At 54.9% G+C, this 230,686-nt stretch carries 195 protein-coding genes, 1 tRNA gene, 1 other RNA gene, 4 pseudogenes, 1 riboswitch and 1 other annotated feature (1 of these 203 cut by a window edge); of the genes and pseudogenes, 90 read left to right on the forward strand and 111 right to left on the reverse strand.

All coding sequences use genetic code 11. The features are described 5' to 3' along the window. The 5 genes from PV433_RS00100 to PV433_RS00120 all read right to left on the reverse strand — a co-directional run. Positions 1–1,655 (reverse strand): FecR domain-containing protein (locus PV433_RS00100; protein ID WP_332070204.1); only part of this gene is annotated, 1,655 nt, incomplete at its 3' end. 135 nt (positions 1,656–1,790) lie between these two features. After that, positions 1,791–3,641: a CHASE2 domain-containing protein gene (locus PV433_RS00105; RefSeq protein ID WP_332070205.1), complete on the reverse strand. Its 1,851-nt coding sequence runs from the start codon at positions 3,639–3,641 to the stop codon at positions 1,791–1,793. Between the two features lie 540 nt (positions 3,642–4,181). Then, the gene (locus PV433_RS00110) at positions 4,182–4,418 is read right to left on the reverse strand and encodes a ferredoxin (protein ID WP_332070206.1); all 237 of its coding nucleotides are present in this window, start codon (positions 4,416–4,418) and stop codon (positions 4,182–4,184) included. A 112-nt stretch (positions 4,419–4,530) separates the two neighbouring features. Further along, positions 4,531–5,058, reverse strand: a complete 528-nt coding sequence (gene mobB, locus PV433_RS00115) for a molybdopterin-guanine dinucleotide biosynthesis protein B (protein WP_332070207.1) — start codon at positions 5,056–5,058, stop codon at positions 4,531–4,533. Beyond that, positions 5,055–6,350, reverse strand: coding sequence for a DNA polymerase IV (locus tag PV433_RS00120; RefSeq protein ID WP_332070208.1), 1,296 nt, complete (start codon positions 6,348–6,350; stop codon positions 5,055–5,057). The genes mobB and PV433_RS00120 overlap by 4 nt, the downstream gene beginning before the upstream one ends. Before the next feature lie 294 nt (positions 6,351–6,644). Between PV433_RS00120 and cimA the strand changes: the two genes are divergently transcribed. After that, positions 6,645–8,261: a citramalate synthase gene (cimA, locus tag PV433_RS00125; protein WP_190931063.1), complete on the forward strand. Its 1,617-nt coding sequence runs from the start codon at positions 6,645–6,647 to the stop codon at positions 8,259–8,261. Between the two features lie 124 nt (positions 8,262–8,385). Here the strand turns inward: cimA and PV433_RS00130 are convergent, their stop codons facing one another. Further along, on the reverse strand, positions 8,386–8,919 hold the full coding sequence (locus PV433_RS00130; protein WP_332070209.1) for a TlpA disulfide reductase family protein: 534 nt from the start codon (positions 8,917–8,919) through the stop codon (positions 8,386–8,388). Positions 8,920–9,145: 226 nt separating this feature from the next. Between PV433_RS00130 and PV433_RS00135 the strand changes: the two genes are divergently transcribed. Continuing rightward, positions 9,146–10,447 carry an MFS transporter gene (locus PV433_RS00135; RefSeq protein ID WP_332070210.1) on the forward strand — a complete coding sequence of 434 codons (1,302 nt, stop codon included), beginning with the start codon at positions 9,146–9,148 and terminating at the stop codon, positions 10,445–10,447. 149 nt (positions 10,448–10,596) lie between these two features. Then, on the forward strand, positions 10,597–11,037 hold the full coding sequence (locus PV433_RS00140) for a M67 family metallopeptidase (protein ID WP_332070211.1): 441 nt from the start codon (positions 10,597–10,599) through the stop codon (positions 11,035–11,037). On the opposite strand, the gene PV433_RS00145 is transcribed toward PV433_RS00140, so the two are convergent. Genes PV433_RS00145 through PV433_RS00155 form a run of 3 tightly spaced genes read right to left on the reverse strand, consistent with a single transcriptional unit; the run spans position 11,034 to position 14,274 of the window. After that, on the reverse strand, positions 11,034–11,756 hold the full coding sequence (locus PV433_RS00145; protein ID WP_332070212.1) for an exonuclease domain-containing protein: 723 nt from the start codon (positions 11,754–11,756) through the stop codon (positions 11,034–11,036). The two genes, PV433_RS00140 and PV433_RS00145, sit on opposite strands and share 4 nt — an antisense overlap. After that, the gene (locus PV433_RS00150; protein ID WP_332070213.1) at positions 11,753–12,850 is read right to left on the reverse strand and encodes a DUF294 nucleotidyltransferase-like domain-containing protein; all 1,098 of its coding nucleotides are present in this window, start codon (positions 12,848–12,850) and stop codon (positions 11,753–11,755) included. The genes PV433_RS00145 and PV433_RS00150 overlap by 4 nt, the downstream gene beginning before the upstream one ends. 32 nt (positions 12,851–12,882) lie before the next feature. Then, positions 12,883–14,274 (reverse strand): ammonium transporter, encoded by a 1,392-nt coding sequence (locus tag PV433_RS00155; protein ID WP_332070214.1) that lies wholly within the window; start codon positions 14,272–14,274, stop codon positions 12,883–12,885. Between the two features lie 333 nt (positions 14,275–14,607). Here PV433_RS00155 and PV433_RS00160 point away from each other — a divergent pair, with 333 nt between their 5' ends. Both PV433_RS00160 and PV433_RS00165 read left to right on the forward strand, forming a co-directional pair. Further along, on the forward strand, positions 14,608–15,039 hold the full coding sequence (locus PV433_RS00160; RefSeq protein WP_190931070.1) for a MerR family transcriptional regulator: 432 nt from the start codon (positions 14,608–14,610) through the stop codon (positions 15,037–15,039). 25 nt (positions 15,040–15,064) lie between these two features. Further along, on the forward strand, positions 15,065–15,751 hold the full coding sequence (locus PV433_RS00165) for a zinc metallopeptidase (protein WP_332070215.1): 687 nt from the start codon (positions 15,065–15,067) through the stop codon (positions 15,749–15,751). 113 nt (positions 15,752–15,864) lie between these two features. Here PV433_RS00165 and PV433_RS00170 read toward each other — a convergent pair whose 3' ends face one another. Together PV433_RS00170 and PV433_RS00175 are read right to left on the reverse strand one after the other, a co-directional pair. After that, positions 15,865–16,755 (reverse strand): LysR family transcriptional regulator, encoded by an 891-nt coding sequence (locus tag PV433_RS00170; RefSeq protein WP_332070216.1) that lies wholly within the window; start codon positions 16,753–16,755, stop codon positions 15,865–15,867. Positions 16,756–16,782: 27 nt separating this feature from the next. Beyond that, a complete protein-coding gene (locus PV433_RS00175; RefSeq protein ID WP_190931073.1) occupies positions 16,783–17,391 on the reverse strand; it encodes a rhomboid family intramembrane serine protease in 609 nt (202 codons plus the stop codon). A 345-nt stretch (positions 17,392–17,736) separates the two neighbouring features. On the opposite strand from PV433_RS00175, the gene tpx reads away from it, so the two are divergent. After that, positions 17,737–18,255: a thiol peroxidase gene (tpx, locus tag PV433_RS00180; protein ID WP_190931074.1), complete on the forward strand. Its 519-nt coding sequence runs from the start codon at positions 17,737–17,739 to the stop codon at positions 18,253–18,255. Positions 18,256–18,319: 64 nt separating this feature from the next. Here tpx and PV433_RS00185 read toward each other — a convergent pair whose 3' ends face one another. The 9 genes from PV433_RS00185 to PV433_RS00225 form a co-directional block, all read right to left on the reverse strand. Next, on the reverse strand, positions 18,320–18,709 hold the full coding sequence (locus PV433_RS00185; protein ID WP_190931075.1) for a DUF1499 domain-containing protein: 390 nt from the start codon (positions 18,707–18,709) through the stop codon (positions 18,320–18,322). 358 nt (positions 18,710–19,067) lie between these two features. Beyond that, positions 19,068–20,006, reverse strand: coding sequence for a 1-phosphofructokinase (gene pfkB, locus PV433_RS00190; RefSeq protein WP_332070217.1), 939 nt, complete (start codon positions 20,004–20,006; stop codon positions 19,068–19,070). A gap of 30 nt (positions 20,007–20,036) precedes the next feature. Next, positions 20,037–20,828, reverse strand: coding sequence for a M55 family metallopeptidase (locus PV433_RS00195; RefSeq protein WP_332070218.1), 792 nt, complete (start codon positions 20,826–20,828; stop codon positions 20,037–20,039). A gap of 32 nt (positions 20,829–20,860) precedes the next feature. Then, positions 20,861–21,727 carry a class II fructose-1,6-bisphosphate aldolase gene (gene fba / locus PV433_RS00200; protein ID WP_332070219.1) on the reverse strand — a complete coding sequence of 289 codons (867 nt, stop codon included), beginning with the start codon at positions 21,725–21,727 and terminating at the stop codon, positions 20,861–20,863. 120 nt (positions 21,728–21,847) lie between these two features. Beyond that, positions 21,848–22,621, reverse strand: coding sequence for a DeoR/GlpR family DNA-binding transcription regulator (locus PV433_RS00205; RefSeq protein ID WP_332070220.1), 774 nt, complete (start codon positions 22,619–22,621; stop codon positions 21,848–21,850). Positions 22,622–22,865: 244 nt separating this feature from the next. Next, positions 22,866–26,162 (reverse strand): carbohydrate binding domain-containing protein, encoded by a 3,297-nt coding sequence (locus PV433_RS00210; RefSeq protein WP_332070221.1) that lies wholly within the window; start codon positions 26,160–26,162, stop codon positions 22,866–22,868. Positions 26,163–26,204: 42 nt separating this feature from the next. Continuing rightward, the gene (locus tag PV433_RS00215; RefSeq protein ID WP_332070222.1) at positions 26,205–27,554 is read right to left on the reverse strand and encodes an ABC transporter substrate-binding protein; all 1,350 of its coding nucleotides are present in this window, start codon (positions 27,552–27,554) and stop codon (positions 26,205–26,207) included. Positions 27,555–27,744: 190 nt separating this feature from the next. Further along, entirely contained in the window at positions 27,745–28,719 is a 975-nt protein-coding gene (locus PV433_RS00220; RefSeq protein ID WP_332070223.1) for a LacI family DNA-binding transcriptional regulator, read from the reverse strand. An 809-nt stretch (positions 28,720–29,528) separates the two neighbouring features. After that, the gene (locus PV433_RS00225) at positions 29,529–30,089 is read right to left on the reverse strand and encodes a GbsR/MarR family transcriptional regulator (protein ID WP_332070224.1); all 561 of its coding nucleotides are present in this window, start codon (positions 30,087–30,089) and stop codon (positions 29,529–29,531) included. A 275-nt stretch (positions 30,090–30,364) separates the two neighbouring features. On the opposite strand from PV433_RS00225, the gene PV433_RS00230 reads away from it, so the two are divergent. From PV433_RS00230 to PV433_RS00240, 3 genes are read left to right on the forward strand one after another with little or no spacing between them, the layout of a single operon-like run. Further along, positions 30,365–31,582 carry a quaternary amine ABC transporter ATP-binding protein gene (locus PV433_RS00230; RefSeq protein ID WP_332070225.1) on the forward strand — a complete coding sequence of 406 codons (1,218 nt, stop codon included), beginning with the start codon at positions 30,365–30,367 and terminating at the stop codon, positions 31,580–31,582. Further along, positions 31,560–32,399: an ABC transporter permease gene (locus tag PV433_RS00235; protein WP_190931084.1), complete on the forward strand. Its 840-nt coding sequence runs from the start codon at positions 31,560–31,562 to the stop codon at positions 32,397–32,399. Before PV433_RS00230 ends, PV433_RS00235 begins: the two co-directional genes overlap by 23 nt. Positions 32,400–32,405: 6 nt before the next feature. Beyond that, positions 32,406–33,317 carry a glycine betaine ABC transporter substrate-binding protein gene (locus tag PV433_RS00240; protein WP_442951463.1) on the forward strand — a complete coding sequence of 304 codons (912 nt, stop codon included), beginning with the start codon at positions 32,406–32,408 and terminating at the stop codon, positions 33,315–33,317. A gap of 111 nt (positions 33,318–33,428) precedes the next feature. On the opposite strand, the gene glpX is transcribed toward PV433_RS00240, so the two are convergent. The 6 genes from glpX to PV433_RS00270 all read right to left on the reverse strand — a co-directional run bounded on the left by glpX (position 33,429) and on the right by PV433_RS00270 (position 39,019). Then, on the reverse strand, positions 33,429–34,409 hold the full coding sequence (gene glpX, locus PV433_RS00245; protein ID WP_190931085.1) for a class II fructose-bisphosphatase: 981 nt from the start codon (positions 34,407–34,409) through the stop codon (positions 33,429–33,431). A 119-nt stretch (positions 34,410–34,528) separates the two neighbouring features. Continuing rightward, entirely contained in the window at positions 34,529–35,278 is a 750-nt protein-coding gene (gene sleB / locus PV433_RS00250; protein WP_442951457.1) for a spore cortex-lytic enzyme, read from the reverse strand. Between the two features lie 147 nt (positions 35,279–35,425). After that, positions 35,426–36,376 carry a glucosamine-6-phosphate isomerase gene (locus PV433_RS00255; RefSeq protein WP_332070227.1) on the reverse strand — a complete coding sequence of 317 codons (951 nt, stop codon included), beginning with the start codon at positions 36,374–36,376 and terminating at the stop codon, positions 35,426–35,428. Between the two features lie 37 nt (positions 36,377–36,413). Then, the gene (locus tag PV433_RS00260; protein WP_332070228.1) at positions 36,414–37,124 is read right to left on the reverse strand and encodes a PIG-L deacetylase family protein; all 711 of its coding nucleotides are present in this window, start codon (positions 37,122–37,124) and stop codon (positions 36,414–36,416) included. Positions 37,125–37,148: 24 nt separating this feature from the next. Beyond that, positions 37,149–38,159: a Gfo/Idh/MocA family protein gene (locus tag PV433_RS00265; RefSeq protein WP_332070229.1), complete on the reverse strand. Its 1,011-nt coding sequence runs from the start codon at positions 38,157–38,159 to the stop codon at positions 37,149–37,151. Beyond that, on the reverse strand, positions 38,156–39,019 hold the full coding sequence (locus PV433_RS00270) for a sugar phosphate isomerase/epimerase family protein (RefSeq protein ID WP_332070230.1): 864 nt from the start codon (positions 39,017–39,019) through the stop codon (positions 38,156–38,158). Before PV433_RS00270 ends, PV433_RS00265 begins: the two co-directional genes overlap by 4 nt. 202 nt (positions 39,020–39,221) lie before the next feature. Between PV433_RS00270 and PV433_RS00275 the strand changes: the two genes are divergently transcribed. After that, complete coding sequence (locus PV433_RS00275; protein ID WP_332070231.1) at positions 39,222–40,109, forward strand: AraC family transcriptional regulator; 888 nt, start codon at positions 39,222–39,224, stop codon at positions 40,107–40,109. A gap of 870 nt (positions 40,110–40,979) precedes the next feature. Here PV433_RS00275 and ssrS read toward each other — a convergent pair. The 3 genes from ssrS to PV433_RS00290 form a co-directional block, all read right to left on the reverse strand. Beyond that, positions 40,980–41,163, reverse strand: a non-coding RNA gene (ssrS, locus tag PV433_RS00280) — 6S RNA. A 97-nt stretch (positions 41,164–41,260) separates the two neighbouring features. After that, positions 41,261–42,091: a YesL family protein gene (locus PV433_RS00285; protein WP_332070232.1), complete on the reverse strand. Its 831-nt coding sequence runs from the start codon at positions 42,089–42,091 to the stop codon at positions 41,261–41,263. 466 nt (positions 42,092–42,557) lie between these two features. Then, positions 42,558–44,177 (reverse strand): DEAD/DEAH box helicase, encoded by a 1,620-nt coding sequence (locus PV433_RS00290; RefSeq protein ID WP_332070233.1) that lies wholly within the window; start codon positions 44,175–44,177, stop codon positions 42,558–42,560. Positions 44,178–44,592: 415 nt separating this feature from the next. Between PV433_RS00290 and PV433_RS00295 the strand changes: the two genes are divergently transcribed. The 4 genes from PV433_RS00295 (at position 44,593) to PV433_RS00310 (ending at position 47,307) form a co-directional block, all read left to right on the forward strand. Continuing rightward, positions 44,593–45,132: a DUF4178 domain-containing protein gene (locus PV433_RS00295; RefSeq protein WP_190931094.1), complete on the forward strand. Its 540-nt coding sequence runs from the start codon at positions 44,593–44,595 to the stop codon at positions 45,130–45,132. A 17-nt stretch (positions 45,133–45,149) separates the two neighbouring features. Beyond that, positions 45,150–45,932 carry a DUF4247 domain-containing protein gene (locus tag PV433_RS00300; protein WP_332070234.1) on the forward strand — a complete coding sequence of 261 codons (783 nt, stop codon included), beginning with the start codon at positions 45,150–45,152 and terminating at the stop codon, positions 45,930–45,932. Between the two features lie 155 nt (positions 45,933–46,087). Beyond that, positions 46,088–46,915 carry a YitT family protein gene (locus tag PV433_RS00305; RefSeq protein ID WP_332070235.1) on the forward strand — a complete coding sequence of 276 codons (828 nt, stop codon included), beginning with the start codon at positions 46,088–46,090 and terminating at the stop codon, positions 46,913–46,915. A gap of 203 nt (positions 46,916–47,118) precedes the next feature. Further along, entirely contained in the window at positions 47,119–47,307 is a 189-nt protein-coding gene (locus PV433_RS00310) for a hypothetical protein (protein WP_190931097.1), read from the forward strand. Positions 47,308–47,343: 36 nt separating this feature from the next. Here the strand turns inward: PV433_RS00310 and PV433_RS00315 are convergent, their stop codons facing one another. After that, complete coding sequence (locus PV433_RS00315) at positions 47,344–48,516, reverse strand: MFS transporter (RefSeq protein ID WP_332070236.1); 1,173 nt, start codon at positions 48,514–48,516, stop codon at positions 47,344–47,346. A 177-nt stretch (positions 48,517–48,693) separates the two neighbouring features. Between PV433_RS00315 and PV433_RS00320 the strand changes: the two genes are divergently transcribed. Further along, positions 48,694–49,860 (forward strand): putative glycoside hydrolase, encoded by a 1,167-nt coding sequence (locus tag PV433_RS00320; protein ID WP_332070237.1) that lies wholly within the window; start codon positions 48,694–48,696, stop codon positions 49,858–49,860. 191 nt (positions 49,861–50,051) lie between these two features. Next, positions 50,052–50,630, forward strand: a complete 579-nt coding sequence (locus PV433_RS00325) for a hypothetical protein (RefSeq protein ID WP_332070238.1) — start codon at positions 50,052–50,054, stop codon at positions 50,628–50,630. A 74-nt stretch (positions 50,631–50,704) separates the two neighbouring features. Here the strand turns inward: PV433_RS00325 and PV433_RS00330 are convergent, their stop codons facing one another. After that, positions 50,705–51,244, reverse strand: a complete 540-nt coding sequence (locus PV433_RS00330) for an NADPH-dependent FMN reductase (protein WP_332070239.1) — start codon at positions 51,242–51,244, stop codon at positions 50,705–50,707. Between the two features lie 223 nt (positions 51,245–51,467). Here PV433_RS00330 and PV433_RS00335 point away from each other — a divergent pair, with 223 nt between their 5' ends. Then, the gene (locus PV433_RS00335) at positions 51,468–51,905 is read left to right on the forward strand and encodes a peroxiredoxin (protein ID WP_332070240.1); all 438 of its coding nucleotides are present in this window, start codon (positions 51,468–51,470) and stop codon (positions 51,903–51,905) included. Positions 51,906–52,209: 304 nt separating this feature from the next. Here the strand turns inward: PV433_RS00335 and PV433_RS00340 are convergent, their stop codons facing one another. The 4 genes from PV433_RS00340 to PV433_RS00355 all read right to left on the reverse strand — a co-directional run bounded on the left by PV433_RS00340 (position 52,210) and on the right by PV433_RS00355 (position 56,535). Further along, entirely contained in the window at positions 52,210–53,202 is a 993-nt protein-coding gene (locus PV433_RS00340; protein ID WP_332070241.1) for an aldose 1-epimerase, read from the reverse strand. 698 nt (positions 53,203–53,900) lie between these two features. After that, on the reverse strand, positions 53,901–54,866 hold the full coding sequence (gene pfkA / locus PV433_RS00345; RefSeq protein WP_332070242.1) for a 6-phosphofructokinase: 966 nt from the start codon (positions 54,864–54,866) through the stop codon (positions 53,901–53,903). A 55-nt stretch (positions 54,867–54,921) separates the two neighbouring features. Continuing rightward, on the reverse strand, positions 54,922–56,001 hold the full coding sequence (locus PV433_RS00350; RefSeq protein WP_223836676.1) for a tetraprenyl-beta-curcumene synthase family protein: 1,080 nt from the start codon (positions 55,999–56,001) through the stop codon (positions 54,922–54,924). Positions 56,002–56,220: 219 nt separating this feature from the next. Then, the gene (locus tag PV433_RS00355; RefSeq protein ID WP_332070243.1) at positions 56,221–56,535 is read right to left on the reverse strand and encodes a hypothetical protein; all 315 of its coding nucleotides are present in this window, start codon (positions 56,533–56,535) and stop codon (positions 56,221–56,223) included. 282 nt (positions 56,536–56,817) lie between these two features. Here PV433_RS00355 and PV433_RS00360 point away from each other — a divergent pair, with 282 nt between their 5' ends. Both PV433_RS00360 and PV433_RS00365 read left to right on the forward strand, forming a co-directional pair. Then, the gene (locus PV433_RS00360; RefSeq protein ID WP_442951458.1) at positions 56,818–58,113 is read left to right on the forward strand and encodes a multi antimicrobial extrusion protein MatE; all 1,296 of its coding nucleotides are present in this window, start codon (positions 56,818–56,820) and stop codon (positions 58,111–58,113) included. Positions 58,114–58,130: 17 nt separating this feature from the next. Then, on the forward strand, positions 58,131–59,390 hold the full coding sequence (locus PV433_RS00365) for an MFS transporter (protein ID WP_332070245.1): 1,260 nt from the start codon (positions 58,131–58,133) through the stop codon (positions 59,388–59,390). A 465-nt stretch (positions 59,391–59,855) separates the two neighbouring features. Here PV433_RS00365 and PV433_RS00370 read toward each other — a convergent pair whose 3' ends face one another. Further along, on the reverse strand, positions 59,856–60,191 hold the full coding sequence (locus tag PV433_RS00370) for a winged helix-turn-helix transcriptional regulator (RefSeq protein WP_190928920.1): 336 nt from the start codon (positions 60,189–60,191) through the stop codon (positions 59,856–59,858). A 169-nt stretch (positions 60,192–60,360) separates the two neighbouring features. On the opposite strand from PV433_RS00370, the gene PV433_RS00375 reads away from it, so the two are divergent. The 3 genes from PV433_RS00375 (at position 60,361) to PV433_RS00385 (ending at position 62,193) form a co-directional block, all read left to right on the forward strand. Continuing rightward, complete coding sequence (locus tag PV433_RS00375; protein WP_332070246.1) at positions 60,361–61,005, forward strand: NAD(P)-dependent oxidoreductase; 645 nt, start codon at positions 60,361–60,363, stop codon at positions 61,003–61,005. Positions 61,006–61,041: 36 nt separating this feature from the next. Next, positions 61,042–61,698 carry a nitroreductase family protein gene (locus tag PV433_RS00380; RefSeq protein ID WP_332070247.1) on the forward strand — a complete coding sequence of 219 codons (657 nt, stop codon included), beginning with the start codon at positions 61,042–61,044 and terminating at the stop codon, positions 61,696–61,698. A 75-nt stretch (positions 61,699–61,773) separates the two neighbouring features. Beyond that, positions 61,774–62,193 (forward strand): DoxX family protein, encoded by a 420-nt coding sequence (locus PV433_RS00385; protein ID WP_332070248.1) that lies wholly within the window; start codon positions 61,774–61,776, stop codon positions 62,191–62,193. Positions 62,194–62,360: 167 nt separating this feature from the next. On the opposite strand, the gene PV433_RS00390 is transcribed toward PV433_RS00385, so the two are convergent. Further along, positions 62,361–63,608 (reverse strand): molybdopterin molybdotransferase MoeA, encoded by a 1,248-nt coding sequence (locus tag PV433_RS00390; protein WP_332070249.1) that lies wholly within the window; start codon positions 63,606–63,608, stop codon positions 62,361–62,363. Positions 63,609–64,019: 411 nt separating this feature from the next. On the opposite strand from PV433_RS00390, the gene fdhD reads away from it, so the two are divergent. From fdhD to PV433_RS00405, 3 genes are all read left to right on the forward strand, one after another. Next, positions 64,020–64,838, forward strand: coding sequence for a formate dehydrogenase accessory sulfurtransferase FdhD (gene fdhD, locus PV433_RS00395; protein WP_332070250.1), 819 nt, complete (start codon positions 64,020–64,022; stop codon positions 64,836–64,838). Positions 64,839–64,853: 15 nt separating this feature from the next. Then, positions 64,854–65,864: a GTP 3',8-cyclase MoaA gene (gene moaA, locus PV433_RS00400; protein ID WP_332070251.1), complete on the forward strand. Its 1,011-nt coding sequence runs from the start codon at positions 64,854–64,856 to the stop codon at positions 65,862–65,864. 108 nt (positions 65,865–65,972) lie between these two features. Next, on the forward strand, positions 65,973–67,226 hold the full coding sequence (locus PV433_RS00405) for an MFS transporter (RefSeq protein ID WP_332070252.1): 1,254 nt from the start codon (positions 65,973–65,975) through the stop codon (positions 67,224–67,226). 222 nt (positions 67,227–67,448) lie between these two features. Here PV433_RS00405 and PV433_RS00410 read toward each other — a convergent pair whose 3' ends face one another. Continuing rightward, the gene (locus PV433_RS00410; protein WP_332070253.1) at positions 67,449–68,024 is read right to left on the reverse strand and encodes a hypothetical protein; all 576 of its coding nucleotides are present in this window, start codon (positions 68,022–68,024) and stop codon (positions 67,449–67,451) included. Between the two features lie 269 nt (positions 68,025–68,293). On the opposite strand from PV433_RS00410, the gene PV433_RS00415 reads away from it, so the two are divergent. The 3 genes from PV433_RS00415 to PV433_RS00425 all read left to right on the forward strand — a co-directional run bounded on the left by PV433_RS00415 (position 68,294) and on the right by PV433_RS00425 (position 72,309). Continuing rightward, entirely contained in the window at positions 68,294–70,489 is a 2,196-nt protein-coding gene (locus PV433_RS00415; RefSeq protein WP_332070254.1) for a GAF domain-containing sensor histidine kinase, read from the forward strand. Next, entirely contained in the window at positions 70,486–71,145 is a 660-nt protein-coding gene (locus tag PV433_RS00420; RefSeq protein ID WP_332070255.1) for a response regulator transcription factor, read from the forward strand. The genes PV433_RS00415 and PV433_RS00420 overlap by 4 nt, the downstream gene beginning before the upstream one ends. Before the next feature lie 312 nt (positions 71,146–71,457). Next, a complete protein-coding gene (locus tag PV433_RS00425) occupies positions 71,458–72,309 on the forward strand; it encodes a helix-turn-helix domain-containing protein (protein ID WP_332070256.1) in 852 nt (283 codons plus the stop codon). A gap of 772 nt (positions 72,310–73,081) precedes the next feature. Here the strand turns inward: PV433_RS00425 and PV433_RS00430 are convergent. The 7 genes from PV433_RS00430 to hprK all read right to left on the reverse strand — a co-directional run bounded on the left by PV433_RS00430 (position 73,082) and on the right by hprK (position 81,242). Then, complete coding sequence (locus tag PV433_RS00430; protein ID WP_332070257.1) at positions 73,082–73,849, reverse strand: HAD family hydrolase; 768 nt, start codon at positions 73,847–73,849, stop codon at positions 73,082–73,084. A 51-nt stretch (positions 73,850–73,900) separates the two neighbouring features. After that, a complete protein-coding gene (locus PV433_RS00435) occupies positions 73,901–74,665 on the reverse strand; it encodes a response regulator transcription factor (protein WP_332070258.1) in 765 nt (254 codons plus the stop codon). 113 nt (positions 74,666–74,778) lie between these two features. After that, positions 74,779–75,654 carry a carbohydrate ABC transporter permease gene (locus tag PV433_RS00440; protein WP_332070259.1) on the reverse strand — a complete coding sequence of 292 codons (876 nt, stop codon included), beginning with the start codon at positions 75,652–75,654 and terminating at the stop codon, positions 74,779–74,781. Positions 75,655–75,672: 18 nt separating this feature from the next. Beyond that, positions 75,673–76,572: an ABC transporter permease gene (locus PV433_RS00445; protein WP_332070260.1), complete on the reverse strand. Its 900-nt coding sequence runs from the start codon at positions 76,570–76,572 to the stop codon at positions 75,673–75,675. Positions 76,573–76,689: 117 nt separating this feature from the next. Next, positions 76,690–78,276, reverse strand: a complete 1,587-nt coding sequence (locus PV433_RS00450; RefSeq protein WP_332070261.1) for an extracellular solute-binding protein — start codon at positions 78,274–78,276, stop codon at positions 76,690–76,692. A 116-nt stretch (positions 78,277–78,392) separates the two neighbouring features. Then, entirely contained in the window at positions 78,393–80,039 is a 1,647-nt protein-coding gene (locus PV433_RS00455; protein ID WP_332070262.1) for a sensor histidine kinase, read from the reverse strand. Positions 80,040–80,303: 264 nt separating this feature from the next. After that, positions 80,304–81,242, reverse strand: a complete 939-nt coding sequence (gene hprK, locus PV433_RS00460) for an HPr(Ser) kinase/phosphatase (RefSeq protein WP_332070263.1) — start codon at positions 81,240–81,242, stop codon at positions 80,304–80,306. A 651-nt stretch (positions 81,243–81,893) separates the two neighbouring features. On the opposite strand from hprK, the gene serS reads away from it, so the two are divergent. Together serS and PV433_RS00470 are read left to right on the forward strand one after the other, a co-directional pair. After that, positions 81,894–83,183: a serine--tRNA ligase gene (gene serS, locus PV433_RS00465; protein ID WP_332070264.1), complete on the forward strand. Its 1,290-nt coding sequence runs from the start codon at positions 81,894–81,896 to the stop codon at positions 83,181–83,183. Between the two features lie 88 nt (positions 83,184–83,271). Further along, positions 83,272–84,048: a Cof-type HAD-IIB family hydrolase gene (locus PV433_RS00470; RefSeq protein WP_332070265.1), complete on the forward strand. Its 777-nt coding sequence runs from the start codon at positions 83,272–83,274 to the stop codon at positions 84,046–84,048. A 125-nt stretch (positions 84,049–84,173) separates the two neighbouring features. On the opposite strand, the gene PV433_RS00475 is transcribed toward PV433_RS00470, so the two are convergent. From PV433_RS00475 to PV433_RS00490, 4 genes are all read right to left on the reverse strand, one after another. Next, positions 84,174–85,706 carry a 2-isopropylmalate synthase gene (locus PV433_RS00475; protein ID WP_332070266.1) on the reverse strand — a complete coding sequence of 511 codons (1,533 nt, stop codon included), beginning with the start codon at positions 85,704–85,706 and terminating at the stop codon, positions 84,174–84,176. Positions 85,707–85,800: 94 nt separating this feature from the next. Next, positions 85,801–86,031 (reverse strand) — a binding site (T-box leader). A 110-nt stretch (positions 86,032–86,141) separates the two neighbouring features. Then, positions 86,142–86,369 carry a hypothetical protein gene (locus tag PV433_RS00480; RefSeq protein WP_332070267.1) on the reverse strand — a complete coding sequence of 76 codons (228 nt, stop codon included), beginning with the start codon at positions 86,367–86,369 and terminating at the stop codon, positions 86,142–86,144. Positions 86,370–86,435: 66 nt separating this feature from the next. Continuing rightward, positions 86,436–87,620 carry a GNAT family N-acetyltransferase gene (locus tag PV433_RS00485; RefSeq protein WP_332070268.1) on the reverse strand — a complete coding sequence of 395 codons (1,185 nt, stop codon included), beginning with the start codon at positions 87,618–87,620 and terminating at the stop codon, positions 86,436–86,438. Positions 87,621–87,934: 314 nt separating this feature from the next. Continuing rightward, positions 87,935–88,621, reverse strand: a complete 687-nt coding sequence (locus PV433_RS00490; protein WP_332070269.1) for a class I SAM-dependent methyltransferase — start codon at positions 88,619–88,621, stop codon at positions 87,935–87,937. Between the two features lie 173 nt (positions 88,622–88,794). Here PV433_RS00490 and PV433_RS00495 point away from each other — a divergent pair, with 173 nt between their 5' ends. Then, positions 88,795–89,043 (forward strand): hypothetical protein, encoded by a 249-nt coding sequence (locus PV433_RS00495; protein WP_332070270.1) that lies wholly within the window; start codon positions 88,795–88,797, stop codon positions 89,041–89,043. A 48-nt stretch (positions 89,044–89,091) separates the two neighbouring features. Here the strand turns inward: PV433_RS00495 and PV433_RS00500 are convergent, their stop codons facing one another. Together PV433_RS00500 and PV433_RS00505 are read right to left on the reverse strand one after the other, a co-directional pair. Next, positions 89,092–90,252 (reverse strand): response regulator, encoded by a 1,161-nt coding sequence (locus PV433_RS00500; RefSeq protein ID WP_332070271.1) that lies wholly within the window; start codon positions 90,250–90,252, stop codon positions 89,092–89,094. A gap of 261 nt (positions 90,253–90,513) precedes the next feature. Beyond that, the gene (locus PV433_RS00505; protein WP_332070272.1) at positions 90,514–96,771 is read right to left on the reverse strand and encodes an S-layer homology domain-containing protein; all 6,258 of its coding nucleotides are present in this window, start codon (positions 96,769–96,771) and stop codon (positions 90,514–90,516) included. Between the two features lie 389 nt (positions 96,772–97,160). On the opposite strand from PV433_RS00505, the gene PV433_RS00510 reads away from it, so the two are divergent. Next, positions 97,161–97,841, forward strand: a complete 681-nt coding sequence (locus tag PV433_RS00510; protein ID WP_332070273.1) for an MIP/aquaporin family protein — start codon at positions 97,161–97,163, stop codon at positions 97,839–97,841. 174 nt (positions 97,842–98,015) lie between these two features. Here PV433_RS00510 and PV433_RS00515 read toward each other — a convergent pair whose 3' ends face one another. Then, on the reverse strand, positions 98,016–99,533 hold the full coding sequence (locus PV433_RS00515) for a sulfatase family protein (RefSeq protein WP_332070274.1): 1,518 nt from the start codon (positions 99,531–99,533) through the stop codon (positions 98,016–98,018). Positions 99,534–99,671: 138 nt separating this feature from the next. On the opposite strand from PV433_RS00515, the gene PV433_RS00520 reads away from it, so the two are divergent. The 4 genes from PV433_RS00520 (at position 99,672) to PV433_RS00535 (ending at position 103,876) form a co-directional block, all read left to right on the forward strand. Continuing rightward, positions 99,672–100,511 (forward strand): AraC family transcriptional regulator, encoded by an 840-nt coding sequence (locus PV433_RS00520; protein ID WP_332070275.1) that lies wholly within the window; start codon positions 99,672–99,674, stop codon positions 100,509–100,511. A 198-nt stretch (positions 100,512–100,709) separates the two neighbouring features. Beyond that, positions 100,710–101,402: an ABC transporter ATP-binding protein gene (locus PV433_RS00525; RefSeq protein WP_332070276.1), complete on the forward strand. Its 693-nt coding sequence runs from the start codon at positions 100,710–100,712 to the stop codon at positions 101,400–101,402. Next, positions 101,399–102,769, forward strand: a complete 1,371-nt coding sequence (locus tag PV433_RS00530; RefSeq protein WP_332070277.1) for an ABC transporter permease — start codon at positions 101,399–101,401, stop codon at positions 102,767–102,769. Before PV433_RS00525 ends, PV433_RS00530 begins: the two co-directional genes overlap by 4 nt. 15 nt (positions 102,770–102,784) lie before the next feature. Further along, on the forward strand, positions 102,785–103,876 hold the full coding sequence (locus PV433_RS00535; RefSeq protein ID WP_332070278.1) for an efflux RND transporter periplasmic adaptor subunit: 1,092 nt from the start codon (positions 102,785–102,787) through the stop codon (positions 103,874–103,876). Between the two features lie 115 nt (positions 103,877–103,991). Here PV433_RS00535 and PV433_RS00540 read toward each other — a convergent pair whose 3' ends face one another. Then, positions 103,992–104,768, reverse strand: coding sequence for a LamG domain-containing protein (locus PV433_RS00540; RefSeq protein ID WP_332070279.1), 777 nt, complete (start codon positions 104,766–104,768; stop codon positions 103,992–103,994). Between the two features lie 242 nt (positions 104,769–105,010). Then, positions 105,011–107,242 carry an MMPL family transporter gene (locus PV433_RS00545; RefSeq protein WP_332070280.1) on the reverse strand — a complete coding sequence of 744 codons (2,232 nt, stop codon included), beginning with the start codon at positions 107,240–107,242 and terminating at the stop codon, positions 105,011–105,013. Between the two features lie 154 nt (positions 107,243–107,396). On the opposite strand from PV433_RS00545, the gene PV433_RS00550 reads away from it, so the two are divergent. The 5 genes from PV433_RS00550 (at position 107,397) to mraY (ending at position 111,617) form a co-directional block, all read left to right on the forward strand. After that, complete coding sequence (locus tag PV433_RS00550; RefSeq protein ID WP_332070281.1) at positions 107,397–108,038, forward strand: TetR/AcrR family transcriptional regulator; 642 nt, start codon at positions 107,397–107,399, stop codon at positions 108,036–108,038. A 32-nt stretch (positions 108,039–108,070) separates the two neighbouring features. Next, positions 108,071–109,000 carry an ABC transporter ATP-binding protein gene (locus PV433_RS00555; RefSeq protein WP_332070282.1) on the forward strand — a complete coding sequence of 310 codons (930 nt, stop codon included), beginning with the start codon at positions 108,071–108,073 and terminating at the stop codon, positions 108,998–109,000. Further along, entirely contained in the window at positions 108,984–109,757 is a 774-nt protein-coding gene (locus PV433_RS00560) for an ABC transporter permease (RefSeq protein WP_379212789.1), read from the forward strand. The genes PV433_RS00555 and PV433_RS00560 overlap by 17 nt, the downstream gene beginning before the upstream one ends. A gap of 107 nt (positions 109,758–109,864) precedes the next feature. Next, a complete protein-coding gene (locus PV433_RS00565) occupies positions 109,865–110,512 on the forward strand; it encodes a nitroreductase family protein (RefSeq protein ID WP_190928890.1) in 648 nt (215 codons plus the stop codon). Between the two features lie 151 nt (positions 110,513–110,663). Then, positions 110,664–111,617: a phospho-N-acetylmuramoyl-pentapeptide-transferase gene (mraY, locus tag PV433_RS00570; RefSeq protein WP_332070284.1), complete on the forward strand. Its 954-nt coding sequence runs from the start codon at positions 110,664–110,666 to the stop codon at positions 111,615–111,617. A gap of 692 nt (positions 111,618–112,309) precedes the next feature. Here the strand turns inward: mraY and PV433_RS00575 are convergent. Continuing rightward, positions 112,310–114,511: a DNA topoisomerase III gene (locus PV433_RS00575; RefSeq protein ID WP_332070524.1), complete on the reverse strand. Its 2,202-nt coding sequence runs from the start codon at positions 114,509–114,511 to the stop codon at positions 112,310–112,312. A 348-nt stretch (positions 114,512–114,859) separates the two neighbouring features. Next, on the reverse strand, positions 114,860–115,585 hold the full coding sequence (locus PV433_RS00580) for a YebC/PmpR family DNA-binding transcriptional regulator (RefSeq protein ID WP_332070285.1): 726 nt from the start codon (positions 115,583–115,585) through the stop codon (positions 114,860–114,862). Between the two features lie 182 nt (positions 115,586–115,767). On the opposite strand from PV433_RS00580, the gene PV433_RS00585 reads away from it, so the two are divergent. The 4 genes from PV433_RS00585 to PV433_RS00600 all read left to right on the forward strand — a co-directional run bounded on the left by PV433_RS00585 (position 115,768) and on the right by PV433_RS00600 (position 120,238). Beyond that, positions 115,768–117,057, forward strand: coding sequence for a nucleotide sugar dehydrogenase (locus PV433_RS00585; protein ID WP_332070286.1), 1,290 nt, complete (start codon positions 115,768–115,770; stop codon positions 117,055–117,057). Beyond that, positions 117,047–118,765, forward strand: coding sequence for a CgeB family protein (locus PV433_RS00590; RefSeq protein WP_332070287.1), 1,719 nt, complete (start codon positions 117,047–117,049; stop codon positions 118,763–118,765). The genes PV433_RS00585 and PV433_RS00590 overlap by 11 nt, the downstream gene beginning before the upstream one ends. 37 nt (positions 118,766–118,802) lie before the next feature. After that, the gene (locus PV433_RS00595; RefSeq protein ID WP_332070288.1) at positions 118,803–119,882 is read left to right on the forward strand and encodes a YheC/YheD family protein; all 1,080 of its coding nucleotides are present in this window, start codon (positions 118,803–118,805) and stop codon (positions 119,880–119,882) included. A gap of 80 nt (positions 119,883–119,962) precedes the next feature. Next, positions 119,963–120,238, forward strand: coding sequence for a hypothetical protein (locus PV433_RS00600; RefSeq protein ID WP_332070289.1), 276 nt, complete (start codon positions 119,963–119,965; stop codon positions 120,236–120,238). Positions 120,239–120,413: 175 nt separating this feature from the next. Here the strand turns inward: PV433_RS00600 and PV433_RS00605 are convergent, their stop codons facing one another. After that, positions 120,414–120,611 carry a cold-shock protein gene (locus PV433_RS00605; RefSeq protein WP_317891210.1) on the reverse strand — a complete coding sequence of 66 codons (198 nt, stop codon included), beginning with the start codon at positions 120,609–120,611 and terminating at the stop codon, positions 120,414–120,416. 93 nt (positions 120,612–120,704) lie between these two features. Continuing rightward, positions 120,705–121,412 (reverse strand): class I SAM-dependent methyltransferase, encoded by a 708-nt coding sequence (locus tag PV433_RS00610; RefSeq protein ID WP_332070290.1) that lies wholly within the window; start codon positions 121,410–121,412, stop codon positions 120,705–120,707. A gap of 243 nt (positions 121,413–121,655) precedes the next feature. On the opposite strand from PV433_RS00610, the gene PV433_RS00615 reads away from it, so the two are divergent. Together PV433_RS00615 and PV433_RS00620 are read left to right on the forward strand one after the other, a co-directional pair. Then, positions 121,656–122,318 (forward strand): GGDEF domain-containing protein, encoded by a 663-nt coding sequence (locus tag PV433_RS00615; protein ID WP_332070291.1) that lies wholly within the window; start codon positions 121,656–121,658, stop codon positions 122,316–122,318. A 264-nt stretch (positions 122,319–122,582) separates the two neighbouring features. Further along, positions 122,583–122,825: a hypothetical protein gene (locus PV433_RS00620; protein WP_332070292.1), complete on the forward strand. Its 243-nt coding sequence runs from the start codon at positions 122,583–122,585 to the stop codon at positions 122,823–122,825. A gap of 280 nt (positions 122,826–123,105) precedes the next feature. Here PV433_RS00620 and PV433_RS00625 read toward each other — a convergent pair whose 3' ends face one another. Next, complete coding sequence (locus tag PV433_RS00625; protein ID WP_332070293.1) at positions 123,106–124,449, reverse strand: hemolysin family protein; 1,344 nt, start codon at positions 124,447–124,449, stop codon at positions 123,106–123,108. 294 nt (positions 124,450–124,743) lie between these two features. Here PV433_RS00625 and PV433_RS00630 point away from each other — a divergent pair, with 294 nt between their 5' ends. Further along, positions 124,744–124,923, forward strand: coding sequence for a hypothetical protein (locus PV433_RS00630; protein WP_190928851.1), 180 nt, complete (start codon positions 124,744–124,746; stop codon positions 124,921–124,923). A 306-nt stretch (positions 124,924–125,229) separates the two neighbouring features. Next, the gene (gene pepF / locus PV433_RS00635) at positions 125,230–127,020 is read left to right on the forward strand and encodes an oligoendopeptidase F (RefSeq protein WP_332070525.1); all 1,791 of its coding nucleotides are present in this window, start codon (positions 125,230–125,232) and stop codon (positions 127,018–127,020) included. Positions 127,021–127,212: 192 nt separating this feature from the next. On the opposite strand, the gene nagA is transcribed toward pepF, so the two are convergent. The 3 genes from nagA to PV433_RS00650 form a co-directional block, all read right to left on the reverse strand. Next, a complete protein-coding gene (gene nagA, locus PV433_RS00640) occupies positions 127,213–128,379 on the reverse strand; it encodes an N-acetylglucosamine-6-phosphate deacetylase (RefSeq protein WP_332070294.1) in 1,167 nt (388 codons plus the stop codon). Between the two features lie 180 nt (positions 128,380–128,559). Further along, complete coding sequence (locus PV433_RS00645) at positions 128,560–129,435, reverse strand: ABC transporter ATP-binding protein (protein ID WP_332070295.1); 876 nt, start codon at positions 129,433–129,435, stop codon at positions 128,560–128,562. 1,499 nt (positions 129,436–130,934) lie between these two features. Then, positions 130,935–131,990 carry an alpha/beta hydrolase family protein gene (locus PV433_RS00650; RefSeq protein ID WP_332070296.1) on the reverse strand — a complete coding sequence of 352 codons (1,056 nt, stop codon included), beginning with the start codon at positions 131,988–131,990 and terminating at the stop codon, positions 130,935–130,937. Between the two features lie 318 nt (positions 131,991–132,308). Between PV433_RS00650 and PV433_RS00655 the strand changes: the two genes are divergently transcribed. From PV433_RS00655 to PV433_RS00705, 11 genes are all read left to right on the forward strand, one after another. Continuing rightward, positions 132,309–133,430, forward strand: coding sequence for an ABC transporter ATP-binding protein (locus PV433_RS00655; RefSeq protein WP_190928841.1), 1,122 nt, complete (start codon positions 132,309–132,311; stop codon positions 133,428–133,430). 22 nt (positions 133,431–133,452) lie between these two features. Then, on the forward strand, positions 133,453–136,458 hold the full coding sequence (locus tag PV433_RS00660) for an extracellular solute-binding protein (RefSeq protein ID WP_332070297.1): 3,006 nt from the start codon (positions 133,453–133,455) through the stop codon (positions 136,456–136,458). Between the two features lie 61 nt (positions 136,459–136,519). After that, positions 136,520–137,416: a carbohydrate ABC transporter permease gene (locus PV433_RS00665; RefSeq protein ID WP_442951464.1), complete on the forward strand. Its 897-nt coding sequence runs from the start codon at positions 136,520–136,522 to the stop codon at positions 137,414–137,416. Then, positions 137,416–138,330, forward strand: coding sequence for a carbohydrate ABC transporter permease (locus PV433_RS00670; protein WP_332070298.1), 915 nt, complete (start codon positions 137,416–137,418; stop codon positions 138,328–138,330). Before PV433_RS00665 ends, PV433_RS00670 begins: the two co-directional genes overlap by 1 nt. 27 nt (positions 138,331–138,357) lie before the next feature. Continuing rightward, complete coding sequence (locus tag PV433_RS00675) at positions 138,358–140,499, forward strand: YIP1 family protein (protein ID WP_332070299.1); 2,142 nt, start codon at positions 138,358–138,360, stop codon at positions 140,497–140,499. Further along, positions 140,496–142,754 carry a DUF5696 domain-containing protein gene (locus PV433_RS00680; protein ID WP_332070300.1) on the forward strand — a complete coding sequence of 753 codons (2,259 nt, stop codon included), beginning with the start codon at positions 140,496–140,498 and terminating at the stop codon, positions 142,752–142,754. The genes PV433_RS00675 and PV433_RS00680 overlap by 4 nt, the downstream gene beginning before the upstream one ends. After that, positions 142,751–143,620 (forward strand): carbohydrate ABC transporter permease, encoded by an 870-nt coding sequence (locus PV433_RS00685; protein ID WP_332070301.1) that lies wholly within the window; start codon positions 142,751–142,753, stop codon positions 143,618–143,620. Before PV433_RS00680 ends, PV433_RS00685 begins: the two co-directional genes overlap by 4 nt. Before the next feature lie 19 nt (positions 143,621–143,639). Beyond that, positions 143,640–144,608, forward strand: a complete 969-nt coding sequence (locus PV433_RS00690) for a carbohydrate ABC transporter permease (protein ID WP_190928831.1) — start codon at positions 143,640–143,642, stop codon at positions 144,606–144,608. Between the two features lie 291 nt (positions 144,609–144,899). Beyond that, positions 144,900–145,610: a response regulator transcription factor gene (locus PV433_RS00695; protein WP_190928829.1), complete on the forward strand. Its 711-nt coding sequence runs from the start codon at positions 144,900–144,902 to the stop codon at positions 145,608–145,610. Further along, positions 145,607–146,989, forward strand: a complete 1,383-nt coding sequence (locus PV433_RS00700) for a sensor histidine kinase (RefSeq protein WP_332070302.1) — start codon at positions 145,607–145,609, stop codon at positions 146,987–146,989. The genes PV433_RS00695 and PV433_RS00700 overlap by 4 nt, the downstream gene beginning before the upstream one ends. Before the next feature lie 286 nt (positions 146,990–147,275). Then, positions 147,276–148,034 carry an HAD family hydrolase gene (locus PV433_RS00705; protein ID WP_332070303.1) on the forward strand — a complete coding sequence of 253 codons (759 nt, stop codon included), beginning with the start codon at positions 147,276–147,278 and terminating at the stop codon, positions 148,032–148,034. A gap of 15 nt (positions 148,035–148,049) precedes the next feature. Here PV433_RS00705 and PV433_RS00710 read toward each other — a convergent pair whose 3' ends face one another. After that, complete coding sequence (locus PV433_RS00710; protein ID WP_332070304.1) at positions 148,050–148,889, reverse strand: DUF92 domain-containing protein; 840 nt, start codon at positions 148,887–148,889, stop codon at positions 148,050–148,052. A 249-nt stretch (positions 148,890–149,138) separates the two neighbouring features. On the opposite strand from PV433_RS00710, the gene PV433_RS00715 reads away from it, so the two are divergent. Beyond that, positions 149,139–150,308, forward strand: coding sequence for an HD domain-containing phosphohydrolase (locus PV433_RS00715; protein WP_332070305.1), 1,170 nt, complete (start codon positions 149,139–149,141; stop codon positions 150,306–150,308). Between the two features lie 58 nt (positions 150,309–150,366). On the opposite strand, the gene PV433_RS00720 is transcribed toward PV433_RS00715, so the two are convergent. The 8 genes from PV433_RS00720 to PV433_RS00755 all read right to left on the reverse strand — a co-directional run bounded on the left by PV433_RS00720 (position 150,367) and on the right by PV433_RS00755 (position 163,019). Next, positions 150,367–152,910 carry a hypothetical protein gene (locus tag PV433_RS00720; RefSeq protein ID WP_332070306.1) on the reverse strand — a complete coding sequence of 848 codons (2,544 nt, stop codon included), beginning with the start codon at positions 152,908–152,910 and terminating at the stop codon, positions 150,367–150,369. 16 nt (positions 152,911–152,926) lie between these two features. Next, a complete protein-coding gene (locus tag PV433_RS00725) occupies positions 152,927–153,796 on the reverse strand; it encodes a carbohydrate ABC transporter permease (protein WP_190928810.1) in 870 nt (289 codons plus the stop codon). A gap of 52 nt (positions 153,797–153,848) precedes the next feature. Next, on the reverse strand, positions 153,849–154,748 hold the full coding sequence (locus PV433_RS00730; RefSeq protein ID WP_190928808.1) for an ABC transporter permease: 900 nt from the start codon (positions 154,746–154,748) through the stop codon (positions 153,849–153,851). Positions 154,749–154,824: 76 nt separating this feature from the next. Further along, on the reverse strand, positions 154,825–156,402 hold the full coding sequence (locus PV433_RS00735) for a hypothetical protein (RefSeq protein WP_332070307.1): 1,578 nt from the start codon (positions 156,400–156,402) through the stop codon (positions 154,825–154,827). A gap of 289 nt (positions 156,403–156,691) precedes the next feature. Then, positions 156,692–158,992, reverse strand: a complete 2,301-nt coding sequence (locus PV433_RS00740) for a helix-turn-helix domain-containing protein (RefSeq protein WP_332070308.1) — start codon at positions 158,990–158,992, stop codon at positions 156,692–156,694. Positions 158,993–159,298: 306 nt separating this feature from the next. Further along, positions 159,299–159,934, reverse strand: coding sequence for a fumarylacetoacetate hydrolase family protein (locus PV433_RS00745; RefSeq protein ID WP_332070309.1), 636 nt, complete (start codon positions 159,932–159,934; stop codon positions 159,299–159,301). Positions 159,935–159,954: 20 nt separating this feature from the next. Continuing rightward, positions 159,955–161,292: a CapA family protein gene (locus PV433_RS00750; RefSeq protein WP_332070310.1), complete on the reverse strand. Its 1,338-nt coding sequence runs from the start codon at positions 161,290–161,292 to the stop codon at positions 159,955–159,957. A gap of 212 nt (positions 161,293–161,504) precedes the next feature. Beyond that, positions 161,505–163,019: a DEAD/DEAH box helicase gene (locus tag PV433_RS00755; protein ID WP_332070527.1), complete on the reverse strand. Its 1,515-nt coding sequence runs from the start codon at positions 163,017–163,019 to the stop codon at positions 161,505–161,507. A 393-nt stretch (positions 163,020–163,412) separates the two neighbouring features. Here PV433_RS00755 and PV433_RS00760 point away from each other — a divergent pair, with 393 nt between their 5' ends. The 3 genes from PV433_RS00760 to PV433_RS00770 all read left to right on the forward strand — a co-directional run bounded on the left by PV433_RS00760 (position 163,413) and on the right by PV433_RS00770 (position 165,665). Further along, on the forward strand, positions 163,413–164,060 hold the full coding sequence (locus PV433_RS00760) for a nitroreductase family protein (RefSeq protein WP_332070311.1): 648 nt from the start codon (positions 163,413–163,415) through the stop codon (positions 164,058–164,060). 76 nt (positions 164,061–164,136) lie between these two features. Continuing rightward, positions 164,137–164,580: a MarR family winged helix-turn-helix transcriptional regulator gene (locus PV433_RS00765; protein WP_332070312.1), complete on the forward strand. Its 444-nt coding sequence runs from the start codon at positions 164,137–164,139 to the stop codon at positions 164,578–164,580. A gap of 308 nt (positions 164,581–164,888) precedes the next feature. After that, entirely contained in the window at positions 164,889–165,665 is a 777-nt protein-coding gene (locus tag PV433_RS00770; protein WP_332070313.1) for a pirin family protein, read from the forward strand. A 326-nt stretch (positions 165,666–165,991) separates the two neighbouring features. Here the strand turns inward: PV433_RS00770 and PV433_RS00775 are convergent, their stop codons facing one another. The 10 genes from PV433_RS00775 to PV433_RS00820 all read right to left on the reverse strand — a co-directional run bounded on the left by PV433_RS00775 (position 165,992) and on the right by PV433_RS00820 (position 176,386). After that, positions 165,992–166,285: a hypothetical protein gene (locus PV433_RS00775; RefSeq protein ID WP_332070314.1), complete on the reverse strand. Its 294-nt coding sequence runs from the start codon at positions 166,283–166,285 to the stop codon at positions 165,992–165,994. 200 nt (positions 166,286–166,485) lie between these two features. Continuing rightward, positions 166,486–166,584: riboswitch (cyclic di-GMP riboswitch) on the reverse strand. 319 nt (positions 166,585–166,903) lie between these two features. Continuing rightward, entirely contained in the window at positions 166,904–167,026 is a 123-nt protein-coding gene (locus PV433_RS00780; RefSeq protein ID WP_190928791.1) for a sporulation protein YjcZ, read from the reverse strand. A gap of 184 nt (positions 167,027–167,210) precedes the next feature. Next, positions 167,211–167,657, reverse strand: a complete 447-nt coding sequence (locus PV433_RS00785; protein WP_190928789.1) for a universal stress protein — start codon at positions 167,655–167,657, stop codon at positions 167,211–167,213. A 410-nt stretch (positions 167,658–168,067) separates the two neighbouring features. Beyond that, a complete protein-coding gene (gene rsgA, locus PV433_RS00790; RefSeq protein WP_332070528.1) occupies positions 168,068–169,144 on the reverse strand; it encodes a ribosome small subunit-dependent GTPase A in 1,077 nt (358 codons plus the stop codon). A 51-nt stretch (positions 169,145–169,195) separates the two neighbouring features. Next, entirely contained in the window at positions 169,196–169,321 is a 126-nt protein-coding gene (locus PV433_RS00795; protein ID WP_332070315.1) for a hypothetical protein, read from the reverse strand. 236 nt (positions 169,322–169,557) lie between these two features. Further along, positions 169,558–171,198: a response regulator transcription factor gene (locus PV433_RS00800; protein WP_332070316.1), complete on the reverse strand. Its 1,641-nt coding sequence runs from the start codon at positions 171,196–171,198 to the stop codon at positions 169,558–169,560. Continuing rightward, on the reverse strand, positions 171,173–173,023 hold the full coding sequence (locus PV433_RS00805) for a sensor histidine kinase (RefSeq protein WP_332070317.1): 1,851 nt from the start codon (positions 173,021–173,023) through the stop codon (positions 171,173–171,175). The genes PV433_RS00800 and PV433_RS00805 overlap by 26 nt, the downstream gene beginning before the upstream one ends. A gap of 124 nt (positions 173,024–173,147) precedes the next feature. Then, positions 173,148–174,503, reverse strand: coding sequence for an ABC transporter substrate-binding protein (locus PV433_RS00810; protein ID WP_332070318.1), 1,356 nt, complete (start codon positions 174,501–174,503; stop codon positions 173,148–173,150). A 100-nt stretch (positions 174,504–174,603) separates the two neighbouring features. Continuing rightward, positions 174,604–175,437, reverse strand: a complete 834-nt coding sequence (locus PV433_RS00815) for a carbohydrate ABC transporter permease (protein ID WP_332070319.1) — start codon at positions 175,435–175,437, stop codon at positions 174,604–174,606. A 13-nt stretch (positions 175,438–175,450) separates the two neighbouring features. Further along, positions 175,451–176,386, reverse strand: coding sequence for a carbohydrate ABC transporter permease (locus tag PV433_RS00820; protein ID WP_442951459.1), 936 nt, complete (start codon positions 176,384–176,386; stop codon positions 175,451–175,453). A gap of 290 nt (positions 176,387–176,676) precedes the next feature. On the opposite strand from PV433_RS00820, the pseudogene PV433_RS00825 reads away from it, so the two are divergent. Beyond that, positions 176,677–176,877: pseudogene (locus PV433_RS00825) on the forward strand (transposase domain-containing protein); the annotation flags it as partial. 219 nt (positions 176,878–177,096) lie between these two features. Here PV433_RS00825 and PV433_RS33995 read toward each other — a convergent pair. After that, positions 177,097–177,216 carry a GNAT family N-acetyltransferase gene (locus PV433_RS33995; protein WP_442951465.1) on the reverse strand — a complete coding sequence of 40 codons (120 nt, stop codon included), beginning with the start codon at positions 177,214–177,216 and terminating at the stop codon, positions 177,097–177,099. Between the two features lie 480 nt (positions 177,217–177,696). Between PV433_RS33995 and PV433_RS00830 the strand changes: the two genes are divergently transcribed. Continuing rightward, entirely contained in the window at positions 177,697–177,864 is a 168-nt protein-coding gene (locus tag PV433_RS00830) for a hypothetical protein (protein WP_332070320.1), read from the forward strand. 27 nt (positions 177,865–177,891) lie between these two features. Here PV433_RS00830 and PV433_RS00835 read toward each other — a convergent pair. The 3 genes and pseudogenes from PV433_RS00835 to PV433_RS00845 all read right to left on the reverse strand — a co-directional run. Continuing rightward, a pseudogene (locus tag PV433_RS00835) lies at positions 177,892–178,341 on the reverse strand (ISL3 family transposase); the annotation flags it as partial. Positions 178,342–178,815: 474 nt separating this feature from the next. After that, positions 178,816–179,616 carry a hypothetical protein gene (locus PV433_RS00840; RefSeq protein ID WP_332070321.1) on the reverse strand — a complete coding sequence of 267 codons (801 nt, stop codon included), beginning with the start codon at positions 179,614–179,616 and terminating at the stop codon, positions 178,816–178,818. Between the two features lie 192 nt (positions 179,617–179,808). Further along, positions 179,809–179,931, reverse strand: a pseudogene (locus PV433_RS00845) (IS200/IS605 family transposase); the annotation flags it as partial. Between the two features lie 561 nt (positions 179,932–180,492). Here PV433_RS00845 and ilvD (PV433_RS00850) point away from each other — a divergent pair. Further along, complete coding sequence (gene ilvD / locus PV433_RS00850; protein WP_332070531.1) at positions 180,493–182,166, forward strand: dihydroxy-acid dehydratase; 1,674 nt, start codon at positions 180,493–180,495, stop codon at positions 182,164–182,166. Between the two features lie 229 nt (positions 182,167–182,395). Here the strand turns inward: ilvD (PV433_RS00850) and PV433_RS00855 are convergent, their stop codons facing one another. After that, positions 182,396–184,636, reverse strand: coding sequence for a right-handed parallel beta-helix repeat-containing protein (locus PV433_RS00855; protein ID WP_332070322.1), 2,241 nt, complete (start codon positions 184,634–184,636; stop codon positions 182,396–182,398). 138 nt (positions 184,637–184,774) lie between these two features. Beyond that, a complete protein-coding gene (locus PV433_RS00860) occupies positions 184,775–186,124 on the reverse strand; it encodes an ABC transporter substrate-binding protein (protein ID WP_332070323.1) in 1,350 nt (449 codons plus the stop codon). Between the two features lie 321 nt (positions 186,125–186,445). On the opposite strand from PV433_RS00860, the gene PV433_RS00865 reads away from it, so the two are divergent. Continuing rightward, complete coding sequence (locus PV433_RS00865; RefSeq protein WP_332070324.1) at positions 186,446–187,360, forward strand: AraC family transcriptional regulator; 915 nt, start codon at positions 186,446–186,448, stop codon at positions 187,358–187,360. A gap of 107 nt (positions 187,361–187,467) precedes the next feature. On the opposite strand, the gene PV433_RS00870 is transcribed toward PV433_RS00865, so the two are convergent. Next, a complete protein-coding gene (locus PV433_RS00870; RefSeq protein ID WP_332070325.1) occupies positions 187,468–188,178 on the reverse strand; it encodes a hypothetical protein in 711 nt (236 codons plus the stop codon). Further along, positions 188,147–189,415, reverse strand: coding sequence for a M48 family metallopeptidase (locus tag PV433_RS00875; RefSeq protein WP_332070326.1), 1,269 nt, complete (start codon positions 189,413–189,415; stop codon positions 188,147–188,149). The genes PV433_RS00870 and PV433_RS00875 overlap by 32 nt, the downstream gene beginning before the upstream one ends. A gap of 1,051 nt (positions 189,416–190,466) precedes the next feature. On the opposite strand from PV433_RS00875, the gene PV433_RS00880 reads away from it, so the two are divergent. The 7 genes from PV433_RS00880 (at position 190,467) to wrbA (ending at position 196,547) form a co-directional block, all read left to right on the forward strand. Beyond that, positions 190,467–191,543: a sulfate ABC transporter substrate-binding protein gene (locus tag PV433_RS00880; protein ID WP_332070327.1), complete on the forward strand. Its 1,077-nt coding sequence runs from the start codon at positions 190,467–190,469 to the stop codon at positions 191,541–191,543. Positions 191,544–191,596: 53 nt separating this feature from the next. Further along, a complete protein-coding gene (gene cysT, locus PV433_RS00885) occupies positions 191,597–192,436 on the forward strand; it encodes a sulfate ABC transporter permease subunit CysT (protein WP_332070328.1) in 840 nt (279 codons plus the stop codon). 15 nt (positions 192,437–192,451) lie between these two features. Next, the gene (cysW, locus tag PV433_RS00890; protein WP_332070329.1) at positions 192,452–193,372 is read left to right on the forward strand and encodes a sulfate ABC transporter permease subunit CysW; all 921 of its coding nucleotides are present in this window, start codon (positions 192,452–192,454) and stop codon (positions 193,370–193,372) included. Then, positions 193,372–194,427 carry a sulfate/molybdate ABC transporter ATP-binding protein gene (locus PV433_RS00895; RefSeq protein WP_332070532.1) on the forward strand — a complete coding sequence of 352 codons (1,056 nt, stop codon included), beginning with the start codon at positions 193,372–193,374 and terminating at the stop codon, positions 194,425–194,427. The genes cysW and PV433_RS00895 overlap by 1 nt, the downstream gene beginning before the upstream one ends. Positions 194,428–194,493: 66 nt before the next feature. Then, positions 194,494–194,697 (forward strand): YezD family protein, encoded by a 204-nt coding sequence (locus PV433_RS00900; RefSeq protein ID WP_332070330.1) that lies wholly within the window; start codon positions 194,494–194,496, stop codon positions 194,695–194,697. A gap of 270 nt (positions 194,698–194,967) precedes the next feature. Then, complete coding sequence (locus PV433_RS00905; RefSeq protein ID WP_332070331.1) at positions 194,968–195,738, forward strand: endonuclease/exonuclease/phosphatase family protein; 771 nt, start codon at positions 194,968–194,970, stop codon at positions 195,736–195,738. Between the two features lie 170 nt (positions 195,739–195,908). After that, on the forward strand, positions 195,909–196,547 hold the full coding sequence (gene wrbA / locus PV433_RS00910; protein WP_332070332.1) for an NAD(P)H:quinone oxidoreductase: 639 nt from the start codon (positions 195,909–195,911) through the stop codon (positions 196,545–196,547). Between the two features lie 112 nt (positions 196,548–196,659). On the opposite strand, the gene PV433_RS00915 is transcribed toward wrbA, so the two are convergent. Next, positions 196,660–197,814: a hypothetical protein gene (locus PV433_RS00915; protein ID WP_332070333.1), complete on the reverse strand. Its 1,155-nt coding sequence runs from the start codon at positions 197,812–197,814 to the stop codon at positions 196,660–196,662. Between the two features lie 152 nt (positions 197,815–197,966). Here PV433_RS00915 and PV433_RS00920 point away from each other — a divergent pair, with 152 nt between their 5' ends. Continuing rightward, complete coding sequence (locus PV433_RS00920; RefSeq protein WP_332070334.1) at positions 197,967–198,203, forward strand: hypothetical protein; 237 nt, start codon at positions 197,967–197,969, stop codon at positions 198,201–198,203. 166 nt (positions 198,204–198,369) lie between these two features. On the opposite strand, the gene PV433_RS00925 is transcribed toward PV433_RS00920, so the two are convergent. Next, positions 198,370–198,594 carry a DUF1450 domain-containing protein gene (locus PV433_RS00925; protein WP_190928723.1) on the reverse strand — a complete coding sequence of 75 codons (225 nt, stop codon included), beginning with the start codon at positions 198,592–198,594 and terminating at the stop codon, positions 198,370–198,372. A 98-nt stretch (positions 198,595–198,692) separates the two neighbouring features. Beyond that, a complete protein-coding gene (locus PV433_RS00930; protein WP_332070335.1) occupies positions 198,693–198,995 on the reverse strand; it encodes a HesB/IscA family protein in 303 nt (100 codons plus the stop codon). 142 nt (positions 198,996–199,137) lie between these two features. Here PV433_RS00930 and ytvI point away from each other — a divergent pair, with 142 nt between their 5' ends. Continuing rightward, complete coding sequence (gene ytvI, locus PV433_RS00935; protein ID WP_332070336.1) at positions 199,138–200,238, forward strand: sporulation integral membrane protein YtvI; 1,101 nt, start codon at positions 199,138–199,140, stop codon at positions 200,236–200,238. Between the two features lie 5 nt (positions 200,239–200,243). Here ytvI and PV433_RS00940 read toward each other — a convergent pair whose 3' ends face one another. Next, positions 200,244–200,480, reverse strand: a complete 237-nt coding sequence (locus PV433_RS00940; RefSeq protein WP_332070337.1) for a hypothetical protein — start codon at positions 200,478–200,480, stop codon at positions 200,244–200,246. 72 nt (positions 200,481–200,552) lie between these two features. Between PV433_RS00940 and PV433_RS00945 the strand changes: the two genes are divergently transcribed. Continuing rightward, complete coding sequence (locus PV433_RS00945) at positions 200,553–200,945, forward strand: DUF3054 domain-containing protein (protein WP_332070338.1); 393 nt, start codon at positions 200,553–200,555, stop codon at positions 200,943–200,945. A 45-nt stretch (positions 200,946–200,990) separates the two neighbouring features. On the opposite strand, the gene racE is transcribed toward PV433_RS00945, so the two are convergent. The 3 genes from racE to PV433_RS00960 all read right to left on the reverse strand — a co-directional run bounded on the left by racE (position 200,991) and on the right by PV433_RS00960 (position 203,663). Further along, on the reverse strand, positions 200,991–201,797 hold the full coding sequence (gene racE, locus PV433_RS00950) for a glutamate racemase (RefSeq protein WP_332070339.1): 807 nt from the start codon (positions 201,795–201,797) through the stop codon (positions 200,991–200,993). 204 nt (positions 201,798–202,001) lie between these two features. Next, positions 202,002–203,075, reverse strand: a complete 1,074-nt coding sequence (locus PV433_RS00955) for a polysaccharide deacetylase family protein (RefSeq protein WP_332070340.1) — start codon at positions 203,073–203,075, stop codon at positions 202,002–202,004. Between the two features lie 159 nt (positions 203,076–203,234). Continuing rightward, positions 203,235–203,663 carry a disulfide oxidoreductase gene (locus PV433_RS00960; RefSeq protein ID WP_332070341.1) on the reverse strand — a complete coding sequence of 143 codons (429 nt, stop codon included), beginning with the start codon at positions 203,661–203,663 and terminating at the stop codon, positions 203,235–203,237. Between the two features lie 529 nt (positions 203,664–204,192). On the opposite strand from PV433_RS00960, the gene PV433_RS00965 reads away from it, so the two are divergent. Then, a complete protein-coding gene (locus PV433_RS00965; RefSeq protein WP_332070342.1) occupies positions 204,193–206,016 on the forward strand; it encodes an EAL domain-containing protein in 1,824 nt (607 codons plus the stop codon). Between the two features lie 184 nt (positions 206,017–206,200). Then, positions 206,201–207,322: a phosphodiester glycosidase family protein gene (locus PV433_RS00970; protein ID WP_332070343.1), complete on the forward strand. Its 1,122-nt coding sequence runs from the start codon at positions 206,201–206,203 to the stop codon at positions 207,320–207,322. 131 nt (positions 207,323–207,453) lie between these two features. Here PV433_RS00970 and PV433_RS00975 read toward each other — a convergent pair whose 3' ends face one another. The 4 genes from PV433_RS00975 to selD all read right to left on the reverse strand — a co-directional run bounded on the left by PV433_RS00975 (position 207,454) and on the right by selD (position 211,618). Continuing rightward, on the reverse strand, positions 207,454–207,861 hold the full coding sequence (locus tag PV433_RS00975; protein ID WP_332070344.1) for a YtxH domain-containing protein: 408 nt from the start codon (positions 207,859–207,861) through the stop codon (positions 207,454–207,456). After that, a complete protein-coding gene (locus PV433_RS00980; protein ID WP_332070345.1) occupies positions 207,851–208,330 on the reverse strand; it encodes a DUF948 domain-containing protein in 480 nt (159 codons plus the stop codon). The genes PV433_RS00975 and PV433_RS00980 overlap by 11 nt, the downstream gene beginning before the upstream one ends. A gap of 1,141 nt (positions 208,331–209,471) precedes the next feature. Further along, positions 209,472–210,503, reverse strand: a complete 1,032-nt coding sequence (gene mnmH / locus PV433_RS00985) for a tRNA 2-selenouridine(34) synthase MnmH (protein ID WP_332070533.1) — start codon at positions 210,501–210,503, stop codon at positions 209,472–209,474. An 8-nt stretch (positions 210,504–210,511) separates the two neighbouring features. Beyond that, the gene (gene selD, locus PV433_RS00990; RefSeq protein ID WP_332070346.1) at positions 210,512–211,618 is read right to left on the reverse strand and encodes a selenide, water dikinase SelD; all 1,107 of its coding nucleotides are present in this window, start codon (positions 211,616–211,618) and stop codon (positions 210,512–210,514) included. Positions 211,619–211,776: 158 nt separating this feature from the next. On the opposite strand from selD, the gene PV433_RS00995 reads away from it, so the two are divergent. Beyond that, complete coding sequence (locus PV433_RS00995) at positions 211,777–212,427, forward strand: bifunctional 4-hydroxy-2-oxoglutarate aldolase/2-dehydro-3-deoxy-phosphogluconate aldolase (RefSeq protein ID WP_332070347.1); 651 nt, start codon at positions 211,777–211,779, stop codon at positions 212,425–212,427. Between the two features lie 825 nt (positions 212,428–213,252). Here PV433_RS00995 and PV433_RS01000 read toward each other — a convergent pair. Then, a complete protein-coding gene (locus tag PV433_RS01000; RefSeq protein ID WP_332070348.1) occupies positions 213,253–213,894 on the reverse strand; it encodes a helix-turn-helix transcriptional regulator in 642 nt (213 codons plus the stop codon). A gap of 200 nt (positions 213,895–214,094) precedes the next feature. Here PV433_RS01000 and PV433_RS01005 point away from each other — a divergent pair, with 200 nt between their 5' ends. Together PV433_RS01005 and PV433_RS01010 are read left to right on the forward strand one after the other, a co-directional pair. Continuing rightward, positions 214,095–214,262 carry a hypothetical protein gene (locus tag PV433_RS01005; protein WP_332070349.1) on the forward strand — a complete coding sequence of 56 codons (168 nt, stop codon included), beginning with the start codon at positions 214,095–214,097 and terminating at the stop codon, positions 214,260–214,262. A gap of 14 nt (positions 214,263–214,276) precedes the next feature. Continuing rightward, a complete protein-coding gene (locus PV433_RS01010; protein ID WP_332070350.1) occupies positions 214,277–215,050 on the forward strand; it encodes a M55 family metallopeptidase in 774 nt (257 codons plus the stop codon). A gap of 92 nt (positions 215,051–215,142) precedes the next feature. On the opposite strand, the gene PV433_RS01015 is transcribed toward PV433_RS01010, so the two are convergent. Both PV433_RS01015 and PV433_RS01020 read right to left on the reverse strand, forming a co-directional pair. After that, entirely contained in the window at positions 215,143–215,574 is a 432-nt protein-coding gene (locus PV433_RS01015) for a DUF86 domain-containing protein (RefSeq protein WP_332070351.1), read from the reverse strand. A gap of 7 nt (positions 215,575–215,581) precedes the next feature. Next, entirely contained in the window at positions 215,582–215,719 is a 138-nt protein-coding gene (locus PV433_RS01020) for a hypothetical protein (protein ID WP_190928692.1), read from the reverse strand. Positions 215,720–216,211: 492 nt separating this feature from the next. Here PV433_RS01020 and PV433_RS01025 point away from each other — a divergent pair, with 492 nt between their 5' ends. Further along, positions 216,212–216,649, forward strand: coding sequence for a LytTR family DNA-binding domain-containing protein (locus tag PV433_RS01025; RefSeq protein WP_190928690.1), 438 nt, complete (start codon positions 216,212–216,214; stop codon positions 216,647–216,649). Positions 216,650–216,703: 54 nt separating this feature from the next. Here the strand turns inward: PV433_RS01025 and PV433_RS01030 are convergent, their stop codons facing one another. From PV433_RS01030 to mobA, 3 genes are all read right to left on the reverse strand, one after another. Continuing rightward, the gene (locus PV433_RS01030; protein ID WP_190928688.1) at positions 216,704–216,880 is read right to left on the reverse strand and encodes a hypothetical protein; all 177 of its coding nucleotides are present in this window, start codon (positions 216,878–216,880) and stop codon (positions 216,704–216,706) included. A 195-nt stretch (positions 216,881–217,075) separates the two neighbouring features. Beyond that, positions 217,076–217,498 carry a phage holin family protein gene (locus PV433_RS01035; RefSeq protein ID WP_332070352.1) on the reverse strand — a complete coding sequence of 141 codons (423 nt, stop codon included), beginning with the start codon at positions 217,496–217,498 and terminating at the stop codon, positions 217,076–217,078. A gap of 612 nt (positions 217,499–218,110) precedes the next feature. Then, a complete protein-coding gene (gene mobA, locus PV433_RS01040; protein ID WP_332070353.1) occupies positions 218,111–218,737 on the reverse strand; it encodes a molybdenum cofactor guanylyltransferase in 627 nt (208 codons plus the stop codon). Between the two features lie 185 nt (positions 218,738–218,922). Between mobA and PV433_RS01045 the strand changes: the two genes are divergently transcribed. Then, on the forward strand, positions 218,923–219,648 hold the full coding sequence (locus PV433_RS01045; RefSeq protein ID WP_332070354.1) for a Crp/Fnr family transcriptional regulator: 726 nt from the start codon (positions 218,923–218,925) through the stop codon (positions 219,646–219,648). Between the two features lie 259 nt (positions 219,649–219,907). Then, positions 219,908–221,593, forward strand: coding sequence for a dihydroxy-acid dehydratase (ilvD, locus tag PV433_RS01050; protein WP_190928682.1), 1,686 nt, complete (start codon positions 219,908–219,910; stop codon positions 221,591–221,593). A 655-nt stretch (positions 221,594–222,248) separates the two neighbouring features. Here ilvD (PV433_RS01050) and PV433_RS01055 read toward each other — a convergent pair. After that, positions 222,249–222,959 carry a MerR family DNA-binding transcriptional regulator gene (locus tag PV433_RS01055; RefSeq protein ID WP_332070355.1) on the reverse strand — a complete coding sequence of 237 codons (711 nt, stop codon included), beginning with the start codon at positions 222,957–222,959 and terminating at the stop codon, positions 222,249–222,251. Between the two features lie 197 nt (positions 222,960–223,156). Between PV433_RS01055 and PV433_RS01060 the strand changes: the two genes are divergently transcribed. After that, positions 223,157–223,801, forward strand: a complete 645-nt coding sequence (locus PV433_RS01060; RefSeq protein ID WP_332070356.1) for a DUF5701 family protein — start codon at positions 223,157–223,159, stop codon at positions 223,799–223,801. A 90-nt stretch (positions 223,802–223,891) separates the two neighbouring features. Here PV433_RS01060 and PV433_RS01065 read toward each other — a convergent pair whose 3' ends face one another. Then, positions 223,892–224,482, reverse strand: coding sequence for a sensor histidine kinase (locus PV433_RS01065; protein ID WP_332070534.1), 591 nt, complete (start codon positions 224,480–224,482; stop codon positions 223,892–223,894). A 445-nt stretch (positions 224,483–224,927) separates the two neighbouring features. On the opposite strand from PV433_RS01065, the gene PV433_RS01070 reads away from it, so the two are divergent. After that, positions 224,928–225,000 (forward strand) — tRNA-Ala (locus PV433_RS01070). Between the two features lie 254 nt (positions 225,001–225,254). Continuing rightward, a pseudogene (locus PV433_RS01075) lies at positions 225,255–225,944 on the forward strand (IS4 family transposase); the annotation flags it as partial. A 65-nt stretch (positions 225,945–226,009) separates the two neighbouring features. Here PV433_RS01075 and PV433_RS01080 read toward each other — a convergent pair. Genes PV433_RS01080 through PV433_RS01090 form a run of 3 tightly spaced genes read right to left on the reverse strand, consistent with a single transcriptional unit; the run spans position 226,010 to position 227,875 of the window. Then, complete coding sequence (locus PV433_RS01080) at positions 226,010–226,375, reverse strand: GntR family transcriptional regulator (RefSeq protein ID WP_190932223.1); 366 nt, start codon at positions 226,373–226,375, stop codon at positions 226,010–226,012. Beyond that, on the reverse strand, positions 226,375–227,028 hold the full coding sequence (locus PV433_RS01085) for an ABC-2 transporter permease (protein WP_332070357.1): 654 nt from the start codon (positions 227,026–227,028) through the stop codon (positions 226,375–226,377). The genes PV433_RS01080 and PV433_RS01085 overlap by 1 nt, the downstream gene beginning before the upstream one ends. Then, positions 227,021–227,875: an ABC transporter ATP-binding protein gene (locus PV433_RS01090; protein WP_190932221.1), complete on the reverse strand. Its 855-nt coding sequence runs from the start codon at positions 227,873–227,875 to the stop codon at positions 227,021–227,023. The genes PV433_RS01085 and PV433_RS01090 overlap by 8 nt, the downstream gene beginning before the upstream one ends. A 411-nt stretch (positions 227,876–228,286) precedes the next feature. Here PV433_RS01090 and PV433_RS01095 point away from each other — a divergent pair, with 411 nt between their 5' ends. After that, on the forward strand, positions 228,287–230,686 hold the 5' portion of the coding sequence (locus PV433_RS01095) for an S-layer homology domain-containing protein (protein ID WP_332070358.1). The gene runs 1,821 nt beyond the window's last position; the window shows 2,400 of its 4,221 coding nt (coding positions 1–2,400); the start codon lies at positions 228,287–228,289; its stop codon lies beyond the right edge, outside the window.

The raw sequence follows: 230,686 nt of genomic DNA on the forward strand, positions 1-230,686 counted from the left end.
GGAGTTGACACATTGCCCGCCGTATCCTGCAGCTTCACATATATCGTCTTCGAGCCATATCCGCTCGACAGCTGATGGCTCAGCGCCATGAAATCCCCTTCGGACGACTTCTGGAACGGAACCCACGACGCTCCGGCGAAGTCTAACGCTTCCGACACCATCACCTTTACCGTATCCGAAGACGCTGCGATATACAGGGTGACTGACGGCAGCGTTGTCGTCGGCGCGGATTCGTTGCTGTTATTGATCTTTACCGTGCCGGTCGGCGGCGTCGTGTCCGGCGTGCTGCCCGGATCTCCGCCGCTGTCGCTTCCCCCGCTGCCGCCCGTGCCGCCTGGCGAAGGCGTTCCCGGATTCGGCCGTGAAGGCGTGGCGCCCTCCTGCTTACGAAGCTCCTCCTGATGTTTCCGCTGGTCTTCCAGAAAGCGTGTACGTTCCTCCATCGCCAACTGCCGCTCATACTGCTCACGTGCTAGCCGCTCGCGCTCCTCCTTTGCTTTCCGGTTCGCTTCTTCCAGACGTTGGCGTTCCGCTTCCAGCCGTTCGACCAACGCCGCATGCTGCTGTTTTTTTAATTCTTCCAGCTGCTTTTCCTGCTGCTTCAACCGTTCGCGCTGCTGCTGCAGCTCCTTCAATCGATCCAGCTTGGCCTTCTGTACGTTCGGATCAAGTCCGACCGACGGATCAAACGGCTTGATGTTGCCAAGATCAATCGGGTCGTGTCTGTATTTCTCGTTCGCTTTATCGATTAGCTCCTGCACGCCGCTTTCCGACAGCTTCTTCGTATCGATCGCGCCCTTGGCTACGTTTGTGAGCAAATTTTTCAAGTTCTCGCCGAATTTACGCAAGTCGTCCTCGGATGCAAGATCCAAGCCGGTGCTCGAATCGACTTTCTTGGCGCCGTCCGCAATATCGCGGATGAATTGATCGTTCTCTTCGCGGATTTGCTGAATCGACTTTAATAAAGCGTTGATCACTTCCGGCGTAGCTTCGTTAATAAACGACTGCACATCCAGCGGAGTTACATGATCCGCCCCGACGTCGGGCGTTCCCGGCAATTGGATGATCTGCTGACCGGGGTATACCCGTGCGGGGTCTCCCGTCCCGGTTCCGGTTCCGGTTCCGGTTCCGCTTGTCCCTCTCGTCTCCAACACACCGGACGTCATCAGGGCAAAAAGCTGCCCGTATCTCGCTTCAATATATCCGTTCGAGCCGCGAACGCCCATAACAGCGGTCGGTGTTTCCACCTCGAATTCATCGTCGGCGTTCACCAGCTTTTTCACTTTGAACCAAAGCGAGCCTGCCCACATTTTCAGCTTGGACTTCTTGCCTCCATCGTCGGCTTCGACGAGAGACGATATGTACATCTCCGTGTTCTCGCCGATCGTTACTTCGTCCTCCCCGTCCGCCACACGCAAGACGATACGGGAGCCTTCCTCCGTCCGGATATGGTCTCCCTGATTCAGGCTCATCTCCTCGACAGCTCTAAAGGGGGACGATCCGCCCGCTTTCGTCACCATGACGGTGCCCTGGACACTGACCACGATCGCCGCACGGCTCTCCTTGGCATTCGCGATACCGGCTAGCGGCCCCGTCAGCAGACTGATCAAAAGCGTCAGGCACAACATCACAGACAATACGGATCTGCTTTTCATTCTCCCATTTCTCCTCTTCCCTGTTAAAATCTCCTCTTTAGTTTCCTGATCCTGATCTGTCGCATTCGGCAGCGCAAAACGAAGTTGTACGTTTATTTTATCAGTTCTTTCGCCTGATTGGATACCATTAGGTCCTTACTTCTCCGCGAGCACCTGATAAATGTTTACCGGGAGCTCCTTGCCCTTCACCTTGATTTCGCCCATACTTTCGATCTCGAACAACTCTTTAACCCTCTCGTACAAGGCGTCGCTGATCAGAATTTGTCCGGGCTTGGCGTTCGATTCGAGCCGGGCCGCCAGATTGACGGTATCCCCGATCGCCGTATAGTCGAGACGCAGCTCCTCCGAACCGATATTGCCTACGATCGCCGGGCCGCAGTTAATGCCGATGCCGAACCGGACGGTAAAGCCCAGTTTCTGCATAAGCCGCTCTTCGAGACTGGCTGTCTGCTTCTTCATCTCGAGCGCCGCTCTTACCGCCATCTCCGCATGGTTATCGTACTTTACCGGCGCCCCGAACATCGCCATCACGCCGTCGCCGATAAATTTGTCGAGCGTCCCGTTGTATTTGAATACGGCCTTCGTGCACACGTCCAAATATTCGTTCAAAAATTGGATGACCTGCTCGGGCTCCAGCTTTTCGGACAGCGTCGTGAATCCGCGGATATCTACGAAGATGAGCGATATGTCCATCCGTTCTCCGCCGAGCTTAACCTCATTGCCCGAAGCGAGCATCTGGTCGACGACCGCCTTCGGCACGAACCGTCCGAAGATGCCCGTCACACGCCCGCGCTCCCGGCGCTCCGCCAAATAATGGTCGACGATCGACCAGACGTACATCAGAATGATCGTCAGCAGCGGATAAAAGATCGGCAAGTAAATGCGAAGCGCTTCATTGGCGACAATGAACGCTCCTATGTACAAGACTGAAAGTCCGATAAACCAGAATAAGGCGGCTCTGCCTCTGAACGTTCCGAACAAAAAGGCGGCGAGCAGCACGACCAGAGCAAGAATAGCGATACCGGCCGGCTTGCCGGCTTCGTTCCAGAACCGGTTATCCAGTATCGACTGGACCATATTGGCATGGATTTCGACCCCGAACATTTTGATCGCCCGGCTCATCGGCGTCATATATTCGTCCTGAAGAGCGGTCGTATAAGGCCCGATCAGGACAATATCGTTTTCGAACATGTTCGCGTCGATTTTGCCGCTGAGCACGTCGCTGAACGAGAACGAATCATAACCCGTACTCAAATCTTTCTCCTGGCGCGGCTCGCTGTAAAACTGCGTGATCACCTGGTTTCTCGAGTTGACGGGAATTGGCGAGCTGCCGCGGTACCATTTGCGCTGCTCCGCATCCCAGCGTACTTTCTCGGTATCGCCAAGAGCGTAATTGGCCAGCTTGACGCTGAACGCCTCGATCATCTCCCCCGACTTCTCCGGCAGCCCTACGATCAGCCTGCGGACGCGGTCGTCATTGTCGGGGAACACGTTAATGTGCGCCAGCTGCCTTTTCGGAGCCTGAATGGCCGGCGAGGGAACTTCAATCCGGTCATACTCCAGCAGGCCGCTGGATTGCTGCTTGGCCGGAAAGTTAAAATTAACGGGAAGCACCACGTTGCCGTATTTGCGCATGACCTCCGCCAAAGCCTGGTCCTGCTTCGGGTCCTTGCTCGGCTCCGGGAACGTGACGTCAAGCCCGATCGCTTTTACTTTGCCTTGCTCCAGCTTTTCGATGACGGCTGCGTATACGGAACGGTCCCACGGAAACTGACCGATCGCATCCAGCGATTTGGAATCAATTTTCAAAATTTTGATTGACGTATCCGGCTCGCGCTGCCATACGTTTTTGGCACCAAGCGCGTCGCGCAGCGGATTCTCGATATAGTGGAACGTTCCGCCGGTTCCGGTCGTATACGTTAAGACGGCAAATAAAAAAACAACCAATGCCGCGACGACCGTTGTTTTCCAGTTTCTCTTATTCATCGGCTCCTCCCCGAACCTCTCCGTACAATCTGTCGTAATAGGAAAATAGACGCATCGCGCCCCTCCCATAAGCCTATTGTATGCCGCGCATCGACTTATAGCAACGACAGATTTACAATTGGTGTGAAAATTAACAATTCCGGTCTGCTCCTTGGCCAGTATACGATATCCAGTTTAAATTTTCTTTAAGAACGATGAAAACATATACAAGAATGAGGGGCAAACGCTCTGAGTAAATAGGCGATATCATCATCCGGGGGGAAGCAGAGCGTCTCCATCTAAACAGGGACAGCCGACCGGCGGCCTGCTAACACTTCTACACAATGAATCGACAGAGCTTCCATGATCAACGGCCGCCAGTATGTCATATTAAGAAAAACTTCTAAAAGAAGCCTTTGCCACGATGAATGACCCTGCGTAAGTGGAGGCTTTCTTGGTAAAGTATGTTTTATTTTACCGCTTTAACGCTTCAGTAAACTCAAACATTTTTTAACGTTCAAAAAAAGCCTTCCCTAAACGGGAAGACTTCGCTCGCACAGCTTATTTATTAAACGGAGTATCGGCGATTTTGATCGAATCGGTCGGGCAGCCGTCGGAGGCATCTTGAAGATCGTCGTACAGATCGTCCGGAATTTCCGTAATGCCGCGGTTGTTGTCGTCTTCGAAAATAACTTCCGCAAGTCCTTCATCGTCGTAGTCGTAAATGTCAGGGGCAGTTGCGCCGCATGCGCCGCATGCAATGCATGTATCTTTTTCTACCCATGTGTACTTAGCCATGAATAATTCCTCCTCAAATAGTAACCTCTACTGTCCACTATAATACAAAACTATATAAAGTTCAAACCTTTTGAGGCTTGCCAACCTTTATATAGGCTACGCTTTCACGTCTTTAAATATACGAAAAACGGCGCAAAACAAACGAGGCGACCCCGTCCGGGTCGTCGATGTCCAGGACCGGAATATTCCGCTCTCCCGCCGCCCGATACGTTTCGTCCCCGCTCTTCTTAAGGACGAGCGCCACCGTATGGTCGTCGATCAGACTCCCGTCTCGTACCTGCTCCTCCGTCCGCATCAGGACGAGCTTGGGGATCGGCTCCTTCTTGAACCCCTCCACGACGATCAAGTCGAAGCCGTCCAGTCCTGCGAGCGCATCGCGAAGGCCCGCTCCCCCGCCGGTTTTCTCGTACTTGTACGTGTAGCCGGGGCCGGCAACGATTACCGCTTCGGCGCCAGTCGCCGCATAACGGGCGGAATCGGTCCCTTCCGCTTCCCGGTAATGGCCGTGGCCGTCGTGCTTCACGACCGCGACCTTCAGTCCGTGCCGGCTAATCTTATCGACGACCTGAACGGCAAGCGTCGTTTTCCCGCTTCCGGAATATCCGGCGAATCCGATCACATGCGGCTTTCTCCCCGTCATTCGTCGAGTCCCCTCTCGCGAAGATGGTCCATTTGCAGCGAAGTGCCTCTCCGCTTGTGATTGCGGATCATTGTCGACGGATCGGTGCCGACCATACCGGCGGTAAGGATCGCGTCTTCGCCGTATTTGTCGCGGATGCGGTCCATCGTGGCGTTGAGCTGTTCCTTCTTCGGATGTTGCTCGTACTCGAACAGATCCAGCTGGATCGCCGCCGTATTTTTCGGCTGCAAGCTCTGAAGCGTTACCCCGAGCAAGCGGACCGGCTTTCCGTACCCCCAATGCTCCTGGAACAGCTTGACCGACAACCGGTGAATTTCATCCGCATTTTCCGTTGGCACGGAGATGGTATGGGAGCGCGTAATCGTCTTCATATCCGGGTCGCGGATCGTAATCTGGATCGTGCTTGCGAGCAGCTTTTGCCTCCTCAGCCTTCTCGCCACCTGATCCGACAAGTTTAGGAAGACGCGGGAAATATCCGACGCCTCCGTCAAATTTTTGGGCAGCGTCGTCGTATGCCCGATCGATTTGCTTTGCTCCCGCTCCGGATTGACCGGCGATTCGTCGATACCGTTCGCCGCCTGCTTCAGCCACAATCCGTTTACGCCGAAATGCTTCACCAGAAACGATTCGTCCGCTTTCGCCACATCCCCGATCGTGTACAAGTTCAGCTTGCGCAGCCGGTCTCCCATCCGGTGGCCGATTCCGAACAGGTGCGAGCACGGCTTGTCCCACAGCAGCCGCTCGACGTCGCGCTTGCGCAGCACGGTTATGCCGTTCGGCTTCTTCATATCGGAAGCCATCTTCGCCAGCAGCTTGTTCGGGGCGACCCCGATGGAGCACGGCAGACGAAGCTCGTCGCGGATTCGCGTCTGAATAATTCCGGCGATCTGCAGCGGCGTGCCGAACTGCTTGGAGCCCGTAATATCAACATAACATTCGTCTATGGACATCGCTTCCACCAAAGGGGAGTAACCATAGACGACCTGCATGAACTTGCGGGAAAATTGGCGGTACAAATCGAAGTCCGGCTGCAGCACGACCAGGTCCGGGCATACTTTCAAAGCTTGGCGGATGTGCATCCCCGTCTTGACGCCCTTCGCTCTTGCCGCATAGGAGGACGTGACGATAATGCCCTTGCGCAGCTCGATATTGCCGCCGACGGCAAGAGGCTTTCCTTTATATAAATCCGGCTCCACCGCCTCGTGCACCGAGCAGTAAAACGCGTTCATATCGATATGCAGAATGACTCTGCCATTTTTGGGATAATGGCCGTCTGTTGCCGTTCGATTCATAACGGACCGGTACCGTTTGCCATTCTCGAAGCCTTATGCTCCGCCGGAGCGTGCAAGTATGGCTCGTTCGCGAATTTCATCGGGCGTTCCCCCTAATCAGCGTTCCATCCCAGCATACCTTTGCCGGCGCTTCGGGTCAAGCGGGGCCCGCTTTTCGCGCATTCGTGACAATATACCAAACAGACAGGACTAATACCGGACAACTTTGCAAAACTACTTCAATATTTCGGTCAAAATGTTATAATGGAGGGAATGCAGCGCGGCTTATGCTTCAGAATGCGGAGGAGGAAGTTCATGGCAACCCCAGTAATTATTTTTGACACGACTTTACGGGATGGAACGCAAGGGGAAGGAATCAGCCTTTCCGTCGAGGACAAATTGAAAATCGCCCAAAAGCTCGACCGTCTGGGCGTTCATTATATTGAAGGCGGATGGCCGGGCAGCAACGGCAAAGACATCGAATTTTTTCACCGCTCCAAAGAGCTGAACCTGACCCACGCCAAAGTGACGGCATTCGGCAGCACCCGCCGGAAAGACTCGAAGGCGGAAACCGATCCGAATCTGAACCGTCTCGTCGAATCCGGTGTCAGCGTGGCGACGATCTTCGGCAAATCGTGGGATTTCCACGTCCATACGGCGATTCAGACTTCGCTTGAAGAAAATTTGAACATGATTTACGACTCGGTCCGTTATTTGAAGAGTCAAGGACTTGAAGTCATTTATGACGCGGAGCATTTCTTCGACGGATTCAAGAACAATCCGGAATACGCGCTGGCCACGATCCAGAAAGCGGAAGCGGCAGGCGCCGACTGGGTCGTCCTGTGCGATACGAATGGCGGCTCCCTGCCCGGCGAAGTGTCGGATATCGTCAAGACGGTATGCAGCAAGCTAAAAACGCCGGTCGGCATTCACGCTCATAACGATTGCGAGCTGGCGGTCGCCAACAGTCTGGCCGCCGTTCAGGCCGGCGCGCGCCAAGTACAAGGGACGATCAACGGCTTCGGCGAGCGCTGCGGCAATGCCAATCTATGCTCCGTCATTCCGAACCTGCAGCTCAAGCTCGACTACAACTGCGTATCCGAACAGCAGCTTCAGAGCCTGACCTCGGTCGCCAGATACGTCAGCGAGATCGCAAATGTCAACATGGCGGTCAATCAGCCGTTCGTCGGCTCAGCCGCTTTTGCCCATAAGGGAGGCATTCACGTCTCGGCGATAATGCGACACGCCAAAACGTACGAGCATATCGTTCCCGAGCTCGTAGGCAACAAGCAGCGCGTGCTCGTATCGGAGCTCGCCGGACAGAGCAATCTGCTGGTCAAGGCGCAAGAGCTCAATCTCGATATGAGCAACGAGACGAATCAAACGAAGCAAATTATCGAGAAAATCAAGGAGCTGGAGCATCAAGGCTACCAGTTCGAAGGAGCGGACGCTTCGCTGGAGCTGTTGCTGCGCCGAGCGTTCGGAGATATCGAAGATATTTTCACGATGGAGTCGTTCAAGCTGATCGTCGCCAAATCGCCGGGAGACTCGGTCGTATCGGAAGCGATCGTGAAGATGAAAGTTCACGGGGAGACCGTATATACGGCGGCCGAAGGCAACGGACCGGTAAACGCGCTGGATAACGCCCTTCGCAAAGCGCTCGTCCAATTTTATCCGGATATTCGCGACATGCATCTGTCCGATTACAAAGTCCGCGTCATTAATGAAAAAGACGCTACCGCGGCGAAGGTTCGCGTATTGATCGAATCGACCGACATCAACAATACATGGAGTACAGTAGGCGTATCCGAGAACATTATCGAAGCAAGCTGGGAAGCGCTGCTGGACAGTATCCGCTATGCGCTGATCGGCAAAACCCGGATTGAACCGCAGGCGGACCGGCAAGCACAGCTGGGACTTGTCAATCACTGACGCCTCCAGAAACGGGAAACGGAACTGGCATAAGCAGGAACAATCAGACGTTACGCGCGTTATCTTTAGAGAAATACGAAAAAGCTGCCCGATAAGGGGCAGCTTTTTCGTACATGATGGTCATTTAGGAATCGATCATTTTTTTGATCCGCTTCTCCAGTTCATCCGGATGTAAAATGCTGAATCCGTCGCGGATCACGCCGTTTTTGTCGACCAGATACGTCATCGGAATTCCGCTAATCCGGTACAACTCCCCTACCTTGCCGTCCGAGTCGAGCAGCACCGGGAAGGTGAATTCGAAATGTTTGACGAACGACTTGATGTTGTCCATCCGGTCGCTGGCCGTCATATTAACCGCATAGAAATCGATCTGGTCTTTGTATTTGTTGTACAAATGGACCAAATCCGGCGCTTCGAGCTCGCAAGGTCCGCACCAGGACGCCCAGAAATTCATAAGCAGCGGCTTCTCCCGCGCTCCCCCGACCTCATACACGCTGCCGTCTAGCGCGGTCAGTTTGAAGCCCGGAGCCATATAATTCGGCTTGGGGGCCGCTTCCTTCGAAACCGACGCTTGACGGTCACCGAAACTGACATTTTGATAAACGGCAAAACCGACAAGAACTAGAACGACTGCAAGGACCCATATGTTACGTTTCATCTTATCCCAAGTTCCCTTCCCGCCGAAATTACGATCCGGTATTTATCGCAACTCGTGCTGTATGGTGTTGAATCGATCTGTCGTCTTATTCTTTATATTATAGTCTTTTCAGAACGATTTCCATTCCTTCCGCAAACAAAGCGTTACATTTTGGCAAACAGCCGTGGAATGACCTTGACCGAGGACGGTTATAGTAACGGTATGACAGCGGCGCGAGGGGAGCTTTATGGAGAAAACGAAATCCGGAAAACTACACATCACGTTCGAAAGCGACATCGATTTCGATCCGGGCGAGTCTGCCGGCCAAGCCAAGCCGAAGCAGGACAAGCCAGGCGGCAAAGGGCACGCGCTCGTCTTTATGGCGATCGCCACCATTCCGCTCGTGCTCGTGCTCGGCAACTCGATGCTCGTCCCGATTTTGCCCGATATGCAAGAGAAGCTGGGCATTACCAAGTTTCAGAGCAGCTTGGTCATCACGCTCTTCTCCCTGTCGGCAGGCTTGTTCATCCCGGTGATCGGGTACTTGTCCGACCGGTTCGGCCGCAAGGCGATTATTATCCCTTCCTTGATCGTATACGGAGGGGCCGGCATATTGGCCGGATTCGGAGCGGTGTGGAATTCGTATACGATCATCATTATTTCCAGAGCGATTCAAGGCATGGCGGCTGCGGGCACCGCCCCCATCGCGATGGCGCTGGTGGGCGACTTGTTCGAGGGAGGGACCGAAAGCAAAGCGCTGGGCCTGACCGAGGCGTCCAACGGAGCGGGCAAAGTGCTGAGCCCGATTATCGGCTCGCTGCTGGCTCTAATTATTTGGTATGCCGCTTTTTTCGCATTTCCCGTCTTTTGTGCGCTTTCACTCGTCGCGGTTATTTGGCTGATCAAGGAACCGAAGCGCGACAAAAAACCGCAAAAGCTGAAAGACTACATCCGGAACATCGGGCAAATTATGAAAGAGAAGGGGCGCTGGCTGATCACATCGTTTTTCGCGGGATCGCTCGGCCTGTTTATTTTGTTCGGCGTGCTGTTTTATTTGTCCAACGTGCTGGAGGAAGATCCGTACAAGGTCGACGGGGTCAAAAAAGGGTTGGTGCTCGCCATCCCTCTGCTCGGTCTGGTCACCACCTCGTACATTACCGGCAGCGTCATTAAGAAAAACGGCATCCTGATGCGCTGGCTGATGAACATCGGCCTGATCGCCATGACCGTCTCCCTGGCCTGCACGATTTTCTTCTTCAACAACCTGTATATCTTTATCGGACTTTTGACGATCAGCAGCATCGGAACCGGCTTGCTCCTCCCCTGCTTGAACACGATGATTACCGGTGCCGTATCCAAGGAGCAGCGGGGCATGATTACGTCGCTGTACAATTGCCTCCGCTTTCTAGGAGTCGCGGCGGGGCCGCCGTTATTCGGCTGGATGATGGATATGTCCGACCGGATCGTATTTATCTCCGTCTCGTCCCTCGCGCTGATTACGCTCGGACTCGTCTTTTTCCTGATCAAGCCGGACAGCCAAGTAAATTGAAGCTGAATACGTTCGCCTATACGCATACGAACAGCCCGCATCCGGCGGGCTGTTCGTTTTTGTTTTGATACCCTCTCGTTCAAAGTCGCAGTGCACAAGCCGCAACCAGCCTCTATAATAGAAAGAAGACAGGAGAGGGTGTGCGGAACATGCTGCTTATTCAACGTTTAGTTCTGGAACAGGTGGTTGAACATTGCGTCCGGTCAGTGCCGCACGAAGCTTGCGGAGCGCTGCTTGGTTACGGGGCGGAAGACGGCGGCGGACAACCTCCCGTCATCATTTCGGCCGTTGCGATCACGAACCGTGCGGAACGACCGCAACATACATTCCGATTCGACGAACGGGAATGGCTAGCCCTTTTGAACGAAACCGAGCGCTCCGGGTTGCGACTGGCGGGCATCTACCATTCCCACCCGGACTCGCCTCCGTTTCCGTCTGTGAAAGACCGCGGCAGCGTCTGGAGCGGTTTGCCCAGCTACTGGATCATCTCCCTGGCGAGCGGATCGCCGAAGACGGAAGTTTACCGGCTTTCCCATGACGCAGACCCGTATGCCGGTATTTTAACCGCCATCCCTTATAGCGTCGTCTAACGACTCAAGAAATCGTACAAATCGCCGAGTGTGGACACGTCTCTTCTTATCGTTTCATTTAATAGGCATTTCCACAGCTGCGCGGTCATCCCCGCATCGCCGAGGGCGTGGTGGCGCCCGTTCACTTCGATGCCGTAGTCGGACAATAACGAGTCGAGATCGTAGCTGCCCCGTTTCGGCTCAAGCCGTTGGGCAAGTATCATACAGTCGATAAACCGGTGGGATAAATTCACCTTCGACGTTTTCCACAACGCGGAATTCAAAAAGTGTTTATCGTGTCCGCTGCCGTGCACCACAAGCACCCGGTGATTGACAAATTCAAGAAACTCCTTAAGGACGGTGATCAACTCCGGCGCTTCAACTGCTTCCTCGTTCCGGATTCCGGTCAGCCGGACGACATCTTCGGGAATTTTTTTGCCGGGACGAACGAGGCTGTAGTACGATTCCTGGCCAATGACGAAATCGCCGGACATGCCGACCGCCCCGACCGAGATGATCTCATCGCCACTGTATGGGGAGAAACCGGTGGTCTCCAGATCGAACACGACCGTGTCGAGCTTCTGTAGCGGGATGTCATACATGCTGTTTTTGCGCTGTTCCTTCATAACGGACCGGATAAAGGCCATCTGCTGGGCGTTGCGGGCGTCGAACATCGAAGCGACAGCCGGCGTAATGCCGCCCATGCGGTACAAATGCCAAAGCTTGGACATCCCCTTCATGCCGGACCGCCCCGTTTCTTCGCCGTTCGTTCCGTCATCCGCTCGACCGTTTTGCGGACGGTCTGCTGCAGCTCGATCCCCGTTCGCAAGCAGCTTTTCAGACGTTTTTTGTTTTCCTTGGTCATTTGCTCCGGATCGATCATCCCCCGGGTCGTATAGAACCCGTCCTCCTTCTCGTGCCCCGCGACCGCCCGCAGCTCCAGAGCGGTTAGAAACGCCGTGCGCCACCGGTCGATTTCGGCCTGGGGATAAATGCGGCCCTCGTTCAGCTTGTCAAGCCTCTCGAACGTCGAAGGCACGAAGATGCCGTGCGCCAGCGCCAGCAGACGAATTCCGTTCACAAGCGGAATGTAGGCGCCGTATTTCACATCAAACGCCCCCGCGTCTTCCCCGTACCGCTCGGTAATAATGTTGCCGAAGACGCCGATCGTGATTTTATGATGCAGCGTATTTTGCAGCATATGTCCGAGCGTATCCGGCTTCTCGGCAAGCGCCGCCGCGAACCCACAGCGAATCCGTTCCACCAGTCCCGCGTCGCCGTACAAACTTCGAAGATCGGCCGTCATTAACAGGTAGCGGATATTTTCCCAGTGCGGATCGCTCGCCCATCCCCGGATCGTATCGATCCAGCCGGAAGCCGGCTTGTTCCACAGCGGATTCGTGCACAGCACGTTGCCCGGACAAGGCGGATACCCGGCGGACTGAAGCCAGTTGAATACCCTTTCGGACAAAAAGCGGAAATACGCCGCCGCCCCCTCTCTACTCTCTTCGGGAGGCTCGCTATAGACAATTCCGTTATCCTGGTCGCTCCACAACGTCTGCTCCATCCGCCCGGCGCTGCCAACCGCTACGAACGCATACGGCACCGGAGGAACGCCGAACCCTTCCAGACGGAGCGTCTGCTCCGCGAGCGCGATCGTACCGGCGATTAACCGGTCATGCGCGGCATTGACGCTGTCGTTCCACAATACGGGATCTTCATATAAGGAGGGCCGGAGTTCGAAGTGCATCCGGTCCCTCAAGCCGCGCAGCTGTTCGGTGCTGACGGCATTATATATCGACACGTCGAATCGTTCCATCCATGTATGCTCCATGTCGACCCCTTCCCGGGAATCGATAGCTGGCGTTACAGGGCTACCGTTTCGTTGCCGGACTTCTTCAGCTGTTCCGGATACCCGTAACTGCCGTGCTCGCTAATATCGAGACCCATAATTTCTTCTTCCTCGGTTACGCGCAGACCCATCGTTTTCTTCATAACCCACAAGATCGCGAAGGACAAGACGAAGACAAAAACGAACGATACCGCAACTCCCATCGCCTGAACGCCGAGCTGATGGAATCCGCCGCCGTAGAACAGCCCTTCCTTGCCGACGCCGGTCATCTCGACCAATCGTGGAGCCGCGAAAAAACCGGTGGACAGCGATCCCCATACGCCCGCAATCCCGTGAACCGAGAAGGCGAATACCGGATCGTCCACTCCCGCTTTCTCAAACCATTGTGCGGTGAAAAACGTAAGCGTGCCTGCCACCAGACCGATCACAAACGCCGCCCAAGGCTCGACAAATGCACAGGAAGCCGTGATCGCCACAAGCGCGGCAAGTACGCCGTTGAGCATGCTCGGAATATCCGCCTTGCCGAAGTACAGCCAGGAGACAAGCAGAGCCGCGACGCCGCCGGCGGCAGCCGCCAGATTCGTGTTCATCGCAATGAAGCCGAAGAAGCCGTCGTTAAAAGCGGACAACGTACTGCCGGGGTTAAAGCCGAACCAGCCGATCCACAAAATGATAACCCCTAGTACGGAAAGCACTTGGTTGTGACCGGGAATGAGATTGGGTTTGCCGTCTTTATTATATTTGCCGAGACGGGGTTTTAGGAGAAGCGTAGCGGCCAGGGCGGCCGTCGCTCCCTGAAGGTGAACGACCGTGGAGCCTGCGAAATCCTGCTTGCCGTGATCGGCCAGCCAGCCGCCGCCCCAGATCCAGTGCGCCACGAACGGGTAGATCACTACGGTGAACAATAAGCCGAAGATGAAGTATACGGAAAGCTTGGCGCGTTCCGCGAAACCGCCCCATGCGATCGAAAGCGCAACGCCGACGAACGCCGTCTGGAACAAAAACTTGATGCTGCCCGGCACGTCCGAGCCGGCCAAGGAAGGATAGGCCGCCGCAGCTTGCTCGGCGGTACCGTCATAAAAGAAACCGCCGAAGCCGATCAGCTTATTCAAAGCGCCGCCGTCTCCGAATGTAAGCCCGAAGCCGAACGCCCAGAAGGCAAGCGCGCATATGCCGAACGTCAAAATCGTTTTGCCGGCGACGTGCCCGGCGTTTTTCATCCGTGTGGACCCGGCTTCCAGCAACGCGAAGCCTGCTTGCATGAAAATGACGAGGATGGCGGCGATCATCACCCAGACTGAATCGATCGCAATTTGCAGCATGGCATTGGTCGGTTCGTCGGCCGCGAACGCAGTAACCGGAAACGCCAAAAGCAGGGTCATGCAGAGGAACAGAACCTTTCTCATTGCGAAAACCACCTTTAATGTTAGTTTTTATAACATATTACGAATGCTTTAGTGTCATTATACGCAGATGATGGAAAGTTGACAACATTTTTTTTGATTTTCAACTGAATTCCCAGACATTCATGTTAGGTATACCTACAATCGTTCGTCTTTCAAGCATTCATGTCAGCTATTCTTTTCGGAGCCGTGCCCGATCAGGCCATAAAAAGTTCACAGTTCATTCAAAGCATGACGTTTGACTGTACGGTTTCATTTGGTTTATGATGAGGCTAGAAGCGCGGTGAGTGACGCCGCCTAAATAGGTCCATAATAAGGGGTGAACGAATTGGGGATATGAAACTATACAAAATAGGCGAACTGGCCCGGATGTCGGAAGTAAGCTCGAGAACGATCGATTATTATACGAAGCTTGGACTGATCTCTCCCGAAAAAAGAACGGATACGAATTACCGATTGTATACAGATGAAACCTTGACCCGCCTGAAACGTATAGAAACGATGAAGAAGGAAAAGTACACCCTGGAGGAAATTAAAGCAAGCTTGACCCAGTGGAGCAAAGTAAGCCAAGACGAGGTAGTGACAGAAAAGCTGACATCCTTGCAATTGCAGCTGCGCCAGCTGGAACGTGAAGTGAAAGAGCTTAGCCCGCTCCTCGAGGATATGAAACCGAAGCAAGCCAAATATGCATTCAAGACGTTGGCAACGCAAAGCGCGGCCTGCATCGAAGCACTTCTCCTTCTGATCGGCAAAGGACCACTCATGTAAGTTATCAAGGAGGGCAAAGAAACAGATGATCCTATTCCACCCTATGGACTTTCTCATCATCATCGCGTTTGGCGTCTCGATATGGGCCCAATTCCGGGTAAAGGGCACGTTTAACCGGTGGGCGCAAGTGCCGGTCCAGTCCGGAATGACCGGCTACGACGCGGCACGGCGCATGCTGGACAACAACGGCTTGTATGACGTGCCGGTCGAAGCGGTAAGAGGAACGCTCACCGACCATTACGACCCGGTTCAGCGCGTCGTACGGTTGTCCGAGCCGGTCTACTATGAGCGTTCGATTTCAGCCGTATCCGTCGCCTGCCACGAGGTAGGCCATGCGATCCAGCACAGCGTCAGCTATCCGATGCTTGTCGCCCGTCACAAAATGTTCCCGCTGGTGAATATTACTTCCGGGATTGCACCGCTTCTGCTGATCGCCGGATTTTTCTTCCAGATGTCAGGATTGCTCCTGCTCGGGATAATCTTCTTCTCGGCGGCTGTCACTTTCCAGCTAGTAACGCTTCCGGTCGAGTTTAACGCGAGCAGCCGGGCGAGAGAGCTGATGGTATCCGAAGGTTTTATTACGAATGAGGAAGAACGCGGAGTGGCCAAAGTATTAAACGCCGCCGCCCTGACCTATGTGGCTGCAGCGCTGATCTCCCTGCTTGAGCTGATCAAGTACATTATGATCTTTACGAACCGCAGCAACGAATAGTCCATATCGAACAAAAAAGCTTCCCAGCAGGCGCCAAGGCGCACAACGGGAAGCTTTTTTTGGTGTATAGGGAACGAAACGAAGCGGTGTTCTCCTCCAAGCAGCTTCGCCAATCAGCGGAGCTTAAAATAGCTGAACAAAAATTGCTGGAACATCTCCGCGACGATCGGCAGCTTTTGTCCCGATTTGCGGATCAGCCCGATCGTTCTCGTCACGTGAGGCTCGGTTACCTTCACCTTCACCGGCATAAGCGGGCTGATCTCGGTCAAAGCCATCTCCGGCAGCAGGCTGACGCCCATCCCCGCCGCCACCAGGCCGCGGATCGTATCGGACTCCTCCCCTTCGAAGCTGATCGTCGGCGAAAATCCGGCTTTGCGGCACGCTTCCCATACGATCGAGCGGAGCGAATAGTTTTCGTTGAACAGTACGAAGGAATCGCCCCGCAGCTGTTCAAGGCGGATCGACTGATAATCGGCCAGCACGTGGCTGCTCGGCAGAATCGCGTACAGTTCCTCGGTCAGCACAACCTCACCGGTGACCTGATCGTTATTTTCCGGGAAGGGGGATATAAACGCCATGTCGACATCGCCCCGGACGACGTCCCGGATCAGGCTGGAGAACGTCCCCATCTTCAGGCGGAACTTGACGTTCGGATGGTCTTTGCGGAAGCTTGCGACGACGGACGGCACGAGGCTGATCCCGAGACTGTGCGGAAAACCGAGACCGATCTCTCCTACTTCCGGATCGAGAAACTCCTTGATCTCCCCGACCGCCTTCTCCAGCCCGGTCAGCAGCTCCTCCACCCGGCTCAAAAACAATTTGCCGACAGGAGTCAGCTGCAAATTCCTCCCCTTCTGGACGAACAGCTGAAGCCCGAGCTCCTCCTCCAGCTGATGGATCTGCCGGCTGACCGCCGACTGGGCCACATGCAGCTCTTCCGCCGCCTGCGTCACATGCTGTTTTCTGGCAACCTTTACGAAATATTGCAGTTGTCTAAGCTCCACCTTCGATCCTCCAGCCCGTACGTTGTATTATCCCGGCATTTTGCGAAACAGCGGAGCGAACAGCAGAAATCCGCCCACGAAGCCGCCGATATGCGCGTATAGGTTCACCTGCGGTATAAGAAACGAGTAGATGAAGCCTACGATTACGACCGTTTTGATCGTCGATGAGGACTGTTTGTCGAGCGCCTTTTTGTAGAACAGGGCAATGAACAAATACGCGGCGAACACGCCGTAGATCGCCCCGGACGCTCCTGCGGATACGAGCGGCTCCGGTTGGTTGTAGAACAGCTGCGTCGACAGATTGCCGATAAAGCCGCTGCCCAAATAAAACACGATATATTTCCATGTCCCGAGCAGCCTTTCGAGAGGCGGCGCGAAAACGAACAGGGAGAAGCAATTGAACAGCAAATGATCGAAGCCGATATGGATAAATTGGGAAGCGAAATAGCGCCAATATTCCCCGGAAAACGGCGGTTCGCTGAACAGCGCTCCGAACTGGATCAGCGTCATCGAATCGTGCGTGCTGCCATACAGCTCCATCCCTATATAGAGCACAATGTTGATCGCAAGAATGATTGTCGTCACCGGATACCATCGTATGTACTGCCTGAAGCTCTCGTATCGCAAAAAAAGCATCGTATTCTCCTCCGCGCACGTTCAAGTCGGGTAGATCCCCCATTTGTATCATACAATATGCTCGGTCCCGAGCCAAATGCTGGACACGGTCAGTAAACAATTATCGCGCGTATGCGGCGAACAGTCGAGGCCCCGGCTGGGGCTGGCTCGGCCTGTTCGGACACAGTGGCGGACGAGACCGCGCCTGAGCTGCAAGAGACGGCTTCGCCAGGGTGCTATATTCCGCCGTTTCTTGCGAATGTGGAGATGTGGAGATTCGTTTCGTTATTGGACAACCGTCCCGGCGTTCCGATATAATGAGTTAGTGATTGCCAAACTTTATCATTCGCAGGAGGATGATCATTCATGACTCAAGAACGCGCTGGAGCGGCCACGTTTAAAGGAAACCCGATTACACTGATCGGCCCGGAAATTAAAGTCGGCGACAAAGCTCCTGGTTTTACAGTAAATAAAAACCTCGTTACCGAAACGACACTCGCCGATTATGCAGGCAAAGTACTGCTGATCAGCGTCGTGCCTTCGCTGGACACGGGCGTATGCGACGCGCAAACCCGCCGTTTCAACGAAGAGGCAGCCGGTCTCGGCGACCAAGTGGCGATCCTGACAATCAGCGTCGACCTGCCGTTCGCGCAAGCCCGCTGGTGCGGCGCCGCCGGCGTAGACAAAGTCGAGACTTTGTCCGACTACAAGGCGAAGTCGTTCGGCCAAGCTTACGGCGTGCTGATCAAAGAATTGCAGCTGCTGATGCGCTCCATTTTCGTTGTTGATGCAAGCGGCACGGTTCAATATGTCGAGTATTTGGGCGAGATGACCGAGCATCCGAACTACGAAGCTGCTCTCGAAGCGGTTAAGAAACTGGTATAATCCGATAGTAAACGTCTCAAACAAAAACAGCGGTACGGAATGTCATTCCAGCCGCTGTTTTTGTTTAGGCATCTGTTTTATAAGAAGAAAGCTTGGAGTCAAACACCTTGAACAGTTCGAGAATCGTCCGGTAGTTCGAGCCCAGGTCGCCGAGCGAGCCGCGGGAAGCCGAATAAATATCGATCGAAGATTTGACCGGGCTGATCGAGAGCAGGGTCAAAGTAATATCTTGGGTCCGGCCGGTCATCGTCCGTTTGGAGACGACGATTTCGCCGACACTTTTCACTTCGTGGAGAACGGTATACTTCGGCAGCTTCTTGAGGAGCGAGACCACTTCGTCCCATAACTTCTCCTTCTGGAGCTTGTAATATCTCGTTTTAAGAGCCGGATCCCTGGCTTTGTCACCCGTTGCTTCGTGACTGCGGATTAGGCCGACCAACGTTCTCTTCAACAAAAGCGTTCCCCCCTGTTTCCATACGTTAACACGTTATAGTGCGAGTTCAAAATGTCCGGTTTTCAGCACCGAGAAGATGGGATGAAGCTAGGAAATGAGGAGCGGAGCGTAGTGGAAACTACGTGAGCACCGGAAGTTCCTGCTGAATTCCATATTCGATGTCGAATACGCTTCCAGATCCGCTTCGTGATCAAAAGTGGACTTTTTGAACAACCTCTTATAGCACTATATTTAATATTAACATGCTTTTCCCGCAAGCAAAAGACATAATACGCGAATAACGGAAAGTCGACGTCCCTTCCCTGCAGAACACCCCTGTACAACAAGAAGCCGGTCACACGGACCGGCCTGTTTGGCGTTAGGGTATCAAATCAACCTGCACCTGCTCGAGCAGCCGCTCGACGTCGTCTTGACGGACATCCCCGGCTTGCACGTTCAGCGCATTGGCGGTGCCGCAAGCGGTTGCCAGCCGGATCGCCTGATCGAACGTCCGCCCCGCTGCGGTCGCTACCGCCATGCCGGCGACGAACGAATCGCCGCTTCCGACCGGATTCACCGCTTCGATCCGCGGCGCCCGCACCCGGTACAGCCGTCCGCCGTAACCGGCAACGGAGCCGCCGGCCCCGAGGCTCACAACGACGCAGCCGATGCCTTGCTCCATCAGTTGACGGATGGCGCCGTACACGTCGGATTCCTGCTCCAGCCTGCGGCCGATCAGCTTCTCCACCTCGTCCTCGTTCGGCTTGATGAAATACGGCTGGGCCCGTACCCCTTCCAGCAGCGCATCGCCGCTCGTATCGAGGAAGGCTTGCGCTCCCGCCGCCTTGGCGATACCGATCAGCTCGGCATACAGCGATGCCGGAGCTCCCTTCGGCAGACTGCCGGAAAAAGCGACGATCGCGGACTTGGCCGCAAGGAGGCCGATCTTCGCCTTCATCTCGGCGATCTGCTCCTCGGTAATGAGCGGTCCCGGCTCAAGCAGCTCCGTCGAGGTCGATTCCGACTGATCGATCATGTTCAGACAAAGCCGCGACTCTCCTTCGACTTCTACAAAATCGCTGGAGATCCCCGATTTGTCCAGTTCCTTCACGATATAGGCGCCGTTGCTGCCGCCGACGAATCCGCTCGCCAGCACCTCCCCGCCGAGCTGATGCGCCACTCGGGCGACATTAATACCTTTGCCGCCGGGCACGCTGATCATCGTAGACACCCGCGATACTTTGCCGAGCGGAAACTTCTCCATATAATACGTTTTGTCGATTGCCGCATTAAGCGTCACGGTCGTTATAAGGGCCATGGGTTGCTTCCTTTTCCGTTATAGTGGGACTTACAGATGAAGGATATGCGACGCGCGATCCGCCGAATAAGCGACGGTCGTATCGTTTAGCCTGGCGGCCCGGATGTTGTCCTTCAGCGTGTCGGCCTGTTCCTTCGTATTGAATTCGATCTCCATCCGGTACGGACCCGGGAAATAATACGGCTTCCGCTTCGGCAGCTTCAGCGCTTGCTCAACTTCGCTGCGGATGCGCCTTGCCGCTTCTCTCGGGTTAAGGCTCTTGATCCTTCCGCTCGCAAAAGCTTCCTTCACAACCGTAGCCGGAAGATCATCGCCGAAAAACGTTCTCGCTTCCGCAACCGCCGCCTTGTCTCCGCTTACGTAAGCGACCGGTACGCCGTATTCCCCGGCGATCAGCGCCATCTGGGCGATCTCCCCGCATTCGGTGCCGTTCAGCCGGAACGACTTCCAGGCTTTGCTGTTCTGCGTATGTGGCATGACGGAGTACGGGGTGCCCGCCATCGCGTGGTAGCCCACCAGCAGCAGAGCGTCAAAGGATTCGTCGAGCGAGGGAAGAATGTTGGCGGAGGAATCCGGCTTCTCGATGAAAGCCCGCTCGTCCAGCTCTTCCCAGATCAGGTTGTACTCCGGTCCGCCTGCGCCATGGCCGTCGTTCACTACAACTTCGGTTGCGCCGGCGGCGAACGCGCCCTGGACCGCCGCATTCGTCTCCATCGTCAGGATCTGCCGGTACCGGGGGTAAAAGGGCTCGCCGCCCTTCACCTGCTCCCAGTAGTACGCCATGCTGATTCCTTCCATATCGGTTAGGATATAGACCTTCATCGTAATCGCCCCTTTTTAAGTTCGGGTAAGGATTAACGGAAATCTTTAGCCTTGCCGAAACTGCCGCACAACCGCATTTTTTCAATCGCCGCTTCCTTAAGCGCTTTTTTGGCCGGCACCATATATTTGCGCGGATCGTTCTCCTCCGGATTTTGCGCGAAAACCGCTTTGATCGCGTCGGAGAATACGATGCGCAGCTCGGTGGCGACGTTCATCTTGGCCATGCCGAGCGCGACGCACCGGCGGACCTGCTCCTCCGGAATGCCCGAGCCGCCGTGAAGAACGAGCGGAACATCCACTTGGTCTGCGATCCGCTTAATCCGCTCGAAATCGATCTTGGGCTCGCCCTTGTAGATGCCGTGCGCGGTTCCGATCGCCGGTGCAAGCGTTGGAACGCCGGTCAGTTCGACGAATTTGGCGCATTCATCCGGATCAGCCATCAGCGCTTCGTTGTCGGCGACGACGATATCGTCCTCGACACCGCCCACTTTACCAAGCTCAGCTTCGACGTTCACGCCGGCCGGTCTTGCCACTTCCACGACACGTAACGTCTGGGCGACGTTCTCATCGAACGGCGAGTGCGACGCATCGATCATAACCGACGTATAACCGGCGCGGATGCAGCGGACGATCAGATCGAATTCCGTGCAGTGGTCGAGATGAAGCGCGATCGGAATCCGGTTCATATTGGATGCGACAGTAGCGGCCGCAGCAATATATTCCGGTCCCAGATGTTTGACGGTGCCTACGGTCGACTGGATAATCAGCGGAGATTCCGTCTCGACGGCCGCTTCCACGACGGCTTGCAGCATTTCCAGCGTGTGCACGTTAAAGGCTCCGATACAATATCCGCCGGCGCGAGCGGCTTGGAGCAACGGTGTCGATGATACTAATGGCATGAATGGTTCCTCCCGGTAGTCTTACTTTTTTGAGTGTTTTGTTTCGTTTTGCTTCTTTTCTCATTGTAGCCGATCCTTTAAAACGTGACAAACGTTTTTTTGGCCGTTAGCTGCAGGCGGTTACGTCACGATCAGCTGGATGCCGAGATCGCGGATCTGATCGCATGTCGGCTTGTCCAGCTTCCGGTCGGTCACGACCGTATGGACGAACGACAGCGGCGCCACATGGGAGAAAAACACCCGCCCGAACTTGCTGTGGTCGGCTACGACGATCACTTCCTTGGCGATCGAGATCATGCTCCGGTCCATGCTCGCTTCGGATAAATTCGGCGTCGTCAGCCCTTCATTCAGGTCGAATCCGTCTACGCCGAGAAACAGCTTGTCGACGCGGATATTCGCCAGCGTGTTCTCGGCGAGCGGACCTACGAGGGCGTACGATTTGCGCCGCAGCTTGCCCCCGATCAGAATCACCTCGAAATCGGAGTAGCTTCCGATCTGCACCGCGATGTTGGCGGCGTTCGTGACGATTTTCAGCCCTTTTTTGCCGGCGAGCTTTTTGGCGAGCATCATGTTGGTCGTCCCTGCGGTAAGCAGCACCGCGTCCTCGTCGTTCACCAGCTTGGCCGCCGCCTCGGCGATTCTCTCTTTCTCGTCGGCCAGCGCCTCCTCCTTCTCCGAGAACGACTTCTCCCTCGCCACCTCGCTGATCCGCGAATGAAGCGCCATCGCCCCGCCGTGCGTGCGGATCAAAAGCTCCTTCTCCTCCAGCTTCTCCAGATCGCGTCTTACGGTAACCGGCGACACCCCCAATGCATCGCTAAGCTCCGCTACCGTCGCCTTGCCGGCCCTGTTCACGACTTCCATAATTCGCAGGTACCTTTCCTCTGCAAACATATCGAATAGTTCCTCCTAAATCGGTCGGACAAAAAGCCGATTTTTTCGTTACTGTTGTTTTCGTTTGTGATCGTTTTCTATTTCCAGTTTACAGCACGGCCTTCCATTTGCCAACCTGTGCGGATGACGATAATTCAGCGTTAAATTTTACAAAACAAAATCCCTTCCCGGCCCGGTACGATAACCGGGCACAAGAAGGGACTGTGCGAATTGCTGGATCATTTTACGGGAAGCGTGCAGCCAATCACGGTTGCTCCGTCAGCACGACGCTGTCGAGACTTGCTTCCCCGTTAGCGGCGCGATTCATCATGAAATAAATGTGCATGCTTTTCGTTCCGGCCGGCGGCGTGAACGTGTTCTCCACCTTCACCCAATCGGTGCCGGCCGGCGCTGATGTCCACAAGTACGAGATCGTGCTGTTCGACCTATTAACGAACCGGACGCCCAACGACACTTGGCCCGTTGTCGACGCATTGCGGGTCCAGCCGGACAACGTGTAGCTTTTTCCTTCCGCCGTCTCGATTTTGGTCGAAATGATCGAATTGTTCGCGTTCACGCTATCCGGGATCAGCCGTACCGAGCGCTGGCCTTCTAACGCGCCGCCCGTATCCCAGGCGCCCGCTCCCAGATTCCACGACGCCGGCGCCAGGCCGCTTGCCGTACCGGCTTCGAAGCCGGGGTTTAGAACGAGATTCCGCTGCAGCGCGATATCCAGCCGGAGCGGATCGAGATCTACACCTGCCGTCTGCGCGGCGACCATTACGGCGTAAGTCCCGTCAGGTGCCGAGCCGTCCTGCAAGTAGACGGAACCCGTTACCGTGGCGCTGCCGCCAGCCGCTACCGTAGCCGTGTCCGGCAAGCTGACGCTGAATGCAGGAGATGCCGAAGCGTCAAGCTCAATCGTATACGACTGCTGCTGAGACCGATTGGTCAGCTTGATCTCGAACGGAACCGCTGCCTGCCGGTTCATCGCGATCGAGGCCGGCACGAGTTCCGCTTCCAGCGGAGCGATGACGGCGAACGATTGGGCCGCTTCGTTCGTTAGCGATACGAGCCGGTCGCGGAAGCTGATTTCCGCCGTTAGCGCATGGCCTGCGTCGGAGAGACCGGACGGAACCGGAAACGAACGCTGTTCGGTCACCGCGGAACCGGCCGCAAGCGTCCCGATGTGCAGCACCGCCGGCGCCAGCTGGAGCGCCTCGGGATAACGGACCGTAACCGCCGCATCGCGCATTACCCGGTCCGACGTATTATGAACCGTCACGCTCCAAGACGCATGGTCGCCGCCGACGGCAGGCTGCGGACTGATCTGAAGACCGATGCGAACCGGCGAAGCGGTAATCTCCCCGATCCGGTCGGCCAGCCCGCTAAGATGCGCCAGCATCTCGGCCTTGCCTCCCCGCAGCAAGGACTCCTTGTGCACGCTCACCCAAGACTCAAGTAAACGCAGCTGGAGCAGCGCCTCCCTGCCGGAACGCACCGCGTCGTCCACACTCGGGCTGGACCCGGACAGCTCCGCGATCATGCTGTTCAGTTTCCCGCCGATCAGAAGGAACATGACTTTCCAATAGGGATGGTCGGATAGTCCGACACCCGCTGCCCGAAGCTCTTCCGCAGCTTGCGCCAGCGAATGGAACGAAGTCAGCCTGTATACTTTCGTCTCGTAAGCGCCCAAAGTTACGTCCAGCTGCGCGGTTCCGTCAGAATACGAAGACGGGGCTCCACCATACAGCAGTTCGGCCTGATAGCCGGTAAACGGCAGCGTGACCGATACGTTCCGTTCCGCCGTCGTTTCGTTCAACGCGACTGCGTAGGTTTCCCCTTCCGCCGTCTCCCAGACCGCCCACTCCGTGCCGTCTCCGCGGTAACGGCTGACCGGCTCCGTCATCGCAAGCTCACGAAGCAAGGGAAGCTCGTTGTTGAACGCCTTCAGCCCCGGCCACAGCGGCGAACCGATCAAGCGCCAGTTTGAATCGTTGACTGCGTAATAACCGATTCCTCCGGCTCCGGCAAGCACGGACTGGTACGCCATATTGCGGACTTCGGTAATCGTGGGGAGATACGACCAGGCCGTGTTCGGATAAGCAAACGTTTGCAAAATCGACCAGACCGGACGGCCGCCCGGAGCCGCCTCGATCGCCTCCCGCACTCCATCTCCGACACTCGCAATCGGACGGCTTGGAAGCGGGTAGACATCAACGGTGAAAATATCGGGAGCCCGGCCATAGCTGGCATATTCGTCACGGCTTCCCTCCACCATATAGACAGGATGGACGGGATCGACCGACCTTACGATCTCATAGGCGGCAGCCACCTTCTCGACCGGCACTCCATTGCCGCTCGGCTCGTCGATGATCATCCAGGCAAGGAGCGCCGGATGGTCTTTAAATTCAGCCGTATACTGGCGGATAGCCTCTTCATCCCTCGATATGCTCATAAAGTAATACAGCGGAAACATCACTTTCAGCCCATGAATCGCCGCCTGGTCCATCGCGTAGTGAATCTCGGCTTTCGTCTTGACGTTCGGAAGCTGGATCGTATTCACCCCGATCTCCGCCAAATCCGGGTAATCGTCCACGTTCGGGTGATAGGCGATAACCGGGAAATACGGCTCCCCGTCTACCTGCACGGTTCCTCCGGGCGGGAGCGCTTGCGGTCTGGCCCACCTGGAGATCAGCGAAGCTTCCTCGGCGATGACCGATTGATCGGCTGCGCGCAATACCGCTTTGACCTGATAACGCTTCTGGAGATCCAGCCCCCTCGGATCAAAAGAATAGCTCATCTCCGGCTGTGCCGGCAGTCCGTACACCGAAGCGGCGACTGTTCCGTCGGCGCTGTCCGTAATCGTGACATCCACCGTCTTACCGGTATAGTCGTCGTCCGGGAAGCGAGTCTCCATCCGCACGTGCCCCTGCTCCGCATCGGTGTAGTAAAACAGCTGATCGGTCGTCATCGTCAAGTTCACCAGCCGTACGGCGGCATCGTCGAACGATACGCTGCCGGTCCCCCACAGCCGCACATACACGTACGCCACCTTGGTCCCTTCCGGAGCTTTCAGCCGGAACGAGTAATGCTGCCAATCCCCCGTAACGGCACGGATGTACGGCCCGAACGGACCGGAGATCCAGCCCTCGCTGCTTCGCGTGTCGGTACTGTAAAACTCCGCCTTCATCACGACGCCTTTCCCCTGAACGGCCGCCGATTTGAACCAGCTGGAAAATTCATACGTGCTGCCCGCATCCAGATATACTTTCTGCGCGACCCAAGGATTGGTGGCATTCGCGGTTTGCACCTGAATCCCGTTGCCGCCGCTGCGCGCGGAAGCCGGAGAGAGGAGGAGTTCCGGATTGCTCCAGCCACCCATCGCTTCCCAATGATCGGGTACTCCTGACACCGCTTGCTCGAATCCCGGATTTTGCAGCAAATTCGGACCCCACTCCGCCGTTTCCGCGTTTGCGGCCGGCCCCCATACAGCGGGCAGCAGCTGTACGAGCATACATACGATCACCAGACAAGCCCATCCTTTTCGTCGCAATACCATGTCCTCCGCCTCCCCACTCCGGTCATCCTGAGGTTACAAGCTTCACTTGACCTGCTTTTGCTTGAATTCGGCAATTTGCTTTTTCGCATCCTCTTCCGCTTGCCTCATCGCGGTGTTCAAATCCAGCGTCCCGATCTGAGCCTTCGTCCCGTAAGACTGGTAAACGCCCGCAAGCTGCGCTTCGTAAGGAACGAGCGGAGGAATCGGCGCGAATTTGTTATAGAAGACGGCGCTCCAGTTTTTGTCCTTGAACGGCGACTCTTTGCCCATCTCCTTCTGGATCGTTTCGTTTTTCAGCACAGGCATAATCCCTTTTCGGGCAAGCTCCGTCTGGAATTCGTCCGACGTCATATATTTCAGCACTTCCATCGCCGCTTCTTTGTTTTGCGCCATCTTCGTTATGCCGAAATAAGCCGGATACGATTGCGAGCCTACGCCCGGCAGCTCTTTGAAAGTCGGCATGGACACCATGTCCCAGTCCAATTCCTTGAATTCTTTTTCCCAAACGGTCATGAGACTCGATATATAGTTGAACATCGCGACGTTTTTCGTTTTGGCGAATTCGGCGGCGCTAGGCACTTTGTTTTCTTTGAGCAGCGTATCTTGTACAGTTGGCTCACTAGTAGGATTTATAAATACGGTTTGGAAATACGTTTTCCACCTGTCGTCGGTGTTGATAGTCGGTGTATCCGTTTTCAAATCTGCTAAAGGAATAGGCAGCTGTCTCATCCTCACGGAATGCAACGGCGATTGGGTAAAGCCGTAATACTGCGTGCCGCCTTCGCTTCGGCTTAATCTTTTGGACAGCTCGGTTACCTGCTCCCAAGTCATGCCATTTTTCGGATAAGCGATGCCGAATTTATCAAACAACGTCTTGTTGTAGTATAAAACAAGATTCGTATTAAACACAGGCAAAGCGTACATCTTGCCACCTGAAGTTTGCTTGATCGCATCGATGATGGTCGGCTCAAACCGGTTCAAATCGACTTTGCTACTTGCGATCAGCCCGGTCATATCGTATTCGATGGCGCTGTCGAACGCAAAATTTTCAAAATTGCCGATTGTTGTAAAGAAGATATCAAATCGCGTGCCGGCCGCAAGCAATTCCGGCAAATTCGTTCCTTGACCCCTCATAATGTACTTGATCGTATAGTTCGGAAACTTCTTGCGAAGGGAATCGCCGAACCGGTAATCGAAGCTTTCCGTCGGATCGCCGTTATTGGAATAAAATACGATTTCTGCCGGTTCATTTGTTATATCCTTCACCGGCTTCTCCGTCCCTTGGCCCTCTTTCGCTTTGTTCCCGTCACCCCCGCTTCCCGCTCCGGAGCAGGCTCCGAGCAGCGCGGCTGTCATCGTAAAAATCAGTACCTTTTGCATTCTTTTTTTCATTGGATCATACACCCTCCTTGTTGTTGTTCGTGACCTTTTGTTCCCCTAATGCATTCAGCAGCCAAAGTTTAAGCGGTTCGTTCGGATAGGAATCGTATTGTGCCCGGCGATCCGCCCAGACACCCCCCCTCTCATCAATAAGCTGCATTTTCTATAGTAACCGATTACTATAAACGTAAAATATAGGACCTTATTGGCCCGAATATGGAATTGTAGAGCTTCTCGGAGTAAGCTTCGACTTGATCTCTTCTTCTATCCACCGCGGGCCGTCTTCCCGATTTGCCGCACCGGTCAAAATATCAAACGATCTTGTCGCAAGCTCCGGGATCGAAGGACCGACCGTCGTCAGCGGGATATCGAAAAATTGCAGCTGGGTATCGTCGTACACAACCATGGACAAATCTTCTGGAATCCGCACGTTCAATTTTTTAAGTTTCCCGGTTATTTCATGTAAAATCCCGTGGCAATCGACGATCATGGCGGTCGGTTTGTCCGCACTGCACATCATATCGCACAGCTTTTGCTCGAATGTCGGATCGTTTGAGACCACCACATGTTCAGGGCTAAAGTCCAGCTTCAGCTCCGCCATCCCCTGCATGTATCCGTTATGCTTGTCAAGGTCGGGCATACCGACAAAAGCAATACGCTTATGGCCAAGGCTCGCTAAATGATGTACCGCATCGCGGAATCCTCCTGCTCGGTCAATCGTTATGCTATGGGCTTTATCCGTTTTCCAGCCGCCAATCAGCAGCATTTCACCGCGAAACTTTTCTTTCTCCTGTAAAAACTCGAGAGTAGGGTTAAAAAGTTGCCGCCAAAAAATTACATAATCGACAAAGTAATGATTAAACGTCCGCAATGCCTCCTCGGGCTTCGCCATCGACAAAATGACCTGCAAACCGCGGCGGGACGCCTCCTGCTGGAGCTCAAAGCTGAGATCATAAAAAAACATCCCCTTGATCTGAGGCCAGATCAGACCGATCGTATTCGGCTGGCGTTGTACGAGCTTTTTGGCCGCCAGGCTTGGTACGTAGTTCATCTTCTCTGCGATCGCTTTAATCTTTTGCCGTGTCTGCTCTCCGACTCCCGGTTCGTCGTTCAGTGCTCTGGATACGGTTACATAAGTGACGCCGGCAGCTTTGGCGATATCTTTGATCGTGATCACGGTTCCTCTTCCTTTTTCGTTAATGTAAGGCCAGTATAGTACACGTTAAGTATAATTTCAATAATTATTTCAAGTTTATACTCTTCAACTTAAACAACGTTAACGTTTAACTTTTTTCGTCAGCAAACCATGATGCCGCCTCATTCCATTGTGTCGGCCTCCGCAGACGTCACTCGCCCAGCCATTGAAGCGCCCTGATTCACACAGCGCCGGATTTAGAAAACCATCGGTAAAAGGGTATATTGATATTACCCCTTATTTCCACCACCTGAAGGGTTTGCGCCCTTTTCCCGGATATTAGCAGCTTCAAACCGCTCTTATTTCGCGCCCAAGCGGGTTTTCAGACCAAATAAAGGCTGCAAACCACTCGTATTCGCCCCCAGCTAGGAGCAGGACAGAAGGCCGAACAGCATAGTAAGCAACTTGCGACACTAGCTGACTCGACGACAAGTAAGGGGCCCTTCACCCACTTTAGCGCGGTGAGGAACTAAACTTATTTTTGAAGAAATAGATTCTGATCCAAGCCTTTTCTGCATCGGGTGACCTGCCTAAGTGGTAGCTTTTCTTCGTAAATATCTTTCACTTTGCCGCTTTACGTTTACGCTCCAGTTATATGCGCACAAAAAAACGCCCGCATCGCTGCGAGCGTCTCCCCGTCTAACATGTACCTGATTCCGGCTGCTCCCTGATCCTGTTCAAAGGACTTCTGCCTTCCAAGCCGGGCTGCCTATGAAAAAACAGGCCGGCGAAGCCCGCAACGGGCACCTGCTTGCCCGCTGCTGTCCGGAGCAGCCGCCTCGTCCGCTATGCTACGGCTTTTCTTTCGGTACCAGGTCGTAAATTTTGCCCGATTCCAGCGTATCGATCAGCCGATTCAGCCAGTCGTAGTAGCTCAGCGCAGATTCAATCTTCTCCAAATCTTTGGGAACGGCCGAAGCAAGCGCTTCGTCGTCCCCGTGCTCCTCGAGCAGACGGCGCAGTTCTCCTGCCGACCGGTTCAACGCATGAACGTTCGCTTCCACCGCAGTCCGCCACTCGATAGCGAAATAGTCAGCGAACGTCTGGTGCCAGTCGGACTCGGCCTCGTACAAATCTTTGCGTGCGCCCTTCTCCCATACTCTATGAACCATCTTCAAGTCGAGCAGCATCCGGACTCCGGTGCTCATGCTCGTCTTGCTCATCTCCATCTCTTTGCCCATCTCGTCCAGCGTCATCGGTTTCTCCGAGAAAAATAACATGCCGTATAGATGGCCGACTGATAGCGTAACGCCGTATAAGCCCATATTTTTGCCAATGGCTTCAATTACGCGTTTGCGGGCTTTCATGATCGTCTGCGTATGCTGTTCGGATATTCCCTCGAACGGGTGCATGGCTTTCGTCCTCCTCACTTGCAGGCTCCAGGAACGTAATGGCGGCGTCCGCATCCTTGCCCGAGTTCTATTGTTATTGTAAGAAAAGCGTTTGGGAAAGTAAAGGAACGGATGCTAGTGAAAGATGGAGCATACCGGAGTTAACATCCGTTAAGTTCGTACAGTTTTTTCTGTACGTTCTATACATAAAGTTTTTTCTGTTGATATTTATATCGGTTTAGGTTTACAATGTACGAGTAGCTTTTCAGGAACGATATAGAAAAGAGGTGGGCCAATTGCCATTCATTGAGCTGCGCGAAGTAAGCAAGCTGTTCGGAGCCGTCCCTCATCAGGCGGTCAAGCTGCTGGAAGAAGGCTGGACGAAAGAACGGCTGGCCAAGGAAAAACAACTTGTACTGGGGGTAAATCGAGTCAGCCTGCAGATTGAAGAAGGAGAAATATTCGTCATCATGGGATTGTCCGGGAGCGGGAAATCGACGCTCGTCCGCATGCTGAACCGGCTGATCGAGCCTTCGTCCGGAGAGATTCGGGTTCGGGACAAAAACATTATGCAGATGACTCCGCAAGAGCTGCGGGAGCTGCGGCGCAAGACGATCAGCATGGTATTTCAGAAATTTGCGCTGCTGCCTCACCGCAACGTGCTGAACAATACGGAGTTCGGACTGGAAGTTCAGGGCGTTCCCAAAAAAGAACGCAAGGAAAAAGCATTGCGTGCGCTGCATCTTGTCGGCCTTGGGGATTGGGCCGACAAGATGCCTGACGAGCTGAGCGGCGGCATGCAGCAGCGGGTCGGTCTGGCCCGCGCGCTTGCGAATGAACCGGAAGTGCTGCTGATGGACGAAGCGTTCAGCGCGCTCGATCCGCTCATTCGCCGCAGCATGCAGGACGAATTGCTGGAGCTGCAGTTGAAGATGAAAAAAACGATCATCTTCATTACCCACGACCTGGACGAAGCGCTGCGGATCGGTGACAAAATCGCACTGATGCGGGACGGAGCCGTCGTACAGGTAGGCACCCCTGAAGAGATTATGATTCATCCGGCCAACGAATACGTGGAGCGGTTTGTCGAAGACGTCGATTTGTCCAAAGTATTAACCGCTGAACATGTGATGCGCCGTCCCGAGACGATCGGGCCGGACCGCGGACCGCGTGTCGCCCTGCAATTTATGAGGGACATCGGGATATCCAACTTGTTCGTCGTCGACCGTTCGCGGACTTTGCTCGGCGTTATCTCGGCCGAAGACGCATCCGAAGCGGTGCGGACGAACAAATCGCTCGGCGATATCGTCATTACCGACGTGCCTCGGGTAAGCCCGCAGACGCTTCTGGCGGATCTGTTCGAACTATGCGGCGCCGCCAAACTGCCCGTAGCCGTCGTTAACGATGCGAACCGGCTTGTCGGCGTCATCGTGCGCGGAGCCGTGCTCGGCGCTCTGGCCGGTCAGATCACCAGGACGGAGGCGAGCGCAAATGTTACCGAAGTTACCTCTTGACCGGTGGATCGAGGCTTTCGTCGATTGGCTGATGGATCATCTGTCCGGCGTGTTCGAACTGATGGCGACGGTCATCGAAGGGCTGGTCAACGGCTTCTCTTATTTATTTCATCTCATGCCGCCGCTATTGTTCATCGTCATTCTGGCTGCGGTCGCTTACAAGCTGGGGCGCTGGCCGCTAACCGCCTTTACGGCGATCGGTCTCTATCTGATCGTCAACCTCGGCTTCTGGTCAGAGACGATGGATACGCTCGCTCTCGTTATTTCTTCCGCATTCATATCGATCGTATTCGGAATTCCGCTCGGTATATTATGCTCGCGAAGCAAGACCGTATCCCGCGTCGTCACGCCCGTGCTCGACTTTATGCAGACGATGCCCGCCTTTGTGTATCTGATTCCGGCCGTTATGTTTTTCGGACTGGGGGTCGTCCCCGGCGTGATCGCTTCGGTTATCTTCGCGATTCCGCCGACGATCCGGCTGACGCATCTGGGCATCAAGCAAGTGCCCGCGGAGCTTAGCGAAGCGGCCGACGCCTTCGGCTCCACATCCGGCCAGAAGCTGCTGAAGGTCGAACTGCCTCTCGCCTGGCCTACGGTCATGGCGGGTGTCAACCAGACGATCATGCTGTCACTCTCGATGGTCGTCATCGCGTCGATGATCGGCGCGCAAGGCGTCGGGGCGTCGGTGTACCGGGCCGTGACACAGCTCAAAATCGGCGAAGGCTTCGAAGCCGGACTCGCCGTGGTGATCGTAGCGATTATGCTGGACCGTTTCACCCAACGTTTGATGAAATCTGAACGAAAAAGGAGATCCTAACCAATGATGAAACTGAAAACGAAACGTTTCTTTCTGTCCGTCCTCACTCTTGCGGCGATCGCCGCAGGCTGCTCCAACTCGAAACCTTCGGAAGGCTCCGCCGATGCCGGAGCGACCAAGTCGATCGCCGAGCAAGTGAACCGGCAAATTATCGGGATCGATCCCGGGGCGGGCATCATGAAATCGACGGCGCAAGCGATCGACGCGTACGGGTTGAAGGACTGGAAGCTCGTTGAAGGTTCCGGGGCCGCTATGACCGCCGCGCTCGAAAAAGCGATCAAAGACAAGAAGCCGATCATCATAACCGGCTGGACGCCGCACTGGATGTTCGCCAAGCACGAGCTGAAGTATTTGAAAGATCCGAAAAACGTCTTTGGCGGCGACGAGCAGATCCATACATTCGCACGGCTCGGACTTAAAGCCGATCATCCGTCCGCCCACACGGTGCTTGACAAATTCGAATGGACGCCGGAGGATATGGCGGTCGTCATGTCTGCGATCCAGGGCGGCAAAAAGCCGGAAGAAGCCGCTAAGGAATGGGTCGAGGCGAATCCGGACCAAGTCAACGGCTGGACGGAAGGCCTTGCCCTGGCGAGCGGCAAATCGCTCAAGCTCGGCTACGTCGCCTGGGATTCGGAGATTGCCAGCACCCATGTCGTGAAGGCCGTACTGGAAAGCAAGCTCGGCTATAAAGTAACGGCGCTGCAAGTCGAGGCCGGACCGATGTGGGCGGGGATTGCCGGAGGCGATACCGATGCGATGGTTGCCGCTTGGCTGCCTACGACGCATGCGGATTATTTGAGCAAGTACAAAGACAAAGTCGAAGATCTCGGCCCGAACTTGAACGGAACGAAAACCGGACTTGTCGTACCAAGCTACATGGATATCGACTCGATCGAAGATCTGCTTAAGCCTTAATCCGCAGATTTCCCGGGCGACAGCCCTCATTCCCTATACGACAAAAGCCTCCGCGTGCCGGCAACCCGGCTCCGACGCGGAGGCTTTTCCATATGCTGCGCAAGCAGCGGTTTATTTGCCCTCGGAGGCAATCTGCACAATATGTTTGTTCGGCAAATAATGCTGCGTATGAATATGGCGGATCGTACGCGTTTTGGCTCTCATGACGAGCGAATGCGTCTCGGCCCGCTCGCCCGACAAATAGTTGACGCCTTGCAGGAAGCTGCCTGACGTCACTCCGGTCGCCGCGAATATGACGTCCTCCCGGCCGACCATATCTTCCATCGTTAATACTTTATAAGGGTCCTGGAGGCCCATACTGACGCAGCGCTGATATTCCCCGGCATTGCCCGGCATCAGCCGGCCCTGCAGCTCGCCGCCCAAACATTTCAAGGCGGCTGCGGCCAATACGCCCTCGGGAGCTCCCCCGGAGCCAACGAACAGGTCGATTCCGCTGGACGGCATCGCCGGCGCGATCGCACCCGCCACGTCTCCGTCCGTTATGAACTTGATCCGCACGCCCACCTTGCGGAGCGTTTTTACGATCTGCTCGTGACGCTCGCGGTCCAGCATCATAACCGTCAATTCGCTCAAGTTTTTACCGAGTAGGGAGGCGACGCATCGCACTGTTTCTTCCAGCGGAGCGTTGAGATCCACCTTGCCCGCACAAGCCGGCCCGACCGCCAGCTTCTCCATATACATATCCGGAGCGTGCAGAAGATGCCCCTTATTCGCGATAGCAAGCACCGATATCGCATTGTCGAGCCCCCGGGCAACGATGTTCGTCCCTTCCAGCGGATCAACCGCCACATCCACCTCCGGGCCTTGCAAGTTCCCGACCTGCTCGCCGATGTACAGCATCGGCGCCTCGTCCATCTCGCCTTCCCCGATCACGACCGTACCGCGAATCGAGACGGAATCGAACATCATCCGCATAGCCGTCGTCGCTGCGGCGTCCGCTTCATTTTTTTTCCCCCGGCCCATCCATTGGGCTGCCGACAACGCGGCCGTTTCCGTAACCCGGACGACCTCTAGCGCTAACTCTCTCTCCACATCGTTTCCCCCTTGTACGAACTCCTCCCCAATATTGTATCATTAATAATCAATAGTATGTCAATACCGACAATCGACGCAATTTGTGACATACTATTGACCCGTGAACAAGCCGTTTTTTATTTACAGAAAATATGTTTTCCGATTTGTTTAATTTGCGGGCGGCTCCAAATCCATTTGGACGTAGCCGTCACCGGGTTGAAATAATACAGCGCTTCGCCGGTCGGGTCCCAGCCGTTAATCGCATCCCGTGCAGCCTTGTATGCCGTCTCGTTCGGAGTGAGCCACATCTGCCCGTCAGCAACGGCCGTGAATGCGCCAGGCTGGAAAATAACGCCGGATACCGAGTTCGGAAACGAAGGGCTTCTCACCCGGTTCAAGATTACGGCCGCTACCGCCACTTGCCCGGTGTATGGCTCGCCGCGCGCCTCCCCGTATACGGCATGGGCCATCAGCCGGATGTCCTCCTCGGAGAAGCCCGACGGTTTTACTGTGACCGAACCGCCGCCACCCGTTCCGGCTCCGCCTCCGCCTGCCGCCGCTCCCGGCCTCCAGTTTTGCGTCGCCTTCCACAGCATCAGCTTCGTCTTCGGCCCGACGACGCCGTCGACCTTCATCCCGAATTTGTATTGAAAATCGCGCACGGCCCGATCCGTCTGCCAGCCGAAATCTCCGTCAATCCGGCCCCGGTAGTAGTCCAGATAGCCGAGCCGGCCCTGCAGCTCGTAGACGTCAGAGCCCGTAGAGCCGTACCGGATCGTCTGATCGCTGAAAGACTGCGCCGCATCGTCGGGTACGATCCAGATCATCGTCAGCGCGGCAGCTGCGATCGCGATCGCCAGCACGACCGTTTTCCATTTTTTTGACAACACAAACACCTCCATCCTACTGTGGCTGTTTTCGACAGCTTTAAGTTAGTATGAAGGTGTTTTCAAGTTTCTATTCGGATCGCCGGTCTGTCTCAGCCGGCTGTCACTCCTGCGTTAAAACGGGTCGCGTCCAGCGTTTCCGAGGCGTTAGTTGCACTCCGCTTGAAGCGGTCCCGCAAGCTCCTTCAAGTAAAACAGCTTGCCTGCCAGCGTTGGCATATAAGTCGACGGCAGCCAGCGGTCCGGTCCGTGCCGGAGCGTAATCCACAGCGACATGCCCTGCCACATCATCCCCCGGCCAAGCGCTCCGTCGCATCCCCCGATGATCCGGTCGGACTGAAGGAACAATCCCGGGCCGATCGTGTTCGCGCGGCATGGGACCAGCGTCGTCCGGCTTTTGAAGCTGGTGATCGCATTTTGCTCGATCGTCAGCGGATGAAGCTTCGCGCCGATCCGGTAGCAGTCCCGGCTCCATGCTTCCGAACTGTCGTACTCCGCGGCAAAATGCGGTTCCCAGAAGGCGATGTGCAGCATCCGGCCGATGCCGAACACGGTAATCAGCTCCGCGCCTTCCGCTTTCAGCGCGGCAATTTTGTCCGCATACGTCGGTAAGTTCGCTTTGGTCGCGAAGTTGCGCTGCTCCGGCGGAACCGTAAGCGCTCCGAGCGGGCCGTAGAACGCCTGCTCCATCGCATACTGAAACGCTCCCGGATTCGTCGGCTCCAGCGTATTGCCTTCGGCGTCGCTCCATTCATCCATGTTGAAGCCGTATACGTGAGCACAGTCCACATTCCACTCCTGCAGAAAATAGACCGCCCATTTGTACATTCCCATAGGACCGACCGGCAGGATCATCGCCAGCTTTTTGCCGGCTTCTTTCGTCCGGCGTATATTTTGAGCGATTTCATGTCCCATCATCATATCGAAATCATGTACGTTCTCACACGGAACCGGTTTGAAATCCCGGTGCCAGAACGATTGCCGCTCGCCGATCGATTCCGCCGGATGATCGCAGCACGCGTCTATTTTCGCCATATTCCAGCCGTCCGGATAAAACCCTTCCAGCATCGAGCCTTTTACCGTAGACATAAAGTCCATCCAGCACACCTCCGCATCATTAATTGAAGCCGCCCGTCTAAGGAAGCAGACGCGCCGTCGTCATTCTCGGCCATGCTTTGCATGGTACGAACCCTTCCGCGAAGCCGGCTCCGCACTGCAGCCCCCGGAACTTCGAGACGGTTCTGACAAAATCGAGGAAATCGATCCCGTCGTGCTCATACAGCCATTTGATCTGACTTTCGTGCGCCGCGTTCATCGCCAGCTTCGTGTCGATATAATCGGTAATATCGACGTACTCCGTCGGCAAAAAACCGACGCCCGCCAGCGTGTCCATATAATAAATCGGGGCGACCTTCGCATTCGCCGGCACAGGGACGTCCGCTTCGTAATGCGGAACCGTCGCGCAGAAGCTGGCGTCGAACACCGCTTTGGAAACTTCCATATGATCCTTCATATAGTCCTCGGGCGGATGCGTAATGATGATATCCGGTTCCGTCTGACGGATCACGTTAACCAGCTTGCGGATCAGGGCGTCCTCGTCGCACTTCACATTCAGATCCGCTATATCCATACTGAACACCTTGGCGCCGATCAGCGCCCCGGAGTTTTGCGCTTCCTTCGCCCGGATCAGACGCAGCTCATCCGGTTGAATTATCTTGTGACCTTTGTTGCCGTTCGCGACATGAACCATCGTCACCGAATGTCCGAGCGCCGCATACTTGGCAAGCGTACCTCCACATCCGATCTCCAGATCGTCCGGATGGCAGGCAATCGCCAGCACGTTCATAGGGGTTCCTCCCGCAAGATCAAATTATAACTTGGCATCCGCAATTTCGCGCAGCGTCAGACGAAGCGAGTCGCAGCCGTCCTTCAGCGTCGATTGTTCGATGCTCCGGCCGCTGGTCAGGCAATCGAGAAAATAGGCCAGCTCGTTGTAGTAACCGCCCAAACTCGAGATGTTGCCTCCCTCTTCGCTGGTCGCGGCAGCTTCGTCCGCTACGCTCAGATCCGGCTCCAGGACGGCTCCTTCCCGTTCGTAGATGCGCATCGCCGGGCTCGAGGACGAGCTGAAGACGACCGCCGCTCTCTCGAATTGGACCCGGAACGACATCTCGAACGGGAACGTTTCGGGGTAGTTCCAGCCGCCTTCCAAGGAAACGACCGCATCCTCATACCGGTACAGGCTGAAAATATGGCCGTTCGCTCCGTCCTTCGTCACCGTCTCCGCCTTCAACCGCTCCGGCTCCCCGAACAGCGACCGGACGAAATCGACGTCGTGTACGTGAAGATCGAGCGCTGCGGAGCCGCTTTTAGCCGGTTCATGCAGCCAACCCTGCCACGCCCAGCCGGGACGCGGACTGATTCGTTTGAACACACCGGATTGCAGCTTTCCATAGACGTTTTCCTGAGCCAACCGCCGAAGCTCCATATATTCCGGCCAAAACCGGATGCAGTGTCCGACCATCGCTTGTACGCCGGTTTCCTTTTGCAGCGCGAGCAGCCGCTGCGCTTCTTCCTCGTTCAGGCAAACCGGCTTTTCAATAAAGACGGCGTACCCTTTGTTCATCGCCGCAGCGGCCGTATCGGCATGCAGGTAAGTAGGCAGGCAGATGTCAATCGCATTCACGTCGGCATCGCGCAGAAGCTCGTCTGCCGAGGAATACGCTTTGGCTCCCAGCCTGGCGGCGAGCCGGGACGCTTTGTCCGCCTCCACATCGGCAACCGCCGTTACTTGAAAATCCCCTCGTCCGAGCAGCGCCTCATAACAGGACGCATGCATCGATCCCATAAACCCTGCGCCGATCAATCCGATCTTGATCATGTAGGCCCGGCTCCTTCCTGTGTTCTCCCGAGTATCGCATCCATCGAGAGCGAAGTATTGTATACGATCTGCTCCGGAAAATGACGGTACGGCGGTATCATCTCGGCAATGACGTAATCGCTGTACCCGATCTCCCGCAGCTTGGCGGTAACGGCCGGGTAATCGACATCTCCGGCGAGCAGGTCGACGAAAGCGGACAGTCCGGCCCCGTTGCGCCGGAAATCTTTGAAGTGCACCTTCTTGATCCGGCGGTTTAAAATTTTGATCCAATGCTCGGGATAACCGTTCAACAGCGTGTTTCCGATATCCAGGTACGCTCCCACCCATTCCGATCCGATCGAATCGAGGAACGTCCGCATCTCGAGCGGGGACAACAAAAATTTGTTCCAGACGTTCTCGACGCCGATCGAAACGTTCGCCGCCTTCGCGCTCTCCGCCAAGCCGTTCAGCGCCTCCAGCGCATTCTCGTAAGCGACGTCGTATTCGGTCACGTCTGCTCCGGGTATGAAGTCGACGCCTACCGCACCCGGCACCACGAGGATCGTATCCGCTTTCAGTAACGCGGCGATTTCGAGCTGGCGCTTCACGATATCGATCGCTTTGTCGCGATTCGGCTTGGACGTGCTTGTCAGCGCATACGACCAGCCAAGTCCGCAGGCCAAGCTCGGAAGCTCGATTCCTTCTCCGTCCGCAATCCGCTTCAGCTCGCGAATCTGCTCCGGACTGCTCTCCAGACTCAGCTCGCCCGTCTCCGCCAGTGCCAGCTCAATCCCGTCATAACCGGCTTTCCTGGCCAAGCGGATACAATCGGACGCCGCCATCCCTTCGGGAAACGACCATACATTAATCCCTTTTTTCATCCGGCTCTCCCCTTTCGCTTAGTCCGCATACCTTCATCCTATAGAATCGGCCAAGCGAAATCTTTACCGAAACTAGCAAATTATTTAACATTTCTTGCGCTTCCGGGCTTTCCGGCTTCCGGGTAATCTACTATGATGGGGATAAGACCAGCTGGGCGTTTTGCCGTATTCCCGCTCAACCGGCGCTTGATGGAGGGCCCGCATGGAATTCAAAAAAATACCGTTAACCGATACGATCAACGTCACGCACCTGATCTCGCTTCATTATTTCGAATTCGCCAAAGATTTCTTCTTCGAGGGAGAGCAGCACGATTTCTGGGAGCTTCTGTACGTCGATAAAGGGGAAATCGAGGTGATGGCCGATTCGGTCGGCTTCGTGCTGCAGCAAGGGGAGCTCATCTTTCACAAGCCGGACGAATTTCATTCCGTCTGGGCCAACCGGAAAATCGGCCCGAACGTGATTGTCGTCTGTTTCGAATGCCGTTCGGCCTCGATGGCGGCGTTTGAGAATAAAATTTTTTGCCTGAACGATCAGGAGCGCAATTACATGGCCAGCGTGATCAAGCACGGCTTCGCGACGTATTTGCCGCCGTTCGACCAGCTGCGGATTCACGATCTGGTGAAGCGTGACGACGCTCCGCTCGGATCGGAGCAGCTGCTTCGCATCCATCTGGAGCTGCTGCTGCTGTCCCTGGCTGCGCGCGGGGAGTCGCTCCCCAAGTCGACCCGGCTGTCTTCCGCCGCCAAGGAAAGAAGCGACGACGACTTGCTGGAGCGGGCGATCGCGGCTATGGAGCAGCAAATCACCGCCAGCCTTACTCTGGAGGAGCTGTGTTCCCGGCTTCATGTCGGGCAATCTCGGCTTAGCGCGCTTTTTAAGGATAAGCTGGGGTTCGGCGTTATGAAAACGTACAAAAGCTTAAAGATCGAACGAGCCAAGCTGCTCATCCGTGAGGAACGGTACAACTTCACCGAAATCGCCGAACGGCTCGGCTACAGCAGCATCCATACGTTCTCCCGCCACTTCAAGTCGGCGACGGACATGACCCCGACTGAATACGCCAAAACAGTGCAAGCCCGGATTTTGTAAGTAAACCGTTAAAGAAAATCGTCCGAGGCAAAACGAAACGGTGTATTCGAACAAAAACTTTAACGGACACTGCGGCCGTTATTACGGTGAATTTCGAACGTTTTGATTTCTAACGGACATAGATGCACTTACTTGATGGGAAACGTCCCTTTTGGAGGTGGTTCGGAGTAAATAAGTGCGCTGTGGTGACCGTTACATTTAAAAAAACTGTTTATTAGCGAAATAGCGTCCACCATGTCCGTTAGAGCATGGTTTAGCTTGAATTCCAGGTTCATCTTGGCTCTAACACGGTAAAGCACTTAACCATTCTTCTGAGAAAAAGCTTGGATTCGATGAAACGAAGCTTTTCCACGACGAATGCCACTGATATGGAGCTAATTTTTCTTGTTGCTTAAAAAATGAGAAGGCTCCCTGCCAGTAACATTTCTGCGTACGCCAGACTGTTGTAGGCTTTTGGCCCGCAAAGCTGGTTAATAGAGCTAGAGCGTATCCTTGCGTAACCGCAGGAATGGGTGCAAGTTGGCGTTGTTTTGGCTTTTTTTGAGTAAAATGCCTGCGATTCGATTCTTCAGGGAAAATTTTTAAACTTCCACTACTTCCGGGAAGATTCATCCAGCCGAGCAGGAATGTGTTCCTGGCACGAGTTCAGCTTCGGTGTAATCCTCGTACATTCTGGCACATTGTTCATCCTGGCGCATTGTTATCCTGACACATTGTTCATCCTGGCGCATTATACATTTCGGCGTTTGAAAACAAAAACTGGCCTCCCTCGGATACGGAAGCCAGCTGTTCGTTAAAAAGAAGCGAAGCTTAATCTTATTTCGTTCTAGAGCAAAGATTACACCCATAATATGGAAGTAATAAGCAAACAAAAAACCCGCATATGCCGTCCGATTCCCCTGTTTCAAACCCGCTCTCGCAGGTGGGTGTCCGCAGCCGTCCTTTTGAAGTCCCCTTTTGAGGGCATGTCAGCCGGACGAACGATATTGAACTCCCTAGAAACACTCATTGGTTCAAAACAAGTCGGAAATCGAAACGTACATCGCAGGATTTGTTGGTCGTAGGCGGTTACCGCTACTAGCTAATATTATAGGCGCATCCGGGCGAAAAGTAAACCTCGGGACTTTTCGGCAAAAAAGAAACTTCAAAAATCACGGATTGATTTTGTCCTGCGGCTTCGCGCCGCTTGTACCGGCCGTACCGGAATCGGCTTCGACTTCGGAAGCGCTGTTGAGCTCTTTCTGGGCTTCCGCCTCGGCCTCTTCTTCTTCGAGCTGCTTTTTCTCGGACACCGTTTTCATCTTGTCGAAGATCCGGTGGAACGTCCAGAACGACACGATAGCCATCAGGCTTCCCATAAAAAACGGGATCAGGAACGTGTACTGGAACAGACTGACATATACAATAACCCCGTTGCCAACCATCAAAAAAATCGTCATGATCGGATTGCCGATCGTGATAAGCATACAATTTTTGATAATCTGCCAAAACTTCATATGGAAATGAACCATAATCGAGAAAAAGTGGAACATCGCCGCAAGCATGATCATGCCGAGAACGATAAACAGCATCGCCAGCAAGCTGAGCGAGCCGGTTTGCCGCAAATAAAACGTATAGTTGATGTAAAGGAGCGTCCCGAACAATATAAACAGCAAACCGCCGAGCATGCTCTGCAAATAGTTCTCTTTGTAGTTGCGGAAAAACGTTTTAAACAGCGGCGCATCCGCATCTCCCGTCAGCCATTTGCGGGCGACCGCGAACATGGCGGCCGTAGCCGGGAATAACGTAAACGGCGTAACGATCGCTACCATAACGAGCGCTTGCCCCAAATATTGGGGTGTCTCCATCGTCGCGATCAAACCGGCCAAAACCAAATAAAAAAACGGAACCGAACAGATTACCCACAGCACGTTAATGACAGACAGCCGCATAATCCATTCCGATATCCGGTACAATCCACCCATTAATCCGCGAAATTCCAAGCTGACGTCCCCCTTCGACTCCTTGTCCAATACTTATAATAATACTATCATATTTCCGAAAAGGGAAGGAACCGTCCGGTCCCGGCCCGGTTCGCTCGTCCGCTCTTATCGCCTTGCATCATCCTGGCACGAATATACGATATACCGAAAATGCTCTGAGCAAACTTTCCGCGACGCAGGCTCTGCGTATAAGAAAGCTTTTTCTCGCGAGCGGAAGCGTGTTCAGCTTCGCTGAAAAGAAAACTATACTTCCCGGCTCTTGAGATCAGTTTCTGAAAGCAGCCTGTATCATGTCGTATATTCACAATGGGCATAAAAGGATGATATAGGCGTTGAATCCGTGCAGCATACCGCTCTTAATCGGCAATGTTACCTGCGGCAGCACCATTTCGCAAAAAAATCGCAAAAATAACATCCACGGCGTTAAAAAAGGCCCGCCTTTAACGGGCAGGCCTTCCTATGAGGATCAGTTGTTCACGAAATCGGAATTCGTCGGTTTCGGTTTACGGTTCGCATCGTCATACTTGCGAGGCGCCCGCTCCCCGTCGCGGTAGCTGCGGTCGTCACGTCCGCCGCCGCTGTAGCCGCCTCCACCGCCATAACCGCCTCTACTGTCCCGGCGTCCGCGGTCTCCGTAGCCGCCTCCACCGCCCGAATACGGACGGTCTCCGCTGCGGCGGTAGCCGCCTTGGCCTTGCCCGTCGCGCACATACGAGCCCGGCATTTTGCGGCCCGAGTTGCGAACGTCCGGACGGCGCTTTTTGGCGCGGAGCGGCTCTTCCGGAGTCAACTCGATGTCGATTTCCTTCTTGTCTCCGGTCAGTAGCTTCATTGCGGCTGCAAGCAGCTGAACGGAATCGTACTGCTCGAGCAGTTGGATTGCGGTCGCTTTATATTCGGCATAGTTATCGTCGTTAATCGTTCCGATCAGGCGCTCTGCCGTTACGCGCTGCTTGCCCTCGATCGCTTCGGCCATGCTTGGCAAAGGCTTGCGGGCGATGCGGTGACGGGTTACGCGCTCGATAAAGTGCAGATGGTCGATCTCCCGCGGAGTAACGAACGTCCAGGCTGCGCCTTCGCGCCCTGCCCGTCCGGTACGGCCGATCCGGTGAACGTAGCTTTCCGGATCTTGCGGCAGGTCGAAGTTGATAACGTGGGTTACACCCGATACGTCAAGTCCCCGAGCGGCGACATCCGTCGCAACGAGAACGTCGATGCTGCCGTCGCGGAATTTGCGCATAACGTTGTCACGCTGGTTCTGCGACAAGTCCCCGTGGAGACCTTCCGCCGAATATCCGCGCTTCTGGAGCGCTTCGGACAACTCGTCGACCCGGCGCTTCGTGCGGCCGAAAATAATCGCAAGCTCCGGAGCTTCCATATCGAGCAGGCGGCAAAGCGCTTCGAACTTCTGCTTCTCCTGTACTTCGATATACGCTTGGGCGATCAACGGTGCGCTGACCTGTTTCGGGATCACCGAAACGTGTTCCGGCTCCGTAAGGAACTGCTTCGCAAGCCGTTTAATATTCTCCGGCATCGTAGCCGAGAACAGCATCGTATGGCGATCCGACGGAACGAGCTGGAGGATCGACTGGATGTCGTCCATAAAGCCCATATCGAGCATTTCATCGGCCTCGTCGAGCACGACGGTATTCACGCTGTCGAGCTTGATGGTTTTCCGGTTGATATGGTCGAGAAGACGTCCCGGCGTTCCGATAATGATCTGAGGCTTCTTCTTAAGCGCACGGATCTGCTTCACGATATCTTGACCGCCGTAGATCGGCAGCGAGCGGATTCCTTTGAACCGCCCGAGCTTGCTGATCTCCTCGGCTACCTGAATGGCCAGCTCCCGCGTCGGGCACATGATGAGCGCGACGATTTTTTCTTCTTGAGGATCGATACGGCTCACGAGCGGAATGCCGAATGCGGCCGTTTTCCCTGTACCGGTTTGCGCCTGACCGATCAGATCTTTGCCTTCCAGGGCGAGCGGAATCGTCTTCTCCTGAATCGGAGTCGACTCCTCAAATCCCATTTCTGTAATAGCACGCAGTACTTTAGTGTCCAAGCCAAACTCGCTGAACAATTTCAAATTGCTTCTACTCCTTTTTTACCTAGGGTATCTAGATCCCTCGAAATTTTGATTTACCCTTAAGCGCGACTTTGTCTATCCGATGGTTTAGTATCTCTTTCCCTTAACCCGTTTCATACGGGGATCATATGCGGATCTCTTTACCAGAAAAAAGGTATGAGCGGTCTTCCCATCGCCTACTCATCCATTCGCAGCCGAACTTAAGAATATCTATAGCATTATATCATAAGCGAAGAGGCCATTTCCAGCTTTTTTCAACCAGTATGCTCTCCATCATCCTTTTGTATCCCTGCAAGGGTCTGCGAATTGTCGAGATTTGCTTTTTCTCCGCGAAACCATTTCGCCCTTTGCGTCGTATTACCGTTTAAGTATTCAGGCACACGACCGAACGAACGCGATCAAAGGAGAGAATCCCATGTCCATTTTCAAACGAATCAGCAATCTGATCCGAAGCCATAAAGAACCGCAGCCTCTGCCCCAGTCCAATATTCACCCGCTCGAAGGCGCGTCGGTGGGAGATATCGCGCACGTCGATCTGGAGGAATTCGTCATCTCCGGTAAAGTCTCTTATGCCGATCCGGGATACGCGCCTCACCGGTATGCTTATTATTTGCAAAGCGGCCGCGACATCCACTGTCTGCTCGTCGAGAAAGGGCGAAGCTACGACTGCTTCATGTGCAAATTTCTCGAAGGCGGCCTGGACGACCCGAACGACGTACCGACCCGTCTCGAGGTGGACGGCAATATGACGTACGATCTGGAGCATCACCGCACGGACCGGACGCTGACGCAAGGCAACACCGATTTCCGCAACGGCGACCAGGTGCTGATCTGGAAATATTTCGCCGACAACAGCTCGCATTTCTTTTTGCAGTGGCAGGACGGTAAATTTGTCGCCATGGAAGGAACGCGCATCCCGTCCGGCGAAGTGAAGATCATGAAATCCAAACCATAAGGCGGGAGTGAACAGCTATGATCCGTTGGAACCGCTGGACGACCTGGGTTAGCTTGCTGCTCGTCGTCGCCCTGCTGTCCGGATGTGCCAATGCGGCCAACTATGTAAAAGACTCGTACCCGCTCGTAAGCGTAGACGGCAAAGGGAAAACAACGGCGAAAGTGTACGAGGCCGAAGGCAAGACGGTTCCCGAGGTAGCCAAAGAAATAGCGGACCAGGAGAAACCTCAGGAAACGAGCAAAGAAGATCCGGACCAAATGTTTCTCATGTACGACAACCGCATCGTCAATCTGCAGAAAAACCCGGATCATCCGGACAATACGCTGATTGAGGTCAACTCGATCGAATATGCCAAGCAGCATTACGACTCCTCCTTCCTGGAAGGGTTCGTAACCGCGGCTATTATCCAATCGATACTCGGCGGCGACTGGTCGAGCTCCAGCTACAAAAAATATCCGGAGCCGTACAAAGGATACAGCAGCTCTAGCACAGCCAAGCCGCCTTCATCTTCGTCATCCTCCAAGACCGACGAAAAGAAACCGGCTACGACCGACCGGACAGGATCGTTCAGTTCCAAAGGATCGGGCTCTGCGTCCACGACTCCTCCGGCAAGCGGCTCGTCAAGCACAAGCAAGCCAAGCACAAGCACCGGAAGCTCCAGCACGAAAAGCTCAGGAAGCTGGTCGTCTTCCAATTCGGGCAGCGTCCGCAAAAGCGACGGCTCGACGCCTTCTACCAAATCGTCGAGCAAGCCGAGCACTTCCAAACGTTCCGGCAGCTTCAGCAGCAAAAAAAGATAAGTTACAAGCCTCGGGCGTAATAGCCCGGGGCTTTTTTTGGAACAGATCGCAAAGCGCCAAAATCCGCATCGAAGCCATGGCACTGCTTTGTTGGTGTTTTTTAGTATGGCAACCGCCGACCTTGTGGAACACTACATCATATGGAGGGACTAGCTATGGTTCGATTGAGCGATTTGTACGATTTGCTGCGTATGACGCTCGGAGCGTTTCTTATCGCAGCCGGCTTCAATTTGTTTCTTATTCCCCATCAGCTGTTAAGCGGCGGTTTGTCGGGCATTTCGATGATGGTCGGCTATTTTACCGGCTGGAACATCGGCCTGTTATATTTTCTGATCAACCTGCCTGTGCTGATCTGGGGCTGGATCGTCATCGGCAAGCGGTTCATTGTGCTGAGCATCGTATCGGTACTGGCAACAACCGTCTTTTTGCAGCTGATCCCCGACATATCCATTAACAGCGATCCGATTATCGGAGCCGTGTTCGGCGGAAGCCTGCTCGGCCTCGGCTCGGGGTTGTCGCTTAGAACAGGCGGCTCGTCGGGCGGATTCGATATCATCGGCTCAATCCTGACCCGGAGGCGCGACTATCCGCTCGGTATGATCCTATTCATCCTGAACAGCACCGTCGTGCTGGCGCTCGGTTTTATGCTGAACTGGGACTTGGCGTTATGCTCGATGCTCTCCATTTTCATAGCGGGCCTCGTCGTGGATACGATTCATATCCGTCATGTTAAAGTGACCGCATTCATCGTGACGAGCAAAAGGAAAGAGATCGCGGGCCGGCTGCTCGCGCTTCCCCGGGGGGTGACCGTGATCAAAACCGAAGGCGCCTACAGCCAGAGCCAGCATGAGATGCTGATGACGGTGACGACCCGGTACGAGCTGGCCGAACTGCGCAAAATTATTAAGGAAACGGACCCGAAGGCGTTCGTCAACATCGTCGAGACAGTCGCCGTGATCGGAGAATTCCGCAAATTGCAGTGAAATGGGAAAGTATGCCGGGTCCGTAATTTTGGACTCAGGAAAATGTTGTAAAAAGGACGCAAAGAGAATGGACTTGTGGTATAATGGACTTGTAATTTCATAGGTTCTGGTATGAACGCTCAGCAACGTGTACTCTTTTCGTTTTTTTTTGGCCGATCGTCGTAAGACCGATTCGAGAAAAAACGCGGAAAGGTGTGGTGCTCATGGAAACGGTCAAATTATCCAGGATTGTCATGAAATTAACGCCTGACATGTACCCTTGCCTGAAAACATCCGAGCTGGACATGGACATCGTGCTCCGTTACGGATTCGACGCACTTGAGAAAGACGACGCGTTGGACATTGTGAAGTACAGCATCTCCGAATATCAAAAAGACGCCCTGCTTCATTGAAAGGGCGTCTTTTTTGGCGTTGCCGCCGATCTACCGTCAGCTCCATCCCCGGCTGCGGCGGTACTGGTGAGTGGCATATAGGAGCATAGCGGCAATGGCGCTTAAGACGGCCCCGAACATATACATGCTGCCGCCTCCCCACTCCTGCTTGAACCACCCTCCGATCACCCCGCCCAGAAGTCCCGCCAGTCCGAGAAATACGGCGGAGACGATCGCTTGTCCGGTCGAACCCATCTCCGAAGGCACGAGACGGACGGCGTATTGGATCGTCGCCATCCAGAATAAAGCGAAGGTGAAGCTGTGCGACGCCTGAAGCGCGATCAGCACGGACGGATCGTCGATCCAGGCATATGCCGCCCAGCGGGCGGCGTACAGAATCGAGGTCAGGCCGAGCACCGCCAGCTCGTGATATTTATGGAGATGACGGCCAAGCCAGGCGAACGCCAGCGTCTCACTGATGGAAGCGACCGCCCACGCCAAGCCGAACCACGTATCGGGAGCGCCGAGTTCGGCCAGATGCAGCGTAAACCATACGTCGTTCAGACGGTGCGGAATCGAGACGATCAGGATCATGATCAGAAACCAGAGAAACATCCGGTTGCGAAGCAGAACGCCGATATCTTGAATCCGGATGCGCGTATCCGCATTCCCTCCTTGCTCCTGTCCCGCACGTTCCTTGAGAAACATCAGCAGCGCGAACGGAACGAGCCACAGCGCCCAGAACAAATAACCGATCTTCTCGATTCCGCCGATCCAGGCCAGCATATAGCCGGACAAAATCGCCACGATGCTGAAGCCCGCCGAGCCCCACGACCGCACCGCTCCGTACGAATGCTTCGTCCCGCGAATCGATTTCATCGCCAAACTGTCGAGCAGCGGAATCGAAGGATACATGAAGAAATAAAGCAGCATCACAAACCAAAAGGCCAGTCCAAACGTTCCCGACAGGAATAACCCCACGCTCGCCAGTATCGTAAACAGCCATAACAGACCGATGATCCGCTTGATCGTATTATATTTATCGCTTAAATAACCCCATACCGGCTGCGCAAACATCGCCACAAACGGACCGATATTCATGAGCCACCCGATTTGCACCGGCGTATAACCTTTCATTCCGAAATAAACCGGCAAATAGGGAAGCAATACCGCCTGCAGCGCATAAAAAGAAAACAGCACCCCTTTTACGGCGAATAGCTGTCTAGTCATGAATCCATCCGTCCTCACCTTCGATGAATGCCTGCCTCTCCGGACACGCCTCTCTAATCCTAATCGATTCAGCCGTCTTCTTTCAACATAATCCTACAAAATCCTCTGGGATTCGTTCGCGGGTTCCCGTATAATGAAGGTCCAGAAATCGGATTTTTCGGATTGGAGACGAGAGGTATGGAACTATTACTGGCCGCGTGGCTTCTGATCTGCGGCAATGCATCCGGCACTCCGGACGACGTCCCGATCGAGCAGCTCCTGCAGGCCGCAGTCGATTCGGCCCGGCCGGCCGCGGCCGCGCAAGCCGGGACACCGCCCGGCGGCGCATACAGCAAGACCGATCCGCAGCAGGACGCTCCGCTTGTCAAAGGCGTCTACGCCACTGCGCACAGCGCGGGAGGGGCGCGGCTGCAAACGCTGCTCCAGCTGATCGACGAGACAGAGCTGAATTCCCTCGTGATCGATATTAAGGACGATTACGGGTATATTACGTATCCGACCGGGAACGAACAGCTGGAAGCGATGGACACGACCAAAAAGATCATTTCCGATATGCCGGGACTTATTGCCAAACTTAACGATCATCACATCTACCCGATTGCACGGGTCGTCGTCTTCAAGGATACGGTGCTGGCGAACCGGCAGCCGGAGCTGTCGTTTAAGAACCCGGACGGGACGGTCTGGACGAACGGCAAAAATCCGGGAGACAGCTTCGTCAACCCGTACCGCAAGGAAGTGTGGGACTACAACATCGCCGTCGCCAAGGAAGCGGCCAAAGCAGGCTTTAAGGAGATCCAGTTCGACTATGTGCGGTTTCCCGAAGGGTTCGAGAAACGGGCCGATGAGTTGAACTATACGAAGGACGAGCGGACGCGAATCGACGCCGTCGCCGACTTTGTCCAGTATGCGCGCGAGCAGCTCGCTCCGTACGGGGTACGCGTCTCGGTCGATATTTTCGGCTATGCCGCTTCCGTACCGGCCGCCGAAGGAATCGGGCAGGACTTCGAGAAAATATCGAAGTATGTCGATGTGATCTCTCCCATGATCTATCCGAGTCATTACAGCACGGGATGGTACGGCTCCAAGGTGCCGGACGCCGCTCCGTACGTTACGATTAACGGTGCCATGATCGATACGAATAAGAAGCTCGAACCGCTGGCGGAGCTTAAGCCTGTTGTCCGCCCCTGGATTCAGGACTTTACCGCCTCATGGGTGAAAGGATATATCCGTTACGGCAAGCGCGAGCTGGAGGAGCAGATCCGCGCTCTGAACGATAACGGCGTTCATGAATATTTGCTCTGGAACGCGGGCAACACGTACACGCCTGGAGTCGATTACCGGTAAACGAGGCGCTAGCTGCGCGCCGGGTTGCGGCGGGATTGCTTGTCTGCGGTCGCTTCCGGCGGCCCTTCGGCTGGCTGCACGAACACTGCCCGACTTTAGTCCAGTCCGGAAACCGTCTCCAGTCTGTTTTCGCGGCAAGCCGGTACGGGTAAGCTGGTATCAAACCCATAGACGGAAAGAAGGAGCGATCCATGAACGACCGATATTTCGAATCAGGACCGGCTCACCAGCAGCACGTCCCCCCTTATCAAGGCGGACCGGGAGCTTATTCGTTCCCGATCGATCCGGTAAAACCGAAGAGCAAGTTTGTCGCCACAGTATTGTCCATGTTCATTCCCGGAACCGGGCAAATGTATCTCGGCGCCGTCGTTCGCGGTATGTCCATCATGATGCTGCTCGCGCTCGACATCGTCGCCATCGTTTTTTTCGCCGACGGCCCGGTACAAAACAACGTGCTTCCCGTCACCTTGCTGTCACTGCTTATTCCGGTCGTTTATTTCTACAACGTCTTCGACGCGGTTCATCAGACCGATGCGATCAACCGGGCGATTCGCCACGGATTCCCGTATGCCGGCTACGCTTATCCAAACTCGAGCGGCGGCAATCTGATGCTCGGTTTTATCGGCGCCGTCGTCTTTTTCTGCTCGCTGTCGGCTTTCGGCGGCTGGTGGGACGGCCTGTTTACGGTAAATGCGGCTTTGGGCGGCGCATTGCTGCTGATTGCAGGCGCTTACTTGTTTATGAAAGAGTTTCGCGGGAAAAAGTCCTAGCGGAAACCTGCAGCACCCGCACAAAAGCCGCTTCCAGTGACGGAAGCGGCTTTGTTTCGTTCATCCGTTTGTTGTCAACGGTTGCGCAGCGCGTTCGCCAACTGGACGAAATAGGCGACTGTTCTCATCGCTCTTTCCTTCACCATCGGGTTGACCGGCTCGCCCTCGGCGTCGAACTGGCGGTTGTCTCCGCCGATGGAGATCCATTCGGGGCAATTGACGCCGTGAACGCCCCTGACGATTACCTGCAGTTGCTGGAGCGGACTGACGCCGACAGCACCGCCGGTCGAGGAGACGGATAAGACCGCCTTGCTGTCGAAATGATCGAAGCCGAGATGATCGATCGCATTTTTCAGGACGCCGGAGATACCTCCGTGATAATCGGGAGTGCTTAATACGATGGCATCGGCCTGCAGCATCGCTTGTTTCAGTGCGGCCAGATTCTCGTCAGGAGGATTCCGGTCATCCGGTGTGAACAGAGGTACGGGGCGCTCATACAGATCGAACAAAGTGACCCGGCATCCCTTCTCTTCAAGCAGCCTGGATAAATACCGGCACAGCTTCGTACTGGTGGACGCTTTCTTGTTACTCCCTGCCAGTATGGTTACGTTCATGCTGGAATCTCCTCTCCGATATTACATACTTTTTTGTTTATTATATTCCTTTTATTGGTTCATGGAAAGAGCCGCCTTCCTTCGCCGTCCGATCGATTACGGATACCGCGTTTCGCTTTCGACTTTTACCGTGTCCTCGTTCCTCACCTGCTTGCCCACGTTTTAGTACGGGAGTAGTATAATGGAGAGGCAAGAGTTCATTTCCAGACCGGAGGGATAACATATGCTGCAACTAGGCGAACCGGCCCCGTTGTTCGAGGCGGAGAGCACGCAAGGAACCGTTAAGCTGGGCGAGCTGATCGGCAAACGGCCCGTCGTTCTTATTTTTTACCCGATGGACGAAACGCCGGGCTGCACCGCCCAGCTGTGCGCGGTCCGGGACAGCAAGAAGCAGTACGAATCGATCGGCGCGGTCGTCATCGGCGTGAATCCGGCCGGGATGGACGCTCACCGGAAGTTCGCGGCGAATCACGGACTGGACTTTCCGATCGCCGTCGACGAAGGCGGCTCCATCCGCAAAATGTATGGGGTCGGCAAGATGTTCGGTCTGTTTCTCCAGCAGCGGGTCGTATACGGGATCGACAAGCAAGGGAAGATTGCTTTCGCCCGGAAAGGCAGCCCGTCCGCGGAAGAAATTGTCGCGGCGCTTGGTCGCGCCTGATGCGGCTGGAACGTGCGCAGACGTAATAAGAAAGGGCTGTTTCAATCGTCATATAGCGATTAGTCGAGCCCCATCTAGAACCGGTTTTCCATGAGAAAAGGACCTCAGGCCTTCACCTTTCAGTGAAACTTGAGGTCCTTTCGTTTCGTTTAATTTAGTTTGGATATCGGGATGTTTCCGTGTCATGCCGACACTTTGGGGACGGCTTCTATTTCTTCGTGAACAGCGGCCGCGCCTCTTTGTTGAAAAAAGCAAAACCGCCCGGCTCGATCCGGACGGCTTGCTAGGTGGCGCCTGTATACGTTCAGCAAGATTCGCCGTACATCCGGCTCGTCTCCTGCCACACTTCTCCCGGTGCGAGCGATACGAGTCCGGTCTCTTCGGCGGAAAATGGGGCGCTTGGCGCGTTCACCATCCCCGTCTGAGGCTCCGGACAGAAGAAACCGCCTTGGCCGCCTCCGTTATAGATCATCCAGAACTTGTACGCCGAGCCCGCCTCGTAAACCAGCCTGACGTTCAGCCGGGTATCGGTCAGCTCCATGACGTTGCGGCCGCCTTGCGGGACCGCTGTATAATGGTTGTCGAGCGATGTGAAATACGGCGTCGTGCCTGCACCCCGCATCTTCTCCTCGTCCGCATCGAGCGGCGAGAGTCGTCCGGTCGGCAGCATCCGCCCGTTCAGCTCGATCCGCTCGCCTACCGTCATCCGGAACGAACAATCGGCCGGCGTGCTTCCCGGCGCGAACGGAGCGTTTACCGTCGTATGGAAGCCAAGCGTGCACGGCATCGGCTGCAAGCCGTCATTGCGCACCCCGGTCTCCTGCGTGAGCCCGTCCTTGCTAAGCGAATAACGGATTTTGATCGTAAATTTATGAGGAAAATATGCAAAGGCCGGATGTGATTCGTCGACCCGCTGCGCAACGACTACATAACTGGAACCGTCATCGGCGCCGTAATCGTCCACCTGCCAAGGGATATTGTAGAAGAAGCCGTGAATATGATTGTTCCGGCCCGGCTCGGTGACGGGGAGCTTGTACGTTTGTCCGTTCCAAGGAAAGTTGCCGTCCTCGTACCGGTTCGGCGGAAACAGCACCGGAATGCCATGCACCATCGGTCTTTGTTTAAACGCTTCCATCTCGTCCGCCTCCGGCTCCCGCAAATAGCGGTACCCGTTCTCCGCGTCCCGAAACGCGACCAGATTGCCGCCAACTTCGGGAAGCAGCGCTGCCTCGTACGGCCCGAACCTCAGCCATATCGCTCTCTCTCCGTAATAAGTACCTTCATAAGCGTTCGACATTGCGACCGACTCCTCCCGGGGCTCCCCGCTATGTGTGCCGGCTGGTAGTCCGACATGCGGGATATGGTAGTCATTATAATCCAAAGCGCGCCGGCTTGCTAGAGAAAGAATAGGATAAGCTATGCGGGAACTGGGTCGTTCTTGTAAAAGAAAGGGGCAGGCGTTCGACCGGCGATTGGAAGCGGATGGCGGAATAAGGCCTGACAGAAGCGCGTGAGAAAACAGGTCGGCTTACTGATGTGAAGGTGGTGCGGATATTGGAGTTTGAGCGGGGGTGGGATGCCCGGGCGGGTGCCGGATCGGTGTAGTTAGCCGCGACGGTGATCCGATTAAGAGCGGTTTGCCACTCTTATTTGGCGCTTTTTGGCCTATCGCGGCAGGATAAGAGCCCGGGGAGGAAACGCGTAGCCCGGCAGCCGCAGGATGACTGCCCAAAGACCAGATTGCCCGCAGACGAAAGGGGTTGTCCACAAAAGCGTCCGCACGACATGGGAACATCCCCATCCCGATTTCCAAAGGAAAGGACCTCAAGTTCCGCGGTAAAACGGAGGTCGAGGTCCTTATTCTTCACGGAATATCGTTTTGAAGCGGGGCTCATACATTGCAAAATACCTTTTGGGCAACCCCTCGCCAGTCCTGTTCCAGCAAGCTGCTGGCACTACAGCTACTGTGCCCGCGCAACCCGTGCCATCCGCCGCTTATTGCGACAAACGAAGCGCAAGCTCGTACAGCTCGCGGTTGATTTCTTTTTTGGAATGAACGACTTTGTCGATATCGGTCGTGACGAGCTCGCCTTTGATGACGCCGCACGCCTTGCCGGAATCGCCGGAGATCAGCTGACGCACCGCAAAGTCGCCGAGACGGCTAGCCAGGATGCGGTCATTGTGTGTCGGCGTACCGCCGCGCTGAATATGGCCAAGCACTGTTACGCGTGCGTCGATCCCGTTCGATTCCTTGATGCGGTCGGCCACGCTTTGTGCGTTGCCCGCTCCTTCGGCGATCACGATAATGCTGTGGCGTTTACCGACCTGGAAGTTGGCTTCCATCCGCTTCGCCACCTCGTCCAGATCGAACGGCACTTCCGGTACGAGAATCGTTTCGGCGCCGCTGGCAAGTCCTGCATACAGGGCGATGTCTCCGCAGTGACGGCCCATCACCTCTACGACCGAGGAACGCTCATGCGAGCTCATCGTATCGCGCAGCTTGTTGATCGCATCAACGACGATGCTGACAGCTGTATCGAAGCCGATCGTCACGTCCGTGAACGGAATATCGTTGTCGATCGTGCCCGGCAGCCCCATCGTACGGATTCCCAGCTTGCTCAATTTATTTGCGCCTTGATACGAACCTTCGCCACCGAGAACGACGAGGCCGTCAATCCCATGCTTGCGCAAATTGTCCGCTCCGAGCTGCTGGCCTTCCGGGGTCAAAAACTCCTTGCAGCGGGCCGTCTGCAAAATCGTTCCGCCACGCTGTATAATATCGCCGACGCTCCGCAAATCCATCGGACGAATATCTTCGTTAATAAGCCCGTAGTACCCGCGCTGAACGCCGTACACTTCCAGACCGTGGTAGATCGCGCTCCGCACCACCGCGCGAACGGCTGCGTTCATCCCTTGCGAGTCGCCGCCGCTTGTCAATACGGCAATTTTTTTAACTGTCATACATCATGTTCCCCTTTCGATTAGTCCCATGTAGTCGGTCATAGGTCCGGCTGCGTCAAACGGACGCCTTGCGGATCCATACGCTGTTGGCCCAGAAGAAGACGCGCATAAGCGGACTGCCTTTCATAAGCTGGCGCGATATGGCCCGCACTTGCTTTTGCTCCCTTACTTTCGGATCGGATAAATAGAGGGCCAGCAGCCCTTCGATAATCATCCGGTGAAACTGCGGATGGTCCAGACCGACAATGTCCTTCCGGGCCCGTTCCGCGATGACTGCGATTTGCCGGGCGGTCGTTTCTCCGTTCTCGTAATAAAAACAGAAATTCAAATCCCCGCCCGCCAAATCTTCATCCTGGTCGATCAAATAATCGAGTAAAATGTGCAGCCCGCATACATGCGGAAAGTAAGCTTTGTGAATCGCTTCCGCACGTTCGGCGGTGAGCCTCTCGCCGGAAGCGGCCAAAAACAAATAAAACACCCCAAGCGTCGAACCGGTTGCAGCCGCGAACTCGTTCCATCGCAAATGCGAAAAACGGGGCCGGTGCTTCTCCCACCAGTTCATCAGCTCCTGCTCGCGCAAATCGTGCCGGATATGCTTGTACACCTGCAGATCGCCGTACAGCCCGACCAGTTCCTTGATGCCGTCGCGGACGTGCGGATACGACGGCAGGCGGGAGATGCAGGCTTGGCAAGTACGGACGAGTTCGTGCAGGTACCCGCCGTCCTCGCGCTCCTCCCGGAGTGCGTAATAGTCGGCGAGCGGAGCGTCCGGATCAACCGCATCCAGCATCGAACGGTGAAGCAGCCGGAAATCTTCCGGGTCCATCGAGGTGCTGCGGTCGCATAAATTATCCAAATAATCGCTGATCGTCTGGAAAGCGACGATAAGCGGAATCAACACGTGGCGCATCGGCAAATTGGCGGCCGCGTATACTGCCCCGCCCTTGCAATGAAACTCTTTATGGGTAATGCTGTCGATCGCCTGCTTGCGCAGCTCGGGGTCGGGCATGCGCTCGGCCGTCTCGCGCCAACGCTGCAGTTCGCTTCTTACGCTCGGAAACACATGCCGGTATAATCGGTGCATCAGAGTTAGAGGGTTTCGGGGTACTTTTTGACTGTTACGCCTTGTCGTCATCAATTGCGGCGATCCTCCACGCTAGTCTTGATGACAATTTACCGAAATAAAGGTAAATTGCATCTATGATGCATTTCATAACTATAGCCGATGAATTGCATCTATGATGCATTTCTCCAGTCGATGCGGAGATTTGCATCGCGCCTGATGACAATTTACCGACATAGCGGCAAATTGCATCATTACCCCATATATTATAGTACAAAATCACCCAACTTCCTAATAATGCCCCTTAACCGATACGTCCTGATCCGCACGGAACCACAAATGAAGATCGGTAATGCAGCTCGCCAGCTCGGCGATCTCGGTATTCAGCCGGCAGGAGGTCGGAAAATCGTCCTCCGTATTGAGCCGGTTCTGCTTCTCCACAATCGTCTTCTCGAGCTGCATGATCCGGTCCGGAATCCGGCCCCGGACCCGCTCCCATTCATGGAGCAGCTCGGCTCTCTCCGCTTCCGTCAACGCTTCCCAAGCATAGTGCAGCACCGGCAGCCCGATGCCGAGTCGCTCGTCGTACACGAATTCGTATTTCATCCTTACCTACGCCTCCAGGCAACACGACTCTTGAACATTAATTTAACATGCGGCAAGCTTTCCCGCCAAGCGTAAAGTTCACAGCAAGGCAGGAAAATGGCGCGTGTCAACATTTTCTGCTAGGCGTTCGGGGCAATCCGTCTTATACTAGTACATAAGTGGAAGGAACATTTTGCAAGACGCCTTACGAGCGCGTACTTAGTAGCAGGCAGCTTCGCGCATGGCCTGAGTCTGGAGAGAACGCATATCATGACCCAACCCGAATCTGGACGGCGGCTGACCATGAGGCAGCTTTTTGCTTTTTTTATACCGCTGGGCCTATCCGCCAGCTTAGTTACGATCTCGCACGTCATCATCAACAGCACGCTCGCCCGCTCCGCCAGTCCTGAAACCATCATAGCCAGTTATGCGATCGGACTGAGCATGCTGGGGATTATCGAACGACCCGCCATCTTGCTTCGCCAGACGTGTTCCGCGCTCGTGCGCGACCGGACCTCGTTCAAGGCGATGACCAATGTGGCGGTTTGTCTGTTGATCGGCATGTTCGCCGCAGGGCTGATGATTTCTTATTCGCCGGCCGGCGAACTGTTGTTTCTGCGCTTGTTCGGTGTGGACGATTCGATGCTGCAGTCGATTATCGACGTCTACCGGGTTTTGATGTTCGTCAGCATCTTTTCGGGCATCCGGTGTTTGTACCACGGCATCATCATCAGCAACATGCGCACGAAATGGCTGACGATCGGGATGGTTGTGAGGCTCGCCGCGATGTATCTCGTATCGCTGTACTACATTCATACCGGTAATGTGACGAGCGGCCAGGTCGGAGCGGTAATCTTCCTCGTCGGGATGGCGATCGAGGCGGCCGTAAGCTATATCGAGGGGAGCCGGCTGGCCCGCAGCCTGCCGCTCAAAAAGGAAGGGCACGAGATCGAAAAGACCGGGCAAATCTTCCAATTTTACCGCCCGCTGCTGCTCTCCTCCCTGATCGCCGTCATCGTCGGCCCCGCCATTAATGCGATGCTCGGCAAAACGTCGGACATCGAGCTGGCGATCGCCTCGTTTGCGATTGCCGCGAGTCTGACGCAGCTGGTGACCAGCTTTTTCTCGTACATGCATCAAATCGTTTTGAATTTCTACCGGAAAGACTCGGCGCTGGCGGTCCGGTTCGTTATGCTGTGCGGCTTCATTCCGACGCTTCTGATCGGCATCCTGGCTTATACCGGCGTCGGTCCGTGGTTTATGGAGCATGTGATGGGCGTGAACGAACGTCTGATGGAAGCCAGCTTGCATACGCTGCGCGTCTTTATGTTTCTGGCGCTGATCTTCCCGTGGCTTGATTTCTGCAACGGCATCGTCATGCTTCGCGGCCAGACGAAAATCATGCTGTTCTCGCAATCAGCCAACGTCGCCGTCACGTTAACGGGGCTGATTTTGTGCGTCCTGAACGCGCCAGCCTGGAACGGTATGATCGGCGCCTTGGCACAATCGCTCGGTCTGGCCGCCGAGCTCGCGGTAGTCGCATTCGCGATCCGCGCCCAGTCTCCCGGAATAAGCCGGGGAGCCGGTACAACGCTGTGAAAGAAGGATCTTGTCCCATGACTACGGAAGTGAAGGAACGTACCGTTACCCGCGAATCCGGTGCGGCAGCGCAAGAGAGCGCAGCCGGGGCTCCCGGGCCCAAGACGGCCGGAAACGATCCGCTGCCGACCGTTCGCGACGAACGGACGATGCGGACGTTTTCGTTTGTCATGTACATGACGATGGCGCTGACCGTCTCTTTTTTCCCGTTATACTTCAGCGCTCAAGGCTATTCGAAGCTGCAGATCGGCACCATCTATGCGATCGGACCGTTCATCGGCATAGCCGCCAATCTCGTGTGGGGATATGCCAGCGACAAGCTGCAGACGATCCGCAAAGTATTGATCGTCATTCTGTGCGGGCAGTTGCTGACGACCGTTATTTTATCGCAGATGGATACGATCGCCTGGCTGTATGTCGTCATGGTCGCGTACAATTTCTTTTTTACGCCCATTAACGGATTAAACGACAGTCTCACTCTGCTTACGATCCGGCGTACAGGCAAAAGCTACGCCAGCTTCCGCGTATGGGGATCGCTCGGCTTCGCTTTCTCCTCGCTCGCTTTCGGAACGATTCTGCATGCGGTGGGCGTCGAGCATACGATCCTGTTCACGATCGGCACGATCTCGCTGTCGCTGTGCATCGCGTTTTTTCTGAAAGACCGGTCGGGCGGCCCTACGGGCGCTATCAGCTTCTCCGGTTTCTTCGATATAATCCGGCAGCCGCGGCTGCTGCTGTTTCTGGCGCTGATCTTTACGATGTCGTTCGCCCACCGGACGAACGACGGCTTCCTGGCGCTGACGATGCGGGAGCTCGGAGCAAGCGATACGGTCATCGGCTGGGCATGGACGGCTTCCTCCCTGAGCGAGATTCCGATGTTTTTCTGGCTCAGCAAAAACGGTCACCGCTTCAAGGAGCTGCCGCTGCTGATGATCGCCTCGTTTTTTTACGCGGTCCGGTTTTTCCTGGTCAGCATCGTGTCCGATCCGTTGTGGATCATTCCGCTCCAGCTCATGCACAGCGTCACGTTCGGTATCTTTCTCGTGACGGCGCTGCGGTACATCCAGCAGCTCATTCCGGATCAATTCCGGGCAACCGGTCAGGCGATCTATAATATCGTCTGGTCGTGCCTCGCCGGTCTCGCCAGCGGAATCGTCGGCGGCTGGGTATTCGACGGCTGGGGAGCTCCGGTGATGTACCGGATCGCCGCTTTTTCCGCCGTGCTTGCTTGTTTCGGCTTCCTGCTGACGTCGCTGTATCAGAGGAGACACTCTTAAGTCTCCTCTGTACCGGGCGGTTCGGAGGACCGGTCCCTCTCCGATCTCGTGTCGCCTCTACCGACTCCCCTGCTCTTTATTTCATATTTTTATTATTGTAAGCGTTGTCACCAATCCCTCTCCGCTCTCTATCACTCACTCTTTGGCCAATCGGTTCACGACGGTTTCCCTTCTAGTGCCTATCGTTCCTTGTATCAAGACTTGAAAAGGCAGCTGTCCAGGCCCCCTATGACCGCGTAAACGAAAACAGCGCCCGTCTGGCACACCAGAGGACGCCGTTACTTATAGTGCGAGTTCAAAAAGTCCGGTTTTCAGCACCGAGAAGACGGGATGAAGCTAGGAAATGAGAGCGGAGCGTAGTGGGATCTACGTGAGCACCGGAAGTTCCGGCTGCATTCCATATTCGATGTCGAGCAGGCTTCCTGATCTGCTCCGTGATCAAAAGCGGACTTTTTGAACTACCTTTTATAAGGTTTCATGTTCATCCGGATCGATCTTCACCCATTCGCGTGACCAATTCTCCATCTCCCGGATGACCGGCGCCAGCGCAAGCCCTTTGTCCGTCAGCGAATAGACAATTCGGACAGGCGTCTCCGGGTACACCTCGCGATGGACGATTCCTTCCTGCTCCAAATCTTTCAGCCGCTCCGACAACAGCCGGCCGCTGATGGGAATCGCCGTCTCGATCGTGCAAAACCGCTGAGGACCCGAAAGCAGCTGATGGACGATCAGCACGGTCCACCGTTTGCTTAAGACTTGGATCCCCTTTTCTACTAATGGACATAATGAGGACTGTTTCATCGCTTTCACCTCGCTTGTTTCAAGTATATCGCAAAATCAACTTAGTTACAAAGTAAAATATACTAACTTGACATTTGTAGCTTATTGTTTTACACTTTGTTACGAAAAGTAATTAACTTATTAAACGATATCTATTCGAATTATCGTTCCGAAAAAGGAGGAATATAAAATGGGTAAAAAAATCGGTATCATCGGCGCAAGCGGCAAAGCCGGAAGCCTGATCGTCCAAGAAGCGCTCGCAAGAGGGCATGAAGTGACGGCTATCGTCAGAAATGCCGCCAACATAACGATTCCTCAAGTAGCGGTGCTGGAGAAAAACGTCTTTGATCTAACTTCCGGCGATTTGAATCGTTTTGATGTCATCGTTAACGCTTTCGCAGCGCCAATCGGTCAGGAGCATCTCCATGTGGATGCCGGCAACGTGCTGATCAAGGCGCTTCAGGAAGCCACGGACACGAGACTGCTCGTAGTCGGAGGAGCGGGCAGCTTGTTCGTCGACGAGGCCAAGACGACCCGTCTGGTGGATACGCCCCAATTCCCTAAGGAGTACCACGCTACCGCGACCAATCAAGGCAAAAATCTGGAGCTTCTCCAGCTAACGGATTCCATCAACTGGACGTTTCTTAGTCCGGCCGCCTTTTTCTCGCCGGAGGGCCGAAGAACCGGCTCGTACCGACTGGGCAAAGACCATCTTCTGCTCAATTCCAAAGGCGACAGTTATGTAAGCTACGCCGACTATGCGATTGCCGTATTGGACGAGATCGAACATCCGCAACATCCGAACACCCGCTTCACCGTTGTATCCGAATCTTAAGATTAACCGCCAAAACCATCAGGAGGGAAATGAAAAATGGGGTTTTTAGACACGATATTTGGTAAAACTACAGACGGCGAGCAGGCTCGGGGAGCTGCCAACGATTTTTATACGGCCGTGGAAGCAAGACGTTCGATCTACGCGATCAGCAGCGAACAGGTTGTATCGGACGAGCGAATCGAGCAGGTAATCAACCATGCGGTGAAACATACGCCCTCCTCCTTTAACTCGCAATCGGCGAGAGTCGTCGTTTTGCTTGGCGACAAGCATAAGAAGCTGTGGGACATCACGACGGAAACGTTGCGGAAAATCGTACCGGTAGACCAATTTGGGCCTACCGCCGATAAAATGAACGCTTTTGCATCCGGCTACGGAACCGTCTTGTTTTTTGAGGATCATGCCGTTATCGAATCGCTGCAGCAGCAGTTTGCTTCCTACAGCGACAACTTCCCGATCTGGTCGATGCAGTCGAGCGGCATGCTGCAATATGTGATCTGGACATCGCTTGAGCTGGAAGGCTTCGGCGCCTCGCTGCAGCATTACAACCCGCTGATCGACGAAGCGGTCAAGCAAGAGTGGAACATCCCGGCCAGCTGGAAGCTGATGGCGCAGATGCCTTTCGGCAAACCTACCGCTCCTGCGGGCGAGAAGCAGTTTAAACCGCTGGAGGAACGGGTCCGTTACTTGAAATAATCGACGCATCCATACCGTTGGCCGTCTGTCCGTTTCAGATCCGAAATTAAAACAATATGGGAGAGGTTTCATTCAATGAATCGCAATGTTGAGATCGGGCTGCTAATAACGCGGCTCGTGCTGGGCATCATATTTTTGGTACATGGTATCGTCAAATTCCGCGACGGGATCGGGAATATATCCGGCTGGTTCGACAGCATCGGCATTCCGGGATTCGCCGCCTATATCGTCGCTATTATCGAGCTGGCTGGCGGCCTCGCATTGATCGTTGGTTTCGGCACACGGATCGTGTCCATCCTGCTGGCGATTGTGATGGCCGGAGCGATTTTCAAAGTCAAGCTGGCCGCCGGTTTTCTCGGGAACGGGCAAATGGCGGGCTACGAGCTGGACTTGGCTCTGCTGGCGATCGCCTTGCTGCTCGGGTTAAGCGGCAGCCGCCTGCTTGCCTTGGACCGGGCTCTGCCAGGCTCCCGTTCCGCGACGCTGAATAGCTGACCTGTTTTCACCAAGCGAATAAGCATGACACGGGAATGACCCCGTTTCCAAATGAAAGGACCTCAAATCCCACTGTAACGTGGAGGTTGAGGTCCTTTTCTGCTCGGCATTATCCATATTTGTGTTTGAACATCACATTCAAGAATGATGGGAAACCCTAATCTATCTTAGTTAATGTTATCGACCGGAATGACCTCCACGAGTTCACCGTCCCGTTTTCCCCGTCCGCCCGGAGGGATCAGAATGAGACAATCCGAATCCTTGATCGACACGGAGACGCCGGACCGATCTTGCCCTACAGGCTCCACGAACACCAGGCCCTCCCGGATATAAGTTTTTCCGCGGACATAGCGGGTATAAGCATTCCCTTTTGTAAAATCCCCTTTCAGATACGCTCTAAATGTTCGGGGATACGGATCTTGTTGTCCCAACTTGCCGTATAGAGCGGGAAGAACAAACAGCTTAAATCCTACAAAGCACGCCCCCGGATTGCCCGATAAGCCGAACAGCAGCGTATTTTGCATCACTCCCGCAGTGGTTACGCTTCCAGGACGCATCGCGATTTTATTAAATAACAGCGTGCCCTTCAGGTTGTTGAAAATCTCCGCCATCATGTCATAGTCGCCTACCGATACCCCTCCCGTAGTCAAAATCAGATCGGCTGTATCTGCTGCCCGGTAGATCGTTTCTTCGGATTGTTCTTTATGGTCGGGGAGCATCGCGAAGGCGGCAACTTCCCCGCCGGCTTCCTGTACAAGGGACGAGAGCATGTAGAAATTGCTGTCCCGTATTTTCCCGGGCTGAAGCGGTGAACGTATATCGAGCAGTTCCGATCCGGTAGAGAAGATCGCAACCCTAGGTTTTTTAAAAACACGGACCTTGTCATAACCGAAAGCGGCGAGAAGCGAAGCTTGCCCGGCATTGATCCGCTGCCCTGTGCCGAACAGAAACTCGTTTTCCTGAATTTCCTCTCCGACAAAGGACACATTTCTCCCTTCCTCCACTTCCTTCTTGACGGCTACGAACGGCTTGCCGCCGATCTCGCAGTCTTCCGTCATCTCGAACATAACCACCGTATCTGCACCGTCAGGCAAGGGAGCACCCGTCATAATACGGGAAGCTTGTCCGCTATGAACGGGCAGCGACGGGACCGTTCCGCAAGGAATCGTCTGGATCACCTCCAACATGGCAGGGCTCTCGAAGCTGGCGCTGCGAAGATCCCCGGCCTTGACCGCAAACCCGTCCATTCCGGATTTTACAAAGTGCGGCATACTACTGGGGGCGGCAATGTCTTCGGCCAATCTTCTACCGTAGGCGTATTGAAGTTTCAGACATTCGGACGGCTGTAGACGAATATGAGGCTCCATGCGCCGCTGGGCTTCCGCAACACTGATCGCCTGTCGGTTCTCCTTCATCGCAAGTCCCCTTCCCCGATCGAATTATGTAATTTCGATTTCCGGATTGCATACGTGCGTCTGCGCTTCTCGCTTCTAAGAACTCTTTGTTATTTTTATGGAACGTATTATAATTAAAGAAGCGAGGAAATACCAAGGCATAATCAATATTCCGCATGAATTGCTTCTGGAGCACGGGAACGTTTATCCCTTACTTTACGTTTGATTGATTTCCCTAACGATCGTGTAGGGAGTTAACCAGCATGAACAGACTCTCCCGAATGATGAGTTTGTTTGATGCTGGTTTTTTCATACATAGAACCCGACAGGCGGCTGCAGCAATCCCCTCTCAACTTTTCTTGAGCTGTACGATCCGGAGGCGTTGTGTTCGTCGGACCGCAACCAAATACGGCAGTAAGGGATGTGACAGATGTGAATCCGGTCGAGAATAAGCGTGAGATCATCCGCTATCATCGCGGAGCCATCGAGCATGTGCAGGACCCGATCGTGACCGAATACCCTGTTACCATCAGGATCGATGGCGAAGAGTTTGCAACCATGGTCTGTTCGCCGGAATACATCGAGGATATGGCCGTCGGTTTTCTGGCTTCGGAAGGCGTCATTCAGCACTATGATGACATTGACGAGATCTCGTTTGATGAGAGTGCGGGTTTCGTTCATATCCATACCCGAAGAAGGAATGAGTTGTATCAACTATTCCACTCGAAACGATACATTACCTCCTGCTGCGGAAAAAGCCGGCAAAGCTTCTATTTTATCAACGATGCCAAAACGGCAAAGGTTATCACAGAAACCCGGGTGACTTTATCATTCGAGGATTGCTTTCGGTTCATGGAATTGCTGCAAAGCTCGGCAGAGGTGTTCCGGAATACGGGAGGCGTCCATAATGCCGCGCTGTGCGATAAACAGGGTCTCGTTTTATCGAGGATGGATATTGGCCGTCATAATGCGCTGGACAAGATTTACGGACATTGTTTAAGGCATCGTATTCCGTTGCAAGGAAAAATGATCGTATTCAGTGGGCGCATTTCATCCGAAATCTTATTAAAAGTCGCAAAAATCGGGTGCGAGGTCGTGTTATCCAAATCCGCCCCGACGGAACTCGCTCTGCAATTGGCGGATGAGCTGGGGATCACGACGGTCGGATTTATCCGCAATCATTCCTTAAATGTCTATACCCATCCTCATCGGATTGAGGAGCTGCATTCGAAGGGACGATACTCAACATAGATTGGGGTGAACATCATGGAGGATCAACTCCTAGACCTGCGGCATCGTCCGTTACGGGACTTGCGAATATCCGTTACGGACCGGTGCAATTTTCGCTGCCGTTATTGCATGCCGGCGGAAATTTTCGGGCCGGATTACGAATTTTTGCCTAAAGACCGCATATTGAGCTACGAGGAGACGACCCGCCTGGTCCGGATTTTCGTTTCCTTAGGCGTCAAAAAATTGCGTATTACAGGCGGAGAGCCTCTGCTGCGCAAAGATCTCCCTGCTTTTCTCCATCGGTTGAACCAGCTTGAGGGGGTCGAAGATATGGCGCTGACCACCAATGGCGTCCTGCTCCCCAAATATGCCAAAGCGCTTCGGGATGCGGGGCTAAAGCGGGTCACCGTAAGCCTCGATTCGCTCGATGATCAGCGATTCCGTTTGATGAACGGCGGCAGAAGCGGAGTTCAGCCTGTGTTGGACGGCATTGAAGCGGCGGTGCAGGCGGGGATGAAAGTGAAAATCAATATGGTGGTGCAAAAGGGGATCAACGATCAGGATTTGCTGCCGATGGCCGCTTATTTTCGGGAAAAAGGGCATATTCTGCGGTTTATCGAATTTATGGATGTCGGCAATTCGAATGGATGGAAATGGGATAATGTCGTGACCAAAAAACAAATCCTCGATATCCTTCAGGAACGGATGCCGCTGGAACCTGTGGATGCCCTGTATAACGGCGAGGTCGCTTCACGTTATCGCTACAAAGGGAGCGAGGACGAAATCGGAATCATTTCGTCTGTCAGCGACGCGTTTTGTTCGACGTGCACACGCGCCAGAATTTCCGCCGAAGGAAAGCTGTATACTTGCTTATTTGCTTCCCGGGGCCACGATCTGCGTACGCGGCTTCGATCGGACCAGACAGATAGCGAAATCGGCGCGTACATTGAACATATATGGAAGGCAAGGTCAGACCGCTATTCGGAAGACCGAATGACGAATTCGCACGTTTCGCCGAAAATTGAGATGTCACATATCGGGGGGTAATCCATACTCAACGGCAAATTCCGGCGATAGGCCGCTTCTATGCAAGATCGTATCGATCGATTATGATAGTCTAATCGAACGATTCGGCTAGGAACGGAAGTGAACGGATTGACCGACAATGCTGCAAACGCAAACCAAAAACCGATTACGATCGTCTCCATCGTCACCGCCTTCTGCCTGCTCGGCGACTCGATGCTCTACGTCGTATTGCCGATCTACTGGCAGGAGGCGGGGTTGACCTCCCTATGGCAAGTCGGGATTTTGCTCTCGATCAACCGGTTCGTCCGGCTGCCGCTGAATCCGCTGATCGGCTGGCTGTACCATACGATGCCGCTGCGAACCGGTCTGATCGCCGCCGTCTTGCTCGGGGCGCTGACGACGGTCGGCTACGGGATGTTTCAGGGCTTCGCCGCCTGGCTCGTGCTGCGGGCCGTCTGGGGGATCGCCTGGTCGCTGCTGCGGATGGGCGGTTATTTGACCGTGATCGCCTATTCCGATCATACGAACCGCGGTCACCGGATGGGCCGGTACAACGGGATCTCCCGGATCGGCAGCCTGTTCGGGATGCTGCTCGGCGGCGTGCTGGCGCCTATCGTCGGGCTTCAGACAGTTTCCGTCGCCTTCGGCGCCCTGGCGCTGGCCGGCTTGCCCGCCATCCTGATCCTGATGCCCAAAAGCGGTTACGCCGCTCCGGCGTCACGCTCCAAGACCGGCTCTCCCGCCCCCGAAGCCGGTGCGGAGCCCGTATGGTACAAATCCCGCGCCGTGCGCAAAGCGGTCGCAACCGGCCTGATCCTGGCGGTGCTGCAATCGGTCTTAACCGCCACGCTCAGCCTCGTCATCGATACCAACTATCCGGGCACTCATACGCTGCTCGGCATCGTGCTAGGCGGCACGGCGCTCGCCGGCGTCCTGCAGGCGATTCGCTGGACGAGCGAGCCGCTGCTCGCTTCCTGGTTCGGGCGGCTGTCCGACGGCCCGCGCGGACGGCTGCCGCTGTTCGCCGCCGCACTCGCCGCTTCGGCCGCCGGCTTCGCGCTTATGCCGTGGCCGCTGCCGATCGCGCTCTGGCTCGCTGCCGTGCTGCTCGTCATGATCGCCGGGACCGCCGTCTCGACGCTGATGGACGCGCTCGCCTCCGATGCCGCCCGATCGGCTTCCGTCGTCGCCGTCATGACGGCCTACTCGGTCGCGACCGACCTCGGCTCGGCCATCGGGCCGGCGCTGTCGTACGCCTTGGCGGGCTGGGCCGGCGGCTTGACGCCCGCATATCTCGGCTGCGCCGTCGTCTTCGCGGTCGTCGCCGCCTGGCATATGCCGCGCCGGAGCCGCGCCGCTGCGGATGTGGCGCGATCGGCTTAACCGTCTCCCGCAATGCCGGATCGGTGGCGCCTCCTGCACGACAATCGGGGGGCTCCCGAAAGTGCTCATGACAGGGAACGTCCCATTTCCAATCGAAAGGACCTCAAATTCCGCGGTAATGCGGAAGCAGAGGTCCTTTTTCTCGAGGAAATCCCGTTCCAGGCGGAGCTCACAAAATCGCAAAATGACTATGGAGCACCCCCATTTGCTCAAGTATTATCGTTACATCTTCAGCCCTTCTGCATGAACGCCAGCCGTCTTCTTGTTCAGCCTATCCGCCACGATGCAATATCCCATCCCTACATAGGCCAGTCCCCAAACCGCGGCAAACCACTGATTGTCTTCCAGAGGAAGGAACATCGACAGAACGATCGCCAGCTGCAGCCCGGCGACCCAGCGCGGAAAAACGCGGGCCCGGAACGTCAAATAGGCGAAAACAAGCGTACCGCCCAGAAACCCTGCCATCGACACCACACGGGATATCGTGACGACCGGACCGTCCGGCATCTCCACATGGCCGCCGAATACGAAAACCGTCCAGACCATCGCCGTCGTTACGATATTGCCGATAATGATGCCGAGTGTCGCAATCAGCCCGATTCCCCCTGTCTCCTCCGATTGGACCATATAAGTAACGATGGTGCCTACCGACATTAAAATACAGGCGATCAAGCCGAAAGTCAGCTCCTGCACGCTGTCCGTCCCCCAAATGATAGCCGTCGGGGTCATGCCGATCCGCGCGATTCCCGCCAGCACACAAATCCAGCCCAGCGTTTTCACCAATTGTCCCAAATTCATTCGTTTCATCCTCCACCCATCTGATCGTTTCGCTTCGGTACCGATCATAACGTGCGGGAATTCCCCGGGGGCAGAGCAGCGGTTCCCGATGAGCACAGGAAAAACGGTGTACGGTTTCGGGAAAAAGCAAGTCCGGAACGGGAAAATGATCCGGACCCATATTCAGGAAGCGGGGGAGGCGGCTATAATGAAAACAGAAGCTCCAATCACCGCAGACCATCCTAATCGTCCATATACGAAATCCACATAATCGGGAAAGAGGTATCTTCATGAAACCGGACGTTCACCCGCCCGCCGGGACCGCTAATGCGAACCATCGCCATAACCGGTTATCGCTCGGCCTGCAGCTCCTAGTCCTGACCTTCGCTCTGATTACGATCGGCCTCTACTTGAGCAGTATCCCCGGTTACTACACAGCACTCGTAACAAGCTGCATCCCGGAAGGCTGCGGCAAGTCCGTACCGGCGATGCCGATCGACGGAAACGGCTTGTCTTTGGAAACCTATGCGGCGCTGTTCGTCCTCATCGATGTGGGCTTTACGTCCGTCTTTTATATAACCTCTGCCGTCTTGTTCTGGAAATGCCGGCGGGAACCGCTCGGCCTGCTAGCCGCCATTGCGATGGTTTCCTTCGGCACCTCGTTTCCCTCCTTGTTCGTCGTCGCTTCCGAGGATTCGGCGGCCGCGCATTTGTGGTTTATGATCGTCTCGATGGTCGGCTGGATTTCGCTTGCGTTATTTATTTTCTTATTTCCGAACGGGCGTTTCGTGCCCCGGTGGACCCGGTTCTTTTTTGTAGTGATCGTCCTGATGGATGCGGTCATCCTGATGTTCGACGGAAACATGTGGGAGAAGCTGAACGTCCCGGTATTCATCCAGTTTTTGTGGTTCGTATCGTTTACGGCGGCTATGATCTATTCGCAAGTATACCGGTTTCGCCGAGTATCCACCCCTGCCGAGCGTCAGCAGACCAAATGGGTCGTCTACGGGGTCTCTGTCGGCTTCGTCGGCTTTATTGCGATGAGCCTTTTGTTCGATCCCAGTATGCACGACGGTTCCGCGATGACTTATGTGGTGCTGAACGGCGTGCTGCATCTGGTTCTGCTCGCGATTCCGGTTACGCTGATGACCGCCGTGCTGCGCAAAAAGCTGTGGGATATCGATCCTTTGGTGAACCGGACGTTAGTCTATGCAGCCCTTACGGTTTGCGTTGTGCTGCTGTACACGGCCGCCGTATTTTATCTGAGCCGGGTTTTTCAGACGAAAGACCATTTTCTCGTCTCCCTGATTGCCACCGCCGTCGTCGCTGTCGCCTTCGCGCCGCTGAAGGAGTGGCTGCAGCGCCAAATCAACCGGCTTATGAAAGGCAGGCACGACGATCCGTACGCCGTCTTGATCGAGCTGGGCAATCGGCTGATGCGTCCGGCCGAGCCGGATGCGATGCTGAAGGCCGTCGTCGGGACGGTCAAAGACGCGCTGCGCCTACCTTATACCGGCATCTCCATCGGCGTGGACGGGCAAGAGACGATGATCGCCTCGGAAGGCGAGCCGGTATACGAGCTGCACGCGTTTCCGGTTATTCACCGGGGCGAGGAACTCGGGACGCTCCATATCGCCAGCCGCTCTCCCGGGGAAACGTTCGGCGCCGAAGATATGAAATTTTTGGAGGTGCTGCAACGCCAGGCCGGGCCGATTCTGGAAAATGTAAAAATGACGCTCGGGATGAAGCTGCTGGTCGCGGATTTGCGGGATTCCCGGGAAAAGCTCGTATTGGCCCGGGAAGAGGAGCGGCGGCAGCTGCGCAACAACCTTCACGATGATCTCGCTCCGCGGCTCGCGGCGCTCGCTCTGAATGCGGCGGCGGCCCAAAGCTATGTCGAGAAGGAACCGGCGGCCGCGATCCGGATGATGGCCGAGCTGCGCCTGGTCATTCGCTCCACGGTGGAGGAGATCCGCACGCTCGTGCACGAGCTTCGTCCGCCCACGCTGGATGAGCTGGGGCTGGCCGGTGCCATCCGGGAACGAATCGCCGAGCTGTCCAAGCCGGCGATGCCGATGGACGGCCGTTCGGAGGATGAGCCTCTCCGCATCCGGCTTTATACGCCGCCGGCGCTGCCCGTTCTGCCTGCAGCCGTCGAGGTGGCGGCTTACCGGATTGTCAGCGAGTCGCTTGCCAATGTGTTGAAGCATGCGCAGGCGACGTCATGTACGGTGAGACTCGACCTTTCCCCGTCCAGGGAGCTGATGATCGAGATCGCCGATAACGGTAAAGGGATGTATGCCCGGTCCCCGCTGGCGGAGCCGGGAACGGTGTTGGCAGCGGGTGCGGGTTCCGGTATCGGTCTCGGGTCGATCCGCGAGCGGGCGGCCGAGCTGGGCGGGCGCTGTACGATCGAGCAGCCGGATTCGGGAGGAACGCGGATTGTGGCCGTTTTGCCATTGCAGGGAGAGGAGAAAACTCAATGAATATTATAATAGCGGACGATCATCCTCTGTTTCGCAGCGGGGTGCGCAACCTGCTCCGCACGACGGAGGATCTGGTTGTGGCGGGAGAAGCTTCGACCGGCGACGAAGCGCTGGAGCTTACAGCCAAGCTGGACCCGGATCTGATTCTTATGGATATCCGGATGCCGGGGATAAACGGAATCGAGGCGACCCGGCTGATCAAAGAAAAACACCCGCGTTCGGAGGTGCTGATTCTGACGATGTTCCGCGACGACCAGTCGGTCTTTACCGCTATGCGCGCCGGGGCCAAAGGATATGTGCTGAAAGATGCGGACGAGATCGAACTGCTCCAGTCGATCCGGATCGTCGGCAGCGGCGGAGCGGTGTTCGGCTCGGATATCGCCGGGCGGATGATTCATTACTTTTCCGCCTCGCAATCGAAGGAGCCGTCCGTACATCCCGCTCTGTCCGAGCTGACCAAACGGGAAATGGACATATTGGAGCATATAGCCGAGGGGTACACGAACGCCCAAATCAGCGCCAAGCTTGCGATTAGCGCCAAAACGGTCGCGAATAACGTCTCCACGCTGCTGAACAAATTGCAGGTGATGGACCGCCATGAAGCCCGCCGTCTGCTGCTGCAGGTCAGGGAGGGAGCCGAGCTGCCGGACATGTAGCGGGTCGTCAACCTAGGCGTGCAAACCCGTCGGCAAGCCAGGCACCGGGCACTTCCCGCGCGGAGGGCACCTCTATTCATTTGCCGTTCGATCTGGTCAAGCCTCATGCTCTCTGTTATGATGATTAGTAAAAATACGTATAATAACAGTGAAGATTCACTAATTTATCGCACAGAATCGATATATATTGTCCTTAGAGTGCGAGTTCAAAAAGTCCAGTTTTCAGCACCGAGAAGATGGGATGAAGCTAGGAAATGAGGAGCGGAGCGTAGTGGCAGCTTTTGTGAGGACCGGAAGCAGGGAGGCGGAGCGATGAGCGAGACGTACGGAGAACGGCTGAATCTGGTTCCCAAACCGTTTTATATTCACAAAGTGCACCGGACCACCCCGTTTAATATGCCGGCGAATCACTATCACGATGCTTACGAAATATATTATATGCTTTCCGGAGAACGTTATTATTTCATCAAAGACCGCACATACCGGATCTTGCCCGGCGATCTGGTGCTGATCGACAAGTACGTGCTGCACAAAACGCAAACGATTACGAAAGAGCATGAGCGTGTGCTGATCCAATATCACGACGGCCTGATCGACCCGATCGCGGGCAGCTCCGGCTGGGACCCGAAGCCGATCTTCGAGACGCCGGTGCTGCGGCTGAACATCAAGCAGCAGGCCGTAGTCGAGGGGCTGATCGACAAGCTGCTGGAGGAAAGCAAGTCGCCAACGCCGGAAAGTCCGCTTTACGTCAAAATTGCGCTGACCGAACTGCTGCTGTTCGCCGGCCGGTGCATCCGTGAGCAGACCGGCTCTCCCCTTCGGGCCGAGCCGGACAACCCGATGTTCGAGCGGGTGTCGGGCGTCGCCGCCTACATTAACGAGCACTACGCCGAGCCGCTCTCGCTTACACTGCTGTCGGAGCTGTTCCATATTAATCCGCATTATTTGAGCCGTATCTTCAACAAAGTGACCGGCTTTTCGTTCGTCGAATATGTCAACCTTGTCCGTCTGAAGGAAGCCCAGAAGCTGCTCGTCGCAGGGGACAAAAACGTAACGCAAATCGCGGACTGCGTCGGCTTCGAAAGCTTGTCGCATTTCGGGCGGGTATTCAAGGCGGCCATGGGGATGAGCCCGAAAGATTTCCGCAAAAAGTTCGGGAGCTGATGGGGCAGACAGGGGATACTCGAGAATTTCAGCGGCGGGAACAGCCGGGCAACAGCGAACTTAACTTCCTGATATGAACGAAGTCTGTCAAGAGCGCTTCTTGGACTCCTTCGTCTTTGCTCAAACTGTACGTTTCTGAGGTGCTTTATACTGACATGCAGCCTGTGAAGCTCCTTCCGGAAGTTTTACTTCCGTTATACGTTGATCGCAGCGGGAAATCGAAGTATAACGGAACCATTGGTTCCGTTATTTTCATTGATAATAGCTGTATCCCCCTATAAATTCGAAATAACGGAAACCATCCTTCCGCTATCACGTGAAAATTACGCACCTGGCGGGAATAACGGAAGCCGTTCTTCCGCTACGCCTGAGGATAACCATCGATTCCGAGGCTGTCGATTCATTGTGTAGAAGTGTCAGCAGGCCGTTCCAAGTGAAAAATGACCTTCTTCTGCTCAAACAGGTTGTCCGGAATCCCTTGATTGAATAAGGATTGTAAGGTAGGGGATTCCAGACAAAACTCGCCAGAAGGTAATCTTTTCCCTTTCCACTTGGTTGTCCACATTGAATCGACAGCCTCGATTCCGGCCCCTATCGCGATCGAAAAACGTCACCCAAGTTTGGGATCGGGGACGCTCCACCACTTCAATCTGCGTTCCATCCACTGCCGTACCTCGCCGCATCGCATCCTGATCCTAAAGAAGACGCATTCATGACCGCTGCGATGAAAGCGGCCATAAATGCGTCTTCCCCGGGTCCGACGGCTGCATGTTCAATTATCTGATACGGAGACAGCTCCGGCATTGCACTCCATCACGTATTGCAATAGCTGTGCGACGCCGTGCTCCTCGTTCGTCCCGGTAACCCGGAGCGCCGTCCGTTTCACTTCCTCCTGCGCGTTGCCCATCGCGACGCCGAGTCCGGCCGCACGGATCATCGACAGATCGTTGCCGCCGTCTCCTACGGCGACGGTCTGCTCCAGACCGATGCCGAGCAGCCGGCACACCTGCTCGAGACCGCTCGCTTTCGTGATGCCGGCCGGACTCAGCTCCAGATTCGTCTCGTTCGAGCTTGTCACCTCGATCTCCCCATCCAACGCGAGCCACTGGCGAAGCTCCCGAAGCTTGGCCGGATTTTCGCTGGCATAACCGACCTTCAGCCATACGCACTCGTCCCATTCCGGCTCGGCCCAGCTGCTCCGCGTCATAAGCCCGTTAGTCGTATAAGCCCAGTACCATACGTCCTTGTCACGGCCAGCCCGGATGAGCCGCCGGACCGTATCCGGCGCAAGCGGATAACGCGCATGCAGCTCGTCCGGCGACCGCCACACTTCCGCACCGTTGACGGCGACGATCGGAGACGTCAAACCCATTTCGTCCGTATACGCGCGAATGTTTTGAATGCCCCGGCCTGTCGACATCATCACGGTGATTCCGCTGGCCGCAGCCTTCGCGATCGCTTCCGCATTTTCTCGGGATATCCGTTTCTCGTCGTTCAGTAACGTCCCGTCCATATCCAAAGCAACCAGCTTGTATCTCACAACCTCCGGCTCCTCTCTGCCGGACAGTATCCGCCCGTCCGAGGGTTCTTCTCACTCACCGCTCTCGATGGTTTTCCGGTATTCCGTCGGCGAACAGCCGTTCAGCTTTTTGAACGTTTTGGAGAAGTGGGTATAGTCCTCGAACCCGACGAAATGTCCGATTTCATACACTTTAATGAAAGGTTTCTGCAAGTACCGCTTCGCTTCCTTAACGCGAACCTGCACCAAATATTGAATAAACGACACGCCCATCGACCGCTTGAACAACGTGCTGAAATAGTTCGGGGAAATGCCGAAATGATCGGACACCTGTTTCAGTGAAAACTCGGGATCGGCATAACGCTGCGCGATCAAAGCCAGCGCTTCTTTCATCATCGGATGCTTCGGCTGTCCTGCGGCTCCGTCCTCATCCGCCGCATAGTCGAAATTCGCGGCCGTCCGCCGCATCAGACGATCCCGTACAGTGTGCATCACGGATAGGAAATAATCGGAATCAATCGGCTTCAGCAAATAATCCGTCACTCCGAAGCGAAGCGCCTTCTGCGCGTAGCTGAAATCCCCATACCCGGAGACGATAATAAACTCCGCTGTATGCTTCCGCTCGCCAAGCTCCCGGATGAGGGCGAGGCCGTCCATACCGGGCATCCGGATGTCCGTAATGACGATATCCGGCCGGTGAAGCTCTGCGGCCTGGAGCGCGCTTTCCCCGTCGCTTGCTTCCGCTGCGATGCAGAAGCCCGATAGTTCTGTCTCAATGAGCGCGCGCATGCTGCGCTTGGCCACACGCTCATCGTCGACGAGCATTACTTTAAGCACCGGATCAACTCCTGCCGTACGTTTGTCTTATACGTGCTGTCATTCTACTAGAATAACGTCTGATCGGGTCCGGTTTCAATGAAGAGGCATGTATCGCCTGCTTGTAAAAATTGCTACTCCTTTAAAGAGCCCAGCATAGCGCCCTTCACAAAATACTTTTGCAAAAACGGATATACGATTAAAATCGGCAAGGTCGAAAAGATGATCGCCCCCGCCTTCATCATCTCCGGCGTCTGTATAACGCTTGCGTCAAACATGCTGTTGTCCAGCCCGGAGTCGACCGAGCTGCTCTGAACGAGCTTCCTCAGCTTGAGCTGGAGCGGGAACAGCGCATCCGACCGGATGTACATCAGCGCGCCGAAATACGCATTCCACTGCGATACGGCATGGAACAGCGCGATCGTAGCGAGTACCGCCTTGGAGATGGGCAAAACGATGCGGATAAAGACGCTGAATTCGCCGCAGCCGTCGATTTTGGCCGCCTCGATCAATTCCTTGGACACGCCCTGGAAAAAAGTCTTCATTATAAAAACGTAATAAGCGCCCAGCGCCCCCGGAATAATAAGCGACCAGAGCGTGTTCATCATGCCCATCCCTTTAATGACAAGAAAGGTCGGGATCAGCGGAATCGGGAAGATGAAGGAAAACAAAACGAGCCTCATAATCAACGTCCGCCCCGGCATTTGCGGTCTCGATAGCGTATAGGCCAGCGAAGCGGTAAGCGCGAGACAAAGCACCGTACCTGCAACCGTAATGTAGATGCTTACGCCCATCGCCCGCCACATATCGTTCATCCGGAATAAAGTCTGGTACACGTCCAGAAAAAAACCTTTCGGCCACAGATAGACGAGCTTCGCTCCCGCATAAACGGGATCGCTCAAGGAGACCGCAACCAGGTGAACCATCGGCGCGATCATCGTCAGACTGATGATCAGAATGACCGCCGAGTTAAAAAACTGGAATATTGATTCCGAACGCCTGCTTCTCATGCTGTTATCCTCCGGCTATTAATAAATGCTTTCTCCAGTCGTCTTCTGACTTACTTTATTCAAAGTGACGACGAGCAAAACGCCGATTACCGCCTTGAACATACCGATCGCCGTCGTATAACTGTATTGGCCGCCTGTCAAACCGACGCGGTATACGTACGTATCGAATACCTCTCCGACTTCCCGGACCAGCGGGTTCAGAAAGAACAGCACCTGCTCGACATTGGCGTCCAGCAAGTTGCCGATCCGCAGCAGAAACAGCACGATTATCGTCGGCATAAGCGACGGCAGCGTGATGCTCCACATTTTGCGCCAGCGCCCCGCCCCGTCTACGACCGCCGCTTCATACAAGTTCGGGTTAATGCCTGCGATGGCGGCCAAATAAATAATCATCGACCAGCCGACTTCCTTCCAGATCCCGGCGCTGATCACGACGCCGTAAAAGTATTGCGGCTCGGTCAGAAACGACAACGGCCCGATTCCAAAGCCGGCGAGCAGACGGTTCATCATGCCTTCGGCGGCCAGCAGCTCGACGAAGATGCCCCCGACGATAATCCACGACAAGAAATGCGGCAGATATAGCAGCGTCTGCATCGACCGCTTAAACCAGGTTAACCGGATTTCATTCAGGAACAGCGCCAGAAGAAGCGGAGCCGGGAAACCGAACAGGAGGGAATACAATCCGAATTTCAGCGTATTTTTCAGCACCATCAGAAACTCCGGGTACTGGAACATGAATATGAAGTGCTTGATACCTACCCATTTGCTGTGAAATACGCCCTGGAACAAATTGTAATCCTGAAACGCAATAATGTTTCCGGCCAGCGGGATGTATTTGAAAATAAGAAAGTGAAGCAGGGCGGGCAGGGCGATCAGAAACAAAACGACAGAGTCGGAACCTTTCAGTTTGCGGAGCAAAAGCGAGTCTCCTTCCTTTAGATCGTATGCAAATTCATCTCGTATGCGGGATAATGGGTAAAAGAAGGGAGGCCCCTCCAGAACCGCAACTGCGTTGGAGCCTCCTGCCGCTTCCTTTTATTTCCCTTTGGAATTGTACCAGTCGGTCGCTTCCTTGATGACGGCTTCGCCGCCGCGGCTTTTCCATTCCTTCACGAACTTGTCGAAGCCGGCATCCAGCTCTTCTTTCCCTACGACCAGCTTCACGAACGCATCGTAGAACAGCGTGTTTGCGCCCAGATTCACTTCCAGCTCCGGACGTCCGGTGAGCGACTCGAGCTGCGGCATTCCCATCGACGCATGCTTGTAGACGGCGGATTCGGCGGCTTTGTAGCCGTTTTTCATAATCTCCGCCTCCGGCACCAGCTCCATCAGCAGACCGGTATTGGAACCGGAGCCTTTCGGATTGATCGTTTTCTGGAAAAATCCGCTCGCGCCGTTTTCGGTGTTGACCGGATTGTCCGCGTCGAAGACGACTTTGCCGCCCTCTTCTTTGTAGTTGTGATCCTTGATGCCGAACGCGAAAAACTTCTTGCCTTCGTCGCTGCCCCATGCCCAGTCCAAATATTGGATCACGGCTTCGGGATCTTTCGTCTTGGACGGGATAACCCATACGAAGTCGATCTGCTCGGACTGAGGCTCGAAATAAGCTTCGCCGCGCGGTCCTTTAGGCGGAGCAATCATCGTCGTCTCGGCATCCGGCTGGTTGACGTATTTGGCCTTGTCCGTAAACGACCGGTACTGGTTCGCCGCCGCGCCATAAGCCCCGTAGTACCCTTTATAAATGTCGGTCATCCGGTCGGACTGCTTTTTCGTTACGAAATCTTTATGGATGTAACCGTTGTCATACAGCTTCTTATAAAAAGCGATCGCTTCCTTCATCTCCGGCTGAATGAAGTCCGGTTCCAGCCGCCCGTTGCGCATCTGCCAAGCGTCCGGCCTTACTCCGAACGAGCCGGTGAAGACGTCGTTCCAGCCCAGATTGTCGGTGAGCGCCAGTGCATATTCGTTGTCCGGGTTGCCGTCTCCGTTCATATCGTTTTTCTTGACGCCTTCGGCGAATTTCAGGAAATCGTCCAGCGTTTTCGGCGTTTCCATGTTCAGTTTTTTGAGCCAATCCTGACGAATGAAGATTACGCGTGAAGCCGGCGCCGCGGATACGATCGGGATGCCGTAAGTAACGCCGTTTTTCTTCACTCTCGGGCTGTTCCATGCCACTTCGGGAATGCTGCTCTTCAAGTTTTTGCCGTGTTTGGCGATGAGATCGTCGAGCGGAAGAAATACGTTCTGGTCAACGGCGCCTGCGTGGACGTTCGAATAAATGCTGCTCGTCATCATCAGGTCCGACATTTCTCCGGTCGCAAAGCGGAGGGACAGCTGCTGGTTATAGTCGGCGCCGCCTCCCCAGGTCAACAGCTCGTGACGGATATCGAAGCCGGATAAGCGGTTCAGCTCTTTGTAATATTTCTCTTTCTCCGCCGCCGGAGCTTGAGTGGCGAATACGTTGCCGCCGTCTGTCGTCAGCACGCGAATCGTTTTGCTGATGGCCTGCTTACCGTCCCCGCTATCTCCGCCCGATTCCGGCTTGGAATCCCCGCACGCCGTAAGCGATGCCGACGCCAGCACGAGACATGCCGACGCGAGCCATACTGTTTTTTTGTTCATTCTGTTTGCCGTACCTCCCCTAGGATGAATAGACCCAATTTGTTGCCCAGCCCTGATTATAGCAACGGGAGTCCGGTTTCCCCATGGTTTAATCTACGAAATTATGAGTTTTTCACTTATTTGGATTGAACCGGATAAGGCAGCCGGATTTCCAGCAACGTCCCCTCCCGCCCGGAACGGACAATATGCAGCCCGTAAGGAGAGCCGAACGCGAGCCGGAGACGGCTGTGAACGTTCCATAGCCCGATGCCCGGAAAAGGCCGGGCCGATACGGGCACTTCCTGCTCGGTAATCGCTTCGAACGCGTCGTTGTACCTCGCCATCAGCTGCGGGTCCATTCCGATGCCGCGGTCCTCTACCTGAAGCGAGAAAAGCGATTCCCGGCGCACTCCGGCGACCGATAGCGAACCGGGGTGGAGACCGTTTTTCTCGTAAGCGTGGTAGATGGCGTTCTCGATAATCGGCTGCAGCGTCAGACGATACAGCGCAACCTGATCGAGGTCGGCCTCGTCCAGCCGAATTTCTACCCGCAAGTTTTCGTATCGTTCCTCCAAAATTCGCAAATAGTTGCGGATGTGCCCGATCTCGTCGCGCAGCGGAACGACGCTTTGCGGGTCGCTCACGCTGTAGCGGAACATGTTCGCAAGCTGCACCGTCATCTGGCTGATCGGCTTCGCTTTGGCCAAAATCGCGTAGGAATTAATAATTTCCAGACTGTTGTACAGAAAATGCGGGTTGATCTGCGATTGCAGCGCCTGGAACATCGCTTCTCTCTGCCTCAGCTCCATCTCTTTATGCTTCAAGCGGGACGTATGGATCACTTCGACCAGCCGCTTGATCTCCAGCAGCATTTTGTTAAACGTCAGCGACGCCAGCAGCAGAACCACCACCCCGATGACGATCGTCGCCGTGCGCAGCTGCGAGAAATTTCCGACGAGCTCGTCCAGCGGCACTTCGGAAATCATCGTCAGCCGGGTAAACTCCGACTCGCTGTACACGACGATTTGTTTTCCTTGTGCCGTCCGGTCGACGAAATAACCGCTTTGCCCGGTCATGCTGCTGGTCCACGCTTCCGGAACGAGCGCCCCCCATTTGCCGGCGGCGGGATGGTAGAGGAAGCGGAACGTCTCGTCTGCGATCGCGATATTTCTCGGTTTGCCGAAGGCGGTGGAATCGTTCAGGTTCAAGATGTGCTCCAGCGAGAAAGCGAATACGATCGAACCCGCGAACTTGTACGTGACCGTATCGTAAATATTGCGATTGAGCAGCACGACCGGGACACCGCGAACCTGCTGGATGCCGACGACCTTGAATCCTTCTTCGTGATCGTCCGAATCGCGAAACGGCTGGCTCCATTCGCCGACGGAAGCATCCCCCAGCATCGCACCTTTCACCGAGTACATGAAAAAACCGACAAGCTCTTTGTTCCGGTATGCAATGCTCGGGTATAAGTCGCGGCTGATCCGTTCCTTGAGCTGAAACAGCTCGTAGGAGTTGTCAGGATCGATCGTGACGAATTCCTGGATAAGCGGATACCCCGGCAACGTCTGCGTCTCCACCTTCATCCGCTCGAAATACTCGTCAAACCGGCCGTTCAACTGCCCGATATACGCCTGATTATAATAAATCGCGTTGCTCTCGATCGTTTCGGTCGATTTGGCATACCAGATCCAACTGATGATTAGAAACGGCGTGCAAAAAAATACGAGGAAAAACAAGATTAACTTTTGCTTGATGGACAGCTCTCTTCGTCTGAACTTCATGTTTCCCCTTCTCCTTGATACGCGTTGTGGACTGGGCTTCATCATACAATAGATGCCTTGTGCATGTATAGATCCTGTATAGGGCCGGTGGGTCTCCACCCAGAACCGATTTTCCTCATGAAAAAGGACCTCAGCCTCCACTGTACCGTGGAACTTGAGGTCCTTTTATTTGGAAATGGGGATACTGCCCTATCGAATGCACACTTTTAGGACGGCCCTCCTCCTTACATGCTATGGCCGTTCTCCCCAATTACGGCGGAGCTTTTATTTATGCTGCTGTTGCTGCTGGGTGAACGCCTCGATCCGCTGCATGAATTCCTCGGCCGCGCTGTAGCCCTGCAAGCGGAGCGACCAGTTGTTCGCGGCGGCTTCGACAAGTCCTGCAACGTCGCGGCCCGGCTGGAGCGATATTTGGATGTACGGGATGTCGACCTCCATATAGGAAGACGTCTTCGGCGTCATATCGAGGTCGTTGTACAGCTCGTTTTCCTTCCACGGCGTCAGCTCGATATCGAGCACGATCCGGGTCTCGTCCTGGAACGCCCCCCGGCCGTAGATCCGGGCGACGTTAATCAGGCCGACGCTTCGCAAGGCGAGAAACTCCTTCGTCTTGCCGTCATGCGTGCCGATAATCGTCTCCGGACCGATTCTCCGCAGGACGACGGCGTCATCGGCGACGAGCCGGTGGCCGCGGCGGATCAGCGACAGCGCCGTTTCGCTTTTGCCGATGCCGGATTTGCCGCGAAGCAGAATCCCGATGCCTGCGACGTTCACGCAGACGCCGTGCACTTGAATTTCCTGAGCGAGCATCTTTGTCAGGAAAACGTCCGCCATGCCGATCCATTTAGTCGTCTGCTCCGCCGTGCGAAGCAGAGGGATGCCTTCCCGCTCGCAATGCGCGATCAGATAACGCAATCCTTCCATTTCCTGGTTCCAGGTTACGACGAAACACGGCGGGTGGTATTGTACGACCGAGCCGATGCGGGAATCCCGCTCATCTTCGGTCTGTTTGTGTAAGTATGTGATTTCTTTGCGACCAAGCACCTGCACCCGCTGCTGCGGGAAAAAATCGAAATACCCGACGAATTCGAGCCCTGGACGGTGAACCCGGGATTTGCTGATCGTTCGGTGCAATTGCGAATGCCCGGCAAGTATTTCCAAGTGAAATCGGTTGACTAGATCTTGGACGGTGATGGATTTCATAGAGCCGCTGCACCTCTTTCTATCGTTATATTCACAGCTTGATCGGAGCGGAAGCTGTATTCATTATGCCCGCTTCCCCGATTTGTTGCAAGCGTTTTCCCAGGGGTTGTTCCGCTGTTTGGTCAGCCGTTATATATACGCTGCGCCCCTATGGCAGTTTCGCTTCAAAGTTGAATCTTTTGTGTCCAAAATCAAGGGAGCGGCCGGTCGCCGCTGCGAAACCCGGTATCGACCGGTTGACGGACGCGTGGAACTTCATAATCGCCCAAGATGCTCATCACCATTTTATAGGAAAACCGGCAGCCGTTCCAGGCAATCCGGCATTGACACTGGAAGACGGATGCAGTACAATATTTCAAAATTAAACAAACGCATTAGGCCGATGACGAGAATCCAACTCGGAGGCGTTTGCGACCAGGACTTCATCCGGGTCTGTTTCGTTCGAAGCAGCTCCCGTTCTTGCGTATCGGACCCGTTTCCGATACGGCCGCATGTCCTCTAAGCATACCGGGAACCGCCCCGTTACCGCGGAACCAAGCGGACCGGGCAACCGGTCAAATTGGGTGGCACCGCGGGTGTAAAGCGCTCCTCGTCCCAAATGACGGGGGCGCTTTTTGCATTTTTTCGGACAACGAAAGGACGTGGACCACCATGCTGGACATCCGGTTTATTAGGGAGAATCAGCTGCAGCTGCAGCAAGCGGCCGAGCAGAAACGAATCGAAGTGTCGATCGAAGAGCTGCTTCGAACGGATGAGGAACGAAGAAAAATGCTGGCCGAAGTCGAACGGCTTCGCCAGGAACGCAACCGGCTGTCGGAGGATATCCCCCGGCAGATGCGCGCGGGCAACAAGACCGGGGCCGAGCGGTTGAAAGAGCAGGCGAAGGCCGTAGGGCACGAGCTGACGGAGAACGAGCCGGTGCTTGCCGGGCTGGAGCAGCAGTTTCGCAGGCTTATGCAGCTCGTGCCGAATATCGTATCCGCGGATACGCCGGTCGGAGCTACGGATGCCGATAATGTTGAGGTCAAACGAGTCGGCACGCCCGCTACATTCGCATTCGAGCCGAAAGATCATGTGACGCTAGGGGAGACGCTGGGGCTAATCGATATTCCCCGCGGCGTCAAGACGGCCGGCAGCCGCAACTATTATTTGAAAGACGCGGGCCTGCACTTGCACCGCGCCGTTCAGCAGCTGGCGCTCGATCTGCTCGTACGCAAAGGCTTTACCGTCATGGACGTGCCGCTGCTCGTCCGCGAAGAAACGTTAAACGTCGCCGGATTTTTCCCGGGAGGTCAAGAGCAGACGTTCCGGCTGCCGGAAGACAACAAATGGCTGGTCGGTACATCGGAGGCGTCGCTGATCGGTTATTACACCGATGAAATCGTGGACGTCGCCGAGCCGATCCGGCTGGCCGCCGTCTCGAACTGCTTCCGCCGCGAGATCGGCTCGGCCGGACGGGATGTGCGCGGGCTGTACCGCGTCCATCAATTCGCCAAGGTGGAGCAGGTGATCTTGTGCCGGGGAGAGGACGACGTCTCGGAACGTATGCTCCAGGAAATTACCGGCAACGCCGAGGAACTGCTGACGATGCTGGAGCTGCCTTATCGCGTCGTGGCCGTCTGTACCGGCGACATGGGGCAAAAAAACTACAAGCAATACGACATCGAAACCTGGATGCCGAGCCGGGACGGCTACGGTGAGACGCATTCGTCGTCGAACGTGCGCGACTTCCAGGCGCGCCGCGCCAATATCCGGTATCGGGACGAGGACGGCAAGCTGCAAATGTGCCATACCTTGAACAATACGGCCGTCGCATCGCCCCGCATACTGATTCCGCTGCTTGAGAATCATCAGCGCGAGGACGGCTCGATTTATATTCCGCCAGCGCTGCGGCCGTATATGTACGGGATGGAAGCGATTGAGCCCAAGCCGCAGCTGTAAAACCATATAATACGCAGCGAGATGCTCCGGGGAAGGCCGGTTGGCCATCTCCGGACCCTTATAGGAGAACAGGAGAAGAGAGGCGCTCATGTCTTATCAAATTGTATTTTTCGATATCGACGGCACCCTGGTCGATGAACAAAAACAGATTCCGCCGGATGCGGTCGACGCGATTCGGGAGCTGCAAAGCCGCGGAATCGAAACGGTCATCGCGACCGGAAGAGCCCCCTACTTCTTTGCCCCTCTGGCCGAGAAGCTTGGCATCGACTCTTACATCAGCTTGAACGGCGCCTATGTAGTTTATAAGGGCAAGCCGATTTTCAGCAGGGAAATTCCGCGCGAGAGTGTGGAACGTTTCGTCGGCGTTGCCGCCAAGCACCGGCACAGCCTCGTTTTCGAAGGCCATGACGCCTTCTATACGAACAACGAAGCCGATCCGTTTATGATCGAATCCGTCACCTCGCTGCGGGTCGATCTCCCCGGGTATGACCCGGATTTCTGGAAGAAGCAGTCGATCTACCAGCTGTTTCTCCACTGCGAGACGGCCGAGGAACCGTTGTACGACCAGGCCGTTCCGGGACTGAAGCTGATCCGCTGGCACGAGAAGGCGATGGACGTTATCCCGGACGACCGCTCCAAGGCGCAAGGGATCGAAGCGTTTCTGGCCCATCTAGAGATAGCTCCTGAAGCCGCGGTAGCTTTCGGTGACGGTCTGAACGACAAAGAGATGCTCTCCTTGGTCGGTCTCGGGATCGCGATGGGCAACTCCCACGAGGAATTGAAGCCGTATGCGGACTACGTCACAACTCATGTGGACGAAGGCGGTATCCGCCACGGATTGAAATATGCCGGACTAATCGGGTAACTCCTCTTTCGAATGACCGGAGGCCGCCTCGCGAATGAGCCCGGTCTCATCATCCAAACAAACAGAAAGAGCCTTGCCGAAATCCGTTTCGGGGGCTCTTTCCCATTTCGTCCGCAGGACGTCGATCAAGCTTTGACCAGCTCCAGCACGATGGCGTTGATCCCGTTCAAGAAGGCATTCGCGCTTGCTTTGATAATATCGGTGTCCATCGCGCGGCCCGAATACGTTTTGCCTTCGTATTCGATCCGGATGTTGACCCGGCCGATCGCTTCCTTGCCCCGGGACAAGCTATTGATTTTATAATCTTTAAGCTGCACGTCCAGGCCGACGAGCGATTTAATGACACTGTACAAAGCGTCGATCGGACCGTCCCCGACACAGCTGCCGACGATCGACTCCCCGCCCTTTTTCAATTTGACCGTTGCCGTAGGCGTCTGATCGCTGCTGATGACCTGGAACGATTCCAGCATGTACAGCTGGCTTTCGCTTTGCTCGATCGTACGGTGATTGGTCACCAAATAAAACACGTCATGGTCGTACACTTCTTTTTTGGCGTCGGCCAGCGTCAGGAATTTCTGGAACAGCTGCTCGAAATCCGCAACGTCAGACGTGTCGAAGCCCATCTTCTCCACCGCATTTTTGAAGGCGTGGCGTCCGGAGCGGGCCGTCAGGATCAGCTCCATGCTTTCGGCCCCGACGTCCTCGGGCGACATAATCTCGTATACCTGCTTATCTTTAAGCAGACCGTCCTGATGGATGCCGGACGAATGCGCGAACGCGTTCTCGCCGGTAATCGCTTTGTTCACCTGCACGTCGAGTCCGGTCAGATGGCTGACCAGCCGGGACGTCCGGAGCAGCTCCGTCGTCTTGATATCCGTGCGGCATTGGTAGAACGACTCCCTTACTTTCAGTCCCATGACCACTTCCTCAAGCGACGTGTTGCCCGCTCTCTCGCCCAGCCCGTTGATCGTGCACTCGACTTTTTCGGCGCCGTTTTTGATCGCGCTTAGCGTATTGGCCGTCGCCATCCCAAGGTCGTTGTGGCAGTGGACGCTGAGGACGACTTTGTCGTTCAGGTTTTTCAGCCTGTCGTTGATTTTGCGGATCAGCTCGCCGAATTCTTCCGGCACCGCAAAGCCGACTGTGTCCGGCACATTGATCATCGTAGCTCCCGCTTTGACGACGGCCTCGATCGTGCTCCACAAATATTCGAATTCCGAGCGCGAAGCGTCCTCCGTCGAATACTGCACGTGAGGAAGCAGCGTTCTGGCGTATTTGACCGCATCGACGCCCATTTGCATCACGGCATCCTTGGAACGATTAAATTTTTTCTCCACGTGAATGTTGGAGGTGCCGAGCACGATATGGATCAGCGGATTTTGCGCCAGCTTGATGCTCTCGTAGACGGCGTCGATATCGCTCTTCACCGCCCGGCCGAGTGCCGTAATCGAGACGCTGTCGCCTACGCTGCGGGCAATTTCCTGGACCGCCTGAAAATCGCCGGCGGACGATGCCGGAAATCCGGCCTCGATAATATCCACGTTCAGTCTTTTCAACTGCTGAGCGATTTCCAATTTTTGCTGCATATTTAATTTCGCTCCCGGCACTTGCTCTCCATCGCGCAGCGTAGTATCCAGTACGATAATTTTACGGTTCATTTGATGTTCCTCCTAAGCATGTTTGGTTAGTAAGTATGTGCAGCGAGGTTGATTAAACCCGGAATTTAATCAACAAAAAAACCCCGTCTCTACGTATAGAGACGAGGTTGAACTCGCGGTACCACTCTAATTCATTTCATGGGAAATGATCTTCTTCGATGGCCATCACCATCTATCCCTGTAACGGGGGAAATCCGTCTAGCCCTACTTGATTCGGGCAGCCGTTCATAGACGAGTTCGAAATGAATGTCACTACCGTTTCGCACCGGCCAACGGCTCTCTGAAAGCTCTTTTCATTTCTACTATTTCTAATCGCAACATTTGGCGTATTTATTTATTGGTTATTATATGCCACGTTAAATGAGGATGTCAACATCGCATTTCCTTCGTTTTTCATCCTTTTTTGCTTACGACTATCGTCCCTGCCGCCGATCGTCATCCCATCGTCCAGATCGCCCGCAAGTACGCAAGCTTCAAACCGGCCCGCTCCATATTGCGGTAACTGCCAGAGCCGAAAGACGCCTGAGCGGCGACGAACCGGGCTCCGCAGGAAGCGGCCGTCTCGATCCGTTTGCGCAGCAGTCCGGCGTGCAGTCCCCGGCCGCGGTAGTCGGGCAGCGTGGCGGCCAGCGTGAAGGACGCGATATCCCCTTGCACCCGCATGACCCTTACAGCCGCAGGGACTCCCCCTGCGAAGCCCAGGAAAAACCGCCATCCTTCCGCTCGATTTCAATCCCTTCCGGGTTGCCTTCCCGGCTCCGAATCGCTTCCATCCGGTCCACCAGCACCCCCGTCTCCGCCGCTTCCAGCGCTTCCGCCAACTGCCCGCTCATCGTTACGCTCACCTTCTCCTCCTCCTGTCCGCCCGCCGTCATCTCTCACAGCTGCCGATCCGTCTCCATAGGCATCGACAAAGGCTTGCATCCATTCGCCTGCACGTTCCCTTTGCCCGTTCATCCGCTCCAGATCCGCCGGGTCTATATCGAAATACGTACCGTTCATTAATCCCAATAATGCGTTATAAGGTACCGGTTTGCTTAGACCCAGCTTCCGCGCGAAGGAAGCAAGCTCGTACGCCAGTTGCGTTGGAGTGATCCGCACATGCAAAAGAATAAAAACAGGTTCGGCTTCTTCGCTTCCGTCCGCTGCGGGTGCCGTGTCCGGCAAACAATCGAAGTATGCCACCGCCTTCCCCTCGATCCGGCCTATATGCGCTCCGATCCGGAATGACGCCTCCAGATCGCGGTACAACTCGATCTCGTCATATCCGACCAGAAACGAACGTTGCTCCGCACGCCACTCGGCGAACAGGTCCGATTCCAACACCCGTTCCATCGCCTGCTCGGGCGTACAGCCCTCCTGAAAAAGCTGCTTCGTATAATCTTGAAGCCGATTATGAACCGCCCAATCGACCTCGAACTTTGCCGTCTCCTCCGGCGTCGGCTCCGGCGGAAGGTCCGTGACCCATTTCCCGTACATAACGGTTGAAGCGCCGCCGTTTGACTGGCGGTCGAACACTTCGTATCCGCTGCTTGCAAACAGCTCCTGAGCCGCAGAAGGACGGTCCGACGTTTCCGCGCAGACGATCCGGTAACCAAGCTCCCGTCCGCGCTCCTCCAGCTTGCCCAGCATTCGCCTGCCGTACCCCCGCCGCTGCAGCTCCGGCTGTACGCCCAGCCGCTTGATCTCACCTACCACCGGGTTTTTGATGCAGATGGCGCCCGTCGCTGCGACGGCGCCGTTCTCCTCGCCTACCCAGAACTCCGCGCCTTCGGCCAAACAGGTTAGCTCGATATCGGGCCAACTATCGCCATCCGAGCCGAGATCCACACCTGCATCCGCCTGTCTGGCGAGAGCTTCGTGCAGCCGGATCACTTGCTCCCGGTCCGAATCGACATACAAACGCAGCTCCATAGCCGTCCTCCTAATTCGAGCTTCCGGAAACCGGATCTGTACCCGGACTTTCCTTTTCTCTTTCCTTTTCTCTTTCTCTTTTCTCTTTTCTCTTTCTCTACCATTCGCCGGACTTACAATGTTTTCCTGCTGGACAAGCTCGACTCCTAATGAAGCCCGTAACCCAGTTTCTTGCGAACCGTTCGCGTTGGGGTTCGGTGATACGACATGCATACAGGTTAACTAACCATATAAGAGTCTCTGGCGCCCGGATTCAAAAAAGGACAGGAAGGTTCGCCTTGTGCGGCAAAGCCCCTGTCCCTGTCCCCGTTTCCTTACACATGCAGCCACCAGATGCCGGCACATTCCGGCACCACGGTCCAGCCGTTACGCACAACCTGCGCCGCCAGTTCGTTCCCGAAAAAGAACCGGGTCAGCCGCTCCGCCTCCGCCAAACTGCCGAACGTGTAATCGGTCCGAATCCAGCGGTGCGAGAAACCGAGCTCTTGCTCCAGCGTCTCGTAATAATCGAGCAAAAAGGGCGGCGGAGCAGGCGTTGCCGTACCCGTTCCCATCGTCTCGAACAGCACGATCGTTCCGCCCGGACGAAGCGCCCGCTTCATCTCTCCGACGATCTCATGTACATGGCTCCGGTAACCGGGCACATCCGAGTTGCACAGATAAGAGACGCTCCAGCCGGATACGATCAAGTCCACCGACTTGTCTGCCAAAGGCAGCTTCCGGTGATCCGCCTGCTCCGTCCTCCAGTTCGTCAGTCCCCGGCTGCGAAGCTTGCCGGCCAGCACATCCAACATGGCGGTTGAGGCGTCGAACGCAGCCAACGAGCGGACGCGCGGGCCGAGCACGGCAGACAGTCTGCCCGTCCCCGCTCCTACGTCGGCGGCGTCCAGTCCGTCAAACGGCCGAATCTCCTCCAGCACCCCGCTCAAATCCGGCTGCTTGGCTATCATCTCCTCGTATACATCCGCCTGTCCCGCATAAATGCTCGCATGGTCAGCCATTCGTCCATCTCCTCCTCGCCTGGGGCGGGATCGGGTCCCTCCCGGCAACATTCACTATAAACGTTGCCGCAACGTTAAGGTCAATCCCTTCGACGGGCTGCCGGTTCAGATTTTGTTCAGTCGCGTCATGTATAATAATCTGGCTAGTTTATATAAAAGAAGGGACTATTGCCATGCTGCTCCGCATCATGTTTCACGACAGGCCGATTCCCGTTAACGTTCCGGATCACGGTTATTCCGAAGATTTGCTGGAAGAGCTGACAGACACTTTGGCTCTCCGTTTAGAAGCTGCACAGAAACAAGCCCCTGCCGGATGGGACGAGCTGCAGACGATCGAGCTGGAGGCTGCTTCGGGCGGTTGGAAGGCCGTCTTGTACTTCTCCGGCGACAAAAGGCCCGCAGAGAGCTTGCCTCTCCGCTAAACGTTTCTGGCTCAGGGAAGAGTCCGGTTTGGCGCTCCTTCCCTTTGCTTATACCCCGGCAAGACGCGCACGTCCCCGCTGTTCTTTCCAGCTATCGTACCACTTCGTGATCGCCGGAGACACGGCCGAATCCAGTTCCCGCTCCAATCTGGAAGTCATTAGCCAGTACTGGTCTTCTACCCCCGCTGTATCTCCTAAAGAGTCGTATAGCTTCATCAGCGTGAAATAGCTTTCTTCATCATAAGGAAGATGCTGCTGAATCCGCTGATTCACCTGCAAGGCGGCGACTATCATGCCCCGCTCCAGATAATAATCGCTCAGCCCTTCGGCATGGTGCAGCCACAGCCTCCGAAGCCGTTCCCGCTCGTGCTCGGCCCACAAATATTCAACCTCGCCCAAGTAGTGGCCTTTATACATCTCCAGCACGTGCTCGTGCTCCTCCATATGTCCGGCCTCAAGTGTCGGCAGCCGCTTCAGCCTTGCTTCCCATTCCGCCACATCCAGCCTCGCCTCGCCAATCGTAAGTTTGTACCCGACCTCCAGCTCCCCGCTATGGATCGTAACCGCTTGAAGCCCGGCGCTTTTTAACGTTTGCCGGATATGGTAGATGGTCGTATACAGCTGCTTGGCCGCACGGATGCTGTCAAAATCCGGCCACAGCAGCTCGAATAGCGTCTCCCTGTCGACCGTCCGGTCCCGGTGATGAAGCAAATAGGCGAACAGCTCCTGAGCTTTGCTCGTACGCCACTTGACCGATAGCGGCTGTCCGCCGGGCAGTTGGAATTTGATTTGATGAAAACAGCTGATTACAGGTGGTTCCTCAGCCGTTCCGCTTTCACAGCCCGATAAGGTCCGGTCCTTCAGCCTGTCGATCGTTTTCTGCAGCCGGTCCAATTGAACCGGCTTCATCACATAATCCAGGGCATGCAGCTCGAACGCCTGTACCGCATACTGATCATAAGCGGTTACAAATACGATCTCCGCTTCCGGAACGGCGGACTGCAGCCGCTCCCCCAGTTCCAGGCCGTCAATGCCGGGCATCTGGATGTCGAGAAATACGGCGTCCGGCCGAAGCTTCCGGGCCTGATCGCATACTTGAAGCGGATCGGTATACATGCCTATGACTTCGATGTCGCCTATGTCTCGCTCCAGCAGCTTTTTCAGTTGCGCCAGAGCTAATCGCTCATCGTCTACCAGGATGGCTCTCATCCGGATAACACCGCCTTGCTGGTGCAATTTAACATTTTCATCAATTCCTTTATTATATCACCACCTTTTTGGTTCTGACAGGGACAAGCGGGCTATTTACGCAAGCTACATAAGGGAACCTGGGGACACGGCAAAGGACGCAGCCACCTTCTACGCTTTAGTTTTGGTGAGAAACTTAAACGGTCTATCAAAAAAGAAACCACCAAATCCGACTGATGGATTTGATGGTTTTTTCCCGTTCGCCCCGGGTTGCGTCCGCCCTTAGTCGATCAGGTTTGTCATTTGCAACAGCCTTCTCATCAGAGCAGCCGCTTCCGCGCGCGACATGTAGTCTTGCGGATTCAGCAGTCGTCCGTCTTCGCCTTCGGCGATGCCGGCTGCAACCATCTTCGCTACAACTTCCCTAGCCCAGCCCGATACGTTATCCGCATCGCCGAACTTCAGAAGCGTCGCATTGATTTCCGCCGGACTCATAAATCTTTGCGGCTCAACCAGGTTGAACGCGCGGGCGATCATGGCAATGCCTTGCTCTCTCGTAATGTTCCGGCCGCCATGGAACAAGCCGTCGTCATAACCGAGCACAATTTCAAATTCGCTGGCGATGCTGACTCCATCGTGATACCAGTCGGATATATTGACATCCTCGAATTGATTTTCAACCACATTTTGACGCATCAGGCCCATACCGGTCGCTACAATAGTCGCGAACTCGGAACGGATAATATTCCGGTCCGGCGAGAACGTATTGTTCCCGGTTCCTGCAAGATCGAGTCTTGCCGCGATATTGCTAATGTCCGCTCTTGCCCAGTGGCTCTTCACGTCGTCAAAATCTTTCGGATTCCAGATGACGGAATACGTACCGCTGGTGCGCAAATCGTTAATCAATGCAAAATACCGGTTGTTGATTTTCGTTACAACTGTAGGCAAGTGGAACATCGTACCGTCCGGATTGATGACCACGCCTGTCGTGATCCGGTTAAGATCGATTCCTTCCGGCAGCGCGATATATCTAGCGGCATATCCGTTCAGACGATCCGTGCCTGTTGTTTTCCCGTCGGTTGTAAAGGTGAGCCTCAGATCGACCGGATCGACCAGCAGCTCGTGTCCTTCAGCCGTCGCCTTGCTGCGCGCGCTGTCGATCAAGGATTCCGGAGAACGTTTGATGTCGACGTGGACGGCAATATCGCCCAGCTTCGCGCCGTTCAAGTTGTTCGAGATGGCGTTGAAGTCCAGCTGTCCGCCCGGTACCGGGTAGATCGCCAGCAGATTTCCAATCTCCAGACTGGAGCCGGAATCGGCAATCCGCTTCACCTGTTCGGCCATCAAACCTTGAACACCGACATCCCCTGTGTTCGGCACGCGGATCGCAAGCTTCTGGCCGATGCCTTGCGCCAAAATGCCGTTTAACTTGCCGGCGTCGATCTCAACAGTCGTTAGAGTATGTCCGCCTTCAGTCGTCTTTTTGCCTGTTGCGAATTCACGTGTTGAATCGTTCACGCTGGTGATGATATCACCCGTTGCCGGAGAAGTGCCTCCGCCAATGCCGGTTCCTCCGCCAACCGTTCCAGACCCGTTGTCAGAGCCGGAGTCGGAGTCACGGTACACCGTCACAACATACTCCTTGACGCCTCCGTTCCGGTCCGTCACTTTCACGGTTACCGTGTTAGATCCCACTTGCAGCGGAAGCGCCGGACTCGACGTGCCGCTGGCAACGGTGACCGCAGCCCCGCCGTTCACGCTGAACTCAATCTTCGCCTCAGGGTCGAGCGCAACTGGAGTCCATGGAAGCTGGGACACTTCATAAGGGACGTTCATCGTGTAGGCTTCCTTGTCCGACTGGAATGCCGGATTCAATCCGTATCCGGGAGCCGCGAGCGATTCCAGCTTGCTGGAGACGCGCATCATTTCGATCGTATATTTGTTTTTGTTTCCGTTTGAATCGGTCACTTCAACTTCGATTACATTGCGTCCTTCTCGGAGTGGCAAGTTGCCCCAATCCGATGCCGGTATCAATTGCCCATTCACAGTAACCTGTACTTGACCATTCGGGTCCAATGATTGAAGATCGAGGCCGACGCTGCTGACAGCGTTCGGTACGACTCCCGTATAGTTCAAATACTGCTTGCCGTCAAATGCCGGCGACAGTTCCACAACTGCCGGATTGCCGCTGCCATCCGCATAGACGATGTCGAGTACGGTCAGCTCCGCACCTGCGATTACCGCATTTTGGCGAGCCGCTTGAAGCGCAGCCAATGCCGCATCGACCTCCGCTTGAGTAGCGTCTGGATCGTCAAGCACCGCCTGAGCTTTCGCCATCGCTTCTTTCAGCGCTTCCCAGCTTTCAGGGGTCAGCAGCGATTCCAAATTCGTCTCGCCATTCATTTCGTCCACTTTTGCTTGCAATGCCGATTTGTTAACAGCAACCAGTGCCGCTCTTGCTGCTTCCAGAGCAGCCTTGGCGCGATCCACTTCCGCTTGCGTCGCACTCGGGTCAGCCAGCACGTTCTTCGCATGGTCTAGCGCATCTTGGAGCGCCTGCCAGCTAGTTGCCGTGTATCCCGAAGGAGTCAAGCCTTCGCCTTCGATTTCGTTTACTTTGGCACGCAAAGCGCTGAGGTCTACCAAAGCGGCCTTCGCCTCGTCGAGCTTCGTGATCGCTTGCGCGAGCTCCTGCTCGGTTGCGGCCGGAGTCTGAGCCAACACCGCATTTGCACGATTAAGTTCGTCTTTCAATGCCTGCCAGCTGTCTGCCGTATAGTCGCCTTCCTTCAAAGTTCCGGCGTCCATGGCGGACTTGATTTGGTTCACCTTGGCTTCGAGCTTGTCGCGGGAACTGGATAGTCCCTGCTTGGCAGCTTCCAGTGCGGCGAGCGCTTCGTCAATTTCCTTTTGAGTTGCATTCGGGTTGCCGAGCACCGTGTTGGCTGAAGTCAATGCGTTTTGCAATGCTGTCCAGCTTTCAGACGTGTAGTTCCCCGCCGTCAACTTGCCTACTCCGTTTACGGATTTTTGCAATGCATCCTTCGTTACTTTGGCAAACGTAAAGGTACTGCCGTCTGCCAGTTTCGCACTATTGATTTTGACAGTTCCTTCGGTATTAAGCGCGAGGATCTCCGTCAAAACTCCTGCCGTATCCCGGATCACCAGGTAATACAGGGCAGCGGGAGTTTCGGCCGTAACGTCCAGCTTAAGCGTAATGTCCGTATCGAGCCAGTTCGTCTTGTCCACTTTGAATTCACGGTTCAACTGCTTCAGCTTGTGCTGAGGAGCTGTCGTAATCTCAGGCACTTCTCCGTCGTATTTAGCGGCTATAGTGCCGTTATCGCTGAACGTGAAGAAGGACAGGTCGGTTGCGATCGTATTGCCGTTTTGTGCGTTGGCAGCCGTAATTCCGTCGCCAAGAGCGATCGTTACAAGCGCTCCCGCCTCTTGGGATTTCGACTGTTTTTGCTGCAGCTCGCTTCCGTCGTCGCGGCCGATCCCGGTAATCCGTTTGCCGTACCCGGTATTGTCCGCAGCCGTCCACATTTTCGTTCCGGCCGTTCCGTCGTAATTGCTTGCCGCATAGTCGCTTCCACCATGATTCAGCGTCAGACCGTATTTCAGAGCCAAGTAACTTTCTACCTTCAGCTTGTCAACCGGGGCGTTGCTCGCCGGGTACAGCACTACTTCAGCGATATCGCCTTTGTAATGGTACCAGTTGTTCGAGCTGCCGCCGCCGAACGTACCGCCGATTACCGGCGTAAATTCGATCGAGTTGATCGCTTTGTTTCTTGTCATCGGCTGGTTTTTGCCGTTCAGCTTGCCTTGCGAATCGGTCGAATTCGCCATATCAAATGCGGCCATATGGAAACGCGACGCATCGTTGAAAGCAAACCCGTGATACGTGCCGTTGGCCCCATTGCCCGCCCACAGCTTGCCGGCCCATTTCGAGAAAATCCCTACTCCGTAACCGCCTGCACGCGGAGCGGCCGAACCGACTACCGTTCCGTCCGTTTGCTTGAATACCGCGTATCCTTCTTTGAACGTAATCGGTTTGTCGCCGATCATGTATTCGTTAGGATTTTGATTGTAAGAAGTTGTATTCTGGAACGCTACAGCCGGGTTAAAGTTAGCCGGTGCCGCCTTATAATCGGGCGTCCCCTTTACGGCAAACTGATTCGTCCCCGTTTGATCCGACCAGCCGGTAAGCTGTCCGTTCAGATCGGCGGCCGCATCCTTATCGGCCTTCAGCCACAGGGTCGCGCCGTCTACTCCGCCGGGCGAGCCTGCGCCGGAACCGATCAGATGAACGGTCATCGCATCGCTTGCGGTTACGCCTGCGGAATTTTTGACGGTAACATCCACGATCCGATCCGCTGCGCCTACAGGACGCGGGAACGGAGAGTTTTCGTAGGTGACCAGCCGGGCTATTTTTTCTACAACAGAAGCTGTTACATTGCTGTTGAATACCCTGACGTCGTCAATGAATAAAGCTGCGCCGAGACCGTATGCCCCTGATTTGTCGTAAGACCCGGCAACGAAACGGAATTTGTACTCCCCGTCTGCAGGAATCGTACCCGTAGCCGTTGTCCACCCTTGCGTTTTCCCTCTGCCGTACATCAGCTCAATATGCTCATTCGTTGCAGCGTTGACCAAGTACCCGTAAATCTCGTAGTCGTCACCGCCGCCTTCGGCTTTCCACTGGAACGCCAATGTGCTTCCCGCGCTGGCTGTAAACGGACTGCTGATGGCGTCTGGGCCGAATACGGAACCGTATGCGCTATTCGGATTAGAACTGTTTTTCAAAGTGATACTATCCGACTCGAGCTTAAGCGCGCCGCTAACGATGCTTGATTTGAATTTGGCAGGACCCGCATCTTTTACCGGTCTTTCGACGCCTTCATTTTTCCAGAAAGCGCCTTTACCGCTATCGTTGGGATCATAATTCACGTCCGTTAAGAACGAATAGGGCGCTCCGCCGGTTGCTGTGCCGGATACCGTATAAGGCCCGGAACCGCTGATCGTAACGGGTTTCCCTTCTGTTTTAGTAGCCAGATTGCCTAAAAGTACAACATCGTTGGTGATCGTCCAGCCGGTCGTGCCAGATGAGAAGTCACCATTTGTCAACGGAGTTGAAAGATCGATTTGCAGATCTTTGCCTTGACCATTTTTCGTATTGCTGACAGATCCTATCTGTTGAGCGGTCATACCGTTGCCCAGGAAAATTTGGTCCCCTACAACAGACACCTCATCTGCTGCGACAGATGGAGAAAGAGATTTCACCAAAGACAGCTTCTCGCCCGGTTTGCTTCCGCTGCGGATTGCAAACGTTAAAGTTCCGTCAGAATAAGGATTACCGCCTGTAATCTGGGTATTGGGCGCCAAAACAACGACTCCGTCCCCTTCGGTGTATTCCTTGTAAGTTGTCTGTAAGGATACGACTGGGGGCAATGCTGCCGCCACTTCACCACTCGTCAATGTAATCAGCTTAAATCCGACAACTTTCCCTGCTGCATCCACTTCGTATACACCGACATATTTGTTCGTGACAGCATCTACACCGGCGATATCTTGTCCTGCTGTATAGGGATCGGTCACTCCCGCTCCGATTGGCGCAGCTTCGCCTTTATTCGGATTCGGAATAGGACTGCTCGATACACGGACTACCAGTTTGTTTCCAGCTCCGGCGGCAGCTGTCACCTTGGTTGTTCCGGCCGCTTGTCCTGCCGATGCAGAAGCGCTTAGGGTGTCCGCAGGCTTATTCATGGCTCCTTGTGCCTGCTCCGCCGTTATCGGTCCATCCCAAAACTTAATGGAATATACTTTTCCGCCTGTAGTCGCTTCAGCAGCACCTGATTTGGTATCGTCAAAAAAGAAGCCGAACCGTGTCTTCCCGCCTACAAGGCTAGGCACCGCTTCACCGTTAGTATCGATTACCTCGATTTCCTTTTTCAGCTCTCCGTTCACAACGAAATAAGCTGTGAATTTCTTCGTTGCCTCGTCCCTTGTCGCGATAATATCTACAATCTGATCCTTAGTAATGGGGGGAGTTTGGGTTACCAGGCTACTAAGGCTATAGAAATTCATCTTTCCGCCATGAAAATAAAACCCCTGATCTGCTCCTTTATTTCTGTAATCAATGATTTTCGTATACCCAGCTTTAATCAAATCGTACGAGAAACGCATACCGATGGAGTAGCTTTTGCTAATGTCCTGGTACACATCCACCGTAACTCCGCCACCCCTTGGCTTGGCAGATTGCCACTGCCAGTAGGTGTCGCCGGTAACAGTCGTGCCAAAGCCCGAGCTGTCGTTACCATGGGTTGGCGTAGACGCAACTTCCATCAGCTCCGATCCGCCGAGATGATCCTGAAACGAACCGTTAAAATCATAGCTCGCAATCAGCTGCGAAGATGTCTCGGCTGCCGCCGCTTCCCGGGTAGTGAATGCGCTGGAAAATGTCCCGACTGCCATCGTGAAAATGAGCAGCATGGCTACTTGCCTCATCCAGCCTTTTACTCTTCCTCGTATTCCCATTCTTCCTTTTCCTCCTTATTCGCTGCCCGATTTTCGTCGGGCTACGCTAGGCAATACCGAATAATCCAAATGCTTACCGTCAGCGCTTCATTAGCACCCCCCCCTTTTATTGGTCAGAGTGTCCCAGACCTCTGCATCGACTCGGTTCGACAAAACCGCGACAAAAAAAGCTAAAAAATACCTTTAACGAGTATAGCAACAGCACATATACAGAACATATACACCTCCTTCGGTTTGCAAGCCCGTTCAAAAAGTACAACCCATCCGTTGAAGGGGACTGGAACTGCATACATATAACTCGATTTCGATAATACACATGGAGGGATGTAAGTTTTTGTATAGGCATACCGTTTATAATGGAAACTATTCCAATTTCGAGGAGGCATTCCATGTATTCATCCGTCCAAAAGTACACGGCTGAGCTGATCGGGACTTTTGTGCTGGTGCTGGTAGGCTGCGGAAGTGCGGCTACTGCGGGGGAACAGCTTGGATTTCTGGGAATCGCGATGGCGTTCGGCTTATCAATCGTCGCGATGGCCTACGTGATCGGTCCGATCTCCGGCTGCCACATTAATCCGGCTGTTTCGCTTGCTATGCTGCTCGGCAAGAAGCTGTCCGGCAAAGATTTCGTCGGTTATGTCGTCGCACAGATTTTAGGAGCTGTAGCGGGCTCGGCACTGCTGTATGCGATCATCGATTCAACCAGTCAGACGGTAGCCGGTCTGGGGCAAAACGGGTTCGGCGAGGGGTACGGCATCGGTATATCGGCGCTAATGGCGGTAATCGTGGAAATCGTTCTCACCTTCGTGTTTATTTATGCGATCCTCGGCGTAACCGCTTCGTCGGACAACAGAAGCACCGCCGGGATCGTCATCGGCCTATCGCTCGTTCTCGTACATATTCTCGGCATCGGTCTGACCGGCACCTCGGTCAACCCGGCGAGAAGCTTCGGCCCCGCCCTCCTGCTGGGCGGCGATGCGCTGTCGCAGCTATGGGTGTTCGTCACCGCTCCGTTCATCGGGGCTGCGCTGGCTGCGTTTGCTTATCGGGTGCTAAATAGCCGCACATAAGCTATTCATCAAACGAAAAGACCTCATCTTCCACTGCAACGTGGATGAAGAGGTCTTTTTTCCTTGAACATGTTGGCTCCAGGCCAGTCTCAAAAAAACGCAAATGACGGTTTGGGTTTGCTCGGCAGCCTCTACGGCGTGCAAAGCTGAATGCCCTGTGTAAGCGGCCCTGGTCTAAGCCCCGGATATTCTCGGCATCGGCATCGGTTCTTTTCCGAGCTCCGCCCAGATGTATTTCAGCAGCAGCTCCGCCTTCAACTCCCGGAATCGCTCGTCATCCCACAAATTCCGCGTCTCCCCCGGGTCCTTCGCCAAGTCGAACAGTTCCCCGTACGTTTGGTTGTAGTACACGGTAATCTTGTACCTCTCGTTCACATACGTCTTCTGGTGAATGGTCGTCGGCTCGTGATGGAACTCGCAAATAATATGATCGCGTGCGCTCAATTCGGGATTTTGCCATACGGCGGATTGGTCGACGCCCGTCATCGCTCCGGGAATCGGCGCTCCCGCAAACGACAGGAAAGTCGGCGCCAGATCGACCAGCGACTGCATCGAATCCGATACGCGGCCGGCCGGCACGTGCCCCGGGTATTTGACGATAAACGGAACCCGAATCAAATCCTCGTAATGAAAGCCTCCCTTGGCCTGCAGGCCGTGCTGTCCGAAGAAATGGCCGTGATCGGTCGTAAACACGACAATCGTATTGTCCGCCAGTCCCAGGGCGTCGAGCTTATCGAGAATTTGTCCGATACATTTGTCCATATAGCTGACCATTCCGTAATAAACCGCCACCAGTTTCTTGCGGTCCTCGTCCGTCATATTGACGTGGGAATGATAGCCGTGAATGCCGAACCCGCTCTCCTTGTAGGCCGAGAAGTCGGGATTGCTTTCTTGCGTTTTCCGGAAATGCGGCGGATTGGCGTCATGCTCGCCGGGCGTAACGGCAGGTACGGTAAGCGAATCCGGATCGTACATCGTGTCCCACGGCTCCGGCACGAGGTAAGGCGGATGCGGGTCCGGGAAGCTTGCCCACAGAAAGAAGCTGTCTCCGCTCTCTTTGTATTGCTCCATTAGCTCGCCGCTTCTTTCAGCAATCCATGTATTGTAATGGTATTTCTCGGGAATCGGCCAGCAGTACAGCTCATTCGGGTCCATCGTGCCGATGGGCGGCGTGAAGTAGTCCCGCCAGTTCAGGCATCCTTTCTCCTCCATCCACAACGCATAGTGCTGTCCCACCAGCCATTCGTTCGTATGGTTGCGGACCATCTCCGCCCGTTCGAATCCGTAATACGGGCCGGTAAACGTTTTCCAAAATTCGAAATCGTGCAGCTTCTCTTTCCCTTCGAGCGAAGGGTACTCCTCCGTCGAAAACACCGGCTGAAAATGGGCTTTGCCGATAAGCGCGGTCCGATAATCCGCCTTTTGCAGCAGCTCGCCGACCGTCACCCGGTCTTCCGCCAATTTGGTCCCGAGCGTCCAGGCGCCATGCTGGCTCGGATACATCCCGGTAATGATGGAGGAGCGGGTCGGTGTACAAGTCGGATTCGGGCAATAGGCCCGGCCGAACGTCGTCCCTTCGCGAACGAGCCGGTCCAGATGGGGTGTATGGATCTCGTCATGAAACGCTCCGATCGTATTCCAATGCTGCTGGTCGCTGGTGATAAACAGAAAATTAGGTTTCGAGCCGCTCAAAGCGCATCCCCTCCTTGACATACTTCCATCATACAAAGGAACCCGGTCCGGCAAAATAACATTCGGTTACTTTTATTTGTCATTTTGTTGCGCAAATTGTATCTTAGCCTTATAGGAAACAATGGGGGGAACGCAGCCGTGCGGGAATATTCGAGCGAATTCATGGAAGCATGGTATCATACGCCGGACGACTTCGACCGGATGGGCGGCATATGGCCGCTGCGTATCGGCCGAAATGTCGCCAAACCCGACTACCGGTCCGGACCGCGGCAAATCGATTATTATAGTATACATTTTGTGAGAGAAGGGAGCGTAGAGCTCCTCTATGGCAACCAGACAGCGGTGCTTGGCAAGGGCGACTTGTTCTGCCTGTTCCCGCACGTCACGTACGTGTACCGGATCGTCCCTTCGCCCCGTACGCTGGAGATGGTGTGGCTCGCTTTTGACGGCGATCAGGCCGGTCCCATGCTCGCTATGGCCGGATTAAGCGAACAAAAGCCGTATTTGCATGGAGCGGTCAACAAAGATCTGGACATCCTGCTGCAGCAAATGCTTCAGGTGATGTCGGTCCGGGGCACGAAATACGTGCTTGCGCTGAACGGACTGATGTACCGGATGTTTGCAGGGCTCATTCCCGAGCAGGAACCGGAGACGGTGCGGACCGAGACCGCAGGGTGGGTCCGTCAAAGCATCACATTTATGAACGCCCATTACGCCGAACAGATCACGGTAGCGGACGTGGCCGGCCAGATCGGGATCGACCGCTCTCATTTCTCCAGAGTGTTCTCTCAGACGGTCGGCATGCCTCCCGTAAAATATTTGCAAAAGCTGCGCATGGACCGGGGCTCCGACCTGCTCCGCGGCACTTCCCTGTCCATTACTGAAATTGCGCTAACGATCGGCTATCCGGACCTGTATTCGTTTACGAGGGCGTTTCGCAATCATTTCGGAATATCCCCCAGGAAGTTCCGTGAATAGGGGGATGGGAATGGAAATGGACGGAATGAATACGGACGGCTATCCGCCGGGTTGTTTTGGTACGCTGCCGGAAACCTGGAACATTAAGAAAATCTTCATTATTTCTTGAGTATCTGTTAAGTACGTTCGTGTATGATGGAACTTGTACAAGGCCAGAGCTGAACCAAGCGGCCGTATATACATAAACGGAGGGGTATCGTGCTAGTCGTCCAACAGCTTTCCCATACGTTCCTTAGCGGAACGGAACCGACTCAAGTGCTCTCCGGAATCGACTTCCGCGTCGAGAAAGGCGAGATGGTCGCGCTGCTCGGCAGCTCCGGCTCAGGCAAATCGACGCTGCTGAACCTGATGGCCGGACTGATGAAGCCGACCGAAGGCAGTATCCTGATCGCCGGACGGAATATCGAAAAGATGAACGAAAACGATCTGGCCGTATTCCGGCGTTCGCATATCGGCTTCATCTTCCAATCGTACGAGTTGATTCCGCATTTGACGGTGCGCGAAAATGTCGAGCTGCCGCTCGTCTTCCAGGGCGTGAAAGGAAAAGTGCGCCGCGAGCGGGCGATCTCCCTTCTAAGCCGGGTCGGACTGGCCGGCAAGACGGAACTGTTCCCTTCCCAGCTGTCCGGGGGCCAGCAGCAGCGGGTCAGTATCGCGCGGTCGCTCGTTACAGAGCCGGCTGTCGTCTTCGCAGACGAACCGACCGGCAACCTCGACACGAAAACCGAGGAAGAAATTATCGATCTGCTGATCGAGCTGAATGTAGGCCACGGCATCACCTTTGTCATCGTTACCCATGAGCACGAAGTAGCCCGGCGTACGAAGCGCATTATCCAGTTGAGAGACGGACGTCTCGTCGATCCGGATATACAGGCGGGTGAAGGCGCATGAGAATTCGCGATTATATCGCTTTAGGCTGGGACCAGTTGCGCAGGCGCAAGGTGGTTACGCTGCTGTGCGTCATGGGGATCGCCATCGGCTCGGCTTCGATCGTCGTCGCTCTTGCGTTCGGGGAGTCGATCTCGCATTACAGCACGAAGCAGATGAGCTATTATTTGAAAACGGACGAAATCACTGTGATGAACCAATCCGGCGGCAGCCGCTCGGGATCTTCGGGCACGGTGAACGAATACGCCATCACGAATCAGAAGCTGAATCTGATCAAATCGCTGCCCCATGTCAAAACGTTGGCCGGTTACCAGAACGTCGGCAGTATGTCGTTTATCGTGGACGACACGCGCACCGGGCGGCTCGATGTGACCGCGACCGATCTGACCACGCTTGCGGACTTCGGCATGGAGTTTCAGCAGGGGATGCCGATCGACCAGGACAATACGATCGTGCTCAGCTACCCGGCCACTGTCGGGCTCAGGGATAATCAGGCCGCGCGTATCGACGCCGCCCGTCAGCAGACGCAGGAGCAGATGATGGAAGATTTTAACGACCGCAGCCCGATCGTCTCTTATCCGCTCTACCGCAAGCAGATCCGGCTCATCCAGACGGCCAGCCTGCCTGACGGAACGATCAAAACGTTCGAGTTCCCGGTACGTGTCGTCGCGATCGAGAAACGAGCCGAGTCGATGTCCGACGATATGGTCCGCTGGTCGCAGAAGCAAGCCTACATATCGCCCGGTCTCGCCAAGCAAATCCGCGATGCCGTGGAGTCCGTTTCTACGCAAAAAAGCGTAACCGGCAGCGACCAGTCCAGCTATGACCGGGTTGTCGTCAAAATCGATCAGGTCGACCATGTCGCGGAAACCGACAAGCTGATCCAGTCGCTCAAGCTGCGAACGAGCAGCAACTTGGGCCGTCAGGAAAGCATGAGCAAAGAATTCGTCATCATTCGGATTATATTCGGGGGAGCGGGACTGTTCATCCTGTTCGTCGCTTCGATCTCAATCGTCGTCGCGATGACGATGTCGACCCACCAGCGGCGGCGCCAAATCGGAATCATGAAGGTGCTGGGTGCCAACTTGAGCCAGATCCGCAACATGTTTATCGTCGAATCGGCGCTGCTCGGCTTGTTCGGCGGCATGGTCGGCATTTTATTCGCTTATTGGGTTATTTGGGGGATCAATATTATTCTGGTTCAGACCGGCTCTGTCGGGTCGGGGGAAAATGCGGAGATTTTGTTCATCAGCGCCTGGATATTGCCGCTCGGCCTGTTCTTCGCCTTGATGACCGGCATTATGTCCGGCTTGTTCCCGGCTGTCAAAGCTTCGAGAACCGACGCGCTGACCGCGATTAAACGAGAGTAGCAAAGGAGAAGCACGATGCGTAAAAAGAAGACGTGGCTATATATCATTCTCGCGGTGTTGCTGGTCGCGGTGAGCGGCTTTCTGTACACCCAGAGCAAGCCGAAGGCGCCGGCGCCGGGGGCAGGAGCTAGCTCGGGCAGTGCGCTCAAATTCCAGGCCGTCAAAGAAAATCTGGCCAATACGGTAGAGGTAAAAGGGAAATCGTCGTATGTGAAAGAGACGACCGTCTACGCCCCGTTCTCCGCCGACGTTACCGAATGGAACGTATCCGACGGCGCCCAGTTGAACAAAGGCGATGTCATGTTCAAGCTGGACGATAAGGCGCTGCGCGACGAGATCGGGGTTCTGACGGCGAATATGCGCAAACAGGAGCTGGAAGCGAAGCTGCGGTCCGCCGAGCAGGCGGCAGGCGCCAAGATCACGGAAACGATCGCATCCAACGAAGCCGAAGCGCTGCAGCGGGTCGCCAAAAACGCCTCCAAGGACGTGCAGGAGGAGCTGGAGCGGATTAACCGCCAAATCGCCGGCGCCGATCTGGAGACGAAACAGAGCAAGCTGACTCAAGCGGTCACCACCGCGCCGGAATCGGGCATCTTCCTCGCCGCAAGCGGCCAGAAGCCGCAGAAGCTCAGGGAAGGCGACGTGATCGGCAAGATCGTCGACGTGTCCAAGATTCAGATGACGACCTCCGTCGGCGAATACGACGTGTTCCGGATCAAGCCGGGGATGACGGTGCAAGTGAGCATCGACGCCTTAAAGGAAGAGAAACTAGCCGGCAAAGTCGAGAAAGTATCGAAATTTCCGAAGCCGGCCGCCAGCAACTCGAACGATACCGCTCCGGCCCAATTCGAAATCGTCATCTCGCTGGACGCGCATGCCAGTCTGATCGCCGGACTCGGGCTAACCGCCAAAATCGAGACGGACAACAAGATGGGTGTCCTGACCGTACCGACGATTGCGGTGCAGCGGGACAAGGACGGCTCTTACGTGCTGCTCGAGACGGCGCAAGGAACGGAGAAACGTCCGATCAAGGTCGGATTGGAAACCGCCGACAAAACCGAAGTGATCGAGGGACTGCAGGAAGGCGACTCGGTCGTGCTGCAATAATTCATATCGATTATCTCTATAACCGCCGGACGGCTCATCCTCCTTCAACTGAAGAAGCGATGAGCCGTTATATTATTCGCCGGACGGCACAAGCCCCGCGGGAAGCCGGTTCCGTTTATTTCATCGTACGATTATGCAAGTCGGCAACTTCCCCTGCGGGCAAAGCCCGGTTATACACGGCCAGTCCGCCCAGCAGACCGGTATAGAAGTTGCCGATCTCGCCGGAACGGTCCACCGCGCCGACCGTAAAGTCCGCGCCGTCCGGCCCGCCGTCGTACAACCCTTCGGGGTAGTCGTACGGGTTGTACGTTTCTCTTTCGTCCAGCACGCCGTCCACATACACTTTGGCCTGCCGGCCGTCGTACGTAAAGACGACGAAGTGCCACTCCGCCTTGGAGAGCGGCGTTTGTCCAATCGCGCTTGTCATGCAATACTTGTACCCGGGCGTCGGTCCGCCTACCGAGGAGACGTGACCGCACGCCTGACTGCGGCTGTCCCAGATCCGCAGATCGAGAAACAAGCAATACTGGCGCTTCCGCCTCGATTCGTCCCATATGCCGGCGACGGCTTGACAGCCCTTGCTCTCGATATCCGCCCAGTTGATCCAGGCCGCGACAGTCAGCTTCGCATCGGGGCCATGAATGTCGAGCGCGGGACAGTCCGCCCGCGGCAGACGGAACCAATCACCGAACTTCAGATCGGCCGAGTATGGGCCGAATATGCCATCGTCCGTCCGTTCGACGGCTCCGCCGCCTTCGGTCAACTCATACGGATACGGCCCCTTGGCTTTGCGCCGCTCGCCCGCCTGCTCCTGAAAATCCCAAAACGAGATCAGCCCCCCGGCCGCGTTTACCGCCTCCGCCGCAGCGGCATAACGTGTTTCCTCTCTCATCCTCCAAGCCCTCCTTGTTCGATAACGGCCATTTCCGGCTTCTCCTCCATCGATTCAGACAAGCCGCCAGCCTATCAAACCCATTTGGATTCATTTTACTTCCCCGCCCGATCCCGCCTCCAGTAACAAATCTATTTTCTTCTGTACGATTCTACGGCGGAAACGCGATTTCACCAAAAAAAGACACCTCCGGGGCACCTCCGGGGTGTCTTTTTTAGTAATCGTGTATTGCAGGGTACGGCTTACACCGATTCGCCCTTAAGCCGGGCTTCCCCAACGTCATACGTTTTGCCCGGCCAGAAGGCGGCGCGTCCCAGTACGGTAGTAATCGCCGGCACGAGGAACGGGCGGACGATAAAGGTGTCCAGCAGGACTCCGATCGCCGTGATCAGCCCGAACTGAAGCAAGATCTGCATCGGCAGAGTAGCCAGCACGGCGAATGTGCCCGCCAGAATTAATCCCGCGGAAGTGATCACTCCTCCGGTTTCGGAGACTCCTTCCCGTATCGCATCCTTCAGCGGCATCTGCTTCCGTTTTTTCCAAATGCTCGATATCATAAAGATGTTGTAGTCTTCGCCCAGCGCTACAAGGAAAACGAAAGCATATAACGGGATAGCGCCGGCGATCGCATCGCCGCCCATTACGTAATGGATCACAAGCCAGCCTAATCCCAAAGCGGAGCCGAACGACAGAACCACTGTTGCGATCAGATAAAGCATCGCCACAAAGGAGCGCAAGTAAGCGAGCAGCAGCAGGGCGATCAGTACGATAACGACCGGAATAATGACCAGTTCGTCGCGGACGCCGGCTTGCTTCGTATCGTACTGCGTCGCCGTCTGGCCTGCGACCCAGACCCGCTCTGCGGGAGCGGCGACGCCGGCAGCTTGAAGCGCCGATTCGGCCGCTGTGCGCAGCTCGGGAATTAACTTCATAGCTTCATTATCATAAGGATTTGCGTGCAGCTCGACGTTCACGGAGACGATGTTCGGATTTATGGCACCCTTCTGCGGAGCCGAGACCGTATCTACATATTCGAGCTTTTGCATAACCGCCTGCAAATCGACCGCTTTGCCTTCCGTATCGGCCATCAGCTTCACAGGTGCCAGACTGCCCTCGGAGAAAGACTGTCCGATCAGTGTAAACCCTTCCCGGGACTGCATATCTTTAGGAAACGAAGACAGCAGGTCGTACGTATACGTAATACCCGGCACGAAAGAAGCCGATCCGGCTAAGAATGCCACGGTGACGACAATGACCGTCCAAGGCTTGCGGACGACGAGCGAGGCGAACCGCGCTCCGATCGTCTTCCGGCTGCGGATCTGCGGTACGGGAACTCCTTTCTTCTCCGCGCGCTCCCGGATCATGTCCGGCGTCCGGGGAACGAACGGGTAAAACGAAGCGCGACCGAGTACGGCTAACAGGGCCGGCACAAGCGTCAAGCTCGCGATCGCCATGATGAATATCGAGAGGCTGAACGGAACGGCAAACCGTTTGACCGCCCCGTAATCCGCCAGCAGCAGGGCGGCCAGCGCCAGAACGACGGTGAAGCCGCTCATCGCAATCGCGCCGGAGGAGCCGGATATCGCCTGCTTCAAGGCGGTCCACTTGTTCGGTTCGACCGTCAGCAGTTGGCGGAAACGCGCCACCAGGAACAAGCAATAGTCCGTACCGGCCCCGAACAGAAGAACGGTCATAATCGAGATCGCCTGACCGTCCACCTCGATCCAGCCCATCTTCGCCATATAGCCGAGTATCGGACTCGTCACTCCATAGGCAAAACCTACTCCGATCAGCGGGATAAAAGCGAGGATCGGGGACCGGTAAATGAGCAGCAGCAGAACAAGGACGAGCAGGACGGTGGCGATCAGAAGTGATACGTCGGCGCTTTTGAACAATCCGACAGCGTCGACCGATATGCCGGCCGGGCCGGACACTCTGACGATCAACCGGTCCGAAGCCAGTTTCTCGGCGAAAGGATCCGCTTCCGTCTGGCTTTTTACCTGTTCGCGAATGGCATCGAAGTTCTCGTTAAGCACATCGGTCTCGGCACCGTTTGCAAACACGATCGGCGTAACGAGCGTCTTCTTGTTCTCGGACAGTTGACTCTTCAGAGCGGGCAGCGGCATCTGATGATACGGCGGCAGCGCGGTCTGCTCAGGCAGCGGCTTGGCGGTAAACGTCTCGGCGAACTTCTGCACCGCCTTCAAGTCGTCGTCGGTCAGTCCCGTCTCCCGGTGCCAGACGATAAGCGCCGGTAGACCTTCCGCGTTCGGAAACTCCCGCTTGGCCACTTCGTCCGCCTGAACGGAAGGATACGATGCGGGCAGATTGGCCGCGCTGTTGTTCTCTTGAGAATTGACCGTCGGCCACAGCATGCTTAGCGACGCCGTCAAGACGATCCAGACGATTAAGGTGATCCATCTCCCCCTCGGTCCGGTTACGCCGTTTCCATACTTATTCGCAAAATTGTTCATCGTGCTCCTCCTTGGACTGCTTTATGATTCTCGACATCCCGGCCGTCTTCGGCTACAGTAATGTTGTATAAGTTAATTATATATACCAGACGGTCTATTTGACAATAGTTATACAAAAAAATTGGATATACTTATACAGGAGAGGAGATCCGCTGTGAAAACATCACGATCCGACAAACGCAAACCGGGGCGTCCCAAAACCGGCATCCCGTCTACCGTAAAACCTACCGTGCTGCGCACCGCGTCCGCTTTATTTATGGAATTCGGCTACGACAGCGTCTCTCTGGAGCAAATTGCCGCAGCCGCCGGGGTTACGAAAGCTTCCGTTTACTATTATTTCCATAATAAAGCGGAATTGTTCGCTGCTTCGGTTATTCATATGATGTCGTACATCTGCAGCCGGACAAGCGCGCTGCTGGACGCCCCCGGCACTTTCCGGGAGCGGCTCGCCTCGGTTGCCGAGGCTTATATGCAGCACGCGCATATCGATTTCGAAAGTCTGATGCGGGAAGCCGGTCCGGCCTTAACGCGCGAACAGACGGAAGGAATCCGGGAAGCCGAACGGTCGATTCACGAAGTGCTGGCCGCAGCGTTCCGCAAAGAGATGAAGCAAGGCGAAGTCCGCGAGGGCGATCCGCTTTTATACGCTTATGCCTTCTCGGCGCTTATGATGCTCGGCGCACGAGGAGACGCTTCCGGAGGCGAGCGATCCGGCGCCAGGCAGGCCGCGTTCCCGGACCTTACTGCGGAGGGGATCGTCGACTTGTTTTGGACAGGGGCGGGGCGTATGGTATGATTTGGACAAGCTTTTGTTTAGGAGGATAACTTATGTCGCAACAACCGGTTGTGCAGCTGCGCAACGTTACGAAAAAAATCGGCGGCAAAACGATCGTCGACCGGCTTTCGTTCGAAGTGCCCAGGGGAGAGGTATTCGGCTTTCTCGGCCCGAACGGAGCGGGCAAAACGACGACGATCCGCATGATGGTCGGGCTGATCTCGATGACGGAAGGCGAAGTGCTCGTCAACGGCATTAGCGTCAACAAGCAGTTCGAGCGCGCGATGCGTCACGTCGGGGCGATCGTGGAAAATCCGGAGCTGTACAAGTTTTTGAGCGGCTACCAAAATCTTGTTCATTTCGCCCGCATGATCCCGGGCATTACCCGTGAACGGATCGATGAAGTCGTCGCGCTCGTCAAGCTCGAAAACCGGATCGACGACAAGGTGAAAACGTATTCGCTCGGCATGCGGCAGCGGCTCGGAGTTGCCCAGGCGATCCTGCACAAGCCGGACGTTCTCATTCTGGACGAGCCGACGAACGGCCTCGATCCCGAAGGCATCCGCGAGCTTCGCGACTATTTGCGGCAGCTTGCCAAGGCCGAAGGCACCTCGGTCATCGTCTCCAGCCATCTGCTCTCCGAGATGGAGCTGATGTGCGACCGCGTCGCGGTGATCCAAAACGGCAAGCTCGTAGACGTCAGGCCGATCCGCGACATGGTGGCCGCGTCCGAAGGCCCGGTGCAAGTGACATTCACGGCCGAGCCGGCCGAGCTCGCGGCCAAGGTGGCGTCCGGGATGCTCCAGGACGGACATGCGATCGCCACCCGGGACGGGTTTACCGCCGCGCTTCCTTACGACGACATCCCCGGACTGGTCCGCAAGCTGGTCGAGGCGGACGTCCGCGTATTCGGCGTCAAAGCGGCTTCCAAAACTCTCGAGGATCAATTCCTCGAAATGACGCGAGGTGGCCAAATTGTCTAACCTGCTGAACCTCATTCAAAATGAGAATATGAAAATATACCGCCGTCCCCGGACCTGGATTATGGCCGCTCTGCTGCTGGCGGCTGTGCTCACGTTCGGCATTATGATGCGGAACTACGGGGGGAGCGGCGTCGATGCGGTTCTCTTTATGAGCAACGCCAGTTCGATGATGTTCCTCGTGTTCATCTTTTCAGTCGTGATCGCGTCGGATATCGTAGCCGGGGAATTCACCTGGGGGACGATCAAGCTGCTGCTGATCCGCCCGGTCAGCCGGTCCAAGGTGCTGCTGTCCAAGTACATCGCGGTGCTGCTTTTCATGCTGGCGCTTGTCGCGCTGCTGTTCGTTTGCTCGTGTCTCATTGGCGTTCTGCTGTTCGGCACGGCTTCCTCCGAGAACCCGATTGTGTTCGGCGATATTTTGCGCGACTACGGGTTCCAGCTCATCGAGCTGACGGTGAACGTCACGTTCGCCTTTATGATCTCGACGGTGTTCCGCTCCAGCGCACTGGCGATTTCGCTCGCCTTCGTAATCATGTTCGCCTCGAGTTCCGTCATGGCGATCCTGATCGGCCTGAAGTACGGGTGGGCGAAATACATTTTGTTCGCCAATACCAATCTGGGGCTGTACTTCGGGGGTCGGGAGCCTCCGATTGAAGGGATGACGCTCGGCTTTTCCGTCACGATGCTGCTCATCTATTACATCGTGTTTCTCGCGCTGTCCTGGTACATCTTCAGCAAACGGGACGTAGCGGGGTGACACGGTCGGGTTGATCCGCTATAATGGGAGAAGAATTAGCACCTGGTCTTAACGCTATGACCTTGCCGTGCTTCTCCATTCGACTTAGGCAAAGGCGGAACGAACCTATGAATTATGAAGCTTTCAAACAAATCGTACTCGACCGGCGCAGCGTCCGGAAGTTTACCGACCGCGACGTCAGCGTCGAGGATATCAAAGAATTGATCGACTGCGCCCGTTACGCGCCAAGCGATACCAACTCGCAAACGTGGGAATTTGTGGCGATTATGAACCGGGACAAAATTAAAGAAATCGAGCAGATGACCTGGGACGAGCTGAACAACCGAGCTGCGGAGGCGGAACAAAGAGGGCTTGGCCGGGAAGCGAGACTGCTGACCCGCTCGTTCGGTCCGTATGCGACGGCCTTCTCTGACGCTCCGGTGCTGCTCGTGCTGCTGGCTACGCCATACAACTCGAAATTCCGCGAGAAAATCTTCGATCCGATCGCACTCGTCGAGGACGCCGTGTGGGCCGAGGAAGGCATCAAGAGCAGCTGTCTGGCTGCGCAAAATCTGATGCTCGCCGCGCATGCCAAAGGGCTCGCGACTTGCCCGATGACCGGTCCCGTGCTGCTCGCCCAGCACCGCCTCCGCGACTATCTTGGCATCGACGAGTCGAAGCAGATCAACATGGTGATCGCGCTCGGCCACCCGTCCGATCATCCGGGACGGCTCCCCCGCAAAGAAGTCGATGAAATTTTGACTATCGTTCAGTAAAACCGAATCATGACCAACATCCCGACTTTCCGGCCAGCCGTTCAGCCGGGATGTTTTTTTGCTTTTCAATCGCAGGCGGCGGCAAGCAGGAATATTTCACCGTCTCCCGAAACTATACTTGTACAAACGGCCGAAAGGAGCCATTCGAACGATGGAATTATCGCTGTGGGTCGTCTCGGCCCTGTCCTTCGCCTCTGTCGCCCTGCTGACCCCCGTCCTGATCTGGGGCTTGCGGACGCTTCGCCTCACCCAGCCGATCCGCGCCGAGCTGCCGGCCGATCATCAGGCGAAAAAAGGAACGCCGCTGATGGCGGGCCTCATCTTTTTAGTCGGGGTGCTGCTTGTCGCTGTGTTAGCCCCGAGTCCGATCAGCTTGTATCTGTGCGCCGTGTTTCTGCTGTTCGGCTTTATCGGATTTCTCGACGATTTCAAAAAAGCGGCTTATCAGGACCCGCGCGGAGCGTCCGGGAAAATGAAACTTATTTTACAATTTTTGTTTACGTTTGCGCTTTTTGCGGCGCTGCCGCAGTTGGACCTGCTTAACAGCGACGTAACGCTGTTCCGCGACCTGAAGCTGGAGCTTGCGCCGATCGTTTATCTCGCGGTCATCTCGCTGTTCGTCGTCGGTTCCGCCAATGCGATCAACTTCACGGACGGCTTGGACGGCCTGCTTATTATTGTGGCGATCCCGACTTACTTTTTCTTCTTCGTCATCTCCGAACATCCGGAAGTGAAACTGTTCGCTCTGACGATGATCGCCTGTCTGCTCGGGCTGCTTCTGTACAACCTGTATCCGGCCAAGGCGTTCATGGGCGATACCGGCTCGCTGGCCATCGGCGGGTCGCTGGCTTTTCTGGCGGTGATCGAGAAGGTCGAGCTGCTGATCCCGCTGCTGTTTCTGATCTACTTCGCCGAGCAGCTGTCGGTCATCCTTCAGGTGTGGTACTACAAGCGGACGAAATTGCGCATGTTCCGAATGGCGCCGATTCATTATCATTTCAGTCTGAAATACGGCTGGTCGGAAAACCGGATCGTCATCGTGTTCGGCCTTGTGTCGTGGGGATGCTGCCTCGTCAGTCTGGCCTTATGGAAGTGGATGTACTGACCGACCGCATTACCCGGCAATTTGTTCCGGAAATTCAGTGATTAATTACATAGGACCGCGCCTGTGCCGTTTGCAACATCTGGTAGTTGCGTCTGGACGGTCCTTTGGCGTGTAATCCCATAGGTTTGGGCGCGGGAGGGACGGAGTCCGTGCGTTCCTGCGTTCCTGCGTTCTAGCCGCTCACCCAAAATGATAAAAGTCTTTGGCACCCTTTATTTCGGCATTTTCGAAAATGCGAAACCAATAAAGGCGGTTTGTACCCCTTATATCCACCATCTGATCGGATCTGCACCCTTTTTGCCGATTTTAGCGGCTCCAAACCGCTCTTATTTCCCCATTCAACCGGGTTTCGGAAAAAATTAGGGATACAAACCACTTTTATCGGTTACCTTGGGGTGCTGGGGTGCTGAGGTGCTCGGTTGTTGGGGGCTGGGCTGCTTGGTTGCTGGGTTGCTCGTGCTCGGTGTTGGGGAGTTGTGTAAGAAAAAAACTATACATGCCAATGCACAAAGAAAAAAAAAGCCCGGAGCTCGCCGCCGCAAGGACGGTGGAGCTCCGGGCCTTCTTGTATCCAGCCCCTGCCGGCGTAACGCCGCCGGGAGCTTGCTGCATCGCGCGCAGGGCGCATTGCCGGAAGCGGCATGCTTGAAACAGCCGCTTGTCGCCGGTCCCGGCTCCCGCTTGCGCTTTCTTTACTCTTTGCCGTCCCGCTCGAGCGCCGCTTTCAAGGCGTCGCCGAGACTCGAGCCGAGCGTCACGTTGTCGCTGAACTGCTTGGCGAGCTGTGCCTGCTGCTTCCGCCCCGCCTTCCCGCCGGCGCCCGGGCCTGCGTCCAGCTTCTCGACCATGTTGCACGGCCGGCATTGAAAATATTTCCCGGCTTTGCCGTCGTGGAGCTCCATCCGCTTATGGCATTGCGGACAGCGTCTGCCGGACAAAGCCGGTTCCGCCGGCCGGCGGAAACCGCATTCCCGGCTCGGACAGACGAGCATTTTGCCGCGTTTGCCCTTCGTCTCCATCATTTTCTGTCCGCATTCCGGACACTTCGTATGGGTCAGATTGTGAGGCTTGTATTCCTTCTGGCTGGCCTTCACCTCGGCGACGAGCCGTACCGTCTTGCTGCGGATATCGGCGATAAACGCCTTCGGATCGCCCTTGCCTTGCGCAATCCGTTCCAGCTCCTGCTCCCATCTCGCCGTCAGCTCCGGAGTCCGCAGGTCGTCCGCGACCAGCTCGATCAACTGCTTGCCTTTGCCGGTCGGAACGAGCCGGCTCTGCTGGCGCTCGATCGTATCCGTTCCGAGCAGCTTCTCGATAATATCGGCGCGCGTCGCCGGCGTACCGAGATTATGCTTCGCCATCCTCGCCAGCAGCGACGCTTCCGTATGTCTCGCCGGAGGCTTCGTCTCGAAGCTGCCGATGCGGCTGCCGCGCACGCTGAGCTTCTGGCCGTTCTGGAGCTCCGGAAGCGACTGGGAAGGCATATGCGCCGCTTGCGCGCGTCCAGCCCCAGCCCCCCGGCCGCCGTCGTCCGCCGGCTCCTCCTCGTCCTCGTCGTCGGCTTCCGCGGTGCTCCCGGCGGCAGCGCCGCCATATACTTCTTTCCAGCCCGCATCTTTTTGAACGTAACCTTTCGCATAGAAACGTTCCTCGCCTGCCCGAATAACGACACTCGTCTCGTCATAACGATTCGGAGCATAAAAGAGCGCAATAAACCGGCGTACGATCAAATCGTACAGCTTGCGCTCCTCCGGACTAAGCGCCCCTAGCTGCACGAACTGCTCCGTCGGGATGATCGCGTGGTGGTCGGTCACCTTGGAATCGTCGACGATCCGTTTCGTGATGGCGAGCGGCTTGCGCAGCAGCGGTCTGGCCAGCGCAGCGTAAGGGCCGGTGGCGACGCTTTCCAGACGGCTCTTGAACGTCGGCGCCATATCGGAGGTGAGGTAACGCGAATCCGTTCTCGGATACGTTACGAGCTTGTGCTGCTCGTACAGCCTCTGAAGCACGTTGGACGTCTGTTTCGCCGAAAAGCCGAGACGTTTGTTCGCGTCCCGCTGCAGCTCGGTCAAGTCGTAAGCGAGCGGCGGCAGCTCGGTGCGCTCCGTCTTGCGCAGCGTGTCCACGACCGCAGCCTTATCTTTCACGCGGCCGGCCAGCGCCTCCGCTTCCGCCTTCTCGTACAGGCGGCCGTCGTGCTTCTCGTCCTTGCGCCACAACGCGGTAAATCCGCCGCAATCCGCTGTGACCGTCCAGTAGGGAACGGGATGGAAGCCGTTAATCTCCCGCTCGCGGTCCATCAGCATCGCAAGCGTCGGCGTCTGCACCCGGCCGGCGGCGAGCTGGGCGTTATATTTGCTCGTCAGCGCCCGAGTCACGTTAAGGCCGATCAGCCAGTCCGCCTCCGCCCGGCAGACGGCCGATGCATAGAGCCGGTCGTAGTCGCGCCCTGCCTTCAGCTTGGCGAATCCTTCCCGGATCGCCATATCCGTCTGCGACGAGATCCACAGCCGCTTGAACGGCTTGCGCCAGTGAGCCAGCTCCATAATCCAGCGGGCGACCAGCTCGCCTTCCCGTCCGGCGTCAGTCGCGATGATCAGCTCCCCGATATCGGAACGCTTGCACAGCTGGGCAACCGCTTTGTATTGGTGCGACGTCTCGCGAATCACTTTCAAGTTCATCTTGTCCGGCAATATCGGCAAATCTTCCAAATTCCACGTCTTGTACGCCGGATTGTAGTCTTCCGGCTCCGCCAGCTCGACCAGATGGCCGAGCGCCCAAGTCACGACATACTTCGGACCCTCGTACCAGCTTTTCTGCTTGGCCCCGCAGCCCAGCACCCGGGCCAGCTCCTTCGCTACGCTCGGTTTCTCGGCAAGCACTAAAGATTTCATCATTCAACAGCCCCTTTCAAAATAATCCCGCTTTGCGAACTTCCGCTTCACCCGTTCTCCCGCTCGGCGTTCCTGTACAAAAACAAAGGTCCCGGCTAGCGGGACCTTCAGCCATGTATTCAATCTGCGTTTGCCGGGGCAACTGTCTCCCCTTTAGTGGTTGTTCAAAAAGTCCGCTTTTGATCACGAACCAGATCAGGAAGCCTACTCGACATCGAATATGGAATTCAGCCGGAACTTCCGGTGCTCACGTAACTGCCACTACGCTCCGCTCCTCATTTCCTAGCTTCATCCCATCTTCTCGGTGCTGAAAACCAGACTTTTTGAACACGCACCTTTAGGAAAACCTTAGGCATCATCCGTTTCGAAGTTGGCGTACACGTCCTGCACGTCGTCGTTATCGTCGAAGCCTTCCATCATCTTCATCAGCTTGTCGGCATTGTCGCCTTCTACCTTGACGTAGTTTTGCGGCACCCAGCGCAAGGACGAGCTCTCAAAAGAATAACCCTGGCCCTCGAGAGCCGTCTTCACCGCCTCGAATTCGTGCGGGTGGGTCAAAATCTCGAAGCTGTCCTCGCTTGCGATCACGTCTTCGGCTCCGCATTCCAGCGCCTGCATCATCACTTCGTCCTCTTCAAGCTCCACATCTTCCCGGTCGATCAGGAGGACGCCCTTCTCGTCGAACATATAAGAGACACAGCCGGATTCGCCCATGTTGCCGCCCCGTTTGTTGAAGATGGAGCGAACGTCGGCAGCCGTGCGATTGCGGTTATCGGTCAAACATTTTACCATGATGGCGACTCCGCCCGGTCCGTAGCCTTCGTAGATGATCTCCTCGTACTCTACGCCGTCTCCGCCGCCGGTCGCTTTTTTGATCGCACGCTCGATATTGTCGTTGGGCATATTGATCTGGCGGGCGTTGGCGATCGCCGTCTTCAGCTTGAAGTTGCCGTCCGGGTTCGGTCCGCCCTTGCGGGCTTCCATATAGATTTCCCGGGCCAGCTTGACGAACATATTGTTTTTGGCCTGGTCCAGCTTCCCTTTTTTTGCTGCGAAATTTTTAAACTTTGGCATAGCTTGTACCGCTCCTCGTTCGTAGTATGGCCCTAATAGTTTACCATTTTCCCCTAAGGGCGGTCAAAGCGATTGTTCCGCACATTTACGCAGACAAGCGACAGCCGCCTGTACAGCAGCCGCAGCGCGCTCATACACTAAAACGAGCATTTCCGTCAAGCTGGGCAAGAGGAGGTTGCAGCATGCAAGTCAACGTTATCGGATTGGGATATATCGGCCTGCCTACCGCCGCCGTCCTTGCGGAGCACGGGATCGACGTACGCGGAGTGGACATCAATGCCGCCGTGATCGCCACCTTGAACCGCAGCGGCATTCCAATTAACGAGCCCGGCCTCCGGGACTCGGTCAGAACGCAAATGACGGAAGGCCGGCTTCGCTTCTCTGCCGTTCCGGATTACGCAGACGCCTATATCATTGCAGTTCAAACTCCGGTAGGGCCCGACCGCTCTCCGGATTTGAGCTATGTGCATGCTGCGGTCGATTCTATTATTCCTTATTTAAGAGAAGGCAATCTGGTTGTCGTCGAATCTACGATCCCTCCCGGTACGGTGAATCGTCATATCGTGCCGCAGTTGAAACAAACCGGACTGGATATCGGCCGGCAGCTCTTCGTCGCGTATTCGCCCGAACGCGTCTATCCGGGCAATGTGTGGAGCGAACTCGTAGACAATGACCGCATTATCGGCGGCGTGAACGAAGAGTCGGCCCGCGAAGCGGCGAAGCTGTACGGCCGTTTTGTCAAAGGAAGCATTCATCTTACGGACAGTGCGACGGCGGAGATGGTTAAGCTGATGGAAAATACGTCCCGGGACGTCAATATCGCCTTCGCCAATGAAATGGCCCGCATCTCCGAGTCGGCCGGGATCAACGTATGGGAAGCGATCCGGCTGGCCAATACGCATCCCCGGGTGCGCATCCTCCAGCCGGGACCCGGCGTAGGCGGGCACTGTATTGCCGTCGACCCGTGGTTTATCGTGGATAGCGCTCACGGTGACGCCCCTCTGACGCTGCTTGCCAGAACGATCAACGATCACACGCCAGCCCGGATCGTCCGGATGATCGAATCGCTCGTCGCCGGAATCGATACCCCGGTGCTGACGCTTCTCGGCCTCGCCTACAAAGGAAACAGCGATGATACGCGCGGCAGTCCGTCCGTCGCTATCCTTCAAGCCCTTTTATCCAAAGGTTATGCCGTTAACGTGTTTGATCCTTATACGGGAAACGCTTATGGCAATAAAAGCAGCGTCTACGAAGCGGCGGAGCGCTCGGACTGCCTGATCCTCCTGACGGATCATGCCGTGTTCCGGGAACTGGATTACACCCGGATCGCCGCCGGTATGAACACCCGCCAGTTTCTCGATACGAGGAATGCGCTCAAGCCGGCCGATCTGGAGATTCACGGATTTGCTTGTTACCGGATCGGTACACCCGGGATCAACCGTACAAGGAGCCGTGAAGCCGATGACCATTAACGGCCTTGCACCCGCTGTTCTCAACAGCGTCAAAGCGCAAATCCAGACGCTTCCTCCGGCTCCGCCGCTGCACAATGGCAGGCCGGATCTGGTGGTCGCCTCCATTCTCGATACGTTCAGTTTTGAATGCTTCAAGTATGAATGCACGTTAATCCCGCTGCATGTGTCCAAATGGCGCAGGCAGCTGCATAAGGTGCGGCCGCATTTTCTGCTTGTCGAATCGGCATGGAAGGACAGGCGCTGGGGACTATACGGCTTGAACCCGTCGAGAGCCGGCTGCGAGATTGCCAAGCTTGTCGCCTATTGCCGGCAGGCTGGCATCCCGACCGTGTTTTGGAACAAGGAAGACCCTCCCAACTATGATCATTTTCTAGGTACGGCCAAGTTGTTCGATCATATCTTTACGACGGATGCAAGCTGTATTCCCTTGTATCAGAGAGATGCCGGTCATTCTCGCGTATACAGTCTGCCCTTCGCCGCCCAGCCCGCCCTGCACAATCCGGTCGGATCGAACTACACGAGGAAGCGGAACGTTGCGTTCGCAGGCACCTATTACCACAATCCGCTTTATCCCGATCGCATTCCGGATACGCAGTTGCTGCTGCTTCCGGCGATCCCGTACGGCCTTCATATCTATGACAGACCGGACCGGGCGTCGCGAGACCGTTTTCCCGATGTGTACCGTGCCCACATCGTCGGCCAGCTCAGTTACGCGGAGATGGTAAAAGCTTACCGGCTGTACAAGGTATTCCTGAACGTAAATTCCGTTAAACACAGCCCCACGATGTTCTCCCGAAGAGTGTACGAGCTGCTGGCTTCCGGCGCGAATGTCATCACCAGCTACTCCCGGGGAATCGCCGGCATGTTTCCCGATCTCGTCCCGATCGCGTATACGAAGGAGCAAACGTCGCGGATTTTGCACCAGCTGCTGACCAACAAGCTTTGCTCGGAGAAGCTGAGCGTCCTCGGTGTGAGGGAAGTGTATTCCCGGCATCTATACAAACACCGGTTTCATGACATTTTATCCAGGATTGGCATTCGGGGGGCTGTGGAGGAGCCCGGCGTGACGGTGGTTGCTTTCATTTCCTCGCCGGATTCGCTGGAGCGGGTGCTCGATCAGTTCCAGAAGCAGCGCTGGGGCAGGAAGGAGCTGATGCTGCTGACGCATCGCCCGAATATGGTCATGGCGCCTGCCTTCGCGAAGGCCGGAGCGAACGTAAGGATGTTCATCCGACCCGAGGGGGAGTCGCCCGTTCAGATGCTGCAAGCCGTCTCCACCTACAGCCCGATGCCGTATGTATCGTATTTTCACGAAAACCACTACTACGCTCCTTATTATTTGACGGATCTGATGCACGCTTTTCAATATACGGGAGCCGATCTGGCCGGCAAAAGCGCCTACTACGCCTATTCCCCGCGACAGGCGGCGCTTTATTTGTGCAACGAGCATAACCAGAACCGTTACGTCCACGCTCTGAACGAATCGGCATGGGTGATGAAGAAGGAAGCGCTGACGAAAATGGCGTTGGCGTCGCCGCTGGCGGAACTTACGATTGCCGGCCTGCTGGAGTGCTGCATCCGAAGCGGAATGAAGCTGTACTCCGCCGATAAATTCAATTTCGTGATGCACACCGATACACCCCAGCCCGTCTACTCGCTGGAAACCGCCGCAGCCGCACTCGATTATAAAGGCACGGCGACCGTATGACGCCGGGCTAACACGATGGGAAAGAAGGGACTCGACTATGGGACACCCCCTGATCGGCATCTGCGTATCCAAGCACAGGAGATTCGTCCATCCGTTCGTGAAAAAGCGGCTTCAGTCGTACATGGGTCCTTCTGACGTCACCTGGATCATGTTCGATCACGATTCGGTCCGTCTCGCGGAATGTACCGTAACCGGCCACCGCTGGCTGCCTCAGCGCCGTTCCTTCCATCCCCGGAAGGAAACGTTCCGGATTCCGGACGCGGTCTATATGCAGTGTATGGCCGGTCCGAAACGGATGAACGAGCTCGTACAAGCGACCGGCAATAAAGTGTTCAACTCTCATATGTTCGACAAGTGGGAAGGCTGGCAGCTGCTGGCCGCAGACAGCGCGATCCGCCCTTATTTGCCGGATACCCAGCGGCTTGCCGGCGAAGCGGATTTCGAATCGTTTCTGCTCCGGCACCGCGATCTGTTCCTGAAACCGATCGACGCAGCGAACGGCCACAGCAGTCTCGGGATCGTTAGAGCCGCGCTTCAGGAGGACGGGAGCATTCAGGCTTCTTATATGAGGGGGCTGGATATGGCGTTTGAGACGTACAGGAGCAGCGGCGATTTTTACAGCCGGTTTCGGGCGAATTTGAACAAGCGGCCTTACTTGCTGCAGCAGTCGATTCAGACCGAGCAATGGATGGGCGGAGCGACGGACTTTCGGCTTCATCTGATCAAGAACGGATCAGGCCGCTGGGAAGTCTCTTATTTCGTGTTTCGGATCGCCCCCAATCCAAGCCATGTCATTCCTTTGAAAACGAGAATCTTAACGATGAGCCAGTGGAAGAGTATGTACCCTCAAGGAGCCGAACGGATCGACCGGCTGGATAAGGAAGCTGCCGAGATCGGATTCGGCATAGGCCGGACTTTGGACCGGACGGCCCATCATTTCGCGGATATCAGTGTGGATCTGGGGATGGAGAGCAGCGGCCGTTTGTTTGTCTTCGAAGTAAACCCTTTGCCTACGCCGCTGATGAACAGGCTGGAGCCGGACCGGGGCGATTCGCTGACCATGCCGCTCGATTACGCGCGTTATCTGGTCTTTCATCGGGGAGGTCAACACAACTAGTAACAATCATACAATTCAGTAAATAAAAGGAACGTTCTGCTGCTAGATTCATATACTAAGATCAGAAAGGAGGAGATAACATGGGAGCATCTGCATTTTGTTTGGTTACAATTACTCTGGCCTCTATCACTCAAACCGTTCCGCCGCTTCCGCCGGTCACGATTCCCGTAGGGGTTAACCTGATTACGGCCGTGCCTTTTCCGGAGGTTGGAGGAAACGTAACGATCAGCCTGCTGCCTATCCTCGGCGTTGATCTGGATATTACCGTTCCTTGTCCGAGCGTTACGACGCAAGTTGCCGTTATTACTCCAGTATTAACTGCGAACCTGATCGTTACCGTAACCGAAGGTCCGTAATAAGCATACCGGCCAGAAGACCCCCTAGAAAGAAGCGCATCCGCATAACCTGTTCCTGCTTCTTTTGGGGAGTTCCGATTTCCACATGAAATAGCTTCGCCTCATATGCCATAGAACAAGGCCGCCCCGATCCGTTCGAGGCGGCCTTTTCTTGGACTTGCCTGTAGGCAGAGGACTACAGCTTGTTAACGTTGGACGCCTGCGGGCCGCGTTCGCCGGTTACTTTATCGAACTCAACCTCCTGGCCTTCGTCCAACGATTTGAATCCGTCTCCCTGAATCGCCGAGTAGTGTACGAATACGTCCTCCCCGTCGTCAGAACGGATGAATCCGTACCCTTTCTCCGCGTTAAACCATTTTACAGTACCTTTCAATGCCATTACCTCCAGTTCGCTTTTGAGACGTCCGTTTGATGCGGCGCAACGCCTATTATATGCAGAGGAGGGAACTTTTATGCAGGCTTGCCGTCACGTTTTGGTTACACATAACATTTCCGACGAACCGGGGATAAAAGGCAGTCCGGAAGTCCGCAGCTCACAGAATGCGCCCCGCGATTCCAGAAACGCGATCAGAGCAGGCAGCCCTGGATACCGCTCCCAGCGAAGCGACAGCAGCGGATAGATGCGCACCTCGCCGCCAGGCCTGCATACCCGCAGCAGCTCTTCCAGCGCCGTCCGGTGAAACGTATCGTCGAACTGATCTCCATATAAAAATAAAAAGTGGCTGCACAATACAAGCGCAAAACGGTTATCGGCGAACGACAGCGACGGCAGCTTGTCGGGCACATACCGCTCGCGGGCGCCCACTAACGAATAATCGCTCAGAAACCTGTCCAGCGACTTCAGCCGTCCGGCCTTGTGGGATTGCGGATTGCCGTAATAGCTCCAGTCGAACTTGCCCGCCAATCCGGCCAGCTTCAGCGTAGACGATTCGATCTCGGCCGCCCCTTCTTCGCCGATCTGCTCCGGCGACATCGCATAACGCGGGTCCGCGCATACGACATCTACCCCCATGGAACGCACTTCCGCCGCAAACGACGACGCTCCGGCCGCCACGTCCAGTACCGGTCCGCTCTTCAGCAGCTCCGCATTCAGCCCGAACATGCGCTCATATTCTGCGTAGCCCCTGCATGTCATAGCTACCCCAACTTGCTCGTAATGCTGCTCTTGCTTCATCTTCTCCACTCTCCTCGGCTATTCTCGGCTCTTGATTCCATACTCCGCTCGGCTCGTGCTTCTGCCCGGCCTCGCCGGGTATTGGTATCGATTATAAAGAAGGCAAATGTAAAAAACAAGGAATATTCCGGATAAACGGCTTTGTCCACCTCTATCTATTATTTTCCAAAAACACTATTGAATTTTACGATAATATAGATAATAATTTGTAATGTGATTATTACAATACATAGGAGTGATGCAATGACGAAATACTTGGATTCACTTACCGGGCTGCTGAATCACAAAGCGATGGAGAAACATGTCCAGGAGAAAATCGGGCAGGATGAGCAGGTCGCCCTCGCGATGATCGACGTCGATCACTTTCTGGAAGTCAACCAGATTCTGGGGAGCGAGGCGGGCGATCAAGTGTTAAGGCAGCTGGCCGCCGTTCTTAAGGAAGAGCCGGGTGCGGAAGCTTACCGCGTATCCGGCGACGAGTTCGCTCTAGTACTCGAAGGGGCGACGTTGGAGCAGGCTTTCCTGCAGATGGAGCGGTTTCGCGCCAAGATCGAAGCATCTGCAGACGTCTTTCAACTGCCGCAGGAACACCGGATTACGGTTACGGTCGGCGTAGCCCAATACCCGCGGGACGGCAAAACCGAATCCGCCCTGCGCCGGGCGGCAAGCGCCGCACTCGTGTCCGCCAAAGAAATCGGGCGCAATCAGGTCGCGCTTCCGCCGAATGAAGAGATGGTGATGAAATCGTGTTATTACCCTTCCACAAACGTCAGACGGTTGAAGTCGCTGGCCGAGCAGCTGAATAAAAAAGAATCCGCCCTGCTGCGCGAAGCGCTCGACGATCTGCTGCGCAAATACGACCGGAGCGAAGTCGCCCGCAAATCGAAACATCCCGGCCATTCATAATTAATAATCAGCAACCCGGCGAGGGGGCCGAGATTCGATGATCAGGAAGCGGGATCTGGACGGTCTTCTAGGGATTGTGGGTCTTAGCTCTTTCCCCGGACCGGTTTCCGCCGGATTAATTTCCAACGGTGCCCGCGTATGATACAATCGTATAAAGGGCGGACTGCAAGCCGGGGCGAATCCGGACGCCAGCGGATTCGGCGCATTCTGCCAGGGCGGCTGCCATTTCACCCGGCATGTGATACGAATAAAGGAGAATGCTGGATGTCTAAAGGGATCAAGAAAGTAACGATTTACAAACAAGATAAATGGAACATGCTGAACGTCGAAGTACACGGCACGCGTATCGTAGTCCGGGTCATTTCCGATCAGTGGGGCGAAGACAATTTTGAGTTTTTAAGCCGTCCGGCGCTGATGCATTGGGCGGAGGAACGTTTTTCCGCTGAACGGTTCCAAGGTACGGAGGAAGAACGGCTGCAAATTCTCGAGGCGTTCAAAGACGTGTAAGCGTCCCCGCCTGGTGGAGGCGTACATTATAACAAGCTTCTAAACAAAACCTTTGCCGCGGTGCACACCTCCGCAAGAGGCGGCTATTGTTGGTGCAGAAGCTCGCAGTTCGCGTTTTCGAAGCATCGCTTTGAAGCTTTATGACTTTAGCAACTTTATACTCTCTGTACCTGCCTAAAGAGAAAACCGTCCGGTATAAGTGAAGAGTCCGGACGGTTCTTTGACGTGCAAACTCCTATATCACCCCTATCGCCCCTACCCTAAACCGCAGTCCCGGCTTTTAAGAAACCTCCTGCCGCAGCGGCATCTTGTAATGCTCGGGTACGCGGACGGTCAGCCGTGAGATTCGCATATGGTCGACCTCCTCGACGATGAACTCGAGGCCGTCCCGGTCCACCCGCTGGCTTTTGCAGGGAGGAATCTCCACTTGGGAGTAGATCCAGCCGCCGATCGTATCGTAATTGTCCGTTTCGATGCCGGTGCCGAAGTACTGATTGACATCGTCGATCAGCAGCAGACCGTCGATCGAATACGTCAAAGCGGCTTTTTCCTCGATACGCGGCCGCTCCTCGTCGAATTCGTTCCGGATCTCGCCTACGATTTCCTCCATGATGTCCTCGACGGTGACCAGACCCGAAGTGCCTCCGTATTCGTCGATCAGCAGCGCCATCTCGGTCCGGTTTTTCTGCAGCAGCCGCAGCAGCGTGCTGATCGGCATCGACTCCGGCACATTCATCAGCGGACGGATAATGGTCATGATGTTGTCCAGCGAATCGTTATGCTTCAACAGCTCTTTTATATGCACGAACCCGATAATGTTGTCTTTGTTGATCTCCGCCACGGGGTAACGGGTATGCATCTCGTTTATCGCGATTTTTTTGTTCTCCTCGTAGGACAGATTGGTGTACAAACAGACCATCTCGGTTCGCGGAATCATAATTTCCCGTGCATTTGTATCGGAAAACTCAAAAATATGTTCAACAAGCGTAAGCTCGGTATTGTCGATCAGCCCGTTTTTATGACTTTCCTTGACCAGAATGCGAATTTCTTCTTCCGAATGGACCGAATCGTTCCCCCGCTCCGGCTGAATGCCGGATATTTGCAGCAGCCGGTCGGACAGACCGTTCAGCAGCCCCATAATCGGGAGCATCAGCTTGTAGAACGCCAGCATCGGATACGCAGACCACAGCGTCGTCCGTTCCGGCTTATGCATCGCAACCGTCTTCGGCACCTGCACCCCGATCGTTATATGCAGGGCAGCGATCAGCATGAAAGCGGTTAAAAAACCGATTACTTGAACGGCCGCTCCGGACAAAGGGAGAGCAGATAGAGGACGTTCCAGCAGCTTTGCCAGCGCCGGCCCTCCGATCCAGCCCAGTCCGAGCGAGGTTAATGTAATCCCAAACTGACAGACGGATAAATACAAGTTCAGATCGCCCAAAATTGCCTGAGCGAATTTGGCTCGCCGCCTTCCTTCCTGCACCAGGCTTTCAATCCGGGTGCCGCGTATTTTGACCATCGCAAATTGTGCCGCGACAAAAAAACCGTTCAGCATCACCAAAGCCACAATTAGCGCCATACTCCAGCCTATCGGTAACGGGCCGCTTTCCAATCGGTTTCCCATCCTCTCCGCCGGGAAGGTGTTCAGACTAGACTTCCCCGCGTTTATTCGAGTCCATTGCTCATCTTTATTCGCGGCTGCTTGGAACATATGCCGGATTTATGAAGCGAATGACCGGCTGCGTTGCGTCCGGCGTCAAAAACGTCGCAAACCGGTTGTTTACTTACCGTTCCGGACGGGACATGCATTCGTCAAATCACCATTAATCCGGAAAGGAATTCGGCTCTCTGGTATAGAATAAGTAACAGGAAGCGGCTTCCAAACCGCACCATCTTGACGAGTAAACGAGGTGACCTCATGAATGACACCGGATCGGTCGTATTGTTTACGATTCTCGCTTTTTCATTGGCGCTTATTCTGATTATGAAAAAAGAATCGATCCCGCCCCAAATGCGGCGTTTGCTTGCGCTGGTCGCCGTCGTGCTCGTAAGCTGCTCGTTTTTTATCATCGTGTTTAGTCTTCTTGGCGCGGGATGACCGGCAGGCGTAAGGCTTGCGTGCCCGTTCATAAAAGCACGGCCGTTCGGCCATACTAGGGGAGTTTGCTGTAGCGCTTTCGAAGCAATCTTTGCTAACGCAAAGCTCAGTAGCGCCTTCGAAGTAAATCTTTGCTTCGCAAAGATCAGCAGCGCTTTCGAAGTAAATCTTTGCTTCGCAAAGATTTCAGGAGGTCCCATGAAACTAGTACCGGTCATCGCAACCGTCTGCCTGGCAGCCGTCGCAGCCGCACCCGTCTACGCCGTTCAAGATGCCAAACCTTCGAAAACCGATAGGAGGGTACCCATGAGTCAAGTGATCAAACGTTCCGAAGTTCCCGCCGAGCACCGCTGGAAGCTCGAAGATTTGTTCGAAAGCCAGAAAGTCTGGGACCAAGAATACGACGAAGTGAAAAAGCTGGCCAAAGATATCGGCAAATTCGAGGGCAAGCTCGACAACGCGAAGTCGATTAAAGAATGCTTCGAGCTCGAAGACAAAATTTCCCTTCATACCGAGCGGCTGTACGTATATGCCAACATGCGCCACCATGAGGATATGGCCGACCCGACCTATCAGGCGTTATCCGAGAAAACGAAACGGCTGAGCGTTGAAGTGAACGAAGCCATGTCGTATATCACTCCGGAAATATTAAGCCTGCCGGACGACAAGCTGAGCGCGCTCGTCAGCGCCCCGGAGCTGGCCCCGTACAAAAAGACGATGGAAGATATGCTTCGCCAAAAGCCGCATATTTTATCCAAAGCGGAGGAAGCTCTGCTCGCCCAAGTCGGCAATATGTCCCAAGCGCCTAGCACGATTTTCGGCATGATCAACAATGCGGACATGAAATTCCCAAAAGTGAAAAACGAAGACGGGGAAGAAGTCGAGCTGACCCACGGCCGGTACATTCAATTTCTGGAGAGCCGCAACCGCGAAGTCCGCAAAAACGCCTTCCAGACGATGTACGCCACATACGGCAAAATGCGCAATACGCTCGCGTCGACTCTCAGCGCCAACGTCACCAAAAACTTGTTTTATTCCAAAGCCAGAAAATACCCGTCGGCACTGGAAGCGTCCCTCTACGGCGATAAAATTCCGGTGGACGTATACAACAATCTGATCGCCGCTGTTCATGAAAGCTTGCCGTTGCTGCACCGGTACATGGATCTTCGCAAGAAGCTGCTCAAAGTTGACGACCTGCACATGTACGACTTGTTCGCTCCGCTCGTCGACGAGTACAAGCTGGACATTACATACGAAGAAGCGAAAAAAACCGTCATGGAAAGCATCAAACCGCTCGGCGAAAACTACCGGAACATTCTCGAGGAAGGCTTCAACGGAGGCTGGATTGACGTATACGAGAACGAAGGCAAGCGAAGCGGAGCTTACAGCTGGGGCGCGTACGGCACGCATCCCTACGTGCTGCTGAACCACAAGGACAATCTGAACAGCATGTTCACGCTGACGCACGAGATGGGCCATGCGATTCACTCGTACTTGTCCGATACGAATCAGGAATACCGCGACGCCCAGTATACGATCTTCCTCGCCGAGGTCGCATCCACGCTTAACGAAGCGCTGCTGATGGATTATATGCTGGACAAATCGACCGATCCAAAGGAAAAAATGTACCTGCTTACGTATTACGCCGACCAGTTCCGGACGACCGTGTTCCGTCAGACGATGTTCGCCGAATTCGAGAAGATCATTCACGAAAAGGCGGAGAATGGCGAAGCGCTGACGCATCAGGACCTCAGCAAAATTTATTACGACCTGAACGTGCTGTACCATGGCAAGGCGATGGCGGTCGACCAGGATATCGAGATGGAGTGGGCTCGTATCCCCCATTTCTACAACAGCTTCTATGTATTCAAATATGCGACGGGTTTCTCGGCCGCAACCAGCTTTGCCAAACAAATTCTCGACGAAGGCGAACCGGCCGTCGAACGTTATCTCGGCTTCCTGAAAAGCGGCGGCAGCGACTATTCGATCGAAATCTTGAAACGCGCCGGCGTTGACATGTCCTCGCCGGAGCCGATCCGTCAGGCGATGAGCGTGTTCGAAAGCTTGATCGAGCAGATGGAGCAGTTGACCAAGTAACGGTTGGCCCAGCATTTCACGGGTATAGCACACGCCGCGCAAGGCTGCTTGGCAGCCTGCATGGACCGCAACGCGAAAAAACCTCCGGCCCGTTTATGGGTTTCGGAGGTTTTTACGTATGTAGGCCAAATCTGCGAAGCCGGGTACGCGCCGTTTCCTTTGCCGCCTGCTCCGCGCCTTGGATTGCCCGTGCTACGCCTCGTCAAGCCCTGCATGGTACACTTCGCCGCCCCGCACATAGGTAGAGATCAGCTCCAGCTCCCGGGTGAGGAGAAGGAAATCGGCGTGTTTGCCCGGACTCAGCGATCCTTTTACTTTGTCAAGCCGCACTTGGCGTGCCGGCACGGAGGTCATCGAAGGCAGCAGCTTTTCGAGCGGATATCCGGTAAACTTGACCGCATTTTTGAGCGCCTGCAGCATCGTCAAGGAGCTTCCGGCCAGCGTAGATCCGTCCTTCAGCATCACTTCTCCCGCCCTCACGACGACGCTGCCGTACGCTCCGTCCGGTAATCCCGCCGGGCTGACCGCATCGGTGATCATGCATACATTCCCCGGTCCCTTCATCTCGAACAGCAGCTTCACCACAGCAGGATGAACGTGGATGCCGTCGCAGATCAGCTCCGTCGTCAGCTTGTCCATCAGCAGCCCGGCTCCGGCCAGTCCCGGTTCCCGGTGATGCATCGGGCTCATGCCGTTGAAGTGATGCGTAGTATGGCTCACCCCCAGGCTGACCGCTTCTTTCATCAGGGCGAACGTCGCATCCGAATGGCCCGCCGATACGGTTACGCCGCGCTCCGCGAACTGTTTGACGGCTTGCAGGCCGCCCTCGATCTCGGGGGCGAGCGTCACCAGACGAAGGTGTCCGCCGGCAACTTCCAACAGTTCATCGATTTCACTTCCGGAGGGAAGCTTCAGAAACGCTTCGCTTTGCGCGCCGCGCCGCTTGACGTCCAGATAAGGGCCCTCCAGATGGATGCCCGCCAGCTCGGCCCCGGCTGTAAGTCCGACATGGGAGGCGGCATTGCGCAGCGCCTGCTTGATCGTCTCCATATCGGCCGTCGAGGTCGTCGCCAGAAAAGCGGTCGTCCCGTGCCGGGCATGATAGAGGCTCATTCCGTCCAGCGCTTCGCGCGTCCCCTCCATCATCCCGAACCCGTTACCGCCATGCACGTGGACATCGATAAAACCCGGAACGAGCAGCGCTCCCCTGCAATCGCAAATCCGCGCATGCGCAGGGATCGGCAGCAGCTCGTCCCCCAGCGCCCGTATCGTCCCGCTCTCTGTTACAATTATACGGCCGTTCTCGATCACACGATGCTCCGTATACAGAGTAGCGTTGATCCAAATCGTTTCTCCCACTCCCGTTCCTCCCTCTTGGCATGCAGTTTACCGTCTGCCGGATCGAAAAGAAGTAGAGGGAACTTCTCCCTCTACTTCTGCTTCGGCCCTTTCCGCATATACGCGAAGCGGCCGGTTTCAACCTGCTGCTGCTTGTATGATAGCACGGGAGAGGGGGACAAGTATACGTTTATATCGCGGCTATACCGCTGCGGAACCGGCTGCGGCCGGCTGTCTTTCCTCGGCATTGACACCGCCAGAAGCGACGTCAGCCGGTTCTTCCTCCGATTTGTCGCCTTCCAAGCCGTAAGGCAGGCAGAGCGGCGAGCCGGTCCGCGGATCCGGAATGACGTCCGCTTCGATCCCGAACACCTCGCGGAGCATCTCTTTATGAACAACCTCGGTCGGCGAGCCTTCATAGAGCACATTGCCGTGCTTGATGGCCACGACGTGATGGGCATAACGCGTAGCGTGATTCAGGTCGTGCACGACCATGATGATCGTCCGGCCTTCTTCTTTGTTAAGCCGCTCCAGCAGCTTCAATACTTCCAGCTGGTGAGCCATATCGAGGAACGTGGTCGGTTCGTCCAAGAACAAAATATCCGTCCCCTGCGCCAGTGCCATCGCGATCCAGGCGCGCTGCCGCTGACCTCCTGACATCTGGTCGATCGGACGGTCTGAGAATTCCGTCATCCCCGTAACTTGCAGTGCCCATGCCACCATTTCCTTGTCTTCTTTGCTGAGCGAGCCGAAGCCTTTCTGATGCGGAAAACGCCCGAACGATACGAGCTCGCTAACCGTCAGGCCTTCCGGCGCCACCGGGTTTTGCGGAAGAATGGCGAGCTGCTTGGCGACTTCCTTCGTCTGCATCTGATGGATCGACTTGCCGTCCAGAAAGACGCCGCCCTTCTGCGGCTTCATAATGCGCGCCATCGTTTTCAGGATCGTGGATTTCCCCGAACCGTTCGCTCCGACGAGCGCCGTTACTTTACCGGCCGGAATCGATAGATTCAGTTGATCGACAATCACTTTCTCACCGTATGCAATATGAAGCCTCTCGGCAAATAAACGAGACATGACGTCCACTCCTTATCGGAATATAGGATTGTTTGGGTTCATAGTTATTAGTTAAATCGATCGATGATAACGTTTCTCATTATCTCCTTCCATAAATGATAATGGTTATCATTGTCATTGTCAATGCCGGATATTTGCCCGGAACAGAAAATACTCGCGTTTTCGTCTAATAAGCTAAGCAACCTCGGGCATTTACTGCCGATTTCCATCTTGTAACAGTTGGGCTTGACCGTCGGATGAAGCCTGCTCTTCAAAAAAAGCGTTTTGCGAACAATCGGCGAATATGCCCCTCCGCCTTTTGCGATATTAAATGGGAACGAATAGGAGGCTGTCGGTTTAATGTGGACAACAATTTTTTGCTTCAATATCGCCTTTCGAATGGAGCAGCCCATACGGCGGCTCGTCGGGGGGAATGGGTTGCTGCTCCAACCACCGTTAAGTCGCGTTGCCTTCATGCGGTAGTATGGCTAACGAACCCGGAATCCGCTATCAGAGCCGAATGCGGACGTTTGAATTTGTAACGAACTCTTGTATGGTTATTCCCACAAATTCGGATCGTTTTTTTCCGCTTTCAGTTCGATAACGTTACCTCGATTCGTTAAGCCCGGAAAATCGCCGTTTTTCAGCCATAAGCACGATACGGTTCGTTAGTCATCGAACCTGAGTATACGATCTCTAACGCCAAGTAGGGTACCCCTTCACTTTAGCACGGTAAAGAATTTAAGTTTTCTGGAAGATCAAGGATAAACACCTACCGGCGTCTTTTGACGCTGTCGTTTACCGAGATTTAGAGCCACTCCCACGATACTTTCTGGCGATAAATTTAAAAAAGACCGCTCCGCAGGGGAGCAGTCCTTCCTTGAGAACTGACTATCGCGATACCCGACAGCGGCGACGTCTCCGCTTCACAGCCGGGCTTCTGCCTGTAAACGAACGATGAAGCATGTGCATCCCCGGACTGTTAAGGGTGCCTATAGAAATTTGCAGCACTAAATTCTAATGAGGGTGGACTTGCCATAAAGTAGAAAATCGATTGAAAACACGATCTGAGAGACTACTAGCGACGGAAAATCTCCAAGCTTACAATCCTTTTCAAAAAACAGGGTTTCTCAACAACAAACAGGATTCCTCAACAGCCGATGCGGGCTCTTTGCTCGTACCGCCCGGTCTATGGGTTATGTCCGTTGTGTCTGTTGTGTCTGTTGTGTCTGTTGTGTCTGTTGTGTTAGTTGTGTTAGTTGTGTCTGTTGTGTTAGTTGTGCCCGTTGTGTCCGTTTATCCGTTTGTTCTTTATGTCCGTTACGTCCGCTATGTCGGTTTGTCCGCTATGTCCATTATGTCGGTCACGGCTGTTATTTCCGTTTATCCGTTCATCTATCCGTTTGTCCGTTCATCCGTTCATCCGTTTGTCCATTTATCCAGCATGTTCATATGTTTGCCCGTTATGTCCATTTTACCCATGTACCGTTACACGCCCGGTCCGGGATGCCCTCCGCGTTTCAGACAGCTGCGGCTGCAGTTCCCGAAACCGTCTCGCCGCCGGCCGTGATCGTATACGTGCACCCCGTTTCGCACGACAGCTCGAACTTGCCGGCGGCGAGGTCGTACTCCAGTACCGCCACCTTATCGAGCGAATCGAGCACGACGGAGAATCGGCGCGTGAACAAGTATCCGCCGACCGTCAGTCTGCCGCGCTCCGGAAGTTCAACCGGCCGGCGATGCCGGGCGCGGTTTAACTCGCTTTCGCTCCGGACTTTGTCCAGCATCTCGCCGGTCGCGTTGCCCCAATGATCCCGGGTGCCTACTCCGGGCAGCTCGTAATACGTGATCAGATCGCCCTTGCCGATCTCGGCGGCCTTTGCGGCATACAGGCGCGAGTGATCCGCCGGCACGCGGATATCCGTCTCGCCGTGGGCCAGATAAACCGGGCTCGTCAGATTGCCGATCAGATCCAGCCCGCTGCGGGAACGGAACGCCATCGGATTGTCTTTCGGCGCGCAGCCGATCCAGACGTCCATCTCGTCGCGGAATTCGCCGATCTCGTCGTTATCGTACCAGAGCGCATAATCGGATATGCCGCACAAGGCGGTGACGGCGGCGAAATAGTCCGGGAATTTGCAGGCGATCGCCATTGCATTGCCGCCCCCTCCGCTTCCGGACTCGAAATAAACGATATCCGGATCGAGGATATACTCGGCGTAATGCTCCCGCGCATACTGAATGGCGTCGATTACATCGTACAGCTCCCAGCCGTTGCAATCAGGCGCCCCTTCCGAGTGCGCCCTGCCTCGCATATCGACATCCACCCTCAAATAATGGTTGCCCTGCTGCGGCTCCTCCATCGGCTTGAAGGCGGGGATGCTCATATGCCAGCCATGCGTGCCTGCGAGAATATAAGACGGCTTCTCCGGTTTTACGATGCGTGCCGCCAGCATCACCCCCGGCGTTCGTGACGATTCGTAGTAAATAAAGTCGCAATATGGCGAGGTTTCATTTTGCTTGGCCTGTTTTCGTTTTTCCAGTCTGACGCTGTCCTCGTATTGTTCGTAAGGCAACGGAACTCCTCCTATAGTAATCGTTTTCTCAATCATACAACGACTTGCCCGGACTTGCATCAGGCGCTCTTAATCTTCATATAAAATTTACTTACATCAAATAGGAATAAGAAGGAACGGGACTGCCGTATTATTCATAATATCTTTAAATTCACGCGAAATTCACATGAAACCGGTATGTTCCGGGTCTAACATCCGGTTTCCTCGCGAATCATGTCGTTTTCTTCACACCAATTTCACAGCCCTATTCTTATAATGGAAGTTATAACGATTTGCAAACGCTTTCTGTTAATTCACTATCAAGGGGGTATTCGGCATATGTCGCGGATCTTGTTCAACCACGTCTACAAGCATTACGGCAAAGACAAGTTGCCCGTAGTCAAAGATTTCAATCTGGAAATCGAAGACAAGGAATTCGTCGTGTTCGTCGGCCCGTCGGGCTGCGGCAAATCTACTACGCTCCGCATGATCGCGGGCCTGGAGGACATCAGCAAGGGCGAGATTTACATTAACAACGTGCTGGTTAACGATCTTCCTCCGAAAGACCGGGACATCGCGATGGTGTTCCAGAACTACGCCCTGTACCCGAACATGTCAGTGTACGAAAATATCGCTTTCGGCTTGCGTCTCCGCAAAATGCCGAAGCATGAGATCGACATCGCCGTCAAACGCGCGGCCCGCGTTCTCGAGATCGAGCAGTATCTGGAACGCAAGCCGAAGCAGCTGTCCGGGGGTCAGCGCCAGCGGGTCGCACTCGGCCGCGCGATCGTACGGAACCCCGAAGTGTTTCTTATGGACGAGCCCTTGTCGAACCTTGACGCCAAGCTGCGCGTACAGATGCGCGCCGAGTTGATCCGGCTGCACAAGCAGCTCGAAGTTACGACGATTTACGTTACGCATGACCAGACGGAAGCGATGACGATGGCCAACCGGATCGTCGTTATGAAGGACGGCATCATCCAGCAGGTCGACACGCCGGAGGAAGTTTACAACAATCCGAGCAATACGTTCGTCGCCAGCTTTATCGGTTCGCCTCCGATGAACTTCATCGATGGAAGACTGGAGGAACACGGAGGCAAGCTGGAATTCCACACAAGCCGCTTCGCCCTCGAAATTCCGCTGGGCAAGGCCAAGGAGCTGACCGCCAAGCGGCTGGTCAACAAAGTCGTCACCCTGGGCGTTCGCCCGGAGAACATCAGCGTCGATCAGATCGTATTCGATGCGTTCCCCAACGCCGTCGTTAACGGCATCCACAAGTTCAACGAGCTGATGGGAGCCGACCGCTTCCTTCATCTGGATATCGGCGGGCCGAACATGCTTGTCGTACGTACGAGTCCGCGCAACTTTTACAATGACGAGATGAAAGTATCGGTAGCTTTCGATATGCACAAAGCGCTGTTCTTCGATCGGGATAGCGGAGTGCGGCTTACCGAATCGTAATTCAAGGAAGGAGGATCTACCCTTGCAACGTACCCGTACCAAAAATAAGCGGGCGGTCGTAGCCGTCGTCCTCGCGGTGTCTGTCCTTCTCGGTCCAACTTTCGTCGGTCCTTCGCCTTTGCAGTCGGCATTCGCCGATACGGCCGCAACGAAAACCCCGAACCCGGCGACATCCGCCAAGGCTGCCGACTTAACCACGTCGAGCATGTTCGGCAAATTCGAGCCCTATTTCGCCCAGACGCTGGCCGATTGGACAACGAAAGGTTATGCACCCGGAAGCGGCTCCTATAAGATCAACGGCGCAGACATTTCCAACCAGTCGGAGTTCAAGCAGGCACAGAGCGGATCGTATCAAGGCAAAGACAACGTGCTGCTCTGGAAGAGCGAACGCGACAACTGGGTCGAATACCGGGTTCGCGTCGATAAAGCCGGACTGTATCAGATGAATCTGCAATATTATCCGTACGATCCGAACAATACCAGCTCGTTGAACCGGAGACCGGTACAGCTGGCCGTCACCGTCGATGGACAGTTCCCGTACCGGGAAGCCAGAGCGATCGTCTTCCGCAGATTGTTCAAGGACGAACTTCCCGCCAAGGTGGATTTCAAGAACGACGACATCCGGCCAAGGTCCGTATCCATTAACCAATGGCTAGACGAACCGTTCCGGGATTCGATTAACTCGTACAGCGAACCATTGAAGTTTTATCTGTCGGCAGGCGAGCATACGATCCGGCTTGCAGGCAGCGAACCGATCGCGATCGGCTCGATCGGGATCACCCCTCCGCAGCAATTCGTCGATTACAAGCAATACGCCGCGCAGCTGCCGGCAACTCAAGCTTCTTCCGGCAATATCGTGAATTTCCAGGCGGAAGAAATGGGTACTAAAAACGACGTCGCCATCCAAATGGTCGTTAATAAGGACCCGCTTTCCGTTCCTCTGTCCCAAGGGAATGAAAGATTTAATACCGTCGGGGGCGCCCGCTGGCAGACCGGCGGCCAGACCGTCTCCTGGACGTTCGAAGCACCCGAAAGCGGACGTTACAAAATCGCCATGCGCGCTCTGCAAAATACGCTGACCAACATGGCCGCTTACCGGACGATTATGATCGACGGCAAAGTTCCGTTCCGCGAGCTGCTGGAATACAAATTCCCGTACGTGAACAAATGGAAAGGGATAACGCTTTCCGACGAAGCGGGCAATCCGTTCGAGTTTTATTTTGAGAAAGGCAAGCACACCATTACGATGATCGCAACGTCGTCGCCTTTCCAAACCGTTATCATTCAATCCGAAGAAACGACCAACCTGCTTCGCGAAGTGACAGCGGAACTTAAAGCGTTGACAGGTGCCGTCGTAGACGTTAACCGGACATGGAAAATCGAGGAAGAATTTCCCGAATTGCCGGAGAAGCTGAGAGCGGTGCGCGAGCGGCTGGTCATTATGGCTGACGAGCAGCTGAAAGCGAACGGCAAGCCGGACAACGTGTATCAGACGATCCAGAGCGTACAGCGGGACTTGGACAGCTACTTGCGCTATCCGAACGAGATTCCGTACCATATGGATTCGATCGCAAGCCTCCAGGAAAAAATCGGCGGACTTCGTGAAACGCTGATCAAATCGCCGCTCCAGCTCGATCAATTTTATATCGTGCCGACCGGAACGGCTATGCCGAAGATGGAAGCGAACTTTTTCGAGAAATCGAAAGCGACCATCGTTAACTTCTTCTTATCCTTCATTAAGAAAGAAGACATTACCGACATCGATCCGGATGCGCTTAACGTATGGGTAGCGCGCGGACGCGACTTCGTCAACCTGCTGCAGGAACTGAGCGACGAGCTGTACACCCCGCAGACCGGTGTACGCGTCAAGGTCAACCTGCTTGCCGACGAAAACCTGCTGATCTACGCAAACGCCGCAGGCATCACTCCCGACCTCGTGCTCGGGCAGCCTCAGGACAAATCGATCGACTTCGCGATGCGGGGAGCACTGCAGGATTTGAGCGAATTCCCGGATTTCGAGAAGGTCAAGAACGAGTTTGCACCCGGTGCGCTAATGCCTTTCTTCTATAACAAAGGATATTACGCTCTGCCGGAAACCCAGCAATTTAAAGTCATGTTCTACCGGAAAGACATTATGGAGCAGCTCGGCCTGAAAATTCCGGATACGTGGGATGAAGTGTACGAGATGCTGCCGACGCTGCAGCAAAGCGGCTACAATTTCTACGTGCCGACAGGCGACTTCATTACGTTCATCTATCAGAACAGCGCCGACTTCTTCACCAAGGACGGCATGCAAACGGCACTGAGCACGCCGGAAGCGTTCAAAGGCTTCAAGCAATGGACCGATCTGTTTAACATTTACGATCTGGAGAAGAGCGTTCCGAACTTCTATCAGCATTTCCGTAAAGGCTACATGCCGATCGGGGTGGCCGACTATACGACTTACATCCAGCTGGCCGTAGCAGCTCCCGAGCTGACCGGATGGTGGGGAATCGCTCCGCTGCCGGGCATCAAACAGCCGGACGGCACGGTCGCACGCTGGTCCTCCGGCGGTCAAACGACGGCGTTTATGTACAAAAACTCGCAGAAAAAAGAAGATGCATGGGAATATATGAAATGGCTGCTTTCGGCCGATACGCAAGAGCGGTACGGCATGGATCTCGAGTCGTTCAACGGCATCACCTTCCGCTGGGCGACCGCTAATGTCGAAGCGTTCACAAGGCTTCCATGGTCGAGAGAAGACCGCAACGTCATCCTCGAGCAGTGGAGATGGTACAAGGAAATGGCGAACCCGCCAGGCGCCTACTTCGTAGCGCGGGAGCTGAACAACGCTTGGAACCGGACGGTCGTCGACGGGATGAACTACCGCGAATCGCTGGAGGAAGCCGTCGTCAATATCGACCGCGAGATGGTCCGGAAGGAACAGGAGTTTGGCTTCGTCTCGCCTGACGGTACTGTGCTGCATACGCTGGACCTGCCTCAAGTAACCAAACCGTGGGAAGGGGTTGACCGATTTGTTAACAAGTAAAACCGGTGTTTCGGTGCCCCTGAACAACAAACCGGCACTAGGAACACGGCTGAAAAACTATATGAAGCTGATCTGGTCGTACCGGTTGTCTTATCTGTTTATCGCACCGTTCGTCATTTGCTTTACGCTGTTTATTTTGATTCCGATCATCGTGGCGGTCCTGCTGAGCTTTACGTATTTCAACGGACTCCAGCCGCCCCGGTTCGTCGGCTGGCAGAACTTCCTGTACTTGCTGTCACAGGATTTGATCTTCCTGAAGCACGCACTGCCGAACACGATCAAGTTCGCGATTCTCGTTGGGCCGGGAGGCTACATCGCCTCCTTCATACTCGCCTGGCTGATCTCGCAGCTGCCGAGCTTCTCGCGAAACGTGTACGCGCTGATCATTTACAGCCCTTCGCTCGTCGCAGGTCCGGCGCTGGCCGCCGTATGGCTCCCGCTGCTGAACGGCGACCGGATCGGCTACTTGAACAGTATTCTTCTTCAATTGGGCCTGATCGACAAACCGGTCCTCTGGGTTACCGACGTCAAATATTTGATGGGCTCCATGGTCGTCGTTACGTTATGGGCCAGTATGGGCATCGGCTTCCTGGCCCAGCTTGCAGGTATTCTGAACGTCAACAAAGAGCTGTACGAAGCCGGACGCATCGACGGCATCAAGAGCAGGCTTCAGGAAATCTGGTATATTACGATTCCGTCCATGAAGCCGCAGATGTTATTCAGCGCCGTTATGGCGATCGTCGGTACGTTTAAGGCCGGGGAGATCGGAGCGACGTTGTCCGGTACCATCCCGACACCGCAATATGCGGGGCACGTTCTGATGAGCCATATTCAGGACTACGGCGATATCCGCTTCGAGTTGGGTTACGCTTCGGCTATCTCGGTATTCCTGCTGATCATGATGTACTTGGCGAACAAGCTCAGTCATAGGCTATTTGGAAGTCGAGGTGATGAGTAATGGCTGCTAGCGCCACCAACCCGGTAAAGCGAATCTGGACATCGATGCGGCTCAAAAGAAAAAACAGGCTGAATAAGATCGACGGCTTTCAAAAAGTGCTGATTGCGATCTTAACGCTGCTTGCGATCTTTATGCTCATCCCGCTGGTATTTATATTCGCGCATTCTTTGAAGCCGTTCCATGAGCTGTTTATTTATCCGCCGCGCATCTATGTGGCGGAGCCGACCTTGCAAAACTTTATCGAATTGTTCACCCTGTCAAGCAACTCCGTAGTACCGGTTACCCGGTATTTGTTCAACAGTATCGTAGCGACTACGCTCACCGTAATCGGCGTCGTCATTGTAAGCGCCCTGTGCGCTTACCCGCTGTCAAAGCACAAGTTTCCCGGGAGTAACTTCTTGTTCGCGACGATCATTCTGACACTGATGTTCGCGAGCGAGACCGTAGGGATTCCGCGTTACCTCGTCGTATCGAAACTGGGCATCATGAACAACTATTTGGGCCATCTGCTTCCTTATTTGGCAGCCCCGGTCAGCGTGTTCCTGATGAAACAGTTCGTCGATCAGGTGCCGAACGAACTGCTGGAGGCGGCCAAGATGGACGGCGCCCGCGAATGGACCGTATTTTATAAAATCGTCATTCCGATGATTATGCCAGCCGTCGCTACGGTGTCGATCCTGACGTTCCAAGGCGCTTGGATCAATATCGAACCGTCCCGCTTGTTCATGCAGGACGAAGCGATGAAGACGTTCCCGTTTTTCCTCCAGACGATTCTTGGCGGAGCGGCGAACGCAGTAGCAAGACAAGGCGCGGCAGCGGCGGCTACACTCGTCCTCTTCCTGCCTAACCTGCTGTTCTTCTTGTTCTACCAGCGGAAAGTCATCGCCACGATGGCACATTCCGGCATTAAATAAGGACTAGACTGATTCGGAGGTCTGACCATGAACCTGAATAAAAGCCGGCGGATCCTGATGCTTCTCGTCCTGACTTTGGCTGTTGCCGTCGCGGTGATGCCGATGACCGCATTTGCGGAAGTGCCGTACTGGACGAACTCCAAGGAGAAGCAAGGACGCCTGATCTGGACGCAGCCGGCGTATACTCCGGTCGGAATATTCGGCAAAGATTTAACCGTGCCGGATAAAGACAAACCGGGAACTGAAAAAGCTTCGCCGCTGCAAAACCCGAAAGATATTTTTATCGATAAAAGCGATAACATCTATGTAGCTGATACCGGGAATAACCGGATCGTCCAATTCGATTCCAACGGCAAATGGATTCGTTACATCGAAGCTACTGTTGAAGGCAAGCCGCTGAATAAACCCGAAGGCGTCTTCGTTACGGATGACGGCATCATCTACATCGCCGACACCGGCAACAAGCGGGTCATCCGCATTAACAAGGACGGATCTACCAAAGAATACGGCAGACCGGACTCCAAGTTCATTCCGGAAGCGTTCAAGTACGATCCGACAAGGCTCGTCGTCGACAAGCGCGGATTTCTGTACATCGCCGTACTCGGCGGCTACCAAGGTCTGCTGCAGCTCGATCCGGAAGGCAAATTCCAAAGCTTCTACGGAGCCAACGCCACGGTGTTCTCTCCGCTGGATGCGGTAAAACGCCTGCTCTACACGAAGGAAATGTACGCGAACGAAATCAGCAAGCTGCCAGGCGCGATCAGCAGCGTCGCCGTGGATAACGACGGGTTCATGTACACGACTACGGCGGGGCAAGGCATCAAGAAAAATCAGATCAAAAAGCTGAGCATCCGGGGCATGAACCTGCTCAAGACCGATACGGACGTATACGGCGAAGTCCGGAGAATGGATATCCGGTTCGCTACCGGCGGACAAGTGACGCCACAGCTGATCGACCTTGCCGTCGATTCCAACGGCAACATTACGGCGATCGACTCTTCGTACAAATATATTAACCAGTACGACGCGAACGGAAACCTGTTGTTCTTCTGGGCAGGCCCTTCCTCGGCGAACACGACTCAGCTCGGCCTGATGAAAAATCCGGTCGCCGTCGACGCCAGCTCGCGTAACGACTTGTATTTGCTCGACGGCCAGGAAGGCGTCGTCCAAATTTTCAGACTGTCGGAATTCGGCATGAAAGTGAACGAGGCGAACAAGCTGACGCTTGCCGGCCGTTACGAAGAGAGCGAAGGTCCATGGCGCGAAGTGCTGCGCCTGAACGCCAACTTCTCGCCGGCCATGCTCGGTCTCGCAAAAGCCGCCTACAAACAGGGCAATTACGAGGAAGCCCGCGATTTGTTCAAACGCGCCGAAGACCACAAAGGATTTTCCAACGCGTTCTGGCAAATCCGGCTTCAATGGTTCCAGAAAAACTTCTCGCTGATGGCTTCCATCGTGCTTGTTCTTGTAATCGGTCTTGCCTTATTTGAACGGCTGACCCGTAAAACCAAGTGGCGGAATGCCTGGAAAAACCGCAAACGGTCGCAAAATTCGGCCGCCGTCCAGTTCCGGCATATGTTCTACCTGCTGAAGCATCCGATCGACGGCTTCACTGCTCTCCGCTACGAGAACAAAGGCGGATACTGGAGCGCGCTTGCCGTTCTGGCGTGCGCTTACGCATCTCTGGTCATTATGCGGCTGTACACCAGCTTTTCGTTTAACATGACCGACCTGAACCGGTTCAACGTGCTCTCGCACTTTTTGCAGTTTGCGCTGATCTGGATCGGCTGGGTCGTCTCGAACTACCTGGTCAGCTCGATTTATCGCGGTGAAGGCCGCTTCAAGGACGTCTTCGTCGGCAGCGCCTACGCGCTGATGCCGGTCATCCTGGTCGGAATCCCGATTGCGATCATTTCGAATATTATGACGAATTCCGAGCTGGCGATTTACGATTTTATTCTTAACATGATGTATCTGTGGGCAGGACTTATGTTTTTCTGGAAAGTCCAGTCGCTGCAAAACTACTCGGTCGGAGAAACGATCGTCAACCTGGTGTTGTCCATCCTGGCGTTCCTCATCCTTACCGTGCTCCTGCTCGTTATCTTGGGCCTCAGCAGCGATCTGAAGGACTTCGTGTATGAAGTTTACCAGGAGGTGAGGCTGCGGTGACGGTTATCAAACGCATACCGGTAACGGCTTGGGTCATTATCGTACTAGTCGTGGCGCTCGCCATCTTCGTCCTGACCCGTCTCGATACGGGTACGCTAGGCAGACAGGCGGCCGAAGCGGCCGCCGTAGCGGCTCCAGGAGCCGTGAAGGTCGACAAGGGACCGGCCGAGCTGCCGAACGACGCCAATATGAAGACGGTTGCCCAGACTCCTCAGCTGGAGCTGAAAATGGATGCGGCGTCGGGACATTTCGCCGTAGTCGACAAGCGCAACGGCAACGTATGGCGGTCTTATCCGAGCCCGGATCAATGGGCCAACGAAACGCAGGAAGGCCAGTGGCGGGTGCATCTTCGCTCCCCCGTCATGTTCCGTTACATCGATCTGTCCGGCAAGCTGTCCCAGCCGAAAGAGTCCAACCTGCTGGAAGAGCGCGGAGAGATCAAGGACATCGCTACAATCGACGGCGGCTTCCGCTTAACGTTCGACATGCCGTCGAAGGAAATTACGATACCGATCGAAGTAAAAGTGGACGGCGATTCCGTCGTCACCAAAATCATCGATTCCGGCGTCAAGGAAGGCAAGCTCAGCCTGATTTGGGTCAGACTGTACCCGTTCTTCGGAGCGGAGCGTTCCGAAGGCCAGGACGGCTACTTGTTCGTACCGGACGGCTCGGGCGCCCTGATTCCTTACGATCCGAACAGCACGAACGTCAACCGGATCTACCAGGAGCCGATTTACGGCCAAGACTTGTCGTTTAAAGTAAACAGCGAGCCTAACTCCCGCAATCAGGTCGTTATGCCCGTATATGGTGCCAAATCGCAAGACCGTGCTTACCTCGCGATCGTCGAGGACGGCGCCGAGCAAGTCGAGATCGTCGGATCTCCATCGGGCGTATTCAGCGGATACAACTGGATCACCGGTCAGCAAAACTACCGTTCCACGTATCGGCAAGTAACGAACGAAGCCAAAAACCGTTCCTTTACGACTTACAACAAGGACGAACGCTTCGGAGGCGACCGTGCCGTCCGCTACGTGCTTCTGGATAAGCCGAAAGCCAACTATGTCGGCATGGCGGAACGTTACCGCGAATATTTGATCAAGACGCACGACTTGAAGACGATTACGCCGAAAAGCAACAAAATGCCGATGCTCGTCAACATTATCGGCGCTGTGCAGGAAGACGGACTGATCACGGACCGCTACTTGAAGACGACGTCCACCTCGGACGCTATGAAGATGGTCCAGCGGCTGTACGGGCTCGGGCTCGACAATATGGTCGTCAACTACTTGGGCTGGCAGGAAGACGGCTACAACGCCCTGGGCGCACCGCTGCGGGTCGACAAGCGGCTCGGCGGCGTCGAAGGGATGAAGCAGTTCACCCAGTACGCCCGGACGCTCGACATTCCGGTTTACCTGAATACGAACTACGCGTTCAATAACACGGATGCCGGCAAGTTCAACCGGAACCGTCACGGATTGCGCGACCTCGGCGGTACGGTGATGGGACGGCTGGTCAGCATGGGCTTCCTCGGTTCGCTATTAGACCGCGAGATCACGTACATCAAAGATCTCGGAGCAACCGGCATTACCGCGGAAGGGCTCGGAGCCGACGTATTCAGCGACTTCAACACGAACTATCCGGCGAGCCGGGAAGAAAACCGCAAGCTGCAGCAATCGTATCTGAAAAAATTCCGCGACGGCGGTCTCGACGTGCGCGGTGCGAACACTCCGTTCGCGAATCACACGAACTTTTTCGCGGTTCCGTACGTCAGCGCGATCGACGGTTTGTCCGACGACTATTCGTTCGACTCGTTCTCGGATACGGCAATCCCGTTCGCTCAAATCTCGCTGCACGGACTTGTCTCCTATACGTCGTTCGCGGCCAACAACCGCGACGAATACCAGAAGCAGTTCCTGCGCGATCTGGAATACGGCTCGGCACCGTCGTTCATGTTCCTGTACGAGAACGCCGAACAGTTCAAATACGCCAACACCGACCTTCACCCGTACAGCCCGGATTACCGCGACTGGGAGGCGGAAGCGGTGAAGGAATATCAGAAAGTAAACGAAGCGCTCGGCGACGTGCAAGACAAGTTCATCATTAATCACCGCGAACTGGCGCCGGAAGTGAAAGAAACGACTTATGCCGGCGGCAAGCGGATCATCGTTAACTACGGCACTCAAACGTACCGCAACGGCAGCATTACCGTTCAGCCGCTCGACTACTTGATCGTGAAAGGAGGGACCACGCCATGACAGTCAAAAAGAAACGATTAGCGGCCAATCATATCCGCAAGATTGAAGGCTCGTTATTTATTGCACCATGGATACTCGGATTTTTTGCCTTTATGGCGTTCCCTCTCGGCTACTCGCTCTACATGAGCTTCCATCAAGTCCGTATCCTGGGTACCGGGATCGAGATCGTTCCCGTCGGGCTGAAGCATTACAAATACATCCTGCTCGAGAACGGCGCAATCTTGTATAACTCACTGTTCCCGTTTTTACGGCAAGCGCTCATCATGATCCCGATCATTCTCGTCTTCTCGCTGCTCATCGCGATCATGCTGAATCAGAAGTTCCCGGGAAGATCGATCTTCCGTTCGATCTTCTTCCTGCCCGTCATCTTTACGACCGGGCAGGTCGTACGGGAGTTTATGACGCAAGGGGAAGGCGACATCGGCTTCCTCGAACGTTACAACATCGCCTCTCTCGTCCAGCAGAACTTGTCGGGCGCTTGGGCCGGACCGATCGTAGCCGTTATGGGCTCGTTCGTCCTGATTCTCTGGTACTCCGGCGTACAGATTCTGATCTTCCTCGCCGGACGCCAGACGATCGGCAGCTCGGTTTATGAAGCGGCGCGGATCGACGGCGCATCGCCTTGGGAAGTGTTCTGGAAAATTACGCTGCCAGGCATGACCCCGTTCATTTTGCTCAATCTGATCTACACGACCGTCGACTTGTTCACGTTCCCGACGAACCCGATCCTGACCCAGATCTCCACTTCCAACTACGGTCAGTCCAGCGCGCTGGCATGGATCTACTTCGTTATCATTCTGGTCTTCCTCGGTATCATACTGGGTATTTTCAATAAAGTGAACAAAGCGGCGGGCATGGCCCGTTGACGGAGAAAGGAGACCTACGATGACCAAACTGTTGGCGGCTTTCAAGGAAAGACGCTACGAGGGACTGAACTGGAGAGCCGGACTTACCAAGACCCGTTATGTGGTGCTTGGTAAAGAGGCGGACAAGGGCCTCATTTTCCGAATATTTCTGTATTTGATCCTGATCGACGTCGCTTATATTTATTTAAACCCGATTTTGTTCATGATCGCCACGATGGTCAAAAACTCGGCCGACCTGCTCGACCCTTCGGTCAGCTGGGTGCCGAGAGCGATCTACACCGGCGTCCTGCAGGACGCCTGGGTGAAGCTGAAGTATCCGACCGCCTTCTCGGTAAGTATGATCATGTCGCTTACCGTATCGATCCTCCAGACGGTATCGTGTGCGGTAGCCGGATACGCCTTCGCCCGGCTCGAGTTTCCGTTTAAGAAGTTTTGGTTTTTCTGCCTCATCTTGACGTTTATCGTACCGACTCAGGTCGTCATTCTGCCGAACCTGATCGCTGCGAGCCAATTGGGACTGATGAAGACGTACTACCCGATCCTTCTGCCCGCTTTGTTCGGGCACGGTCTCAAAGGCGCCTTGTTCGTCATCATCTATCGCCAGTTTTTCTCCACACAGCCTAAAGAGCTTGAGGAAGCGGCGAAAATCGACGGCGCCAACGTCTTTAAAATTTTCTTCAGAGTTATGCTTCCGTTGGCAAAACCGGCTATTCTCGTCGTCTTCCTGTTCTCCTTCGTGTGGACTTGGAACGACTACTACTTGCCGAGCATGTACTTGAACGGCGTGAAGGAGCTCCCGCTGTCGATGGGCATCTCGCAAATCGCAGCCGTGCTGGATCAGCAGGCGAAAGAGTTCGGACCGTCGATCTTCGACGAACCGCTCAAGATGGCGACGGCCTTCCTCGTCATCCTGCCTCCGCTGATCCTGTACATGTTCACACAGCGCTGGTTCGTTGAAGGCGTTGAGCGTACAGGTTTGGTTGAATAGTCAGACCCGGCCGGCACAATCGCTTGGCCAAATCGATTTCCGCGGCAGGATTTTCAACTCCTGCCGTGGAATTCTTTTTTTAAGTGCGAGTTCAAAAAGTCCGGTTTTCAGCACCGAGAAGATGGGATGAAGCTAGGAAATGAGGAGCGGAGCGTAGTGAAAGCTACGTGAGCACCGGAAGTTCCGGCTGAATTCCGTATTCGATGTCGAGAAGGCTTTCGGATCGGCTTCGTGATCAAAAGTGGACTTTTTGAACAACCTCTTTAAGAGAACATTAGGAGGGGATGCCCGTTGCATATATTGATTGTCGAAGACGAACCCAAAATCCGCGACGTGCTTATCGCCTACTTGGAGAAAGAAGGATGGCAAACCGACTACACCTCGAACGGAATCGAAGCGGTTCAGAAGTTCGATTACGTCCAGCACGACCTGATCATTCTCGATCTGATGCTGGAAGGAATGCCCGGCGAGCAGGTATGCTCCCGCATTCGCGAGAAATCGAACGTCCCGATCATTATGCTGACCTCCAAATCTCGTGAAATCGATACGATAAACGGACTGAACCTGGGGGCCGACGATTATATCGTCAAACCGTTCCGGGCGAAGGAGCTGATCGCCCGCATCCACGCTTTGTTCCGCCGCATCGCCCCGGTCAAGCGGGCGTCCGACGAGGAGAAGGTCGTCCATTTCAACGGCGGCAAGCTGATCGTCGACACCGATACCCGTGAGGTGATTACGGACGGGAGGCTCGTTCAACTGACAGCTACCGAATTCAAGCTGCTGTCCGTGCTCATCCGCAAGCCGGGCAAAGTATTCAGCCGCTCCGATCTTTCATATACCGTCCAAGGATATCGCTTTCAAGGAGACGGACGGGCGATCGACGCGCATGTCAAAAATTTGCGCAAAAAAATCGAACGCGACCCTTCGAACCCTCTGTATGTCGTCACCGTCGTAGGCTCGGGATACAAATTTTCGATGCAGCCGGATGATCCCGAGACATGAGAAAACTATTTCCGACCTTCCGCAAAATGAGCTTTATTTTGTTTTGCAGCTTCCTGATTTATTCGATCGGCATCGTGTTTCTCATCTCGTTCGTCAACAATACGAATTGGCAAAATTTGTTCATGCGATTTCAATCGATGCAGATCGATAAGAACAGCTATCTCGTCATGGACGACATGCGGGGATACGGCATTATCAGCGGTCCTCTGACGAACGAGCAGCGGTTATGGCTGCAGCGCCGATCCGCCTTGTACGGCATCCTGCTTCGTTTCGAAAGTGCGGACCGCAAAGAAGTCTGGTTCGATACGTATGTCAAGGCGAATATCCCGGTGTCCAGCAAATCGATCGAATCGCCCTATACCGCTAACGGTAAAGTGCAAGGCTATCTGCGGATGGAATATATATTAAGCAGCAGCGAGCTGGAGCCCGCTTATGCGGAATTTATGAAATCGATTTCGTTCCGCTCCAAGCTGCTGCTGATCGGCGTCGTTGCGGCTTCCGTCCTGCTCAGCTTTTTTATCGCGCGCGGGTTGACCAAACGGCTGAACGACGTATACCGGATGGCCAACGAGATCGGAAAAGGCAAACGCGACGTCTCCCTTCCGCTCAAAGGCCCGGAGGAAGTGCGCAGACTAGCCGTCACGCTGCACGAGATGACCAAGGAGCTGAAGAAGCAGGAAGACTGGCGCCACGCTCTGATGGAAGATTTGACGCATGAGCTGCGGACGCCGCTCACTACTCTGCTTACGCAAATCGAAGCGATCGTGGACGGCGTATACGATCCGGAGCCTCACCGGCTCCAGGACATCTATGACGAGCTGATCCGGCTGTCCCGCCTTGTTAACGATCTGGAGCGGCTCTCCGAAGCGGAAAGCGCCCGCTTCTCGCTGTACGTCCGCCGGACGAACATGGTCGAGCTCGCCCGAACGGTTTACTCCAACTTTTTGCCGCTCGCCCGCAGCAAACGAATTAAGCTGATTTTCGAACCGGCCTATGTTCCCTGCTACGCCGAGGTGGACAAGGACAAGATCGTTCAGGTGTTGTCCAACATCGTATCCAATGCGATCAAGTATACGTCGGAGGGCGGCAAAGTGCTGATCGCCGTCTCGTGGAGCGTCGACCGTACGTTAATCGTTGTCGAAGACAACGGCATCGGCGTAAGCGAACAGGACCTGCCCTATATATTCAACCGGCTGTACCGGGCGGACAAGTCCCGCTCCCGCTTCAGCGGCGGCGTCGGTCTCGGTCTCAGTATCGCCAAGGCGCTGGCCGAAGCGCATAACGGAACGATCGAAGCGACGAGCGAGCTGGGCGTCGGCTCGCGATTCACCATCATGCTGCCAAGCACGTTTGCGCCTTATATGGGGGAGCAGGCGTAAGCTCGCGCGACCGCCGGTTCAGGCCGGCGAACTCTTCCCTGCTCTTGAACAAAGCCGCACTCTCAGGTTCCGCTAACCTGGCCGAGGCGGCTTTTTGGCAGGTTCCTGTTAGAATTGCGAGGATAGAAATCGACAAGAAACACGTTACTCCAGATAAAATGTCATTTTTCATAACATATTGTCGCATGAATTGTTAATATTATCTAATGTCATTGTAGGAATGCTAGATATGTGTTATATTAGATGACACAATGCGTAGAGACTTATACAAGGAGGTTGTTGCAGAATGACTTGGAAGATGATTGCACTGGATTTGGACGGCACACTGCTTGATCGGAGCGGAGCGATTTCGGAGGAAAATGCGGAATGGGTCCGGAAGGCACAGTCTTCCGGCATTACCGTCGTTCTGGTCAGCGGCCGCCACCGGCTTCGGATGGTTCCGGTAGTCGAACGCTTGAATCTTCGTCTGCCTATGATTACAACGAACGGATGCGAAACGTGGTCGGCCGACGGACGTCTGATCTCCCGCTGCGTGCTTCCCTGGAAAGACGTCGAAGCCGTTCACCTGTTCGCTTTTCAACATAACGTCCAATACCGGGCTTATTGCGCGGAAGGGGTGTTCGACTCCGACCGGAGCCATCATCTCGCCCAGATGGACTACAGCTGGCTGAAGGTGCTGCTTACGTCGGAAAACCGCCGCAGCTTGTACGATGCCCATGAGCGCTTGCTAGCGACCAACCGCGTCGAGCTGATCGTCTACGGCTTGCCGGGCGAACCACAGCACATCGACGTTCAGCCGAAGGGTACCGGCAAGGCAAGCGCGCTCGACAGCTTGTGCGCCAGCCTCGGCATCCGCCCGGAAGAGGTGGTCGCATTCGGAGACGACCGCAACGATATCGAGATGCTTCGCTGGGCCGGCATGGGTGTCGCCATGGGCAATGCGCCGGACGAGGTCAAGGAAGCGGCCAATATGATCGCCCCGCACTACCTCGAATCCGGCGTAGGCCGCACGATCGCCCGGATTATGCAGCAGGCTTCGGCTTAACGCCCGGACCCGGAGTCACAGCAAGCCGAGCAGCAGCGCGCCTGCAACGGTAACGAGCCCTCCGGCGGCGGAGCCGGCGACGTTAACGATGTCGTTGTTCCAGCCGGAGAAGCCGCGAATCCGCTCCGTCTGGCGCCCGCAGTGGCGGCGCTGCTCCACTTCGCGGCCGCATACGCCGCAGCGGAACATCAGCTGCACCGTCGCGCCGAGCAGCGAGTCGCAGAGCGAGCCGGCCGTGCCGCCGATCAGCCCGAGAACCGCCCACGAGGCCAGCCGGACCAGTCCGGATTCGGTGCCGGACGGCTCTATTTGCCCGGGAATCGCCTCCATCAGCAGCCAGGCGGTCAGCCCGATGAATAACCCGCCCGCCATCGATGCGGCGAGACCAAGCGCGGATACGCCTCCAGACGTGCCAGCCGTTACCCGCTTGCCGGTCAAAATCGATCTTGGCGGCGTCCGGCTCAAGCCCCCGATCTCCGTTGCCCACGTATCGGCATTCACCGAAGCCATCACGCCCAGAAAGGCGAACCACCATACAGGATGCGGCCATACAACCGCTCCGACGCACAGCAGCAATGCGAGACCTCCGTTCGCCGCCACTTGTCCGGCATCGCGCCTTCCCGACTTCTCATATCCGCTTTCGGCGGCTTCCTTGCGTTTCTTCTTCCATCTGGACAACAAGGTGGAGGAGATAAAAAAAGCGATAAGCGTGCCGAACCAAACCGCGCTGCCGAGTCCGTACATGACCGTTCCCAGCACGACAGCTGCCGCGACTCCCGAGCCGGACAGCGAACGTTTCCTGCCCGCGGCTCCCGCAATAAGCACACTGCCTGCCAATCCGACTAACCATTCCATCGAAATCGGTTCTCCTTCCATCCGTTAAACTGACGGGACCAAGCTTCATTCAGGCTTGTCACTCAGTCGTGTTACGAATCAAGTTATCACACTCCGGCTCTTCTGACAACGTGGCCAATCGGGCCGTCCTCCTTCCCGATCCTAATCCGAATTCGACTTTTCTCGATCCGTTTCGCTTGTCGTTGCAGGAAATCTTCATGCCGCATGGAATATAATGAGTAATTCGTACTATACCAAGAGGTGAGCTAGGTGCATGACAAGACCCGTTCTGATACGCCCGATACACCTGAACTGAGAAGGGACCTGGAACCGGAGGAGCTGCTCGCCGTGATCCTGGACTATACCGGTAAAATCGCCAACGAGCGCAGTCTCGACCGCGTGCTTATGCTGATGGCCGATATGGGCAAACAAATCGTCGTCTCCGACCGGTGCACGGTGTGGCTTCTCGATGAACAGAGAAACGAGCTGTGGTCCAAGGTCGCCCACGGCGTAACCGAGCTGCGCATCCCGCTCGGCGCGGGCCTTGCCGGTCATTCGATCGCAACCGGCGAACCGATCTTTATCGACGACGCCTATACGAACGAACCGTTCCGGGACGCGCTCGAGCAAGGAGCGCTGTTAACCGACCAGCAGACCGGCTACCGCACGAAAGCGCTGCTCGTCATTCCGTTTCGCAATAACGAGGGGGCCGTGATCGGCTGTTACCAGGCTGTCAATAAAATGACGCCAACCGGCACGTTCTCCGAACGGGATCTGCGCAACCTGTCCCTGGCCGCCTCTTATTCCGGAAAATCGATCGAATCTGCCCTGCTCGTCCAGGAGATTGAAGAGACGCAGCGGGAGATCATCTTCACGATGGGCGAAATCGGCGAAAGCCGCTCGAAGGAAACCGCCAACCACGTGAAGCGGGTAGCGGAATATTCGTACATCCTCGCGCTTGGGCTCGGCCTTGATCAGGAGGAAGCGGATCTGCTGAAGATGGCGTCGCCTATGCACGACATCGGCAAGGTCGCGATCCCGGACTCGATTCTGCACAAGCCCGGACCGCTGACCGACGACGAATTCGAGCTGATGAAGACCCATACGGAAATCGGCTATAACCTGCTCAAAAACTCGAAGCGGCGTATTTTGAAAACAGCGGCCATCGTTGCCGTGCAGCATCACGAGAAATGGAACGGCAGAGGTTATCCGCACGGCCTGAAGGGCGATGGGATCCATCTCTACGGGCGCATCACGGCCATCGCCGACGTCTTCGACGCGCTCGGAAGCGACCGGGTGTACAAAAAGGCTTGGGAGCTGGAGCGGATTTTGGAGCTGCTCCGCCAAGAACGCGGCCAACATTTCGATCCGAAAGTCGTGGACGCTTTCTTCGCTAACCTTCCGGCAATTCTCAACGTACGCGAGCAGTATGCGGAGTAATCCGGCGGTACCAAAAAAACGCCCCTGCCCGGCACCAGGCCGAGCAAGAGGCGCAACGCTAAGACAATTTCAATTCCGCAAACGAGCCGGCCGCCAGCTCCAGCGTACGGTTCGTATCCGGCTTCGCTCCGGCCAGCCGGACGGTGACCGGATGTTCTCCCTTGTTTAATACATAGACGCCGTCCTCGCTTACGATAGCATCCAGCGAGCATTTGCGTGCATCGGGTGCGTCTGGCGTACCGTCCGCTTCGTCAGCCGTCTCCCAGCTCATCCGCAGTACGGCTGCGGCATAACCGGCTTTTCTCGCCTCAACCGGCATCACCCATTCCGCACGGCCGTCGCTCACCCGGTTCGTCCCCTCGTATAGCGGGATCTCTTTTTCGCCGGCCAGCTCCTTCCGTCCGGTCACCACGACCCGCTCGAAGCCGAAGTTCGCATAGGCGACCGCTTCCCCGCCGCATTCGATGATCACGTATGAAGAGTCCGGAGCCGACAGCATCGCGGACTTTGACGCTTCCTCCGCCGTCTGCTCGTTATTCCGGTTCGGCAGCGTAATAACCGCAAAGACAGGCAGCGCTTCGCCCGCTTTCAGCTCCCTCGCCCCTGAGTCGTTTAGAATAAGCGTATTCTCGACGCCCTTCCAGCGCGGATACCGGTGTTTGTTCACATACTTAATGCCGTTCGACCCGTACAGCACATAACCAATCTTCCCGTCCAAATTGACGTAAGCCACGTCCGCAAACGACCGCTCCTCATCATCGGCATCCCCGCAAAAACCGGCGAACGTCACACTTTCCGCAGGCAGGTGCACCGTTCTTCTGCCGTCCGCGCTTTCCGGAACGGCCTGGTACGTTTCGTTGCGGACGCCGACGAGTCCCGTCAGGTTGTCGCGGATCGAGCAGTCCTGCACGGCCCGCTGCCGTTCCGCATAAACCGTCCGCCCGTCCGGAAGCGAGACGAACGCGACGTCCTGCTCCAGCTCGCCTCCGCCGCGCCGGATCAGCGCCGTGACGCCGAAACCTTCCCGTCGCGTATCGAGACATACGTGCCCGGCATCCCGGACGATCTCTTCGTTCGTAAGCCCCGGAGCGCCTGTATGGCCGTCCAGTCGAATAACGCCCGTCATCGAGGCATGCGAAGGTACGGTGAGCCATATGCCGGGTTCCCCGAGCGTTACCCCCATGACGTCGTTGCGCCAGCTGAACGAGCTGAACGTGCTTTGATCCCCGCTCCGATGCACGACAAAGCCCCCGTAAGGGTACGAAAACACGCCCGACAGCCGCTGGCCCATCTCATCCCGATCGCTCGGCGCAGCTCCGGCTCCCCCGAACGCATGAAGCAAGTAGACGTACAACACGTCCTGCGCCGCCCAATTCTCGAAGTCCCGGGCGGTCTGATACCCTTCACGGATGACGCACGCTTCGCCGTTCTCCTCGAGAAAGCAGCCGTTCGCGTTGCTCGTCTGAATTTGCTCGAGCCGGTCCAGCGCATGACGCTCCAGCCTGGCTGCATCCGGGTTGCCGTGGATCACATTCAACACCGCATGGGTGAGCAGCAGCTCATGCTGGCGGTTATACCACCAGTCCTGACCCTGAACCGGGATCATGAAGCCGTCTGCCTGACAGCACATTTTGATCGTACGGTCGTACAACGGCTCGTTGTTCATCAGGGCAAACGGATCGGCCTGCCGGCCGCTCATCAGCGCGAACAGCGCATGCGTCGCCCGCTGGTTAATACCGAGCACGAGATAAGTCGGATGGACGAAGCCGTGATTTTCCGTCGTATAGTCCGGGTGCAGCGTCGAAGTGTTGATAAACGACAGCGGGATTCCTTTCGACCGGTCATTGTGCTGATGGTAATCGAGGTTAAACCGGTCGCGGAACGTCGTCAGCGAGTTGGCCGCCCATTTCCGGAACCGGCTTCGCCAGTGCGCGTTTCTCGGATGACCCGGAAACAGATCGGCGGCAGCCGCGATGCCCTGAGCGACCCAGGAATTCTCCTCCACCTGGGTGTCGTAATAGACGCCGTCCCGCGGCTCGATATCGCACCACCGGTCGGCGTAATGCTCCACCACCTTGCCGACGAGCGTCCGCGTCTCCTCGTCCAGCCGGTCCCACAGCACCCAGGACGCCATCGCCAGCGACGATACGCTGTAGCCGGTCTGGGTCGCCATGAAGTAGCTGTCGTCCCGTCCCCCCCATTTCTTCTCGCTGCAAAACGGATTCGTCCCTTTTACCCGTACCAGTTCCGGCGGTCCCGCGTCATGCGTAAAGGCGAGATAACGGATTCCCGCAATCGCCCGCTCCATCAGCCGCTCGCGCGTGCAGCCGGCCGCCTTCTCATCGAACGGTCCGATCACCGACAAGACCGCATAGACCGTTATCGTCCTCGCCGTATCCAAGCCGTACCAGTACGAGCCTCCGAAGAAATAGCCGCAATTCGGCATCCGGTCCCATTCGGTGTAATGGCTGTCCGCGAACGGAATCCACCGGAGCAGCATCCGGTATGCTTGCAGCGCGAGCCCGTCTTGCCGGGCCGCTTCGTGAAGAATCGGCGGTACGTCGATGCCGCCGTCCACCGTTTGCCGATAGGTGCCGTCCATCCCGGGCACTTCCTCTCTATTCTTTCAACGAGCCGACCATCGCGCCCTTGACGAAATATTTTTGCAGGAACGGGTACACGATCAGGATCGGCGCCGTCGCCACCAGCGTAATGCCGGCTTTCATCATTTCCGGCGTCATCGTAAGCGCCACTTCCGCCGTCTGGGTCATCGAGTTCGCCTGTTCCTCGACAACCAGATTGCGAAGCAGCACCTGGAGCGGCAGCAGATCTTTGTCGCGGATATAAATAAGCGCGCTAAAGTAGTTGTTCCACTGCCCGACCGCCACGAACAAAGCGACCGTCGCGATTACCGGCATCGACATCGGGATGGCGATCCGCGCGAACGTCCCCAGCTCGCTGCAGCCGTCGATTTTCGCCGCGTCGAACATCTCGCTGGAGATACCCTGGAAAAACGTCTTCATAATGATCACGTAAAATGCGCTTAAAGCGCCCGGCACCATAAGCGCCCACAACGTATTCTCCATACTGAGCGCGCGGATGACCAGATAGTTCGGAATGAGCGGAGCGGAGAACACGAACGTGACGATGATTCCGCGAAGTATCCATTTTCTTCCGTTCATTTGCGGACGAGACAACGAATAAGCGAGCGTCGAAGTGAAGGCCAGCGCCATCAGCGTGCCGCCGACGGTAATATATACGCTGACTCCCATCGCCCTCCAAATGTTATCCATGCCGAATATCGTTTTGTACACTTCGATGTTAAACCCTTTCGGCCAGAACGTGACCAGCCTGGCGTCGGCATACATCGGCGAGCTTAACGAGACCGCAAGCAGATGCACGATCGGGGCGATCATCGATATACATAACAGAACGAACAACGTTCCGTTTACGATCGGAAACCATTCCAGCCTTTTGTGTACAGGCATCGGTCGTATTCCCTCCTTAGCTGGATTCGAGACTGCGGCAGGACGCCGCCGCTTAATATATACTTTCCCCGGTCGTCTTGCGGCTGAGCGTGTTCATGCCGACTACGAGCAGCAATCCGACAATCGATTTGAAGATGCCGATCGCTGTCGACAAGCTGAATTGCGCGCCGAGCAAGCCTACCCGGTAGACGTACGAATCGATGACTTCCCCGACATCCCTCACGAGCGGGTTAATCATAATCAGCACTTGCTCGACGTTCGAATCAAGCACGTTGCCGATCCGGAGCAAAAACAGGACGACGATCGCCGGCATCAGCGAAGGCAGCGTGATCGACCACATCTGACGGAAGCGTCCCGCGCCGTCCACCATCGCCGCTTCGTACAAGCTCGGGTTAATTCCCGACAGCGCGGCCAAATATATGATCATCCCCCAGCCCATTTCCTTCCAGATGCTGATCGATACGAGAATGCCCCGGAAATATTCGGGCTGAGTCAAATAGTCGACGTTGGGAATTCCGAACCAGCCGAGCACCGTATTAATAATTCCGTTCATGCTGAGCAGATTGATAAAAATGCTGCCAACGATAACCCAGGACAAAAAGTGCGGCAAATACAGCAAAGTCTGGACCGGGCGCTTAAACCACGACTTGCGGATTTCATTAAGCAGCAGCGCCAGCACCAGTGGAGCCGGAAACCCGAAAATAATCGAATACAGGCTGAGCATAATCGTGTTGCCCAATATTTGATAAAACTCCGCATACGTGAACATATTTGTAAAATGCTTGAGTCCTACCCAAGGACTGTCCAAAATGCCGGAAAAAATGCTGTAATCCTGAAACGCGATGACGTTGCCGAACATCGGAACGTAGCGGAATATGACGAAATGCAAAATGCCGGGCAGCGCAATCAGCCATAGCAGCAGCGAGTCGCGTGACGTTATTTTCTTAAGCATGCGTACCCTCCGTTAGTAGCCGGGACGGGCCAGCCAGCCGGGCTTTTGCCCGGCCGGCGTCTCCCGCGCACCGCCATTATTTTTTGTTGAACGCGTTATACCAGTCGGTCGCTTCCTTGATCGCTGCTTCGCCGCCGCGGCGTTTCCATTCCGCTACGAATTTGTCGAAGGCGCTGTCCGCATCTTCCTTGCCGGTAATCACCTTCGCGAACATATCCAGGAACAGCGTTCCTGCTCCGGTTCCTACAGTCAGTTCCGGATTTGTTTTCAGGCTTTGCAGAGTCGGCATGTGCAAAGCGTCGTTTTTAAATATGTTTTTCTCGGCAATCTTGATGCCGTTTTTGATAGCTTCGGTGTTCGGCGATACTTCGAGCACTTTGTCCAGCATCCGGCCGTCGCCGCGTGGGTTGATCGAGAGCTGGTAGAAGACGGAAGCGTCGTTTTCCTTATTGACTGGGTCGTTCATATCCCATTTCGGCTTGCCGTTTTCAATTTTGTAGTTGTAATCTTTGATGCCGAGAGCGAAAAATTCTTCTGCAGCGTCGGACCATACCCAGTCGAGGAACTTGATGACGTCTTCCGCTTTTTTGTTCTTCGCCGGCACGACCCATACGTAGCCGATCTGATCGCCTTGCGGAGACAGTCCCTTACCTTTATCGCCAGTCGGCGACTCGATCATCGACAGCTTGACGTTTTTCTCATTAACGAAATTCGCCACGTTCCAGTCCGTATTGTAGTTCGTTACGTCGTGAATCCAGGCTCCGCCCTTGCCCTGCTTAATGCCGCCCATCCAATCGGCGCCTTTGTTCGTAAACAGGTTCGGGTTGATGTAGCCTTTGTCGTACAGGCTCTTCCAGAACTTGATGGCGTCCTTCATTTCCGGCTGGATCATACCGGGCTGCAATTGGCCGTTTTTCAAGTACCAGGCGTTCGGATCGGCGCCGAATTCGGAGAAGAACAGGTTGGAGTATATCAGGTTCTCCCGGACATAGAAGCCGTACTCGTCGTTCGGATCGCCGTTGCCGTTCATATCTTCCTTTTTGACCGCTTCGAAATATTTCAGCCATTCGTCGACCGTCTTCGGCTGCTGCATGCCGAGCTTATCCAGCCAGTCTTGACGGATATACACGACGCGAGTCGCCGGCAGCGCCGCTAGCGACGGTATGCCGTAAATTTTGCCGTCCTTGCTGACTCTCGGACTTTTCCACGCCTGCTCGGGTATTTTTTTCTTCAGGTTTTGCCCGTATTTCTCGATAAGCGGCGTCAGATCCTCAAATACGTTTTTCTCCAGAGCGCCCGGATGCATCGTCGAATTGATGCTGTCGGTCCGGATCATGTCCGGCAATTCGCCGGAGGCGAAACGTACGGTCATCTGTTGGGTAAAGTCGTTGCCGTGGCCGAGAAACTCATATTTCAGATTGTAGTTGGACAGTTTTGACAATTCCTTAATGTACTGGTCGTCGTCCTTCGCCTGCATGGCGTATTTCGCATTGGCGTGACTCGTTAGGATGCTCAGGTTTTTCGGAGTGTTTGCCGCATTGCCGTCCGCAGCTCCCGTCCCTTTCTCCTCTTTGGCTCCGCAGCCGGCCAGCACGCTTGCCGTTACGAGCGATACAGCGAACACGGAAGCTAACGTCTTTTTCGCTTTGCTCATGTATTACACGCTCCTTTTCTTTGTGTAGGGAAGCCCCCTCCGCCTTCTATAATGAAACCGTTTGCATGATCGTGCAATGCTCCTTTGTTTGGATTTCCGGATCTAAAATAACGATAAAGATCAGGCCAAAAAAAGATAACGATTCAGCTCTATCAAGCAGAAAGAACCGCTGCTTGCGGCCAACCGGCGAATGTGGTAACCAAGGATGCAGGATCTGATGGAGGTTCACGATTCGCGGTATAGCTCAAGCGCGGTTCTTCCGGAAACGGGCGGCATGGATTCATTTCATTCAAGAACCGGAGGCGTGACGCCTCTCCTTGCGGTACTCGCCGGGAGGCACTCCGCTCCACTGCTTGAAAATACGGTTAAAGTTTTGGACGCTGGCATAGCCGATCTTCGCTGCGATTTCTTTGATCGGCATATCCGAGTGCTCCAGCCATTCGCGGGCTTTGCCCATCCGGAGATCGAGCACGAATTCGCTGAAGTTGACGCCGGACTCGTCCTTGAATATTTTGCTCAAATACGACACGGACAGCTGAAAATGATCGGCCGCTTTTTGCAGCGTCATCTCTTCGTCCATATATTGCCGAACATAATGCATCACCTCGCGGACCGTCTTCGTCTGCTTGGATACCGCTTCCTTGAGCAGCTGCTCCTTGACCGCCGGAAACAGCTCGTCCGCCAGCCACCGCTCCAGATCGGGCAGTGAACGAAGCTCATGCAGCTTGCGGTAGAAATCGATCCCTTCGGAATGCTGAAGGTCAATACCGGTCTGTTGCAGCATATAATCCAGCTCGCCCAGCATGTAGGAGAACAACCCTTTGGCCGTCTCGGGATTCATCTGCGACTTCGGCAGCTCGGAGACAAGCTGGGCCAGCAGCCGGCGCGAATCGTCGAGATTGCCGTGCAGCACGTGGTGCACGATCTTTTTCTGAATCTCGCCGGTCTCGCGGTTCAGTCTCATCAGCCGCTCGTCCGCCTGCTCGGCGGAAATCGTAATATCTTCGCCCAGCATAAACCGGTGGCTGAGCAGCGCCACGGCTTCGTCGTAGCCGCGGCCGATTTCCGTAAAGGCGGGCAGCGGATTGGCAACGGCGACACTGATCGCGAAGCGGAAATATTCCCGCACATGGCGTCTCGTATCGTCCGCACGCTGCTTCAGGAATGCCATCGCTTCCTCACCGTCCGAGTGCATGCCGACAAGCAGCACGACCTGGCCCGTTTTCGGCGTGAAGCCGGAGCAAAAAGGTACGCCCTGGAACGTCTCCTCCATCATTTTAAGCAGAGCGTAATGGATGAGCGCCCGGTCTTTCTCGCGGTAGGTGCGGTGAAATTCGGGGATATCGTCGGCTTCAGCCACACAGACGAACACCGAATCCCCGTCCAGCTTCAAATTCGCATGATCAGCGGCGATCGCCAGCTCGCGCTCCGACATTTCCCCGCGCAGCAGCTGCTGGAAAACACCCTGCTTCAGGTAGGGAGACTGCTCGCTGAGCTTGTAGCTGAGCTGCCGGTTCGTATCGGACAACTGCTCCATGAACGCTCCGATTACGGCGAGGCCGTCGCCCCGATTCTTTTCGTGGCGGCTACGTGGAACGAACCGTTCCGACAAGCGCTGAATCGGATCGTACATCCGCTTCGAGCCGACAGTGGCGACAGTCGCCCACAATAACACGACCACCCCAACTACAATCAGTGTCGTAAGCCGGATGCGATCGGACTGCGCTGTAAGCTGCTTCATGGGCGATATAGCGATATAGGTCCAGCTGTTCTGCGTCGACGTCTGAATTTTGTAGCGGATCCCTTCGATCTCCACCTGGTCGGACGGATCTTTACCGCCGTTTCGTCTTTCGTAGCGGATCACTTCGCTGAGCGTTTTGCCCATCTCCCCCTGCTCCGAGCTGATGACGATCCGGTTTTTTTCGTCGGCGACGAGCACCCGGCTGCCGTATCCATGTTCGACCGAGCCGACGAATTCCAGTATTTTCTCCGGCTTCACGTGAAGCACGAGAACGCCCTCATTGTAGTTGGATTGAATCGGGACCGGACGGAACAACAACAGGTCGGTTTGATCGTCGAACGTATTCGCCGGAACGAAAAAGGGCTCGTTTTCGCGCGGGTTCATTTTTTCGAGAATCGTCGTCAATCGGAACATGGCGGTCTGCTCCGAGGAATACTGGTTCGAATAGATAAAATTGTTGAAATGTTTATAAATTAGCGAGACGTTGCTGTATTCGACCGGCGAGGTGCTGCGGATCCGGCGGATCGTCTCGTTCATTTCAAGAGAGGCGCTCAAGTTATCGATTCCCGGACCGTCGCGTACCGACTTCTCAACCGCCAGATTCGTTGCGATATAAATCGATGAGGTTTGCAGACTTTTCGTAAATTGATTGAGCTGCACCTGCATCTGATTAAGCATATATTTATGGTTTTGGTTGACCTCGCTTTGGATGCTTCGCGAAGCGATATACGAGGAAAGCAAACCGACGATCAGAACGGGGATGATGCTTACAAACAGCGAATACAGAAGAAGCTTCCGCTGAAACGTGAACGTCACTTTGGCAAATTTTCCGGATTGCTTGCCGCTCATCCCCGCACCCCCTTGATCCATTATTTCTTAGATGTTTTTACCATCAAAATTAAAACGCTTACAGCAGCACCGGCACAAAGATGGGGCTGCTTGCTTGCCGTTGGCCGCTTGACCGGCGGAGCTCACCTGTACTCCGCTGCATCAAGCACCTGCCGTCCGCCAGCTTGTCACATACTTGTATTATACCTTCGGGAAGGCTGAACGTACAACTAATTTCGCCTTAATCGGTCCTTATTCGAGTTATTCCGACATCGATGGAAGGTTAGAAAAGGAGGACCGTGTGGCCCTCCTTCCGATAGGTTCTCGTTAACGGAGACGGATGACGCTTTCTCCCCATATCTCGCTTCCGTAAACCAACTGCAGCCGGTCGCCGTCAGCCAGCGCTCCGACTCCTGCCGGCGTACCGGTGAACAGAACGTCTCCGCGTCCGATGCCGTAATGCTCGGCGCAAAAGTCGACGATCGTCTGCATGTCGAAGATCATCTCGGTGATGTTCCCCTTCTGAACTTCTTTGCCGTTGATCCGAAGTCCGAACGGCTCGGAGCCAAACGAACTCACACCGGGAAACGGGCGGAAAGCCGATACCGGAGCGGAATTGCGGAACCCTTTGGCTGCCAGCCAAGGGTAACCTTTCTTCTTCAGCTCGCTCTGCACGTCGCGCAGCGTCAAATCGACGCCCAAAGCGACTCCGTCGATCAGCTCGTCCGCCGTCATTCCCGGCTCGTAGTCGCGGCCGATCCGGATGACGACCTCTGCCTCAAAATGTACCTCGCCGCGATTACCCGGCACTGCGATCTCGCTTCCATCCATAAGCGCCAAGGCATAGGTCGGCTTGGAGAACAGCATCGGCTGCTCGGGAACGGCGTTGCCCATCTCCGCGGCATGCAATCTGTAGTTTCTTCCTACGCAATAAATGTTGCTAATCTCGCTGAATGCACTCATCGGTCGTCTCCCCGTCAATCTTATTTCGTACTTATTATACCCTCTTTGTTAATTTGAGCCCCAAATGAAATATCGGTCAAACGCTTAAACAGCTTGACGGCCGCTTCTTCGGCCATCGGCTCGGGATTGGCCAGCTTCGTCAGCACCGGAACCGCCTGAAGCTCGCACCCTCCGTCCTTGGAGCAGGAGGCTTGCAATATAACGGTCTCCCACGTTACCGGGTCCTCGTTCATCGTAAATATAAAGTTGCCGAGGCTGTAGGCGATCCATTTTCCTTTGTAATTCTCGAAGCCTTGCAGCACATGCGGGTGGCCGCCGATAATCAGATCGGCTCCGGCATCGATATACTGACGGGCGTAATCTTTCTGATACGCCTCCGGCATATCGTGACGCTCCAGCCCCCAATGCGCGACGACAACGACGAGGTCGGCTTCCTTCTTCGCTTTCTCGATCGTTTGCAGAGGGAGCGTCAGCGCATAGGTGTCAGCTACGCCCGGCGTATTTTTGCCTGCTTTCCAATCCGTTGACGGCACCACCTTGCTCAGACCGATAAATGCGATTTTCATCCCCTTTATCTCGATAATGACCGGCTTGAACGCTTCCGTAACGTTCCGTCCGGCTCCAAACCAGCGGATGCCGTTTTTGTCGAGATGGGAGAACGTATCGAGCAGCCCGGTCGTACCGTAATCGAGAATATGGTTGTTCGCCAAATTGACGAGATCGATACCCGCCTGCTTGAACGCGGGAAGCGCCGCAGGCGTCGAACGGTAAGCGTACTGCTTGATCTGCGCCGTCCCCCGCTCGGTAATCGGCGTCTCCAGGTTGGCGATCGTCAGATCGGCTTTTTCCAGATAGGACTGCACGTTCTTGTACGGGTAGTCGTAGCCGTTTCTTTTCAAGGTCGCTTCCACGTTGTCGGCAAAGATGACATCCCCGACGAACGTAAGCTGGACGCGGTTCGGATCGTCCTGGCCGGCTCCTGCCCCTGCTCCGGCGCTTCCGCTTGGTTCTGTCGTGCCCGTGCCGGGTGTTTTTCCCGAATCCGTCGGCGTGCCGCCGGCCGAACCGGTGTCGCCGGGTTTCGGCGTGCCGGTTGACGGTACGTTTGCGCCGCCCGGGTCAGGCTTGCCGGTGCCGCCCGCGGGTACGTCACCGCCGGACGACGACGTTCCCGGGTTGGCTGTTTGCCCCGGAGGAGTCGCCTCCTGTTTTTGAGCGCTGTTATAAGTGATCCAGAACAGGATCGCCAGCGTGAAAAAAGATACGATCAATACGGTAGTCGCCAGACGACGGCGTTTTTTATTTTTCGAATGACTGCGCTTACGTTGAAATTTCTCTTTCCGGGACGTTTGTTCCATATCGGCTCCTTTTCCCCTTTTCTATGAACCTATTATATCAGAAAGAAACGCGGCGTGGTCGGCTTGCGGGAAGATTGAAGGGGAACCGCGCGAATCGGATGGGCCGCCGCCACCGAGAACTTCTCCTTCCCCGGCATAAAAAAACAGGCCGGTCGTCATGACCAGCCTGCCAGCACAGGGTTTGCTTTCAGGCGAGGGTTGAGCCGATCCCCTCATCTTCCGCCGGAGCGCCTCGGGCCGGAATTCCGTTTCGGCTTGCCCCCGCCGCCGCGCGAATCTTTGCCCGGCGATCTGGCTGCGCCGCCGCCATAACCCGAAGAATGGCGGGATGATCCCGCGCCCTGGGACGACGATGGCCGGGAGCCGTACTGGTGAGACCGTTCGCCGCCGCTGGCGGTTGGAGCCGGTTTGCCGGAAAAAGGGCGCTCCTGCCTCGGTGCGTCCATCCGGCCCCCACTTGAAGCGGTCCGCCGCTGGCCTTGATCGGCCGCTCTCGACGGCGCGCCTCCTCTGCCGCCCCGATTCGAATTCGGGGCACGGCTGCCGGCTTCCCGGTCCGACGCGAACTGCCACCCGCTGCCCCGACGGCGCATCCCCTCCTCCTTGGCGCTGCCGCTCGGCTGATCCGCCTGCATCCGCTCAAGCGTTGATCCGATGCCTTGCTCGATTTCCCGGAGAAGCCCGGCATCCTTGGGCGAGGCAAGCGTAATCGCCATCCCTTTCTGTCCGGCGCGCCCGGTTCGCCCGATCCGGTGAATATAACTTTCGGCGTCGTGAGGGATGTCGTAGTTGAATACATGGGTTACGCCTTCGACATCAAGACCGCGCGCCGCTACATCGGTCGCCACCAGCAGCTGGAGACCGGCCTCGCGGAACCGTTTCATCACCGCCTCCCGCTTCGCCTGGGACAAGTCGCCGTGCAGCTCGTCGACATTTTGCCCTTCGGCGAGCAGCGCTTCGGTTAATTTTTTGGCGCGGATTTTGGTCCGGCAAAAAATAACGGCGAGATACGGCCGGTACAGCCGGAGCAGCTGAAGCAGCGTATCGCGCTTCGCCCGGTCGGTCGTCTCGACAACCAGTTGCCGGATCGAATCAAGCGTGACGGCGCGGCCCTGTACCCGGATATCGTCCGGACTTCGCATATACCGTTCGGCGAGCAGCCGGACCGATTCGGGAAACGTAGCGGAGAACAGCATCGTCTGCCGGTCGTCCGGCGTATGCCGGATCACTTCCTCCACTTCGGGCAGAAAACCCATATGCAGCATCTGATCGGCTTCGTCCAGCACAAACGTCCCGAGCCGCGATAAATCGATCGTGCCGCGTCGTATATGATCGAGCAGCCGCCCTGGCGTAGCGATGACCAGATCCGGAGCTTGACCGAGCTTATGCGCCTGAGCGATGACGTCCTGCCCCCCGTATACCGGCAGCACGGTCACTTGGACCGACGAAGCCAGCTTTCCCGCTTCCTCGGTGATCTGGATGGCAAGCTCGCGCGTCGGGGTAAGAATCAAGGCTTGCACCTCACCGGTGCCAGGCCGCATCATTTGCAGGAGCGGAAGCAAAAACGCAAACGTTTTGCCGGTCCCCGTCTGGGCTTGTACAATAACATCCTTCCCGGTTAAAGCGACGGGAATCGTCTTCTCCTGTACCGGAGTGGGCACGGCCAGCCCTTCTTTGCGCAGTGCTTCGTTAAGTCTTCCGGCTATGCCGAGCGACATAAAATTCATACTCAAAGCCAACTACCTCTTTTCCGGCGAATACAGTTTGTCCTTTGCAGGAGCGATGATTTAAGTATAGGGGAAACGGCATCCGCCGTCCAACTCCGGTGAGTACGTCGCTGTATAGCCGGCTGGACGCGCTTACCGGCTCGTTTTCGCCGACGAATAACCGCACCCGGGCCGGTGCGGAGCGGACCGCAGACCGACGCTCATGAGGCAACCCCCCAGCATGCAACGCCGCCTCCTCCCCGGCAGCTTGGAGCGGTGCGGAACTCCCGCTAGTCTCGGCTGCTGAACCCCCGTACTCCGACTTTGCTCAAAAATCGTTGACAATTTGGCTTTTGTGATATATCTTTAAATTAAGATTCTTAAATATGATAGTTGCGACGAGGAGCGGTTCATATGAGCGATTTCCCTGCATTGGTCAAATCAAGAAGATCGGCGATTAAATTCATTCCGGGCATCGAGTTGCCTGACAAAGAGCTGGAAGAGCTGTTCGCTCTGGTCAAGTTCGCCCCGTCCGCCTTCAATCTGCAGCATACGAGTTACATCGTCGTTCGGGACCCGGCGAGGAAGGAACGAATATATGAAGCGGCAAATAAGCAATATAAAGTTCATACGGCCTCCGCTGTTCTGGTCGTGCTCGGTAATACGCGCGCCCATCTGAATGTCGGTCCTATCAACGAAGGACTGCTCCACCTCGGCGTCATCGATCAGCGCGAGTACGACAGCACCGTGGAATCGACCGTTTCCTTCTATGAGCAGCGCGGCGCCACCTTCATGAGAGAGGAAGCCGTCCGCAGCGCAAGCTTGTCGGCGATGCTGTTCATGCTGGCCGCGAAGGACAAAGGCTGGGACACGTGCCCGATGATCGGATTCGAGCCGGATGCGGTAAGCGATATTTTAAACATACCGGATACTTGGGTGCCTGCCATGATGATCACGATCGGCAAGGAAGATCCTTCATCCCAAAGGCCGCGGGGCTACCGGAAACCGGTCGGGGAATTCGTCCGCTACGAGATGTTCGGGGCGGCAGACTCGCATTCCTAACACGATCCGCTGGTGGTATAATGAGTCTGCTAGGAACGTAAGCGACGATTATACCGCGAAAGGAGGCCGGAGGGATATGACTCCACCGAGAAACGAATCGCTGCAGCTGTACGTCGTCTTGTCCAGAGCATGCCAATGGGTAAACGCGCACGCCGACCGGGATATCCGGAGGCACGGCTTGAACCGGACCGAATTCGGCGTTCTGGAGCTGTTGTATCATAAGGGGCGCCAGCCGTTGCAGCAGATTGGCGGCAAAGTATTGATGACGAGCGGCAACATTACCTACGTTGTCGACAAGCTGGAGAAGAAGGAACTCGCCGAACGGGTAGCCTGTGCGGAAGACAGGCGGGTCTATTACGCGGAGATTACCGAGAAAGGAAAAGCGTTTATGGAGAACGCATTTCCGGAGCATACGAAAGCAATTGAGGAAGCTGTTTCCGGGTTGACGCCGGAAGAACAAAAGCTGGCATCCGAGCTGCTCAAAAAGCTGGGCCTGACCGCAGAAAATAGCTTCAAGTGAGCGTCCTGCTAGGCAGACCGGCAGACCGGCGGTCAGACAACCGTCCGGGGTAGCAACGGCAGTCGGCTAGCCATTTGGAACGCTTCGGTTTCCTGCATGACCCGATTTCCGAAGTCCGATTCGGCGTTTGACCTCCCAGCCGCAAGCGTCACGTACACAGCCCAGTTTGCTAGATACTTGCGGCATACTATTTTTTTGTACCCTTTTAACTTAAAATTAAGATTTTTAATAATATATAATTTCCTATCCGTCTTTGTCGAAGTGTGTTGTGTATGTGCCATTATTCTAGGTATGGAGGCTGATTCGCTATGAATATTCAACGTTTTTCACCCGCTCAGCAAGGAACCGGAGCATTTGACGGAGGTAAAATTATCGAGCAGAAGCCGATCGGATTTCCCGGTGAAGGCGGTGCCGTGAAACGTGTCGGTCCTCTCTTCTACTGGGCGTGGGCGTTTACGCCCGAGGATGGCTATATTCCCCCGCACCCGCATCAGGCCTTCGAGATTGTCACCTATGTGATCCAAGGCAAGGCTGTGCACGGAGACTCGCTGGGCACCAAGAGCACGATAGGGGCCGGCGGAGCGCAAGTGATGCAGACGGGATCGGGCGTCTCCCACGAGGAACGTTTTGTCGGACCGGATATGGAAGGATTTCAGATCTGGTTCGAGCCCGATCTTCGCCAAACACGTTACGATCAGCCGACCTATCGCCAATTCGAGCACGAGCAGTTCCCGGTTCAAGAACACGAGGGCGTCACCGTCAAAGAAGTCATCGGCGGGCAATCGCCGGTAGCGCTGAAGGTGGAAGCGCATATGCGGGATATTACGATACAGGCAGGCGGCGAATATGTGCTGGAGCTGGCGGCGGGACGTTCGATGGCGGTTCTGGCGATTCGCGGCACCGGATCTCTCGGTTCGGCCGATGACGAAGCGTCGGCGGCGCTGCATTCCAAAGATTTCGCCGTATTGGACGCTGGCGGGACGAGCGGCTCAACCGTTGTGAGAGCAGCGGCAGATGAAGCTCTGCGACTCGTCGCGATCGAGGTGCCTTCGGAAACCGATTATCCGCTGTATAACAAACGCTGATCGCACCGGATACCGGCTCTCTGTCGAAGCCGGCAACGAGCAGCCTCACATGCATAAGCTGCGAAAACCGGACTCCTAATCCAATACCCCGGTATGCTTTGCACTTCATAAATAAATGAGTCGGTATGCACGGATGTGCCGTCAGTCAAGGCAGGAGACGCTTGCGGACCTGCCCTGACTGCGTGTTCCGGCGGCGGAAAGCATAACCCGGGCGCTGGCGGCGGCAGAAAAAAACGGGATAAAGAGCTCTCGCGCCACGCATGGCACGAAAGCTGCTTTATCCCGTGTACGGTCCGGCCGTCACGGCCGACCCGGAAGATCCGCTCCTATACCGTCCGTGGAGCGGCCAAATATTCTTGAAGCAGCCGGTACAATTGAATGACCCGATCCAAATTTTTGCTGAACCGGAACGAAATCTTCCTCTCGCCCTGCCAATAAAAAATAAACAGATTGTTGTGCCGCCCGACGACGAGCTCTACATCCCACTTCGAATCGTTTAGCCGGTACTTGTCCCGGTTAAAAAAAAGCTTCGGCCCTTCCTTCGAACGATACATGCCGACAAAGTCGTTCCCCATCTTCAGGTAATACCCTTGCTCCGCCGATGCGTGCCGTTCCTCCATAATGATTCAGCTCCTTCGCCCAAGTGATGAAGAGCCGATACTGGTCCTGCTCCCGTTCCCCGACCCCTGGCATACAAAAAAATCCCCCAAAAGCGCAGACCTGCTTCGTAGCCCATCGCTGTTCCTTTGGAAGCTCCCGTTATCCATAAGAAATTGCTTGGCACAACTTCCTATATTACAAAAAACTCCGATCCAAATCGTTCGGCAGCTGGCTGGCTTGGCAAGGTCGATTCCGACCTGCTGCTTTAGCCCCTCTAGCTTTGCGTCGCCGGCTTTAGCCGGGTTTGCCGTTTGTCGGGAGGTAATCGAAGTTAGGTATGGTATGTATCGCGTCTTCCTTCTTAGAATAGGGGAGAAGCCCCTTCTTCGCATCCTCCTTTGTACCTATTTCCGGGAAAAACGCCCCGATTATTTACAATTTTCTTCTTTTTTTCGACAACTATTCCCGGTATATTCCATATGGTTACTATTTTTATCCTTTTTCGCGATGAATGGCTCTGCGCAAAATGAGTTTTTCCTGGGAGCCAGATGATTCAGTCCGCTAAAAAACGGACACGTTCCTCTCCAAAAAGAAAGGAATCGGGCGTTAACCCGATTCCCCGGCTTGCCCATCAGCCCTTAGATCCAAGCCCGGCTGACGATAACAAGCAAGATGAACAGTACCAGAATTACGCCTGTCGAAGTAAACAAGCCTCCAACTCCCGGGCCGCAACCGCATCCTGCACCGCCAACGTATCCCATGGTCAGTCCTCCTCGATATTTCATGATTGTGCGGCCGACATCCGTTGCAACCGGCCGGGCGGCCCGATTGACAGTCGAGATGAATGAACCACACGATCTACAATATGAGGAGGGGCGGGTAACGGACTGTACAGATGTCCCGGCGAACGTAATTTTTTATCAATACCGGTTTGCGGCACTCCGCTTACAGATCGTCCGGATTTTTGATGACAAGAACGGGGACTTTCGCATGCTGCACCACATAATGGCTGACACTGCCGAGGAACAGCTCCTTCAGCGTGCTGAGCCCTCTGCTGCCGATTACGATCAGATCCGCTTGCAGCTCTTCGGCGTAATCGAGCAGGGCGCGCGCCGGGTCTCCTTGAAGCAGCGCAGTCGCCGCATTCGGCAAATCCGTCGCTAGCTCTTTGGCTTCGTCCAGCGTTCTCTCCGAGTCGGACAACTCGTCCAGCTCCATGCGCACCGGCGCGGCGATCATCGCTTCGCCTACGACCAGGTTCGGATAATGGAATACATGGGCGATCGTAAGCCGCGAGCCCGGTATGCTGCGAACGAGCTCCTTTGCGCGCAAGAGCGCCGACTGGGCTTGCTCCGATCCGTCATATGCGACCAGTACATGTTGAAATGGCATATACAGCACCTCTTTTGTTGGATAGATCGTTCTTACTCCAGCGTACCACTCGTCATGTCCGGACACTGTGAGAAACATCACTATCGATTGCAGTACATCCTACATCTATACCCCAGTATGCCACGGTCGAAACAGTCACGCTTCATCCGCTCCGACTTAAGCCGTCCCCTGAATTCCGATTACAAGCTTGAATGTTTTCCGCGGTTTTCGGTCAAGCCGGACACACTCGGATGTATCCAGAATGAACACGCTTCTGCCGACCTTATGCCTGCTACCCAACTGGCACGGGCAAGGCGCCGCGGTCCCCGCAGTCGGATCAAGACGCCTCCGCATCCGCTCCCCGTACTCCATCATCGTTCATTACCGTTCATTACCATCCATCACTATTCATCACCGTCCATCACCACTCATCACGAATGATGCTTCCGCATGTCCGAGTGGAGCTTCTTCCAGCGCTTCTTCTCCTTCAGCTGCAGCGCCTTGTCCTCCTTGCGGGCCAAGTAGGCAAGCTCCCGCTGCAACTTCAAGTAGCTGTCGTAGCGGTCGGCCGGCAGCGCGCCGCTGCGGAGCGCTTCCTTCACCGCGCAGCCCGGCTCGTTGCCATGGCTGCAGTCGTCGAATCGGCACGCCGCCGTGAGCTCCTCGACGTCGCGGAACCCGTGGCCAAGCCCCTCGTCCGCATGCCACAGCTGCAGCTCGCGCATGCCCGGCGTGTCGATCAGCACGCCGCCGCCCGGCAGCGGCACGAGCTCGCGGTGCGTCGTCGTATGACGCCCCTTGTCGTCATCCTCGCGGATCTCCCTCACGTTCATGACCGCTTCGCCGTACAAGGCGTTGACGAGCGTCGACTTCCCAGCACCCGACGACCCGAGAAGAGCGACCGTCTGCCCTTCGCCGAAATACGGCGCGAGTCTGTCCAGCCCTTCCCCTTCGGCTGCGCTGATCGTACAGATCGGCACGCCCATCGCGACGTGCTCCGCCTCCGCCGCCTTCCCGCGCCTCTCGTCTTCACCGCACAGGTCCGCCTTCGTCAGCACGATGACCGGATTCGCTCCGCTCTCCCAAGCCAGAATCAGATACCTCTCCAGCCGCCTTACGTTAAAATCCTGGTTCAGCGCAGCAACCAGAAAAACCGTATCAACGTTAGCCGCCACGATCTGCTCATCTGTCACGAAGCCGGCCAGCTTCCGCGAAAATTTGCTCGTCCGCGGCAAGATCGAATGGATGATCGCCCGGTTGTCCGCTTCACGGTACCGGACCGTCACCCAGTCGCCTACGGCCGGGTAATCGCCGCGGCCCTGCGCCTGGTGTCTCAGCTTGCCGGCCACCTCCGCCAGCATATCCCCCCGTTCCGTGTAGATCCGGTACAGATGGGTATGCTCCAGCGCGACTCGGCCAAATCCGTCTCCCGGCTGCGCGGTCTCCCGAAACTGCCGTTCTCTATCAGCCGTCCAGCCCAAGCGGTTCATATTCGTATTCAACTTCATATTCAATGCGGATTCCTCCCGTAATGGACGGAAGCGGCATCCGCCACGTCATCAAGCGCGATACATGGTCGGTGCTTCCGCCGTATTGATCATTTCCGTTTCGTTTTTACCATCCAACTTGTTACCCGTATCCCCTACAAAGGCGCAACCGCCTTTTTCCGCAATCAGCATGAACATCTAACATCATCCTTCCATAAGGAGCTTGAATTCCAGACTAATCATTTTCGTTGTGGGAGAGAGCCACCGGTAACAGAATACCGTCTTGCCCCATTCCCTGTACCAAAAACAAAGAGCCGCCGTCGAAATCAGCAGCCCTCTCTATCATATTCCAGATCCGTCCCCCGTACACGGGACATCTTCGTTATATTCGTTTTTTCGCCGGGGACAGCACCTGCTCGGCGGGGGAAAATCCGTCACCCTTTGCCCCCGTACTCCTTCGGGGTCACTCCGCAAAACGCCTTGAACAGCTTGACGAAATAGCTCTTATTGTCATACCCGAGTCGGTCGGCCACCTCGCGAACCGTATAACGGGACAAATCGAGCAGTTCCTTCGCCTTCTCCATCTTCGTCCGGGTTACGAAATCGACGAACGTCTCATTCGTTTCCTTTTTGAACAGCCGGCTGAAATAGCTGGCATTCAGGTGCAGATGATCCGCCACCTCTTCCAGCGAAATTTTCCGGTGAATGTTCAGCTCGACGAACCGCTGCGCTTCGGCTATTTCCGCCCGCTGCGGCTGGCCGTAGATGGCCCCCATCCTGGATGCCGCCTCCCGCATCGCTTCGATCGTATAGCGGCTCAGACGGTCCAGCCGCTCGGCTTCGAGAAACGTCTGATGCAGCGCCTCCCGGGAGTAGGCGGAAGGGACATGCTCCATCGTTTTGAATTTCATATGCAGATCGAGCACCATCTTCAAAAACCATTCCTTCACCGCCTCGGGCGGATACCCGCCTTCCCGAATCCGGGCCGCCCAAGCGAGGACGACCGGCTCGATACGGTCCGTCTCCTGAAGCAGCACGACCTTGCGGCACTCATCCAGCGCCTGCGGGTACAAGGCGAATAGATCGTCCTGCGTAAACACGGGCTCCGCCCAGTCGGCGATAACGCCCTCCGGCAAATAAAAACGCGAAGTCCGCCCATCCGCCAGCCGCTGCATATCGGAGCGAAGCAGAAGCGGGTCGGAGGAAGCGATCCCCATCATGCAAGTGACGGACAGCTTCAAATACGATCCGAGCGCAGCCCTGATCCGTTTCAGCACCGATTCGACCCGGTACTTGCCGACCGTCCCCCCGCTTACGCCCGGGTCAGGCCCGAACAGCAGCAGCAGCTCGCGATGGGTGACGCGAAACGCGGCCACGTCTCCGCCGTAGCTGCGAAGCAGCTCTTCCGTTACGTTTTCTACGGCGAAGATGCAGTTGTCTTCCGAGACAAACCGCGCTTTCGCCTCCGGATAATTGTCGACGACGAGCAGCACCGGCAGGACGGGAGCGCTGCCGAGACGGATGCCGAACCCGGACGCAAGTTCGCGCCACCCGGCGATATCCGCGATCGGATGGTACAGCAGACTGCGGATGAACTGCTCCTTGCGAATCGAACGATTGTGAACGGACTGAACCTCCGAGGCGAGCCGTTTCCCCGCCCCCTCAGCAGCTTCCCGTTCCTCCAGCCGCTTCACGACAGTGCGCAGCAGCTCCTCGAGCGTAGCCGGGCTCACCGTTTCTTTCAGCACGTAATCGTCAACGCCGAGCTTGATCGCCTGCTGGGCGTATTTAAACTCATCGTGGCACGACAAGATGATGACGGACACGTCCGGCTTCAGCTTTTTTACCCGTTCCGTCAACTGCAAGCCGTCCATCTGCGGCATCCCGATATCGGTAATCAACAGATCCGGAGGCTCTGCGTTCACCGCATGCTCGTACGCCTTCGCCCCGTTCTCGAACGCGCCGGCCAGCCGCAGGCCCAGCTTGTCCCAAGGAATCGCGTGCCGCAAAAAATCGAGCACAGGCACATCGTCGTCAACGATTACCACGCTACGCGCCGGTTTCGGATTCGTCATCGGTATCGCTCTCCCCTCTCCGCTTCGCGGGAATGTGCAGCGTAAAACGCGTCCCTGCTCCCGGCCTGCTGTCGATATGGACCGAGAAGTCCGCGCCGTACAGCAGCTTCATCCGGTCTACCACGTTTTTCACGCCGATCCCCGTCAGCTCGGCGCCGCTCCGGGACGTATCGCCGGACGGGTGGTCCAGCTTCTCCCGAAGCTCCCGCAATCGTTCGGCGTCCATCCCTTTGCCGTCGTCCTCGATCCGGACCAGCAGCTGCTCGCCTGACAACCAGGCCATAATCCGGATCGTTCCTTTGTTATGCTCCAGTCCGTGCAGGAAGGCGTTCTCGATCAGCGGCTGCATAAAAAACCGCGGCACCGTCACCGGCAGCGATTCGGGCGACAGCGATACGTCCAGCTCGATCGTTTCGTTGTGACGGAAATTCATCAGCTTGACGTAATGCAGCACCGTATCCGCTTCTTCCCGCAGCGGGATCAGCTCATTGCTCCGGTTGATCGTCATCCGCAGCAGAACCGCCAGCGAGCTGATCAGCGCGGCGTTCTCCTCGTCGCCCTTCATCATGATCCGCATCCGGATCGAATTCAGCACGTTGAACAGGAAGTGCGGGTTGATCTGCGCCTGCAACATCTCAAGCTCCGCCTTCCGCTTCAGCGTCTGCTCCTCGCGCACCTGGACGATCATCTCCCCGATCCGGTCCAGCATCTGATCGAACGACCGGCCGAGCCGGCCGATCTCGTCGCTTCCGCTAATGTTCGAACGAACCTCCAGCTTGCCGGACTCGACCTGGGCCGCTACGCGTCCGAGGCGGATCATCGGTTGGGTCAGCCGGCTCATCAGCGTGATCAGGATCGCCAAAAAGGCGGTAAGCGAAACGAGCTGCACGATCAGATTCGTCCGCTGCACATTCGTCACTTTCCCGACGGCGTCGTCGTACGGCACCGTGCTGACCAGCTCCCAATCGGCGTACGCCAGCTTATGCCGGAACAGCAGCGACGTCTCCCCTTCGATGGTCGCCATCGCCGACTGCCCCTCCGCGGGCATCAGATGCAAGTACGACACCGGCTTGCCGATCCGCTCCACTTCGCGATGCGACAGCACAGTTCCCTTGGAATCGATGAGCGATATATCCTGCTTCGACACGTTCGAGCTGAACACTTGGCTGACGTGTTTCTCGCCCAGACTGACGATAATCGTCGCCAGCAGCTCCCCGTTATGGTTGCGAATCTGCCTCGCGATCGTAATGACATAAGGGTTCTCCGTCTTATCATACTGCAGATAATTGGCATGAATGCCGATCCAGAACGCATCGTAGCCGCTTCGTCCGGACAGCTCCGGATACCAGGCTTCCCGCTCGAACGAGCGCGGATCGTACTCCGTAGTCGGATAATTCGTATAAAAGGTGCCGTTCGGCATCACGATGCTCATATGCATCCGTTCGTTCGGAAACGAAATCGCTTCCAACTTTAACGCCATTTTTTTGACATTCGCCACTTGCGAGACGACGTCCATCGGGCTGCCCGCCTTATAAGCGTTCCAATTCTCCCTGACGATCGCCGATATGTCCGCGTCAAACTGCAAATAGTTTGTAATATAGATCATCTTGTTGACCAGGTTGGTCGCGTACCGGTCCACGACTCCAAGCGAATCGGCGACATTGGTCGCCGCCTGCTCCCGCAGCACGTCCCGGGTCAAGTACCGGGTCGCAAACAGCGTAAACAGAACGGGCACGATCAGGCATAGAATCGAGGTGACCAGCAGCTTGTGCCGAAGCGACATCTTCCATTTTCGAGTGATCCTGTTGATCCTGTTGCCGATCATGATGTGTGAACCCTCCAGGTGACTTCTATCTGACCAGTATATCAAACCTGCAAAGGAACGCCAGCACGACGACCGCCGAAACGCCGAGCAAGAGAGCGGACAACTCCGCTCTCTTGGGACAACCTTATTTCTTATTAGCGTTCACAAGCTTCTGCAGCCGTTCCTTGGCCGCCGCTATCGACTTGTCGATATCTTGCTGGCCGAGCAGCAGCTTCTCGACTTCCTCCTGGTACACTTTGTACACTTCCGCCTGATAAGGCAGCGCCGGAGGCAGGGTAACCGGCTTCGTATTATTTAGCACGTACAGCAGCGATTCTTTGTCGATATTTTCCGGACTTTTCGTCGATTGGATAATCGAATCCAGCAGCTTGCCGGAATCTTCCTTTTTCCAGGAGGTCATATATTTCTGCATAATCGACAAGCCTTCGGTGGAGAAAAACCGCATGAACTTATACGCTTCTTCTTTATGCTTGGACGTCGATGCGATAGCCAAATAGTTGGAGGACGACATCGCATGTCCCGCCGGGTCGGACTTTTCGTTGCGCGGCATCGGGGCGAATACAGTTTTGAACGTCGACGGGAACTGGTCGGTGCCGCCCACCTCTCCGATCATCCACGAGCCCATCGCCATCATGCTGACGTTCTGGTTGAAGTACAGCGGCCGGTACGCAAGCTTCTGCGAGATCGCATCGGCGTAAGGAATCGCCGACTTGTCCGCCATCTCGGAGCGCTGGCGGATTTCAAGCGATTTGCGGACGCCCGGATGATCCATATTCAGCGAGCCGTCGGACCAGACGATATCGTTTTTGCCAGGCTGGTTCCACATGCCCAGCAGGAAGAAGTCGGCCCAGGAATGATAATACGTGCCGTACCGCTTGGAAGCGCCTTCGCCTTTGGTCATCTTTTTCGCATAGTCCAAATAATCGTCCCAAGTCCAGTCGATCGTCGGCACCTTCAAGCCCGCTTCGTCCAGATGGTTTTTGTTCATAATGACGAACCATTGATTGAACGTTCCGGGAAGGGCGTAATATTTGCCGTCCAGCAGCGTGTCCGTTTTGTATTCGTCCGTGAATTTGAAGCCTTCCTTCTCGATAAAGCCGTTCAGCGGCTCCAGCATGCCGTTCGCCGCACGCTGCGAGTAGCTTCGCGCATCCGCCAGCAGGAACACGTCCAGCGGTTCGCCGGAAGCGGCCAGCAGGTCGATCTTCTTCGTCACTTCATCCGAGGTCGGCTCGGTCATGCCGACATAGTCGATTTTGATGCCCGGGTATTTCTCTTCGAACTTGGCGATGACGGGCGCCATCATCGTTTTGTCGAACGTTACGTTTTGCGCATGGAAGCGCACCGTTACCGGCGCTTTAGCTCCATTTGCCCCTTCGGACGAAGCGGAATTCGGCTCCTTATCGCCGCTGCTGCACGCAGCTACCGCTCCGGCTGCAACGACGGTCGTCATAACGGCAGCGAATCGTTTTTTCCACATGGTGCTTTCCCCCTGTTTGCTCATATCGCGGTTCTGTATGCATCATAGCATGGCTCGAATCCGGTTAAAGCCAACTCGTTTTACCCGTTTCGAAATATTTTTACCCTTTCACTCCGCCGAGCGAGATTCCTTCGATCACCTGCTTCTGCCCGACGATAAAGATGAGGAGCAGCGGCACGATCGCCGATACGGAAGCGGCCATCATCAGCGAGTAAAATTCGCCATAGGCGTCCGCAAACTTCTTGATCCCGAGCGGCAGCGTGAACAGGTCCGGACTTTTCAGGAAAATCAGCGGATTCTGGTAATCGTTCCACGTCCAGATGAAGCGCAGGATGCCGTAAGTGGCAATCGCCGGCTTCACCAGCGGAATGCCGATGCGGAAAAACGTCTTCCAGTGGCCGGCTCCGTCAATTTTGGCCGCTTCCATATACTCGTTGTTGATGCCCATAAAAAACTGGCGGAGCATAAACGTGCCAAGCACGCTGAAGCTGTTCAGCAGCACAAGTCCGAGATGCGTATCGAACAAGCCGAGCTGCCGGTAAAAAATAAATTGCGGAACGAGGATCGCCTGCGCCGGAATCATATACGTGGCAAGCACGATCATAAACATCGCGCCGCTGCCCGCGAAACGGATCTTGGCGAATGCATAGGCAGCCATGCACGAGACGAGCACCGACGTAGCCGTCGTAATCACCGTCACCTTGATCGAGTTCCAATAGTACAAATAAAACGGATATTGTCCGGCCCACACGTCGGTGTAGTTTTTGACCGCTTGAAACGTCTCCGGAATCCAACGGATCGGATATTGGAACACTTCGGTCTCCGGCTTCATCGACGAGGAGATCATCCAGGCGAAAGGCAGTAAGAACACGATACCGAACGCCAGCATGACGATCGTAACAAGCAGCTTGCGGATACTCAGTTGTCGGACCATGATGACTTCCCTCCTAGTAATTCACCCATTTGCGCTGCCCCCACCACTGCACCAGCGTAACCGCGAAAATAGCGAGGAACAGGAACAAAGCCATCGTGGATGCATAGCTCATTTTCAAATTAACGAACGCCGTCTCGTACAGATGATACACGACGACCGAGGTCGACCCGGCCGGACCTCCCTTGGTGAGCACCTGGATGAGATCGAATACTTTGAACGTTCCGATAATGCCTGTAATCATCAGGAAAAAGGTCGTCGGCGACAGCATCGGGAGCGTAATGAAGCGGAATTTGTGCCACGCCTTCGCCCCGTCGATATCGGCCGCTTCATAGAAGTCTTTCGGAATCGACTGCAAGCCCGCCGTGTAAATGATCAGGTTATATCCGATCGAGATCCAGACCATAATCATCATCACGCTCGGCAGCGCAAATTGAAGATCGGCGATCCATTTCGGCGGGGCCGCGATCCCGATCGAGCGCAGAAACTCGTTAACCGGCCCGAACGACGGATGAAACAGCACCTGCCAGACGATCGCGACGGCTACGACGCTCGAGATGTAGGGCATGAAGTAGATGACTTTGAACATGTCCTTGAAGTAGACGTACCGGTTAATGATGACCGCCAGCAACAACGATACGGCGAGCGAGATCGGTACGACGAGAATAAAGATCAGGTTATTTTTCAGCGATTTCCAAAAGATGTCGTCTGCAAACAATTTCTCGAAATTGGCGAAACCGACGAACTCGACTTTTTTGAACCCAAGCAAAAAGTTCCATTCGGTAAAGCTGAGCACGAACGATGCCAGGATCGGCATAATCATCAAGACGGTGACCCCGATCAGCATCGGCGCTATAAATACGTATCCCGTCAATGTTTCTTTCCACTGCTGCTTGCTGCGCTGCGGTTTTGTCCCCGCTTCTGCAACTGCGGCCGTCGGCTGTTGGTGCAACTTGTTCTCCCTCCCGTTCCTGCGGATGTTTCTCCTGCTGTCTGTACGTCCCATTGTATAAAAGAGGGCGGTTCGTCCGTAAGCAACGGCGATGACTGTTTTGAAAATATTTTTACTTTTGTACGATCGATTTTCCAGTAACCAAGCAAATCCCCAATTCTCTCCTAGGGACAGTCGAACGGTCACGGCAGAACATTATCACCCAACTAAGGAGGTTTTGGGCCTTGTATGCCCAATTCGTCGCTACAACGCGAGGGTTACGCGCTAGACTTAGCCCCGTGGCGTGTTGGCGAGGTGCTCAGGCGAGCGCGACGATCTACAGCATCCTAGACACGGCCAAAGAGAATCGGTTGCATCCGTTTTACTATCTGACCTATCTGATGGAGAAGCTGCCTCAGCTACCTGATCTAAAAGATCAAAAGGCGCTGGATGCTCTGCTTGGGTCTTCCTCGCTTCCCTTAACTTGCCGCGTGTTTAACACTACAAAATAGCTGACCCGAGTCCCGTCTGCTGGCCAGGTGGGGACTATTTCACGCTTACCTCCAACATGATTAGCGACTGGATGAAGGGCGTAAGGTATAAAGCCAAGTTTGTGATAAAAACGCATTGCTCTTGTATTCGTGTTATGGCATCCTAGCCTCAGAACTCGTACTTTTAGTTCATCTTTGCATCGCTTTTATATATCGTTTCAATAAGAAAGGCAGCTGCCCCTAGCCACGAAAATCAGGAGCGACGATGAAATTTCCAAGGTTGCACCATTGCTCCTCTTGCAGCCCAAAAACATTTGCATACCCTACCACATCCCCGTTATGAAGGACAACGGTAGGAATCCATCGAGTTAGGTGTTAGCGGATACTTCCCTGCTGGGCCATTACAACAATTCATCTGCACTTTGAGGAAAACAGCATATTATCGGTATATCATCAAGTTGTACTGGTCTGCACTTGAACATTGACCCCGTCATCCCCATGAATAGTTTTTATTTTTTTCCTAATTGGGGTAGTACCAGGGTAGCTGACACCACCCGCAAACGTATAGATTAAATTGGAAGCCAGTGCCGTTTAGTCGAGCGATGGATCGAAGAAGTCGAAGAAGAAGACAATCGACTACAAATGGGCGATGCCAGACGGTAACATGGTTGTGGAGCGCGTCCCAACCTTCTGGCTCCCATACATAGTTTGCTGCAAAGAGAGTGAATGTCCATCTCTGAATTGTAGTCGATAAAGGTTGCTTGTTTGACACTCTTTTTTTATTACTGTAAAATTCAAGGTGATTTAGAATGTTATTTGGTAGAAAGGGGGGGGGGGGGGATGAGCTTCCTTTTGGATACATTTTTGCTTCAGCTTCTTTCGATTTTCTTTTATGTAGTAGTAATTTATGCTTTAGTACGTTTTGTTAAAAAATATAAAAAACAAGAACAACGAATTACACATTTAGAAGCAGAAATAGCTAAGATCCAAGAAATAATTAATAAATAGTGGCTCAACCTCAAAATCAGTGCTTGATTATTGGCTTAACAGACGATGGCGGTTACATTCGATCAGAATGCCCGCTTTATAGCGACTGCGATTCCTTGTGAAATAATGGCGGCGTTGAAAGGCTTTAATGCGATTATGGCGGCCTTCTACGGTTGCGTTTGTCCATCGGCATTGATGGTAAATCACGATTTCTTCTTGCCAATTGCGCATGGTCTTTAGCGCACTTTGGACGGCAGCGTGGTCGATCTGATCGCCCTGCGTACACCAACGCTGGAATCCCAACTTGGCAGCAACATAGTTCGGCGAGCAATCATACCACGTCGTTAACGCTTCTTTCCATTCCCACACGCTGCGCAGCAGCGGGGAATACTTCAGCATCGCATCCAACTTCTTTCTGCTTTCTTCACTGTGCGATTCGGAAGGCGGATTTAGCAGACAGTGGTTCGCTTTCAGATACGCCTTGGCTCGCGGCGATAAGATGCCGGACGGTTCGCATGCCGTTGCTTCCCTTCCGAATGACCGCTTGGTCCGAAGCGCAGCATGGGCAGATTTACTTGTCGTCTACCGGCACAGCTTCTATGTGAACTTCATCGTGTTCAATGGATAACAGCTGGTGAATTTTTAGCTCTGGTACGTTGAACAGTTCGTTGATATACTGAATCTGCATCAATCTGCATCTGTCTATTCCTTTTGTTGTGGGTGGGGACTTACAACATTACAGGATTAGCAGATGTTTTTCCATTTTCATCTAAAATTCATTTCGTCAAGCACTGATTTTTGTTTTGAGCCTAAAGAGTTATGTAAAACTTAGATGGTTAGCAAATAAGAGTTACTACAATAAAGTATAAAATAAAAAGGATCGCCTTCTACCGTGCCAGAAGTCATGGTAGAAGGCGATCTTCTCGTATCAAACATCAGAAATTGGATTAGATTATGGAATGAGAACTTTAATTAACCATTGACTATTGAACGAACCGTAAAACTAATGTTTCCGCCACCAGCGCTTTTAATATCTACAGTTGTTTCAATGTCAAAGGTAGCAGTAGAACATATCCCCCAGCCTACTGGGCAAGTTACCGTATAAATATAATTCCCTGCAGACTTAACTACTCTAGCACTATTATCTACAATTGTAGCCGTTTGAGACGAAAAACCACCAGGGAACCATGATCTTGTACCTGTAGTATTTACCGTAGTTATAGTTGCACTAGTGCTATCGATTGTATATTTGGTTACGAGATGCATTTCACCGGTTTTAGTGATGCCCCAGATATCTTGCCTAGCATCATTTGTGAAACTTTGTCCAATACCCCCATTATACCATTGTTCTCCAGTGTCCTGTAGGACAGATAGTGTATTAACTTTGTTTTTTGCTTTCTCTGCCCCAGTCACAGTGTTACTTAGAACCATAAAGCTACCATCTTCCATAACATAAAATGTCTTAGACCCCTTCACAGAAGTGGTTATTTGATTTTTATTTTTTAATTTCTTTGGATTATAAACATCCAATCCACTAACATACTCACTTTTCAATTTCGGATTATCATGAAAAAACTTATCATATTTTTGAAATAGAGGAAGAGAACTTACCATGTCTTCCTTACCTTCACTTACTAAATCAAAAACTTGCTTGTGCAGTTTTTTTAACTCTGCTTTATCAAGTACTGGACTAGCTGTTTCAGCAGAAGCACTTAAAGGGAACACCAGTATTAAAGAGAGTACAAATGATAGTAGTAACTTCAAACTTTTCATCACTAAACCTCCATTTATGTTTATATATTCCATATCTAATCCAGATCATATTTTACAATAGACGTACTATAATGTAAACATTTAACTTCTTCTTCGTCGCTTATAGTTCGTTGTTAAGGTCTACTTAATAGTCCCATTGTCCATACTGCCAACCGTGGGACTTTCACGGGTTGACCCTAAAGGGTCGCAATTCTTATCTTCTGTTAGCTGATTGCGAATGAACTTTTCGATCACTTTCTTGTTTCGTCCCTTCGAGGCAAACACAAAATGGTATTTGCAGTTCCATTTCGTATGTGCTAGAGTGCTCTTGTCCATCTTCGTTCTCCTTTGAATCAATTTGTGCGGTTGCCAAACCGGCATTCAATTTTATTATGAAGTTCAAAAGATGGACTACTCATAGCCATAAGCTTTTCTGAACTCCCAGACAAACTGGGAGGATCTTATACAAAAGGATCCGAGGTTATCTCCCGGAATCCGGTTTTCGCTTTTGGCCTCCGCATAATGATGCCGGGAACCGCCGTACCGTCCCCGGACTCGGTTACTCGAACCGGAACGGGCGCATTATCGTTCTCGGGCCTCTTGCTCAACTGGGAATATGAAAGATCCCCCACCTCCACAACGTTCCGTTCTCCGACCGCAGCTGAATGAAATCTTTCTGCCGATACCGAAGCGAATCTAACCTCAGACGGATGATTCACCACTGTGGCGCGCAGTACCGTAGAACGGTTTCCCGTGCCAGCTGTCCGTTTCCGTTCGAGCCTCAAGCCCGCAAAGAGCGTCTGTCTTTAGTACGAGCAAATGGGCGCTGCCTGCCGAGATGGACGAAATGTCCGAAAGCGGTGAACCAACCGGCTCCGTCAAACAAACAAGCCGGATCTGCGCATACGCAGTCACGTCATCAGCGAAGGCGTCAACCGTGTGCCGAACCGCGCCATGCTGCGGGCCGTCGGCTTCCGGGACGAAGATTTCCGCAAGCCGATGATCGGCGTCGCCAGCACCTGGAGCGAAGTCACCCCGTGCAATATGCATATCGACGGACTCGCCGTCCATGCGAAGCAAGGAGTGCGCAATCATGGGGGAGCACCGCTGATCTTCAACACGATCACCGTATCCGACGGAATCTCGATGGGGCATGAGGGGATGCTGTTCTCGCTGCCGAGCCGGGAAATTATCGCGGATTCGATCGAGACGGTTACGAACGCGGAACGGTTTGACGGTCTGGTCGCGATTGGCGGCTGCGATAAGAATACGCCGGCCTGCCTGATGGCGATCGGCCGGCTGAACATTCCGGCCGTATACGTCTACGGCGGCACGATCCAGCCGGGCAAGCTGGACGGCCAGAGCGTGGACATCGTAACGGCGTTCGAGGCGGTCGGCGAATATCACGAAGGCCGGATCGACGAGGAGCGGCTCCATCAGGTCGAATGCAGCGTCTGTCCGGGCGCTGGCGCCTGCGGGGGCATGTACACCGCCAATACGATGGCGGCCGCGGCCGAAGCGCTCGGGATGAGCCTGCCCGGCTCGTCGTCCACTCCGGCGATCGCGCCGGACAAGGCGGCGGAGTGCGGCAGAGCCGGGCAAGCGGTCATCGCCCTGCTGGAGAACAACATACGGCCGCGCGACATTATGACGAAAAAGGCGTTCGAGAACGCGATTACGGTCGTGATGGCGCTTGGCGGTTCGACGAACGCCTTCCTGCATCTGCTCGCGATCGCTCACTCGGCCGGAGTCGGGCTGACGCTGGACGACTTCGAGCGCATCCGCCGCAAAGTTCCGCATCTGGCCGATCTGAAGCCGAGCGGTCGCTATGCGATGCAGGACTTGAACGAAGCCGGCGGCGTTCCCGGCGTCATGAAGCTGCTGCTGGCTCAAGGCTTGCTGCACGGCGACTGCCTGACCGTGACCGGACGTTCGCTCGCCGACAACTTGGCGGAGGCAGCGCCGCTGCACGAAGGGCAGACGATCATCCGGCCGTTCGACGAGCCGCTCAAGCCGGACGGTCCGCTCGTCGTGCTTCGCGGCAATCTGGCTCCGGACGGGGCCGTCGCCAAAATGTCCGGCATCCGCAGCTTGCGCTTCTCCGGTCCAGCGAAAGTATACGACAGCGAGGAGGCGGCGACCCGAGCCATTATGGACGGCGATATCCGCGAAGGGGACGTGCTCGTCATCCGGTATTGCGGGCCAAAGGGCGGCCCGGGCATGCCGGAGATGCTCTCGGTTACGGCGATGATCGTAGGCAAAGGGTTAGGAGGCAAAGTCGCCCTGCTGACGGACGGGCGGTTCTCGGGCGGCTCGCACGGCTTCGTCGTCGGACACGTCGCCCCCGAGGCGCAGGAGGGCGGTCCGATCGCGCTGCTGCACAGCGGGGATGTCGTTACGATCGACAGCGGCACCGAGGAACTGACGATGGAAGTTGCCGCCGAGGAGCTGGAGAAGCGGCGCAGCGGTTGGGTGAAGCCGCCTCTCAAGGCGTCCTCCGGCGTCTTGTTCAAGTACGCCCGTCTCGTATCGTCCGCATCCTTAGGAGCGGTTACGGATCTGGAGGAGTAACCCGCTTCCGGAAGCCGTCCCAACCGTGTCTGCATGATATGGGACGTCCCGATTCCAAACGAAAGGACCCCCAATTCCACGGTAAAGTGGAGGACGAGGTCCTTTTTCTAAAGGAAACCGGTTCTAGACCGGGGCTCCAGAACGCAAATTGACTTACCAGACAGACAACCCCAACTGCCCGGAACATGCCGGCCGTTCCCGCCAGCTGTAATTTCGGTCGGCTGCATGCTTACACGCCGATTTTACCAAACTCTTCGAATACGGCAACGGTATCGATAAAACTCCAGACGACGGCTCCGTCGGACACATTTCCGGACGTATGGGCCGGAGCGGTATTTCCGGTTGTACCGGCCTGGACCGCTTCGTACACTTTCCCCGCAGCCGTCCGACGTTCGCCAGCGGATACGGCTTGACCGCCCGCCCAAGCAATTGCTGCCGTATCGATGCCTTTGGCTATACATATACGACCCTCTCTTCCGCCGGATAACGGAGCGTCATAATAGATTTTATCTCCGTTTCTGACGGGAAGTCCCGTCGGCGCCTGTCCACCCACGAGCTTTCGCACCAGATTGATGTTTGAGAGACGGTTTGAGTTTTCTACTCCTTCCACATGATTTAGCTCCAGCAGCAGGTCGTTCCTTTTGCCGCTCACAGCTGTGCCATTTGGACGGGATACAGAATAGATCCCGTATGTGGAAGGACTAATCACTGGAGCGTACACTTCGTCTTTGTGCCATTCGGGCAACGTTTCGCTCGTTTGAACGACAGTCCAGCAATCTGCGTTCACACCCGGCTGTGTGCTGTCTGAGGACAGATGACGCTTCTTCGCCTCATACTTGATTCCTTTATGAATGACCCGATCGGCGACTGGGTATTTGCACACGACCGTATTGCTTGAGACGGAACCCGATACGTCGTCGATGTAAATATCCGCGAAAAAATTCGCCGCGACCCTATTGCCGGTACAGCTCACTCCCCGCAAATAGCGAACGTTCAAGCCGGCTCCGCCGCACAGCAGGACGGAGTTCGCGGAAACGACGAGACCGTGAGGCAAAAACCCGGCGTTGTAAGCCGCCCCCATACAAGCGATGCCGCTTCCCTCGGCTCCTTCTATGCTGTTGCCGGTAATCGCGACGTTGAGCCGCGTGCTCGCCCGGGTCACGAACACCTGCGTATAGCCGATCCCGACGCCCAGCGAGCTGGTCTTGAACGAATCCGGATTGCCGCTGTTGTCCAGCAGTTGCCTTTTCACACCTCTAATATTGTTCGAGGCTACGGTTATATCCGTATTCCATCTCGCGCCGACGCCCGTCGAGCTGATCAATATGCCGTATTCGTAGCAGCTTACGATGACGTTGCCGGTCGCATTCACGTGGGCGTGCGCGATGCCGATTCCTCCGCCGTAGACGAAGCCGCATTCCCGGATGTAGTTGCCGGTTACGCTCGTATTAAAGCCGTGCGTCTGGGCCAAATAAATCCCGTTTTTGCCGCACCGCTCGATATGATTGCCGGTCAAGGAAGCTTGACTGTGGTTGTTAACGACAATTCCGTTGCCTGGCGAATTCACGAGCCGGCAGTTCTGAATGCGGATCGTGCCCATCTCATGATCGGCATTGGCATATTTCCCGATAATGTAGATGTTCTGATAACCGAGCGCCCCCGCGTTGCTCCCCTGCCGGTAGACCGGATCGCTCATCACGCCTTGCATCTGCTCGTTTCCGTCGACGTGCAGGCCGATGATATCGATATCTTTGATCCCGTTCCCGAGTACGACGCTGTTCGAAGCAACTGCGGAGCTTGGAATAACGCCGTCGTCGCGCTTGAAGCCGCCTGGGCCAAGCAGCACAAAGCCGTCGTATACTTGGATGCCGTTTACCGTGTATAGGCGATCGAACACGATAACCGGACGTCTGCCCGCCTGTTGATCGGACCAAGCTTTGGCCGCATCCAGCACAGACTGGACGATGACCTGCTCGTTGCCTTGTCCGACCGCGCCGAAGCTTTCGGGGACAAACTCGTGCTCGCGTTCCTTCACCCTGACCCAGCAGCCGCTGCCGGACGGATTCGTCTCCCCGCTGCCGCTCAAGAATGAAGGCAGTCCAGCCTCCGTTCCATCCCAGCCGGCCGTCGGACTTATCACCGTTCCGCCGTTGTGGGCCGATTTGGGCATGGCCGGGTCCCAATACAGCAGCCCGCCCCCGGTGCCGCTGCCCTGACGGTATTCGATCAACGACACCTGCTGCCCGTCATGCGCCCCCGTATAGCCGATCAGACTCATCATGTCGTGAAAGCACAGAACGGGCTCCACAACACTGATTTTCAGCTTCTTCCTGGACTCCAAGTATACGCTTTCAATTACGGACGCATGAGACTCCATCGGTCTTCCGTATACGAATCCGACCGATGCGGCCCCCGCTGCTACTCCCAGTGATGCCAGCATCTGTCTGCGACTTATCCGATTGTCGGCCATCCAAACTCCTCCTCGGCTTTTTTCGATTATGGACCATCCTCCGCGATCATGCCGTCATCTCTTCCGTTTCGTTTCCGTACAACAAAGGCGCTCCCGCCGCAGCTCAGTCATTTTTGCAGCACGGCGGCAAGCCGCCGGTTATTTCTTTTTCTCATCGATTAATTTATTCGCCTTCTCCTCCGCATTGCGAAGCGCGCTGTTGATGTCGGCATTGCCGTTTAACACTTCGTTGCCCGCTCCGATCATTTCGAGAAGAGCCAGCCGGTTGAATTTGTTCGTGTAGGGCAGTTCAGCCATCTTATGCTTGTATACCGCCGCTGTATTCCGGCCTTTCAGGATGTCCAGCTTGGTGCCGAACGCCTTTTGGATATCGGGATCGGACAATACCGTCATTTTCCCGTTCTCCGACAACAGCGTCTGAGCCTCCTTGGACGACATCAGGTGCGCAACCGCCGCGAAGGCGTGGTCTTTGTGCTTGCTCGCCTTGGACACCATAAAGTACAGCGGCTTATTCGAGCCGGAGATGCCGGGCTTCTCCTTGAGCTGAGGCATGGAAGCGACGTCCCAGTTGATCTTCTGGCCTTTCTGCTCCGCCGTATCGAGCAGGTTCACCATAATATTGAAGCTTTGCATCAGCGACGCAAGCGTTTGCTTTTGATAGAAATCTTCGTTCGTCAGCTTCGTGTTGCCCGGAATGCTGTTGATTTCCTGCAGCAGGGCAAGCGACTTTTTCCATTCGTCGGATTGGAACGACGCTCTCCCCGTCTTCGGATCGAAAAGCGACAGTCCCCACTGGCTGCCGGTCATCAGCAAATTAATCGTCCGGAACGCGGAATATTGGGTACCGCCGTCCACCCTCGACAACCGTTTGAACACCGCGATCGCTTCGTCCCACGTCATATCGTCCGTCGGGTAAGGAATTCCGAACCTGTCGAACGCATCTTTGTTGTAAAACCACATCATCCGGTCCGAATAAACCGGGAGAGCAAGCAATTCGCCGCTTGTTCCGATCGATTTGCCTCCTTCGAGCACCTGCGGGTCCACCCGTTTCAAGTCGACGGAAAAACGGGCTGCATACGCGTTCAGATCCAGCGGAAAATCGTAATCCAGCAATCCCGCCAGATTCGGATGGTCGGTAAAGACGATATCCGGCGTGCTGCCGGCCGATATGAGATTGTCCAGCACATTGCCGCTGCCTTTCGTAAAGTCCAAATATTCCAGCGTGATGTTCGGGTATTTTTTGCGCAGCGGCTCTGCGAAGTATTTATCGAATTCCGCCTGCTGGAACGCCGTATTCCAGTTGTTCACCTTCAACGTTACCGGCTCGCTGCTCAGCTGCTTCTGGGCATCCGCTTCTCCCGCTTTCGCGGCCTCGCCCGGCAATCCGGCAGTCCCGGACGGTTCTGCAGAATTTCCCGAGCATCCGATGACGGACATTCCTAGCAATAGCAGCGCCAAACTTGATTGGATTGTACTAGCTTTTTTCATAGAAACCCCTCTTTCTTTTTGTTTATTTGTGAAATATTTCACTAAACTCTGGACGATAACTCGCTGCTTTCTCGCTGTCGCGGCCCGAGCCTGAGCACGGCAATCGGCAACTATTCGACGGCGCTTCGGAGGCTGTCTGCCTCCAACTTTCCGGCTGTGCAGGAATGACTTGCGGATTCGCTCTGTGCCGGCTTCCTCCTCTGTCCATTATTTCGTTTTCAGCACCCGGGTTCTCCCCTATAATAAACTTAACTTCATCCTTTTTTCTTTATCCAGAAAGACGATTCTTTTGCCAAATCGTACAGGGGGGCCGGCCGCGAAATGACTTTTCCAAAATATGATTTGCGCATTGAGCTGTCCATTCAGCAGATTGTCACTTTTTATTATATGGAGCTCCCCAAACATTTCTGGACGCCTGGAGAAAGTCACGACTTCTGGGAATTATGCTACGTCGATAAAGGACACTATGAAATTGTAAGAGGCACCGAACGGCTCGTTGTCGAGCAGGGGGATCTGCTCTTGTATGCGCCTAACGAATTCCATGCGGGACGGGCTGTAAACGATACGGCTCCGGCGATTATCATCGTCTCCTTCCACTGCGATTGTCCCGCCATGCGCTCGCTGGAAGGGAAGACGTTCCGTCTGGATGAGGACGAGAAGCAGCTGCTTTCCAGATTGGTGGAGGAAGGCTGCGAAGCCTTCGATCCTCCCGTCGACTCGCCCCGCATGCACCGGCCCTTCCAAAGAGCGTCAGCCGCCTTCGGCAGTGAGCAAATGATCAAAAATTTATTGGAAATTTTGCTCGTAGGGCTAATCCGCAAAGGCGAGATCCGGAGACCGCCGGCCGTACCGGAATCGATCTCCGCCGCCAACTACAACCACGCGCTCGTCGAACGGATTATCGACTATATGAAGGACCATATCGGAGAAAATCTGAATATCCATCAGCTATGCGCCGCCTTCGGCGTCGGCCGGACCCGGCTCATGACTCTGTTCAAGTCCGTCACCGACCTGGGGACGATGGCCTATTTCAACAAGCTGAAAATTGAACATTCCAAGTCGCTGATGCGGCAAAATGCGTTTACGATGACGGAATTGTCGGAGCGGCTCGGTTTTGCCAGCGTGCATCACTTCTCCAGAACGTTCAAGAAAGAAACCCTCATGACCCCGACCGAATACGCCCGCACGGTAAACGCAAGAGCGCTGCGCAGAGCTTCCGACGTCTATCCCGAATAGGGCCGGCCGGATCTTGCAGCAAAAGCGGCAAGACAAAACAGACGCTTCCATCCCCGCTCCAGGCGGTTTTATAAGCGTCTTAGCTGTTTAGCTCTCGGTTCAGTCTTTCATCTCATCCAGCCTTCCAGCATCTTCTCCAGCACCAGGCCCAGATTCGAGCGTCCCTCCTCGCTGCGAAACGGCTCATAATTGCGGAAGTAATCTGCATGACCGCCCAGTATCGTTACCGGAATTCGTTCTTCCGGGGCGTACTTGAGCGAATTCCAGCGCGGCATACCGACAGCGCCCATCTCCCAGCCTCCCCAGCTCCCGATCCGGGTGATCGGATCTTTCGCGGAACCGTTCGCCTTCGTCGCGTAGAGGTAACGGACCCGGTCGCGCATTACCCGCGGTATAGCGAAGCGCGGACAGCCGATCTGTACGATCCGTGTCTGGATCGCCGGCAGGCGCTCGTCCAGCAGCGAAGCGGCATGCACCGACGCCACTCCCCCGCCGCTATGGCCGATGAACAGTATGATGTCCGCCTCATCGCCGCTCCCGATTTCGCTCAGGATGCGGCTTCCCCCGATCGACCGTTCGTAATTCCCGGACCGGAGTGTCATATCCCGGTACACTTGGCGGATCTGCGGCAGCAGCGGACTGCTCCAGTCCCCGTAAGGAAAAAGCAGCCCGGCGCCGACCACGTCCAGCCTCGGCTCCCGCTCCAAGACGTCCACGACCGCCTTCAGCACTCCCTCCATGAAATTCGGAGATGTATACACGCCCGCCGCAGCGTACACCAACGCTTTACTTTTGTGCGGTATCGAAAGCTTGCGCATCGGCGATCCTTTCCAAAGCGCTCGGATGGGACGAGCGGAACCATTTGACGATCAGGGGGGGATCGACCTCGTCCAGCGTTGCCTTGGACAGCTTCTGCTGCATGCTGACCGCGCCACCGGCATGGCCGATCAGCTCCATCGCGTACCGGTCGGCTGCGCTTTCCGCCTGACGAGAGACGGCATTCGAGAAGGGCAGCGATACGAACGTCAGCACGGACATCAGCAGCAGTACGAGCGGCAGCACAGCGGCTTGACCCGGCTGGTGAATTCCCCATCGGCCGCCCCAGCTGCGGATGGCCAGCTTAAGCGCATAACTGCCGAGCCACAGCATAACCAGCGACGCTCCCACCGCTCCCAGTGCGCTCCATTCGAGATGGCGCATCACATAATGGCCGATCTCGTGCGCGACGATCTGCAGGATCTCCTCTTCATTCAACCGCTTCAGCATCGTATCCCAGATCACGATCCGCAGACTGGAGCCGATTCCGTCGACGTAGGCGTTCAGCGCGTTCGTTTTGGCCGACATATCGACCTCGTACACCCGTTCCGCCGGTATGCCCGCTTCGGACCCAAGCTCCATTATTTTCTGCTCAAGGACCGGATCGGACAACCGGGAGAACTGGTTGTACAGCGGGTCGATCACAACCGGCTGGATATACATCATAAACAGCGTGAACGGAATCGACAGCAGCCACAGCTTCAGCCACCAGCGTCCGCCTCTGCGGATAAACCAAAACGCGACGATGGCGACAAGCAGCGTAACGAGCGTATCGATTCCGGTCGCAACGAGTCGGTCGCGCATCCATCCTGCGAACGGCTGGGTCGAAATACCGTTGCTTCGCGACAGCATATAGCTCGTATAACCCAGCGGCAGTCTGGCAACGAATGCGATCGCGCTGACGAAAACGGCGATCACGGCGATCCGTGCTGCGAAGGGCAGCTTTTTGCGTTCCAGCATCCGCTCCCAGCGCGACGCGAAGCCGCCGAACAGCAGCACGAGATAGACGCCCCAAATCCACGGGTACGAGACGAAAAAGATCCAGTTCCGCTGGGCGGAATACGTTTCGCTGGACCGCAGTTCTTCCGCCGACATAAATGTAGCCGGATCGGCCGGAGTCCCCTTGTATATATCCGGCACCGTGTTGGCGGACGCATACCAGAGGTAGAAGCCGACAGCCACGGCATACAGGGCGAAAAGCGCGTAATACCAACGAATAAACTTGCCGGAATTTTTCAATGGCGATCGCCCTTTCCCGCAATTTTCCTAGGTACGCTAATCATAACATTCCTCGGGCCGAACCAACACATGCAGGATGCGAAAAAAAGACCGCTGACAACTCACTGGCAATCCCCCCGTTTGCCCAGTGTGATTTTTCATAACATCCACAGCACCGAATCCGGTGGCAGCGCATATTTTAACCATCGAGAACTGTGTGTTCGCGGATTGCGGCTCCCGCGGTAGGTATGGCGCCTATATTTGCTCGAAATAGCTGGTGGCGCTGATAGTTACTTATGGGGGCTGGTAGTTGGGTGTTCGGGTGCTCAGATGCTCGAGGACTCTTGATGGGGGCTCAGTTACTCAGGGGCTCGGGAACTCGGGGGCTCGGCTAATCTTTTCCCTTTCCACTTGGTTGTCCCTAATGAATCGACAGCCTCTTTAGGAGCTCTTATCTGGGCACAAGATGTTTAAATTGGCGATTTTCTTAAAAATAAGAGCTCCAAGCATCTGCTATTTTGGATAGTGGGGTCAAATGATGACATTTTAAAAGTCTCCAATAGCTCTTATTTCCGCGGACGGTGGTAGGGTTTGGTGCAATCGGATGATCGCGGCTTCGCCTGATCATGTCCGATTTATACCAATCCCTCTTTCGAAGCAATTCCTCGATGTCCGACCGCGTTTTAGCGGTAGGGTTTGGTGCAATCGGATGATCGCGGCTTCGCCTGATCATGTCCGATTTATAACCATTCCTGATCGATTCCTTAATCGATCATGATGAACGAAAGTGAGCACGGCGCATACGCCGAACCGGCCGTTTCGCCAGCCGAACAACCCCAAAACCCGGCGCGCCGCATCGCCTTTTCTCCATTATAGAAGAATCGTTCCCGCGTATTGACAGCTTCTACCTGCGGTGATACGATGCATCCATGCATTATCCCAACTATATTTATAGGATTAATTGGTCAACCAGACAGCCGGAGACGGAGCGCCCCAGAGGCGCATCATTCTGCACCTTGCCTTCAACTCGACGCACGCACCAAGCAAACTATAAAAAGGGAGTTTGAAACGAATGAAAAAACCGACCCTGCTGTCCGCCATCCTTGCCATCAGTTTATTGGGACTTACCGCCTGCGGAGGAGGAAACGCCGCGCCTAGCAGAAATTCATCCGCAGCCGGAGCCGACAAACCAGCCTCAACCGGCGCCAAGTCGTCCGTCGAGCTGCTGAACGTCTCCTACGACCCGACCCGTGAGCTGTATGTGGAGTACAATAAAGCGTTCGCTAAATATTGGGAAGACAAAGCCGGGCAAAAAGTAACGATCAAGCAGTCCCACGGCGGTTCCGGCAGCCAAGGCCGTTCGGTCATCGACGGCATCCAGGCTGACGTCGTTACGCTCGCACTCGCTTACGACATAGACGCCATTCAAGAGAAGGGCCTGATCAACGCCGACTGGCAGAAGCGGCTGAAGGATAACAGCTCGCCGTACACGTCCACCATCGTCTTCCTCGTCCGCAAAGGTAACCCGAAGGGCATCAACGACTGGAACGACCTGATCAAACCAGACGTCAGCGTCATCACGCCGAATCCGCTCACCTCCGGAGGAGCCCGCTGGAACTATTTGGCCGCATGGGGGTATGCGCTCAAAAACAATAACAACGACGAAAATGCGGCCAAAGATTTCGTAGCGAAGCTGTTCAAAAACGTTCCGGTTCTCGACTCCGGCGCACGCGGATCGACTACGACGTTCGTCGAACGCGGCATCGGCGACGTGCTGCTTGCCTGGGAGAACGAAGCGTTCCTGTCGCTTAAGGAATTCGGCTCCGACAAATTTGAGATCGTCGTGCCTTCGCTTAGCATCTTGGCGGAGCCGCCGGTTACGGTCGTCGATAAAGTCGTCGACAAAAAGGGCAGCCGCGAGGTCGCGCAAGCTTATCTCGACTATTTGTACTCCGAAGAGGGGCAGGAAATCGCCGCCAAAAACTTTTACCGCCCGCGCCTTGAATCCGTAGCCAAAAAGTACGAAAAGCAATTCCCGAAAATTAACCTTATTACGGTCGACGAAGTTTTCGGAGGGTGGCAAAAAGCCCAGAAAACCCATTTCGCTGACGGCGGCATCTTCAATCAGATCTACAAGCCGGCGAAGTAATTGGAAGCGGACATTACAAAACCGAAATAAGGTGACAGGAGTGACCTGAACCGATGGCCTCGATTCACAAGAAAAAACGTTCCGTACTGCCCGGCTTCGGCATCTCGATGGGCTTTACGATTTTATACTTGAGTCTGATCGTGCTCTTCCCTCTGTCCGGAATCGTGCTCAAATCGGCCGGACAGAGCTGGAGCAAGTTTTGGGAGACGGTGACCGATCCCAGAGTCGTCGCCTCCATCCAGATCAGCTTCAGCACCGCCTTTTACGCAGCGCTCGTAAACGCAGTGTTCGGCCTGATCGTAGCGTGGGTGCTGGTCCGCTACACGTTCCCGGGCAAACGTCTGATCGACGGGCTCGTGGATCTGCCCTTCGCCCTGCCGACGGCGGTAGCGGGTATCGCTCTGACTTCGATTTATGCGCCCAACGGCTTGCTCGGCAGCTTTTTCATGCAATACGGCATCAAAACCGCCTACTCGCAAATCGGTATCACGATCGCCCTGATTTTCATCGGCCTGCCATTCGTCGTGCGTACCGTTCAGCCGGTGCTGGAGGATCTGGAGAAGGACGTCGAGGAGGCGGCCGCCTCCCTCGGAGCTTCGCGCTGGCGGACCTTTCGCAGCATCATCTTCCCGGCCGTCCTCCCTTCGCTGCTGACCGGCTTCGCGCTGGCGTTCGCCCGTTCGATCGGCGAATACGGTTCGGTCGTGTTCATCTCCGGCAATATGCCGATGAAAACCGAGATCGCCCCGCTGCTCATCAGGACGAAGCTTGAACAGTACGATTATACCGGCGCCACTACAATCGCCCTCGTCATGCTGATCATTTCGTTCGTGCTGCTGCTGCTGATTAACTTGCTGCAATGGCGCGCCAGCAGACGTACGATCAACGTATAGGAGGAGGGAACCCCTATGGCCGGAACCGTTGCCGCATGCACCGCTTCGCCTTCGCCGGCAAGCCGTACCCGGACGGGAGCCACCAGCGAATCAGCCGTCGTCAAATGGACGTTAATCGCCATCGCACTCCTGTTCATCGTGCTCGTGCTTATATTGCCGCTCGTCACCGTCTTTACCCAAGCGTTCCGCAAAGGCGCCGAAGTATTCATCGCCTCGATCGTCGATCCGGAAGCATTGTCCGCCATCCGGCTGACGCTGGTTACCGCCGCGGTCGCCGTACCGCTGAACACCGTATTCGGAATCGCGGCGGCGTGGGCGATCGCCAAGTTCAGCTTTCGCGGCAAACAATTTCTGATTACATTAATCGACCTGCCGTTCGCCATCTCGCCCGTTATATCCGGCCTGATCTTCGTGCTGCTGTTCGGAGCGCAAGGCTGGTTCGGCCCGTTCTTCATCGATCGCGGCATCCCGATCATCTTCGCCCTGCCGGGCATCGTGCTGGCGACCATCTTCGTCACCTTCCCGTTCGTCGCCCGCGAGCTGATCCCGCTGATGCAGGCGCAAGGCAATCAGGAGGAGGAAGCCGCCGTTTCCTTGGGCGCAAGCGCCTGGACGCTGTTCTGGCGGGTCACGCTTCCGAATGTGAAATGGGGGTTGCTGTACGGCATCATCCTCTGTAACGCACGCGCCATGGGCGAGTTCGGCGCCGTCTCCGTCGTATCGGGACATATCCGGGGCGAGACGAACACGATTCCGCTCCATGTGGAGATTTTGTACAACGAATACCAATTCGCCGCCTCCTTCGCCGTCGCCTCGCTGCTCGTCCTGCTTGCGCTTCTTACGCTGGTCGTCAAAAGCATCGTCGAGTGGAAGCATCATCAGGCTGCAGCGGCAGGATTGTCCGGGCAGGCGAAGCTTCCGGGAGGGAATGAATGATGTATATCGAAGTGAAGGATCTTGTAAAAACGTTCGGCAGCTTCACCGCTTCGGACCGTATCAGCTTCGGGATCGGCAAAGGCAATCTGATCGGCCTGCTCGGACCGAGCGGCGGAGGCAAGACGACGATCCTGCGCATGCTGGCGGGCCTGGAGACGCCGGATTCGGGCGATATTTTCATCGACGGCAAACGGGTCAACGACGTCCCTCCCCAGCAGCGGGGCATCGGCTTCGTCTTTCAGAACTACGCCCTGTTCCGGCACATGTCCGTGTACGACAATATCGCCTTCGGCCTTACCGTGCAAAAAAAGCCGAAAGCCCATATCCGGCAGCGGGTATCCGAGCTGATCGAGCTGATCGGCCTGAAAGGGCTGGAGAACCGATATCCGAACCAGCTGTCCGGCGGCCAGCGCCAGCGTGTCGCTTTCGCCCGCGCCCTGGCGCCCGAGCCTCACCTGCTGCTGCTCGACGAACCGTTCGCCGCCATCGACGCCAAGGTGCGCAAGGAGCTGCGGTCCTGGCTGAGATCGACGATCGAGCGCATCGGGATTACAACGATATTCGTCACTCACGATCAGGACGAAGCGGTCGAAGTGGCCGACGAAATTATGATCGTAGGCGGAGGACGCCTGGAGCAGAAAGGATCACCGCTCGAAATTTACAAAAACCCGCAAACTCCGTTTGTCGCCGGCTTTATCGGGGAATCGAGCCAGCTGGACGATCCGTCCCGGCTGAAAGGGTTCGCGGAGCTTCCCGGTGCCAAAGCGATCATCCGCCCGGAGTTCGTCGAGGTGGGGACCCCCGGCGAGCTGTCGACTCCTTTGGCCGCGGAAACTGGAGTCGTGCGGGGCGTCTACTTTCGGGGCAGCAGCTGGCAGGTCGAGATAAGCCTGGGCGCCCAGTCTGTATTCGCTTACCGCTCTCTGGAGAAGGCCCCGCTTAAGACGGGGGACGAGGTGCTGGTGCTCATTCATAGGCTGATCTTGTTTAACGACCGGCACTCCCGGATCGTCGAGAACGCGATGAAGACCGATCCGATGCCGATTAACATTTAATAACGAGACGATAGAACCAACCGTTTGACCCGCTGTGCAAAAATACAAATGTTGGAGGGAATCGCGATGAGCAATCCGGTTCAATTGGACGACGTATGGACAGAACGCATACTCGGCAGCTTAGAAGGAATGGAATACGGAAGCGTGCAAATTATTGTGCACGACGGAAAGATCGTGCAGATTGAACGGACCGAACGCAAAAGGTTCGATGCTTTCGCGCAACCTCAAACCCGCGCGCGTCCCGAGAAGCTAAAAAAACGGAGTCAGTAAAAGGCCAGCCATTCCCTGGAACTGCTGCGAAGTTAGCCTTTCTGAAAACGGAGCAAAAGCTGCTAACCGGAGCCCCTTCCCGGTGTAAAACAGAATCGAAGGACGCCGCATGCTTCCGATCCGCCTTGCCGCATAGCTGCGAGAGGGTGGACGGAAGCTTTTTTTAACGGAAGCGGATCGCCCCCATTGCCTGCTTGCCCTGCAGAAATCCCATACTTTACAATAGCAGTAAACGGGGAATCCCAACAGGAAGAAAGGCAGGCGAGCGGAGTGAATCTGAAAGTTGTTTCCTTTAACATTTGTCACGGGCTGGGAATCGATGGACGGCAGGATTTGGAACGCACGACAGACGTTCTCCGGGACAGCGGAGCGGATGTAATCGGATTGCAGGAGGTCGACAAATATTATGGGGAGAGGAGCGGCTGGCAGGACCAGACCGCCTTGTTGGCGCGTTCTCTCGGGATGCACGCCGTATATGGCCCTAACCTGGATATGGACCCGCAGCCCGGCAGCGGAGGACATCGCCGGCAATACGGCATCGCAATCTTAAGCCGTTATCCGATCGTATCGAGCCGCAACCACGTGCTGCCCCGGATCGACACGCCCGGCGGCTGGAACGAACCGCGCGGCTTGCTGGAAGCACGTCTTCAGGTTGGTAGCGAGACAGTGCGCGTGCTGAACACCCATCTGGGACTGTCCGACCAGGAACGGATCGCTCAGGCGTTGCGGCTCGTCGAGGTGTATTTGGCGGGCGGTCCGGAACGCTGCATCGTAACCGGAGATTTTAACGCGCTGCCGAACAGCCCGGAGCTCGCTCCACTGCTCGCCGTCCTGCGCGATACGTATGCGTCCGTTCATGGCGGCCGCCACGATCCGACGTTTCTGTCCGCCGCGGGCGGCGCTCCGGTTGCCATAAAGTGCATCGACTATATTTGGTGTTCTCCGGATCTCGTGCCTGTCGATGCTGCTGTGACCGCTTCGCTGGCATCCGACCATCTGCCGCTGGCGGCTTCCGTGACTATAGGCGGACCGGCACATTAGTACGGATGCCGCAGTCCATACCATGCTGCCCGAAATGGAGACTTTACCGTTTCATGCATAAGAAGTTGGGGTAATGTACATATTGATTGTGGCGCCCTTTCATTCGGACGGCCGTGTTTTGGTTTGACAACAAAGATGATATTAACTATACTTTAGTAAGTAACTTATTAATGAGAAAAAAGGAGGATGAAATCGTGAGTAATGTGAAATTGGCTATCGTCTATTACAGCTCCACCGGAACGAACTACAAGCTGGCCCAAGCGGCGGCGGAAGGAGCCAAGGAGATCGGAGCCGAGGTAAAACTCGTCCGTGTGCCGGAGACGGCTCCCGAGCAGGCGATCGCCTCCAACCCGGCGTGGAAGGCGCACGCGGAAGCGACCAAGGATGTGCCGGAAGTGACGCATGCGGACATCGAATGGGCGGACGCGATCATATTCAGCACGCCGACGCGTTTTGGCAACATGGCTTCGCAAATGAAGCAGTTTTTCGATACGACAGGCGGCTTATGGTTCCAAGGCAAGCTCGTCAACAAAGTCGTCTCCGCGATGACCAGCGCCAGCAACCCGCACGGCGGCCAGGAAGCGACCGTTCTGTCGCTGTATACGACGATGTATCACTGGGGGGCGATCGTCGCCGCTCCGGGCTATACCGATCCAATCACGTTCCAGGCCGGGGGCAACCCGTACGGAACTAGCGCCACAGCGGTGGACAGCGGCGAGATTCCGGACGCCGTCCTGCAGGCGGCGAGACATCAAGCCAAGCGTACGGTAACGGTAGCCGGCTGGGTAAAGGCCGGACAATCCAGCTAAGCTTATCCATAGCCGATATACAAGAAACCCCGCCTTCCTCCGGTCAGCCGGAACAGGCGGGGTTTGTTTTTTGGACTCCGGATCAAGTGGCAGGCGCCGGATGGAGTGACCGTCAGTCTCCCCCGCCGCCGCACCCCGAAGAGCACGAGGACGAGCTGCACGACGAGGAGCCCCCGGAACTGCCGGAGTCTCCGGACGAGCCGCCGTCCGAACCGCTGCCGGAATCGCCGGAATCGCCGGAATCGCCGGAATCGCCGGAATCGCCGGAGTCCCGGGAGTCGGAACGGTCGTCGCCGAACGTCCCGGAGCAGGATGACGAGCCGCACGAAGCCTGATTTTTCTTCTCCTCCTCCGGCAGCACATCCTCCATCTGCTCGGTATAACCCACCGGGTCGATAACCGAGAACATCACCATCGACGTTGCAAGCATCGTATAATCGGACGTATTCGAATGGTTCGCTCCGGACGTGTATTGGGCATTGCGCGTTACAGGTTTGCCGTACGGTTCGTTCCCATCTGCCATTTTTGCGTTACCGATCTGTTCCTTCAGTCTGCCGATCAGCAATCCGATCGTTTTCTCCGCATCCGGACTGACGTCCATCGAGGCGCGATTGAAACGGGACGAGGCAAGCTTGTCCGGCGATTGCCGCTCCACTTCCTCCAGAAGCTGCGCATCCAGCGGATAACGGAAAAATCCGCGCCAGATTTGCCCGCTGTATTCCGTTGGCACGAACAGCTGGCTGTACACCCAATCGAACCATGCCCGCTCTCCGGGCATCGGCGCCGCATCTCCGTGCGGCGCATGGTGAACGGTCCGTCCGTACCAGCTGTTGCAGAACGTCTCGTATTCGCGGGTAAACATCAGCATCTCATGCCAAATATCGTCTACTTCGCGGCTAAACATCGGCACTCCGCGCAGTACCGCATTCATCAGCAAATACCGTTTCAGCTCGAGAACTTTCCAGTCGTACTCCGCCTCGGTCATACGCGGATATTTATCGAGCACCCGCCGCTTGAGCTGTGGTACAAACAACGTCTGAAACGCCGACTCCAGCTCACGCGCCATAGACGTCAGCGGAATGTCCGAGGCCAGACCGAGATGAGCTGGCAAGACGCCGGTCCGATACTCTTTGCGGTTCGGCGGTGCGCTTTTGCGGGCAGGTCCCCCTCGTCTTCCAGCGGCCCGGGATTTGTTCTTGCCGGAAAGCCGGCTCATCAGAAACAACACGATCACGATGATTAGAGACGCTATAAAAATCAGTTCCATACGCTCTCTCTCCCTCCAGGCTGCTCTCTTCTTTACCTTTCAATATACCATGAAGCGGCACAGGCTGTATCGTAGAGCGCCTACTTTTTGTTATGATAGAAAGAGCAGCCGATTGTCCGGGCAACCGCCAACCTCGAAAAGGAGAGAACATCATGCGTTCCAACAAACTGCTTTTGCTTGTCATCGCTGAGCTTATTATTGCGATCGCCTTTGCCGTAACGTCTATACTCGTATTCCTATACCAGAAGGACGACCTGTGGATGCAGACGGTTCTGGTGCTGGGCGGAATCGCCGGCGTCTGGAACGGCTACTATCTGATCAAGCAGCGCCAAAGCCGGGTTACCCGCAGAAGAGGACCGGCCAAGCCAAGTCCGAAGCCGAAGCGTTAAGGCTGCTCCGGACCATGCTTGTATGAACGTTCAAATTCATTTCGAATGATCCGCTCCCGCCTAACCGCATGCCAAAAAGCACCCCCCGGGAATCACAACGGAGAAACGTAACGTTTGTCCGATGATTGCCGGGAGGTGCTTCGTAAGGCGCATAGTTGCCAGACGATCACGCCTTTATATATTTGAGCGCCTTCTCGATCGCTTCGTCTTCGGTCGGTGCCGTGACATAGCGGCCGTTAATGAAAATAAACGCCGCCCGCGAGCAAGGACCGCAATACGACTTGCAGCCCACTTTGATATCCGTATCCGGAGCAAGCTTCTGCAGCTTGGACAGCGTCGTCTTCATCTTCATATGTTTGCACTTGTCGCAAACGCGGATGTCATTGGCCATGATCCGTACCTCTTCCCGCTGTGCTTACGCACTCTGATCCAAAGCCAGAGCAGCATGCTTGCTCTGGAGTCAAACCTGGTTTAAAGTCCGGCATGTGATCAATGATCGCCGTGGTTGCCCTTGTTCGGATTCGTGATGACAAACCCTTCGTTCGGCAAGTACAAATAGTCGATTCTGACGCCATCGAGCATCTGCTCGCTTTTTTCCAGCACGACATCGATGCCCTTATCCGTGGCGACAATGATGTCTTCATCTGTAGGCTCGTCCAGTCCAAGAGCGTAGTGGACATGGTTGCTATGCGTAAAGTCGACCTTAACCCGCACCTTTAGCCCCTTGTTTTCTTCCAGATCCAGTTCCTTCAAAAGCACCTTCGCCGCGCTTCTTGTTATTTTGACGTTCATTGATCCCACTCCTTTTGCGTGACGTGACGTGTTCCACCTTCAAAATGATACCACGTTTTCCCGGCATCGTCTAACTTTTGTGGACTTCCATTTCGCAAACCGATAAAATGATGAAAAGCCCATCCCATTTCGAGGTGAACCCATGCTTTCGTTTTATCGGAAATATTACAAGACCGCATTCGACATCGGTCTGATGGTGTTGACCATCTATTTGTTCATGCTCGCCTTCAGCTACTTGTACCGGATCGCGACGCCGATCTTTTTGGCCTTCGCCATCTTCGTCGTCATCGAGCCGTTTGCGCGGTTTTTGAACCGCAGAGGACTGAAGAAGTCGATCGCCACCTCGATATCTACGCTTGTGTTCGTCGTCGTCATCCTTGGCGTCGTCATCGGAGCCGGAGCAATCTTCACCACCCAAATTTATCAGCTTATTCAAAAGATACCGGTATACGCCACCATTCTTCAGCAGGAGATCGTCAACAATATGGGCTTCTGGCAGTCGAAGCTGGAAACGATTCCGGACGACTGGCTGCTCCAGGTGAAGGAATATTCGACCGTCATCACTGAAAAAGGAGCGAAGCTCGCAACCGCGTTTCTCGGCGGACTGTTTAATCTGCTGACTTCGTTCTCGTCATTTTTGTTCAATTTTGCGATCGGGATCATCCTCGCCTATTTTTTGAGCATCGAGATCGAGACGTGGAAGCGGTTCGCCACGGACAAAACTCCGCGCACGTTCAAGACAGCGTTTTTCTTTCTCAAAGAAAACGTATTGAAAGGGATCGTCACCTATATTAAGTCGCAGATGCTGCTGATCTCGCTGACCTTCGTCATTATCTTTATCGCGCTGCTCGTGCTCGGCGTCAAGAACGCTTTCTCGATCGCGCTGCTGTCGGCCATCTTCGACGTCCTGCCGCTGCTGGGTGTATCGACGGTGTTTATCCCTTGGATCGTCTATTTATTTGTAATCGGCAATGTAAAGCTGGCTGTCATTCTCTCGATACTGCTTGCTATCGTGGTCGGAACGCGACAAATTCTGGAACCAAAAATAACCGGCGACTCTCTTGGGGTATCGGCCTTTACGATGCTGTCGTTTATGATCGTCTCGCTGTCCCTGTTCGGCGTAGCCGGCGTTATTTTATCCCCGATCCTGATCATTCTCGTCAAAGCGCTGTACGACCAAGGTTATTTGCGCAGATGGATTCGGCTCCCGGAGGAGGAATACGACAAAAAGGTGCAAAAGTGAGGCCGTCAGCGGATTCCGAACTTCCGCTCGGCCCGGCCGGCGAAATAGTTCATCGCAATCAACGTAACCGCGATATCGTCCAGCGGAAGAAACGGCATCGCATCCGGAAGCACCCAATACAGCAGCACCGGAACGCCGAACAGCAGCTTCTCTCCGGCGGGCACGTCCTTCGAGACGAGCAGCCGGTAGACGCGTCTGGCTACCGTGCTCCAATGTTTGTAAGACAACAGCTTGCGGATCATGCCGGTTCCTCCCTTCCGCTAGTGGCTAGTATATCGCGCTTATGTGTGACGAAATAAGGAGAATGAAACGAAATGCCTGTAATTGCGCTAGTCGCCGGAGATTTGCTTGTCCTGTTCATCTTCGTCCTGCTAGGCAGGGAAGATCACGATATGTCTTTCTCGCTGTCCGCTTCGCTGGAAACGGCGGTGCCCTTCGTGATCGGCTGGATCGCCGCGCTTGCCATCGCCCGGACGTACCGGCTCAGCTCGATCGCCTCCGTACGCAAAGCAATCGGCTGGGCGCTGCTCACCTGCCTGATCGCCGTTCCGATCGGGCTTGCCCTCCGGTCCGTCTGGCTCGGACGTCTGCCTGGCGGATCGTTCGCCATCGTAGCGTTCCCATTGGTTGCCGGTTTTATGACCGTATGGAGAGTGATCTGCGTCTGGCTCTTCTCCTTGTTTTTACCCAGTCGGCGGTTCAAGTAACAGACAGCCGCGATCCCCTCCTTCACCGGAGGGGATTTTTTTCGCTTACAGGCGGGTCAGCTGCCATACAACCGGCGATATTTTCATTTCCTCGCCAAGCCATTCCTGAGCGATCGCCTGGAACAGGCCGGGATTGCCGCTGCAAAAGAAACGGTGTACCGGCAAATCGCCGTTCTCGGCCAACTGCCCTCTGTGATACAAAATCGCGCTGATCTCGCGGGCCGTCTCGTCGGCCGAGCTGATAAGCGATACGTCCGGACCGACCACATCCGATATCGCCTCCGACAAATACGGGTAATGCGTACAGCCTAAAATCAAACAATCCATGTCGCTTTGCCGCATAGGCCGGAGCGATTGCTCCACCACCAGCTTCGCCTCCTCGGAACGGAACATCCGGTTCTCCACGAGAGGTACGAGCCTGGGACATGCCAGACAGACGACCCGGATCGACGGATTTATCGACTGGAGAGCTTGCTGATAAGCTCCGCTGCGAATCGTATTTTCCGTTCCGATCACACCGATCGTTCCGTTTCTCGTCGATTTGATAGCCGCGCGTGCACCCGGATAAATGACACCGACGACAGGGATCGATACCATCGAGCGGATTTTGTGCAGCGCGATGGCGGTTGCCGTATTACATGCGATAACAATCATTTTCGGACCGAACTGAAGTAGATAATCTACGATTTGCCGGGTGAACTCCAACACTTCTTCCGAATCTCTGGGGCCGTACGGCGCTCTCGCCGTATCGCCGAAGTATAGTATGTTTTCCATCGGAAGCTGCCGCATGACTTCTTTCGCGACCGTCAGCCCTCCGACCCCGGAATCCAATATCGCGATCGCTTGTTGCACTAGGTTCGCTTCCTTTACTTCGATGTGTAAGGCTTACATGTTACAATATGAGCTCCCCTTCCAAAACGTACCACTCCCGCTGCCCATGAAAGAGCCTGCTTTGCTCCCATCTAACCGATACGGCCCTCCCCCCGGCTCCCGCTTCACAAGGAAAGGCCCGGGGCTTTCGCCCCGGGCCTCGCTCCCTGCGTTTGTATCGGTTGCCTATTTCTGCAGCTCATCCAACGTTCCGAATTTGTAGCCGTCTTTTTTGATTGCCTTCAAAATCCGGTCCATCGCTTCGATATTTTCTTTGGAAGCCTGGTGCATCAAAATAATATTGCCGTCATGCACATTGCCGGTCACGTCGTTGAACGCATCCTCCGCCCCGTTCTTGCGCGGTTCCCAGTCTTTCATCGCCGTCGACCAGAAGTAGGACGTATACCCCAGATCGGACATTAGCGTCAACAGGTGCATACTGTATTTGCCGTAAGGGAAGCGGAAAAACTTCACCGGCTCCTGACCGGTGATGTCCTTATACAGCTTCTCGTAATCGGCCACTTCCTTTTTGACCTGATCGTCGGTCAGCGTAGTAAAATCCTTATGCGTAATTGAATGATTCCCGACCGTATGGCCTTCCTCAAGCAGCAGCTTGATATAATCCGGATTGTTCTTCAGGTTGTAGCCGGTGACGAAAAACGTCGCTTTGACTTCATTGTCCTTCAAGCTTTTGAGCAGCGTCTCGTAATCGAGCAGCTCTCCCCCGACGTCAATCGTCAAATATACCGTATTTTCTTTGCCGATCCATACGGCTTTCTGCTCCGGCTTCAGCTGCTTCGTTTCCGCCGGAAATCCCGGGACCTCGCCCTTTTTCTTTTTCATGTAATACCAGGACACCGCTTTTTGGTCCGCAGCGGTCGGCTTGACCGGTTCTTTGGGCGGCTCGGTTTTCGGAGGCTCCGCCTTCGGCTGCTCCGCTTGGGGCTGTTCCGGTTTCGGCTGTTCGGCCGCCGGTTGGCCGGTCTTCGGAGGTTCCGGCTTTAAGGCTGCTTTCGGCTCTTCGGCTGGCTTATCGCCTTGGGTGACCGGAGGCGCAGCGTTCCCTCCAGTGGACGGAGCGGCCGGCGTCTCGCCTTTTTTCCCCGGGTCGGACGCGACAGGAGTTTTGCCGCCTTCCTGCTGGCTCTCGGACGGGTCGGGAGAAGCCCCCTGCGGCCCGTTCCCCGCCGAATCGGAGCAGCCGGACAGCAGCGTCCCGGCTACGAGAGCCGCGGTTAAGATCGAGCTGATTGTGCGCATTCAGGTTCCCTCCTCGCTCTGTCTAACGTATTCGACAAGCATTCTCCGGTTTCCTTGTCAGACGGTCTGAAATCTCCAGCCTGAAATCAAATCCCCGAAACGTATCCGCATTCGGCTTCGCTGCCGATTCGGCGTCACGGGGACTCGGGTAAAGCAGTCTTAAGCGCGGCGGGCGCGGTCGATGCGCCACATGGCGATCTGGATGGCGGAGATGAGCACAAACCCGGTCAGGGCGAGGAACGGGATCGTCACAAAGCCGAACCAGTTAATATACTCCGCATCGCAAGGAACGATGCCGCACGAGAAGGAATTCGACTTGATCCAGTCCGTCTTCTCCATCAGGTAATGGTACAGCGAGATGCAGGCGCCGAGCAGGGTCATCGGCAGCACATACATGTACACCTGCTGTTTGCGGGCCGCCGCTATTCCCAATATGATAACTTGCGGGTACATCAGAATGCGCTGATACCAGCATAGCTTACAGGGCATGTACCCTTTCACCTCGGAGAAGTACAAACTGCCGAGCATCGCCACAAGAGCGATCGCCCAAGACAGATGGAGGCCGTTTTCGGCCCAAAATTTGCGCATGCTGCAAGAACTCCTTTTTGTCGGTTCCGGCGCTTTTGCCAGTTGGAACGTTCTTCGCCCGCCTGCAAAAACGGATGAACCTTGAGTTTAAGCGATCATTTCGATAGGATAGGGTCAACCGGGTGCTTCCCGGCGCCCATAACCATTATAGTGGAAATTGTTTTATTCGGAAAGGTGAGCTGACTCCTGACACCTACGAACGATTGCGACCTCCCGACCGTCCGACAGCCGGACGAAACGCGGCCCTCTGCCGGAAGCGTTCGCTCCCGAAAAACCGAGCGTTCTCTGTAATCTAAGGGAAACCTCAATAATTTTCGACATCAATCGACATAATTTTCAACTCTTTTTTTAATGAAACCCTACTAGCTTCTTACGGACATGAGTCAGAAAAACCAGCATTAGCAAGCATTTCCTATCTCACTTTACAAATTGCAGCACCTGGACGTGAGACTAATCTCCTATATAGGTTTTGTAACTTTTGTCGTAAAATATATAGACGACATCCATTAAGATTTTCGGAGCTGACGCAATGATGCAAAAAATTCCGGTGACTCGTGACGGCAAAAGAGGCTCAGACATCATCACGATTCCGTCCAGCGATATAGTAAAAATCGATAAGATCCGGAATCGGGATTACGTCGTTCATACGAAAACTGATCAATTCTACCTCGATCTTTCGCTGGAAAGCATCGAAGAATGGCTGTTCGAGGACGGGTTTCGGCTGATTGACACAACCAATGTCGTCAATATGAACCATGTCGTGGAGTACGATTCCAAAAAGGGGACCGTGTATTTCGATCATCGCTCGGCGCAAGAGTCCAAGGTCGCATCTGCCGCAAGGATACATAAAGAACACGTCGAGAATATGATGGAGATGCTCCGGCTCGCCAAGCTGAGCAAAGCAGAGGAGGGACTTCGCGACAATTCGTTCGAAGAACGAATGCGGGATATTGCCGAATCGCATGATGACGACCGTTTCGTCCGGTCGTATTCGACGATCCGCGCTGTCGTCGAACGGGAGAAAGCCGAACGAAAGATCAGGCATATGGCGTATCACGACGCTTTGACCGACCTGCCCAACCGTCTTCTGTTTCACGAACGGCTAAACGAGGCGTTTCATCGCTCCGAGAAAACCGGCACCATTCTGGCCGTTCTATTTATCGATCTGGACCGGATTAAAGTCATCAACGATACGCTCGGTCATCATATCGGCGACGAGCTTCTCAAATATTGGGCGGACAAGCTGAAGGCGAACAAACGGCCCCAGGATACGGTAGCCCGCTTCGGCGGCGACGAATTCATCGTGCTGCTCACCGATATTACGAGCATTAACGAAGTGCTGACGTTCGCCGGCTTTATTCCGCAACTGTTCAGCGAACCGTTTACTTACGGGGAGCACGATCTGTACGTCACTTCCAGCATCGGTATCAGCGTATACCCGAGCGACGGCACCGACGCGGATACTTTGATCAAAAACGCCGATACCGCTATGTACCGCGCCAAGGAAAAAGGCGGCAACACGTTCCAGCTGTACCGCTCCGAGATGAACATCCGCTCGCTCGAGCGTCTCAATATGGAGATCGATTTGCGGCGGGCGATGGAACGCAGAGAGATTACGGTTTATTACCAGCCGATCGTCGATCTCGGGTCGGGCCGGATCTACGGCATGGAGGCGCTCGTCCGGTGGAAGCACCCGATACGGGGCATGATTTCTCCAGCCGAGTTCATCCCGCTGGCCGAAGAGACCGGATTGATCGTTCCGATCGGCAACTGGGTGCTGAAGGAGGCGTGCCGCCAGAACGGAGAATGGATCGCGCAGGGGCTGCCTCCGCTCGTAGTGGCGGTTAATATTTCGGTCAACCAGTTTCAGCAGCCCGGGTTTATCCAACTGATCAAAGGAACGCTGGAGTCGACCGGTCTGGACCCGAAGCTGCTCTGTCTGGAGATAACCGAAAACGTCGCCATGAAAAACGTCAACTACATCGTGGAGACGATCGACAAGCTGCGGGAACTGGGCGTCCGGATCTCGATAGACGATTTCGGCACCGGTTATTCCTCGCTCAGCTACCTGAAACGGTTCCGCGTCCATACGTTGAAGATCGACCAGTCGTTTATCCAGGAACTGACAACCGATGAGGAAAATGCCGCCATCGTCACGGCGCTCATCGCTATGTCGCACAAGATGAAAATTAAGGCGCTCGCCGAAGGTGTAGAGACCAAGGCGCAGCTCGAATTTTTGCGGCGGTACGGGTGCGACGAGATCCAGGGGTACTTGTTCAGCACGCCGTTGCCCGTGTCCGACTTCGAGCATTTGATCCGGGTAAACCGCAACTTATCCGAGGTTTTACGATAAGGCCGTCCACTTGCGAATGTTCGCACTTTAGGCGGAGTACGGGACGGGTGAAACTTTTTCCCGTTTCGTTCGTTTAAAGTAACGAATAACTTCGCTGGTACAACGTCAGAACTCCTAGCAGGATACGAATGCCGCTGTGCAGACGTATCCCGTCTGATCTGTACTTCGTGGAAAGGATGCGCGAATGGAAACGAGAAACGCCGCCAGTCCGGCCGCTAGAGGCGCCGCGCCGCTCCCTCCGAGGAGAAAGAAACCGAAACGGCGCAAGGTCAACTGGCTTGGACGGTTTATGCTTTCCTTTTTTTTCGCTTCGTTGCTGTTTGGCGGCTGGTTTTTCCTGACTCCTTCCGGAACCCAATTCCGTTATATGATGGCTGACACGCTGATCACGACCCAGCACCGGCATTGGGCCAAATATTTGATCGGCCAGGAAGGACTGGAGCGTCAAGTCGCCAGCTATACGAAGCAGTTCGATGAAATGTCCGATCTTAAAAGCACGCTGCCGGTCTTCGTCCCGACTCCCGTGGAGCTGGAGCAGCAGGACAAGCCGATCTTCGACATCGAACCGATCGAAGGACCCAAGTTTAAAGGATATCTGGTCAAAGTATACGATCCCAAAAAGATTCGTCTCGCCGTCCCCGAGAAAATCGGCAAAGGCGAAAAAGTATCGAGCATGGTGAAGCGCACCGGTGCCGCTCTCGGTATTAACGCAGGCGGTTTCGTCGATCCGGAGTGGAAAGGGAACGGCTTCCAGCCTACGGGCATCGTTATCTCGGGCGGCAAAATCTTCTACAACGACGGCGCTATGAATACGCCGACCTCGATCGTCGGCATCGACAAGAACGGCCGCATGATCGCCGGCAATCACAAGCCTTCGGATATGCTGGCGATGGGCGTTCAGGAGGCCGTGACGTTTAAGCCGCAATTTATCGTCGACGGCAAAGGGCTGATCAAGGACCAGGCTAGCGGCTGGGGGATCGCCCCGAGAACGTGTATGGCGCAAACCGCGGACGGTACAATATTGTTCGCGATTATCGACGGGCGGCAAACCCACAGCATCGGCGCAACGCTGTATGACGTGCAGCAAATTTTCCTGGAGCACGGAGCGGTCATCGCCGCGAATCTGGACGGCGGCTCGTCCACCGTGCTGGTCAAGGAAGACGAGATCATTAACAAACCGGCGAGCCCTTACGGCGAACGCTACTTGCCAACCGCCTTCCTCGTCTTCGATCATCCCGAGAAAGCGCAAATCCGCAACGTCTGGGAAGGGCTCGACATCAGCAAGATCGATCCGTCCAAATGGTGATCCGAATGTGGTGGAACGCAGCATGCCGTTCCCCGCACAAAAGGCTGTCCCTCAGGTCCATACTGCGGACCTCGGGGACAGCCTTTTCAGTCATGCCTTCCACCCGGCCGGGGCGGCTTGGGGCAGACTCGTTATTTGATGGTGCTGCGTCCGAGCACTTCGGCGTCGGCCGGCATCATTTCCTCTTCCGCCACGGCGACTTCCTTACGCGCATCTTTCCACGCTTTCACTTCGTCGGATACGGATTCGACGACTTCCTTCGCCTTTTGTACCCATTCGCCGGTTTGCTCCGTTACCTGTTTGGCGATCTCCTGGGTTTTCACCCCGACCGTATCGGCCAATTCTTTCGTCTTCACGCCGACTGTACCGGCCAGCTCCTGCGTTTTCTCGGATACTTTGTGCGCCTGATCGGACAAATCTGCACGAAGCTCCTTGCCGGATTTTGGAGCGAACAGCAGCGCCGTAACAGCTCCAAGCACTCCTCCTACGACTGCACCGATCAAAAAGTCTTTCCCTCTTCCGTTTTGTTCAGACATCATTCCCAACCCTTTCGTTCGGATTTTTGGGCAGTTGTTCGACAGAACGCTTGCGGGATTGCCACTTCCGCCACAATTGCAGACCGAGTGTCGCCCATTCCATCACCTCGGCTACCTGATTGCGCTCCCGGTTCACCCGATCCCCGGCGCGCCTGACGGAATCGGAGACCGTAGCCGACACCTGCTTGACGGATGCCGACACTTGCGAGACGGATTCCCCTACTTGACCGATGGATCGAAACAAGGTGTCCACAGACTTCATCTTGCCTTGTACATCATCGGTAATTTGTTGGGTCGTGTGCATCAGCTTGACGGTTTCCTGGCTGATCGCGTCTACTTTCGCGTCGATGTGCGCAAGCGTTTCGGTCACTTGTTCCAAGGAAGCTTTCGCAGATATCAAGGTCTTGATTAAAAAATAGACGAGCACGATAAAAGCGGCGGCGATACAAGCTACACTGATTTGAATGATCAAAACGCTACACACCTCCTCTTTATAGCAAGACGCCTCTGGACGAATGCCCAGTTCATACTTCTATTATAAGTCTACCCGGCACCATTTGACACAGTTTCCATGAAAAAAAAGTGAAAATCGTGCGTCTATTTCTAAAAAACACCATAAAGAGGTATAAAAAATGTTCTTATAGAAGTTGAACTAATGAAAAATGATCTCCATTTTGTTTCCGAAAAATGGGTTTAAGTTTCAAACATCTCCCTCTGGGAGTTTGGAATGTGTCTCGGATTGGATTGGCCTTCAGATTGTTGACACTCCAAACTTGTCTTCCGAAGCCCATTTTCCGGTGAAAACTCTAATGTTGTAGATAAGAAAATCGTCCGGAACGTCCGGACGGTCCTTTGACGTACAAACCCATATGTTAGCGCGCGGAAGGGAATGGGCACCTTCGCTCCAGCCGCTCGTCCTCAGTCGGGTTGTCTTGTTTAGACTTGGCCGTAACAACATTGAGGACCGAGTGTGATTTTGGCGGGTTCGTGCCTAATTCACACCCAGTGTGATTTTGGCGGGTTCATGCCTAATTCACACCCAGTGTGATTTTGGCGGGTTCATGCCTAATTCACACCCAGTGTGATTTTGGCGGGTTCGTGCCTAATTCACACCCAGTGTGATTTTGGCGGGTTCGTGCCTAATTCACACCCAGTGTGATTTTGGCGGGTTCGTGCCAAATTCACACCCAGTGTGATTTTGGCGGGTTCGTGCCTAATTCACACCCAGTGTGATTTGGCTAGCATCTTCGTCTTCATGCGGTAGCATCGCTAACGAACCCAGTATTCCTTATCAGAGCCGAAAGCGGACGTTTGAATTCTAACGAACTCTTGGATTGTTATTCCCGCAAATCGGATCGTTTTTTTCCACTTTCGGTTTAATAACGATCCCCGGATTCGTTACGTCTGAAATAACGTCGTTTTTCGGCCATAAGCACGATCCGATTCGTTAGTCATCGGACCTGAGTATACGTTCACTACCGCCAAGGAAGGCCCCCCTTCCCTTCCCTTCCATTCAGCACGGTAAAGAACTTAAACTCTTACTGGCAGAGCAAAAAAGGACTGCCCAGTCCGGCGGCGGCACACACCGGACATCGGGGCACTCCTCTCCCGCCTTATTCGGACTCGCGAATCTGCTCTTTCACCCGGCGATACGCTTCTTCGAAGGTCGCGGCGCGTATGTGCGTCTTCTGCTCCGGCAGAAGGCCGGCCCCGGCATGCTCGTAGCGGGGATCGTAGTAAGCGGTAAGCAGCAATGCGACGGCGTCGGAGAAGCGGTCCTCGCGGATGCTTCGCTCGATCTCTGCAGCGTCCGGCGTATGAATTCTCCGCTTAATGTAACGGAACGCATCCAGCACCTCGTCCTTGTGCAGATGCGGTTCGTATTCGCTCACGATATAGCGGACGCGCGCTTCCGGCGGCAGCTCGAGAACGAGCTGCCGTCCGCGGTCTTTCGCCTCGGCAAGAAACGGAGGAAGACATACTTTTCCGATCCGTTTGCTCTCCGCTTCCATCAGAACGTAGGGCGAACTTTTCAACTGCTCCAGCCGGAGCGCCAGCAGCGCCTCGAACGTTTTCTGGTTGTTCGGCTTCACTCCGATTTGCCCGAATATCGATCCCCGGTGACCCGCCATACGCTCGAGATCGATCACCGGGTAGCCTTCCTTCTCCAGTTGCCGCAAGATGGCGGTCTTGGCGCAGCCCGTATTGCCGTTTAATACGACCGCCTTCTGGGTGAACTCGTACGACTCCAGCGTCTCTACGACCCAGCGGCGGAACGCCCGGTATCCTCCGCTCAGCCGGTATACCCGGATATCCATCAGCGACAACAGCGTCGCGGTAGTCCGGCTGCGCATGCCTCCCCTCCAGCAGAAAACCGCTTTCCGGCCGGGAATGGCGGCGAACTCGCGGATAAAGCCGGGCAGCTTGGCGGAGATGATCTCAAGTCCGCGGTCTTTGGCCGCCTGAATGCTGACCTGCTTGTACAGCGTACCGATCTCGGCGCGCTCTTGATCGTCGAAAAACGGGATATTCAGACTGCCCGGAATCGTCGAGTCCTCATATTCCTGGGGCGACCGCACGTCCACCAGCACCAGCTCGCGGCTGGCCTGGAGCTCCAGCAGCCTGTCTATCGTGATGTCTTCCATCGCTGCCGTCAACCTCGCTTTACCTCGCTTCGGGACTCGTCCAGCACCCGGATCGTGCCCGGGTGATCGGCAACGGCCTCGCCGATCGCCGCCGCTTCCACGCCGGCCGCAAGCAGAGCTTCCAGCAGCTGCTTCGCCTCATTTGCCGGCACGGCAATCAGCAAGCCGCCAGAAGTGACGGCATCGGCCAAAATCCATTGCCCGATCTCGTCGATTGAGTCCGCGAACATCACACTGTCCTGGACGTGCGCGAAATTGTTTTTCGTGCCTCCCGGCACGAATCCAGCTTCGGCGAGCTCCCGCACGCGCGGCAGCACCGGCACGTCCGGCCGGTACAGGCGCAAGCCGACGCCGCTTCCCTTGGCCATCTCCATCGCATGTCCGAGCAGTCCGAATCCGGTCACGTCGGTGCAGGCGTTGACGCTGAACGGCTCCATCGTTTCCGCCGCCGTTTTGTTCAGCGTCGTCATCACTTGCGTTACCCGCTTCATCTCGGCTTCCGACAGCTGGTCCTTCTTGATCGATGTCGTCAGGATGCCGACTCCGATCGGCTTCGTCAGCAGCAGCGTGTCACCCGGCTTGGCGCCGGCGTTCGTGCGGATTTTCCCGGGATGAATCGTCCCGGTAACGGCCATGCCGAACTTCGGTTCGTTGTCGTCGATCGAATGACCACCGACCAGCGTCGCTCCCGCTTCCTTCACCTTGTCCCCGGCTCCGCGGAGAATGTCAGTCAATATCGACTTGTCCAGCTTGTGGATCGGAAAGGCAACGATATTCAGCACGGTCAGTGGCTTGCCGCCCATCGCGTATACGTCGCTGAGCGCGTTAGCCGCGGCAACCTGCCCGAAGTCGTAAGGATCGTCCACGATCGGCGTGAAAAAGTCGACCGTCTGTACGATCGCGAGATCGTCGGTCAGCCGGTATACGCCGGCATCGTCGCTCGTATCGAGACCGACCAGCAGGTCGGCGTTCGGCACGCCCGGAGGCAGGCCGCGCAGCACCTGGGACAGATCGGCGGGGCCGATCTTGCAACCGCAGCCTCCTTTCGAAGACAGCGAGGTTAATTTGATTCGTTCAGCCGCTTGCGATTGCGATTGCGCTTGATTGTCACTCATCGGAATCTCCCTTTCGTTCTTCTCGTACAATCGTTCACTAATCCTGAGAGTAGCATACCTTCGCTCCGATGAAAAGGCGGACCGGTTAGACGTCCGGGCACGGCCAAGCTATAATAGACACATAAAGCTACACCATTAAGTTGAAAGAGGGTCTATCGATGGAACGCGAACAAGGGTTGTCCGAAATAAATCGCACGCGCATCATCACGATCATCCGCGGCGTGCGCGAATCCGACGCGGAACGCATTGCCGACTCGCTGCTGGCCGGAGGCGTCACCGTAATAGAGATTACGCTGAACACGCCGGGAGCTCCGGATATGATCCGCCGCCTGCAGCAGTCGCACGGCGACCGGATGTATATCGGGGCCGGCACGGTGCTCGATACCGGCGATTTGCAGACGGCGCTTGACGCCGGAGCGTCGTTTATCGTTACGCCGAATACGGACGAAGACGTTATCCGCCGCTGCGCAGAAGCGGGAATCCCGATCTTCCCGGGCGCTATGACGCCGACGGAAATCGTTCGCGCCTGGAAAGCCGGGGCGACCGCCGTGAAAGTATTCCCGAGCGCCAGCCTGGGGCTGGGATACATCAAGGAGCTGCAAGGCCCGCTGAAGCATATTCCGATGATGGCGGTCGGCGGAGTCGATACGGACAACATCGCCGACTTCATCCGCGCCGGCTGCTACGGGGTAGGCATCGGCAGCTACGTCGTCAACCTCCAGGAGATCGCCGCAGGCAACTTCGACTGGGTAACGAGCCGCGCAGCCAGCCTGATCGAGAAAACGGCGCCGTTCGCCGAAGAGAAGTAGAAGTAACCGATCCCCCGCGTTTTCCGGTCCGTGCCTGATCAGAGTGAAAGAATAAAGGGGACAAACCACCCCCGCATAAACCACTCTTGTTCGGTTCTCTCTTGCTCATAAGCGGCGGCACAAGGTTCAAATGGCTGGGATGAACGGCCTGCGGCATGGTGACCATTTTGAAGAGAAGCGGGCTGTCCGAAAGTCACTTTGCGACTCTAGTGAGCCCCGCTCCAATCCGATCAGCCTTGAGAACAAGGACCTCAGTCCCCACTTTACCGTGGAATCTGAGGTCTTTTCATTTGGAGATCAAGACGTTTCCACCATGTCATTCTGATCATCAATAAAGGTCTCCTGCGAGGCTGTCGATTCATTGTGTAGAAGTGTAAGCAGGCCGTTCCAAGTGAAAAGTTACCTTCTTCTGCTCAAACAGGTTGTCCGGATTCCCTTGATTAAATAAGGATTGTAAGGTAGGGGATTCCAGACAAAACTCGCCAGTTCTCTCTTGCCCATGACCATGACCAGGACATAGGATGAAGCTGCAGCCCTCTGTGCGCCCCTTGTTGAGCTCCTAACTTCCCACAGCCTTTAAGACAAGCAAAAATGAGGCTGTCCAAAGTCATACTGCGATTCTATGAGCCCGCTCCGAACCGATTGCCTTGAGAACAAGGAGAAAAAGGACCTCAACCTCCACTTCGCCGTGGAATATGGGTCCTTATTGTTTGGAATTTGGGCGTTCCCGTGTCATACGAAACTTAACTGGAACAGCTCCATTTCCCGTTCGGGCTATTTTCATTAAGAGCCGGCGAATCCATGACAATTACAATGCTGCATGCGTCAGTCCCGCTCTTCCTTAGGCTCTTTAATGTGATACGTGCACTTGCCCCCGCCCTTGGCCAAACATTCGGTTCGCTCCACCTTCGTATCGAGCAAATCTTCGAACAGCTGCTGCTCGCAGTCGCACGCTTCCTCGTAACGGTTCGCCACCTGGGAGATCGGGCAGTTGAACTCCTTCAGCACGAAGCCGTCGTCCGTCCGCTCCCATTCGACCATATATCCGTTCGCATTCTGAATATCGGCGAGCTTCGCTACCCGCTCCTCCAGAGGTTTGCCCTCCATCCCGGACTCATACTTCATCTGCAGCTTTTCTTTCCGTCTGCCGAACAGCTTGCCGACCCCGCCGCCGTCCGTTCCCCCATCCAGCTCTCCAAGAAGATCCAGCGTCAGCGTGTGATAATTTTTCGGAAACAAGTCTTCCGCCGCCTCGGTCAAACGGTAGATGTTCATCGGCCGGCCCATACTTTGGCGTACGATCCGCGAATCGATATACCCGTCCCGCTCCAGCGTATTCAGATGACGGCGCACGGCCATTTCGGTAATCCCCAGCCGCTTCGCCATCTCGCCTACGCCTAGAGGTCCGCTCGTCTTGAGCATTTTGACGATCGTTTTTCTTGTGGAGGAATCTTGCTCCATGTCCATTTCGTCACACCCCTGGCAATTGCGAATCGTTATCATTGCTTACCGTCATTTTAACGTATTTGCAGACATAAGTAAATTAACAAACAACATTGTTTACTAAATAGGCGGCGCATCCCCAAAAATCGTATTATTTCCCGCCGGGAGTGTAGAAGCCGAGGTCAAAACCGCTTATTCCAACAGTAAGTCGGGGGATTTACATTTTGCGGTTGAAGGAAGATCCCGATGTGCGTAAAATGATCCGTGAATACGCGGAGCCCATCAAGACGGCTCTTCAACCAAATGGCGCTGCTAAAACGGCATTTCTATCCGGCTGGACCGGAGGGGCGGTGCCGAAAATGCCGTATCTCGTATGGCGGATTCCATACTGAAAAGGAGCGGGAACATGAGATCGTTTTTTATTTTAACGGATTTGGAAGGTCCGGCAGGAGTGGACAGCTTTACCCAGACCCGGCCGGGTGACGGTTATCCCGAGCGGATCGAAGAAGCCAAGAAGCTGTTGGCGCGCGAAGTGAACGCCTGCATCGAAGGGATTCGCCTCGTGTATCCGGATTCGCGCATCGATGTATGGGACGGCCACGGCCCTGGCGGACTACTGGCCGAAGATTTGGTCGGCGGCAACTATTTGCGGGAAGGTCAGCCTTACAAACGTCTGGAGGGCTACGACGCGCTGCTGTTCGTCGGCCAGCATGCGATGGCCGGAACGTATAACGCGCCGCTGAATCATACATACTCCTCGAAGACGGTGGCGTATTACCGGCTTAACGGAGTGCTTATCGGGGAATTCGCGGCTAGAGCGCTGATCGCTGGTAGGCAGGGCGTGCCGACGATCTTCCTCTCCGGGGACGATAAAGCTGCGCTCGAAGCTTGTCTGTTCGTGCCGGAGATCGAGACGGCCGTCGTCAAGCGGGGACTGGGAATCGAAGCGGCCGAGCATCTGGACGGCGCGGAAGCTTGCCATCTCATCCGGGAGAGCGCAGCCGAAGCGGTGCGGCGGCTGGACGAGATTCGTCCGTTTACCGGCATCGCCGGCCCCTATACGCTGGAAATCGGATATTTGGCTCCGCAGTCGAAGGATCGGCAAGGCGAAGGGATCGAGTGGATTAACGACCGCACCGTCCGCATCAGCCGCGGAGATGTTCGGGATTTGCCTTTGTAAGCGGCATCGCAGCACGCAGGACTACGCAGCAGCATGCAAAAACGGGCCCATTTCTGCAGGGCCCGTTTCTTTATACACTTCCCTATCCCGCGTCAAGCCAGCTCTTTGGCAATAAACGCTTTCACCGATTCGCCGAACGGCTCCAAAATGCCGGGCAGCTGGCGCACCAGCGGGTGCAGGCTGTCCCGTTTCAGGCTGACGTACTCCTGCACGAGCGGCTTTCTCAGCTTCACCAGCTCGTAGAGAGGCTCGAACTGCCGCTCTCCGAATACACCCTCCACACGCAGGATGTCGATAATATCCTCGTAGCTGCTCGCATCCCGCATCAAAAATCCGTCGATCAGCAGGCTGCCGACATCCGTAACCAGCTCGATAGCCAGATGCAGCAGACGCTCCTGGGCTAGCGCCAAAATCGGATCAGGACTCTCCTCCCGCCACAACACTCCGATCCGCTCGGCCGCTTCCGCAAGCGACGGAATAATCGCCAGTCTTTCTTCGATTTGCTCATGATTTACGTAATACATGGCTCTCCTACTTTCCGCTCCGTTTACGTTTGTTCCACTTGGCCCATATAATGGTTACGACGAAAGTAAGCGCGACGACGAGCACGACAAACGACGCTTCGCCGACGTCCTTCATTTCCACTTTCGCTTCCAACAGCATATTCAAGTTTGTCACCTTCCCACGGGTTGAACCTTCCGCTCCCGCTGACAGGCAAAAGCGGTATGTCCCTATCAGTTTAGCTCCGACGATTCGCACCGTCAAGAAAACCGCATAACCGCCATAAAAGCGCCATTTTCGGCACGGCTCCGTATACCTCGCGCCCCGGAGTTATGGTAATATGAGGAAGTGTTATCCTTAATTCTCCTTTTTAACTAGCAAATATACCTTTTTCAACAAATATCGTGTATAGTAATAGTGTAAACTTTTCATATAGCTGGATGATCAGGAAGCGAGGATTGGAAGTTGACTGGAGTTTGGGTACTGCTTGGACTGTTGACTGCAGCCATTATCGGTATATTCATTTATGCGCTGAATAAAGGCTATTCCCGGAAATGGGACGATGAAGAAGAGCAATCTTGACATTCATGTCGTACATATCGCCATATACGGCTGCCTGCGACCTAGAACAGGAAAGAAACTGTTACGGAGGAAAATGCGATGGAAATCCCCGTCCTTAGGAAAAAAAATGAACATGAAACCGAGCTCTATCTGCTGAATCTGAACGACGTGCTGTATATCAATATCGAGAAGCGCAACATCGTGTACCATACGGCCGAGGAGAAATATTACCATCTTTCTACCCTTTCCGAGCTGTACGACCACTTTTTCGACCGCGGATTCGATCTGCTCGACAAAACGAATCTGGTCAATCTGAACAAAATCAAAAAGATGGACGGCAAGCAGGGTAAAATTTACTTCGAGGAAAATCCGTCTGACGACAGCAAGTACGCCACTGTTGCCTTTATTAAACAAAAGCTGTTCCAGAACGTGATCTCCCGGGCGATCGCCAACAATACGAATACCAGTCTCGAATATACCTCCAAGCCGGCTGGCAGCGAAGGGTTCCGCATGATGGCCCGCACGTCGGAAGAGTAGACTTCATATATAGCTTTCCCTGCAAAAAAAGAACCATTCCTAGGAACGGTTCTTTTAGTTGCTTTCCGCGATCGGCAGTGTTACGGACAACATTCCTACCGGTTGCGAGTTTTCCTTGACGATTTCCAGTTGCTTGAAACACCGGCTCAACACGACTAGCTTCTCTTCCGCTTCGTTTTTGGTGAGGGGCGAGCCGAGCTTTTTCCCTTTATAGCTTATGTAGTATGGCATAGGTGGTTGGCCTCCTTTTCAGCTTCACCTGCGTAAGTTCAAACGTCTCCCTATATTCTATACGTGAAAAAACAAAAAAATGTTACGGTAGGACAATAAATTCTCCCCTTTCCTCCCGGCGGTCAAATCGGTTTTATTCTTTAAACATACCTGAATACCTGCCCATTCAGCGAAATTGCAGGACAGAGGAGACCCTTATTTCGGATCTTCCTCTTGCTCTATACCCTTTTCCCTTAGCACTTGAATCAGCTTGCGAAGCCGGCCCGGCAGCGGGAAACCGAGCTTGCCGCAATTTTCCGTAATCGAGAGCAGTTCATTCGAGATGTAGAAGTACATGAACCCGACCATGAACAGGTCGGTGCCGAGCAGCAGGTCGAACCGGTGGCCCACCGTAACGATGATAAGCATCAGCCCTTTTTTCCATATCCCCCAGAAGCCTTTCGTACTGCATAACCCTTCGCCCGACTTGATCGAAGCGGCGACGCCGGTAACGTAATCCAGCGCGATCAGCAGCAAGAATATGTTGACCAGTTCGCTCCATCCGCCGAACATATAAGTAACGGCAGCTCCCACTATCCCTACTGTCGCATTGATCGAAGCTTGCATCGGTCCCTGCATAGCTGCCCCCTCCCTTTTCTAGCATTTTATGCGAAGCTGCTAGAAAGGTGACAAGCCATCCGTGGATTGTGCTTCTTGCCCTGTTTCGGCTCGCTTTTCGGGCGGAACAAAAACTCTAACGGACACAGCGGCCGTTTTTGCGGTGAATTTCGATCCATTTGATTTCTAACGGACATAGATGCAACTATTTGATGAAAGGTGTCACTTTTGGAGGTAGTTTGGAGTAAATAAGCGCTGTGGTGACCGTTACATTTTCAAAAACTGTTTTTTAGCGAAATAGCCTCCACCATGCCCGTTAGAGCATTCCGCACCGCGCGCGACTCCCGGCGCCCGACACACGTCGGCTGTCCAACCTCGTGGTTTAGTTTACGCTGAAGATCGTAACATTCCGCTCTTCTAAGAAAAGCTGCTAAACGGAACCTTTTCCACGATGAATAACCCTGCGCTAGAGGCAGCTTTTCTGATACAGAAACTCGCAGTTCGCTTGTATAATCGAAGTTTTGAAGCATTACCTCATTAGCAAACATAAACTTTCTGGCAAACAAATAGCCCGCCTTTCGGCGAGCTTAGTATGGAGCTGCGTCATTATTCCGTCTGCCTTGGAAACCGCTCTCATCTCCCGTTATTCGTATCGGGCAGGGACCGCTCGCTTAGCAGAACCTCGCTCCATTCTTCCGGGGTATTCGTATTGACGGCGAATTTCGTGTCGATGCCCCTTCCCTCAAACTCGAAATCGTGCACCGGCTCCCCGCGGACCCGTTCGAGCAGGCCGGTTACCCGGTAAGCTTCCTCGGCCAGAAGCGCGGCCGCCTGTTCGGCGCATCTGCGGTTGTATACGGCATGCAGCGGCTGAAGCCGCCCGTCGACATGAGGGATGGCCGCATCCGCCTCGGCCAGCTGAAGCCTTTCCAGCAGCAGACCCGCCGCATCCGGACTGACATACGGCATATCGCAGCCGACGATCCATACGTTATCGTTGCGGGTAAGGGACAAGGCTGCGTGGATTCCCCCGAGCGGCCCCTTGCCGGGATAAAAATCGGTAATGATGCGGACGCTGCGGTCTACAACAGGCAGAAACCGCTTCGGATCGTTGGTCACGACAATCAGTTCCGGACAAATGGTGCTCATGGCTGCGATTTGCCGTTCGATCAGCGTTTGCCCGCCGAGATCCAGCAGCGCTTTGTGTTTTCCGCCCATTCTGCGATTTTCCCCGCCGGCCAAAATGACACCGGTCAACATGGGCGCTCCTCCTTTCGCTTCCGAAATTGTGTATCCGGTCTCCATTATACGACGGGAGGATCGCTCCGGACTGTTACATCGGTCACACTTCGGACGAACTATAGTGACATACGTCACAACACAAAAGGGCGGATTCGAGTATAATAACGATAGAAGCATGACTGGAACTGGGAGGGGTTGACCTCATGAATACGAATCGCTCGACCGAATACGCCGGCTCCAACGCCGTCAATAGCTCCTGCTTTTCACCGGAGAGCATGGACAAATTAAAAAGCATTATGTATGAACTAAAAGTGGAAGCAGGCTCTTGCGTGTATTGGGAAGGAGACCTTGCCGACAAACTTTATTATATCAAGAAGGGCAAAGTCAAATGCACGAAAACGAACGAGGACGGCAAAGAATTCGTGTTGTATTTGTTCCGCGAGGGCGATTTTATGGGACAGCTCGACCCGTATTCCGATTCGCGCCAATCGTTTACCGCCAATGCGACCGAGTCTTGCCTGATCGGCGTCATCCAGAAGTCGGACCTGGAAGCTTTGCTGTGGCAGCAGGGGGATCTGGCGCTTGAGTTTATGAAATGGATGGGCCTCATGCACCGGACGACCCAGACGAAATTCCGCGATCTGATGCTGTACGGCAAACCCGGCGCTTTATGCTCGACGATGATCCGGCTCGCCAATACGTTCGGCAAAATGACACCGGAAGGCATCCTGATCACCGAGAAAATGACCAACACCGACTTGGCCGACTATATCGGCGCCGCGCGGGAAAGCGTCAACCGGATGCTCGGCGACTGGAAGCGCGAAGGCATTATCGATCAGCGGGACGGACATCTGCTTATCAAAAACTTGGCCCACCTGCAGGATCTGTGTCATTGCGAGTTATGCCCGAAAGACATCTGCCGCCTGTAATCTACCGTCTCTGCGAGTCTAGCGGCACGTCATGGAACGTACTCTGCGGCATCTAATTTTTGCCTGTCCGCTGCGCCCAACACCGCCCGTTTCATCGTGCTGATGCGACGAAGCGGTTTTTTTTGCATGCACTGGACAAATAAAGTGTGACGCGGGTAGAGCAATCTTCTTGTTTTTTTGTTAAAATAGTAGTCAGGTAATTATTCGGACGCTCTCATGCCGAACTACTTCCACGTATGAATCAAGGAGGATCACTGCAATGTCCAAGCCAAAAATGAGATCGGACATGATCAAAAAAGGATTCGACCGCGCTCCGCACCGCAGTTTGCTGCGTGCAGCCGGCGTCAAAGAAGAAGATTTTAACAAACCGTTTATCGCGGTGTGCAACTCGTACATCGACATCGTTCCGGGTCATGTCCACCTGCAGGAATTCGGTAAAATCGTTAAAGAAGCGATTCGCGAAGCAGGCGGCGTTCCGTTCGAATTTAATACGATCGGCGTCGACGACGGTATCGCCATGGGTCATATCGGGATGCGCTACTCGCTGCCAAGCCGCGAGATTATCGCCGATTCGCTGGAAACGGTCGTCTCCGCGCACTGGTTCGACGGCATGGTCTGTATCCCGAACTGCGACAAAATTACGCCGGGCATGATGATGGGCGCCCTTCGCGTGAACATCCCGACCGTATTCGTCAGCGGCGGACCGATGAAAGCCGGTAAAACAAGCGATGGACGCTCGATCTCGCTGTCTTCCGTATTCGAAGGCGTCGGCGCTTACCAGGCCGGCAAGATCGACGAGAAAGGGCTGCAGGAGCTGGAGCAATACGGCTGCCCGACTTGCGGTTCCTGCTCCGGTATGTTCACGGCCAACTCGATGAACTGTCTGGCCGAAGGCCTTGGCCTCGCCCTTCCGGGCAACGGTACGATTCTGGCAGTCGCCGAGGAGCGTAAAGAATTCGTCAAGCGTTCCGCTAAACAGCTGATGGAACTGATCGAAAAAGATATTAAACCTCGCGATATCGTCACGATCGAAGCGATCGACAATGCGTTTGCGCTTGATATGGCGATGGGCGGTTCGACGAACACCGTTCTTCATACGCTGGCGCTTGCCCATGAAGCCGGCTTCGAATACCCGATCGAGCGGATCAATGAAGTCGCATCGCGCGTTCCGCACTTGGCGAAAATTGCTCCGGCGTCCGACTACCATATCGAGGACGTTCACAATGCGGGCGGCGTCAGCGCCATCTTGAACGAACTGTTCAAAAAGCCGGGCGCCCTGAACGGCGACCGGATTACCGTCACCGGCAAAACGCTGCGCGAAAACGTGGCCGGCTGCGACATTCTCGATACCGACGTCATCCATACGATCGACAACCCGCACAGCGAGCAAGGCGGTCTGGCCGTGTTGTTCGGCAATCTCGCTCCAAACGGCTCGATCATCAAAGTCGGCGCTGTCGACAAATCGGTAGGCGGACGTCACGTCGGACCGGCGATCTGCTTCGATTCGCAGGAAGATGCGCTGTCCGGGATCGCTAACGGCAAAGTGAAAGAAGGCCATGTCGTCGTTATTCGCTACGAAGGACCGAAAGGCGGCCCCGGCATGCCGGAAATGCTCGCTCCGACGTCGCAAATCGTCGGCATGGGTCTCGGCGCCAAAGTCGGCCTGATCACCGACGGCCGTTTCTCCGGCGCTTCCCGCGGCATCAGCATCGGCCACATCTCGCCGGAAGCCGCTGAAGGCGGACCGATCGCCTTCGTCGAGGACGGCGACATCATCGAGCTCGATCTCGTCAACCGCAAAATCGAGCTGCAGATCAGCGACGAGGAAATGGAACGCCGCAAAGCCAACTGGAAAGGCTTTGAGCCGAAGGTCAAAACCGGCTATCTGGCGCGTTATTCCAAGCTCGTTACTTCCGCCAGCACCGGCGGGGTTATGAAGGTTTAATGGCCGATTTTTCGCTAGAAAAAAGGACCGCAACTCCACTTCACTGTGGAAGTTGTGGTCCTTTTATTTTGGAAATTGGGAAGTCCCCCTGTCTGACGAACATTTCTGAGAAAGCCCCTTCCCTTCGACTCCGCCGATCACGTCGTGCATCTCCTTATGCGTACGGTAGCGTCATGGTACAGGCTCTAGGGCTCTAGCACAAGGGAAGAGTCAAGAGTCTTTGGCAGCCTCTATTTTCGGCATATGGGGACTACGGAGGCGAATAGAGGCGGTTGCCCCCTGATTTAAACCAACTGGCGGGGTCCGCTCCCTTTTTGGCGAATATTAGCTGCTCCAAACCGCTCTTATTTCCCCATCCAAGCGGGTTTTGGACAAAATACGAGCTACAAACCGCCTTATCCGGTTCCTCCCTTATAGGAAACGGGGACGCTTCATGTCACGTGAACACTTTTGCGACAGCGCTGAAGGCGTGCCGGTCGCACCCGGCTGCTACCTGCCGCTGCACTTGTTTCCGCTTCAGCAATTATTACTTGCTTTTTCCTCTGGACACTAAGCAGCTTTCATCCTTTGCTGCGGTTGCGGACTTTCAGGCTCGTCTCCCGTTTCCCCGGCGTTTCGAACGTATGTATGTGTACACCCTTCCAGCGGCTCCCGATCACTTCATCAGGCTTAACAACCGGCACAACTTGCCGAAAAAAAACATACCGCGAAATTGTTCCTCGCTCATTCGGTCCAGATACGCCAAAGACTTACCGGCAATCTCACGAGCACCTTCCAGATCGTTAAGGTCCAGCCGGCTGATCGCTTGTTTCAGGCTGACCAGCTCCGGCGAATAAATAGCGTTGCGCAAGGCGCCAAGCAGCATTATTTTGCGTAATTGAGAGCGGCCGAATATTCGATAGCCGTTATGCGGATCGCGTGACGATGCAATCAGTCCCTCCTTCTCCCAATAACGGATCGCCGAGCCGGCAATTAAGGTTGCTGCAGATACCTCGCCGATCGTCATCCGCTCCTGCACCCCATTCGCTTCTTCCGCCCCGTTATGCACCTGATCCTCCAGCATCTGAAGGTTTCTCCCGGCCTGCTGCTTATCGTGATGAAGCTGGGCTTGACTGACCGTTATACACCACCGCGCAGAGCTTGCATCGCGGAGCTGAACATGTTTTACGACTTCGGAAGCAACCTCCATGCCAAACCCCGGCGACATCGCTTGCAGACATTCGAAATAAGCCAAGTGTTCCTCCGTATACATCCGGTGACCACCCGCAGAGCGCAAGGCAGGCGGAACAAGTCCCTTCGCCTCGTAATTTCTCAATGCGCTTGTACTTAGGTTTAATTTCTCCGCAATATCGATCGGTCTCATCATCCCGCGGCACGCTCCCCGTTCGACAAAAATTGAAGTTGCTTGCAAGTTTTCAATTCACGATCCCCTGTATAACAGGATCAAATAACCTGGAACTTACAATTAGCATCCATGTTATACAATAGAGAAGTGAAGTGTCAAAAAGATGTATCAAAAGGAGCACATTACCCAAATAATGCTCAATAAGGAGGCCATCCTTCATGCCGGAAACAGAGTTCGAACGACAGGTCCGCAACCTCATAAGCAAAGGCTACCCAAGCATCGCCGGATTAAGCGATGACGAGTTCCGGAAGCAGCTGGAGCCTCTACAGGAACGTCTTCCTCATCTCGAGTACATCGAAGCCGGGTCCCCGCACAGCAGCATTCCGTTCGTCATCGTCATCCGTAACGATTGGGTCGACAGCGAGAAGGCGATTCAGCTTGTGCAGCGCCAAGGCAAATCCGGTTTCAGCGTTTTGGATTTCGACGATATTAACCGTTTTAAGCCGATTGAAGATATTCGGCTTCCTTCCGGTTCGGCGTACCTGATCGTCGATATCGATACCGGCCGGGAAACGCTTAATGTCACCCCGAATGATGCGATCCAAACGATTACCGGGCAAAACCGCTCCCCGCTCACCTTGGAGGAAGGCATCGCGCTGATTACCCATTACCCGGATGTGCTGATGAAAAATAACGGCTTCTCGCTGCTGGGCTCCCGGGGCAGCGACCGCAGAGTCACGGCTCTCTGGATCAGCGGCGGCAAACCGAAGCTCGGCTGGTGCTGGGCCGGCAATCCGCATACGTGGCTCGGCTCCGCTTCGTGCCGCTATCGGGCGGGAGCGGAGAACGGCGGGCAGGCTTGATGATTTGATGATCCATGGTCCAGGTCGGGTTTTACGTTCGCTAAGATTTACGCCAAACCTTGTAGCGTCAGGTTGCCCCCTCCTCCGCGCTTATTCGCGGTCCGGCAGATCCACGTGCTCCGCTTGCGCTCGTGCAGGAATGGTGAAGGCAAACCGCGTGCCTTTCCCTTCCTCGCTTTCGATCTGAATATCCGAACCGTACAAAGCTTTAAGCCGCTGACTGATGTTCCACAGACCGACTCCTTTTTTCTCAACATCCGGATTTAATACATCCTCCCGTTTCTGCGGACTCATCCCGCATCCGTCGTCCTCGATTACAAAGCTGACCCGCCCGTCCGCTCCCGGCGTGACCGAGATCCGGACGGTTCCTCCCCGCCAGTTGGACATAAGGCCATGACGGATCGCATTTTCGACCAAAGGCTGCAAAATAAGCGGAGGAATCCGGATCTTCCGATCCGCGTCAAGTTCGTACACCACATGGAGCCGGGTGCCGAAACGCGCCTTTTCGACATGGACGTACGCCTCCACCAGCTCCATCTCGCCTCCCAGCGTCGTCATCGCATCCAACTGCTTGTAATCGAAGCTGCTTCTCATATATTGCGCCAGCTGCAGTGTCAGGTGCTCCGCCTTCTCCGGCTCGTTCATGCATAAGATCGCGATCGAATTTAGCGCATTGTACAGAAAATCAGCACCGGCAGCTCGAAGGGATTCATTTCAATCTCCCCCGTTCAGCTCGACCAGCTTTTTCGTAATGCTTATCCCGAGGCCCGTACCGTCATGAACCGGCGTCTCCGAAGAGGCCGCCTGCGCGTATGCATGAAAGATTCGGCTGCGACCGCAGCGTCATACCGCAATAAAGACTATTCCTCAAAGCTTGCAGCATCGCTCCAAAGTTCAGACCTGACCTACCTCCGAAAAACCGGCCAATTTCAACCAGTTCCTGCATGCATTTCGAGGAGCAGCAACTCTCGGATGCCTGATGAATAGACGAAAATCCAGAAGCTGGCACCTTCTTTTCCCGTACCGGACCGCCTATTCCTTTAATATTTAAACAAATTGTGAACACTCCAAAATTCATGTTGCATTCCCCCGGGCAGCTGTTGTATACTAAAAAAGTCGCTTACGAGGGGCCTTAGCTCAGCTGGGAGAGCGCATCGCTGGCAGCGATGAGGTCAGGGGTTCGATCCCCCTAGGCTCCATAAATCAAAACACGGATCATTGGATCCGTGTTTTTCTTTTGTTCCAAAGGCCGAGTGAACCCCTGATAAGGGTTCAGACCGCGTACAAAGAGCGAAGCGAAACTCCAGGGTCCCTGCAAAGTATTCGGAATATGCCTCAAAGTTTGGCTTCGCTTTGTGGAGTTTCGATTTCCATCCCCCTCCAGAATCACAGTAATAAGCAACTCAACTTTCGCAGCTTCAAAATGACGGAAATCCCTTATGGATAAAGGAAAATCCTAAAAAATAATAGGGTCTTTACAGAATTACTTGCCCGTGTGTTCGACCATACGACAGGATGTTTTGTCGAAGGCTTCAACATGCTGACGTTAGGCTGGTCCGATGGGTTTAGCTTTGCACCGGTTGACTTTGTCATGCTGTCTTCAACCAACATCAAAAATCGTTTTTGCGAGATGGAGGAAGGAATTAGCAAACGCTGTCAAAGTTACAAGCGGCGCCTTGAAGCGTTCTCTCGCAAACCGGATGCTGTTGTCGATCTTATTAACCGTGCAATTTCTGCCGGCTTCAGCGCTGACTTCGTGCTAATGGACAGCTGGTTTACCCAAGCGCCACTACTTCGTGAATTGATGGGTAAAGGCCTGCATCTCATCGGTATGATCAAGGATATGAAGCAGCGCTATCTGCTGGGAGGCAAGCGTCTCAATCTGCAGGGACTATATGCGATGCTGCCCAAAAATAACGGCGCCGAGATTCTGGGTTCCGTCATCGTCAAGACCGCTTGCGGCCTCCCCGTGAAACTGGTTTTTGTGCAAAATCGCAACAAGCGCCGTGAGTGGCTGGCCGTGCTAAGTACAGACGTTACCCTTCAAGATGCTGAGATTATACGAGTTTATGGCATGAGATGGAGCATTGAAACGTTTTTTAAGTTTACCAAGTCGTATCTCAAACTGGGAATCGAGCTGCGAAAGTTGAGTAAGTAATAAACAGAAAACCACGTCCATAGGACGTGGTTTTCTGTTATACCACATGTTCAATATACTTCCTTCAAAAGCCCATAAACTTCATCTATCGTCAGGCCAAAGGATTTGTAATAGGAAGTATCAATAACCATCTGATTCAAGATCATTTCATTGCGTTTTTGAAGCATCTCATCGGGTGAGAGATCAGCGACAAAACATCCTTTGCCGGTTACGGTATAAATCAAACCATGCCGTTCGAGTTCTTCCCATGCTTTTTTGACGGTAATGATACTAACTCGAAGCTCCGTAGCCGCTTGTCGTATGGGTGGCAAACTATATCCATTCTCTAGTTCACCCTTGAGAATTTGTGCGCTGATTTGTTCAAATAGCTGCTGATAAATGGGTTTATCAGATGTGTTCGAAATCGCTATGTTCATTATATTTCCACTTTCTCAAACCGTTTATTGGCAATATGATAAGCGATTATCGTAAATATCGCAAATATCGTGAAGCCCGTAATCAGAATAGAAAGTTGAATGGCCAAATTGTCAGCACCCGTTCCTTTGAGAAGATCAAACACAAACGAATTTTGTATCCCGAGCCACTCTGCACCCCCGGCAAACAGTATAGCAGCTGCAATGGCTACAAACGCTGGAGCACCGTATTTATACGCCGTCTTGTAATACATGGAGATAAAAATAATGTTGAAAATGGCCAGCATGACGAAACAAAGTCCCCAGAAACCAAAGGAGGGTGCGAAGAAAATGTATTTCAGATTTGGATACAGACGTAGCGTCATTACGCCATAGAGCATGGCAACAACAATATGAATCAGCTCTAGGATTACAATAACAGACACCCTTGCTCTTACAATATCTTTTTTGGTTACAGGCATCATACTTGAAAATATTAAATCATTCTGATTTTTATAGCCTGCAAACATGTTTGGTATCGTAATAAAACAAAAGTAAAGGATGACAAGGAAATATAACCATCCGGGAATTAGCATTAAAGCGCCTGTCAATAAAGGCATAATATAAAAGAAAGGACTTACGCCTAACTTTAATTCTTTCATTAATAAGTTATACATAGATATCCTCCTTCTTCGAGCAGTAAATCATGATCTCCTCCAGATTCGGTACGGATGATTTAATATCTGTCGATGGATCAAAGTCTTTTGTATGGATTAAGCCTGTGAAGCCAAAAGAATTTGTTTTGTAGGCGATTAGTTCGTTTTTGACCCGATCCAGTTGCTCCTTCTTACCATTCAACAAGCGATACGTATCGATAAATTCTTCCTTTTCCGCACTGTTGATAATTTGTCCGTTATGGATATAGGTAATATAATCTGCACATTTTTCCAAGTCTGAAGTGATGTGAGTTGAAAAAAGGATGCTGATCTCGCCATCTTGCACCAGCTCCTGAAAAATATCCAGCAGATTGTCTCTGGCAATCGGATCAAGTCCGCTTGTCGGTTCATCCAGAATAAGAAGCTTGGCGCCGTGAGATAAGGCTAGGGCCAAGCTGTATTTTACTTTCATGCCGGTTGATAATTCGGCTATTTTTTTGTCTTCAATTAAGTTAAATTTTTTCAAATATTTATAATAGGTTTCATCATCCCAATTCGAATAGAACCTTTTGATCACATTCGTTAACGTTTTGATTTTGCTGCGTGTATAAAAGTTGATATCTCCAAATGCAGAGCCAATGTTTTGTTTCAATTCAACTTCATGCTCGGCCATGTTCTTGCCCAAAATATGAATTTCGCCGCTGTCCATACGTATCAAATTCAAAATGGATTTGATGGTGGTTGTTTTTCCCGCACCATTGGCTCCGATAAATCCCATAATATAACCCTTTTCCAGTTGAAAAGATATGTTTTTTAATTGAAAATGTTCATATTTTTTATTTACATTTTTGATATCTAATGCCAGCATATCGTCTCCTCCATTTCCAAACTGTGTATATCGTGCATACACAATATATCACCGAGACTATTCTTATGTCAATCTCTTTTATCAAATCCATATCTACTCCATATCTATCGTTTTTGTCGATTTTCAGATGATCTTATCGAATTTGAGAGAAATTTGAGAGAGCCGTCAGGTAGAATACATGGGAACTGATTAAGTCACTCATGATCAGGGTATGGATGAAAAAATCCGAAAGCATTAACAATTGAAGCTTGGTAAATGGTTCAAATTCAACAATTCGTGAGAGGCGAGTGAACAAACAACATGATCAGACGCAGTATATCTTTATTAACGGTATTATTTCTGTTAACGGGAATCATCCCTGCCTTTGCAGCAGTAACTAATCCTCTTGGCAATTGGAGTCTGCGGAGTCCGATGCCAACGTACCAAACTCTGAATAGTGTTGTATACGGCAACGGTATGTATGTGGCTGTGGGCGATATGGGGACGATTGTGACTTCCCCTGACGGCGTGAGCTGGACAAATCGGTCCCCCGTCAGCACAAGCACCCTTTATGGCGTTACCTACAATTCCGGAAAATATGTGGCGGTAGGAGTCAGCGGCACGATCCTGACCTCCACGGACGGTGTAACCTGGACACGCCAAACATCGAACCAGTCAACAACGATTTATAGTGTCACCTACGGCAGCGGCAAGTTTGTAGCGGTAGGCGCTAATGGAATGGCGCTAACCTCTACGGACGGGGTGAGTTGGAACAGTCATTCTTCGGGTACTACCGAGTGGTATACGACCGTCTCCTACGGCAACGGCAAGTTTACTGCGGCAGGAGGACGAACGATTGTAACCTCCAGTGACGGAGAGAACTGGACCAGCAGCTCATCCGGGGCAAGCTCCAGTACTTATTTATATGGCACTGCCTATGGGAACGGCAAATATGTGGCGGTAGGCGACAAAGGTACAATAGCGACCTCCACCAACGGAACCAGTTGGACAAGCACCGCCTCGGTCAATGGGATTAATACTACATTTAAGAGCGTCATCTATATAAACGGTCAGTTTGTGGTGGTAGGATTCAATGGCACGGTTATGACCTCCTTGGACGGTATAAGCTGGAATACCGTCTCATCCAACCAAAGCTATAGCTTTTATGCCGTCACCTTTAACAATGGTATGTATGTCTCTGTGGGATACGTGGGGACGATTCGAACCTCCAGCGATGGAACGAACTGGACTAGTCGTACAGAAGGCACTCTAAATACATTGAATGCCGTCGCCTACGACAACGGCAAGTATGTGGCGGTGGGAGCCGGTGGAGCCGTGATGACCTCCGATGACGGAGTGAGCTGGAATAGCAGCGCATCAGGTACGATCAACAATTTAAAAGGCGCCGCCTACGGCAACGGCAGCTATGCAGCGGTGGGCAGTCTCGGGACGATAATCGCCTCCAGTGACGGAGCCAGCTGGACAAGTGTCGCGTCCAATACGACGAACGAATTGAATAGCGTAGCCTTCGGCAGCGATAAGTATGTGGCGGTTGGGAACAGTGGTACGATTCTGACCTCCGATGATGCGGGGACCTGGACAAGCGTCACATCCGGCGTCACGAATTCACTTCGGGGGATAGCCTTTGGCAGCGGCAAATATGTGGCGGTCGGGGACTCAGGAACGATAGTGACTTCCAGCGATGGAGCAGTCTGGACGAAAGTAACGATCAGCACTACGAATTCATTTACTAGCATCACATACGGCAACGGTATGTATGTGGCAGTGGGTTATTCCGGAGTCATTATGACCTCGAGTGACGGGGAAAATTGGACGCTTGCCACATCGGGTACTTCATTCAGTATTAGCAGCGTGGCCTACGCAAACGGCTTGTATGTAGCCGTAGGAGCGGCGGGACTTGTACTGACCTCCGGCGACGGAGTTACTTGGACAATCGGCAATTCGGGAGCCCCAGCTTATATGACGGGCGTGGCCGGCGGCAGCGGCATGTTTGTGGAGGTCGGTGGCAACGGCATGATTTTGGCAGCTGAAACGGTACTGAATGCACAGAATAACCGGATCATCGCCAGCAAGAATAGTACCGCTGAGGGAGATCAGGTCGAGCTGACCGCTATAGGAGACCGGCAGCTGGCGGCAGGCTTGGAGCCAGGATCCGAAAAATATATCCCGACAGTCTGGACATCTACGGAGAGTGGCCAAACAGGAACGTTCAGTTTATCCGGTGCTAGTTACAAATCGACTTATACCCCGCTGGCAGCGGGCGATTATACGGTTACAGCGACTTTCTTAAAGCAGACATGGGACGGAAACAGCTGGGTGGGTACCGCAACTACAGACGCGAAAACGACAACCGTCACGGTGAACGTACGGGTCGGTGCACAATCTCCAATCATCGGCACACAGCCAGAGAACCAAACGGTGTATGTCGGAGACGTCGTGAGCTTGAACGTAGGAGCTGCCGTAACCGACGGAGGATCGCTCAGCTATCAGTGGTACGGCAATACGACCAACAGCACGGTCGGCGGCACGGCCATCGGCGGTGCAACAAGCTCATCGTATACAGTGCCGACGAACGGAGCGGGCACGACGTACTACTATGCGGTAATAACGAACACGAACAACAGCGTCACAGGCAGCAAGACGGCAGCATCAACGAGCAGCGTGGCCGTAGTAACGGTGAACGGCACATCGGTCTATTCCATTGCCCCGATTGCCGATCAAACGGCCGTTCCACTTGTGGAGGGTTACGCGCCGGGTTCGCCGGAAACATTATCCATCGAGATAACTAATACCGGCACAGGCCATTTAACC

Origin of the sequence: Paenibacillus sp. GYB004, from assembly GCF_036577605.1 — a bacterium.
Classification (GTDB): Bacteria; Bacillota; Bacilli; order Paenibacillales; family NBRC-103111; genus Paenibacillus_AB; species Paenibacillus_AB oceani.

Bases quoted from the DNA above. Each gene is read 5' to 3' on its own strand.
- PV433_RS00105 (WP_332070205.1), bottom strand. From the start codon at position 3,641: ATGAATAAGAGAAACTGGAAAACAACGGTCGTCGCGGCATTGGTTGTT.
- PV433_RS00110 (WP_332070206.1), bottom strand. From the start codon at position 4,418: ATGGCTAAGTACACATGGGTAGAAAAAGATACATGCATTGCATGCGGC.
- mobB (WP_332070207.1), bottom strand. From the start codon at position 5,058: ATGACGGGGAGAAAGCCGCATGTGATCGGATTCGCCGGATATTCCGGA.
- PV433_RS00120 (WP_332070208.1), bottom strand. From the start codon at position 6,350: ATGAATCGAACGGCAACAGACGGCCATTATCCCAAAAATGGCAGAGTC.
- cimA (WP_190931063.1), top strand. From the start codon at position 6,645: ATGGCAACCCCAGTAATTATTTTTGACACGACTTTACGGGATGGAACG.
- PV433_RS00130 (WP_332070209.1), bottom strand. From the start codon at position 8,919: ATGAAACGTAACATATGGGTCCTTGCAGTCGTTCTAGTTCTTGTCGGT.
- PV433_RS00135 (WP_332070210.1), top strand. From the start codon at position 9,146: ATGGAGAAAACGAAATCCGGAAAACTACACATCACGTTCGAAAGCGAC.
- PV433_RS00140 (WP_332070211.1), top strand. From the start codon at position 10,597: ATGCTGCTTATTCAACGTTTAGTTCTGGAACAGGTGGTTGAACATTGC.
- PV433_RS00145 (WP_332070212.1), bottom strand. From the start codon at position 11,756: ATGAAGGGGATGTCCAAGCTTTGGCATTTGTACCGCATGGGCGGCATT.
- PV433_RS00150 (WP_332070213.1), bottom strand. From the start codon at position 12,850: ATGGAGCATACATGGATGGAACGATTCGACGTGTCGATATATAATGCC.
- PV433_RS00155 (WP_332070214.1), bottom strand. From the start codon at position 14,274: ATGAGAAAGGTTCTGTTCCTCTGCATGACCCTGCTTTTGGCGTTTCCG.
- PV433_RS00160 (WP_190931070.1), top strand. From the start codon at position 14,608: ATGAAACTATACAAAATAGGCGAACTGGCCCGGATGTCGGAAGTAAGC.
- PV433_RS00165 (WP_332070215.1), top strand. From the start codon at position 15,065: ATGATCCTATTCCACCCTATGGACTTTCTCATCATCATCGCGTTTGGC.
- PV433_RS00175 (WP_190931073.1), bottom strand. From the start codon at position 17,391: ATGCTTTTTTTGCGATACGAGAGCTTCAGGCAGTACATACGATGGTAT.
- tpx (WP_190931074.1), top strand. From the start codon at position 17,737: ATGACTCAAGAACGCGCTGGAGCGGCCACGTTTAAAGGAAACCCGATT.
- pfkB (WP_332070217.1), bottom strand. From the start codon at position 20,006: ATGGCCCTTATAACGACCGTGACGCTTAATGCGGCAATCGACAAAACG.
- PV433_RS00195 (WP_332070218.1), bottom strand. From the start codon at position 20,828: ATGAAGGTCTATATCCTAACCGATATGGAAGGAATCAGCATGGCGTAC.
- fba (WP_332070219.1), bottom strand. From the start codon at position 21,727: ATGCCATTAGTATCATCGACACCGTTGCTCCAAGCCGCTCGCGCCGGC.
- PV433_RS00205 (WP_332070220.1), bottom strand. From the start codon at position 22,621: ATGTTTGCAGAGGAAAGGTACCTGCGAATTATGGAAGTCGTGAACAGG.
- PV433_RS00210 (WP_332070221.1), bottom strand. From the start codon at position 26,162: ATGGTATTGCGACGAAAAGGATGGGCTTGTCTGGTGATCGTATGTATG.
- PV433_RS00215 (WP_332070222.1), bottom strand. From the start codon at position 27,554: ATGAAAAAAAGAATGCAAAAGGTACTGATTTTTACGATGACAGCCGCG.
- PV433_RS00225 (WP_332070224.1), bottom strand. From the start codon at position 30,089: ATGCACCCGTTCGAGGGAATATCCGAACAGCATACGCAGACGATCATG.
- PV433_RS00235 (WP_190931084.1), top strand. From the start codon at position 31,560: ATGTTACCGAAGTTACCTCTTGACCGGTGGATCGAGGCTTTCGTCGAT.
- PV433_RS00240 (WP_442951463.1), top strand. From the start codon at position 32,406: ATGAAACTGAAAACGAAACGTTTCTTTCTGTCCGTCCTCACTCTTGCG.
- PV433_RS00255 (WP_332070227.1), bottom strand. From the start codon at position 36,376: ATGGACTTTATGTCTACGGTAAAAGGCTCGATGCTGGAAGGGTTTTAT.
- PV433_RS00260 (WP_332070228.1), bottom strand. From the start codon at position 37,124: ATGAACGTGCTGGCGATTGCCTGCCATCCGGACGATCTGGAGATCGGA.
- PV433_RS00265 (WP_332070229.1), bottom strand. From the start codon at position 38,159: ATGATCAAGATCGGATTGATCGGCGCAGGGTTTATGGGATCGATGCAT.
- PV433_RS00270 (WP_332070230.1), bottom strand. From the start codon at position 39,019: ATGAAAAAAGGGATTAATGTATGGTCGTTTCCCGAAGGGATGGCGGCG.
- PV433_RS00275 (WP_332070231.1), top strand. From the start codon at position 39,222: ATGGAATTCAAAAAAATACCGTTAACCGATACGATCAACGTCACGCAC.
- PV433_RS00295 (WP_190931094.1), top strand. From the start codon at position 44,593: ATGTCCATTTTCAAACGAATCAGCAATCTGATCCGAAGCCATAAAGAA.
- PV433_RS00300 (WP_332070234.1), top strand. From the start codon at position 45,150: ATGATCCGTTGGAACCGCTGGACGACCTGGGTTAGCTTGCTGCTCGTC.
- PV433_RS00305 (WP_332070235.1), top strand. From the start codon at position 46,088: ATGGTTCGATTGAGCGATTTGTACGATTTGCTGCGTATGACGCTCGGA.
- PV433_RS00310 (WP_190931097.1), top strand. From the start codon at position 47,119: ATGGAAACGGTCAAATTATCCAGGATTGTCATGAAATTAACGCCTGAC.
- PV433_RS00315 (WP_332070236.1), bottom strand. From the start codon at position 48,516: ATGACTAGACAGCTATTCGCCGTAAAAGGGGTGCTGTTTTCTTTTTAT.
- PV433_RS00320 (WP_332070237.1), top strand. From the start codon at position 48,694: ATGGAACTATTACTGGCCGCGTGGCTTCTGATCTGCGGCAATGCATCC.
- PV433_RS00325 (WP_332070238.1), top strand. From the start codon at position 50,052: ATGAACGACCGATATTTCGAATCAGGACCGGCTCACCAGCAGCACGTC.
- PV433_RS00330 (WP_332070239.1), bottom strand. From the start codon at position 51,244: ATGAACGTAACCATACTGGCAGGGAGTAACAAGAAAGCGTCCACCAGT.
- PV433_RS00335 (WP_332070240.1), top strand. From the start codon at position 51,468: ATGCTGCAACTAGGCGAACCGGCCCCGTTGTTCGAGGCGGAGAGCACG.
- PV433_RS00340 (WP_332070241.1), bottom strand. From the start codon at position 53,202: ATGTCGAACGCTTATGAAGGTACTTATTACGGAGAGAGAGCGATATGG.
- pfkA (WP_332070242.1), bottom strand. From the start codon at position 54,866: ATGACAGTTAAAAAAATTGCCGTATTGACAAGCGGCGGCGACTCGCAA.
- PV433_RS00350 (WP_223836676.1), bottom strand. From the start codon at position 56,001: ATGACGACAAGGCGTAACAGTCAAAAAGTACCCCGAAACCCTCTAACT.
- PV433_RS00355 (WP_332070243.1), bottom strand. From the start codon at position 56,535: ATGAAATACGAATTCGTGTACGACGAGCGACTCGGCATCGGGCTGCCG.
- PV433_RS00360 (WP_442951458.1), top strand. From the start codon at position 56,818: ATGAGGCAGCTTTTTGCTTTTTTTATACCGCTGGGCCTATCCGCCAGC.
- PV433_RS00365 (WP_332070245.1), top strand. From the start codon at position 58,131: ATGACTACGGAAGTGAAGGAACGTACCGTTACCCGCGAATCCGGTGCG.
- PV433_RS00370 (WP_190928920.1), bottom strand. From the start codon at position 60,191: ATGAAACAGTCCTCATTATGTCCATTAGTAGAAAAGGGGATCCAAGTC.
- PV433_RS00375 (WP_332070246.1), top strand. From the start codon at position 60,361: ATGGGTAAAAAAATCGGTATCATCGGCGCAAGCGGCAAAGCCGGAAGC.
- PV433_RS00380 (WP_332070247.1), top strand. From the start codon at position 61,042: ATGGGGTTTTTAGACACGATATTTGGTAAAACTACAGACGGCGAGCAG.
- PV433_RS00385 (WP_332070248.1), top strand. From the start codon at position 61,774: ATGAATCGCAATGTTGAGATCGGGCTGCTAATAACGCGGCTCGTGCTG.
- PV433_RS00390 (WP_332070249.1), bottom strand. From the start codon at position 63,608: ATGAAGGAGAACCGACAGGCGATCAGTGTTGCGGAAGCCCAGCGGCGC.
- moaA (WP_332070251.1), top strand. From the start codon at position 64,854: ATGGAGGATCAACTCCTAGACCTGCGGCATCGTCCGTTACGGGACTTG.
- PV433_RS00410 (WP_332070253.1), bottom strand. From the start codon at position 68,024: ATGAATTTGGGACAATTGGTGAAAACGCTGGGCTGGATTTGTGTGCTG.
- PV433_RS00415 (WP_332070254.1), top strand. From the start codon at position 68,294: ATGAAACCGGACGTTCACCCGCCCGCCGGGACCGCTAATGCGAACCAT.
- PV433_RS00420 (WP_332070255.1), top strand. From the start codon at position 70,486: ATGAATATTATAATAGCGGACGATCATCCTCTGTTTCGCAGCGGGGTG.
- PV433_RS00425 (WP_332070256.1), top strand. From the start codon at position 71,458: ATGAGCGAGACGTACGGAGAACGGCTGAATCTGGTTCCCAAACCGTTT.
- PV433_RS00440 (WP_332070259.1), bottom strand. From the start codon at position 75,654: ATGAGAAGCAGGCGTTCGGAATCAATATTCCAGTTTTTTAACTCGGCG.
- PV433_RS00450 (WP_332070261.1), bottom strand. From the start codon at position 78,276: ATGAACAAAAAAACAGTATGGCTCGCGTCGGCATGTCTCGTGCTGGCG.
- PV433_RS00455 (WP_332070262.1), bottom strand. From the start codon at position 80,039: ATGAAGTTCAGACGAAGAGAGCTGTCCATCAAGCAAAAGTTAATCTTG.
- hprK (WP_332070263.1), bottom strand. From the start codon at position 81,242: ATGAAATCCATCACCGTCCAAGATCTAGTCAACCGATTTCACTTGGAA.
- serS (WP_332070264.1), top strand. From the start codon at position 81,894: ATGCTGGACATCCGGTTTATTAGGGAGAATCAGCTGCAGCTGCAGCAA.
- PV433_RS00470 (WP_332070265.1), top strand. From the start codon at position 83,272: ATGTCTTATCAAATTGTATTTTTCGATATCGACGGCACCCTGGTCGAT.
- PV433_RS00475 (WP_332070266.1), bottom strand. From the start codon at position 85,706: ATGAACCGTAAAATTATCGTACTGGATACTACGCTGCGCGATGGAGAG.
- PV433_RS00480 (WP_332070267.1), bottom strand. From the start codon at position 86,369: ATGCGGGTGCAAGGGGATATCGCGTCCTTCACGCTGGCCGCCACGCTG.
- PV433_RS00485 (WP_332070268.1), bottom strand. From the start codon at position 87,620: ATGGAGCTGCGTTTGTATGTCGATTCGGACCGGGAGCAAGTGATCCGG.
- PV433_RS00490 (WP_332070269.1), bottom strand. From the start codon at position 88,621: ATGGCTGACCATGCGAGCATTTATGCGGGACAGGCGGATGTATACGAG.
- PV433_RS00495 (WP_332070270.1), top strand. From the start codon at position 88,795: ATGCTGCTCCGCATCATGTTTCACGACAGGCCGATTCCCGTTAACGTT.
- PV433_RS00500 (WP_332070271.1), bottom strand. From the start codon at position 90,252: ATGAGAGCCATCCTGGTAGACGATGAGCGATTAGCTCTGGCGCAACTG.
- PV433_RS00505 (WP_332070272.1), bottom strand. From the start codon at position 96,771: ATGGGAATACGAGGAAGAGTAAAAGGCTGGATGAGGCAAGTAGCCATG.
- PV433_RS00510 (WP_332070273.1), top strand. From the start codon at position 97,161: ATGTATTCATCCGTCCAAAAGTACACGGCTGAGCTGATCGGGACTTTT.
- PV433_RS00530 (WP_332070277.1), top strand. From the start codon at position 101,399: ATGAGAATTCGCGATTATATCGCTTTAGGCTGGGACCAGTTGCGCAGG.
- PV433_RS00535 (WP_332070278.1), top strand. From the start codon at position 102,785: ATGCGTAAAAAGAAGACGTGGCTATATATCATTCTCGCGGTGTTGCTG.
- PV433_RS00540 (WP_332070279.1), bottom strand. From the start codon at position 104,768: ATGAGAGAGGAAACACGTTATGCCGCTGCGGCGGAGGCGGTAAACGCG.
- PV433_RS00545 (WP_332070280.1), bottom strand. From the start codon at position 107,242: ATGAACAATTTTGCGAATAAGTATGGAAACGGCGTAACCGGACCGAGG.
- PV433_RS00555 (WP_332070282.1), top strand. From the start codon at position 108,071: ATGTCGCAACAACCGGTTGTGCAGCTGCGCAACGTTACGAAAAAAATC.
- PV433_RS00565 (WP_190928890.1), top strand. From the start codon at position 109,865: ATGAATTATGAAGCTTTCAAACAAATCGTACTCGACCGGCGCAGCGTC.
- mraY (WP_332070284.1), top strand. From the start codon at position 110,664: ATGGAATTATCGCTGTGGGTCGTCTCGGCCCTGTCCTTCGCCTCTGTC.
- PV433_RS00575 (WP_332070524.1), bottom strand. From the start codon at position 114,511: ATGAAATCTTTAGTGCTTGCCGAGAAACCGAGCGTAGCGAAGGAGCTG.
- PV433_RS00580 (WP_332070285.1), bottom strand. From the start codon at position 115,585: ATGCCAAAGTTTAAAAATTTCGCAGCAAAAAAAGGGAAGCTGGACCAG.
- PV433_RS00585 (WP_332070286.1), top strand. From the start codon at position 115,768: ATGCAAGTCAACGTTATCGGATTGGGATATATCGGCCTGCCTACCGCC.
- PV433_RS00590 (WP_332070287.1), top strand. From the start codon at position 117,047: ATGACCATTAACGGCCTTGCACCCGCTGTTCTCAACAGCGTCAAAGCG.
- PV433_RS00595 (WP_332070288.1), top strand. From the start codon at position 118,803: ATGGGACACCCCCTGATCGGCATCTGCGTATCCAAGCACAGGAGATTC.
- PV433_RS00600 (WP_332070289.1), top strand. From the start codon at position 119,963: ATGGGAGCATCTGCATTTTGTTTGGTTACAATTACTCTGGCCTCTATC.
- PV433_RS00610 (WP_332070290.1), bottom strand. From the start codon at position 121,412: ATGAAGCAAGAGCAGCATTACGAGCAAGTTGGGGTAGCTATGACATGC.
- PV433_RS00615 (WP_332070291.1), top strand. From the start codon at position 121,656: ATGACGAAATACTTGGATTCACTTACCGGGCTGCTGAATCACAAAGCG.
- PV433_RS00620 (WP_332070292.1), top strand. From the start codon at position 122,583: ATGTCTAAAGGGATCAAGAAAGTAACGATTTACAAACAAGATAAATGG.
- PV433_RS00625 (WP_332070293.1), bottom strand. From the start codon at position 124,449: ATGGGAAACCGATTGGAAAGCGGCCCGTTACCGATAGGCTGGAGTATG.
- PV433_RS00630 (WP_190928851.1), top strand. From the start codon at position 124,744: ATGAATGACACCGGATCGGTCGTATTGTTTACGATTCTCGCTTTTTCA.
- pepF (WP_332070525.1), top strand. From the start codon at position 125,230: ATGAGTCAAGTGATCAAACGTTCCGAAGTTCCCGCCGAGCACCGCTGG.
- PV433_RS00645 (WP_332070295.1), bottom strand. From the start codon at position 129,435: ATGTCTCGTTTATTTGCCGAGAGGCTTCATATTGCATACGGTGAGAAA.
- PV433_RS00655 (WP_190928841.1), top strand. From the start codon at position 132,309: ATGTCGCGGATCTTGTTCAACCACGTCTACAAGCATTACGGCAAAGAC.
- PV433_RS00665 (WP_442951464.1), top strand. From the start codon at position 136,520: ATGAAGCTGATCTGGTCGTACCGGTTGTCTTATCTGTTTATCGCACCG.
- PV433_RS00670 (WP_332070298.1), top strand. From the start codon at position 137,416: ATGGCTGCTAGCGCCACCAACCCGGTAAAGCGAATCTGGACATCGATG.
- PV433_RS00675 (WP_332070299.1), top strand. From the start codon at position 138,358: ATGAACCTGAATAAAAGCCGGCGGATCCTGATGCTTCTCGTCCTGACT.
- PV433_RS00685 (WP_332070301.1), top strand. From the start codon at position 142,751: ATGACAGTCAAAAAGAAACGATTAGCGGCCAATCATATCCGCAAGATT.
- PV433_RS00690 (WP_190928831.1), top strand. From the start codon at position 143,640: ATGACCAAACTGTTGGCGGCTTTCAAGGAAAGACGCTACGAGGGACTG.
- PV433_RS00700 (WP_332070302.1), top strand. From the start codon at position 145,607: ATGAGAAAACTATTTCCGACCTTCCGCAAAATGAGCTTTATTTTGTTT.
- PV433_RS00705 (WP_332070303.1), top strand. From the start codon at position 147,276: ATGACTTGGAAGATGATTGCACTGGATTTGGACGGCACACTGCTTGAT.
- PV433_RS00710 (WP_332070304.1), bottom strand. From the start codon at position 148,889: ATGGAATGGTTAGTCGGATTGGCAGGCAGTGTGCTTATTGCGGGAGCC.
- PV433_RS00720 (WP_332070306.1), bottom strand. From the start codon at position 152,910: ATGGACGGCACCTATCGGCAAACGGTGGACGGCGGCATCGACGTACCG.
- PV433_RS00725 (WP_190928810.1), bottom strand. From the start codon at position 153,796: ATGCCTGTACACAAAAGGCTGGAATGGTTTCCGATCGTAAACGGAACG.
- PV433_RS00730 (WP_190928808.1), bottom strand. From the start codon at position 154,748: ATGCTTAAGAAAATAACGTCACGCGACTCGCTGCTGCTATGGCTGATT.
- PV433_RS00735 (WP_332070307.1), bottom strand. From the start codon at position 156,402: ATGAGCAAAGCGAAAAAGACGTTAGCTTCCGTGTTCGCTGTATCGCTC.
- PV433_RS00740 (WP_332070308.1), bottom strand. From the start codon at position 158,992: ATGAGCGGCAAGCAATCCGGAAAATTTGCCAAAGTGACGTTCACGTTT.
- PV433_RS00745 (WP_332070309.1), bottom strand. From the start codon at position 159,934: ATGAGTGCATTCAGCGAGATTAGCAACATTTATTGCGTAGGAAGAAAC.
- PV433_RS00750 (WP_332070310.1), bottom strand. From the start codon at position 161,292: ATGGAACAAACGTCCCGGAAAGAGAAATTTCAACGTAAGCGCAGTCAT.
- PV433_RS00755 (WP_332070527.1), bottom strand. From the start codon at position 163,019: ATGAATTTTATGTCGCTCGGCATAGCCGGAAGACTTAACGAAGCACTG.
- PV433_RS00760 (WP_332070311.1), top strand. From the start codon at position 163,413: ATGAGCGATTTCCCTGCATTGGTCAAATCAAGAAGATCGGCGATTAAA.
- PV433_RS00765 (WP_332070312.1), top strand. From the start codon at position 164,137: ATGACTCCACCGAGAAACGAATCGCTGCAGCTGTACGTCGTCTTGTCC.
- PV433_RS00770 (WP_332070313.1), top strand. From the start codon at position 164,889: ATGAATATTCAACGTTTTTCACCCGCTCAGCAAGGAACCGGAGCATTT.
- PV433_RS00775 (WP_332070314.1), bottom strand. From the start codon at position 166,285: ATGGAGGAACGGCACGCATCGGCGGAGCAAGGGTATTACCTGAAGATG.
- PV433_RS00780 (WP_190928791.1), bottom strand. From the start codon at position 167,026: ATGGGATACGTTGGCGGTGCAGGATGCGGTTGCGGCCCGGGAGTTGGA.
- PV433_RS00785 (WP_190928789.1), bottom strand. From the start codon at position 167,657: ATGCCATTTCAACATGTACTGGTCGCATATGACGGATCGGAGCAAGCC.
- rsgA (WP_332070528.1), bottom strand. From the start codon at position 169,144: ATGAAGTTGAATACGAATATGAACCGCTTGGGCTGGACGGCTGATAGA.
- PV433_RS00795 (WP_332070315.1), bottom strand. From the start codon at position 169,321: ATGTTCATGCTGATTGCGGAAAAAGGCGGTTGCGCCTTTGTAGGGGAT.
- PV433_RS00800 (WP_332070316.1), bottom strand. From the start codon at position 171,198: ATGACGAATCCGAAACCGGCGCGTAGCGTGGTAATCGTTGACGACGAT.
- PV433_RS00805 (WP_332070317.1), bottom strand. From the start codon at position 173,023: ATGATCGGCAACAGGATCAACAGGATCACTCGAAAATGGAAGATGTCG.
- PV433_RS00810 (WP_332070318.1), bottom strand. From the start codon at position 174,503: ATGTGGAAAAAACGATTCGCTGCCGTTATGACGACCGTCGTTGCAGCC.
- PV433_RS00815 (WP_332070319.1), bottom strand. From the start codon at position 175,437: ATGGTCCGACAACTGAGTATCCGCAAGCTGCTTGTTACGATCGTCATG.
- PV433_RS00830 (WP_332070320.1), top strand. From the start codon at position 177,697: ATGAGCTTCCTTTTGGATACATTTTTGCTTCAGCTTCTTTCGATTTTC.
- PV433_RS00840 (WP_332070321.1), bottom strand. From the start codon at position 179,616: ATGAAAAGTTTGAAGTTACTACTATCATTTGTACTCTCTTTAATACTG.
- PV433_RS00855 (WP_332070322.1), bottom strand. From the start codon at position 184,636: ATGGCCGACAATCGGATAAGTCGCAGACAGATGCTGGCATCACTGGGA.
- PV433_RS00860 (WP_332070323.1), bottom strand. From the start codon at position 186,124: ATGAAAAAAGCTAGTACAATCCAATCAAGTTTGGCGCTGCTATTGCTA.
- PV433_RS00865 (WP_332070324.1), top strand. From the start codon at position 186,446: ATGACTTTTCCAAAATATGATTTGCGCATTGAGCTGTCCATTCAGCAG.
- PV433_RS00870 (WP_332070325.1), bottom strand. From the start codon at position 188,178: ATGCGCAAGCTTTCGATACCGCACAAAAGTAAAGCGTTGGTGTACGCT.
- PV433_RS00880 (WP_332070327.1), top strand. From the start codon at position 190,467: ATGAAAAAACCGACCCTGCTGTCCGCCATCCTTGCCATCAGTTTATTG.
- cysT (WP_332070328.1), top strand. From the start codon at position 191,597: ATGGCCTCGATTCACAAGAAAAAACGTTCCGTACTGCCCGGCTTCGGC.
- cysW (WP_332070329.1), top strand. From the start codon at position 192,452: ATGGCCGGAACCGTTGCCGCATGCACCGCTTCGCCTTCGCCGGCAAGC.
- PV433_RS00895 (WP_332070532.1), top strand. From the start codon at position 193,372: ATGTATATCGAAGTGAAGGATCTTGTAAAAACGTTCGGCAGCTTCACC.
- PV433_RS00900 (WP_332070330.1), top strand. From the start codon at position 194,494: ATGAGCAATCCGGTTCAATTGGACGACGTATGGACAGAACGCATACTC.
- wrbA (WP_332070332.1), top strand. From the start codon at position 195,909: ATGAGAAAAAAGGAGGATGAAATCGTGAGTAATGTGAAATTGGCTATC.
- PV433_RS00915 (WP_332070333.1), bottom strand. From the start codon at position 197,814: ATGGAACTGATTTTTATAGCGTCTCTAATCATCGTGATCGTGTTGTTT.
- PV433_RS00920 (WP_332070334.1), top strand. From the start codon at position 197,967: ATGCGTTCCAACAAACTGCTTTTGCTTGTCATCGCTGAGCTTATTATT.
- PV433_RS00925 (WP_190928723.1), bottom strand. From the start codon at position 198,594: ATGGCCAATGACATCCGCGTTTGCGACAAGTGCAAACATATGAAGATG.
- PV433_RS00930 (WP_332070335.1), bottom strand. From the start codon at position 198,995: ATGAACGTCAAAATAACAAGAAGCGCGGCGAAGGTGCTTTTGAAGGAA.
- ytvI (WP_332070336.1), top strand. From the start codon at position 199,138: ATGCTTTCGTTTTATCGGAAATATTACAAGACCGCATTCGACATCGGT.
- PV433_RS00940 (WP_332070337.1), bottom strand. From the start codon at position 200,480: ATGATCCGCAAGCTGTTGTCTTACAAACATTGGAGCACGGTAGCCAGA.
- PV433_RS00945 (WP_332070338.1), top strand. From the start codon at position 200,553: ATGCCTGTAATTGCGCTAGTCGCCGGAGATTTGCTTGTCCTGTTCATC.
- PV433_RS00955 (WP_332070340.1), bottom strand. From the start codon at position 203,075: ATGCGCACAATCAGCTCGATCTTAACCGCGGCTCTCGTAGCCGGGACG.
- PV433_RS00960 (WP_332070341.1), bottom strand. From the start codon at position 203,663: ATGCGCAAATTTTGGGCCGAAAACGGCCTCCATCTGTCTTGGGCGATC.
- PV433_RS00965 (WP_332070342.1), top strand. From the start codon at position 204,193: ATGATGCAAAAAATTCCGGTGACTCGTGACGGCAAAAGAGGCTCAGAC.
- PV433_RS00970 (WP_332070343.1), top strand. From the start codon at position 206,201: ATGGAAACGAGAAACGCCGCCAGTCCGGCCGCTAGAGGCGCCGCGCCG.
- PV433_RS00975 (WP_332070344.1), bottom strand. From the start codon at position 207,861: ATGATGTCTGAACAAAACGGAAGAGGGAAAGACTTTTTGATCGGTGCA.
- mnmH (WP_332070533.1), bottom strand. From the start codon at position 210,503: ATGGAAGACATCACGATAGACAGGCTGCTGGAGCTCCAGGCCAGCCGC.
- selD (WP_332070346.1), bottom strand. From the start codon at position 211,618: ATGAGTGACAATCAAGCGCAATCGCAATCGCAAGCGGCTGAACGAATC.
- PV433_RS00995 (WP_332070347.1), top strand. From the start codon at position 211,777: ATGGAACGCGAACAAGGGTTGTCCGAAATAAATCGCACGCGCATCATC.
- PV433_RS01000 (WP_332070348.1), bottom strand. From the start codon at position 213,894: ATGGACATGGAGCAAGATTCCTCCACAAGAAAAACGATCGTCAAAATG.
- PV433_RS01010 (WP_332070350.1), top strand. From the start codon at position 214,277: ATGAGATCGTTTTTTATTTTAACGGATTTGGAAGGTCCGGCAGGAGTG.
- PV433_RS01015 (WP_332070351.1), bottom strand. From the start codon at position 215,574: ATGTATTACGTAAATCATGAGCAAATCGAAGAAAGACTGGCGATTATT.
- PV433_RS01025 (WP_190928690.1), top strand. From the start codon at position 216,212: ATGGAAATCCCCGTCCTTAGGAAAAAAAATGAACATGAAACCGAGCTC.
- PV433_RS01030 (WP_190928688.1), bottom strand. From the start codon at position 216,880: ATGCCATACTACATAAGCTATAAAGGGAAAAAGCTCGGCTCGCCCCTC.
- PV433_RS01035 (WP_332070352.1), bottom strand. From the start codon at position 217,498: ATGCAGGGACCGATGCAAGCTTCGATCAATGCGACAGTAGGGATAGTG.
- mobA (WP_332070353.1), bottom strand. From the start codon at position 218,737: ATGTTGACCGGTGTCATTTTGGCCGGCGGGGAAAATCGCAGAATGGGC.
- PV433_RS01045 (WP_332070354.1), top strand. From the start codon at position 218,923: ATGAATACGAATCGCTCGACCGAATACGCCGGCTCCAACGCCGTCAAT.
- ilvD (WP_190928682.1), top strand. From the start codon at position 219,908: ATGTCCAAGCCAAAAATGAGATCGGACATGATCAAAAAAGGATTCGAC.
- PV433_RS01055 (WP_332070355.1), bottom strand. From the start codon at position 222,959: ATGATGAGACCGATCGATATTGCGGAGAAATTAAACCTAAGTACAAGC.
- PV433_RS01060 (WP_332070356.1), top strand. From the start codon at position 223,157: ATGCCGGAAACAGAGTTCGAACGACAGGTCCGCAACCTCATAAGCAAA.
- PV433_RS01080 (WP_190932223.1), bottom strand. From the start codon at position 226,375: ATGAACATAGCGATTTCGAACACATCTGATAAACCCATTTATCAGCAG.
- PV433_RS01085 (WP_332070357.1), bottom strand. From the start codon at position 227,028: ATGTATAACTTATTAATGAAAGAATTAAAGTTAGGCGTAAGTCCTTTC.
- PV433_RS01090 (WP_190932221.1), bottom strand. From the start codon at position 227,875: ATGCTGGCATTAGATATCAAAAATGTAAATAAAAAATATGAACATTTT.